210 protein-coding genes and 1 pseudogene (2 of these 211 running past the window's edge) are annotated in these 230,686 nt (G+C 57.8%); 108 read left to right on the top strand and 103 right to left on the bottom strand.

Annotated elements, in window-relative coordinates:
* The 3 genes in view from ACR3FB_RS22515 to ACR3FB_RS22505 are tightly spaced (at most 49 nt apart) and all read right to left on the bottom strand, a layout consistent with a single transcriptional unit that may run on beyond the window.
* Positions 1-704: the 5' portion of an ABC transporter ATP-binding protein gene (locus ACR3FB_RS22515; protein ID WP_480565576.1), read on the bottom strand. 16 nt of this gene lie to the left of the window's left edge; only the first 704 of its 720 coding nucleotides appear in the window; its start codon is at positions 702-704; its stop codon lies off the left edge, out of view.
* Between the two features lie 49 nt (positions 705-753).
* Positions 754-2,028, bottom strand: a complete 1,275-nt coding sequence (locus tag ACR3FB_RS22510) for an ABC transporter substrate-binding protein (protein WP_480565574.1) — start codon at positions 2,026-2,028, stop codon at positions 754-756.
* A gap of 25 nt (positions 2,029-2,053) precedes the next feature.
* Positions 2,054-3,115, bottom strand: coding sequence for a maleylacetate reductase (locus ACR3FB_RS22505; RefSeq protein ID WP_480565573.1), 1,062 nt, complete (start codon positions 3,113-3,115; stop codon positions 2,054-2,056).
* A gap of 105 nt (positions 3,116-3,220) precedes the next feature.
* On the opposite strand from ACR3FB_RS22505, the gene ACR3FB_RS22500 reads away from it, so the two are divergent.
* A complete protein-coding gene (locus ACR3FB_RS22500; RefSeq protein WP_480565572.1) occupies positions 3,221-4,150 on the top strand; it encodes a LysR family transcriptional regulator in 930 nt (309 codons plus the stop codon).
* A gap of 626 nt (positions 4,151-4,776) precedes the next feature.
* Here ACR3FB_RS22500 and ACR3FB_RS22495 read toward each other — a convergent pair.
* Positions 4,777-5,688 carry a LysR family transcriptional regulator gene (locus ACR3FB_RS22495; RefSeq protein WP_480565570.1) on the bottom strand — a complete coding sequence of 304 codons (912 nt, stop codon included), beginning with the start codon at positions 5,686-5,688 and terminating at the stop codon, positions 4,777-4,779.
* Between the two features lie 107 nt (positions 5,689-5,795).
* Here ACR3FB_RS22495 and ACR3FB_RS22490 point away from each other — a divergent pair, with 107 nt between their 5' ends.
* From ACR3FB_RS22490 to ACR3FB_RS22470, 5 genes are all read left to right on the top strand, one after another.
* Complete coding sequence (locus tag ACR3FB_RS22490) at positions 5,796-6,572, top strand: CmcJ/NvfI family oxidoreductase (RefSeq protein WP_480565568.1); 777 nt, start codon at positions 5,796-5,798, stop codon at positions 6,570-6,572.
* A gap of 13 nt (positions 6,573-6,585) precedes the next feature.
* Entirely contained in the window at positions 6,586-7,551 is a 966-nt protein-coding gene (locus tag ACR3FB_RS22485; protein WP_480565567.1) for an LLM class oxidoreductase, read from the top strand.
* A 12-nt stretch (positions 7,552-7,563) separates the two neighbouring features.
* Positions 7,564-8,352: an SDR family NAD(P)-dependent oxidoreductase gene (locus tag ACR3FB_RS22480; RefSeq protein WP_480565566.1), complete on the top strand. Its 789-nt coding sequence runs from the start codon at positions 7,564-7,566 to the stop codon at positions 8,350-8,352.
* 92 nt (positions 8,353-8,444) lie between these two features.
* Entirely contained in the window at positions 8,445-9,290 is an 846-nt protein-coding gene (locus ACR3FB_RS22475; protein ID WP_480565565.1) for an enoyl-CoA hydratase/isomerase family protein, read from the top strand.
* 80 nt (positions 9,291-9,370) lie between these two features.
* Positions 9,371-10,357, top strand: a complete 987-nt coding sequence (locus ACR3FB_RS22470) for a zinc-dependent alcohol dehydrogenase family protein (protein ID WP_480565564.1) — start codon at positions 9,371-9,373, stop codon at positions 10,355-10,357.
* Positions 10,358-10,541: 184 nt separating this feature from the next.
* On the opposite strand, the gene ACR3FB_RS22465 is transcribed toward ACR3FB_RS22470, so the two are convergent.
* A complete protein-coding gene (locus tag ACR3FB_RS22465) occupies positions 10,542-11,441 on the bottom strand; it encodes a histone deacetylase family protein (protein ID WP_480565563.1) in 900 nt (299 codons plus the stop codon).
* Between the two features lie 288 nt (positions 11,442-11,729).
* Positions 11,730-12,689, bottom strand: a complete 960-nt coding sequence (locus ACR3FB_RS22460; protein ID WP_480566906.1) for a LysR family transcriptional regulator — start codon at positions 12,687-12,689, stop codon at positions 11,730-11,732.
* A gap of 137 nt (positions 12,690-12,826) precedes the next feature.
* Here ACR3FB_RS22460 and ACR3FB_RS22455 point away from each other — a divergent pair, with 137 nt between their 5' ends.
* The 7 genes from ACR3FB_RS22455 (at position 12,827) to ACR3FB_RS22425 (ending at position 20,779) form a co-directional block, all read left to right on the top strand.
* Entirely contained in the window at positions 12,827-13,834 is a 1,008-nt protein-coding gene (locus tag ACR3FB_RS22455) for a TAXI family TRAP transporter solute-binding subunit (protein WP_480565561.1), read from the top strand.
* A gap of 80 nt (positions 13,835-13,914) precedes the next feature.
* Positions 13,915-16,128, top strand: a complete 2,214-nt coding sequence (locus ACR3FB_RS22450) for a TRAP transporter permease (protein WP_480565559.1) — start codon at positions 13,915-13,917, stop codon at positions 16,126-16,128.
* A 4-nt stretch (positions 16,129-16,132) separates the two neighbouring features.
* A complete protein-coding gene (locus ACR3FB_RS22445) occupies positions 16,133-17,371 on the top strand; it encodes an NAD(P)/FAD-dependent oxidoreductase (RefSeq protein ID WP_480565558.1) in 1,239 nt (412 codons plus the stop codon).
* A 28-nt stretch (positions 17,372-17,399) separates the two neighbouring features.
* Positions 17,400-18,140, top strand: coding sequence for an aspartate/glutamate racemase family protein (locus ACR3FB_RS22440; RefSeq protein WP_480565557.1), 741 nt, complete (start codon positions 17,400-17,402; stop codon positions 18,138-18,140).
* A 37-nt stretch (positions 18,141-18,177) separates the two neighbouring features.
* Positions 18,178-18,906, top strand: coding sequence for a TSUP family transporter (locus ACR3FB_RS22435; RefSeq protein ID WP_425085268.1), 729 nt, complete (start codon positions 18,178-18,180; stop codon positions 18,904-18,906).
* Between the two features lie 16 nt (positions 18,907-18,922).
* Positions 18,923-19,939, top strand: a complete 1,017-nt coding sequence (locus ACR3FB_RS22430) for a D-cysteine desulfhydrase family protein (RefSeq protein WP_480565556.1) — start codon at positions 18,923-18,925, stop codon at positions 19,937-19,939.
* Between the two features lie 354 nt (positions 19,940-20,293).
* Positions 20,294-20,779, top strand: coding sequence for a DUF3124 domain-containing protein (locus ACR3FB_RS22425; protein WP_480565555.1), 486 nt, complete (start codon positions 20,294-20,296; stop codon positions 20,777-20,779).
* A 284-nt stretch (positions 20,780-21,063) separates the two neighbouring features.
* On the opposite strand, the gene ACR3FB_RS22420 is transcribed toward ACR3FB_RS22425, so the two are convergent.
* The gene (locus tag ACR3FB_RS22420; protein ID WP_480565554.1) at positions 21,064-21,711 is read right to left on the bottom strand and encodes a class I SAM-dependent methyltransferase; all 648 of its coding nucleotides are present in this window, start codon (positions 21,709-21,711) and stop codon (positions 21,064-21,066) included.
* Positions 21,712-21,807: 96 nt separating this feature from the next.
* Between ACR3FB_RS22420 and ACR3FB_RS22415 the strand changes: the two genes are divergently transcribed.
* The 3 genes from ACR3FB_RS22415 to ACR3FB_RS22405 all read left to right on the top strand — a co-directional run bounded on the left by ACR3FB_RS22415 (position 21,808) and on the right by ACR3FB_RS22405 (position 25,711).
* Positions 21,808-22,707: a LysR family transcriptional regulator gene (locus ACR3FB_RS22415; RefSeq protein WP_480565552.1), complete on the top strand. Its 900-nt coding sequence runs from the start codon at positions 21,808-21,810 to the stop codon at positions 22,705-22,707.
* 16 nt (positions 22,708-22,723) lie between these two features.
* The gene (locus ACR3FB_RS22410; protein ID WP_480565550.1) at positions 22,724-23,215 is read left to right on the top strand and encodes a P-loop nucleotide/nucleoside kinase family protein; all 492 of its coding nucleotides are present in this window, start codon (positions 22,724-22,726) and stop codon (positions 23,213-23,215) included.
* Between the two features lie 519 nt (positions 23,216-23,734).
* Entirely contained in the window at positions 23,735-25,711 is a 1,977-nt protein-coding gene (locus ACR3FB_RS22405; protein ID WP_480565549.1) for a bifunctional 2',3'-cyclic-nucleotide 2'-phosphodiesterase/3'-nucleotidase, read from the top strand.
* Between the two features lie 587 nt (positions 25,712-26,298).
* Here the strand turns inward: ACR3FB_RS22405 and ACR3FB_RS22400 are convergent.
* Genes ACR3FB_RS22400 through ACR3FB_RS22375 form a run of 6 tightly spaced genes read right to left on the bottom strand, consistent with a single transcriptional unit; the run spans position 26,299 to position 31,042 of the window.
* On the bottom strand, positions 26,299-27,123 hold the full coding sequence (locus ACR3FB_RS22400; protein WP_480565548.1) for an energy transducer TonB: 825 nt from the start codon (positions 27,121-27,123) through the stop codon (positions 26,299-26,301).
* Positions 27,120-27,515, bottom strand: a complete 396-nt coding sequence (locus tag ACR3FB_RS22395; RefSeq protein WP_480565547.1) for an ExbD/TolR family protein — start codon at positions 27,513-27,515, stop codon at positions 27,120-27,122. The genes ACR3FB_RS22400 and ACR3FB_RS22395 overlap by 4 nt, the downstream gene beginning before the upstream one ends.
* The gene (locus tag ACR3FB_RS22390; RefSeq protein ID WP_480565546.1) at positions 27,512-27,883 is read right to left on the bottom strand and encodes a biopolymer transporter ExbD; all 372 of its coding nucleotides are present in this window, start codon (positions 27,881-27,883) and stop codon (positions 27,512-27,514) included. The genes ACR3FB_RS22395 and ACR3FB_RS22390 overlap by 4 nt, the downstream gene beginning before the upstream one ends.
* On the bottom strand, positions 27,873-28,538 hold the full coding sequence (locus ACR3FB_RS22385; RefSeq protein WP_480565545.1) for a MotA/TolQ/ExbB proton channel family protein: 666 nt from the start codon (positions 28,536-28,538) through the stop codon (positions 27,873-27,875). Before ACR3FB_RS22385 ends, ACR3FB_RS22390 begins: the two co-directional genes overlap by 11 nt.
* Before the next feature lie 4 nt (positions 28,539-28,542).
* Positions 28,543-28,968, bottom strand: a complete 426-nt coding sequence (locus tag ACR3FB_RS22380) for a hypothetical protein (protein WP_480565544.1) — start codon at positions 28,966-28,968, stop codon at positions 28,543-28,545.
* A 34-nt stretch (positions 28,969-29,002) separates the two neighbouring features.
* Entirely contained in the window at positions 29,003-31,042 is a 2,040-nt protein-coding gene (locus tag ACR3FB_RS22375) for a TonB-dependent receptor domain-containing protein (RefSeq protein WP_480566903.1), read from the bottom strand.
* Between the two features lie 238 nt (positions 31,043-31,280).
* Here ACR3FB_RS22375 and ACR3FB_RS22370 point away from each other — a divergent pair, with 238 nt between their 5' ends.
* Genes ACR3FB_RS22370 through ACR3FB_RS22355 form a run of 4 tightly spaced genes read left to right on the top strand, consistent with a single transcriptional unit; the run spans position 31,281 to position 35,030 of the window.
* Positions 31,281-32,333, top strand: coding sequence for a hemin-degrading factor (locus ACR3FB_RS22370; protein WP_480565542.1), 1,053 nt, complete (start codon positions 31,281-31,283; stop codon positions 32,331-32,333).
* Entirely contained in the window at positions 32,333-33,184 is an 852-nt protein-coding gene (locus tag ACR3FB_RS22365; RefSeq protein WP_480565541.1) for a heme/hemin ABC transporter substrate-binding protein, read from the top strand. The genes ACR3FB_RS22370 and ACR3FB_RS22365 overlap by 1 nt, the downstream gene beginning before the upstream one ends.
* Positions 33,181-34,254, top strand: a complete 1,074-nt coding sequence (locus ACR3FB_RS22360) for a FecCD family ABC transporter permease (protein WP_480565540.1) — start codon at positions 33,181-33,183, stop codon at positions 34,252-34,254. Before ACR3FB_RS22365 ends, ACR3FB_RS22360 begins: the two co-directional genes overlap by 4 nt.
* Before the next feature lie 2 nt (positions 34,255-34,256).
* The gene (locus ACR3FB_RS22355) at positions 34,257-35,030 is read left to right on the top strand and encodes a heme ABC transporter ATP-binding protein (protein ID WP_480565539.1); all 774 of its coding nucleotides are present in this window, start codon (positions 34,257-34,259) and stop codon (positions 35,028-35,030) included.
* Between the two features lie 118 nt (positions 35,031-35,148).
* On the opposite strand, the gene ACR3FB_RS22350 is transcribed toward ACR3FB_RS22355, so the two are convergent.
* From ACR3FB_RS22350 to cuyA, 8 genes are all read right to left on the bottom strand, one after another.
* Entirely contained in the window at positions 35,149-35,553 is a 405-nt protein-coding gene (locus tag ACR3FB_RS22350; protein ID WP_425085251.1) for a hypothetical protein, read from the bottom strand.
* Between the two features lie 30 nt (positions 35,554-35,583).
* A complete protein-coding gene (locus ACR3FB_RS22345; protein WP_480566902.1) occupies positions 35,584-35,730 on the bottom strand; it encodes a hypothetical protein in 147 nt (48 codons plus the stop codon).
* 240 nt (positions 35,731-35,970) lie between these two features.
* Positions 35,971-36,273 carry an SH3 domain-containing protein gene (locus ACR3FB_RS22340; RefSeq protein WP_170690236.1) on the bottom strand — a complete coding sequence of 101 codons (303 nt, stop codon included), beginning with the start codon at positions 36,271-36,273 and terminating at the stop codon, positions 35,971-35,973.
* A 685-nt stretch (positions 36,274-36,958) separates the two neighbouring features.
* Positions 36,959-37,681, bottom strand: a complete 723-nt coding sequence (locus ACR3FB_RS22335) for an alpha/beta fold hydrolase (RefSeq protein WP_425085249.1) — start codon at positions 37,679-37,681, stop codon at positions 36,959-36,961.
* On the bottom strand, positions 37,678-39,222 hold the full coding sequence (locus ACR3FB_RS22330) for an ABC transporter permease subunit (protein WP_480565537.1): 1,545 nt from the start codon (positions 39,220-39,222) through the stop codon (positions 37,678-37,680). Before ACR3FB_RS22330 ends, ACR3FB_RS22335 begins: the two co-directional genes overlap by 4 nt.
* Positions 39,219-40,274 carry a betaine/proline/choline family ABC transporter ATP-binding protein gene (locus ACR3FB_RS22325; RefSeq protein ID WP_170377013.1) on the bottom strand — a complete coding sequence of 352 codons (1,056 nt, stop codon included), beginning with the start codon at positions 40,272-40,274 and terminating at the stop codon, positions 39,219-39,221. The genes ACR3FB_RS22330 and ACR3FB_RS22325 overlap by 4 nt, the downstream gene beginning before the upstream one ends.
* 69 nt (positions 40,275-40,343) lie before the next feature.
* Complete coding sequence (locus ACR3FB_RS22320) at positions 40,344-41,303, bottom strand: ABC transporter substrate-binding protein (RefSeq protein WP_170377011.1); 960 nt, start codon at positions 41,301-41,303, stop codon at positions 40,344-40,346.
* A 32-nt stretch (positions 41,304-41,335) separates the two neighbouring features.
* Entirely contained in the window at positions 41,336-42,349 is a 1,014-nt protein-coding gene (gene cuyA, locus ACR3FB_RS22315; RefSeq protein ID WP_480565748.1) for a D-cysteate sulfo-lyase, read from the bottom strand.
* 140 nt (positions 42,350-42,489) lie between these two features.
* Here cuyA and ACR3FB_RS22310 point away from each other — a divergent pair, with 140 nt between their 5' ends.
* Positions 42,490-43,446 carry a LysR family transcriptional regulator gene (locus tag ACR3FB_RS22310; RefSeq protein WP_480565536.1) on the top strand — a complete coding sequence of 319 codons (957 nt, stop codon included), beginning with the start codon at positions 42,490-42,492 and terminating at the stop codon, positions 43,444-43,446.
* 155 nt (positions 43,447-43,601) lie between these two features.
* Here the strand turns inward: ACR3FB_RS22310 and ACR3FB_RS22305 are convergent, their stop codons facing one another.
* Genes ACR3FB_RS22305 through ACR3FB_RS22290 form a run of 4 tightly spaced genes read right to left on the bottom strand, consistent with a single transcriptional unit; the run spans position 43,602 to position 46,559 of the window.
* Positions 43,602-44,033, bottom strand: coding sequence for a c-type cytochrome (locus ACR3FB_RS22305; RefSeq protein WP_425085245.1), 432 nt, complete (start codon positions 44,031-44,033; stop codon positions 43,602-43,604).
* On the bottom strand, positions 44,030-45,340 hold the full coding sequence (locus ACR3FB_RS22300) for a multicopper oxidase family protein (protein WP_480565535.1): 1,311 nt from the start codon (positions 45,338-45,340) through the stop codon (positions 44,030-44,032). The genes ACR3FB_RS22305 and ACR3FB_RS22300 overlap by 4 nt, the downstream gene beginning before the upstream one ends.
* A gap of 8 nt (positions 45,341-45,348) precedes the next feature.
* Entirely contained in the window at positions 45,349-46,215 is an 867-nt protein-coding gene (locus ACR3FB_RS22295; protein WP_480565534.1) for a copper resistance D family protein, read from the bottom strand.
* A 2-nt stretch (positions 46,216-46,217) separates the two neighbouring features.
* Complete coding sequence (locus ACR3FB_RS22290; RefSeq protein WP_425085242.1) at positions 46,218-46,559, bottom strand: copper resistance CopC family protein; 342 nt, start codon at positions 46,557-46,559, stop codon at positions 46,218-46,220.
* A 545-nt stretch (positions 46,560-47,104) separates the two neighbouring features.
* Here ACR3FB_RS22290 and ACR3FB_RS22285 point away from each other — a divergent pair.
* The 3 genes from ACR3FB_RS22285 to ACR3FB_RS22275 are packed head-to-tail and all read left to right on the top strand — an operon-like array spanning position 47,105 to position 49,571.
* Positions 47,105-47,668, top strand: coding sequence for a MarR family transcriptional regulator (locus ACR3FB_RS22285; protein ID WP_170767709.1), 564 nt, complete (start codon positions 47,105-47,107; stop codon positions 47,666-47,668).
* A 41-nt stretch (positions 47,669-47,709) separates the two neighbouring features.
* The gene (locus ACR3FB_RS22280) at positions 47,710-48,411 is read left to right on the top strand and encodes a DUF4166 domain-containing protein (RefSeq protein ID WP_480565531.1); all 702 of its coding nucleotides are present in this window, start codon (positions 47,710-47,712) and stop codon (positions 48,409-48,411) included.
* Positions 48,408-49,571: a saccharopine dehydrogenase family protein gene (locus ACR3FB_RS22275; RefSeq protein ID WP_480565529.1), complete on the top strand. Its 1,164-nt coding sequence runs from the start codon at positions 48,408-48,410 to the stop codon at positions 49,569-49,571. The genes ACR3FB_RS22280 and ACR3FB_RS22275 overlap by 4 nt, the downstream gene beginning before the upstream one ends.
* Positions 49,572-49,866: 295 nt before the next feature.
* Here the strand turns inward: ACR3FB_RS22275 and ACR3FB_RS22270 are convergent, their stop codons facing one another.
* The 3 genes and pseudogenes from ACR3FB_RS22270 to ACR3FB_RS22260 form a co-directional block, all read right to left on the bottom strand.
* Positions 49,867-50,877, bottom strand: coding sequence for a cytochrome d ubiquinol oxidase subunit II (locus tag ACR3FB_RS22270; RefSeq protein ID WP_480565527.1), 1,011 nt, complete (start codon positions 50,875-50,877; stop codon positions 49,867-49,869).
* Between the two features lie 6 nt (positions 50,878-50,883).
* Entirely contained in the window at positions 50,884-52,257 is a 1,374-nt protein-coding gene (locus ACR3FB_RS22265; protein WP_480565525.1) for a cytochrome ubiquinol oxidase subunit I, read from the bottom strand.
* 222 nt (positions 52,258-52,479) lie between these two features.
* Positions 52,480-52,587 (bottom strand): annotated as a pseudogene (locus tag ACR3FB_RS22260) (IS5/IS1182 family transposase); the annotation flags it as partial.
* 590 nt (positions 52,588-53,177) lie between these two features.
* On the opposite strand from ACR3FB_RS22260, the gene napF reads away from it, so the two are divergent.
* From napF to ACR3FB_RS22195, 13 genes are all read left to right on the top strand, one after another.
* On the top strand, positions 53,178-53,690 hold the full coding sequence (napF, locus tag ACR3FB_RS22255; RefSeq protein ID WP_480565523.1) for a ferredoxin-type protein NapF: 513 nt from the start codon (positions 53,178-53,180) through the stop codon (positions 53,688-53,690).
* A complete protein-coding gene (locus ACR3FB_RS22250; protein WP_480565521.1) occupies positions 53,687-53,959 on the top strand; it encodes a chaperone NapD in 273 nt (90 codons plus the stop codon). The genes napF and ACR3FB_RS22250 overlap by 4 nt, the downstream gene beginning before the upstream one ends.
* 17 nt (positions 53,960-53,976) lie before the next feature.
* Complete coding sequence (gene napA, locus ACR3FB_RS22245; RefSeq protein WP_480565519.1) at positions 53,977-56,469, top strand: nitrate reductase catalytic subunit NapA; 2,493 nt, start codon at positions 53,977-53,979, stop codon at positions 56,467-56,469.
* 27 nt (positions 56,470-56,496) lie between these two features.
* Positions 56,497-57,315, top strand: a complete 819-nt coding sequence (gene napG, locus ACR3FB_RS22240) for a ferredoxin-type protein NapG (RefSeq protein WP_480565517.1) — start codon at positions 56,497-56,499, stop codon at positions 57,313-57,315.
* Positions 57,312-58,229, top strand: coding sequence for a quinol dehydrogenase ferredoxin subunit NapH (gene napH / locus ACR3FB_RS22235; RefSeq protein WP_480565515.1), 918 nt, complete (start codon positions 57,312-57,314; stop codon positions 58,227-58,229). Before napG ends, napH begins: the two co-directional genes overlap by 4 nt.
* A gap of 12 nt (positions 58,230-58,241) precedes the next feature.
* Positions 58,242-58,679, top strand: coding sequence for a nitrate reductase cytochrome c-type subunit (locus ACR3FB_RS22230; protein WP_170376987.1), 438 nt, complete (start codon positions 58,242-58,244; stop codon positions 58,677-58,679).
* Between the two features lie 29 nt (positions 58,680-58,708).
* Complete coding sequence (locus ACR3FB_RS22225) at positions 58,709-59,401, top strand: NapC/NirT family cytochrome c (RefSeq protein ID WP_480565513.1); 693 nt, start codon at positions 58,709-58,711, stop codon at positions 59,399-59,401.
* Between the two features lie 13 nt (positions 59,402-59,414).
* Positions 59,415-59,678 (top strand): hypothetical protein, encoded by a 264-nt coding sequence (locus tag ACR3FB_RS22220; RefSeq protein ID WP_480565511.1) that lies wholly within the window; start codon positions 59,415-59,417, stop codon positions 59,676-59,678.
* A 775-nt stretch (positions 59,679-60,453) separates the two neighbouring features.
* Positions 60,454-61,323, top strand: coding sequence for a LysR family transcriptional regulator (locus ACR3FB_RS22215; RefSeq protein ID WP_480565509.1), 870 nt, complete (start codon positions 60,454-60,456; stop codon positions 61,321-61,323).
* Positions 61,324-61,436: 113 nt separating this feature from the next.
* Positions 61,437-62,426, top strand: a complete 990-nt coding sequence (locus ACR3FB_RS22210; protein ID WP_480565507.1) for a pyridoxal-phosphate dependent enzyme — start codon at positions 61,437-61,439, stop codon at positions 62,424-62,426.
* A 93-nt stretch (positions 62,427-62,519) separates the two neighbouring features.
* Positions 62,520-63,473 carry an ornithine cyclodeaminase family protein gene (locus tag ACR3FB_RS22205; protein WP_480565505.1) on the top strand — a complete coding sequence of 318 codons (954 nt, stop codon included), beginning with the start codon at positions 62,520-62,522 and terminating at the stop codon, positions 63,471-63,473.
* 22 nt (positions 63,474-63,495) lie between these two features.
* Positions 63,496-64,623 carry an aminotransferase gene (locus ACR3FB_RS22200; RefSeq protein WP_480565503.1) on the top strand — a complete coding sequence of 376 codons (1,128 nt, stop codon included), beginning with the start codon at positions 63,496-63,498 and terminating at the stop codon, positions 64,621-64,623.
* 11 nt (positions 64,624-64,634) lie between these two features.
* Entirely contained in the window at positions 64,635-65,594 is a 960-nt protein-coding gene (locus ACR3FB_RS22195) for a Rossmann-fold NAD(P)-binding domain-containing protein (RefSeq protein WP_480565501.1), read from the top strand.
* A 5-nt stretch (positions 65,595-65,599) separates the two neighbouring features.
* Here ACR3FB_RS22195 and ACR3FB_RS22190 read toward each other — a convergent pair whose 3' ends face one another.
* Positions 65,600-66,703, bottom strand: a complete 1,104-nt coding sequence (locus ACR3FB_RS22190; RefSeq protein WP_480565499.1) for a mandelate racemase/muconate lactonizing enzyme family protein — start codon at positions 66,701-66,703, stop codon at positions 65,600-65,602.
* A 66-nt stretch (positions 66,704-66,769) separates the two neighbouring features.
* Complete coding sequence (locus ACR3FB_RS22185) at positions 66,770-69,247, bottom strand: FAD-dependent oxidoreductase (protein ID WP_480565497.1); 2,478 nt, start codon at positions 69,245-69,247, stop codon at positions 66,770-66,772.
* A 134-nt stretch (positions 69,248-69,381) separates the two neighbouring features.
* Between ACR3FB_RS22185 and ACR3FB_RS22180 the strand changes: the two genes are divergently transcribed.
* From ACR3FB_RS22180 to ACR3FB_RS22150, 7 genes are all read left to right on the top strand, one after another.
* Positions 69,382-70,479, top strand: a complete 1,098-nt coding sequence (locus ACR3FB_RS22180; RefSeq protein ID WP_480565495.1) for an aromatic ring-hydroxylating oxygenase subunit alpha — start codon at positions 69,382-69,384, stop codon at positions 70,477-70,479.
* A 168-nt stretch (positions 70,480-70,647) separates the two neighbouring features.
* The gene (locus ACR3FB_RS22175; RefSeq protein ID WP_480565493.1) at positions 70,648-71,028 is read left to right on the top strand and encodes a carboxymuconolactone decarboxylase family protein; all 381 of its coding nucleotides are present in this window, start codon (positions 70,648-70,650) and stop codon (positions 71,026-71,028) included.
* On the top strand, positions 71,025-71,324 hold the full coding sequence (locus ACR3FB_RS22170) for a hypothetical protein (protein ID WP_480565491.1): 300 nt from the start codon (positions 71,025-71,027) through the stop codon (positions 71,322-71,324). The genes ACR3FB_RS22175 and ACR3FB_RS22170 overlap by 4 nt, the downstream gene beginning before the upstream one ends.
* A 35-nt stretch (positions 71,325-71,359) precedes the next feature.
* Entirely contained in the window at positions 71,360-72,355 is a 996-nt protein-coding gene (locus ACR3FB_RS22165) for a taurine ABC transporter substrate-binding protein (protein ID WP_170641131.1), read from the top strand.
* A gap of 69 nt (positions 72,356-72,424) precedes the next feature.
* Positions 72,425-73,231, top strand: a complete 807-nt coding sequence (locus ACR3FB_RS22160; protein ID WP_170376956.1) for a taurine ABC transporter ATP-binding protein — start codon at positions 72,425-72,427, stop codon at positions 73,229-73,231.
* Positions 73,228-74,493: an ABC transporter permease gene (locus tag ACR3FB_RS22155; RefSeq protein ID WP_170376954.1), complete on the top strand. Its 1,266-nt coding sequence runs from the start codon at positions 73,228-73,230 to the stop codon at positions 74,491-74,493. Before ACR3FB_RS22160 ends, ACR3FB_RS22155 begins: the two co-directional genes overlap by 4 nt.
* A gap of 202 nt (positions 74,494-74,695) precedes the next feature.
* The gene (locus tag ACR3FB_RS22150; RefSeq protein WP_480565489.1) at positions 74,696-76,702 is read left to right on the top strand and encodes an adenylate/guanylate cyclase domain-containing protein; all 2,007 of its coding nucleotides are present in this window, start codon (positions 74,696-74,698) and stop codon (positions 76,700-76,702) included.
* Positions 76,703-76,711: 9 nt separating this feature from the next.
* On the opposite strand, the gene ACR3FB_RS22145 is transcribed toward ACR3FB_RS22150, so the two are convergent.
* A complete protein-coding gene (locus ACR3FB_RS22145; RefSeq protein ID WP_480565487.1) occupies positions 76,712-78,853 on the bottom strand; it encodes an ATP-binding protein in 2,142 nt (713 codons plus the stop codon).
* Positions 78,850-79,557, bottom strand: a complete 708-nt coding sequence (locus ACR3FB_RS22140; protein WP_480565485.1) for a response regulator transcription factor — start codon at positions 79,555-79,557, stop codon at positions 78,850-78,852. The genes ACR3FB_RS22145 and ACR3FB_RS22140 overlap by 4 nt, the downstream gene beginning before the upstream one ends.
* Positions 79,558-79,879: 322 nt before the next feature.
* On the opposite strand from ACR3FB_RS22140, the gene ACR3FB_RS22135 reads away from it, so the two are divergent.
* Complete coding sequence (locus tag ACR3FB_RS22135; RefSeq protein WP_170376947.1) at positions 79,880-80,506, top strand: adenylate/guanylate cyclase domain-containing protein; 627 nt, start codon at positions 79,880-79,882, stop codon at positions 80,504-80,506.
* Positions 80,507-80,640: 134 nt separating this feature from the next.
* Here the strand turns inward: ACR3FB_RS22135 and ACR3FB_RS22130 are convergent, their stop codons facing one another.
* Entirely contained in the window at positions 80,641-81,408 is a 768-nt protein-coding gene (locus ACR3FB_RS22130) for a DUF5765 domain-containing protein (RefSeq protein ID WP_480565481.1), read from the bottom strand.
* Between the two features lie 40 nt (positions 81,409-81,448).
* Here ACR3FB_RS22130 and ACR3FB_RS22125 point away from each other — a divergent pair, with 40 nt between their 5' ends.
* The gene (locus ACR3FB_RS22125; protein ID WP_480565479.1) at positions 81,449-82,303 is read left to right on the top strand and encodes a class I SAM-dependent methyltransferase; all 855 of its coding nucleotides are present in this window, start codon (positions 81,449-81,451) and stop codon (positions 82,301-82,303) included.
* 145 nt (positions 82,304-82,448) lie between these two features.
* On the top strand, positions 82,449-83,411 hold the full coding sequence (locus ACR3FB_RS22120; RefSeq protein ID WP_170640310.1) for a fatty acid desaturase: 963 nt from the start codon (positions 82,449-82,451) through the stop codon (positions 83,409-83,411).
* A gap of 8 nt (positions 83,412-83,419) precedes the next feature.
* Here ACR3FB_RS22120 and ACR3FB_RS22115 read toward each other — a convergent pair whose 3' ends face one another.
* From ACR3FB_RS22115 to ACR3FB_RS22100, 4 genes are all read right to left on the bottom strand, one after another.
* Positions 83,420-84,346, bottom strand: a complete 927-nt coding sequence (locus ACR3FB_RS22115; RefSeq protein ID WP_480565477.1) for a hypothetical protein — start codon at positions 84,344-84,346, stop codon at positions 83,420-83,422.
* Positions 84,347-84,439: 93 nt separating this feature from the next.
* Positions 84,440-84,700 (bottom strand): DUF6525 family protein, encoded by a 261-nt coding sequence (locus ACR3FB_RS22110; protein ID WP_170554861.1) that lies wholly within the window; start codon positions 84,698-84,700, stop codon positions 84,440-84,442.
* Positions 84,697-85,332 (bottom strand): DUF1826 domain-containing protein, encoded by a 636-nt coding sequence (locus tag ACR3FB_RS22105; protein WP_480565475.1) that lies wholly within the window; start codon positions 85,330-85,332, stop codon positions 84,697-84,699. Before ACR3FB_RS22105 ends, ACR3FB_RS22110 begins: the two co-directional genes overlap by 4 nt.
* A complete protein-coding gene (locus ACR3FB_RS22100) occupies positions 85,329-86,540 on the bottom strand; it encodes a GTP-binding protein (RefSeq protein ID WP_480565473.1) in 1,212 nt (403 codons plus the stop codon). The genes ACR3FB_RS22105 and ACR3FB_RS22100 overlap by 4 nt, the downstream gene beginning before the upstream one ends.
* 104 nt (positions 86,541-86,644) lie before the next feature.
* Between ACR3FB_RS22100 and ACR3FB_RS22095 the strand changes: the two genes are divergently transcribed.
* Positions 86,645-87,040, top strand: coding sequence for an RrF2 family transcriptional regulator (locus ACR3FB_RS22095; RefSeq protein ID WP_425085213.1), 396 nt, complete (start codon positions 86,645-86,647; stop codon positions 87,038-87,040).
* 171 nt (positions 87,041-87,211) lie between these two features.
* Here the strand turns inward: ACR3FB_RS22095 and ACR3FB_RS22090 are convergent, their stop codons facing one another.
* Positions 87,212-88,225 (bottom strand): LacI family DNA-binding transcriptional regulator, encoded by a 1,014-nt coding sequence (locus ACR3FB_RS22090; RefSeq protein WP_480565471.1) that lies wholly within the window; start codon positions 88,223-88,225, stop codon positions 87,212-87,214.
* 231 nt (positions 88,226-88,456) lie between these two features.
* Between ACR3FB_RS22090 and ACR3FB_RS22085 the strand changes: the two genes are divergently transcribed.
* From ACR3FB_RS22085 to ACR3FB_RS22060, 6 genes are all read left to right on the top strand, one after another.
* Positions 88,457-89,761, top strand: a complete 1,305-nt coding sequence (locus ACR3FB_RS22085) for an extracellular solute-binding protein (protein ID WP_170666948.1) — start codon at positions 88,457-88,459, stop codon at positions 89,759-89,761.
* Between the two features lie 72 nt (positions 89,762-89,833).
* On the top strand, positions 89,834-90,715 hold the full coding sequence (locus ACR3FB_RS22080; protein ID WP_170463282.1) for an ABC transporter permease subunit: 882 nt from the start codon (positions 89,834-89,836) through the stop codon (positions 90,713-90,715).
* Positions 90,716-90,726: 11 nt separating this feature from the next.
* Positions 90,727-91,620 (top strand): ABC transporter permease subunit, encoded by an 894-nt coding sequence (locus ACR3FB_RS22075; protein ID WP_170376923.1) that lies wholly within the window; start codon positions 90,727-90,729, stop codon positions 91,618-91,620.
* Positions 91,621-91,631: 11 nt separating this feature from the next.
* Positions 91,632-92,678 carry an ABC transporter ATP-binding protein gene (locus ACR3FB_RS22070; protein WP_170376921.1) on the top strand — a complete coding sequence of 349 codons (1,047 nt, stop codon included), beginning with the start codon at positions 91,632-91,634 and terminating at the stop codon, positions 92,676-92,678.
* Positions 92,675-93,694: an endonuclease/exonuclease/phosphatase family protein gene (locus ACR3FB_RS22065; protein WP_480565469.1), complete on the top strand. Its 1,020-nt coding sequence runs from the start codon at positions 92,675-92,677 to the stop codon at positions 93,692-93,694. The genes ACR3FB_RS22070 and ACR3FB_RS22065 overlap by 4 nt, the downstream gene beginning before the upstream one ends.
* A 205-nt stretch (positions 93,695-93,899) precedes the next feature.
* The gene (locus ACR3FB_RS22060; RefSeq protein WP_480565467.1) at positions 93,900-94,640 is read left to right on the top strand and encodes a 4'-phosphopantetheinyl transferase family protein; all 741 of its coding nucleotides are present in this window, start codon (positions 93,900-93,902) and stop codon (positions 94,638-94,640) included.
* Between the two features lie 133 nt (positions 94,641-94,773).
* On the opposite strand, the gene ACR3FB_RS22055 is transcribed toward ACR3FB_RS22060, so the two are convergent.
* Positions 94,774-95,697, bottom strand: a complete 924-nt coding sequence (locus tag ACR3FB_RS22055) for an SMP-30/gluconolactonase/LRE family protein (protein ID WP_480566899.1) — start codon at positions 95,695-95,697, stop codon at positions 94,774-94,776.
* A gap of 220 nt (positions 95,698-95,917) precedes the next feature.
* Here ACR3FB_RS22055 and ACR3FB_RS22050 point away from each other — a divergent pair, with 220 nt between their 5' ends.
* The 4 genes from ACR3FB_RS22050 (at position 95,918) to ACR3FB_RS22035 (ending at position 100,229) form a co-directional block, all read left to right on the top strand.
* Positions 95,918-96,967 carry a patatin-like phospholipase family protein gene (locus ACR3FB_RS22050; protein WP_480565463.1) on the top strand — a complete coding sequence of 350 codons (1,050 nt, stop codon included), beginning with the start codon at positions 95,918-95,920 and terminating at the stop codon, positions 96,965-96,967.
* 133 nt (positions 96,968-97,100) lie between these two features.
* Positions 97,101-98,114 (top strand): catalase, encoded by a 1,014-nt coding sequence (locus ACR3FB_RS22045; protein ID WP_480565461.1) that lies wholly within the window; start codon positions 97,101-97,103, stop codon positions 98,112-98,114.
* 4 nt (positions 98,115-98,118) lie between these two features.
* A complete protein-coding gene (locus ACR3FB_RS22040) occupies positions 98,119-98,835 on the top strand; it encodes a hypothetical protein (protein ID WP_170376913.1) in 717 nt (238 codons plus the stop codon).
* Entirely contained in the window at positions 98,832-100,229 is a 1,398-nt protein-coding gene (locus tag ACR3FB_RS22035; RefSeq protein ID WP_170640340.1) for a Dyp-type peroxidase, read from the top strand. The genes ACR3FB_RS22040 and ACR3FB_RS22035 overlap by 4 nt, the downstream gene beginning before the upstream one ends.
* 28 nt (positions 100,230-100,257) lie before the next feature.
* On the opposite strand, the gene ACR3FB_RS22030 is transcribed toward ACR3FB_RS22035, so the two are convergent.
* The 5 genes from ACR3FB_RS22030 to ACR3FB_RS22010 are packed head-to-tail and all read right to left on the bottom strand — an operon-like array spanning position 100,258 to position 104,553.
* Positions 100,258-100,890 (bottom strand): ATP-binding cassette domain-containing protein, encoded by a 633-nt coding sequence (locus ACR3FB_RS22030; protein WP_480565746.1) that lies wholly within the window; start codon positions 100,888-100,890, stop codon positions 100,258-100,260.
* Positions 100,886-102,598 (bottom strand): ABC transporter permease, encoded by a 1,713-nt coding sequence (locus ACR3FB_RS22025; RefSeq protein WP_480565459.1) that lies wholly within the window; start codon positions 102,596-102,598, stop codon positions 100,886-100,888. The genes ACR3FB_RS22030 and ACR3FB_RS22025 overlap by 5 nt, the downstream gene beginning before the upstream one ends.
* A complete protein-coding gene (locus ACR3FB_RS22020) occupies positions 102,588-103,784 on the bottom strand; it encodes an ABC transporter substrate-binding protein (protein ID WP_480565457.1) in 1,197 nt (398 codons plus the stop codon). The genes ACR3FB_RS22025 and ACR3FB_RS22020 overlap by 11 nt, the downstream gene beginning before the upstream one ends.
* Positions 103,785-103,799: 15 nt before the next feature.
* Entirely contained in the window at positions 103,800-104,414 is a 615-nt protein-coding gene (locus ACR3FB_RS22015) for a CDP-alcohol phosphatidyltransferase family protein (protein ID WP_480565455.1), read from the bottom strand.
* A complete protein-coding gene (locus ACR3FB_RS22010) occupies positions 104,407-104,553 on the bottom strand; it encodes a hypothetical protein (protein ID WP_480566898.1) in 147 nt (48 codons plus the stop codon). Before ACR3FB_RS22010 ends, ACR3FB_RS22015 begins: the two co-directional genes overlap by 8 nt.
* Before the next feature lie 202 nt (positions 104,554-104,755).
* Here ACR3FB_RS22010 and ACR3FB_RS22005 point away from each other — a divergent pair, with 202 nt between their 5' ends.
* Complete coding sequence (locus ACR3FB_RS22005) at positions 104,756-105,730, top strand: LysR family transcriptional regulator (RefSeq protein ID WP_480565451.1); 975 nt, start codon at positions 104,756-104,758, stop codon at positions 105,728-105,730.
* Here ACR3FB_RS22005 and ACR3FB_RS22000 read toward each other — a convergent pair whose 3' ends face one another.
* Positions 105,731-107,251: a trimethylamine methyltransferase family protein gene (locus tag ACR3FB_RS22000; RefSeq protein WP_480565449.1), complete on the bottom strand. Its 1,521-nt coding sequence runs from the start codon at positions 107,249-107,251 to the stop codon at positions 105,731-105,733. It lies immediately after the preceding gene.
* 194 nt (positions 107,252-107,445) lie between these two features.
* Here ACR3FB_RS22000 and ACR3FB_RS21995 point away from each other — a divergent pair, with 194 nt between their 5' ends.
* On the top strand, positions 107,446-109,881 hold the full coding sequence (locus tag ACR3FB_RS21995) for a GcvT family protein (protein WP_480565447.1): 2,436 nt from the start codon (positions 107,446-107,448) through the stop codon (positions 109,879-109,881).
* Here the strand turns inward: ACR3FB_RS21995 and ACR3FB_RS21990 are convergent.
* Together ACR3FB_RS21990 and ACR3FB_RS21985 are read right to left on the bottom strand one after the other, a co-directional pair.
* On the bottom strand, positions 109,878-113,198 hold the full coding sequence (locus ACR3FB_RS21990; RefSeq protein ID WP_480565445.1) for an adenylate/guanylate cyclase domain-containing protein: 3,321 nt from the start codon (positions 113,196-113,198) through the stop codon (positions 109,878-109,880). The two genes, ACR3FB_RS21995 and ACR3FB_RS21990, sit on opposite strands and share 4 nt — an antisense overlap.
* A 121-nt stretch (positions 113,199-113,319) precedes the next feature.
* Positions 113,320-114,219 (bottom strand): LysR family transcriptional regulator, encoded by a 900-nt coding sequence (locus tag ACR3FB_RS21985; RefSeq protein ID WP_480565443.1) that lies wholly within the window; start codon positions 114,217-114,219, stop codon positions 113,320-113,322.
* 113 nt (positions 114,220-114,332) lie between these two features.
* Between ACR3FB_RS21985 and ACR3FB_RS21980 the strand changes: the two genes are divergently transcribed.
* The 4 genes from ACR3FB_RS21980 (at position 114,333) to ACR3FB_RS21965 (ending at position 117,793) form a co-directional block, all read left to right on the top strand.
* Positions 114,333-114,953: a glutathione S-transferase family protein gene (locus ACR3FB_RS21980; RefSeq protein ID WP_480565441.1), complete on the top strand. Its 621-nt coding sequence runs from the start codon at positions 114,333-114,335 to the stop codon at positions 114,951-114,953.
* A gap of 34 nt (positions 114,954-114,987) precedes the next feature.
* Entirely contained in the window at positions 114,988-115,464 is a 477-nt protein-coding gene (locus ACR3FB_RS21975) for a nuclear transport factor 2 family protein (protein WP_480565439.1), read from the top strand.
* Between the two features lie 20 nt (positions 115,465-115,484).
* The gene (locus ACR3FB_RS21970) at positions 115,485-117,113 is read left to right on the top strand and encodes an FAD-binding oxidoreductase (RefSeq protein WP_480566897.1); all 1,629 of its coding nucleotides are present in this window, start codon (positions 115,485-115,487) and stop codon (positions 117,111-117,113) included.
* 80 nt (positions 117,114-117,193) lie between these two features.
* Positions 117,194-117,793 (top strand): rhomboid family intramembrane serine protease, encoded by a 600-nt coding sequence (locus tag ACR3FB_RS21965; protein ID WP_480565435.1) that lies wholly within the window; start codon positions 117,194-117,196, stop codon positions 117,791-117,793.
* 223 nt (positions 117,794-118,016) lie between these two features.
* Here ACR3FB_RS21965 and ACR3FB_RS21960 read toward each other — a convergent pair whose 3' ends face one another.
* The 4 genes from ACR3FB_RS21960 to bcoG all read right to left on the bottom strand — a co-directional run bounded on the left by ACR3FB_RS21960 (position 118,017) and on the right by bcoG (position 122,495).
* Entirely contained in the window at positions 118,017-119,243 is a 1,227-nt protein-coding gene (locus ACR3FB_RS21960; protein ID WP_480565433.1) for a peptidoglycan-binding domain-containing protein, read from the bottom strand.
* Between the two features lie 152 nt (positions 119,244-119,395).
* The gene (locus tag ACR3FB_RS21955; RefSeq protein ID WP_480565431.1) at positions 119,396-120,820 is read right to left on the bottom strand and encodes a carnitine 3-dehydrogenase; all 1,425 of its coding nucleotides are present in this window, start codon (positions 120,818-120,820) and stop codon (positions 119,396-119,398) included.
* On the bottom strand, positions 120,817-121,581 hold the full coding sequence (locus ACR3FB_RS21950) for an SDR family oxidoreductase (RefSeq protein WP_170472306.1): 765 nt from the start codon (positions 121,579-121,581) through the stop codon (positions 120,817-120,819). Before ACR3FB_RS21950 ends, ACR3FB_RS21955 begins: the two co-directional genes overlap by 4 nt.
* On the bottom strand, positions 121,578-122,495 hold the full coding sequence (gene bcoG, locus ACR3FB_RS21945; RefSeq protein ID WP_170718808.1) for a 3-dehydrocarnitine:acetyl-CoA trimethylamine transferase BcoG: 918 nt from the start codon (positions 122,493-122,495) through the stop codon (positions 121,578-121,580). Before bcoG ends, ACR3FB_RS21950 begins: the two co-directional genes overlap by 4 nt.
* A gap of 111 nt (positions 122,496-122,606) precedes the next feature.
* Between bcoG and ACR3FB_RS21940 the strand changes: the two genes are divergently transcribed.
* Complete coding sequence (locus ACR3FB_RS21940; RefSeq protein ID WP_480565429.1) at positions 122,607-123,590, top strand: GlxA family transcriptional regulator; 984 nt, start codon at positions 122,607-122,609, stop codon at positions 123,588-123,590.
* 11 nt (positions 123,591-123,601) lie between these two features.
* Here ACR3FB_RS21940 and ACR3FB_RS21935 read toward each other — a convergent pair whose 3' ends face one another.
* The 6 genes from ACR3FB_RS21935 to ACR3FB_RS21910 form a co-directional block, all read right to left on the bottom strand.
* Positions 123,602-124,579 (bottom strand): HpcH/HpaI aldolase/citrate lyase family protein, encoded by a 978-nt coding sequence (locus tag ACR3FB_RS21935; RefSeq protein ID WP_170484982.1) that lies wholly within the window; start codon positions 124,577-124,579, stop codon positions 123,602-123,604.
* Positions 124,580-124,597: 18 nt separating this feature from the next.
* A complete protein-coding gene (glyA, locus tag ACR3FB_RS21930; protein ID WP_480565427.1) occupies positions 124,598-125,893 on the bottom strand; it encodes a serine hydroxymethyltransferase in 1,296 nt (431 codons plus the stop codon).
* 74 nt (positions 125,894-125,967) lie between these two features.
* A complete protein-coding gene (locus ACR3FB_RS21925; RefSeq protein WP_480565425.1) occupies positions 125,968-126,939 on the bottom strand; it encodes a 2-hydroxyacid dehydrogenase in 972 nt (323 codons plus the stop codon).
* Positions 126,939-127,826 carry a succinate--CoA ligase subunit alpha gene (gene sucD, locus ACR3FB_RS21920; RefSeq protein ID WP_480565423.1) on the bottom strand — a complete coding sequence of 296 codons (888 nt, stop codon included), beginning with the start codon at positions 127,824-127,826 and terminating at the stop codon, positions 126,939-126,941. Before sucD ends, ACR3FB_RS21925 begins: the two co-directional genes overlap by 1 nt.
* Positions 127,823-129,022: a malate--CoA ligase subunit beta gene (locus ACR3FB_RS21915; protein ID WP_480565421.1), complete on the bottom strand. Its 1,200-nt coding sequence runs from the start codon at positions 129,020-129,022 to the stop codon at positions 127,823-127,825. The genes sucD and ACR3FB_RS21915 overlap by 4 nt, the downstream gene beginning before the upstream one ends.
* A 28-nt stretch (positions 129,023-129,050) precedes the next feature.
* Positions 129,051-130,292 carry a pyridoxal-phosphate-dependent aminotransferase family protein gene (locus tag ACR3FB_RS21910; protein ID WP_480565419.1) on the bottom strand — a complete coding sequence of 414 codons (1,242 nt, stop codon included), beginning with the start codon at positions 130,290-130,292 and terminating at the stop codon, positions 129,051-129,053.
* A gap of 219 nt (positions 130,293-130,511) precedes the next feature.
* On the opposite strand from ACR3FB_RS21910, the gene ACR3FB_RS21905 reads away from it, so the two are divergent.
* The 17 genes from ACR3FB_RS21905 (at position 130,512) to ACR3FB_RS21825 (ending at position 150,188) form a co-directional block, all read left to right on the top strand.
* A complete protein-coding gene (locus ACR3FB_RS21905; protein ID WP_247748029.1) occupies positions 130,512-131,141 on the top strand; it encodes a response regulator transcription factor in 630 nt (209 codons plus the stop codon).
* Between the two features lie 75 nt (positions 131,142-131,216).
* Complete coding sequence (locus ACR3FB_RS21900; protein ID WP_480565417.1) at positions 131,217-131,423, top strand: hypothetical protein; 207 nt, start codon at positions 131,217-131,219, stop codon at positions 131,421-131,423.
* Between the two features lie 71 nt (positions 131,424-131,494).
* On the top strand, positions 131,495-132,955 hold the full coding sequence (xylB, locus tag ACR3FB_RS21895; RefSeq protein WP_425084586.1) for a xylulokinase: 1,461 nt from the start codon (positions 131,495-131,497) through the stop codon (positions 132,953-132,955).
* A gap of 259 nt (positions 132,956-133,214) precedes the next feature.
* Entirely contained in the window at positions 133,215-133,568 is a 354-nt protein-coding gene (locus ACR3FB_RS21890) for a putative quinol monooxygenase (RefSeq protein WP_480565415.1), read from the top strand.
* Positions 133,569-133,727: 159 nt separating this feature from the next.
* Entirely contained in the window at positions 133,728-137,063 is a 3,336-nt protein-coding gene (locus ACR3FB_RS21885; protein ID WP_480565413.1) for an adenylate/guanylate cyclase domain-containing protein, read from the top strand.
* 57 nt (positions 137,064-137,120) lie between these two features.
* A complete protein-coding gene (locus tag ACR3FB_RS21880; RefSeq protein ID WP_170640203.1) occupies positions 137,121-138,062 on the top strand; it encodes a hypothetical protein in 942 nt (313 codons plus the stop codon).
* Positions 138,049-138,525 carry a hypothetical protein gene (locus tag ACR3FB_RS21875; protein WP_170640201.1) on the top strand — a complete coding sequence of 159 codons (477 nt, stop codon included), beginning with the start codon at positions 138,049-138,051 and terminating at the stop codon, positions 138,523-138,525. The genes ACR3FB_RS21880 and ACR3FB_RS21875 overlap by 14 nt, the downstream gene beginning before the upstream one ends.
* A complete protein-coding gene (locus ACR3FB_RS21870; protein WP_480565410.1) occupies positions 138,522-140,426 on the top strand; it encodes a GMC family oxidoreductase in 1,905 nt (634 codons plus the stop codon). The genes ACR3FB_RS21875 and ACR3FB_RS21870 overlap by 4 nt, the downstream gene beginning before the upstream one ends.
* On the top strand, positions 140,423-141,514 hold the full coding sequence (locus tag ACR3FB_RS21865) for a ferritin-like domain-containing protein (protein WP_480565408.1): 1,092 nt from the start codon (positions 140,423-140,425) through the stop codon (positions 141,512-141,514). The genes ACR3FB_RS21870 and ACR3FB_RS21865 overlap by 4 nt, the downstream gene beginning before the upstream one ends.
* A 138-nt stretch (positions 141,515-141,652) precedes the next feature.
* Entirely contained in the window at positions 141,653-142,750 is a 1,098-nt protein-coding gene (locus tag ACR3FB_RS21860; RefSeq protein ID WP_425084591.1) for an MHYT domain-containing protein, read from the top strand.
* A 139-nt stretch (positions 142,751-142,889) separates the two neighbouring features.
* Entirely contained in the window at positions 142,890-143,723 is an 834-nt protein-coding gene (locus ACR3FB_RS21855; RefSeq protein WP_480565406.1) for an FAD binding domain-containing protein, read from the top strand.
* 12 nt (positions 143,724-143,735) lie between these two features.
* Positions 143,736-144,230: a (2Fe-2S)-binding protein gene (locus tag ACR3FB_RS21850; RefSeq protein WP_170473684.1), complete on the top strand. Its 495-nt coding sequence runs from the start codon at positions 143,736-143,738 to the stop codon at positions 144,228-144,230.
* A complete protein-coding gene (locus tag ACR3FB_RS21845) occupies positions 144,227-146,644 on the top strand; it encodes an aerobic carbon-monoxide dehydrogenase large subunit (RefSeq protein WP_480565404.1) in 2,418 nt (805 codons plus the stop codon). The genes ACR3FB_RS21850 and ACR3FB_RS21845 overlap by 4 nt, the downstream gene beginning before the upstream one ends.
* A 103-nt stretch (positions 146,645-146,747) precedes the next feature.
* Entirely contained in the window at positions 146,748-147,614 is an 867-nt protein-coding gene (locus ACR3FB_RS21840; RefSeq protein WP_480565402.1) for an AAA family ATPase, read from the top strand.
* Positions 147,615-147,661: 47 nt separating this feature from the next.
* Positions 147,662-148,804 carry a vWA domain-containing protein gene (locus ACR3FB_RS21835; protein ID WP_480565400.1) on the top strand — a complete coding sequence of 381 codons (1,143 nt, stop codon included), beginning with the start codon at positions 147,662-147,664 and terminating at the stop codon, positions 148,802-148,804.
* 12 nt (positions 148,805-148,816) lie between these two features.
* Positions 148,817-149,629 carry an XdhC family protein gene (locus tag ACR3FB_RS21830; RefSeq protein WP_480565398.1) on the top strand — a complete coding sequence of 271 codons (813 nt, stop codon included), beginning with the start codon at positions 148,817-148,819 and terminating at the stop codon, positions 149,627-149,629.
* 106 nt (positions 149,630-149,735) lie between these two features.
* Entirely contained in the window at positions 149,736-150,188 is a 453-nt protein-coding gene (locus ACR3FB_RS21825) for an SRPBCC family protein (protein ID WP_480565396.1), read from the top strand.
* A gap of 63 nt (positions 150,189-150,251) precedes the next feature.
* Here ACR3FB_RS21825 and ACR3FB_RS21820 read toward each other — a convergent pair whose 3' ends face one another.
* Positions 150,252-151,190 carry a c-type cytochrome gene (locus ACR3FB_RS21820; RefSeq protein WP_480565394.1) on the bottom strand — a complete coding sequence of 313 codons (939 nt, stop codon included), beginning with the start codon at positions 151,188-151,190 and terminating at the stop codon, positions 150,252-150,254.
* A 48-nt stretch (positions 151,191-151,238) separates the two neighbouring features.
* On the opposite strand from ACR3FB_RS21820, the gene ACR3FB_RS21815 reads away from it, so the two are divergent.
* The gene (locus tag ACR3FB_RS21815) at positions 151,239-151,811 is read left to right on the top strand and encodes an RNA polymerase sigma factor (protein ID WP_371811923.1); all 573 of its coding nucleotides are present in this window, start codon (positions 151,239-151,241) and stop codon (positions 151,809-151,811) included.
* Positions 151,808-152,545 carry an anti-sigma factor gene (locus ACR3FB_RS21810; protein WP_480565392.1) on the top strand — a complete coding sequence of 246 codons (738 nt, stop codon included), beginning with the start codon at positions 151,808-151,810 and terminating at the stop codon, positions 152,543-152,545. The genes ACR3FB_RS21815 and ACR3FB_RS21810 overlap by 4 nt, the downstream gene beginning before the upstream one ends.
* 91 nt (positions 152,546-152,636) lie before the next feature.
* On the opposite strand, the gene ACR3FB_RS21805 is transcribed toward ACR3FB_RS21810, so the two are convergent.
* Positions 152,637-153,800, bottom strand: coding sequence for a Hint domain-containing protein (locus ACR3FB_RS21805; protein WP_480565390.1), 1,164 nt, complete (start codon positions 153,798-153,800; stop codon positions 152,637-152,639).
* 145 nt (positions 153,801-153,945) lie between these two features.
* Between ACR3FB_RS21805 and ACR3FB_RS21800 the strand changes: the two genes are divergently transcribed.
* Positions 153,946-154,245 carry a hypothetical protein gene (locus ACR3FB_RS21800; protein WP_480565388.1) on the top strand — a complete coding sequence of 100 codons (300 nt, stop codon included), beginning with the start codon at positions 153,946-153,948 and terminating at the stop codon, positions 154,243-154,245.
* Positions 154,246-154,302: 57 nt separating this feature from the next.
* On the opposite strand, the gene ACR3FB_RS21795 is transcribed toward ACR3FB_RS21800, so the two are convergent.
* The 9 genes from ACR3FB_RS21795 to ACR3FB_RS21755 all read right to left on the bottom strand — a co-directional run bounded on the left by ACR3FB_RS21795 (position 154,303) and on the right by ACR3FB_RS21755 (position 164,465).
* Positions 154,303-155,514 (bottom strand): aminopeptidase P family protein, encoded by a 1,212-nt coding sequence (locus tag ACR3FB_RS21795; RefSeq protein ID WP_480565386.1) that lies wholly within the window; start codon positions 155,512-155,514, stop codon positions 154,303-154,305.
* A gap of 160 nt (positions 155,515-155,674) precedes the next feature.
* On the bottom strand, positions 155,675-156,886 hold the full coding sequence (locus ACR3FB_RS21790; protein WP_170490495.1) for an ABC transporter permease: 1,212 nt from the start codon (positions 156,884-156,886) through the stop codon (positions 155,675-155,677).
* A 5-nt stretch (positions 156,887-156,891) separates the two neighbouring features.
* Positions 156,892-158,166, bottom strand: a complete 1,275-nt coding sequence (locus ACR3FB_RS21785) for an ABC transporter permease (RefSeq protein WP_480565383.1) — start codon at positions 158,164-158,166, stop codon at positions 156,892-156,894.
* Positions 158,167-158,236: 70 nt separating this feature from the next.
* Entirely contained in the window at positions 158,237-159,328 is a 1,092-nt protein-coding gene (locus ACR3FB_RS21780; protein ID WP_170380379.1) for an extracellular solute-binding protein, read from the bottom strand.
* 102 nt (positions 159,329-159,430) lie between these two features.
* Positions 159,431-160,531: an ABC transporter ATP-binding protein gene (locus ACR3FB_RS21775; protein WP_170380378.1), complete on the bottom strand. Its 1,101-nt coding sequence runs from the start codon at positions 160,529-160,531 to the stop codon at positions 159,431-159,433.
* A gap of 136 nt (positions 160,532-160,667) precedes the next feature.
* On the bottom strand, positions 160,668-161,378 hold the full coding sequence (locus ACR3FB_RS21770) for a maleate cis-trans isomerase family protein (RefSeq protein ID WP_480565381.1): 711 nt from the start codon (positions 161,376-161,378) through the stop codon (positions 160,668-160,670).
* The gene (locus ACR3FB_RS21765; RefSeq protein ID WP_480565379.1) at positions 161,375-162,520 is read right to left on the bottom strand and encodes a M24 family metallopeptidase; all 1,146 of its coding nucleotides are present in this window, start codon (positions 162,518-162,520) and stop codon (positions 161,375-161,377) included. Before ACR3FB_RS21765 ends, ACR3FB_RS21770 begins: the two co-directional genes overlap by 4 nt.
* Positions 162,517-163,560 carry a pyridoxal-phosphate dependent enzyme gene (locus ACR3FB_RS21760; protein WP_480565377.1) on the bottom strand — a complete coding sequence of 348 codons (1,044 nt, stop codon included), beginning with the start codon at positions 163,558-163,560 and terminating at the stop codon, positions 162,517-162,519. Before ACR3FB_RS21760 ends, ACR3FB_RS21765 begins: the two co-directional genes overlap by 4 nt.
* Before the next feature lie 65 nt (positions 163,561-163,625).
* The gene (locus ACR3FB_RS21755; RefSeq protein WP_480565376.1) at positions 163,626-164,465 is read right to left on the bottom strand and encodes a LysR family transcriptional regulator; all 840 of its coding nucleotides are present in this window, start codon (positions 164,463-164,465) and stop codon (positions 163,626-163,628) included.
* A gap of 106 nt (positions 164,466-164,571) precedes the next feature.
* Here ACR3FB_RS21755 and ACR3FB_RS21750 point away from each other — a divergent pair, with 106 nt between their 5' ends.
* The 6 genes from ACR3FB_RS21750 (at position 164,572) to speB (ending at position 170,450) form a co-directional block, all read left to right on the top strand.
* Positions 164,572-165,171: an amino acid synthesis family protein gene (locus ACR3FB_RS21750; protein ID WP_480565373.1), complete on the top strand. Its 600-nt coding sequence runs from the start codon at positions 164,572-164,574 to the stop codon at positions 165,169-165,171.
* On the top strand, positions 165,143-165,931 hold the full coding sequence (locus ACR3FB_RS21745; RefSeq protein WP_480565370.1) for an alpha/beta fold hydrolase: 789 nt from the start codon (positions 165,143-165,145) through the stop codon (positions 165,929-165,931). Before ACR3FB_RS21750 ends, ACR3FB_RS21745 begins: the two co-directional genes overlap by 29 nt.
* Entirely contained in the window at positions 165,928-166,848 is a 921-nt protein-coding gene (locus ACR3FB_RS21740; RefSeq protein ID WP_480565367.1) for a flavin reductase family protein, read from the top strand. The genes ACR3FB_RS21745 and ACR3FB_RS21740 overlap by 4 nt, the downstream gene beginning before the upstream one ends.
* A complete protein-coding gene (locus ACR3FB_RS21735; protein ID WP_480565744.1) occupies positions 166,848-167,882 on the top strand; it encodes an LLM class flavin-dependent oxidoreductase in 1,035 nt (344 codons plus the stop codon). Before ACR3FB_RS21740 ends, ACR3FB_RS21735 begins: the two co-directional genes overlap by 1 nt.
* Positions 167,883-167,891: 9 nt before the next feature.
* Entirely contained in the window at positions 167,892-169,370 is a 1,479-nt protein-coding gene (locus tag ACR3FB_RS21730) for an aldehyde dehydrogenase (protein ID WP_480565364.1), read from the top strand.
* Between the two features lie 96 nt (positions 169,371-169,466).
* A complete protein-coding gene (gene speB, locus ACR3FB_RS21725; protein WP_480565361.1) occupies positions 169,467-170,450 on the top strand; it encodes an agmatinase in 984 nt (327 codons plus the stop codon).
* A 30-nt stretch (positions 170,451-170,480) separates the two neighbouring features.
* On the opposite strand, the gene ACR3FB_RS21720 is transcribed toward speB, so the two are convergent.
* From ACR3FB_RS21720 to ACR3FB_RS21710, 3 genes are all read right to left on the bottom strand, one after another.
* Positions 170,481-171,470, bottom strand: coding sequence for a GlxA family transcriptional regulator (locus ACR3FB_RS21720; protein ID WP_480565358.1), 990 nt, complete (start codon positions 171,468-171,470; stop codon positions 170,481-170,483).
* Between the two features lie 15 nt (positions 171,471-171,485).
* Positions 171,486-173,954, bottom strand: a complete 2,469-nt coding sequence (locus tag ACR3FB_RS21715) for a GcvT family protein (RefSeq protein ID WP_480565355.1) — start codon at positions 173,952-173,954, stop codon at positions 171,486-171,488.
* Between the two features lie 120 nt (positions 173,955-174,074).
* On the bottom strand, positions 174,075-175,595 hold the full coding sequence (locus tag ACR3FB_RS21710; protein ID WP_480565353.1) for a trimethylamine methyltransferase family protein: 1,521 nt from the start codon (positions 175,593-175,595) through the stop codon (positions 174,075-174,077).
* A 90-nt stretch (positions 175,596-175,685) separates the two neighbouring features.
* Between ACR3FB_RS21710 and ACR3FB_RS21705 the strand changes: the two genes are divergently transcribed.
* The 7 genes from ACR3FB_RS21705 (at position 175,686) to ACR3FB_RS21675 (ending at position 182,720) form a co-directional block, all read left to right on the top strand.
* On the top strand, positions 175,686-176,597 hold the full coding sequence (locus ACR3FB_RS21705; protein WP_480565350.1) for a LysR substrate-binding domain-containing protein: 912 nt from the start codon (positions 175,686-175,688) through the stop codon (positions 176,595-176,597).
* Positions 176,598-176,805: 208 nt separating this feature from the next.
* On the top strand, positions 176,806-177,933 hold the full coding sequence (locus tag ACR3FB_RS21700) for a Hint domain-containing protein (RefSeq protein WP_480565347.1): 1,128 nt from the start codon (positions 176,806-176,808) through the stop codon (positions 177,931-177,933).
* A gap of 239 nt (positions 177,934-178,172) precedes the next feature.
* Entirely contained in the window at positions 178,173-178,700 is a 528-nt protein-coding gene (locus tag ACR3FB_RS21695) for a hypothetical protein (RefSeq protein ID WP_425084618.1), read from the top strand.
* A complete protein-coding gene (locus tag ACR3FB_RS21690) occupies positions 178,697-179,479 on the top strand; it encodes an FkbM family methyltransferase (protein WP_480565342.1) in 783 nt (260 codons plus the stop codon). The genes ACR3FB_RS21695 and ACR3FB_RS21690 overlap by 4 nt, the downstream gene beginning before the upstream one ends.
* Before the next feature lie 300 nt (positions 179,480-179,779).
* Positions 179,780-180,655, top strand: a complete 876-nt coding sequence (locus ACR3FB_RS21685) for an HlyD family secretion protein (protein ID WP_480566893.1) — start codon at positions 179,780-179,782, stop codon at positions 180,653-180,655.
* On the top strand, positions 180,652-181,578 hold the full coding sequence (locus ACR3FB_RS21680; protein ID WP_475220125.1) for an ABC transporter ATP-binding protein: 927 nt from the start codon (positions 180,652-180,654) through the stop codon (positions 181,576-181,578). The genes ACR3FB_RS21685 and ACR3FB_RS21680 overlap by 4 nt, the downstream gene beginning before the upstream one ends.
* The gene (locus tag ACR3FB_RS21675; protein WP_170473775.1) at positions 181,575-182,720 is read left to right on the top strand and encodes an ABC transporter permease; all 1,146 of its coding nucleotides are present in this window, start codon (positions 181,575-181,577) and stop codon (positions 182,718-182,720) included. The genes ACR3FB_RS21680 and ACR3FB_RS21675 overlap by 4 nt, the downstream gene beginning before the upstream one ends.
* A gap of 104 nt (positions 182,721-182,824) precedes the next feature.
* Here the strand turns inward: ACR3FB_RS21675 and ACR3FB_RS21670 are convergent, their stop codons facing one another.
* From ACR3FB_RS21670 to ACR3FB_RS21640, 7 genes are all read right to left on the bottom strand, one after another.
* Positions 182,825-183,697: an NAD(P)-dependent oxidoreductase gene (locus ACR3FB_RS21670; protein WP_480565336.1), complete on the bottom strand. Its 873-nt coding sequence runs from the start codon at positions 183,695-183,697 to the stop codon at positions 182,825-182,827.
* Positions 183,698-183,712: 15 nt separating this feature from the next.
* Positions 183,713-184,675, bottom strand: coding sequence for a 2-hydroxyacid dehydrogenase (locus tag ACR3FB_RS21665; protein ID WP_480565333.1), 963 nt, complete (start codon positions 184,673-184,675; stop codon positions 183,713-183,715).
* Positions 184,676-184,679: 4 nt separating this feature from the next.
* Complete coding sequence (locus tag ACR3FB_RS21660; RefSeq protein WP_170380356.1) at positions 184,680-184,874, bottom strand: hypothetical protein; 195 nt, start codon at positions 184,872-184,874, stop codon at positions 184,680-184,682.
* A gap of 16 nt (positions 184,875-184,890) precedes the next feature.
* Positions 184,891-186,234 (bottom strand): amidase, encoded by a 1,344-nt coding sequence (locus tag ACR3FB_RS21655; RefSeq protein WP_480565330.1) that lies wholly within the window; start codon positions 186,232-186,234, stop codon positions 184,891-184,893.
* Positions 186,231-187,595, bottom strand: coding sequence for a TRAP transporter large permease (locus ACR3FB_RS21650; RefSeq protein ID WP_170380354.1), 1,365 nt, complete (start codon positions 187,593-187,595; stop codon positions 186,231-186,233). Before ACR3FB_RS21650 ends, ACR3FB_RS21655 begins: the two co-directional genes overlap by 4 nt.
* The gene (locus ACR3FB_RS21645; RefSeq protein WP_170380353.1) at positions 187,588-188,196 is read right to left on the bottom strand and encodes a TRAP transporter small permease subunit; all 609 of its coding nucleotides are present in this window, start codon (positions 188,194-188,196) and stop codon (positions 187,588-187,590) included. The genes ACR3FB_RS21650 and ACR3FB_RS21645 overlap by 8 nt, the downstream gene beginning before the upstream one ends.
* A gap of 81 nt (positions 188,197-188,277) precedes the next feature.
* A complete protein-coding gene (locus ACR3FB_RS21640; protein ID WP_170380352.1) occupies positions 188,278-189,372 on the bottom strand; it encodes a TRAP transporter substrate-binding protein in 1,095 nt (364 codons plus the stop codon).
* 246 nt (positions 189,373-189,618) lie between these two features.
* Between ACR3FB_RS21640 and ACR3FB_RS21635 the strand changes: the two genes are divergently transcribed.
* Positions 189,619-190,452, top strand: coding sequence for an IclR family transcriptional regulator (locus ACR3FB_RS21635; protein WP_425084625.1), 834 nt, complete (start codon positions 189,619-189,621; stop codon positions 190,450-190,452).
* 54 nt (positions 190,453-190,506) lie between these two features.
* Here the strand turns inward: ACR3FB_RS21635 and ACR3FB_RS21630 are convergent, their stop codons facing one another.
* From ACR3FB_RS21630 to ACR3FB_RS21595, 8 genes are all read right to left on the bottom strand, one after another.
* Positions 190,507-191,943 (bottom strand): sulfatase-like hydrolase/transferase, encoded by a 1,437-nt coding sequence (locus ACR3FB_RS21630; protein WP_480565324.1) that lies wholly within the window; start codon positions 191,941-191,943, stop codon positions 190,507-190,509.
* A gap of 4 nt (positions 191,944-191,947) precedes the next feature.
* Positions 191,948-192,736 (bottom strand): phosphonoacetaldehyde hydrolase, encoded by a 789-nt coding sequence (phnX, locus tag ACR3FB_RS21625; RefSeq protein WP_480565321.1) that lies wholly within the window; start codon positions 192,734-192,736, stop codon positions 191,948-191,950.
* 14 nt (positions 192,737-192,750) lie between these two features.
* Entirely contained in the window at positions 192,751-193,938 is a 1,188-nt protein-coding gene (locus ACR3FB_RS21620) for a 2-aminoethylphosphonate--pyruvate transaminase (protein WP_480565318.1), read from the bottom strand.
* A gap of 96 nt (positions 193,939-194,034) precedes the next feature.
* Entirely contained in the window at positions 194,035-195,969 is a 1,935-nt protein-coding gene (locus ACR3FB_RS21615; protein ID WP_480565315.1) for an ABC transporter ATP-binding protein, read from the bottom strand.
* Complete coding sequence (locus ACR3FB_RS21610; protein WP_480565312.1) at positions 195,969-197,132, bottom strand: ABC transporter permease; 1,164 nt, start codon at positions 197,130-197,132, stop codon at positions 195,969-195,971. Before ACR3FB_RS21610 ends, ACR3FB_RS21615 begins: the two co-directional genes overlap by 1 nt.
* A gap of 1 nt (position 197,133) precedes the next feature.
* Complete coding sequence (locus ACR3FB_RS21605) at positions 197,134-198,126, bottom strand: ABC transporter permease (protein ID WP_480555242.1); 993 nt, start codon at positions 198,124-198,126, stop codon at positions 197,134-197,136.
* Positions 198,127-198,215: 89 nt separating this feature from the next.
* Entirely contained in the window at positions 198,216-200,267 is a 2,052-nt protein-coding gene (locus ACR3FB_RS21600) for an ABC transporter substrate-binding protein (protein WP_480565309.1), read from the bottom strand.
* Between the two features lie 93 nt (positions 200,268-200,360).
* A complete protein-coding gene (locus ACR3FB_RS21595; protein ID WP_475220112.1) occupies positions 200,361-201,260 on the bottom strand; it encodes a LysR substrate-binding domain-containing protein in 900 nt (299 codons plus the stop codon).
* Positions 201,261-201,523: 263 nt separating this feature from the next.
* Here ACR3FB_RS21595 and ACR3FB_RS21590 point away from each other — a divergent pair, with 263 nt between their 5' ends.
* Together ACR3FB_RS21590 and ACR3FB_RS21585 are read left to right on the top strand one after the other, a co-directional pair.
* Entirely contained in the window at positions 201,524-202,300 is a 777-nt protein-coding gene (locus tag ACR3FB_RS21590; protein WP_425084634.1) for an HAD-IIB family hydrolase, read from the top strand.
* An 18-nt stretch (positions 202,301-202,318) separates the two neighbouring features.
* Positions 202,319-203,554, top strand: coding sequence for a glycosyltransferase family protein (locus ACR3FB_RS21585; RefSeq protein WP_425084635.1), 1,236 nt, complete (start codon positions 202,319-202,321; stop codon positions 203,552-203,554).
* Here the strand turns inward: ACR3FB_RS21585 and ACR3FB_RS21580 are convergent.
* The 15 genes from ACR3FB_RS21580 to ACR3FB_RS21510 all read right to left on the bottom strand — a co-directional run bounded on the left by ACR3FB_RS21580 (position 203,532) and on the right by ACR3FB_RS21510 (position 221,735).
* A complete protein-coding gene (locus tag ACR3FB_RS21580) occupies positions 203,532-205,274 on the bottom strand; it encodes a sugar phosphorylase (RefSeq protein ID WP_425084636.1) in 1,743 nt (580 codons plus the stop codon). The two genes, ACR3FB_RS21585 and ACR3FB_RS21580, sit on opposite strands and share 23 nt — an antisense overlap.
* A gap of 377 nt (positions 205,275-205,651) precedes the next feature.
* Positions 205,652-207,493, bottom strand: a complete 1,842-nt coding sequence (locus ACR3FB_RS21575; protein ID WP_425084637.1) for a V-type ATP synthase subunit A — start codon at positions 207,491-207,493, stop codon at positions 205,652-205,654.
* A complete protein-coding gene (locus tag ACR3FB_RS21570) occupies positions 207,490-208,182 on the bottom strand; it encodes a hypothetical protein (protein ID WP_480565304.1) in 693 nt (230 codons plus the stop codon). The genes ACR3FB_RS21575 and ACR3FB_RS21570 overlap by 4 nt, the downstream gene beginning before the upstream one ends.
* 1 nt (position 208,183) lies before the next feature.
* Positions 208,184-208,861 carry a hypothetical protein gene (locus tag ACR3FB_RS21565; protein ID WP_425084639.1) on the bottom strand — a complete coding sequence of 226 codons (678 nt, stop codon included), beginning with the start codon at positions 208,859-208,861 and terminating at the stop codon, positions 208,184-208,186.
* Complete coding sequence (locus ACR3FB_RS21560; RefSeq protein ID WP_170324458.1) at positions 208,861-209,304, bottom strand: ATP synthase subunit C; 444 nt, start codon at positions 209,302-209,304, stop codon at positions 208,861-208,863. The genes ACR3FB_RS21565 and ACR3FB_RS21560 overlap by 1 nt, the downstream gene beginning before the upstream one ends.
* Positions 209,301-211,097, bottom strand: a complete 1,797-nt coding sequence (locus ACR3FB_RS21555; RefSeq protein ID WP_480565301.1) for a V-type ATP synthase subunit I — start codon at positions 211,095-211,097, stop codon at positions 209,301-209,303. The genes ACR3FB_RS21560 and ACR3FB_RS21555 overlap by 4 nt, the downstream gene beginning before the upstream one ends.
* Positions 211,094-211,699: a V-type ATP synthase subunit D gene (locus ACR3FB_RS21550; RefSeq protein ID WP_170380336.1), complete on the bottom strand. Its 606-nt coding sequence runs from the start codon at positions 211,697-211,699 to the stop codon at positions 211,094-211,096. The genes ACR3FB_RS21555 and ACR3FB_RS21550 overlap by 4 nt, the downstream gene beginning before the upstream one ends.
* Positions 211,677-213,038 carry a V-type ATP synthase subunit B gene (locus ACR3FB_RS21545; protein ID WP_480565298.1) on the bottom strand — a complete coding sequence of 454 codons (1,362 nt, stop codon included), beginning with the start codon at positions 213,036-213,038 and terminating at the stop codon, positions 211,677-211,679. The genes ACR3FB_RS21550 and ACR3FB_RS21545 overlap by 23 nt, the downstream gene beginning before the upstream one ends.
* A gap of 153 nt (positions 213,039-213,191) precedes the next feature.
* Positions 213,192-215,615 (bottom strand): DUF3141 domain-containing protein, encoded by a 2,424-nt coding sequence (locus ACR3FB_RS21540; RefSeq protein ID WP_480565295.1) that lies wholly within the window; start codon positions 215,613-215,615, stop codon positions 213,192-213,194.
* Positions 215,616-216,228: 613 nt separating this feature from the next.
* Positions 216,229-217,374, bottom strand: a complete 1,146-nt coding sequence (gene argE / locus ACR3FB_RS21535; protein ID WP_170692644.1) for an acetylornithine deacetylase — start codon at positions 217,372-217,374, stop codon at positions 216,229-216,231.
* Complete coding sequence (locus ACR3FB_RS21530) at positions 217,371-218,306, bottom strand: LysR family transcriptional regulator (RefSeq protein ID WP_480565292.1); 936 nt, start codon at positions 218,304-218,306, stop codon at positions 217,371-217,373. The genes argE and ACR3FB_RS21530 overlap by 4 nt, the downstream gene beginning before the upstream one ends.
* A gap of 54 nt (positions 218,307-218,360) precedes the next feature.
* Positions 218,361-219,470 carry a Rieske 2Fe-2S domain-containing protein gene (locus ACR3FB_RS21525; protein ID WP_170722486.1) on the bottom strand — a complete coding sequence of 370 codons (1,110 nt, stop codon included), beginning with the start codon at positions 219,468-219,470 and terminating at the stop codon, positions 218,361-218,363.
* 24 nt (positions 219,471-219,494) lie between these two features.
* Complete coding sequence (locus tag ACR3FB_RS21520) at positions 219,495-220,169, bottom strand: DUF1028 domain-containing protein (protein ID WP_480565289.1); 675 nt, start codon at positions 220,167-220,169, stop codon at positions 219,495-219,497.
* 4 nt (positions 220,170-220,173) lie between these two features.
* A complete protein-coding gene (locus ACR3FB_RS21515; RefSeq protein ID WP_170473868.1) occupies positions 220,174-220,590 on the bottom strand; it encodes a RidA family protein in 417 nt (138 codons plus the stop codon).
* Between the two features lie 2 nt (positions 220,591-220,592).
* Positions 220,593-221,735, bottom strand: a complete 1,143-nt coding sequence (locus ACR3FB_RS21510; RefSeq protein WP_480565287.1) for an aromatic ring-hydroxylating oxygenase subunit alpha — start codon at positions 221,733-221,735, stop codon at positions 220,593-220,595.
* A gap of 200 nt (positions 221,736-221,935) precedes the next feature.
* Here ACR3FB_RS21510 and ACR3FB_RS21505 point away from each other — a divergent pair, with 200 nt between their 5' ends.
* Complete coding sequence (locus ACR3FB_RS21505) at positions 221,936-223,183, top strand: flavin-containing monooxygenase (protein WP_480565285.1); 1,248 nt, start codon at positions 221,936-221,938, stop codon at positions 223,181-223,183.
* Positions 223,184-223,392: 209 nt separating this feature from the next.
* Here ACR3FB_RS21505 and ACR3FB_RS21500 read toward each other — a convergent pair whose 3' ends face one another.
* Positions 223,393-224,265, bottom strand: a complete 873-nt coding sequence (locus ACR3FB_RS21500; protein WP_480565283.1) for an amidohydrolase family protein — start codon at positions 224,263-224,265, stop codon at positions 223,393-223,395.
* Complete coding sequence (locus tag ACR3FB_RS21495; protein WP_480565281.1) at positions 224,262-225,275, bottom strand: nuclear transport factor 2 family protein; 1,014 nt, start codon at positions 225,273-225,275, stop codon at positions 224,262-224,264. The genes ACR3FB_RS21500 and ACR3FB_RS21495 overlap by 4 nt, the downstream gene beginning before the upstream one ends.
* Before the next feature lie 152 nt (positions 225,276-225,427).
* Here ACR3FB_RS21495 and ACR3FB_RS21490 point away from each other — a divergent pair, with 152 nt between their 5' ends.
* From ACR3FB_RS21490 to hisD, 6 genes are all read left to right on the top strand, one after another.
* Positions 225,428-226,474 carry an ABC transporter ATP-binding protein gene (locus ACR3FB_RS21490; protein ID WP_480565278.1) on the top strand — a complete coding sequence of 349 codons (1,047 nt, stop codon included), beginning with the start codon at positions 225,428-225,430 and terminating at the stop codon, positions 226,472-226,474.
* Positions 226,475-226,549: 75 nt separating this feature from the next.
* Positions 226,550-227,761, top strand: a complete 1,212-nt coding sequence (locus ACR3FB_RS21485) for an ABC transporter substrate-binding protein (protein ID WP_480565275.1) — start codon at positions 226,550-226,552, stop codon at positions 227,759-227,761.
* A gap of 67 nt (positions 227,762-227,828) precedes the next feature.
* Positions 227,829-228,851 (top strand): carbohydrate ABC transporter permease, encoded by a 1,023-nt coding sequence (locus tag ACR3FB_RS21480; protein ID WP_170380322.1) that lies wholly within the window; start codon positions 227,829-227,831, stop codon positions 228,849-228,851.
* Between the two features lies 1 nt (position 228,852).
* Positions 228,853-230,007 carry a carbohydrate ABC transporter permease gene (locus tag ACR3FB_RS21475; protein WP_419739146.1) on the top strand — a complete coding sequence of 385 codons (1,155 nt, stop codon included), beginning with the start codon at positions 228,853-228,855 and terminating at the stop codon, positions 230,005-230,007.
* Positions 230,008-230,011: 4 nt separating this feature from the next.
* Positions 230,012-230,542, top strand: coding sequence for an ester cyclase (locus ACR3FB_RS21470; protein ID WP_170692619.1), 531 nt, complete (start codon positions 230,012-230,014; stop codon positions 230,540-230,542).
* Between the two features lie 11 nt (positions 230,543-230,553).
* Positions 230,554-230,686: the 5' portion of a histidinol dehydrogenase gene (gene hisD, locus ACR3FB_RS21465; protein WP_480565271.1), read on the top strand. 1,199 nt of this gene lie beyond the right edge of the window; 133 of the gene's 1,332 nt are visible here — the first part of the coding sequence; the start codon lies at positions 230,554-230,556; its stop codon lies beyond the right edge, outside the window.

The raw sequence follows: 230,686 nt of genomic DNA, 5'->3' as shown, positions 1-230,686 counted from the left end.
AGGTAGATTTCTTTGACTTCCCGGCTGTTCATGATCTCTTCCGGTTCGCCGAGGCCGATGACCTTGCCGAAATCCAGAACCAGCAGCCGTTCAACAACAGAGGTCAGCGCATGCAGGACATGTTCGATCCAGATGATCGTGACGCCGCTGCTGTGTAGCCCCTTGATTGTGTTAATCAGCGCGGTGCATTCGGCGTCGGTCAGACCTCCGGCGATTTCGTCCAGCAGCAACAGCTTTGGATTGGTTGCCATCGCGCGGGCCAACTCCAACCGCTTGCGTTGCAACAGCCGCAAACCACTGGCCGTGTCATTGGCCACGTCCAACAACTCCGTTTGCTCAAGAATACGGGCGCAGTCCTGTTCGACATCATGTTCGGATTTGCTCTGACCGTGCGTTGCGGCCACCAGCAGATTTTCGAACACCGTTAGATGATCAAACGGCTGAGGGATCTGGAACGAACGCCCTATGCCCGACAAGCAGCGCTGCATTGGCGGCACGCGCGTCACATCCGCTCCATCGAAATGGATCGATCCCGCATCAGAGGTCAGGTTGCCGGTAATCAGATTGAACAGCGTCGACTTGCCTGCCCCATTCGGGCCAATGATCCCAAGGGCCTGCCCCTGCGCGACATCAAAACTGACATCGTCCGTGACAGTGAGCGCACCGAAGCTTTTCGATACGTTTTTGAGCGAAAGAATGGTCATACCGGTGTTCCTGCCCCGGACAGGGTTCGGGGCGCTGGTTTCATTGCGATCAGGAGATTTCTTCCATCACACCCGCAGTCGGGATCTCAGGCGCGGAAGAGTTATCGACGATCACGAGGTCGTAGCTGCCATTGTCGAGCAGCCGCCATTGCCCGCCCACCAAGGGTGTTTTCGCGACGTTCTGTGCGGCGAAGGGAGGCAGACCTGCACCATCAAAGGCGATACGGCCGACAATGGAATCCAATTGCGAGGCAGCTATAGCCTCGGCCACCGCATCCCCATCACCCGAGTCATCAACGCGCCCCATGACGTTGGCAGCCATTTCAAACAGCGCGTGCACAAAGCCGATAGGCTGTGTCCACTGGCGGCTTGTGGCGGCCATGTAACCCTGCGCCAGTTCAGCTGAACTTGCGCCAGTGAGCGATGAAGAGAACGGATGGGTCGGTGACCACCACACTTCGGAACTCAGGTTGTTGCCTGCGTTACCCAAGGCCTCGACGGCCTGCGGGAACAGGATCGCCTTGCCGATGCTCGCCGCCTTAGGGGTGAAGCCTTGCTGCTTGGCTTGGCTCCAGAAGGTGGTGAAGTCAGGCGGGATGGGAACGCCGGTTACAATTTCAACATTCGCCTGGCGGAACGCGTTGATCTGTGCCGAGAAATCGTCGGTAAGGTTCTGGTACCGCCCGGGATCTGTCAGGCTATATCCCAACTCGGATAGAACCGGTGGGAAACCCACATTTGGATCGCCCCATGCATTGCCATCGCCGTCATTTGGGAACAGAGCACCGACCTGCTTGTTGGTCTCCAACTGGCCCCACATCGCCGTGAAGACCGAGATCACATCCTCAAGCCCCCAGAAGAAGTGATAGGCGTAGTAGAACGGCTCCCAACTGGCTGGATCGCCGGGATTGCCCTGCTGGCCGATGAACCACGGCTGCCAAGGGGCAACAGTGGAAATACACGGCACTTCCTCGGCCTCACAAGTCGAGGCAACGGGGTTGGTCGTTTCTGGCGTCGAAGCGACCAGCATCAGGTCGATCTCATCGTCCACGATCAGCTCGCCCGCCACGTCTGCTGCACGGTTCGGATTAGACTGGCTGTCTTTGACGATGACTTCAAAATTCGCACCGGCCTCAGATGCGGCGAAATTGTCGAGAATAAACTTGTCGGCCTCAGAGAACGCGGCCAGAGGACCTGATTGCGGGCTGACATAGCCCAGCTTGATCTTGGCACCCTGAGCGATAGCGGGCGCAGCGAGCGTGCCGGTGGCCAGCCCGAGGCCGGTTGCAGCGCTGGATTGCAGCAATTTGCGTCGTGTGATCATGTGTCCCTCCCTTGACACGGTGAAGTCAAACGCTTGGGGCGTTTCCCGCCCACGCGTTTTGAAGAAGCGCCCGCAGCCCGTCAGACGTGACGGGTCGCGGGTTCCAATACGGGTTCTTGAGTGCGATTTCGGTGGCGCGATCCAGATCGGCCTCAGACAGGCCAAAGTCCTTCAGAGCCATTGGTGCGCCCATGGATTTGGAAAAATCCCAAAGCGCCTGGCCGGGCTCAGAACCTCCGAGAATTTCTGACACGGGTGCCAGAAGCTCCGGCAAACCCGCCCCATTGTATGCGATGGCATGGGGCAAAACGACTGCGTGGGTTTCCGCGTGCGGCAGATTGAAGGACCCGCCCAGCGTATGGCAAAGCTTGTGATGCAGAGCCATTCCGACCAGACCAAGTACCGTGCCGCAGGCCCATGCACCACGCTGCGTTTCTTCTCTGGCTTTCAGGTCGTCGGGGTTTGCTACAACGATCGGCAGACCTTCTGCAAACGCCTTAAGTCCGTCAATCGCCAATTCCGTGGTCTGATCCGTGCGATCCTTGGCATAAAGCGCCTCAGTTGCATGAGCCATTGCGTTCAAGGCGCTGGTCACGGTCATTGCGGGCGGCAAAGACGCTACAAGTTCGGGATCGTACAGAATGACGCGCGGCAGAACCTTCGGATCTGTCAGGGTGGTTTTGATGCCGTCCTCAGTCTGACCGAGGATCGGAGTTGCCTCGCTGCCGGCATATGTTGTCGGGATGGCGATTTGTGGCAAAGAGGTCCGAAGGGCAATCGCCTTGCCTAAGCCAATCGTCGAACCTCCACCGATAGAGACAATGCTATCGGCATTGACTGACAAAGCGTGTTCAACCGCTTCTTCGGTCACGCCGACCGGAGTGTGCATCGTTGCCCGAGTGAACACGCCTGCAGCACGATCCCCAACGGTTGTCGCAAGCTCCATTGCCATATCGACTTGCTGAGGCGTCGATAGGATCAGCGCCTTGTTCGATCCCAGCTCCGCCAACGCCGCGCAGATGTCGTTGCGCAAACCTGCGCCGAACCGGACTTTCTGACCATTGATGCTGTTGGTGCTGGGAGCCATTGGGCGAATTCCTGACAAGCGATAGATTGCGGGTCTGGAGGGAACGCTAGCAGGCAAAGACAGCACTCTTGATCGAATTATCGACCATCAATATAACTTTGGGTTATGAAGCTTGATCCAAGACATCTTGAGATTCTCGCGGCTATTGTCGAGGCCGGAGGGTTGACCGAAGGCGCTGCTTTACTTGGGAAATCTCAACCCAGTATCTCCAGAAGCGTCTCTCTCTTGGAGGACAGGGTGGGAGAGCCCCTATTCCTGCCGACCCGAAGACCATTGCAACCTACTGAGCTTGGTCTTGCGCTAGCTCAGGAAGGTCAAAGAATCTTAAGCGCGGGTCGCCATGCAAGCCGCGTTGTGGACGAACACCGTCAGGGCATTGCCGGTGCAGTGCGGGTTGCGGGTACGCCGATCTTCATGGACGGTGTCATCTCGAACGTGATTGCAGAGTTTCAGGCCGAGTACCCCAATATTCGGATCGACCAGTCCTATGGATACCCCACTGAGCTTTTGTCGCAGTTGTCCGCCGAAACTCTGGACTTGGCCATTCTTCCTATGCGCCCGGCAGACGTGTCTGATGAATACGCGTTTCGTCAAATCCTGCCTGGTCGAAACGTCATTGCGTGCCGTGTTGGGCACCCATTGGCGCGCAAAAAGGAGGTGAAGCTGGAAGATATCACCGAGTATTCTTGGATCGCGCCACCTGCGAACAGCCCGCTGTTTCGTGACTTGAGAAACACGCTGGACGGTATCGGTATGCGAGATCTCAAAATCAGTTTCACGGGCGGGTCTTTGAGTGCGGTTGTGAACGTTCTGACGGGTTCAGACTCTCTAACCGTTTTACCTTTTTCGGTGGTTTTCATGATGCAACGGCAAAAAACTTTGGCAGCACTGCCGATAAAAATCGGTGATCCCGACCGGCACTTGGGATGCGTTACGCTAAGCGCCCGAAGCATGCCGGCTTCGTCGGAGCGCGTGCTTGAGTTCATTGAGCAAAAGTTCGAAATGCTGGATCGCTTGATTTGTGGCGCGGGATGATCTCTCTGACTGGTCTAGCCTGAAAAACCCGAGAGATTGAGTTGCTTTGTGAAGCCCGCGCGAAGTTTTAGACGGATGTTTTTCAATGCGTGCTGCCTCAGGGATCCTATTGGGTTTAGTGAACCTCTGTATATTTCATTGTTTTTAGGTCAGAGATACTTAACGTCTGGGTCAGAATTGAATGACGAGATTCACCGATTTTCTGAGGTTTGGGAGTTTTCGTTAGGCAGTTGTCGGTGACGTTCTACATTTCTTGTTAGACGTCAGATGAATTTGACTTTTGCGTCACAAACTGACCCAACCCCAACTTTTCATACTCCCGAAGACAGTTGCGTTCGATTTGACCTTCCTTACGGAAATCACGGCTGACTTGTAGACCAGACTGCGAAGCCGCCGGTTCCGACTGATCTGCCACGTGGCAAACGCGTGAGCGGCGTGGCATGCTATTCGACAGGCGTAGTGCGGCCCACAAAGCGGTCATTCAGAAACCGTGCAGCAACTCGATAAGGTGCGATGGCGGCTGGGCGGGGAAATCCAGACATTTGCGATCGGACAAGGCATGTCCGCTTGGCGCCTGTCCCCAACCTTGGTTCAATAGTGTCTAAATGCGCATTATCCTAAAGCGCTCATGTTTCCCAAGGAGGCTTAGCGCCTATCTCCGCAACCAGAAAGTCCATGAAAACCCGCACTTTGGGGGACAGTACGTTGGACTTGGGATAGATCAGCCACAAGACATTGTCTTCGCTGGCTTCAAAGTTTGGAAGAACCCGTACCAAACGACCTGATTTCAGTTGGTCATGCACGCTCCATCGAGCATTCAAAGAAATACCGGCTCCGGCTAATGTGGCGCGAACCTGACTTTGACCGTCATCGATAATCAATTGGCCTTTGGCGGATGCGGGATCGAAAACAGCGTTTTCGCCCGCCGGTCCTGTAAGTGACCGCGGTTGAAGGTTTTGGAAAGCGATCAGACGGTGGTTTGTCAAATTGGCTGGTGTATCGGGAACGCCATGCATTTCGAGGTAGTGTGGCGCGGCACAAAGGATACGCTGGTCATCAGCCAGTTTGCGGCCCTTCAGGCTGGTGTCGACAAGTGGCGCGTTCCTGAGTGCCAGATCATAGCTTCCTTCGATCAGATCGAACTGCACATCCGATAGGCGCAGATCGAGCGTGAGATCGGGGTGCTGTTCAAGAAACTTTGGCAGGATTGGCGCGATGTAGAGCTGTGCGAAACTGCTTGGCGCAGCAAAACGCAATGTACCTTTGATCGTTGTCATTTGCTTACCCAATGCAGCAAATGCCGCCTCTTCCTGCGCAATGATCTCACGAGCGAAGGGCAGGAAATCCGCTCCTTCCACTGACAACGACACTTTGCGTGTCGTGCGGTGCAAAAGCTCGAAACCGAGGTTCTGCTCCAGCTTGGCAAGCCTTGTGCTGGAGACCGCTGGGGCCATGCCCAGATCACGCCCCGCCGCGCTGATGTTCAGCATGTCTGCTGCCCTAATAAACAATCGAAGCGCGTCTGTGTCTAAGCCCATTATATTTATTTTCCGAATTATCAATACTGGAATAGGCAGTTTATCTTCATTTTGGTCAAGGTTAAATCCTTTTCACAGAGACAGCACAGATTAGGCAGGAGGCGCACATGACACGGACAGCCACCGTCAACTACCATGTTCACAAATCCTACCGGCAAGCCTTTGAGCTTGATGCTGGCGGGGTCGCTGGCAACCTGATTTCCCCTGAACTGGTCGCGACATCCGTTGTGCTAGCAGATAACCGCAAAACGACCTCGTCAGTTTCATTTGCGTGTGATGCCGTTGAAATCATGCCACTTGAAACGCAGGTCCGAGACTTTGCAGGCAACAGCTGGAAACCGATTTACGATGCGGAACTCAAGGCTATGCTGAAGGACAAGCTGGGTGCGAGAGAGGTCGTGGTTTTTGATCACACTGTTCGGGTGGATGACCCCGAAGCAATACGTAAACCAGCGCGCAATGTGCATAGCGACTACAGCGAAGACGGAGCCGAACAGCGGCTTGTCGACTTGCTGGGCGCCGAGACCGCAGCGGAGTGGGCGCAAGGTCATTTTGCCTTTGTCAACGTATGGCGTCCTGTAGAGCATGCGATCAATTCGGCACCCCTGGGCTTTGTACGGCCCTCGTCTGTCGACCCGTCTGACTGGATTCTACTGGACTTGATCTATCCTGACCGCGTGGGACAAATCATGGGGCTGGCGGGAAATCCCAAACATGAGTGGATCTATCAATCCAAAATGACGCCGGATGAGGTCGCGGTCTTCAACATCTATGACAATCAAGGTCTGGCTTCGATTGCTCATAGCGCACTCGATATGGTCGAGGATCCAAACATCACTACCATTCGCAAAAGCATCGAAAGCCGCACTTTGGTGCGCTATTAAAGGAGGGCCAGACATGTTGGATGAAACGCAGCCGGCTGGGTTTGAGCAAATCAATTTGGCCTACAACCAGGTATTCCGTCCCGGACGACTGAGCGTCGGCCTTGTATTGCCTCTCGAAGCCTATGCCGTCGGCGCAGAACCGACGCTACGAGGGCACTTGGAAGCGGCGCAGAAAGCCGAGGAGCTTGGGTTCCCAGCACTTTGGCTGCGGGACGTCCCCTTCAATGTTCCAAGCTTTGGCGACCCCGGGCAGGTTTTCGATCCATTTGTCTATCTGGGAGCGTTGGCAACGGCGACGGATCGGATTGCGCTTGGAACGTCGAGCGTGATCCTGCCATTGCGTCACCCCGCTCATGTCGCCAAGGCAGCAGCGACGGCAGATGTGCTCTCTGCCGGGCGGTTGCTTTTGGGTGTCGCGTCCGGCGACCGGCCCGAGGAGTACCCGGCGATGAACCAGAGCTTTGAAGATCGCGGGGCACGTTTCCGCGATAGCGTTGAGTACATCCGCGCCGTTGGATCGGCTTACCCGACGCATCAAAATGCACAGGGCAAACTGCATGGCGGGATTGATCTATTGCCAAAACCGCACGGGAAGCGCCTGCCGATGCTCATTACCGGTGGCAGCCAACAATCACCCGATTGGGTCGCTCAGAACGGAGATGGCTGGATGACATATCCGCGCAATGCGGCGGCTCAGGGTCAAGTCATCGCAGATTACCGCAGACGAGTGAAAGCTGCAGGTCAACCGGATAAGCCTGTGATGCAATCGCTCTACGTCGATGTTGTAGCCGACGCTGCCGCACCACCACGCCCAATCCATCTTGGGTTTCAGTCGGGCACCGGCTTCCTGCGCAACTATCTGCGCGAGATTGAAACGCTCGGGGTCAATCACGTCGCGCTGAACCTAAGGTTCAATCAAGCACCGATCGACACAACCCTCGAACATCTGGCGGACACTCTGCTGCCTGACTTTTCTTGAAGGATCAGACCGATGACCAAGACTATTCTCATTACAGGTTCAACCGACGGCATTGGCCTGCTGACAGCAACGAAGCTGGCTGCCGGTGGGCACAAGGTGCTCCTCCATGGACGCAGCGCATCAAAACTGGAGAGCGCTGCTGCCGCCGTCGGAGGCGATGTCGAAACCTATGCCGCTGATCTCAGCGATCTGTCCGCGGTTCGAAAACTGGCCGAAAACGTTCAGGCGAAGCATCATAAACTGGATGTATTAATCAACAACGCCGGTGTGCTGAAAGCCCCACAAGCCGTGCTTGAAAATGGTCAGGACATCCGCTTTGTAGTTAACACGCTTGCACCGTATCTGCTGACCGAATTGCTTTTGCCGATCATTCCCGCCGACGGGCGTGTCGTGAATCTGTCATCGGCTGCACAGGCCCCGGTGAACCTCAAGGCCCTGCAGGGCAATGTGCAACTGGCGGATATGGAGGCCTATGCCCAGAGCAAATTGGCGATCACAATCTGGACCCGCGAATGGGCCAAATCGTTGTCAGATACACCAGTGATGGTTGCCGTAAATCCCGGATCACTTCTAGCATCAAAAATGGTGAAAGAAGGCTTTGGCCTCGCAGGGAACGATATGAATATTGGCGCTGATATCTTGATTGACGCAGCCTTGGGTGTGCGGTTTGCGGATGCCGCAGGAGCCTATTTTGACAATGACAGTGGGGCTTTCGCTGATCCCCATCCCGCAGCGCTCGACGAAAACCACGCTGCCGACGTCATGAACACCATCAAAGACTTGATCAGCCAGACGGGCTGACCATCCCGGCGCGAAAACGCCGAACACTTCCACCTCTAACACTCCCCTACCCCTCACGCGTGCTGCGTCGAGGCCCAAGAAAGGACTGCCTGATGAAATACGAGAACTTTCAAACCTTTGACGTAGCTGTTGAGAACGGCATCGCCACGGTCACCTTCAACTTTGGCTCTGTGAACGTGCAGGGCCAGGAAATGCTGGCCGACCTCAACAGTCTGGCAATGCGGCTAGAGCGGGACCGCGACACAAAGGTCGTGATCTTTCAGTCGGCCAATCCGGAAATCTGGGTCTGCCACTACGATACCGAGCTACTTAAGGACATGTCGACCGAAGCCGTGTCCCGCGAGGACGCGCAGCTTTTGGATCTGCAATCGGTTTGCGAGCGGATCAGCAAGGTACCACAGGCCACTATTGCAAAGCTGGAAGGGTTTGCGCGCGGTGGCGGGCACGAATTGGCCTTGGCGTTGGATATGCGTTTTGCCGCGCGGGGAAAGTACAAGTTCATGCAGATGGAGGTCGGAATGGGCATCCTGCCCTGCGGCGGTGGCGCCTCGCGTATGGCCCGTCAAACCGGCCTTGGCAAAGCGCTTGAGATCATCCTGAGCGCGCAAGACTATGACGCGGATGACGCCGAACGTTTGGGCACCATCAACAAGGCTTTGGAAGCGGATGAAATCGGCCCGTATGTGACTGCTCTGGCCGAACGGATCGCCCAATTCCCTGCAGAGTCGATAAATGCCTGCAAGCAGATGGCCTATGAATCCATCGACAAGCCCATTGATGAGGCGCTGAAGGCCGAAGCCTATTGGCTGTATCAGGCGACCAGCAAAACTCCGGCAGTAAAACGTTTCACGATCGCGGATGAACAAGGTTTGGAACACGACATCGAGAACCAGCGCAAATGGGGCGATCTGGTGATGCAGGTGCAGGACATCAACTGACCATCCCCAAGACAATAATCTCGTCAGGCGTGCGGGGTTCCGACGTGGGCCTGACAGCATCTCACAAAAGGAAAATCCCAATGAAAGCAATGGTTCTCAACTCTTACGGACCCGATGCGCTGTTCGAGCTTGCTGAAATTCCCGATCCGGTCGCGACACCCGGACATGTTGTCGTCAAAGTGGCCGCGACCAGCGTCAACACCGTCGACACAATGATCCGAAGCATGGGCGCGGACCTGCCTCTGTCCCCTCAATTGCCCGCCGTACTTGGCATGGATTTCGCTGGGACGGTCGTCGCAGTTGGCGAAGGCGTGACAGACTTCGCCGTAGGTGATGAGGTATATGGCTGCGCAGGTGGATTGATGGATCTCCCGGGCGCTTTGGCGGAGTACATTAATGCAGATGCGCGCCTGATTTCCCACAAACCCAAGAAACTGAGCATGCGGGAAGCCGCAGCACTGCCTCTCGTCGGCATCACCGCCTACGAAGGGCTGACCCGCGCTGATGTTGGCGAAGGGCAGACCGTGCTGGTGCAAGGTGGTGCCGGTGGCGTTGGTCACATTGCCATCCAAATCGCCCGCCATCTTGGCGCCAAAGTGTCCGCAACGGGTCGCGGCGCGGATCAGATGGCCCTGATCCAAGAGCTGGGCTCGCGGCCGATAGACTTCACAACGCAAAAGGTCCAGGACTACGTGGCTGAGCACACCAGCGGTTTGGGCTTCGATGTAGTGTTCGATAGCGTTGGCGGTCCGAACATGACGAACTCGTTTGAAGCCGCCAGGCTCAATGGCCATGTCGCCTCAACGGTCGCGCTGGTCGAGATTGATTTGACGCCTGTGCATTTCAAAGGTCTGTCTCTGCACGTCGTTTTCATGCTGATCCCGATGATGCACGATGTCGGGCGTCAAACACATGGCGACATCCTGCGGATACTGGCGGATCTGGCGGATGAAGGCGCGCTCAAACCGATCGTTGACGAACATAAGTTTGGGTGGGCCGATGTCGGTGCAGCTTATGGGCACCTGACGAATGGATCTGCGGTCGGAAAGGTCATAGTGGAGGCGTGACAAAATTCAACTGGGGTTGGTGCGCGCATAGTGACTATTCGTACCAACTCAGTTTGAGCTGCATTTGATGACGCACATCTTGCATTGCTGACCTAAGAGCCGTTTGCATCCAATTTTACTTTGGGTTCACAACCGTCCATGGAAATACAGCAAAAATGTCAAATCACAGTGATCATATCTGCCATCAAAATCGGTGAAGCTTCTTTGCGACCCGGTAGGTATTGGCGTAAGCCGTGACGGAAGCCTCAATGGGATCGGCATAGCCGCCGCCGATTGCCATCGAGACCGGGATGCCGCGAACTTTGCTGGCATGCAGCACCGCCTGATCGCGTTGGATAAGGCCATCATGGGTCAGCGCAAGCCGCCCTAGTTTGTCTTCTGCCAGCGGATCAACGCCCGCTTGGTATAGAATGAGATCGGGGCGAAATTCAAACACAACCAGCAAGTTATCGGCTAAGGCGCGAAGGTAATCCTCGTCGCAGGTGCCATCCGGCAAGGCAACATCGAGATCCGCCGGAAACTTTCGGAACGGAAAATTCTTTTCGCCGTGCATCGAAAAGACGAAGACCGATGGGTTGGTAGCGAAAATGGCGGCGCTGCCATCGCCCTGATGGACATCAAGATCGATGATCGCGACTCTTTTGACTATGCCAGCCGCAAGCATGTGGAGCGCCGCGACGGCCTGATCGTTGTAGACGCAATAGCCAGATCCAAAAGTCGGATGGGCGTGGTGCGTGCCCCCAGCGAGCTGCCCCGAGATACCGTACTCCAGAGCTGTCTCAGCAGCAGCAATTGCGCCACCGGCTGTGGCGCGAACCCGCCTCACGAGTTCCGGACTCCACGGAAACCCAATCCGTTTCATGGCTTTTTCTTCCAGTTCCCCGTTTTCAAACTGCGCGACAAAATCGGGGGCGTGCGCGCGCAGTATCGATTCATCGCTGGCTGGCAAAGACTCCGCCAGCTGCGCCTCCTGAAGAATACCGTCTTTCAGCAGTAGCGTATGGAGCATTCTGTACTTGTCCTGCGGAAACCGATGTCCGGAAGGCAGGGTAAGGGAGGATCTGTGGGGAGCGTAAAATCTCATGACTTAGTTAAAAGGAAACTCATGCAATGCGCCAAAGCATAGCTGATCACCGAACAGATCTGCAACGTCCGCCGCCAATAGCAATGCGTTTCATGACGGGCGCAAATTTGCAATAAGGTGACAGTTGATATCTGATGCGAATGTCCGGCGTACGGGACAAAGCCAACTTTTGGTCCGGTCCAAGAAACTTGAGGTTCCGGCCCCATAGCTAACATTCGTATACTTGTCGCAAGTCGATCCAAGTCGGCATTCCCTCCGATCAGTTTTCTGTATGTAAAACAATGCCATTCAGGTTTGCTCTCTTCCTGTTTCATCTATCCCAATTGCATGAGGGTTGGCATTCACCCCTGCCAACATCTTTAAAACTTCAGCTTTCCAGCCCGCTTTGATCTTTAATGCCAGTTGAGACGGTGGTCGGTGGTCTGGCTCAAGAAGCGCGTACTCATATCTGAGCGGCTTTTCGAAGGGCACGAACGCGACTTTTCCGCTGGACAGGTTTAGTTCTTGTTCAGTCGCTACGGTCAAAGGATCCACGATCGAATAACATTGACCTGAGCTCACAAAGGGTATCAGGGGTAGAAAGTACTGACAGGTCACTGTTGGGTTGTAGTCAGCTGAAACATCTTGAAACTCTTGCCGAATTTTACGCTGGAACGGGTGCGTGGCATGCAATCCACCCATAGGCGCTCCGTCGAGATCGGAAATGGATATGGTCCCACGTGAAGCAAGTGGGCTGTCACGATCGACGGCACAAAAACAATCTGCCCGGATCAGTTCTGTTGAATACTGAGGCTCTTTCCCGGTTGAATGATCGAAGTCTGCAAAGCCGAAATCAATATTCTGCGTGCCTGCAAGCTCAATAATCTGAGGCGAACTGCGTGTAGACAATGTGATACGTATCTCGGGGTTTTCGCCGACTGATTGGCTGATAAAACGCGGGAACAAGAAAGCGGATGGGCCCGGCATTGTAGCGATATTCAAGCTACCGGAATGCCCTTTAATCAACCCTTCCATTGTACTGGAAATCGTCGCAAGGCGGTCCAGAATACCTGTTGTTTCGGCCAAAAGGTAATGCGCTTCGGGAACCGGGACCAATCGCCGTCCCTTACGCTCGAACAGTGTCAGGCCAAGGGTCTTTTCAAGATTCTTCAGGGCCAGACTGATCGCAGGCTGGGTGCGGTTTAGTTTCTTGGCGGTTTGAGAGATAGAGCCGGTCTCCATCACCTCGCGAAAAACGGTCAACTGCATTAGATTCATGTCCAGTATATAAGCTAAACCTTAGTTTTATGAAATATAACAAATTTGTATTTATGAAAATTGCGACTACGCTTGCAGGATCGAAATTCGGCCGAACCGAATCCGACGATTCAACAAGGGAGATGATTATGAAATTTGTGAAATGTTTGACGGGACTGGCCCTAGCAGGCGCGCTTGCCGCCCCGGCACTGGCACAGGACCCAACTTTTTTCCGCATCGGCACAGGCGGCGCAGGCGGAACTTACTTCCCCATTGGCGGCACCATCGCAAACGGAATCTCCGCCCCTCCGGGTTCGCGCCCCTGCGAAGAAGGCGGCCAGTGCGGCGTGCCGGGGCTGATTGCTATCGCTCAATCCACCACCGCGTCGGTGTTCAACAACGCCGCCGTTCAGAACGGAGAGCTTGAGGCCGGTCTCGCCGCGGCCGACGTTACCCGCTCGATGTATCTGGGTGAGGGCAAGTTCGAAGGTAAACCTCACCCCAATCTTCGCATCGTGGCCAACCTATTCCCGGAAGACCTGCACTTGGTTCTGCCTGCCGGCGAGACAATCAACGATCTGAGCGATCTAGAAGGCAAGCGCGTCGGCATCGCGCAAGCCGGTTCCGGTACACAGGTTGCCGTGCTTCAGATGCTCGATGCATGGGGCGTCAACCGCGACAACATGGATGAGGCCGAGCTGAACAACAGCCAAAGCGCCGAGCGTCTGGCTGACGGTCAGCTTGACGCCTATTTCTACGCTGCAGGCTGGCCCGTAGCTGCGATGGTTCAGCTGTCGTCAACCAAGGGCATGAATCTGCATTCCTTCAGCGACGAAGACATGACGAAGATCAATGAGATCATCCCGGCATACATCCCCTCGGCCATCCCGGGTGGCGTTTACGAAGGTATCGACGGTGAAACCAAAACCCCGGCGGTCAGCGCGATGCTGGTAGTATCTTCGGAATTGTCCGACGAACTGGTCTACGGCCTGACCAAGGCGCTATGGAACGACAATACCCGCAAGCTGCTGGACAATGGTCACGCCAAAGGCAAGCAGATCACTCCCGATACGGCGCTGGATGGCGTCGAGGCGCTGGGTGTACCCCTGCATCCTGGGGCCGAGAAATTCTACAAAGAAGCTGGTCTGCTTCAGTAACCGTACCTTACTGACACCTGTCGTCGGTGCCCCTGCGCGGGGCACCGCACTCTGGAATTATGCGAAATCGGGGGGCCATCATGTCCGAGACCCAGAAACTTGATGACCACGAATTGACGGCCGAGGAACTGGCCGCCATCGAAGAACAGTTCGACGAAGGTGCCGCCGTCCGGCAGGTCACGCCCGCCGCGGGCAAGGTACTGCGCGTTGTTGCCCTGATCCTTGCGTTCTACGAATTCTTCACGGCCGGCTTTGGCCTGCCCGCCGACCATTGGCACATGGGTATCTATCTGGCCCTGCTGTTCATTCTGGTCTACGCGACAATTCCGATAATCGGCTCCAAAAACCTCTATACGCTCAAGGTCAGCCGGTTCCGTATCGGCAACATCCCTCTGTACGACTTGGTTTTTATGGCGCTGGGGATCATCGCAGCGCTGTATGTTGGGGTCGCATGGCGCGGCATTCCGTTTCTGGGGATCGAGGAACAGACGTTCCGAATGGGCAACCCGAACACCTATGACGTGGTTTTGGGCGTAGTCATCATCCTGCTGGTTTTGGACATCGCACGCCGCACGCTGGGTTGGGTGCTGCCACTGATCATCTGTGTATTTATCTCATACGCCCTGTTGGGACCGTATTTCCCCGGCTTGCTGCAGCATCCCGGCGTGAACTTCAAAACTTTCGTATCGTCTATGTATTTCCCGCAGGAAGGCATCTATGGCGTCACACTCTGGGTCGTCTCGACCATCGTGTTCCATTTCGTCCTGTTCGGCGTGATCGCGCAGCGCACCGGATTGGGGCAACTCTTCATCGACAACGCAACCATTTTGGCGGGCCGCTATACCGGTGGGCCGGCAAAAGTGTCGGTGGTATCCTCGGCGTTCTTCGGCACGATCTCGGGCTCTTCGGTGGCCAACACCGTTTCGACCGGCGCGCTGACCATTCCCAACATGAAGCGCCTTGGGTACCCCGGCCATTTTGCGGGCGGCGTCGAAGCCGCATCGTCAGCCGGAGGGCAAATCACGCCGCCAATCATGGGGGCAGCGGCCTTCATCATGGCCGAGTTTCTTGAGGTGCCCTACACAACCATTGTCATCGCTGCGATCTTCCCCGCAATCCTTCACTATGTCGGGGTCTTCGCGGTGGTGCACCTGATGGCACGCAAGCTGAACCTGCAAGGCTTGGCGAAAGAGCAACTGCCGCAACTCAAGGCCGTCTGGGCCGAAGGTTGGGCCAACATCGTGCCTCTGATCGGTCTGCTTGTCGTGCTGTTCACAGGATATACGCCGTTCATGTCCGCCTTCTGTGGCATTTCTCTGGCAGTGATCGCAGGCATGTCGCGCATCAAACAACCGCCCACGCTGATTTATGCTGCGGCGTTCCTAGCCTTCGTGCTGTGGAAATTCTCGGATGGCGGGTTCGATCTGACTATGACAGCGATCCTGTGTGCCTTGTCGGTGATCGCCACGTTGAACCCGCAGAAACGCATCGAAGTACCCGAGATGCTGCAAGCGGTTGAGCTGGGTGTGAAATACTCGCTGGCCGTGGGCGCCGCTGCTGCCGCCGTCGGCATTGTCGTCGGTGTTATCAACACAACTGGCATTGGCTTTCGTATCGGCTTCATGGTCACTCAGGGCGCAGGCAATCTGGCCGCTGACCTGTACAACATGATCTCGTTTGGCAGCTGGCAGCTGTTTGCGATGGAAGACCTGCAACTGTTCATCTCGCTGGTCTTCATTGCCATTGTTTGCATCCTGATGGGCGCGGGCATCCCCACCACCGCGCTCTACATCATGCTGGTATCAGTCGCACAGCCCGCGCTGGCGCAGCTGGGTGTCCCGCCGATCGCAAGCCACCTGTTCGTACTCTACTACGGTGTTGTGTCCGAGATCACGCCACCCGTCTGCACTTCGGCCTATGCGGCGGCGGCCATTGCGAACTCCAACCCGTTCCGAACTGGTCTCTCTGCCTTTACCCTTGGGTTGGGCAAGGTGATCGCGCCAATGGCCTTCGTTTATGCGCCTGTCCTTTTGTTCGTGTCCTCAACCGGGTTCAACCTGTGGGAGTTCACCTACACCGCCACGAGTTGTATCGCCGGGGTCATCGCCCTGTCCGCAGCTGTGGTCGGATACTGGCTGAAACCGCTGAACATCGCGTCGCGTATCCTGATGGCCATCGCGGGGGTGATCTTTGTTGCGCCCAGCCTGACGGCTGACCTGATAGCGCTTGCTGTCGCGTCGCCGGTCATTGTCTCCCAACTGATCGCGCGCAATCGCAGCCATTCCCCGGCTTGATGCGATGACAGAGCAAGTGACCATCATCGGCGCAGGGATCGTCGGCATTTGTTGCGCGCTGTCGCTGCAAGAACGGGGCATACCGGTCCGAATTATCGACCGGAGCGACCCCGGGCAGGAAACCTCGTTCGGCAACGCGGGGGTTGTGTCGCCCTGGTCGATCATTCCGCAGGCCGTTCCGGGGATTTGGAAAAAGCTACCCCAAATGCTGTTGGACCCGAAAAGCGCGCTTTCGGTACGGACGTCCTTCTGGCCGAAGATGATCCCATGGGGGCTGCGCTTTCTGGGCAAGTCCGGCGAGAAGACGGTTCGTGAAGTCTCGGATGCGATGGAGATTTTGTGTCGCCCCTCCATTGATCTGTACCGTCGGCACCTGCAGGGCACGGGCCACGAAGCGCTGATCGTGGACAGTTACTACATCCACGCGTTCCGCAACCCTGAACAAGCCAACCTTGATGATCTTGGCTATCTGATCCGCCAGGAAAAAGGCGGTGAATTGGAGCGGGTCGACGGCGCTGAATTGCGGCGCTTGGAACCAGCTCTGTCAAAAGACCTCAAGGCAGCGATTGTGATCAAAGGTCAGGCCCGCGCAACGTCTCCCGGGCGTTTGGGCGCTGTATTGGCCGAAAAAGCACGTGCGCAAGGTGCTGAGTTTGTGCGGTCCGAAGTCACCAAGCTGAGCCACACCGAAGACGGCATTTGGCAGCTTGCCACGTCACATGACACGCTGCACGCGCGCAATGTTGTCCTCGCGGCCGGAGTGTGGTCTGCCGGCCTGCTCAAACCCCTTGGCATACCTGTACCGTTGGTGGCCGAACGGGGTTACCACGTTGAATTCCCGGCCCCTTCGGCAGTGCTGAACAACTCGGTCATGGATGTGGACGCAAAGGTCGTCGCAAGTTCGATGCAGGGCGGCCTCAGGGTTGCCGGTACGGCCGAGTTTGGCAGCGTCGATGCGCCAGCGGATCCACGCAAGGAAAAGATACTGACCGATCAGGCAAAATCTTTGGTGCCGGACCTCGATACTGGCGCGGCAAAGTTCTGGATGGGCCGACGCCCCTCTTTTCCCGATAGCCTGCCAGCGATTGGGCCGCTGAACGGAAAGGACGGGCTTTTTACCGCGTTCGGCCATTCTCATTACGGGCTGATGATGGCGCCAAAGACCGGAGAACTTGTGGCGGATCTGGTGTCCGGACGCAGCCCGAATATCAACTTGGACCCGTTCTCGCTGGCCCGTTTCTAAATCTCCTATTCGAAAGGACCTGAGCACCATGCCAATTTACGAAGGTGGCCAAAACATATGTGGGGCTTCGATCGGAGTTTTGTGCCTTGAAAGCTATTTCCCCAAACCGCCCGGGCACATCAAGAATCCGTCCAGCCTTACGTTTCCTATACTTTACGAAATGATTGACGGCATCAGTGTCCCGACCCTACTAAACAACCCGACGCCCGATCTACTGGCACCCTTTATCAAGGGCGCGCAAAGGCTTGAGGCCGAGGGCGTTCGGGCAATCACGGGAAGCTGTGGATTTCTGGCTTTGTTTCAAAAGGAACTGGCCGCGGCGGTTTCCGTTCCCGTCTTTGCATCCAGCTTGATACAGGTTCCTCTGGCCTTTCACATGACCGGGGCGAATGCGCCGGTGGGCGTGTTGACCGCGGATGCATCTGCTCTGACGCCGAAGCATTTCGAAGGTGTCGGCGCTGCGGGCATTCCCGTCGCGGTACAAGGGCTAGAGGACACCAGCGAATTCGCTGAGGTGATCCTGCGAAACACGCGCACCCGTATGGACACCGACCTCATTGAGGCTGAAGTCCTTGAGGCGGCGCGGCGACTTAAACGGCAAGCGCCGGACATACGGTCGCTTGTGTTGGAGTGTACCGATCTGCCGCCTTATGCGGCGCGCCTTCAGGACGAGTTGCAACTTCCCGTCTTCGATTTGACGACACTGGCGCAGATGGCGCATACCGTTGCGACGCGCAATTCCTATGTTGGCATCATGCCTTGGACGTAAAGAAACAGCAGTATCGCGCGGGACTTGGAGGATTTTAGTGTCCGTCGACCTAACCATCCTGATGGTTGCCATCGGCCTTGGCGCAATGCTGCAAGTCGGCGTCGGCATCGGGTTTAGCATCCTTGCCGGACCGCCGATGATGATCCTGCTTGGTACATCAACGGCTGTTCCAATACTGCTGCTGTTGAATACTGTCGTTTCAGCGGTCGCGACAGACCGACAGGTGCTGAAGGCCGACCGACAAACCATTCGCACGGCAATTATCGGATGTCTCCTCGGAGTGGTCGCGGGCCTTGTCGTATACCCCTGGCTAAGCGAGGCGTTTGTCCTTGCCCTAACAGCCAGCCTGTTGCTGATCGGGCTTGTGACGACCTTGCTGCCCCTGCGCCGCTCAATTGGAACAGCAGGGTTTTCGACCGTTTCCGGCTTGTCCGGGCTGGCGACTGTTTGGGCAGCGACGCCCGGCCCGCTAATGGTTTTTGGATTGATTGCGAAAGGCCGCCCTGCCAAAGAAGTTGCCAAGTTGGTTCAACCCATTGCGCTGGTGGCATACGGCATCGCATTCCTGTTGCATAGCCTGTCCGAGACTCAAGCCTTCGCTTATGGCCCGCAGCTATGGGGCTTCGTGGCGCTCACGTTGATCGGCAGTTTTTTTGGTCGTGCAATGGGGCCACATTTACCGCAGACCTTGGTCACAACGGCGATCCGCGTGGTATCTCTGATGGCCTGCGGCGTTCTCTTTCATCGCGCATTTGCGATCGCGTAAACTCGAAGGGCAGACAATGACACAAGACAACAAACTGGACAGATTTCCGCGGGCCCAATTCATGTCAGGCCCAACCCCATTGGAGCGGCTGGACAGGTTGTCTTCGGAATTGGGCATCGACCTCTGGCTGAAACGCGATGACCTCACCGGGCTTGGGTTTGGCGGAAACAAAACGCGTCAGCTTGAATTCTATTTCGGTGATGCCCTGCAGAAAGGTGCGGATACTATTCTGATCACCGGCGCAGTTCAGTCAAACTTTGTTCGGTCTGCTGCAGCCGCCGCAGCAAAACTGGGCATGCAATCCGTCCTGCAACTGGAAGAGCGTGTGTCCGATATGGGCGAGGTGTATTACAGCTCTGGGAATGTGTTTTTGGCACAAATTCTGGGTGCCGAACACATGACCTACCCCAAGGGCGAGGACGAAGTCGGTGCGGACGCTGCGTTGCACGCGCGCGCCGACGAGTTGAAGGCGCGAGGGCGCAAACCTTATGTCATTCATCTGGGATTAAACCATCCGCCTTTGGGTGCTTTGGGCTACGTTGTCGCTGGACAAGAATTGTGTCAGCAGATGCCAGATATTGATGCGATTGTCGTACCCTCAGGTAGTGGAGCCACACATGGAGGCTTATTGACTGGAGTGGCCTTGGAAGAAAACACCGCTTCTGTGTTTGGCGTTTGCGTACGGCGCGATCGCGAACAGCAAATGGTCCGAATGAACACCGTTTTGCAGAAACTGGCGGAGCTGTTGGATATCGACGCAGCGCCTTTGCATGCCAGGCTAAACGTTATGGATGAAGCGCTGCCTCCCGGCTACGGGAAACTCAGTGGAGGCACGCGGGCTGCATTGGACAAGATGGCTCGTACCGAAGGAATATTCCTTGATCCCGTCTATACCGCGAAAACCTTCGCAGGGTTGTTGCATTTGGTAAGCGAAGGGAAAATCCTACCCGGACAGAAAGTCGTCATGGTGCACACGGGTGGGTTGCCTGCACTATTTGGGTATCAAAACGAGTTGGCCAGCGACCTATCCTAAATCCGCCAATACCCCCCCCAAAAAACTTCCCATACTGGGAAAACAGAAAACATGAGCATTGCCCGGATCGAAACCGCGCTCTTCCAAAGCCTTTAGCGGAGTTGATGTTCCGCCGCCAAAACACCCTGTCAGCAGAACAAACTTACGAGTCAAATCAATTCCATTTACGTGGCTCGCTGTCAGTCAATTCACTTGACGCTACGATGCTTAAAACCACAGAAAGAGCTTAATCGCGGACCTTATCCGCAAGACCCGCAGATGACAGAACGGGGGACAAAGCAGACATATTCTTGCGCCGAATCTTGTCATCCGTATGCTCATTTTGACAACAGAAGAAATGGAGCATTCGCCTGCATGAAGTTTTTCTCCCGCAGAACTTTCTGGTCATTCTCAATGGTTTTGGCTTCGTTGACGACCGTACCAAGCCTTTCCATCGCACAGGTTTCGGAGACTGTAACCTCTCAAGTCATTTATGTTCCATCTTACTCGCGAGTTTTCACGCAGGAGGGTCGCAGCGAACCGCTCGCTTCTACCCTTGTTGTGCACAACATTAGTGCTCAATCAGAGATCAAAGTTGAGCGTGTCGACTATTACGACCGAGCGGGGCAGCTTCTGGAAACTCTCATCAATGAGCCCGTTCAACTGATGCCATTTGGGTCGATCAATGCGCTTATACCTATTGGTAGCGTCGGAGACGGGATTGGCGCGAACTTCGTCGTCACCTGGTCGGCAGAAGTGCCAGTACAGCCCCCCATCGTTGAAGCAATCATGGTCGGTGGAAGCGGCACTCAAGGAATCTCGTTTACAAGTCGAGGTCAGGTGTTGTCACAAACACCGTAGCACCCATCACTATTTTGATTTCGATATAACCAACTCGATCATCGCGCCAATACTTAGTCCTATCTGGTTTTTTGATTGCCACAGCTACAGGAGCCCACTTTGGGCTCATAGCCAACCCTAACTGCCATGCGTTCGGATGGTAGCAGGGCGGACAAACCGGCCTTTCGCAATATTACTCTTTAAGTAGAAGTAGACCAAAGTAACTCCGTTCATTCCCGTAGGAAAATATCGCGCAATGTGACGCAAAGATCGTTTCAACGGATGCCACTGAACGAACTAAAACTTCAAGATTTTTGCGCAACAATATAGCGGCTTTGGAGCATTGAGGCTTGATCAGACTTATAGAGGATATCGAAGCCCGCGGACGCAATCTTCCTCTCAAGCACTGATCCAGGCACAAAATGCACAAATGGGGCTTTACCAATAGCCTGCATGATTGGGATCGCGACCCGACTGATCATCGCATACTTGAAACCACCGCTCTCAGGGGCGCAAACAGTTTTGGATATGAAAAACCCACCGGGTTTTGTAAGTGCGAAAATGTGCTCGAGCGCTTGGTCCAAATCGGGCAGGAGATGAAGCAAATTGTGCGCCAGGACCGCATCGTAGGACCCTTCGTCAAGACCGTGCTCAAGAACTTCGGCCACCTTGAATGTGACATTCTCCAATACTTCTTTCTCACGCTTCTCTTCGGCAATCTCGATCATGCCCGGAGCGAGATCCGTGGCGGTGATATGGGCAACATGCGGTGCAAGCAGCAGCGCGGTTGAACCCGTCCCGCACCCGATTTCCAGTATGTTGTCCTCCGCTTTCAGGTACGACTTCGTAAGCTCGAGTGTTTTCAGATACCCTTCCATGTTGCGGATTGGGTCAGCCGCGTACTTTTGCGAGATTTTGCTCCAGAACGCGGCATCTTTGGACAAAGCAGCCATTTCATTGCTCTCTTACAAGGTTGTTACCGCATCCCTTACTTCCAAACAATCATTTATGGAATTGCCACAATCTGCAGAACTGTTATGCATAAATGCATGAACTGGAACGCCATCAATTTCGACTGGAACCAAGCACGGTCCTTTCTTGCGACAGCCGAAGAAGGCTCATTTTCCGCAGCGGCGCGCGTTCTTGAGCAAACTCAACCCACTGTCGGCCGTCAAGTTGCTGCAATGGAAACGGCACTTGGCATCACCCTGTTTGAAAGAGTCGGCAAGTCGCTTAATTTGACGACTGCTGGCGCCGAGCTTTTGTTGCATGTCAGAGAAATGGCGGATGTGGCAAACAGGATTTCTCTTACTGCGACAAGCCAGTCGCAAGCTGTTGAAGGGCAAGTCAGGATTACTGCATCCGATGTGATGTCTGCCTACCAGCTGCCGCCGATACTGAAAAAGATCCGACTTGCGGCACCGCGACTAGAGATAGACATCGTTGCTGCAAATGACATACGAGACATACAGCGACGTGAGGCTGATATCGCGATCCGACATGTACGCCCAACTCAGCCGGATCTGACAGCAAAGCTTGTCGCCGACGCCAGCGCCCATTTTTACGCGGCACCTTCGTATCTTGATCAGGTCGGACGGCCTAAAAATGAAAATGAACTTGCGAAATTGGACTTTGTCGGGTTCGGGGACATCGACACGATGATCGGCTTTCTCGATCCGGCGGGCATTCAGGTCACCCGAAAAAGCTTCAGGATTGGCTCACAAAGCGGGATAGTATCCTGGGAATTGGTGCGCCAAGGGTTTGGCATAAGTGTAATGTCGGATGATGTGGCTGCCTTAACGCCAGGTGTGGAGCGCGTGCTTCCCGACCGCGAGCCGTTTAAGTTCCCGATTTGGCTGGCGACGCACTCCGAATTGCATACCGCACGAAGGATCAGGTTGGTGTTTGATCAACTGGCGGACCAACTTAGCGCAGGGACCATCAGGTAATCTGGGAGTTCGCTTTATGTCACAGGCTATTCCAACGCTTCACTTGCTATGCGGCAAAGTAGCTTCCGGGAAATCAACTCTGGCAGTAGAACTCGCCGAAAGAGACGCGGCTGTGCTTATTTCAGAAGATGAATGGCTTAGCACCCTGTTTGGCGACCAGATGAAGTCCCTTCAGGACTATGTGAATTGCGCTTTAAAACTGCGACCGGTCATGGGGAGTCACGTGGCTTCTTTGCTGAAGGCTGGCGTTTCCGTCGTTCTCGATTTTCCAGCGAACACAATTGAAAATAGGGCTTGGATGCGCGACCTGCTGGAAGGCGCAGCTGCGCAGCACCACCTTCACTTTTTGGATGTGTCAGATGAGGTTTGTCTGCTCCGGCTGCACGAGCGCAACAAAGAAGGCGCTCATGCCTTTGCAGCAACGGAAGATCAATATCGCCGAATTGCGCGGCATTTCGTGCCACCATCACCCGAAGAAGGTTTCAACATCATAACTCACCGTCAGTAGCGCCAGAAATTCAAAGTGTCGCGGCGGCTCCAAACATTGTTCCGCCTCCTGCTCTGGATCGACGGATGGCGAATGCTCACGGACAACTTTCACGGGGTCTTAAGCCCGCATTTCGCACGATAATAGGAGGCGCATGCCAGTGGGTCCTTCATGGGTCAAGGCGGTGGCAAGACCGGCAATGTCGCTTACGCCGACTATCGGTTAACGTACGTCACTGGCGGGCCTGGGCAACGCACCGTCCAGAACAGGCTCCTGCGATCCCCTTCAGAATAGTTTTGCGCCGTCAATGCTGCACGGACAATGGTACGAAGCACCGAGCAAGTTACACATAAGTTATCAAAACACTTCTGGCTTGATTTCACCTCAGACAATCACTGAGCAACTTCTCGGGAGTAGGTGCATGGTGCTTGTCCAAACCCCCTGAAATAAGTCTGCAAAATGTGGTAGGAAAAACTGTCATAAGATCGTTATGCAAAAGCGGCAACAATTCTCGTTGCAAGCCAATTCGAAAGGTCACCCATGTCATTTTCCAGCCGCTCGTCAATTTCGCGTCGCCAATTTCTTGCAACAACTGCCGGAGCAGCGGCTATAACCCTACATCCTTTTTCAGTTTTGGCTGCCACCAACCAAGCGCATTTGCGCATTATGGAAACAACGGACATCCATGTTCATGTGTTCCCCTATGACTACTATGCTGACAAACCCCGTGACACCGTGGGCTTGTCCCGTACGGCCTCAATCATCAACGAAATTCGTTCTGAGGCGACGAACTCGATCTTGGTCGACAATGGTGACTTTCTTCAAGGGAACCCAATGGGCGACTACATCGCCTATGAGCGTGGCATGAAAGAAGGAGACGCCCACCCGATTATCACCGCGTTCAACACGATTGGCTATGATGCCGCCACTTTGGGGAATCACGAATTCAACTACGGACTGGATTTTCTGGAAAAATCACTCGCGGGCGCGGAGTTCCCGGTCGTTTTGGCTAACGTTTCAAAGGCACAAGGCGCAACTCCACGTGACGACAAAACGCTGATCAAACCTTACGCAATCATCGACCGTGAAATCGAAACGGGCGACGGGACCAAGCACTCAATCAAAATCGGCGTAATTGGCTTTACACCGCCGCAGATCATGAACTGGGATCGAAAGCACCTGGAAGGCAATGTTCAAGCCCGCGATATCGTCGAAACCGCGCGGGCATACGTGCCAGAGATGAAAGAACAAGGGTGTGACCTAGTCATCGCCCTTTCACATTCTGGTATCGGCGACGCCAATCATATCGACGGTATGGAAAACGCATCCGTCGTTTTGGCGGGTGTTGACGGGATCGACGCGTTGGTCACGGGCCACAATCACCTTGTTTTCCCCTCGCCGACATTTTCGGACCGACCCGGTATCGATGTCGAAAAGGGCACCCTGATGGGCAAACCTGCTGTAATGGGCGGCTTCTGGGGCTCACATCTTGGTTTGCTAGATCTGTTGCTGGAAAGGGACGGAAATGAGTGGCGCGTTATTACAACGACGTCAGAGGCCCGCGCGATTTCTCAACGCAATGAAGACCGTTCAATCACCGCTTTGGTCGGAGACGATCGGAAGGTTCTCGACTCGGTTGCGAAGGATCACGACGAAACGCTCGCCTATGTCCGTCGCGCAGTTGGAAAGACATCTGCTCCATTGCATAGTTATTTCGCGCTTGTTGCTGACGATCCGTCTGTACAGATCGTTTCAATCGCACAGAAATGGTATGTCGAAGAAATGCTGAAAGGTACCGAGCACGCTGGTTTACCGATCCTATCAGCGGCAGCGCCGTTCAAGGCGGGTGGTCGCGGAGGCCCCGACTACTACACCGACGTCCCGGTCGGGGACGTTGCTATTAAAAACGTGGCTGATCTGTATCTCTATCCAAATACGGTGCGCGCGGTGCGCGTGAACGGTGTTCAGCTGCGTGGTTGGCTGGAGCGTTCGGCCGGAATGTTCAACAAGATCGAGCCAGGCTCAGAGGACGCGGTTCTACTGAACCCAGAGTTTCCATCTTATAATTTCGATGTGATGGATGGTGTGACATACCAGATCGACCTTTCACAACCGTCGCGCTTTGGACCAAAGGGCGAAGGGGTGAATCCCGATGCGGCCCGAATTGTGAATTTGTCCTTCCAAGGTAAACCGGTCACTGATGACATGGAATTCATCATCGCCACCAACAATTATCGTGCATCGGGCGGAGGTTCATTCCCTGGCGCACTGGGTGATACAATTGTATTCGAGGCCCCGGACACCAATCGCGACGTCATTGTGCGCTATATTGTTGAACAGGGAACGATCAACCCAAAAGCGGACGCCAATTGGTCTTTTGCACCTCTTGAGAACACAACCGTGCTTTTCGAGACCGGCCCAAAGGCCCGAGACTACATTGACGACGTCAAAGGCGTTTCAATCGAAGACGCCGGAGATGGCACAGACGGTTTCGCAGCTTTCCGTATCAAGCTCTAGTACAATCTCATTTGCTTACTTTCAAAAATCTGGGGGTCAACTAAAGCAGCTGTCATCGCGCTTATGCTGACCGCCCGCCTGCGATGCTTAAATGCTATAAGTAGTTACAAAAATACTGATTTTGGATCGTTGCGAACCATTGAGCAGGCGCAGCATGAGCCCCTGCCCTGCTTTCCCACCACCTATCAACGGCCCAAACTAGACTCTCAACGGCCTGATTAGAAACTGCGGTCGCAATTTGCTTTCCCGACATTCGATGCAGAAGCTAAATGTGTAGTGGGTTAAACCTACGCGCAGCGGACTAAAACCACCGTTAACACTTGCTGGCAAATCGGCCGCTTCAATCGAAACAAAAAACTCCACGGATTCAAGTGATCGTTCGCGGTAATTGCAAAAGGATTGAGCAAAAAGGATGACGCGAAACTAAGCTCGCAAAACTCCCCTGTCGGAAACGTCAGAACGGCTGCTGCGTAGTCTATCTAACGCGCGCTGTGGGGCCTTTTGAATTTACCGTTCACACTCGCGTTGTCGCGATCTGGTGTTGATCTCATGGTACTCAGAAACCTTCCGGCCTCGTGCATTCACCTCTACTTGCTCAAAATTTCTATAGTGTATTCTCGACGGGCCCCGGCAGGCGGAATTGGAAAAGGTGCAGCCGCGCGCACCTGTGACAAGGCGATCTGGTCCAAACGCTTTGAACCTGAACTGCGGGCAATGTTGGCCGATACCAAAGCTCCGCTGTCAGCGATGCGAAACGTCACTAGAACCACGCCGCGGATTTTCGCGCTTTTGCGTCGCACACGAAGGATCTTGCGTTTGACCTTGCCCGCGTAGTTGCTTGCATAGGCATTGCCCTGGGCCGAAGTTGTACGGGCTGTCTTTTCTGCGGCGGCTTCTCCCTTGGTGGTTTCGCCGGTTGTACTGCCCTTTTTTCTAGCGCGTTCACCATTGCCTGCTTTCGCAGCTGGCTGGGCGACTTTCTTTTCCTCAAGCTCTGGGGTTTGCATAGGAGGCGTTGCAGGTTTGCGTTTGGGCTCAGTCTCAGGCTGTCTGGCTTGGGTCGCTGCGAGTTGGCTTGGCTTCTTAGAAACCGTCGCCTTCAATGCTCCTTTCGCCGAAGGCGCGACCTGTTTTGCGCTAGGTTTTGCAGTCTGCGCTGCCAGCACCTTGGGGTTTGCTCCTTTTACTGGTTGATCAGGCTCTACAGTCGTATTCCGGGCCGCGGTGGGCGCGGATGCAATGGTTCCAGCAGTGAAATCCTTAAAGGACGTCCCAAGTGCCGCAGTGTCGACCGAGCCTCCACCTTCGATTTGCGTCAACGTTTGTGCGCCAAAGTCATGCAAAGCAAGACCGTGGGTGGCGGCGGCCAATACAATCGCAGATGCGGCTATGGCGCGGGATTTGGGGATCATTGCAGAGCCCTTTGTGTCACCACAAAGACCTTGTTTGCGCCCAAGGCACGAAGGGCATCACTAACCGCTTTCAGCCGCACCGCTGGAAGCGCGCGATCGGGAACCAAGCGTACTACTTCCAGCGGTAGGTCAATTGAAGCGCGTTCAACATAAGCTTCAACGTCCGTCAGCTCGGCCCCGCGATACTCGAGCACACCATCGGCACGGATGACGAGCGCATCTGGCGGCTCGCGCCCTTCAAGGTTCTGCGTTTCGACCAGTTGCACCGAGTTGCCAAGCGGTGGGGCAAGCGTACCCGCAATCATGAAGAAAACCAGCATCAGGAAGACGACGTTGATCAGAGCAATTGTGGGTTCTCGGGTTCGCCTCGCCTTTGGTTTCAGTTGCATCATCCGATCACCTGCGTCCGTAGGTGAGCCACGCCTTTCAAAGCCGTCAGCAGGTCAATCAGTTGTTGCGAAGTTGCGTTCTGGCCGAGACTGATCAGTGCCATTTGCTCCGAGGTCCCGTCGAAAAGCGCGGCAACGCTATCCAGGGTTATTACGGTCCCGTCGACCAGAAGACGACCCTGTTCAAGCTTCACAAAGCGGATCGGGATGTCTTGGTCTAAACCGCCTGCCGAAGCCGTTGAAAACTCCATCTCGCCGAATTTCGAGAAGGTTGAAGTAAGCATGAAAAACAGCAGCAGCAAAAAGATAACGTCGATCAACGAGGTCATCGACAGGCGCTTGCGCCGCTTGGTGCGGGTCTCAAGTGCCATGGGCAAGAGCTGCCTTTGGCATCTCGGTCGCTTTGCATTCTGTGGCGTGACCAGGCGCGAAAGCGGTGCGTAGGGCACGGTTGGTAAAGATGCGTTCACGCGTCATGCGTGACTCGAACCAAGTCAGTACAAGCGAGGTTGGCATGGCGACGGCTAATCCTGCAGCCGTTGTCAGCAAGGCAACCCAAATGCCACCTGCAAGCAGTGCAGGGTCTACCGAATTACCCGCTCCTTGCAGGGTCTGGAAGGCTTCGATCATGCCAAGAACGGTACCGAACAAACCCAAAAGTGGCGCAAGCTGAGACACCATGTCCAGCACGTTGAGGCCCCGTTCGAGCCCCGCAAATCGCGCTTCGGCCTCGGCATCGGCACGCTCGGACAGAGTGCTGCTATCATCACTGAACGACATGGCGATCACTGGGGCCAGATAGCTGCGGCTTTTTTCCAGATGCGCCATCGCAGCAACCCGGTCCCGGCGGTCCCAGGCTTCAATCGCCAAAGACAGCTCGATATGGCGACCGACCCCGGCGGCCCCATATTGCCACAGCTTGTAGATGACTAGCGATAGGGTTGCGACCGAGGTTGCGATCAGGATCGCAACAACCGGCCCGCCAAGCGCAACGACGTCTATTAATTTCTGAATGATCGCATCCATTGGCCTATCCAATTATTTCCGTTTCAAGGCGGCTTTTGAGTGTCAGGTTCGACATGCAGGCATTCTCCATGCCTCCTTGATGCGCACATTCCTGAGCGTCGTTGATCAGGATACGAGTGATGTGGTTGCAGGCCATTCCATCGAACTGAAATTGGCGGACCCTAGGACGCCCTGCGGGCAGATCCTCGAAATCCAGAAGCGTGAGCAGAGCAACGCTACCTTCGGCGCCGAATAAGACCATTTCGTAGACGGCGCTTTCGATATCAGCGTTATAGGTATTCTCGACCAAAAAGCTGAGCAGGCAGCTTTGGTCGCGTTCTTCCGCAGAGCTCAGCTCTATCGAAACGCCACCGGTTTCTCCGGCTGAGGCAAGCCCCGCCCCCAGAATTGGGAGCAGGGCCAGCAGGACCAACCGAGCATTACTTTTCAACGCTATTCGCATTATTGGTCCTTACTTTTCTTGATCAGAAGGTTTTGGCCACGGTCAGCTTGAAGTTCCGGCCCGGCGCATTGCGCGTGGACAGGTTTGGCAGGTAGTTTTTGTCGAAGATATTCTCGATACCTGCCCTAATTTCGAACCCTGCGAGCGCGCCTTCTTGCGGGAAGTAGGACGCGCGCAATGTGTTGACGCCATATCCGGCAACCGGGTCGTCTGAGGAATCAAAGCCAGACCTGGCTCCGAAAAGCTCCCAGCTGACATCAATCGTTTCGCCAAACCGTTTGCCGAATGTGATCCGCGCCGAATCCGATGGTTCGTTGCGCCAGCGGGACTCCTGCCCGTTTTCATTGATTTCCGTTCCGCTTACGACATTGGCGTTAAAATCGACATAGAACCCGCCAGCGTTCGCATATGATGCTTCGATTTCCAAACCGCTCGTTTCAACCTTGTCCAATAGGACTGAGGCTCCGGTAATCGGATTCGATTGATTGTAGGATGTGACATCCCGCAAGTTGGTGTGGTAGAAATTCACCTTGGCGCGCACGACGTCGCCCTCGGCAAAGACATCTCCGCGATTGAACGAAAACCCTGCTTCCCAGGTGCGCGATTTCTCGGGTTGGGTCATGAATACCGGGGTGCCAAGGTCGTCGATGATGGGCAGGCTTTCAGTGTATGCACCGCCGCCAAAGATGCCGAAACCGTTTGCGAATTCGTACCGCGCCGACAGACCCCCCATCAGAGCATCGTTATCGTAGCTCTCATTGAAAGCTGCTGTATCGCCATCCCCCTCGATGTCCTGCGTTTCGTAACGCAGCGCTGGTGTGATGGTCAGTTGATCGCCGATCTGAATGTCATCGACAGCGAACAAGGCAATCCGACGATCGGTCCCACCAGGAGCTGACAGGGCATCCAGACGCTCTCGATTGATGAACTCGATCCCGGCTCGAAGATCATGCGAAGCGATTCCAGTTTGGAAATACGAGGTATTTTTGATCGTCAGTTTGGTGGTTTCATAGTTATGTGACGCGTCCGCCAGAGCCCGAATGCTTGGGAAAAACGGAGTTCCCTCTAAGCTGGAAGAGCCAGGAACATAGCTGCTGTCGATGGACTGCTCGGAATAACTGAGGTTCACATCCAAATCGATCAGATCGTTGTCTGCTGGCCGGTATTGATATCGCAGGATGCCAATCCGGGTTTCGATGTCACGATCCACATTTCCAAAAGCGTCTGCAGATGTACCGAATGAGTCATATGGAACGTCCCGTTCTTCCGAGGTCGATTGGTTCCATGATGCGGTGATGGAATGCTCCAGATTTTCGCCGAAGCTGTATTTACCCTTCGCCAACAGGGAAGGCAGGGTAAAGGCGCTGTTGCCGATTGTATCGCCATTCCCGTCTTTCTGATCGTCCTGATCGCGATAGGTGTAGTTGAACAGGAACTCGGTCTGCTCGTTCGGCTGCCACGCCAGAATCGACGACGAGGCAAAGCCGTTGCCGTTTGAATACCCTTCCAACGTCTGTCGGAACCGGAAGCCGGGCTCACCGCCGGTGAAATCCGAGGCGTCTTTGGTTTCCAATTGAACCACGCCTCCCACGACGCCCGAACCGAATTCGAAGGACCCGACAGTGCCCCGAATCACAGACACGCTTTTGTAAAGTTGTGGATCGGTGAAGAGTTGGTTGCCGATCCGATACAGTTCTTCCGAACCGGTAGTTGCCCCGTCGATCAAAATGAGAACTTTCTGGTCGGTGCCGAAGGTGCTGTTGGCACCGAAGCCGCGAATGTTGATACCTGACCCCTGCGGTGTCGAGCCGTTCACCAGGGTCACACCAGGCACTGTGTCGATCAGCTCTGCAACCGTGTTGGCCTGACGGTCGTTGATCTCTTCCTGATCGATATTGGTAATCGGTACTGCGGTGTCGGTCTGGATTTCCCGTTTGCTTTCGCCCAGCTCAAGTGTGCCCAGGAACCCATCATCCTGTTCCTGCGCCCAAGAGGCTGCTGCGATCAAACTGAGGCAAGAAGCGGTGCCAAGTTGGCCCGCCTTTCGAATTGAAGCACGCATTTCTGTCCCTTCGAGTGGTTTGAGGACCGGAGATGCTTGCAGTTCGCTGGCTAAGGTCAGTCTTTTTTGGTGTTTTTTGGAATCGCCTTTCAGCGATGACTTGTGCTCGTTAATAAAGCTTACTAAAACAGTCAACATATTTCCGTGACTGAGTTTGCAGTCACTGCCAGCGGGCCAATGACGCGATCATGGGCCAGGCCAGCGCTTCACAAAACCACTCGAAGATGGGAAATCCACTATGGAACAGGTGCTTACGGCCCCTCAGGATATTCGTGCCGCCTATGCAGAGAAGGCTGGCAAACGTGATCGCGATCTGGCGGAATCACTTGGTTTGTCCGAAGGGCAGCTGGTGGTGGCTTTCGCTGGGCAAGGCGCAACAAGGCTGAAATCAGACATAGACGCGCTTTTTGGTCAGTTGAGCGGGTTGGGAGAGGTCATGGCGCTGACACGCAACCCGTCCTGCGTGATTGAGAAAGTCGGGCGATACGACAGCTACCATCCTGGCGCTCATGCTGCGATGGTCCTGACACAAGAGATTGACCTGCGCATGTTCCCCAGTCATTGGGTTCACGCCTTCGCGGTCGAGCGTGAAACGGATTCCGGAACACGCCGCTCGATTCAAGTATTTGATGCGGCCGGAGATGCGGTTCACAAGATTTTTCTGCGGGACGGCTCGGATCTGGATCACTGGGCACATCTGGTCCAGACGCTGGCCGCGGACGATCAATCGCAGACGATGACTGTCGAGCAGCGCAAGCCAGCTGAGGCACCTAAGGCCAATCCGGACAAGGCTGAAATCCTGCGAACCGAGTGGGCCAAGATGACGGACACGCATCAGTTCATGCGCTTGACGTCGAAGCTCAAGATGAACCGGTTGGGGGCATATCGTATTGCCGGTGCGCCTCTGGTTCGGGCGCTTGACCCAGACACAATTCCGCAAGTGTTCGAACAGGTGCGCGACCAAAGGCTTGAGGTCATGGTCTTTGTCGGCAATCGCGGTTGCATTGAAATCCATGGTGGGCCAGTCGAAACGCTGAAACAGATGGGGTCTTGGTTCAACGTGCTGGACCCGGGTTTCAACCTGCATCTGCGCACCGATCATATTGCCGAGGTCTGGGCCGTCACCAAACCCACCCAGCGCGGACCCGCTGTTTCGGTTGAAGTGTTTGATGCGGAAGGTGGTTTGATTTTCCAGATATTCGGTCGTCACGCAGGCGAGACCGATCACCGCCCCGCCTGGGATGCACTGGTCGCCGGGTTATCCGACAAAGCCGAAGAAGAGGTGGTGTAGTGCGACAGCTTCTATCTCTCTACACGGCAGCTTTTCTCTCTGCCACAGCGCTGCAAGCGGAAGAACAACGCGTGATCGCGATCGGCAGTTCAATCACCGAGATCGTCTATGCTCTCGGGCAGCAGGACCGGCTTGTGGGCCGTGATCGGACCTCAACTTTCCCGGCCGATGCGATGGATTTGCCGGATGTTGGCTATCGGCGCGCTCTATCACCCGAGGGCGTGCTGTCCGTCGCGCCTGACCTGATCCTGGGATTGGAAGGCTCCGGCCCACCAGATGCCATTTCGGTACTGCAAGAAGCTGGTGTGGAATTTGTCACCATCGACGATGAATTTTCCCGCGATGGGATAGTAGAAAAAATCCGCGCAGTGGGCACTGTTTTGGGCGTTGAGGCCGAAGCCGAAGAGTTGGCTGCAAGCGCCGCGCAACAACTGGATCAGGCGCAAGAGAGTGCCTCAGTCGCCGCGGGTGCGGACCCATTGAGCGTTTTGTTCATCCTTTCGGCACAGGATGGGGAAATTACCGTCGGCGGGGCCGACACCCAGGCCGACAGCATTATCAGAATGGCGGGCGGTGAAAACGCTGCCGCAGGCGTCGATGGCTTCAAGACCATGACACCAGAAGCGTTGGCTGTCACAGCGCCCGACGTGATCCTGATGATGGAGCGGCGCGGCAATCACGCAACTTCGGACGAGGACCTTTTTGCAATACCCGCGATCCAACTGACCCCGGCAGGGCAGAATAAAGCCCTGATCCGTATGCCGGGTGCGTATCTTCTGGGCTTTGGCCCGCGTACAGCGGATGCGATTTCAGACCTATCGGCGGCGTTGCAAAACGCGAGCGGATCATGACGCTGGCGTTAGACCACGGCGCTCCGATGCGCGCCGACGCGCGAAGGATCAGGGCCAAGCGCGTGACGCTGTCTCTAATTGTCGTCCTGACCGTAACAAGTGTGTTCAGCGTCTCGGTCGGAGCGTCTGACGCCTCGCTAGCGATTGCAGTATTGGATTTACTTCAGGGGCGCGAGTTGTCGGACCTGAACCGGATCATTCTGTGGGACATCCGCCTGCCCCGTCTGGCGATGGGAATACTTGTTGGTGCGGCGCTGGCAGTCTCGGGCGTGGTGATGCAAGGGCTGTTCCGCAATCCGCTGGCCGATCCTGGCATTGTCGGCGTGAGCGCGGGTGCTGGGTTGGGCGCGATAGCAGCCATCGTCTTTGGTGGCCTCCTGCCTGGCACGGTCCTCGCCTGGGTAGGCGACGGGCTGGTTGCCGTTGCGGCCTTTCTGGGGGGATGGGCCTCGGTTCTGATCCTTTATCGGGTGTCCACGCGCCAAGGGCAGACATCGGTCGCCACAATGCTGCTTGCAGGCATTGCACTGGCGGCTTTGGCCGGAGCTGTATCCGGAGTGATGATCTACATGGCTGACGATCAGCAACTCAGAGACCTCACCTTCTGGGGCATGGGCTCACTGGCTGGTGCGACGTGGACCAAGGTTGCAACGGCTGCCCCGATTATTCTGGCTGCAATTATCTGCACACAGTTTCTTGCCCGTGCTTTGAACGGTTTGGCGATGGGTGAGGCTATTGCCCATCACATGGGTATTCCAGTCCAGCGAAGCAAAAACCTCGCGATCCTGACGGTTGCTGGGGCAACTGGTGCCGCCGTTGCCGTGTCGGGTGGCATAGGTTTTATCGGAATCGTGGTGCCGCATCTGCTGCGTCTCAGCGCTGGACCAGACCACCATCGCTTGCTGATGAATTCAGCTCTGCTGGGGGCCACGCTGCTGTTGTGCGCAGATATGATCAGTCGCGTGATCGTTGCTCCGGCGGAGCTACCAATTGGGATCGTGACCGCGATCCTTGGCGCGCCGGTGTTTTTCTGGATCCTGCTTCGACGCCATGGCTCAATGGGAATGTAAGTATGAAAGCTGAGAACATACGCGTCCAAATCGGAAGCAAAGAGATCCTGAAAGGCGTGGATTTTGAAGCAGAGTCCGGGCAAGTCACGGCCATCATCGGCCCGAATGGATCCGGTAAATCGACTTTGCTGAAAGCACTCTCAGGAGAAATCCAAAGCTCCGGCAGGATCTCATTAAACGGCCACGAGATCACGGCACTAAAGCCTTGGGAATTGGCTGCCATACGAGGCGTTCTTCCGCAGTCAACAACCGTGGCCTTCCCCTTCACTGTACACGAAGTCGTCAGGCTCGGGCTAGCAAATGGCTTGGCCGCCGACGACGATACATTGCCGTCTCGCGCTTTGATGCAAGTTGACCTCGGCGGCTTCGAAACACGGTCCTACCAGAACCTATCTGGCGGTGAGCGGCAACGCGTTCAGATGGCGCGTGTTCTGACGCAGGTCTGGGACACCAAAGATCTGGATCAGCCCCGCTGGCTGTTGCTGGATGAACCCGTTGCAAGCCTGGACATCGCACATCAGTTCATCGTTCTATGCATCGCGCGGGACTTCGCTACCCAAGGCGGAGGTGTTGTAGTGGTTATGCACGATCTGAACCTGACAGCTTTGTTCGCCGACAAGGTATGTATTCTGAGCGAAGGGAAAGTCTGGGCGTCTGGCACAGTGTCAGCCGTTCTCAACAATGACACGATGCAGCAGGTCTACGGTATCGACTTGCCGATCAACACGATACCTGCGGGCGGGATGCCATTTGTTTTGCCGCAGTCGATGATCTGAATAGGATAGTACGTCCGTTTTTTCAAGCGTGAAAGATACCGCGAGCCGGATACCAATGGGTTCGCTGCATACACCGTTTCAAACGATACATCCACGGCCCATAGGAAACATCCAGCGGCTACCACTGCACCCCAACCAGAGGCCGGATCGCCTGAGCTTTGTTCTCAGAACTTGATGCCCGCTCGAGGATCTCAAGCAAGCTTTTACTGGGCGGCATCCCCTTCAGCGCCCGGAGATCAACCAGTTGCAACCGCGGATCAAGCGCTGCCTTGGCCTTCAGTGTGAACTCTTTCCGAGCGAAATCCCAGTGTTCCGACAAGAAGACATCAATCGCGCCAGTGTGTACATCGACCGACCTCATGACATCGTCATGGTAGGGTTGAACCTGCACGGCGGTGTCTGGTGCCAAAAGCGGTAAGACAGCGCCCAGCGCACCTTTGACGACTCTGGCTAACAGGTTCTTTTCATGCGCCAATCCGACAAGCACCTTGTGACGCAGGACATAAGCGTCGGCTTTGGTCATTAGCCTGTGACTGTCCTAAAATGCGATAGCCTAACCTTCGACGCCGTCTAGTGCCCGTGCATCCGTCCGGAGCCGGTGCATGTCATAGACACTGTCGAACTGCTCGATGATCGGAACGCTATGCCGTGTGGCAATCGCCATCAACTCCATTGGCGGCATGTTAGCCCTGGTCCGCACATGCCGGATCCCCGACAAGGTCAGCAGCAGACCGTTATAGGCCAGATCCGATCAGAGACACAGGCTTACGCGCGGGCGTTACAACAATCGTCTGGAAGTATGTATTTTCACCAAGGTCGCGACCGATCCAGCGAATGCGATGATTAAAGCGATTAAACACATAGTCACCGAATAGCCCTACAGCGAAGATAGTTTCCCTGTCGCGGCAGAGAACAAACTGCGTCCTCTGGATTGGTCACATCATATCTTTCGCAAATAGGCCCAAGAGACATATCCTTTGAGCTGACGCACGCGATCCAGCGACACACGACACCAACGGGTGCTGCCGGTTTGTTCACAACTGTGAACCCGCACGGCAGTTCCATTTGGAAGACCAACAATTACTATGTATCCCGTTCCCGGCCCAGCCCTCATCTTCAACATGTCACCCTCTTCGACACCATAAACCTCGTATCGCCCAAGAGAGGCCGCCGTAGCAGAGTCAGTTGTCACAAGTATCCCGAGAACAAATGCCACAAGGGTGATGAAGATTGTACTGCGCATTGATTTTTCCTGCCTGTTTCCTCAGACACTATCTTAGCGAGCCGGATCGACAAGCGGAACAACTCTAGCAAGCTGAACAACATTCAGAGTCTGTAAAGGCTAGTTGACAGATCGTGTTGCCAAAAGGTTTGGTCGGTTTGCCGGTGCTCCTCTGGCCACCAGTCTTCGGCTTCACTCTTCCAGAACCTATTTGGGTTGTATTCGTCCGTTCTGTCCGTCCTCAGCGATTTTGGGACAAATGGCTCCTTGATCTAAGAGGGGATTTGGTTCATCTGGTGGGATTTATTTTGCACTGGACTTCTGGTGAAGCAGACGCCTGATCTCGATTGCCTTCTGTTTGATCCTTTCTCTTTAATTGTAATGGTTTTCCCAGGAGCCAAGTAAACATTCTATGGCATAAGGTTTTGTAGGCCTTTGGCCATACCAAAGCGCGGACGTCAGTATTGTTAAACAAGATCTAGATACCCGTCCGATTTGCGATTTCTGAAGGTACTCGCGCCTCGGTCGAGAGGTGAATGTAAGACAAACGGATGATCGGCTCTGACTAACTTTGGCCGAGCCATTTTCACAAGCGCTTCGCCATCATTCGCCGCATGAGCAAATCTGAGGGCAGCTCGGTTTCAGATTGCGCAAACAAAGTTGCCTTCGGCTGGACCCCTGCCATTGAAAAAGTCGGCTGCACACCTCAGCTATCCAAAAAGTCGGATACAAGGTGTTGAAAAAGTTCGGATTTCTCCGCATGGAGAGCGTGGGCGCAGGCCGGCACGACAGCAAGCGATGTATTTGGGATCGCCTCCCAGAGCATATTGGTTTGGCTCCATGGATATGTCCGATCTTTGTCGCCCCAAAGGACGAGGGTCTCTTGCTGGATTTGGGGGAGGTTCTGTTCTCCTGACCAAACTTGCATCGCGTCTAAGCCCGCCTCCAGAGCCGGCAGCGCGGTTTGAGCGGCAATCGCGGCGCAGTGCTCGTATCCGGGTGCAGCTTCGCGATCCAGAAACCAAGTTGCTGCGATCCGGCGTGTGGTGGCCGCTGCGCCGTCTTCCGCAGCGCGCTTTTTACTCTGTTCAATGGTCTCGAACCGCCCTGGTAAAACACCGATGGCACCAGTTGCGTAAAGCACCAGGCGTTTAATCCTTTCAGGATCGCGCAAGGTAATTTCCTGAGCGATCATGCCGCCCATGGAGTGACCCAGCAGAAAATACTCCTCCACCCCAAGGCTGCGGAGGTGCCGGACGACCCAATCCGCATATCCGCCAATACTGTCGATTGGCGGCAGATGGGCATTTGCTCCGAACCCCGGCAGGTCAACGGCAATCACATCAGCGTGCTGCTGCAGGGTATCTCTACACCCATCCCATTGTGCGCTGCCCCCCATGAAACCATGAACCAGGACAAAGGGGGTCACTTTCGCTGACCTTGAACGATCCGATCAAGGATCATCGCGCAGAAGAGAATGGCAAAGCCTGCGAGGATACCCTGGCCTACATTGGCGTATTGCAGCGCCTCGAGGACGTCTTCGCCCAGCCCTTTCGCACCAATAAGCGAGGCCACCACGACCATGGCCAGTGACAGCATGATTGTTTGGTTGATACCCGCGCGAATGGAGGGGCTGGCAAGCGGAAGATCGACCTTGGTGAGAAGGTACCACTTGTTGGCGCCAAAGCTAATCGCGGCTTCACGTACGCTTTCGGGCACACCACGCAGGCCCAAAACGGTAAGGCGTACCACGGGTGTCCCACCGAAGATCATAGTGACAATGACTGCCGCTGGTTTACCAACCCCGAAGAAGGCAATCACAGGCACCATGAAGACAAAAGCAGGCATGGTCTGCATGAAATCCATGATCGGTTGGATGACCGCGTAGAAGCGCGGTCGACGCGCAGAGAACATACCCAAAGGAATGCCAATCACGATGGAAAGCAGCGCCGCAGTGCCGAGAAGCGCCAAAGTGGTCATAGCTTTTTCCCAGAAGCCGAGAAGGCCCATATAGGCCAAAAAAGCACCAGACCAGATAGCCATGCGCAAGCCAGCCGTGAGCCAGGTCAACAGAACGATCAGCGCGGCAACCACGATCCAAGGGGTCTGAACCAACGCAACCTCCATGGCATCCAGCAACCAGCGAATAGCCGCGGTGAGCCCGTCAAAGAACGCCACACTGTTGGCGACGCACCAGGCGATAAATGCCTCTACGCTGTCAATACTGGCTAGGCGAATTGAGTTATCTGTCGGGAATTCACTAAGAAACGAAAAACGACCCGGGAAACTGTAGTGGATCATTGCGGTCGCGACCAACAGGATCATGAAACCCGCGCTGAAGACTATCTGGCTGACCGGCATGCCAGAGCGAATTGTGCGATCTGAGAGCCAGTCAGAAAACCGGGCCTCCAGCGCCCAGTTGGCGGCCACAGCCTGTATGAGCTTGGCTACAAGCAAGACTACAACACCGGTGAGGGCAATCGACGGGCCTTGCGCGGCGAGCAACTCTGCCTCGGCGCGGAAGCCTTCTATGTTGGCCTCCAGCCCTTCGATCTGACGCTGGATCGCTGCGGCTCGATCCGAGCCGCTCTCTTGCGCGGCCGCAAGCTGCTGGTAGCGCAAATCGAGCGTACCTTCGATCGAGGTCACACGGGCCAACGCGTCTGCGCCCAGATCTCCGAACAGGCCCCGCGCGATCTGCACAAAGCCGATCGCCTCGACAACAAGAAAGGCCAATGCCCATGACCAAAGCCCGCGTGCGCCGAACCAGATTGGACCAAAGAGCCCGGCCATCACATTGAAGGTTGCCGTAAAGCGTGCGGACGCCCCGATCTTGTCGAAATTGCGGATGTAGTAATCGTGGCTTGTGCGCACAAAAGTGCGGATATTCTCGCGGCGTTCCTCGGCGTAGGCCTGCGCGGCTTCGCTTTCTGTGTCTTCAAGGGGGTTCACACCGAGATCTTCGCTCATGACATTTCCGTCCCTTCAATCACGGTGCGCAACAGATCTGCGCGAGTGATGACACCTCTGTCCTCACCACCTTCGGACACCAAAACCGGCCGTTCGTCGTCAATGGCTCGTGTAATTAATGCGGAGAGCGTCTCATTGTGGTCCACCCGGTCGATGTCAGCCGGCAGTGGGCCGTGCGTGGCGAGGTAGCTGTCCAAGGGCTGCATCGCCGCATGAGCATGCACCACCTTCAGGCGCGAGATCCCGGCCACGAAATCAGCGACGTAGTCATCAGCGGGATGCATCACAATGTCCTCAGCCGAGCCGATCTGCACCATCTTGCCGTCACGCATGATCGCAATCCTGTCTCCGATGCGGACAGCCTCATCAAGGTCATGGGTGATGAAGATCGTTGTTTTCTTGAGGATTTTGGACAACCGGATGAACTCATCCTGCAACTGCCGTCGGATCAGGGGATCAAGTGCGGAAAATGGCTCATCCATCAACAGAACATCAGGATTGGCCGCGAGCGCACGGGCAAGCCCCACACGTTGCTGCATGCCCCCAGAGAGTTCGTGAGCGAATTTCGACCCCCACGCCCCCAATTCGACAATGTCGAGAATGGCGGCTGCCTGTCGCATACGCTCGTTCTTGGCGACCTGACGGATTTCCAGCGGCATTGCTACATTATCAAGGACCGAGCGGTGAGGCATCAGCGCAAAATTCTGGAACACCATCCCGATTTTCCGGTTGCGGAAAGCCTGAAGCTCCTTTGTGCCGAGCGCCATGACGTCCGTGCCCTCGATTTCGATTTTGCCGGCCGTTGGTTCGAGCAGGCGATTGAAATGGCGCACGAGTGTGGATTTGCCGCTCCCTGACAGCCCCATGATGCAGAAGATCTCACCGCGGTTTACGTTGAGGCTGACATCGGCCACGCCCACCACCGCATTGAATTCGGCAAGGACTTCAGCCTTGGTCAGTCCACGCGCACGAATGGCTTCCAGAGCAGCTTCGGGCTTAGCGCCAAAGATTTTCCAGATATTGGAAATTTCGATTACAGTCTCGTCGCTCATCCGCCCACCCGTACGTGCCTTCAAATGGGGCGGCACCGCTAGGTGCTGCCCGTTGTTTTTAGGTCTGGCTCAGAGACCCAGCATCGCATCTACGCGCTCGGAATTGGCGTTAACCCACTCGGCCGCAACTTCCTCAGCATCGCGCCCATTGGCACTGATCTCAAAGGCCAGCGAGCTCACGTCATCGGCGGTAAGGGAGAAGTTCGCGAAGAACTCTGCAATCGCCGGCGAGCGATCCCCAAGCGAGTTGGACCAGGCGATCTGAACTTCCTTCAGAGCGTCCTTGCTGGCTACCATCGACTTGTTGTACCAGTCAGGGTCGTCGGAGGGCTGCACCATCACGTATTTTTCAGGGTCATAAGTCGGTTCGGTCAGCATCACCACGTCAAACATGTACCAGACGGCATGCGGCTCATAGCAGTAGAAGGCATATCCTTCTTTTTTGGCGATACTGTCCTTGATGCGCGCGGTCTTAACAGCTTCCTCGGCGCGGATCGGATCGATGAAGTCCAACAGGCCATAGTCGCGCACCTTCACCTCGTTCACATTGGCCGAGGCCCAGCCGGGTGCACCGATCCACATCTCACCCTTACCGTTGCCATCGCTGTCCATCGCGGCCGCCACATCGGGGCGTCCAAGATCCGCGATGTCGGTGATATTCATCTCTGCGGCAAAGTCTTTGGAGACGCAGAAACCCTGATTGCCCTGATAGGGGTTCGATGACAACGTTACGGTGCCAGCACCATCAACATATTGCTTGGTAAACGCTTCCTGATTTGGCAGCCATACATCGGGGTGCACATCGATATCGCCCTTACCCTGATCCATCGCTTGAAAGATTGTGGCGTTGTTACCGGGCACGTACTCCACCGTGCCGCCAATGCGGGTGGTCACGATCTCACCCAAGACATGGGCAATAGCCTGTGCGCCTGTCCAAGTAGGAACACCGATCTTAACCTCTTCAGCGGCAAGTGGTGCGCCGAGAGCTGAAACCAAAGCCGCGCTGATCAAGTATTTTTTTAGTTTCATTTGATATCTCCTTGTTGGTTTGTTGTTTATTTTCAGGCCACGTAGCCAGGAAGTTCGAAAGTTTCGGGATAGCCAAACAGGGCCGCGCTTCCGCCGGTATGCAGAAAGACGACATTGTCCATGCCGTCGAAATAGCCTTTGCGGGTTTGGTCGATGAGCCCATCCAAACCTTTACCTGAATAGACCGGGTCGAACAAAAGTCCTTCGGTGCGGGCCAACAGCTTAAGCGCGTCAACCATCCCTTTGGTAGGAAGACCATATCCTGCACCGACGTAGTCGCAATTTGCACGTACATTTTCGCGCGCAATGGGCGTACCCGTCTCCATATATTCGACAGTGCGCATAGCCAGATCATGGACCATGCCTTCCTGTTTGTCTTGTGGGGCACGCACGCCGATGCCCAAAAGGTGAATGTCACTTTCTAGGGCCGCAAGACCGGCGACCAATCCGGCTTGTGTGCCGGAGCTGCCGGTCGCATGGACCAGCGCGTCGATTTTTAAGCCGGCATGGGCCGCCTGTTCGCATAACTCGCGCGCGCAGTTCACGTAGCCCAATGCCCCGATCGGGTTGGATCCACCGCCCGGAATGATGTAGGGGTTTTTGCCTTCTGCCTTCATCCGCGCGGCGCAGGCTTCCATCTCGGCATTCATGTCCGCACCACCGGGACGCTTGGAGACGCTGGCGCCATGCAAACGATCCAACAGGACGTTTCCATTCAGAATATAGCTCGGGTCATTGGAACCCGTGCGATCCTCAAGAAGTATATGGCACGCAAGGCCAAGTTTTGCGGCCGCCGCTGCTGATTGACGCGCGTGATTGGATTGCGTCGCCCCTTGCGTGATGATTGTATCTGCGCCTTTCTGGACTGCGTCAGCCATCAGAAATTCCAGCTTACGGGTCTTGTTCCCACCCGATGAGAGGCCGGTGCAATCATCCCGTTTTACCCATAAACGCGGGCCACCCAAAACCTCGCTCAGGCGATCCATCGGTTCCAAAGGCGTAGGGAGATGACCAAGCGATACCCGGGGAAATTTCGCCAGCGTCAGCGATAGCTCCTTGCACAAGCTCAAAACCATCTCCGGCGCGACCATCGCGTCACCGCCGGTCATCTGAATTGTCTCAGCCACCACACTCTCCCTGCTTTTGCCTACAGCCAAACAGTTTCAAAAGAAAAAGAATAAAAACAGTGCATATTTCGCAGGCTGCCCATACATTTTCTTTGGGTGCTATGGAGGTGCGGATGAATATGCTGTGGTTTGACGATGTTCTGGCCCTTCTGGAGGAGCGGAACATGACACGGGCTGCGGCGCGCAGAAACATCACACAACCCGCGTTCTCAAGGCGTATTCGCAGTTTTGAGGAGTGGCTGGGGATTGAAGTTCTCGATCGCAAATCGAACCGGGTCGAGATCAGTCCCGCATTGGCCTCGAATGAAGCCGAAATCCGCTCTTTGATCGCAAGATTAAATGATCTGCGCACAAAAATTGCGCAACATGGCCCCACCGTTTCAATTGTGACGATCGCCGCAACACATGCATCGGTCGTCTCCACCTTCCCCGATATGGCATTGCGTGCACGTGCAACGTTCAAGGGGCTCCGGTTTCGTCTTAGAACGGCCAATCTGAACGATTGTGTCACTCTGTTCCTGCGCGGCGACACCAACATGCTGCTATGCTACGAGGCGCAAACCGTCGCCCCAATGCCGTTCGGAGCAGGCATTTGTCGCGGCACTTGGGGTCACGACTACCTCATTCCGGTCATCGGTGGCGGATTGCGGTACGCAGTGCGCGGAAACGGTGACGTGCCTTTGGATACGCCGGCGATCGTCTATCCCGAAAACAGCTACTTTGGTGAGGCATTGAACAAGAGCAAACTTCCGTTCGGAACCGCCGATTTCAGTAAAAACCCCGTTTGCCAGACGGCTTTTTCAAGTGGAGCAAAGGAAATGATCCTGAACGGTCTCGGTGTTGGTTGGCTGCCGTTCAGCATGGTGCACAAGGAAATTGAAAGCGGCGAGCTGATCTCCCTACGCAACCAATTGGGTCAGGAGAAGCTCGACGTGGTGGTCTATGCCCACCACCAGACCGAGATAGCGAAAACATTGCTTGATTTCTGGACAAACAAGCCGCCTTTGAAGTCTTGAGGCGATAAATCGCAAGCTCTGGCCAGAGACCAAGACAATCCGGTGGAACCGAATTTTGAGTGACGGAACCCTTCAAAATGAAGGCGTTGCCCTGTGCGTCTTGGCAGCAAGGGGGCCTGACCCTACCCCCACAAAGCGCGGAGAAGACCGTTTCCTCAATTGTGCGGCGGATTGCGACTCGCTTGCATTTCCTGAACGCGATCGGGCCAAGTTGACCTGATATAAGCCAGAATATCCCAAATCTCATTTTCGGTGAGTTCATCACTAAATCCCGGCATGCCGCTTGCAAAGCTAGTGACCCCACGTACGGCTAACGCTGCTTCGCCACCAAGTCGTGTGTACTCAAAGAGAAGCTGATTATCATGGTGCCAAGTGTGCCCTGTCTCATCATGCGGTGGTGCAGGCAGAACACCATTGTCATCAGGTGTCTGCCAATTTGGTTGTCCTTCCAGGTTGACGCCATGACAGGACGCGCAGTGTTCGCCGTAAAGAACACGCCCATTGGTCAAATCTCGGTCTTCCATTTCGTGGCTGGCAATTGCCTCGCTCGCAACGCCACATAGAGCCAGTACCAACACGCGTTTCATACGACTTCCACCCATGTTTTCATGCCAGCCGCCTGATGCCCTAGCATGTGACAGTGCAACAGCCATTTACCGGGATTGTCGAACACGCAAACGATTTCGCGGGTCTCACCGGGATTGACTAGCGCCGTATCCCGGAAAGCGCCTAAGCTGCTGTCCGCCCCGACTTCAAAGAAATGATGCCCGTGCAGATGGATGCCATGCGGGAAACGGGTGTCGTTTACCAGACGGATGCGCGCCGTTTGGCCACGTTCAAACTTGTGGAGCGGCGTATCCGATAGGCCAGATTGCCCGTTAAACGCCCAAATGTCAGTTTGCGTGCTTACGGGACGGCTCATCGCCCCGCCTTGCATGGTGAGCGACAGGTCCACAGCATTGTCCAGATCCGGCTGCTTCCGCTCGTTTAGTGGCAGTGTGGGAATAGCGGACAGTTGCCGCGTGCTGTTTACCTCTTCAACCGGAATTTCACCCAACAGGTAAGGATCGTCGCGCGTTGGGAAAACAAAGGCGATGTGATCAGCTGATGTTACGTCAGCAATGATATCTAAGCGTTGAGCCGGTGAGAGAATAAGGTTTGAAACCTCTTGCGGGTCCGGCAGTGGCATACCGTCGAACGCAACGATTTTGCCGTCGATGCCTTCAAGTTCAATCGGGAATATCCGGTCTGTTGCGACATTGATTAACCGCAAGCGCACGCGATCACCGCGCCGGACCGGCGTATTTGGTTCTACAAGCGCGCGGGCGTAGTTCCCCAACCGCCCTTGATGCGCCTGATCGTGCCTGTTCTCGAAGCCGTCGACAAGCGATCCGTCTTCGGTGATACGCCAGTCGTCAATCATAACAATCAGATCGTGATCCACATCGGGTGGGGTTAGCTCCTCAACGATCAGCGGCCCGTAGAGACCTCTGGCGACCTGTTCCCAGGATCGGTTGTGGGAGTGATACCAGAACGTGCCAGCATCGGGTGCTCGAAAGCTGTATTCGAACTCAGCACCCTTCTCGACAACGTGTTGGGTCATCCCCGGCACGCCATCCATCGCATTGTCGATGCGCAGCCCGTGCCAATGGACCGCAGAGCCTTCACCAATCTGGTTCAGGAACCGAATATCAAATGTATCGCCCTGACGGGCGCGAAGCACCGGACCGGGCGTACTGCCATTAAAGCCAAGCATCGGAGTTGCCGGATCATCTTTGGGCAGAATTTGCGCATTGACCGGTTGTGCGACCAGTTCAAAGGGCGCTGATGCAATAGCGATGCGCGGTGCCAGTGCCGCCGCGCATGTTGTGAACAGGAAGTCTCGCCTTTTCATAAAATGCCTCAATTCGGTAGGGCCAGAACGCTGGTGAGCGTCGCGGTGGCGACAAGCACCATCAGTATGACCGTAGTTTCGATTTCAATCGAGCGCGCTAGATGACGCGCCGCCTTATCGTCCCCTGCTTGCATGGCTGGAACGAAGCGGAGTTTGTTTGCGGCCGCCAACATCAGGACCACGCCTACAAGTGCAATTTTGATTAGAAGGGTTTGACCGTACCCGGTAGTCGTCAGCGCCCTCACATCGCCCAACAACACCCAAGCCATTATTATTCCAGCCAAAATCATTGCAGGGACAACTATCGAAGCCATCTGTCCAAAACGATGGCCCAACTTGGCTGCGTCGCTCAGATATTCTTGCCGTAGCGACAGTGTGCGCAACGGTCCGAGGATGCCGATCCAAAACGCGACCCCTAAAAGGTGCAAGAGCAAGAGCAAGCGAACACCTATTGGTTCCAGTTCAGGAATATGCCCGATCTGAGCAAAGGACCACAGAGCGAGCAATCCCCCCGCGAGGGCGATCCATTGCCCAACAAAGGGAATTAACACTCCGGCAATGATTAGTATGGCCCCAGTGATCCGAAGAACGAGAACGTCTCCAACCGGGGTTTGCCACAACAGACCGAGCATTTCAGGATCGATCATCCCATCGGCCCCACCCGTCAGTGCAGCGCCGCGCAGAGTGAAGCCTAGGACAGAGGCAACAAGCGCAAGCGCCGCCAACAGCGCAACCTGAAGACGCATCCTATCGCTGAGAGGCGACACAAGGTCGGTGAAAGCAATCTGAGTGATCAAAAGCCCAGTCGAACCGCCAATACCGACATAGAGTATCAGTTTGGACAGTATTGCGCCTATTCCCCAGATATCGGGCATACTCAGTCCACTGTAAATGTGAATTCACCCTGCATGGCATGCCCGTCCACACCCAAGCCCCGCCATTCAATTCGATAGATGCCTTCACCCATACCTTGAAGCGGGAGCGCGAACGCGCGGCTAAAACTTGTCTGGTCTCCCAAGTCGAGCGTGACGGCATGCGCATCCTGATGGATCATGTTAACCTTTGTCAGGCGAATATCATCCGTGAAATTAAAGCTGATCTCAGAGGGCACCTCAGTAACTGTCGCGCCGTCTTCGGGTGTGGTGGTGTCCACTTTCGAATGGGCAAAAGCGTTTGTGGCAAGCGCGGAAATCAATGCAACTATAGTGAGCATTTTCATCGGCAAGTTCCTCAGTTCATTCCATTGACGCACTGTATTCTGCTGACGTAGTCGATGACCATAGCCACGTCACAAAGGGTTGAGCTTTCACCAGATGCGTGTCACCAAGCCGTTGCTCACAGCCCGAATCTGAGACTTCAAGTGAAAACCAATGCTGCGGGCACGTCGAAATTTGCAAGCACTATCCGCACTCAAAAATTTCGAGTACGCTTAAGCTCTCCAATCGGAGAACAGTTGGCTGTGTTTCTGTTCTCAGCTTATTCTAAAAAACCCTCTTTCCGACCCCCCAACTTATCCCCTTATTACGCTTTCTTTTTGCGCGCGACTTGACGTAAAGCCGAAAAGGGCAACGCACCGATCTGGGCGCATGTAAAGTTATCGTTGAGATCAAGCGGACGGCCTAAATCAAAACGCTCACGAAAAACCTTTTTCAGCCAGTATTTTACCTCATATTTGACGCTTCAGCTCCCGTTCCACTTAGCTTTGTTGTTTGAAATTCAAATCGTGCTCTTGATTTTCGGTGCTTTACGCCTGATATTTCTGTCATGACAGAAACTATCGACATGACGAAATCAAATGCTGCAAGCCAGTTCATCCTGTATTGGGGCGACATGGGGAACCAGTGGGGTGTCAATCGTTCCGTGGCACAAATACACGCGCTCTTGTACCTCAGCTCCCGACCACTCAATGCGGAACAAATTGCCGAATCTCTGGGCATTGCCCGATCCAATGTGTCCAACTCTCTAAAGGAATTGGTGAGCTGGCGGCTCATCCGTCGCGTTCCTGTACCGGGGGATCGGCGCGAACACTACGAGGCCGAGGTAGATGTTTGGGAGATGGGGATCCGTATCGCCCAGGGACGCAAAGAGCGCGAGATTGATCCCGCAATGCAGGCTCTGCGCGCATGCGTTGACCAAGCTGAAACCGAAAGCGGGTTGGACCCAATCACGCTGCAGCGGATGCAGGATATGCAAGAGTTCCTGACAACGGCCGACACATGGTTCCGCGACATGCTGACAGTGCCCCGTCCGAAGCTGATGATGTTGATGAAAATGGGAACCAAGGTTGTTTCCTTGCTCAGCTTTACCGGAGGCAAAAAGAGCCGCTAAAAAATTTGACCCTCAATTTCTCTTATGACGGAAACAACAGAATGATCGAAATGCAGGAAACCTCGACCGCGCTTGGAACAGAACCAATTCAACCGCAATTCAATACAGCCTGCGACCAGGACGACCGGTTCAAAAACCTACTGGGGGCTTCGGCATGGGCCCGTTTACCCAAAGCAATCCGACGCAGATTCAGCAAACGGCTGCTGGGTGATGCCAGCCTTGCCTATCAGGGGCGCGTAATCCACATGCAGATGAACTTCATTGGACGCGCTTTCGCCATTGTCCTGCGAGTTATCGGTGCACCGTTGCCTTTCGATCGCACCTCGGTCGGTCGCTCTGCCGTGGTGACAGTTACAGAAGATGCGGCAACGGAAGGTCAATTTTGGATTCGGCAATATGGCCGGGCCAAAGGGTTTCCGCAGATGGTTGGCAGTTCCAAACGCTTTGCCGGACCAACCGGGTTGGAGGAATATATCGGCTTTGGGATCGGCATCTCGCTCAGACTCAAAAGCACAGGGACCGGCCTCTACTTCGTCAGTGACCGGTATTTTCTGAAACTGGGACAAAGACGGCTGTCTTTTCCGCGATGGGTATGCCCAGGGCGTCTGGTGGTCGGCCACGAAGAGCTTGGTGGTGGATATTTCCGATTCACCCTGGAACTGACACATCCGTTGTTTGGCGCGTTGATCTGGCAGGACGCCACCTTCCGCGACGCGGAAATAGTCCGGAGCATCAGGTCATGAAGGTCGTGATCATAGGGGGCTACGGTGTTTTCGGATCTCTGACCGCCCGCTTGCTGGCACGAGACGGACACCAGCTCTGGCTGGTAGGACGGCATCCCGAAAGGTGTCGCGCTCTGGCTCAGGACCTGAATGCGCAGACCTTAAAACTGGATGTCAGCGCAGCACCCGAGGCGCTGTTTGACCAGAAACCGGACGTTGTCGTTGATGCCGCAGGACCGTTCCAGCACTACCGCGGCGACCCCTATACAATCCCAAAGCTTTGCATCGCCAATCGCTGCCACTATCTTGACCTGTCGGATAGCGCGACCTTCACACACGGCATCGCAGCCTTGAACTCCGATGCCAAGGAGGCCGGTGTTTTTGTGTTATCCGGCGCGTCCAGCGTGCCCGGTCTGTCCTCGTGTATCGTCGCAGACCTAATAAAAGGTCTGGAAGACGTTGACACGATCGACATTGCAATCCTACCCGGCAACCGGGCACCGCGTGGCATGTCCGTTATCAAGAGCATCGTGAGTGGCGTCGGGCGTCCATATCAACAATGGCGTGATGGTGCCTGGCGGACGACCATCGGATGGACGGATCGCAAACAGTATGAACTGGAACCCGGTATGATCCGCGCTGGATACAGCGTCAACGTTCCCGACATCGCGCTTATTCCAGAACTGACTGGTGCTCGGACCGTAACCTTCCGCGCTGGCCTTGAACTGCCGGTGATGAACTGGGCTCTCCGTCTACTGTCGCAGCTCAGGCAACACGCGAGGCTCGAATTACCGGAATGGGCCTATTTCGCACTCTACATGATTTCACAGGCGCTCTATCCCTTTGGGAGCAACCGTGGAGGTATGGAAGTGAGTGTTTCTGGCAAATGCAACGGACGAGGCGTAACCCGCAAGTGGAGGCTGATCGCCGAAGAAGGTCACGGTCCGTTTGTGCCCGGGATCATGTGCCGCACGATCCTACGAGAGTTGCCAAACATCAAGACGGGTGCGCGTCCGTGCCTGAACGAGGTTCCACGGCCCGTGGTTGAACACGCGATGGAAGATTTGCAGCTTCGCACCGGGGTGTTCGAACACCTAGATCCGAGAGACACTGAAGAGACGGTCGGAACCATAATTCGTACCCTTAGAAATCAGATGTGCCAAAGTACCGCCCAACGATAACCCCGCGCCGAACGGCTGAGAGTGCCAAGAGTACATTTTTTTTGCGGGTTGCGAGATGAGTTGCAGCTGGAGCTCGGAGTCTGAACAGACACCATGGATTTCGGCTTAATGTTCTGTTTTTAAATGGTTTTGAGAATGGCCTATTGTCGTGTTTCCAGGAGTTTCAGATCATAACACAACCAGCTACTCGAGTTTCTTGTGGTTCGGGTCTAAGAAATGGATGATCTCGGCCGCTTCAGGCTTTGCGAAAAAACCCGTTTTCCAGGTCCACGGGTCATTCAAAGATTGTCGCGGCTCAGTCGTATCGCAACTCAGTCGCCTTGCCCCGAAAGATCGTGTAGGCCATCACCGTGTATCCGGCGATCACCGGCAGAACAAAGACTGTCCCTATCAGAATGATAAACAGGCTTTCCGGAGCACTTGCGGCCTCGTAGATCGTCAGCTGTTCGGGCACCACATAGGGGTAGAAGCTGTAGGCCATTCCGAAAAATGCCAGTGTGAACAGAACGATGGACGCCGCGAAGGGAAACCAAGCCCAACTGTCGTTGCGGGTTGGCAAGTGACGCAAGGCATACCACAGCAAAGCGATCAAAATGACCGACATGAGGGGCAGAGGCAGCAGCAGGAAGAACTCGGGGAAGGTGAACCATTTGTCAAAAATGCGTGGGCTGACCCAAGGGGTCGCCAGTGACACAGAAGCGATACCGATGATCAGCCCCCAGATACCGCCTTTGGCCCAGTCAACGGCTTTTTTCTGCAGCACCCCGTCGGTTTTGAGAATGACCCAGCAGGCTCCGATGAACGAATAGCCAACGGCCAGAAACACAGCCGAGATGGCGGCGAAGATCCAGGTGCCGAATGTGCTGTCCAGCCCCATGATGTATTTGCCCAGCATGAAGCCCTGCGCCAGCGCGGTCATCATCGAGCCCGTAAAGAACGCCATGTTCCAACCGCGTTTGTGATGCGACGGGGCTTTGACCCGGAATTCGAACGCGACACCGCGCAGGATCAGGCTAATCAGCATGGTGGCCACAGGCAAGTATAGTGAAGTCAGGATAACCCCATGTGCAGTCGGGAAGGCCACCAGAAGGATGCCGATGGCCAGCACCAACCATGTCTCGTTTGCGTCCCAGAACGGCCCGATCGAGGCAACCATTCGGTCCTTTTCGGCCTCATCGGCAAAGGGGAACAGGATCCCAACGCCCAGATCAAAACCGTCCAGAACAACGTAGACGAGGATCGAGAGCCCCATAAGCGCGGCGAAAGTCAGGGGCAGCCACTGTGTCGGATCACCAAAATAGGTCATGGTCCTTTACTCCGCCGGAACTGCTTTGGGGTATTTTGGATCTGGCCGGGTGGGTTGGTCGCCTTGCGCCGCCTTCCGAGCCAAATAAAACAGCACGCCAATATACGCCGTGAGAAGTAGGACATAGATCAGCAGGTAAGCCGCCAGCGTCGTTCCCACCATGGGTGCTGGGACATCAGCCACGGCTTGTTCGGTTGTCAGGACACCATGAACCAGCCACGGCTGACGGCCAATCTCGGTTGTGTACCACCCGGCCAGCGTTGCGACCCAACCCAAAAAGGCCATCGGGACCAATGCAATTTGCATGAGTTTTGGTACTCCCGCAGGCCCGCGCCCGCGCCGCATGAACAGCAGTGTCGCCCAGCTGAGCAGCAGCATGACCATACCGTTACCGACCATGATGCGGAACGACCAGAAGACAGGCGCAACGGGCGGGTGCAGAACGGTGCCGTCCTCGGCAAGAAAATCATTCAGGCCGGGCACCACGCCCTCTGCCCTATGAGTCAGAATGATCGAAGCGAGGTTGGGGATGCTGACCTCATAGTGGTTTTCGCGCGCAGCTTCGTCGGGAATGGCAAACAGCACCAGCGGTACGTTTGATTTGGTCTCCCAATTGCCCTCCATCGCGGCGACCTTCTGCGGCTGATATTCAAGCGTGTTCAGCCCGTGCATGTCTCCCATGAAGATCTGCACCGGGATCAACAACGCGCCCAGCCACGCGCCGGTTTTGAAGGTTGCTCGCACGTCCCGCCCGCGATCGCCGAGCAGCCAGCGGAAGGCCGATAATCCGAGCACCAGGAATGCTACCGTCAGGCCGCTGGCCAGCAGCATATGGGTCAGTCGGTAAGGCATTGATGGGTTTAAGATGATTGCCCACCAATCGGTTGCGAAAGCTACACCGTCCCGCAGCTCGAACCCGGCAGGCGTATGCATCCAGCTGTTCAGAACCAAAATCCAGAAGGCCGACATAGTTGTTCCGAACGCTACCAGGAAGGTTGCGGTCGTGTGCAACCAGTTGGGAACGCGTGAGAAGCCGAACAGCATGATGCCCAGGAACACTGCCTCGAGGAAGAAAGCCGTCAGGATCTCATAGGCCAACAACGGCCCGGCGATATTGCCCACGGTCTCCATGAAACCGGGCCAGTTGGTGCCAAACTGGAAGGACATGGTGATGCCCGAGACCACACCCATCGCAAAGGACAGGGCGAAGACCTTCACCCAAAAGCGGTAGGCATCCATCCATTTAGTATCTTTGGTTGCGTTGAAGCGCAGTTTGAAATACAGCAGCACCCATCCCAATGCGATCGTGATCGTCGGGAAGAGGATGTGGAAAGATATGTTTGCCCCAAATTGAATGCGGGACAGCAGAAGCGCGTCCATTGTTCACCTGCAGAAGTCATGTTTGAACTTCACATAGGTGTGGCCATTTTGGGGTTAAGGGATGTGCGACAGCGGGTCATGCGGCAGGGTGGCGCATGGCTTTGGTGGTCACAGATCCGATGGTCTGATCGGCCGGGATTTGATCAATCATCTCCGACTAACATGGGGCATCGATTGCCCGGCAGGCACATCCACAGGATGCTACCGAGAGGGGGCTGCATAGCTCGTCGTGACCTCGACTGCCCGCACTTCACGCGTTTCCTCGTAGATCCCTATACGAATCTTGCGCCAGATGCAGCGCTTGGTGCCGCCATGCTCGCGCCTGCTCCAACGCCTAAAAACTGACAAAAGACCAATCGGCGGCTGCTACGAGTGTTCGGCAGTTTGCAAGCAGCGGGTCTTTTCGCCTAGCTTATTTCCTATCAACAAATTTTGCTAGAAATCTTGAGAATCCCCAAGCAGCGGAAACGCATCATAGCTGTGAGTGGAAGGTGTTTTCTGCATATTTTTCCTATCGCTCAGCCAACTCAATTTTTCAATTCTCCCTGCTTTACCCAGAAACTGAAGGGTTCAATATTTTGACCGTAGAGGCCTGTATCAACTTTGAATTTTGAAAGGAAAACCAAGACGGGGTTATGAAAGTGCAGATGCTTTCGCCGGCCTCAGCGTACAGTTGTGGGCTTTCAAATAATCTGAACCGAGGCGTATCTCGAAGAGACTCGATGATTGGCCTGGATTGAGATGCATCGGTGAAATACGGGGGTAGAAACAAATTCTCTTCTTCTTATGCGTGAAATGTGCAAAGCTTTAAGAACGATCAAGAATTAATCAAATTGAACATGACATAGGTCAATTTTTGGCCTGCGACAGTTCGATAAAGAGTTTGGTAAGTCTCGAGATCAACAGCGGACCGCAAGCCTATGAATAAGCTAGCCAGCCGCCGTGCCTTTCTGCGTGGCGCTCCGCTGCGCGAAGACCGGACAGCAATCATTCCGCCCGGCGCGGATCAGGACCACTTTTTTGAGTTGTGCGTCCAATGTGACGATTGCGTCTCGGCCTGCCCAGAACACATCATCACCTTTAATCAGCAAGGCTGGCCAGTTGTCAGCCTTGATGCCTCGCCCTGTACATTCTGCGGCGCTTGCGCCGAGGCCTGTACAACCGGTGCTTTGAAACCCGAAAACCTGAGTGATTGGCCATGGCGTGCCTATGTCACTGCGGGATGTCTTTCGATGAATGGCGTGAGCTGCCGTGTGTGCCAGGACGTCTGCGACAGCAACGCTATCGGGTTCAAACTGTTACTTGGGGGGCGGTCGGAGCCCGCCGTTGACCAAGAGGCCTGCACCGGTTGTGGTGCCTGCGCCAGCGCGTGCCCAGCGCATACAATCCGATTTGAGCGCCACGAAACACTCCCCCAAGAGAGCTTGCTATGAACATCTGCGGATGCCTTGTCCACGTCGCGCCCGACGCAGCCCAGACCGCTCAGGAGGCGATGCTAGGGATTGACGGAGTCGAAATCCATGCCACTGCCGAAGATGGTCGTGTTGTCGTCGTGGTCGAGGACACGCCCGAAAAGCTGGCCTCCGAGACGATCATGGATCTGCACCAGATCCCGGGCGTGATCTCTCTGACCCTGACCTATCACCATTTCGAAGACCTCGCGGAGACCCGTCCGCATCTTAACGCTTCCTGCCAGACCTGAAACCGGAGACCCATGCCATGACCATCTCTGAATCCCGCCGGACCTTCCTGAAATCAACTGCTGCCGCCGCGACCGCTTCGGCGGCTGGTCTTCCGCTGGCCACAGGCGCAGCGCAGGCGCAAGTCGGCACGTCTGACATTCGTTGGGACAAGGCGGCGTGCCGGTTCTGCGGCACGGGTTGCTCGGTTCTGGTCGGCACCAAAGAAGGTCGCGTGGTGGCCACCCAGGGTGACCCGGACGCGCCTGTGAACCGGGGCCTGAACTGTATCAAAGGCTATTTCCTGTCCAAGATCATGTACGGCAAGGACCGTCTGACCACGCCCTTGCTGCGCAAGACCAATGGCGAATACGACAAGAACGGTGAATTCGAGCCGGTCAGTTGGGACGAAGCCTTCGACGTCATGGCCGCCAAGTGGAAAGAGGCTCTGGCCAAGAAAGGCCCGACCAGCGTTGGCATGTTCGGCTCTGGCCAGTGGACCGTCTGGGAAGGCTACGCGGCTGCCAAGATGATGAAGGCCGGATTCCGCTCGAACAACATTGACCCCAACGCGCGTCATTGCATGGCATCAGCGGTTGTAGGCTTTATGCGGACCTTCGGCATTGATGAGCCGATGGGTTGCTATGACGACTTTGAGCACGCTGACACCTTCGTTTTGTGGGGCTCGAACATGGCGGAGATGCACCCGATCCTGTGGTCGCGCCTCACCGACACGCGCCTGACCAAACCGGGTAGCGAGGTGCATGTGCTGTCCACTTTCGAGCATCGCTCGTTCGAGCTGGCTGACAATGGGATGGTGTTCGCACCTCAGACCGATCTGGCGATCCTGAACTATATCGCCAATTACATCATTCAGAATGGCGCGGTGAACGAGGACTTCGTCAAAAACCACGTAAACATCACCAAAACCGTCACCGATATCGGGTATGGCCTGCGCGACAATCATCCGCTGCAGGAAGCGGCCGAGAACCCAAATGGCGGCAAGATGGAACCGATCAGCTTTGAGGAATATGCCGAGGCGGTTTCGAAATACACGCTGGAATACACATCCGAGCTGTCGGGTGTGCCCGCCGACCAGCTGGAGCGTCTGGCCCAGCAATATGCCGACCCCAACCGTAAGGTCATGAGCCTGTGGACCATGGGCTTCAACCAGCACACACGCGGGTCGTGGGTGAACTCGCTGATGTATAACGTGCACCTGCTGGTCGGGAAGATTTCCGAACCGGGCAACTCGCCGTTCTCGCTGACCGGCCAGCCGTCGGCCTGTGGCACTGCACGTGAGGTTGGCACCTTCGCCCACCGCCTGCCCGCCGACATGGTGGTTACGAACGACAAACACCGTGAGATTTGCGAGACCGCATGGAACATTCCTGCTGGCACCATCCCGGACAAACCCGGATTCCACGCTGTTCTACAGCACCGCAAGCTGAAGGATGGTGACCTGAACGCCTATTGGGTGCAGTGCAACAACAACATGCAGGCCGCGCCCAACATCAACGAGGAAGGCTTTCCCGGCTATCGCAACCCGGAAAACTTTATCACCGTGTCCGACCCCTATCCGACGGTCACAGCCGTGTCTGCCGACCTGATCCTGCCCACCGCCATGTGGGTCGAAAAAGAAGGCGCCTATGGCAATGCCGAGCGCCGCACTCAGTTCTGGCGGCAACAGGTGCAAGCGCCGGGTGAGGCGAAATCGGACCTCTGGCAGCTTATGGAATTCTCCAAACGCTTCACGGTGGAAGAGGTTTGGGGCGAAGAATTGCTGGCCACCATGCCCGAGCATCGCGGCAAGACCATGTATGATGTGCTCTATGCCAACGGCAAGATCGACCAGTTCCCGCTGTCTGAGACGGCCGAAGGCTTCCACAACGACGATGCGGAACATTTCGGTTACTATGTCCAGAAAGGCCTGTTCGAGGAGTATGCCGATTTCGGGCGCGGTCATGCGCACGATCTGGCACCGTTCGAAATGTACCACGAGGCGCGCGGTATGCGCTGGCCGGTCGTGGACGGCAAGGAAACGCTCTATCGTTTCCGCGAAGGCTATGACCCCTATGTGCCCGAAGGTACGGGCGTGAAGTTCTATGGCAAGCCCGATGGCAAGGCCAGCATCATCTTTGCCCCCTATGAACCCGCCGCCGAAGAGCCCGATGAAGAATTTGATCTGTGGCTGTCCACGGGCCGCGTGCTGGAGCACTGGCACTCGGGCTCGATGACCCGCCGCGTGCCGGAACTACACCGCGCCTATCCGAACGCGGTTGTCTACATGCACCCGCAGGATGCCGAAGATCGGGGTCTGCGCCGTGGGCAAGAGATTGTTCTGTCCACCCGCCGCGGCGAGGTCACGAGCCGGGTCGAGACCCGCGGGCGCAACAAGGTGCCGCGCGGTCTGGTCTTCATGCCCTGGTTCGATGAGCATCAGCTGACCAACAAGTTGACGCTGGACGCAACCTGCCCGCTCTCGAAAGAGACCGACTTCAAAAAGTGCGCCTGCAAGGTCGAGCGCGCTTAACCGGGAAGGATCGCAAAGGTTGTCCCCATGTCCCTGACCGGTACTCCTCTCTCGCCGCAACGGCGTCGCTTCCTGCAGGATTCGGCGCGCGCGGCAGGTGGATGCGTAGTCGCCGGGTCATTGCTGGCCTGGTTGGCGCGCGATGCCCGCGCGCTTCCGGCGGAAGCCTTGCGCCCGCCTGGCGCATTGTCGGAGAAAGAGTTCCTGTCAGCCTGTATTCGCTGCGGGCTCTGCGTGCGGGACTGCCCTTACGATACCCTGAAACTGGCTGAGCTTGGGGTCGATGCCGTTGCAACCGGTACGCCCTATTTCACCGCCCGCGATGTGCCGTGTGAGATGTGCGACGACATACCCTGTGTCGCCGCTTGCCCTACCGGCGCGCTGGACCCGGGTTTGGACAATATCGATGAAGCTAAAATGGGCGTTGCGGTTCTGGTCGATCAGGAAAACTGCCTGAACTTCCTCGGTCTGCGCTGCGATGTCTGTTACCGCGTCTGCCCCGTTATTGACGACGCAATCACGCTGGAAACCGCGCACAACGCGCGTTCAGGCCACCATGCGATGTTCATTCCCACCGTCCATGCCGACCGCTGCACCGGCTGCGGTATGTGCGAGAAAAGCTGTGTTCTACCCGAAGCTGCGATCAAAGTACTGCCCGCCCGATTGGCGCGCGGCAGCAGCGCGGACCACTATCGCAAGGGCTGGGAAGAAAAAGAAAGCCACGGCGGTCCGCTTGTGGACGGATTGATCGACCTACCCGACCGCCTGCCGGGGCCTGGCACAGACAATCTGGCCGCGCCGGGCGGCTTTGCGCCCTCCTATGACCTACCCGGGGCAGGCCAATGAGCGCGCGCACTCATATTCCCGTTGGTCAGGAAGCTATTGAGGCCAAAGGCTGGATCGGTGCGCATAAGTTCCTGCTGCTGCGGCGGACAAGCCAACTGTTCTTTTTGGCGTTGTTTCTGCTGGGGCCTTGGTTCGGTCTCTGGATCGTGCAGGGAACGTTGGCGGGGTCGCTGACCCTTGGCATTCTGCCCCTGACCGATCCGTTTGTGCTGCTGCAAAGCTTTGTGGCCGGGCATTGGCCGGAACTGACCGCCTTGATCGGCGGGATCATCGTTCTGGTCGCCTATGCGCTGATCGGCGGGCGCGTCTATTGTTCGTGGGTCTGTCCGATCAACCCGGTGACTGATGCCGCCAACTGGTTGCACCGCAAGCTGGACCTTCCCAAAGGCTGGCAACCCAAACGCACCACCCGCCTGTGGATATTGGCGACGGTCCTGATCGTCTCGGGCCTGACTGGCGTCATCGCGTGGGAGTTGGTCAATCCGATCACCATGCTGCATCGCGGGCTGATTTTCGGCGCGGGCTTTGTCTGGGCGCTGATCGCTGCGATCTTCATTTTTGATCTGGTCGTCGCCCGTCACGGTTGGTGTGGCCATATCTGTCCCATCGGCGCCTTCTATGGCCTGATCGGTAGTAAAAGCCTGCTGCGTGTCAGCGCCGCCAACCGGACCGCTTGCAATGATTGCATGGATTGCTACGCCGTCTGCCCGGAGAACCAGGTCATCTCGCCAGCGCTGAAAGGCAAACCGGACGCGACGCCGCTGATCCTGTCCCCCGATTGCTCGAATTGCGGCCGCTGCATCGATGTATGTGCGGTGGATGTCTTCAAGTTTACTCACCGGTTCGACGACCACGTCGTCGCGCCTTTCGATCCCGTTCCCGCGCCCGATGCGCGTACAGCCAGACCTATCTAAGGGAGTGCACAGATGAACAAGCCAATCCTGACAGGCGTCGCCGCCCTGATCCCAGTCGTACTCCTCAGCGGGTTCGCCCTTGCGCAATCCGCCCAGGTTGAGACCCTGCGAGGCGGCGAAGTGGATGAAACGGTCCCGCTGGATCAAGTCCACAAAACGATGGAAGGTCGCATTGTACGGAATTACCGGCAGCAGCCGCCGCTGATCCCACATTCTATCGAACAATACCAGATCGACACGCGGACCAACCAGTGCCTGTCCTGCCATGACTGGACAGTTGCGGGCGAACGCAACGCGCCCACCTTGTCGATGACCCACTATCTCGATCGCGACGGCAATGAGTTGGATCACATCGCAGGGACCCGGTATTTCTGCAATCAGTGCCACGTGCCGCAGGTAAATGCGCCTACCTTGGTCGATAACCTGTTTGAACCATCCCACAGTAACTAATCCAACGTATGACTGAAAGGAGCACCAAGATGGCAGACTCTCCTGAAAAACGCGGCTGGATCGGTCGCTTGTGGAACGCGTTCTGGACACCGGCTGTTTTGTTCAGTTCGGGTTTCTTGATCTTGGCCGGTTTTCTTGGGGGTATCCTGTTCTGGGGTGGCTTTCACTGGACGCTTGAACTGACCAATACCGAAGAGTTCTGCGTGTCCTGCCATACGATGGAAACCAACCTGGGTGAATACCGCGAGACGATCCACTACAACAACCACTCGGGCGTGCGCGCGATCTGTTCGGATTGTCACGTACCGGATGAGTGGAACCACAAGATCAAAGCCAAGATCATGGCCGTGAAAGATGTCTATCACGAGCTTGCAGGTACCATCAGCACCCCCGAGAAATACGAGGATCACCGTCTCGCAATGGCCTCGGCCGTTTGGAAGAAGATGAAGGAATCCGACAGCCGCGAATGCCGGAACTGTCACAACTTCGACTATATGGACTTTACCTTGCAGGAGACACGCGCCGCCAGCGAGCATCAGCGTGCGATTGACACAGGGATGACCTGTATCGACTGCCACCAGGGCATCGCTCACAGCCTGCCACCGGGATATCTTGAGACCTATCAGGACATAGCCGAAGCGGTTGATGGCAAACCGCTGCACAAACAGGCGGCGGTTTCGGGCAATGATATCCGGTCCTTCCTCAACACCAACGCCGATTAAGAAGGGGGCAGAGATGTTAGATTTACTTGGAACAATCGGTGGAAACATCCTCAGCCTGCCGGGCATTCTTGGGCTGGCGCTGGGAATGATGACCAGACAAATTTGGCTGGGCGCGGCGCTGGGCGGACTTGTCGGCGTGTTTGAAACACTGGTCTTTGCCGGTTTTCAATTTGCTCAAATCGAAGCTCTTGAGCTCGTGATTGCAATACTGGTTGGCGTGTGTGCTGGCGGTTTAGGGAGCATTATCCGAATTAAAGGAACGCAAGTCAGGCCTTAGAGTCAGGATGCCTTTATTTCCAAAGCGCTGCAGGATTCCCGGCTTGGAAAACGGAGCGGTGGCAAGCGCGATCTGTTCTGGCTGAGCCACGAGTAGATGGCCGAGCTTTCCCCTTACTTCCCGAAGCCGCACGGCAGGCCATGGGTCGATGATGGAAGGGTGCTGAGCGAGATCTTCTTCATCAATCATAGTGGGAAACGATGGCGAGGCGCGCTCAGGTCCCATGGGCGGCACAAGACGCTTTTCAGTCGATGGAAACTTAGGAACGAGAAAAGCACTTTGCCCAGACGATGGTCGGCCCAGTTGCCGAATATGGCGAGGAAAAGAGCATGGTGATCCCTTTTCGGGACATGACTGCGCAATGTACTGCCTAGCAGTGATATGAGATCATGTTTGGTAGGTTCAGGGATTAGACGCGCGTGGCGACACCTTATGATCGCCGCCAAAGTCTTCCTTTCTGCAATCGCCCTCGCAGCGAAAGTAATTTTTAGGATTTACATCCTGAGCTTAGGTGTTGGGTTACAGGTTGTGATGCTCGCTTCTGCGCCATGTACTTAAAGCGAAAGACCGCCTTACGGCTCTTAGGATTTTGACGTCTCAGCTATTCCGGGTTCCACACGCTCTGAGAGTTGCACCTCTTGTTCGTCCTAACTTAAAGATAGTGGTGAAACCGGATCAGCGATGGGCGTAACAATTGAAAGACAAGACCCAAGACTTGCGTACGGCTAATCAGGGCGGAACGTCCGCTGTTCAACTGCGTTTGCAAGATGCGGACATGAAGCTTTTGCAGGTGTTTGCCCATGTCGTCGAAGCCGGAGGGCTATCCCCCGCGCAATATGGGCTGAACATGAGCTTGTCTGCCGTCAGCGCCGCAGTCTCGAACCTGGAAACGCGGCTGGGCTTTCGCCTGTGTGACCGCGGACGCGGTGGGTTTCAGCTGACCGAAGGGGGGCTTCTTGTGCATCAGGAACTCCGCTCGCTCAGCGTTGCGATCGGGTCCTTCAACAGGTCGGTTCAGGCCTATACGAGCGACATGCAGGGTCAATTCAACATCGCGATGGACGATGCGATTCTGACCAATCTCTCGTGTCCGATCTACAAGGTGATCCAGAGGTTTGCCGCGCAAGCGCCGGAGATTTCGCTGAACATCACCATAATGAGCGCCCCTCAAATGGAGCGCGCCTTGCTGAACAATGAACTCAACATCGCCGTCGGGCCGTTTCAGGAATTGTCCCCCTCGCTTCGCGGCGAAACAGTCTATGTCGAACAGCAGCTGTTGTGCTGCGGGTGGTTGAATCCGATCTATGATCTCCAGGATCCCGACGAAATCGAAGAGGCAGTGACCAAAGCGCGATTTTCCAAACGCAGCTTTGATGATCGCGACCGGCATCAGGCACCCGGGCCTTTCACCAGCACGGCAACTGCGGCCACAATGGAGGCGATGCTAGCGATGGTCCTTAGCGGCCTTTACCTCGGCTACCTGCCCCGCCACGCCTGCGAGTCATGGATCGAGCGAGGTGAGCTGAAATCAGTTCTACCGCAGGTCTTTGCCTATGACACAGATATTCAGCTGGTCTCCCGCAAGGGCCACGGGGACAAACGCGTCGATCTGTTTCTGGCCGCGCTGGCGGAAACTCAAACCTGAACGCCGTCACTTTTGCACCGCCATAAGTTCACTTCATAAAAAATGGATTTTCTCGCGCCCGGTTTCTGACATGGTGTCCCAATGGCATCGAACGCAACGGCAGGACCCCTGACATGACGACCCCCGACAGCTATGTCTCGCTGCAAGAGATCATGCGCACCGCGCAGCGGATCGCGCCCATCGTGCGCAAGACACCACTGGTGTTTTCTGAGGCCCTGTCGGAGCGCGCGGGTTTTGAAGTCTGGTTGAAGCTGGAGAACCTGCAAACCACGGGCAGCTTCAAACTGAGGGGGGCCTCAAACCGTATTCTGCAACTGACCGCCGAGGAACGCGCGCGCGGGATCATTGCCGTCTCCAGCGGCAATCACGGCAGGGCCGTCGCCTATCTGTCCAAACGTCTGGGGATCACGGCGCGTGTGGTCGTCTGCTCGCTCTGTCCGAAAAACAAACGTCAGGCAATGCGCGACCTTGGGGCTGAGGTGATCGTGCATGGCGACACCCAGGACGAGGCGCAGGATCACGCGGATCGGCTGATGGAGCAGCACGGCTATACCTGGGCCGATCCGTTTGACGATCTGAACGTCATCGCGGGGCAAGGCACGATCGCGCTAGAAGCGCTGACCGACTTGCCTGATGCGGACATGATCATCGCGCCTTTGTCCGGTGGCGGTCTTTTGTCTGGCATTGCGCTGGCCACCAAGTCGATCTCACCCAAGATCTCCGTTGTCGGGTCGTCGATGGAGGTCGAACCGGGCATGGTGCGCAGTCTTGAGGCGGGCAAACCGGTTCATGTCGAGGAATTCCCAAGCCTCGCCAGCAGCATCACCGGGGCAATCGGCCTGCGTAATCGCTATACCTTTCCGATCATTCGCGATTTCATGGATCGCGCCGTTCTGATCCCCGAGGACGCGCTGGTGCCTGAAATAGCCCGGTTTGCCGATAGCGAAGGTATGATTGTCGAGGGTGGCTCGATCACCTCTGTGATCGCAGCGCTTAGCCCTGAGGTCCGCGAAATGGCCCCCAAACGGGCAATCGTGGTCATGAGTGGCCGCAATATTGGCCTGCCGACGTTTCTGTCGGTGCTCAATGACACCGGGATCTGACCCCCGCCGGGATGATCGGGCATTTCCTGCCCGCATCCCTCCCGTTAAAAAGCACCGGGGATTGCCCCGCACCGAAGGACCAAGGACTCCGTCATGACCGACACCTCCAAATCCGCAATCGTGCTGAACGCCTCAGACGTTGCCGCGCTTTTGCCCTCAGTTGACGCGCTGGCCGCGATGCGCGCGCTGTTTACCGAGCTTGGGCGCGGGCAAGCCGTGCAACCGTCGCAAACCCTGACGCTGTTCCCCGAAGACAAGGGCGATTTCATCACCTATCTGGGGGCAAGCACCGGGGCCGATCTGTTTGGCGCCAAACTCTCGCCCTATTTGGTGCGCCCTGGCAAACCCGTGATTACTGCGTGGACAGTTCTGATGTCGATGGAAACCGGCCAGCCCCTTTTGCTGTGCGATTCCGGTGAGCTGACGACCGAACGCACCGCGGCCACGACCGCTTTGGCCGTCGACCACCTCGCCCGCCCCGAGGCCAAGGTTCTGTCGATCATCGGCTCCGGCAAGGTAGCGCAAGCGCATCTGAAACATGTGCTGGCCCTGCGCGACTGGGGCGTCATTCGCGTTTATTCCCCCAACCTCGCGCAAAACGCCGAGTTGGCAGCGCAGTGGCAAGCGACCGACAGCCGCGTCCAAGTGGCTGACAGCGCGGAAGCCGCCGGTCAGGACGCGGATGTCGTCATGCTCTGCACCTCGTCCGGTACGCCTGTCTTCGACACGGCGTCGGTAGCTGCGGGGGCGTTGGTTACCTCGATCAGCACCAATGTCGCCAACGCGCATGAGGTCGACCCCGCTTTCCTGACCACGGCCGAGGTCTATTGCGACTATCTCGCCACCACGCCCGGTTCGGCCGGAGAGATGAAATTGGCGGCCGAGGCAGGCTGGCAACCGGGCAACATTCGCGGTGATCTAGCCGAATTGCAGGTTGAGGCCTGCAAGACACCGTCAGGCGACAAACCAGTCTTCTTCCGCTCAATCGGGTTGGGGCTGGAGGACATCTTCATGGCCCGCGCCGTCTATGACGCGGCTTCGGCGTAACTGAGAGCAGGAGGAGAGACCCATGGATATCAGACCTTTCGGCGTCGAAATGTGGATGAATGAGTATGAGACGAAATGCGAGCTCAACCTTGCGGAAACCTGCGTGGAATCCATCACTCTGGGTGAGTTGTTCGAGATGGCGGGGCAGCACAACAGCATCCTGCAGGACCTGTCGGCGATGAAAATGACCTATGGCGCGATCGAAGGCTCGGACCGGTTGCGCGATGCGATTTGCGGCTTGTACGAAAACCAGACACGCGAAAACATCCTGACCACCCATGGCACTATCGGCGCGAACTCGCTGGTGCATCAGACCCTTGTGGCGCACGGGGATCACGTGATTTCGGTGATCCCGACCTATCAGCAGCACTACTCGATCCCTGAAAGCATAGGCGCCGAGATCGAGCTACTGCACCTGAAGCCTGAAAACGCGTTCCTGCCCGATCTGGATGAATTGCGCGCCATGGTCCGCCCTGACACACGCCTGATCGCGATCAACAACCCGAACAACCCGACGGGAGCTTTGATGGACCGCGAGATGCTGGAGCAGATCGTCGAGATCGCCCGTAGCGTCGGTGCGTGGCTGCTGTGTGATGAGGTCTATCGCGGTACCGATCAGACCGGGGATGGCTTCACAGCGGCGGTCGCTGATCTTTACGAAAAAGGGATCAGCACGGCGGGGATGTCCAAAGCCTATTCTCTGGCCGGCCTGCGCGTTGGTTGGATCGCGGGGCCCAAGGATATGCTGCATGACGTTATGATACACCGTGACTACAACACCATCTCGGTCGGACAGGTCGATGAGCTGTTGGCCGCTATGGCACTGGAAAATCGCGAAAAAATTCTAGATCGCGCACAACGGATCACCCGTGAGAACTTGCAGATTGTCGAAGACTGGATCGCGCAGGAGCCTCTGATCTCGTGGGTCAAGCCGAAATCCGGCACCACGGCCTTGCTGAAATACGACCTGCCCATGTCCTCGCGAGAACTGTGCGTGACCTTGCTGCAAGAGGACGGCGTGATGCTGACCCCCGGCAGCGCCATGGACATGGAGGGCTGGCTGCGTCTGGGCTACACTAATCCCACGGCGGATCTGAAAGCGGGTCTGGACAAACTCTCGGGCTTTCTGGCCCGCCACAGCGCCGCCTAAGAGGGGCATAGATGATCCAGCTGGACAAGGCGCAGATTCAGGATCGGTTCGTTTTTTCAAAGGCCGTCGATGCGATCCGCGCGGCCTATGTTGCCGTCGCACAGGGACGGGTTCAGACCCCGCCAGTCACTTATCTGGGCTTCCCCGAGGCCGCCGGGGATTGCCACGTCAAATCCGGCCATATCGAGGGTGACGATACCTTCGTCATCAAGATCGCAACCGGGTTTTACGACAATCCCTCCATAGGCTTGCCCAGCTCGAACGGCATGAGCATTGTCTTTTCGGCTAAAACTGGCGCGCCGGTGGCCTTTTTGCAGGACGAAGGGTGGCTGACCGATATCCGCACCGGTATCGGCGGGGCATTGGCGACGCAGGCGCTTGCGGTTGAGGGGTTTGAGAATGTGCTGATCGTCGGCACCGGCTTGCAGGCCCGCCATCAGGCGAAGTGTCTGCAACAGTTGATCGCGGATCGCCGTCTGTCTTTCCAAATCTGGGGGCGGTCCCCGGATCAGGCCAAGGCGACAGCCGAAGACCTGATCTCAATGGGGATAAAGGCTGAACGCGCCGATGACCTGCCCTCGGCCTGCAAGACGGCGCAAGCCATCATCACAACAATACCTGCGCAGAGCTTTCTGATCGCAAGCGATTGGGTGCAACCGGGCACGCATATCTCGGCCGTCGGCGCCGACTGCCCCGGCAAACAGGAGCTTGAGGCCGATCTGATCGCCCGTGCCGATTTGCTGGTCTGCGATTCACCGGATCAATGCCTGGATCACGGAGAGTTCCAGACCCTTGCCAAGACCTGCCACCTGACCGAGGCCGATGTTGCCACACTCGGGAACATTCTGTCTGGCGCGCATCCCGGTCGGCAATCGGCCGATCAGATCACCATCGCGGATTTGACCGGGCTGGCGGCTCAGGATATTGCGATCTCAAGCGCGTTGCAGATAGAAACCGGACAACTGGCGTAGACAGCTTAGTCAAGGATCGCAACGGGCTGACCCAAGACTTCGGTATCGGGGGTCACCCCAAGCCCAACCCCTTCGGGCGGAGCAATACGGCCGTTTTCGCGCACTGGCCCATCCGGCGCAAGGCGGGGGCCGACATAGTGGCTGAGGTCACAGGTGTTCATGATCCCGCGCGCAGGGGTCGAGGCGGCCAGATGCAACAGAGCAGCCGTGGTGATGTCACTGCCCCAAGTATCCTCGATACACATCTGCGTGCCCTGGGTCAGACACAGATCGCGGATCTGACGCATCGCGGACAGGCCGCTCATCTTGGACAGTTTCAACGCAACGGCCTGCATACAACCCAACTGATGCGCCTGAATGACCGAGGCAATATCTAAGGCGTTCTCGTCAATCTTCATCGGCAGACCGGTTGAGCGCTGCACGTGGGCGCATTCTTCCAGCGTCGCGCAGGGTTGTTCCAGCATCACATCCAGATGGGCCGCCGCACGCCCAACGCGGATCGCTGTCAACGCATCGCTGCCGCAGTTCCAATCGCCATAGACCAGCGGGCCGAGGCCAACGGCCTCACGCACTTTGGCCAGGCGCTCGACATCCGTTTGCCAGTCTGCATCCGCACCCAGCTTTACCTGAAACTGGCGCATACCTTTGTCAAAAGCGTCGCGCGCCATCCGGGCCATCTCATCCGGGGCGACACACGTGATCGAGTGATAGAGCGGCATGTCCTTGACCTGACGCCCGCCCAACAGTTTGTACAAAGGCAGACCGGCAGCCTGCGCCGTCAGATCCCAAAGCGCAGTATCAATGGCCGATTTCGCATAGCCGTGGCCCGGAAGGTATGCGTTCAGCTTCTCCATCAAAGCCTCGGGTCCAACAGGATCGGCCCCAATCAGGACCGGCGCCAACTCGGTCACGGCCGGAACGACTCCCTTGGCATAGGCCGGCAGATAATGAGGGATCGGGCAGACCTCCCCCCAGCCCTGCAAGCCTGTATCCGTATCAAGCCGCAGAACCACTGATGTCGTGGTATCGCAGGTTTTCCCATCCGCCATGTAGTAGGTTTCATGGCTGGTCAGAGGGACTTCCCAAACGGCAATGCGGGTGATCTTCAACTTAGGCTTCCTTTTAGCGCAGAGCTTGTTGAGGGGGCAGGTGCGCGCGCCCTGCCCCCTTCGTATTTATGCCGGAACTGTGGCTGGAGCGTCCGTTCTGGGACACTCAGACTTCGGATCATAAGCCGCTTCGCCAAGGATACGCCCCTTGCGCGGGCTGCCGGCGATCACGACCTCGACCTCAGTGCCCGGGACATTCACATGTGGCTTGACGAAAGCAAAGGCGAGGATCTTGCCGACACTGTGACCGTAGGCAACCGAAGCCGTCGCGCCCACGACCTTACCGTCGATGCGGATCGCCTCCCCCCCATGACCATCTTCGATGCCGTCCGGATCGATTTCCAGATAGGCGCAGATCCAAGGCATTTGACCGGCTTGGGCCTGTGCGGCGCTGGCGCGGGTGGCCTCAACCCCCAGATACTCTTTGTCCAGCTTGAAGAATCGGCCCACATTCGCCTCGGGCAAAGTGACCTCATTGGTCAGCTCACCAGCGCCAGGGAAGGCTTTCTCCATCCGCAAGCTGTTCATCGCGAACGAGCCGTAGTTCTCGATCCCGAATGCCTCACCCGCGGCCCAAAGCGCGTTGTAGACGTCAACGCAAGCTTCATCCGGCATGTGGAATTCCCAGCCCAATTCACCCGCATACGACATGCGGAAGGCCCAGACCTTGTGCCCGGCGATGGTGATTTCCTGCGCCGACAGCCACCGGAAACCGGCATTGGACAGGTCGGCATCGGTGCATTTGGCCAGCACCTCGCGGGATTTTGGCCCGTTCAGGGACAAAGCCGACCAATCTTCGGAGAGCGTTTTGACGGAGACGGTCTCTCCCGCGAGGTTCTGGTTCAGGTGATCCACAAGGCGTTGCTCAAAGAACGCGGCGCAGACCAGATAGTAGCGATCTTCGGCCATGCGCACGATCGTGGTCTCAAGCTCGATCCGTCCCCTTCGGTTCAAAAAGTGCGTGAGCGTGATCGAGCCATCTTTTTGCGGCATCTTGTTCGCGGTCAGGCGATCCAGCAGCGCATAGGCGTCCGGCCCCGAGACCTCAACCTTGGTGAAGGCGGTCACGTCCATGATCCCCACGCGCTCACGCACGGCCTGACATTCCAGTGCAACCATGTCGAAGACCTCGTTGCGGCGGAACGAGTAGTGGTCGCGCTGTTCCACGCCATTTCTGGCGAACCAACGGGGGCGTTCGTGGCCGAAGACCTCCTCATAAACCGCGCCTTTTTCCTTGAGGATCTCATATAGCGGAGACGGCTTGATCGGACGTCCCTCAAGACGGTTGAAATGCGGAAAGGGGATCTCGTGGCGCAGCTTATAGTCTTCATGCGCCTTGACGACTTGCCAGTCTTTCTTGGCGTAGCTGCCAAAGCGGCGCGGGTCATAGTCGCGCATGTTGATATCGGCGGCCCCGTGAACCATCCATTTCGCCAGTTCGCGGGTCAAACCCGGACCCCAGCCAATGCCGATCTGCGTGCCGCAGCAGCACCAGTAATTCTTAACGCCCGGTGCAGGGCCAACTATAGGGTTGCCATCGGGCGGATGGCTGATCGCGCCATGCACCTCGCGGGTAATACCCAGTTCGGCAAAGATTGGCATCCGCTCCAGCGAGTTTTCCAGCCAGGGCATAACGCGGTCATAGTCGGCCTCAAAAAGCCAGTTCTCGTACTCCCATGGGCATTCATCATGCCAAACTGAGTTCGAGTTCTCTTTCTCGTAGATCCCGATCAGGCCCTTCTTCTGCTCCATCCGGATATAGCCCGACACCATCTTGTCATCACGGATCACTGGCAGTTCAGTGTCCAGATCCTGAAATTCCGGCACGTTCTCGGTGACAAAATAGTGGTGCGTCATCGAGGTCATGGGCAGCTGCAGATCGGACCATTCGCCCATCTGCCGCGCATAGGTGCCGCCTGCGTTGACCACATGTTCGCAGGTGATCGTGCCCTGTTCGGTCTCGACCACCCATTCACCTGCATCGTTCTGCGTGATGTTGGTCGCGCGGCAATGGCGGAAGATCTTCACGCCTTTCTGCCGCGCACCCGCCGCCATGGCCATGGTCACGTTCGAAGGGTCAACATGGCCATCATCCGGCGTGTACAGCGCGCCTAAGACACCATCGAGATTGTAGAACGGGTGCTTTTCGGCAATAAACTCGGGCCCCACCAGCTCAATATTGAAGCCCAGGGCGCGACCGACGGACAGTGTGTGGCGCAGCCAGTCCATCTCATCCTCGGTATAGGCCAGCCGGAACGAGCCGCAACCGTGCCACGTGACGGCCTGACCGGTCTCTTCTTCCAGCGTTTTCGAATAGAGGCCGATATTGTAGTCGACCATCTTGCCCAGCCCATAAGAGCTTGTGGAATGAGTGATCTGGCCCGCCGCGTGCCAGGTCGAGCCGCTCGTCAGCTCGGCCTTTTCCAGGAGGATGGTCTCCTCTCCCCATCCTTCATGGCCAAGGTGGTAGGCTAGGCCACAGCCCATGACCCCGCCGCCAACAATGACGACCTTTGCGCGTTCGGGCAGTTCTTTCTTGGACATCGCAGGATTCCTGTTCCAGAGTCGCAGATTTCTGTGGATTTGATAATCAAACAAATGTACCACGGTCAACACATAACGACACAAATGAACGCTACCCAAGGCAAGCCCCTCGGTTTCCAAGTTGAGGATCCATCATGACCAAGCCGCTCACCCACTCGCTCGAGGCCCGCTACTACACCGATCCCGCCGTCTTCGAAGATGAGATGAACGGGCTGCTGGCGCGGACATGGCAATTCGCAGGACATGCGGCCGATATCCCGAATGTGGGTGACTATTTTGCCTTTCAGATTGCTGGTCAGAACCTGTTTGCCATTCGCGGTAGGGATGAGGTGGTGCGCACCTTCTACAACGTGTGCCAGCACCGCGCGCATGAGATGGTGACCGGGACCGGCAACACCCGTGTTGTGGTCTGCCCCTATCACCAATGGACGTATGAACTGACGGGCGGGCTGCGCGCAGGGCCCAACATCAAATCGGTCCCCGGCTTTGAACGGGAAAAAATCTGCCTGACCGAAGTTCGGACCGAGATTTTTCTGGGTTTCATCTTCGTCAATCTCGACAAAGATGCCGCCCCGATGGACGACTGGTACCCCGGCGTGCGCGAAGAGATTGCCGAATTCGTGCCCCATATAGATGACCTCGCGCCGCTGGAATGGGTCGAGATTCCGGAAAATTGCAATTGGAAGGTCTCAGTCGAGAACTACTCGGAATGCTATCATTGCCCATCGAACCACCCGACCTTTGCCGAGGGTGTGGTGAAGCCGGAAACCTATGACATCCGGCCAGACGAGCAAGGCGGCTACGTCCTGCGCCACACGACCGAGTGTCAGGCACTGGACAAGATGACCTATCCGATCGACCTGTCGGTGCCCCATGCCGGCGACTATCAGTCGTGGTTCCTGTGGCCCATGTTTTCATTCCAGTGTTATCCTGGGAATGTGCTGAACACCTATCACTGGCGGGCCGAAACCGTGGACACATGCACCGTCTGGCGGGGCTGGTATACGGAAGGCGGCCATGAAAGCGATGTGATCCGCGGGCTGGCCGTACAGGATCGCGAGACCACCGTGGCCGAAGATATTCGCTTGGTCGAATCCGTGTATCGCGGCCTCAAGTCCAGGGGCTATGTGCCCGGCCCACTGGTTCTTGACCCCAAATGCGGCGTGATGAGCGAACACTCCATCGCCCGGCTGCAGCAATGGATGCGAGACGGCGTAGACACACCCGCCTGACCTGAAACGCTTTTGGATTCCGCACGGTAGAACCTGCCAATGCGCGGGCTGACCTGCGACTCATTGCTTTTGAATTTGGATATAAAGGCAAGTCCCATCTGGCAGGAGACCCGTCTGCCGGATTGGCTGACCAATAGTCAACGGGTCGCAAAATCACGAGGAAGACCTATGGATGACACCCTGTTCGAAACTGGGCTGAAGCACCGCAAATCGACCCTGGGCGCAGAGTATGTGGAAAAGAACCTTGCCGCGGCGGATGACTTTACCCGCCCGTTTCAGGAGGCCATGACCGCTTGGTGCTGGGGCTTTGGCTGGGGCGACGGCACGATTGACGCCAAAACGCGCTCGATGATGAACCTCGCGATGCTGGGTGCGTTGGGCAAGATGCATGAATGGGAAATCCACTGCAACGGCGCTCTGAACAACGGCGTTACCAAAGAGGAAATTCAGTCGATCATTCACGTGGTCGGAATCTATTGCGGTGTTCCTCAATCGCTTGAATGCTTCCGCGTCGCGCGCAAGGTGTTGGAGGAACGGGATCTACTATGACACCCGCTTTCGAACTGCGTTTGGAGATGTCGATTCCGGCGACAGGCACCAGCGCGATTCTGCTGAATCAGACGTCTTTGACGCACTCGTTCGCCGGGACGGTTCAACATGAGACCATGTTGAAAACAAACAGCAATTCCCGGCAGGCTCGCCAAATGGATTTTGCGCGCCTTCGCGCCCAATTTCGCAGCTCTGCCCCCGGTTTTTACAGCGCCGCAGCACAATTTGTTTCGCTGTTTCACCATCTTGGGTCTATTGTCTCAGGTATCGGTCAGACAAAAAGTCGGGCCATATAAAAAAATGATCATCACAACAGGGAGAACATAAACCAATGATCAAAAAGTATCTGCTCTCAACGGCCTGCGCCGGCCTTGCCGCGTTTTCGGCATCACAAGCAGCGGCTGCGGATGAAATCACCGTCGCCTATTTCCTCGAATGGCCGATGCCGTTCCAATACGCCAAGGCCAATGGCACCTATGAAGAAGAGATGGGCGTCAAGATCAACTGGGTGTCCTTCGACACCGGGACTGCGATGTCGGCTGCCATGGCATCCGGTGACGTTCAGATCGCTGTAAGCCAAGGCGTTCCGCCCTTCGTTGTGGCCACATCAGCTGGTCAGGACCTTCAGGCCGTAGACGTTGCTGTTAGCTATTCGGACAATGACAACTGCGTCGTCGCCGAAGCTCTGGAAATCGACAAGACCAACGCCGGAGAGTTGAACGGCAAGAAAGTCGGTGTTCCGATCGGCACAGCCGCGCACTACGGGTTCCTGTCTCAGATGGCCCATTTCGGTGTGGATACCAGCTCGCTCGAGATCGTCGACATGGCACCCGCCGATGGCGCGGCAGCCTTTGCTCAGGGTAACCTGGACATGGTCTGCGGCTGGGGTGGCGCGCTGCGTCGTATGCTCGACCACGGCAACATCCTGTTGACCGGCGCCGAAAAGGAAGAGCTTGGCATTCTGGTGTTCGACGTAACAAGTGCACCGACCTCGTTCATTCAGGAAGAGCCTGAACTGCTGTCCAAGTTCCTCAAAGTGACTGCTGACGCAAACGCGCAGTGGAACGCGGGTGACTCCAAGGATGAGATGCTGGCCGCGATCGCAAAGGATGCAGGTATGGACCTGGCCGATGCCGAGGCAACCATCGCGACCTTCACCTTCCCCTCCGCCGAAGAGCAGCTGTCTGACAAATGGCTGGGTGGTGGCGCGCATGAGTTCATGGGCGGCGTTGCCAATGTCTTTGTGGATGCGGGCAGCATCGACTCCGCGCTGGACTCCTATGAGGGCGCTGTAAATAGCGCGCCGCTGGCAGCCGCGTCCAACTAATAAAACATAAATATTCCGGGGGCCGGTCATCCGGCTGGCCTTCGGAAACAACAGCAGGAAGGAAACGGAATGCCTGAACTGGACATCATTGATTTGTCCATGCGCTTTGACTTGCCCAACGGCACCTCGGTACAGGCCCTTCAGGACGTCACGCTCAGCCTTAAAGAAGGTGAGTTAGTCTCGGTCCTCGGGCCCTCGGGATGCGGCAAGACAACGTTGCTGAACATCGTCGCGGGCTTCCTTGCGCCCACCTCGGGCCGGGTCGAGCTAAATGGCCACGTGGTCGAAGGGCCGGACGCGGAACGCGGCATGGTGTTTCAGAAAGGCGCCTTGTTCGAATGGATGAACGTGCGTGAAAACGTGGAATTCGGCCCACGCATGAAAGGCATGCCCAAGGAAGAGCGCGATAAGATCTCGGACCATCTTCTTGAGGTCGTCGGCCTTCAGGACTTTAAGGAAAAGGCCGTCTATGAACTGTCAGGCGGTATGCAGCAGCGCGTGGCCCTGGCACGGTGTCTGGCGAATGAGCCTGACGTGATCCTGATGGATGAACCTTTGGGCGCGCTGGACGCGCTGACCCGGGAAAAGATGCAGGGCCTGGTCCTGAAACTCTGGAAAGAGACGGGCAAGACCATCATCCTGATCACCCACTCGGTCGAAGAGGCCCTGCTGCTTGGTGAACGCCTGATCGTGATGGCCCCGCGTCCGGGGCGTATCCACAAGGAATACAATCTGCCTTTCGCGGAACGCGGCGTGAACGCCGACCTTCGCGATGTCAAAAAATCCGAAGGTTTCGCCGAAACCCGAGATGAAATCCTGTCCATGATCTGGGAAATGGAAGAAGAAATCATGGGCCGGACGGAGCAAGCATCATGATCGTACTTCTGTTTTATATCGGCCTGTTCGGCGGCGCATTTTTGATCGTTCACCTGCTGCGCAAGGGCCTGCAAAGCCGTCAGGACTTTACCAGCCTGAAAACCGTGACCTTTGGCGATGAAAGCGCTGTGCGCGCGGATCGCGCAGCCTCGATCATCTCGATTCTGGTTATCTTCGTAATCTGGGCGGCATTCACAGGATCGAAACTGATCCCGCTACATGTTCCGGGGCCGTTTGTGGGGGAAACCCAATTCACCTACACGGTCGAGAATGCAGACGGCACGACTGATGACGCCACCGTCTTCATCCGCGTCCCACCCTTCGGAGAAGACGCCGAAGATTTCGAGGTTGATCCCGGTACGGGCTTCGCCAAAGACGATGCATTTGCTGCCCCAACCGGGCGGTCCTCGACCATCTTGTTTGACAAGAACGACGACGCCAAACGCGCAGATGGCGCAAAGATCATTGCGATCAATGGCAATCCGATCGGTCCTGACGCAAAAGTCAATGTTGGCGACGGCACTGTATCGCTGACCGGGAAGGGCGCCATCAGCTTTACGCCAGCGCAGGGTTTGCAAATGAACCCGATCTGGCTACCTGCGCCGGAAACGGTCGTTGCGCGTTTCTTCGAGATCGCCAATGAAGGCTATCAGAACTTCTCGCTCTGGCAGCACTTGGGTTGGTCATTGCTGCGCGTCATCGCAGGTTTCATCGCCGGGGCTATCGTGGGCATTCCGCTAGGCTATGCGATGGGCTTGTCGGGCTGGTTCCGCGGTTGGTTCGACCCGATTGTCGAGTTCATGCGACCTGTCCCTCCGCTGGCGCTGATCCCGCTGGTCATCATCTGGTTCGGGATCTGGGAGACTGGCAAGATCGTTCTGCTGTTCCTTGCCGCCCTTTGGATCATGACCATTGCCGCCCGTGCGGGAGTTTCGGGTGTGAATATCTCCAAGATCCACGCGGCCTATTCGCTGGGTGCATCCAAATGGCAGATCATGCGTCATGTGATCGTCCCGAACTCTCTGCCCGAGATTTTCACGGGTGCGCGGGTTGCGATGGGCGTCTGCTGGGGCACGGTTGTTGCGGCTGAACTGGTCGCGGCGCAGAAAGGGGCTGGTATGATGATCATCGCAGCCTCGAAATTCCAGCTAACCGACATCGTGATCATGGGCATCGTGCTGATCGGCATCATTGGCTACGGCATCGATATCCTGATGCGCAAAGCCGAGAACGTGTTGGTTCCATGGAAGGGTCGTAGCTGACCTAGGATACCAAAAACACCGGCAGATTGACCCGCTCGTCGATCTGCCGGTTTTCTTTTCCAACTGTTCCTCTCGCCAACTACACAAGTTAGCGCGCAGATTGAAACCAACTGGCAACTGACGGTTGCAGCCCCTAGACTTGACCTAGAACCTGACTGTCCGCATCGCAGCGCCAGTCACTATAGGCCGCCGTGGAGCTTCAATGCGTGTCACCGTTGGGATCGCCGTGTCAATGCTCGTCGCTTTGTCCATCGGCGTGTCGACCTTCATTGTGCATTCCCTGTGGTGGACCACGGCGCGGGACAACAGTCAGATGTTGGCCGCCGAGATCAACAGCCAGATCTCGAACACGGTCCGGATTGAGGTTGGCCTGACCCTCAGATCCGCCGAGGCTGCTTGGGCCGCTGTCCGAACGATCTTCATTCAAAACGTGATCGAGACACGTCAGGCCGACAAGCGGGAATTTGTGTTCCTGTCTCAGCTGCAATCTCAGCCAAATATCTCGTGGATCACCTTCGGCTGGCCCGACGGTAATTTCTTTGCCGCCCACCGACTGGGGGATAGCGGGCTTGAGATGATCGAGATCGACGAGAACATTCACGACAGGAAGCTGCGTAGAGACCGCTATATCTTTATCCCCGGCGACATTCAGTTCGAAGAACGCAGCTTTGCCGAGACAGACTACGACCCGCGCGATCATCCTTGGTATGACAACTTCATCGACCGCGACACGCCAGATTGGATCGAAGTGCGCGATCTGCCAAACAGCGACAAGACGGTGTTTGCATATTCCGGCCCAATCGACGTGCGCCGCCAGCGGCAAGGCGTGCTGTCGGTTGCCATTGATACCGACCGCCTGTCCCGCTTTCTGGGATCCCTGCGCCCCGGCGAGTTCGGCGCGGCCTTTATACTCAGCGCCGATGGTAAAGTCATCGCCGTACCCGACCCTAATGCCGATGAAATCACCCCCGCCCGCATGGGCGAGGGAGAGCTGTACGAAGTGGCGAAACTCTCGGGCCAGAAACTGCTGGCCGAGGCAGACGAGGTCGTTGCGGGCACCCTGACGAAACGGGTCGTTTACGACGACGTGGCCTATGCGGTCGCTTTGACGCCGCTGGGATTCTACGGCTGGCGGGTGGCGACGGTCATCCCGGAATCGGCCTTTCTGTCCGGGATCGACCGGACGCTGGTCAATTTGGTCTATATCCTGCTGGGCGTGGTGGCCTTGGCGACCATGGCTGCAATCTGGCTGGTGCGCCGGGTCGTTGCCAACCCGCTGTCGCGCGTCGCTGAAGACCTCAGCCGGATTGAGAGCTTTGATGTCGAGCAGGTTTCACGTCGTCCTTCACGTTTGGTGGAACTTGAAAATCTATCGGCAGCAACAGCAAGCATGGCGGCCGGGCTGTCGGCCTTTCGAAAATACGTGCCGACCGATCTGGTGAAAATGCTGGTCGCCGCAGGTGTGAAATCGCAACCCGGCGGCGAGACCAAACAGATCTCGGTCCTGTTCTGCGATGTGTCTGGCTTCACCGGTCTGGCCGAGAAACACGGCCCAAAGGTCGTAGAACTGATGGAGCCGTTCTTCAATGCGGCCTCTTCAACGATCGAACGCTATGACGGGACACTCGACAAGTTCATCGGCGACGCTGTGATGGCTTTCTGGGGTGCACCGAGGCAAAACCCGAACCACGCAGAGCACGCCTGCCGCGCCGCGTTGGAACTGGTTGATGACATTGAAAACTCAGCCTTGCAAAGCCAGTCGGACGAGGCTCTACATGTTCGCATTGGGCTGAATAGCGGAGAAGCGCTGGTCGGCAATATCGGGTCCGAGCATCGCCTGAACTACACCGCCATTGGCGACGTGGTAAACGTCGCCAGCCGGTTGGAAGGCGTCAACAAAACCTACGGCACCGCAATCCTGATCGGCCCCGAGACCCGGCGCGAAGCGGGCAACGCGATCATTGCCCGTGAATTGGACACGATGGAGATCGCGGGCCGCACCGAGGAATTGGTCGTGTTTGAACTGATCGCAATGACCGGCGACACGCCTGAACCGCCTGCCTGGATCGCGGCCTACGAATCTGGCCTAGCGCATTTCCGGGCCGGGCGTTTTGTCCAGGCCATCGATGCGTTCAAATCTGCCGACACGCTACGCGGTGGCGACCCGGCATCAGTGGTGATGATCAAACGGGCGCAGGCCGCGCTTTGACAGATCACATCATGAGGCCTGTCGTTTAAGGCCCTGAATGACGACCCCGCAGGATTGAATAAGCTTATCCAACTCTGCGCTATAATTCTCGGCCCCGCTGCGCAAAAGCCCCTCGACCGATTGTGCCTTGGCGGCCAATTCCGTCTCTCCAAAACTGGAGACGCTACCATAAACACGGTGAACGAGAAACTCGATCCGGTCCCTGTCACCCTGCCCCTGCGCTTTCTTGAGCTCGACATAACAATCTTCGAGCGACTCACGGAATGTCTGGAAAACCTGCTCCAACTCTTCATTGCTCAGGAACTTCCTCAGGCGCTCTTTGGTGTCATCGGTGTTTGGAATGTACGATATCTCAGGCGACGGCTGCCCGAGTGTGGCCCGCATGGCGCCATACAGCACCCGCTCATCCAGAGGTTTGGACACAACCGCATCAAAGCCAGCGTTCATATACTCATCCAAATCTTCGGGCATCACGTTGGCCGTCACGGCGATGGTCGTGATCGGTTTGTCCAATCCCGTTTCCTTGGCAATCTGCTTCAGGTCGCGGGCCAATTGAACGCCGGTCGTGTCGGGCAGTCGGATATCGGTCAGAATGCAATCAGTGTCATCTGGACGGAAGCGGGCAATCGCCTCTTTGCCGTTGGCCGCTGCGGTGACCGTGTGACCATCCCTCTCCAACAGGCTTTTCAGGATCTCCATGCTGGTCGGGTCGTCCTCGATAATCAGTACATTTTGCTTCGTGCCGACCGTGGCTGAAAAACCCGCCATCTCGGATTGCGGGCTTGGGGCCGGGGCCGCGTGGAAAGGCACTTCGACCCGGAACACCGTCCCCTCGCCCAGATTGCTTTTGACCGACACCTGCCCGTTCAGCGTTGAGACCAACCCACGCACAATCGAAAGCCCCAGCCCGGTTCCGCCTGTTTTGCGCGAGTCGATGTTCGAGGCCTGCGTGAAGGGTTCAAAGATATCCTTGACTTGGTCCTCGGGCACACCGATCCCGGTATCGCTGACCGTAAAGGCCACCGACTGCTTTGATTGCTCAAAAGACAACGTGACCGAGCCTTCATTGGTGAACTTCACCGCGTTGCCTAGAAGGTTCAGCAGGATGTGCCGCAGGTGGCCGCTATTGCCGCTGAGATAAACGCCATCGTCAAACTGCGGGATGATCAACTGTACGTTCTTCGACCGAGCCAGCGGGCGCAAGACGGCCTCGAGGTCTTGCAGAACTTCGGACAGGTTGAAGGTGCGGAATTCGCGATCTTCGGGCTTTTCTTCAAGACGCGCGATGTTGAGGACATCGTCGATGAGATTGCGCATCGCAAGGCTGGAGCGTTCAATCTCATCCAGTCTCTGGTCTAGGGACTCGGGGTCCTGCGGGGTCAATTTGATCAGGCGGATATTGCCCACGATGCCATTCAGCGGCGTGCGCAGCTCATGGCTTGCAGTTGCCAGAAACTGGGATTTCGCCTCATTCGCCTTTTCCGCATCGTTGCGCGCTTTTTCCAGATAGACGCTCTGCACGAAATTGGCCCGCAGCGTGCGTTCGGAAAAGAACTTCGCATAGAGACCAATCAGAACAGTAGAAGCCAGAACGAAGGAGGGGCCGATCCAGGTGTCCATCCCGCTGCTCAGGCTCGTTTTGTCGAACACCAGATAGTATGAGACAGGCACGAACAGCAAAAGTTGCAACGCTGCCGAGTGGGAAAAGACAAAGGGCAGGAAAACGGTGCCCGCAAGGCTGATCAGCGCAAAGCGATACAGGAAGTCCTTGGATTCATGATCCCCGGAAAAGGCGAAGGCGGCCCAGATGGCCAGATACATCATCGACCAGCCGGTGGAGATGATCACGGGCAATGTGCGCGCCGGAAGTTTGTGCGAAAAAAAGAAAAGCCCAAAAATAAACGAGATGATGAACAGCCGCGCGCCCCAAACGGCCAGATCCTGACCAGAGAAGCTGCGGGAATGCAGGACAAAAACCTCAAGAAAAGCAAAGACGACGTAGAAAGACGCGCCAAACAGCAGCGCTGTGCGGAATTGCCCGCGCGTGGATTCGAAGTACCAATCGCGGTATTGGGCCTCGAACTCTTTGTCCAGAAAGTTCTGGGTGACCGCGTTGATCGGCTCATCATATATGAAGGCGCGGGGTTTCACTGTCGTGTCACCCCCAGTCGATAGCCGACCCCGTGGACCGTCACGATGATCTTGGGACCATCGCCGCCATCCGACAGCTTCCTGCGGATCTTGGCAACCAGAGCATCAATCGTGCGCTCTCCGGCGTCATGGTCCGGCGAGAGGGCAACTGCATCCAGCAGCACCGACCGGGACAGCACCCGACCGTTCGCGTTAACGATGGCCATCAGCACGTCGAACTCGGCCCGTGTGACGGGTATGACCTCGTGCTGAGCATTCCAGACCTGTCGACTGTCCAGATCAATCTCGATCTCTCCCAGCCGGACTTTGCTATCCTGCCGGGGCATCTGAGCCTGGGGGTTTGTGCGCCTGAGGACTGCGTTAATCCGGGACAAAAGCTCATCCGGGTCAAACGGCTTGGTCAGATAGTCGTCCCCCCCAATGTCCAACCCGCTGATTTTGTCGCTCGCGCTATTGCGGGACGACACGAAGACAATCGGAGGATGCGCCGATTTCGCCCGCATGGAACGCGCCAGTACCAGACCGTCCTCATCCGGCAATCCGAGGTCCAGCAAAGCGATATCCACCGATTGGGACGCAAGCGTCGCGCGTGCATCCGCAACATTGGACGCTTGAAGAACATTGTAGTGCGGCCGAAGAAGCGCGGACGTCAGAGCAAGCAATGACGGGTCGTCCTCTACCAACAATACGTTCAACTTCTTCAATTCTGCGGTCCTACCTGTCTGTTGCTAAACACAGCTTGGCACGTGTAAGTGTTTTCGTCCAAACCATCCCCACACTCTTTTTGGAGTATGTTCAGCCACGGACACAAGCCTAGCGTGCGTAACAACTGGGCCCGTTAACATCTGGTTAACATCTGCATCGCGGTTTGGTGACAATTTGATTTTAATCTATGTTTCAACGTCCCAATTTGTTGGTGCAGTTATGTTGAATACATCTTTTGAAATTATTGAACCCGTCGACGATCCCGAACTGTCTGAACTTCCAGCGCCATGCAGCAAGCATAGCACTCTGGCAGTCGTTGATATGGAGAGCAACGAACCGGCGGTCGTAAAGACCTTCCCGGTTCGCCCGACGATCATCCACCCTCAGCCGAGCGCATTGATCGACCAAACGTTCGAGGACAATATCGCCGAATACGAGGCTGATGGTGAAAACAAAAGCCTGTTGGTCACAATCATGATGACCGATGTGGTAAACTCGACCGAGATCGTCGCGCGTCTAGGCGATGCCGAGTGGCGCGATATCATGGACACTCTGGATACGGCAGCGCTTGAGACTGTCGCAGAACACGAAGGCACACTTGTGAAACTGATGGGTGACGGCATGCTGGCGATCTTTCCTCGCCCCAGTGCCGCCATCGCTTGCGCCAAGGCCTTTCGGGCCACGGCAGACGCGCTCGGCCTAAAGCTTCGGGCCGGTATTCATTGTGGAGAGTGTCTGCGCACCACCAACGATGTGACCGGCATCGCGATCGCAATCGCGGCCCGTGTTCTCAGCCTGACACCGGGAGGGCAGACATGGGTTTCCAGCACCGTGCGCGATCTGGTTTTGGGTCTGGGACTGGAGTTTCAGGAAATTGGCCCCAAACAGCTGAAAGGCCTGCGTGACGATTGGGTTCTGTATCAACTGGAGGATGACGCCGAGACGTAGTCGTGCCTCCATAGAGTTTCTTGCCTCCCACCGGCTTGAGGGGGAACCGGGTCTCCGACCAGATCGGAACTGCGGTTCGCAGGTTAGGCACGAGGTAAAGAAAGTGATGCGCGGGTGAACGGTTTGTTAGGGTATTAGAGTGGTTTTTTATTGGTCCCGTTCACCCAGCGCAGCACAGTCCACAAAGGCCATGATCTTGCTTGCAGCGCCGATTTGAGCGGCGTGAACACGATCATCATGACAATGCCCAGCGAGAACAGACACCAGATCGCAGGCATTTCCGTAGGGCTATCGGTTGAGGCCAAGGCCAGCGTGGGCCCGATAAGCAGTTGAAACCCCGCGACTTTCCATGCGCCCAGAGCGGCGGGCAGCAGAAACATCACCGTAAAATAGACCGGGAAGTTCAGATCATATTGCTGCCCAAGAATCCTTGCAGGCAGGCTTTCACCCAGATCATTCAGTGGCAAATGCCACCCTATGTGCCAGCTTTCCGCCTTCACACACAGATGATCGCTGCACAAAAGACGACCCGGTCGGCACGGGCCTGCCCACTCGAACGGATAAATTTGCAGCAACAGATACGCTCCAGTAACTGCGCCAAGACCTAAGACCACGGGAGCTATCATACCGCGCACATCCTTTGGGATGAAATACAACGCGAGAATGCCGGTAAACAGCGGCTGAAAGGCGATATGTATATAGGCCAGCAACGCGGCGACCTGATTTTGGGGCAATGCGCATTGCCCTTCGACGGAATAGGAATAGCCCTGCAGCACCTCAATCGCGGTGAAATACACCAGCGGAGACCAGAGCAACGGGCTCTCGCCTTGTCGTATGGCCTTGACGGCAGCGATCACCCCGACGGCAGCGATGGTATAGGACGCTGGCCCGCTCCAACACATTGTTATATCAATCCTTCAAACCACTCGTCTTGGGATCAGTATGCATTCGGTCAGCCCTCAAGAAAGCCTTTTTTCGGTCGACGACATTCTTGAGGATTTCGCGCGGTTCGACTTTCCCCTGAAAGACATCTGGCTTAGCGCAGCCCGGTTTCATTTCCTCAATCTCGACCCCGAGATCTGCGCCCTGCCCCCCGGCGCGCGGGCGTTAGAGATCGGCTGCGGGGCAGGTATCCTGCTGACCATGCTGCGCCAACGGAACCCAAACATCGCACTGGACGCCATCGAGCCTTTCGCCGAAGGCTTCGCACCGATGGAGCATGTTCTGGATCACGCCGCCAAGCTGGGCGGGGACATCCACCGCAGCACCTATGAGGCCTACACTCCGTCACAACCCTATCACCTGATCTACATGGTCAACGTGCTGGAGCATTTGCCGGATTGGCGGCATTTCCTGGATACGCTGCCGCGTTTTCTGGCCCCACAGGGCCGCTGCCTGATCCTGTGCCCCAATTACGGCTTCCCGTATGAGCCGCATTTCAACATCCCCGCGCTTCGCTCAAAGACCCTGACACGGCGATTGTTTCGAAAGCGGATCACATGGGTTGAGGACACCTACGAAGTTCATGGGTTGTGGAACAGCCTCAACTTCGTTCGTCTTGCCCAGATCAAACGCCACCTAAAAGGGTCAAGCCTGCGCCTGCGCGTGCGGTCTGAGATCACCGACCGCATGATCGACAGATTCAACGATGATCCGGTATTTCAGGAACATATCGGCGTGTTCAACGCGATCGGGCGCGGGGCCAAAAATCTGGGCCTCACGCAGGTTGTTCGCCTTTGGCCATTCGAGAACATTCAGCCATACATGTTTCTGGAGCTGTCCCAAACCGACGGCTGAACCGTGAACCGCAACGCATTTGGCGGAAATCCAAAGCCGTGCTAACGGTTAGGGACGCCAACCAGTTTCATAGTCTCAATCATTTTCAGTGACGGTAATGAGTTCGATCAAGGTTCCGAGGGAATTCACAAAACCAGACGATAGGATGGCCTGCAAAGCGCTGGCCATCAGCGCAGGCGTTGTCGCTGCGGGGCTTGCTATCCCTGCCCTTTTTCCCGGAGCATGGCTTTCCCTGACCTTAGGTTCGTTTCTGTTTGGGGCTGGCATCCTGCGGCTCTATTCCATTCAGCATGACTGTGGGCACTACAGCTTTTTCACCAACCGCACGTGGAATGATCTCCTTGGGAACTTCCTTTGCCTCTTTTCCGGGATCGCCCATAGCGTTCTGAGGTATAACCACAACCTGCATCACCAGCATCTGGGCAATCTGGATCACCGGGATGCCCACGAGGTCTATGTCATGACCCGGCGCGAATATGAGGCCGCGCCCCTGTTCAAGAAACTGTTCTACCGCGCCTACAGGCACCCTATAACCTTGTTCCTGATCGGCCCGGTTCTGATTTACTTTGTCCAATACCGCTGGCCCCGAAACACACTGAAAGTCAGCGTCCGGGATGTTCTATTGCAGAATATCGCCATGTTTGTCTTCTGGGGCCTGATCATCACATTTCTGGGTTGGTGGAGTTTTTACGCCCTGATCCTTGGTAGCCTTCTTGCAGGCAGTTTCGGAATATTTGTCGTCTATGTCGGGCACAACTTCGAAGAAACCTATTGGCGACAGTCGGGCGACAAAACCGCCCATGCAGCGGCTCTGCACGGTGCGAGTTCGCTCCGACTAGGACCGGTTGTGGATTTTGCTCTGCTGAATTTCGGTTTCCATGACCTGCATCACCTGAACGCCAAAATCCCCTGCTATCACCTCAAGACCTGCAACGCCTCAATTGCGCAGGACTGGAACAGCGCGGCGATCGACGTCCGAGGCGCGCTCAGTTGCCTGAAATGGAGGCTGTGGGACGAGGATACCAATCGGATGATCCCCTTCCCACATAGTCTGCGCCATGATCTCAGTCTGGACTGGCGCGGCCCGGCACCTTCGGCGGAGCTTTAGACCTGGCGCTACTGTGACGGCAGGCCGGTGTCGGGCATGGTGAAATCGTCCGGCAGGATCACGATATCCTTGGGGTCGACTGTCAGCCTCATCGACGTGGGCGAGGTCACCTCGACCAGATTATGGAAATGGGCGTCATAGTCTTCGGGCAGAAGCATGCGATCGTCCCGGTCCCTCGGGTCAGCGCGCAGCCAGGTGTCGAACCCGCTCAAATCATCGAATTCATCCGCGAAATAGTCATGCAGGCGCCGGAAGAGCTTGGGCCAGATTGCCAGATTCTGATAATTCGCTGGGATTACTTCGAAGTCTTGCCCGGGGGCAGACGCATCATCGGGATACAAGCCATTTCCAGTCGCGCGGGCCTGATCCGCAATCCCTCCAAGATGCTGCGCAAGTGAGATCGGCAGCGTCAGGTAGAACAGCGGATAGGACTGACCAGCCTCCAGGCTGCGCGCGTTGAAGCTCTGATCCACGCGCTCTGGCATTAGTTTGAACACCTCACCGTCCGGTTCGGGCGCATCGCCCGAGTAGACAAAGGCCACAATCCGGCCGTGGCCGTCCAAACCATTGGTCAGGATGTAACCGCGAACCGGGTTGTTTTCGACCTGCTTTACCTTGTTGGGCTTGTCCTCCCAGAACACCACGTCTCCGAACCCGGCCCAATCCAACAGAAAATCGCGCGACGCCTCCGCAAGGGGTTTGTTCTGATGCGCGCTGCGGAAATGGGTTTCGAGCGCATCCAGCCCTTCAAACCGCAGATTGATCATCCCGCGCCCATTGAAGCCGGGCCGGGGCTGACCCGAACGCCAAAGGTCCTGAACAAGCGACGGGTCATCTGGTTTGAATTTCAGAGTATCACCGTCAGGTTCCGGGCCCTGCTTTGGAATGTCGGGATAGAAAATATGAAACTCGCCCTTAATCAGCTTATAGGCCATTGCGCCCTCCGTAATTCATCAATCAACAATGATCGGATGGTGACGGCTGAGCGTAACAGTTTCAAGTCAAAGCAACCCCAGAGCGTGGGTGCCTTAACGGCGCGGCAGGGCCATCACCTTGTCACGTGCCAGTGTACTCGCCTCGGCCCGATTCAGCGATAGCAACGTTTCTTCCGGTGTAAGACCTTTGGCCAGCGCTTTGACCCAAATCCTGCGCGCCGAGACGGGCGACCATGGCAGCGCCGCTTCAGACAACCACTGCCGCAACGGCGCGGGCAAGCTATCAAAGACGGCCATGGGATCGCCCGCGCGCTTCCTGCGCCGCAAGCTGCTTTGCCCCAGATTTCCGGTCATGCAGCCTCTTCCGGGTCGGTGATCGGATCCAATACCAGTACGAGCCGGGTCTCGCCGGTGCCTTCGATCGGAGGGGAACGGTGCAAAAGGCCCGACCGCGGTGTTTCCGGCCAGCGTGTCCCGCGCAACAGGATCGGAGACCCGCTTTGCACCGTAAAGACACGTTGAGGCTCAGCGCCATCACGCGAAATGCCGTATTGCGTGCCGGTACCGCGATAGGTGCAAACCAGTCGCGCCGCGATGGCATCGATATGGAACTTGCGGCAGGCGTTGGTTGTGACAACATCCAGCCGCAACCGCAAATACCGGGCCGAGACCAGATTTGAGAACACCTCTGCCAGTAAGGCGATATCCGCCTCCAGCCAGTCGCGCTCAGGGCATGCTGGCAAACCGGACATGTCGCAAAGATGGCCGATTGTTTCGGCCACCTTGCCCAACGGCAGGATCACCCGCCCCTTCGGCAGGTCCTCGGGATCAAGATCATTTAGCCAGCTTTGAACATCCGGCGGAGTTTGACGCCGCCAAAGTGCTGCGGCGCAGCCTGGGTTGAGAAAGGCGCTCAGCCCCTCGGGCGTATCCGCAACGCCAACCCCAACGGCCGCACCGATCACGGTTTGGCGTACAACGCTCATGCTGCTGCCTCAGCCCGACGCCAGATCGGGAACGGGTCGGGATAGTCCGGCAAATTGTCGGGACCCAAACCCGCAACGGCGGGCACAAGACAGGCATCCAATCGCGCCCTGAGGATCGGCCAGTCGATCCCTGCCCCGATGAACACGATCTCTTGCCGGCGGTCTCCCCATGGTTCTTGCCAATGGGCCTGCATATAGGCACGGGCACTGTCATGGGTCGGTCGGCGTTCTTCCGGAATTGAAGCCCACCAAGTGCCCAAAGGCTGCACGCTAGAGAGCGCTCCGGCCAGCGAAAACTCAGCCACCCAATCGGGACGCGTAGAAATCCAGAAATGCCCCTTGGCCCGGATCACACCCGGCAGATCGCCGTTCAGAACCTCAAGGATACGCTCGGGCACGAAGGGCAGACGCGCCCGGTAGACATAAGACGCAACACCATATTCTTCAGTCTCCGGCACGTGGTCAGCAAAGCCATACAGCTCTTTGGCCCACATCGGATGCTCATGGGCTTTTTCGAAGTCAAACAGCCCGGTATCGAGGATTTTCTCAGCCGCCACAGCGGAGTGATTGACGTCGACGATCTCAGCATCCGCATTAAGGCTGCGGATGATTTTGCGGGCCGCGTCGACCTTTTCCGGCCCGGCATCGTCGACCTTGTTCAGGATCACGACATCGGCGAACTCGATCTGATCGGTTAGCAAATGGACGAGGGTGCGTTCGTCTTCCTCGCCCATAGTCTCACCGCGATCCTGCAGGAAGTCATGCGAGGAGAAATCCCCAAGCAGGTTCACCGCATCGACAACCGTCACCATCGTGTCCAGACGCGCCACGTCGGACAGGCTTTCGCCATACTCATCGCGGAAATCAAAGGTCGCGGCCACCGGCAGGGGTTCGGAAATACCCGTCGATTCAATCAGCAGATAGTCAAAGCGCCCCTCGGCCGCCAGTCGGCGGACCTCATCCAGCAGGTCATCGCGCAGGGTGCAGCAGATACAGCCATTCGACATTTCAACCAGCGTCTCGTCCGTCCGGCTCAGCTCGGTATCGGCGCGCACAAGGTCGGCGTCGATATTCACCTCGGACATGTCGTTCACGATCACCGCGACACGGCGACCTTCGCGGTTGTTGAGAACCCGGTTCAGCAAAGTGGTCTTGCCAGCCCCAAGAAATCCGGAAAGCACCGTGACGGGAAGGCGCGTATCTGACATATGAGTCTCCATAGCTCTGGATGCGGTTCTTGTAACTTTCATAGTTACTAGATTAATGCAACAGCCAAAGTTACGTTGCCAGCAGGTTTGGAGAACCCCGTCATATGAAGCGCAATAGCCGCCTGTCACTTGCCCTGCATACGCTCAGCCATATGGCCGGAGAGCCGGACCGTGTGCGCACCTCAACCGAAATTGCGGATCATGCCGGAACCAACCCGGTTGTTGTGCGTCGCGTTTTGGGAAAATTGCGCGCCGCCGGTCTACTGACATCCGAGAAAGGCCATGCAGGCGGATGGCGTCTGGCCCGCGTGCCGAGCGAAATCACGCTAGCCGACGTCTACCTTGCGCTGGACGAGCGCCTTGTCGCAAGCGGCAGTGAAGATGAGGCGCCAACCTGTTCTATCGAACATGCCTTGCAAAAACGCTTGCGCGGCGTCCTGGAAGAGATTGAGCAGAGCTTGGTAGAAAGACTGTCAGAGACGTCGATCAAAGAGGTCTGAGACAGGCCCCGACCCACACTCACAACAACTTGCGGCAGCAGAAAGGCACCTTTGTCGAAACCTGTCTCCCTTTGACGGCAAAATCGGGTGAGAGGCGGTGTGAAGAATATCAAAATCCAACACGCGCCGACGAACCCTTCACGGTTTCAGGCACCTCGGGCCGTATCAGCGTCAATGGGTACCGCGCGGGACAAAGAAAGGCTCGATCAGAAGGGTCTCACTGTCCTTTGCCGGTTCAGCCAAACGTTTTTCCAGCAAAGTGATCACATGTTCGACCGAAAGGTCGATCGGATTGTTGATCGTGCTCAGGTTGAAGGCGGGCCACCCTGCCATTTCAATATCATCAAAGCCCATAATCGAGAGTGTTTCGGGCACGTCCACGCCCAGCTCTCGCGCAGCGGTCAACGCCCCGATCGCGCTGGCATCGTTGGCACAGATCAGCGAATCGAGGCTGTTTTCCCGCAGCAGTTTCTGTGCTGCCTCGTAACCAGAACCAACCGTGAAATCTCCGACCTCTTCCGCGATCAGGGACAATCCTGCCGCCGCCAAAGTGTTGACCACCCCGGCCCTCCGATCATCTGAAGATCCGAACTCGGCCGCGCCCGCAATGAACCCGAACCGTGTGCGGCCCTTGTCCAACAAAACACGGGTCGCGATGGTCATCCCGTCGGCATTCTTGCAGCACACATTGTCGATCCCCGCCGCATCCACGATGCGCCCGGATGAGATCATGGGGACCCCGAATTTGCTGCATTGCTCCACAAGCGCGCCGGGCATGCTACCTCCGCGCAGAATCAGAGCATCCAGCGGATAGCGCAAAACCTGATCCATGGCTGATTCAGCGCTCTCTCCACTGCCATCAATCAGAATCGGCCACTTGTTCAGAGCGTTCAACTGCCCGACCAACCGGTTCACAAACTCCGAGTCGTAGGTGCTGCGTTTGTTGCCTACAAAGACCGCCACGAGGTGCGATCGCCCCCCCTTCAACCCTGCCGCCAACGCGTTGGGCTGATACCCCATACTGTCGGCCATACGCATGATTTTTATACGTTTTTCTGCATCGAGATAGGCGCCGGGCGTAAAAGCGCGGGACACGGCCGAGCGCGACACGCCCGCCGCATCGGCAACCGCCTGCGCCGTGACGCGGCGCGGTCTGTCCAGTTGTTTTTTGCTGTCATCAACCACGCCTAAGCTGTCCATCTTTTTTGTCGAATTTGTCAATATTGCTAGAAATCTTTCATCGAACTGTCATACGTTAACAGTATGTGGTCACGTGTGCAGTTTGCGGACGTGTTCCACTGATGCGGGTCGGAGGCTGCGCGCGAAAAACGCCGCAGGGGAGCCTGCATGAAAACTGGCACATAATGCCAACGGTCTTTTTGCTGCAAAGGGCCGATACCGAACCGGAGGATCGAAATGAACAATCTGAAGTTTTGCGCAACAGCTGCCGCGCTCGCGTTCACCGCGACCGCAGCTTTTGCAGAAACCGAAATCACTTGGTGGCATGCCCATGGCGGGCAGCTGGGGGAAACCGTCAACAAGGTTGCCGAGAAATTCAACGAGTCGCAGGACGAATACACAATCACTCCGATCTACAAGGGCAGCTACGAAGAAACGCTGACCGCCGGAATCGCTGCCTTCCGCGCGGGCGAGCAGCCCAACATCATGCAGGTGTTTGACGCAGGCGCCGCCACCGTGATCGCAGCCAAAGGCGCGACCGTTCCGGTTCAGGACCTGCTGGCTGACAACGGCGTCGATTTCGACATCAATGACTACATCGCCGGTGTGCGTTACTTCTATGCCGACAGCGATGGCAAGATGATCGGGATGCCGTTCAACTCGTCGACCCCGATCCTGTACTACAATGTCGACGCTCTGGAAGCTGCTGGTGTGACCCCGCCGAAGACATGGGAAGAGTTTCAGTCGACCACCGCTCCGGCGCTGAAAGAGGCAGGCTACATCCCGCTCAGCCAGTCGCACCTGCCCTGGATCTTCACCGAGAACTTCATGTCGCGCCACAACCTGCCGTTTGCGACCAACAACAACGGCTATGACGGCATGGACACTGAGATCCTGGTCAACAACGACGCGATCAAGGCACACTTCACCGCCGTGACCGAGTGGAAAGACAACGGCATGTTCGAATGGTATGGCACCGGTTGGGGTGACAACGCAAAACCGTTCGAAGAAGGCAAAGTTGCCATGTGGCTGGGTTCGTCCGGTTCCTTCGGCGGCCTGCTGCAGAAAGACCTGGGCTTTGAGTTCAGCGCGGTTGAGCTGCCCTATTGGGAAGCCGTCACGGCTGAGCCGACCCAAACCTTCATCGGTGGCGCAGCCCTGTTCGCGATGTCGGGCAAGTCGGACGAGGAAAACAAGGCAACTGCCGAGTTCTTCCGCTTCCTGACCGCGCCTGAGACCCAGTATTTCTGGCATCAGGAAACCGGTTATGTCCCGATCACCGAGGCCGCTTATGAAGCCGCCAAGGCAGACGGCCACTATGACCGCTATCCTGCCGCCGAAGTTGGCGTAAACCAGCTGCAAGCCAAGGCCGGTGACAACACCAAGGGCTACCGCATGGGCTTCTACGTTCAGATCCGCGACATCATGAACCGCGAGTATGGCCGTATCCTGACCGGTGAGACCGACGTGGAAAGCGCCTTCCAGAACATCGAAGCCGAAGCCAACGAATTGCTGGCACGCTTCGCCAAGACTCAGGGCTAAGGTTCTGGGATCACCCCCAAGATGGTCGCGCCTTTGGGCGCGGCCATCCCCGATTTTGCAACTGGACTAACTATGAAACGCGCGGGCTTCGACACTATCTGGCTTCCTGTGGCGCTGCTGCTTCCGCAGCTCATGATCATCGCCATCTTCTTCTACTGGCCCGCTGGATGGGCGCTGCAATCGTCGTTCTTTCTGCAGGACCCGTTCGGGTTCGGTTCGACTTTTGTAGGGGCGGACAACTACACCTCATTGCTGGGCAATGATCAGTACAAACGCATCGCGTGGTTTACGGTTGTCTTCTCCATTCTGGTCACCTTCTTTTCGCTGGCCATCGCGCTGTTGCTGGCGGTCAAGGCCGACAAGGTGATCCGAGGCGCAAGATCCTATCGCACCCTGCTGATGTGGGTCTACGCGATCGCACCCCCGGTTGCAGGCTTTCTGGGCATTCTGTTCTTTGATCAAAGTACCGGCCCCATGACCAAGTTCTTCGGACTGTTCGGCTGGGATTTCAAGCTGGGCGTCGACTACAACGCCACCGCAACGGCAATGATCATCGTCGCGGTGTGGAAACAGATCCCGGTCAATTTCATCTTCTTCCTGTCGGGCCTGCAATCCATCCCTCGTTCAGTCCGCGAGGCGGCCATGATCGACAACCGCTCGTCCACGCGGCGGTTCTGGGACGTGACTTTCCCCCTGCTGGCCCCAACCGCGTTTTTCCTGCTGATCATCAACATCACCTATGCACTGTTCGACACGTTCGGCATCATCGACGCACTGATGAAGGGTGAGCCGGGCAACAACCCGATGACGCTTGTCTACAAGGTGTATCTGGATGGCTTCCGCGGCAACGACCTTGGTGGATCATCCGCGCAATCCGTTGTGTTGATGGCCCTTGTTCTGATCCTGACCGTCTTCCAGTTCCGGCTGGTGGAACGCCGGATTCACTATACCTGAGGGAGGATCTCATGGCCGACACCACACTCGACACACCCGCCGTGACCCGCAAACCCCGCAGAATCCGCTGGGAAACGATCGGAGATCACTTTGTCCTCATCCTTGGGTCCTTGCTGATGATCCTACCGCCTCTGCTGGCGCTGACGACAGCCAGCCACGATGCGGTCACTATCCACCGCGAGGGCATCCAGCTGGGCCTTGGCGACGACCTGGGCAAGAACTTCAACGCCGCCATGTTTGAAAAAGGCGGGTTCACGCAGACAGTTGACGGCACCTTGATGCTGATGAACTCCTTCATCCTGGGCATCGGCTTTGCCGTGGGCAAGATCATCATCTCGATGATGGCCGCCTATGCCATCGTCTATTTCCGTCTGCGCTTTGCAACGCTGGCCTTCTGGGTGATCTTCACCACCCTGTTGCTGCCGCTCGAGGTCCGCATCCTGCCCTCCTACGAAGCGATCCAGAAACTGGGCCTGACCAACACCTATACCGGTCTAATCGTTCCCCTGATCGCATCTGCCACAGGCACGTTCTTCTTCCGGCAGTTCTTTATGTCCGTCCCCGAAGAACTGGCCGAGGCGGCCCGGATCGACGGCGCAGGGCCGTGGAAGTTCTTTATCGACATCCTCGTCCCGCTCAGCCGCACGATGATTGCCGCGATCTTCATCATCATGTTCGTCTTTGGCTGGAACCAGTACCTGTGGCCAACGCTGATCACGACGGATGAAAGCTTCTTCACGCTGGTCCGGGGCATAAAACAGATCGTGCTGACCTACACCGACAGTCAGATCCCCGAGCATGGACAAGCGTTGGCGCTGGCCATTGTTGCGATGATCCCGCCGGTGGCGATCGTCATCTTCTTCCAGAATTGGTTCGTCAAGGGCCTCACAGAATCCGACAAATAAGGAATACGCGCATGGCTCAGGTATCATTAGAGGGCATCCGCAAGGTCTATCCAAACGGCTTCAAGGCCGTTCAGACCACTAGCTTTACCATTCAGGACGGCGAGTTTGTTGTTCTGGTCGGCCCTTCGGGATGCGGCAAATCCACGTTGTTGCGCATGATCGCGGGGTTGGAGGATATCACCGAAGGTACGCTGAAAATCGGCGACCGGGTGGTCAACGATGTGGACCCTGCGGATCGGGACATCGCGATGGTGTTCCAGAACTACGCGCTCTACCCGCATATGACGGTGCGCAAGAACATCGGGTATGGCCTGAAGAACCGCGGCACGCCCGCGTCCGAGATCGCAGCCAAGGTCGAAGACGCCGCCAAAATGCTGAACCTGACTGAATATCTGGACCGCAAACCTGCCCAATTATCCGGCGGTCAGCGCCAGCGCGTCGCCATGGGGCGTGCCGTGGTGCGCGACCCTGCCTTGTTCCTCTTTGATGAACCCCTTTCAAACCTCGATGCGAAGCTGCGCAACCAGATGCGGATCGAGATCAAAGCCCTGCAGCGTCGTCTTGGCACGACGGCAGTTTACGTAACCCATGACCAGGTCGAGGCGATGACGATGGCCGACAGGATCATCGTTTTGAACGCAGGCCGGATTGAGCAGATCGGTACCCCCTCCGAAATCTACCACAATCCGGCTTCTACCTTCGTCGCCTCGTTCATGGGTGCCCCACCCATGAACCTGATCGAGGCCGAAGCGTCAGACGGACAGGTCCGCCTCAACGGCTATGACGGGCTGATGCCCGCGCCACAGGCCGTCAGCGGCCCGGTGACAATGGGTGTACGTCCCGAGGATGTCGAACTGGATGAGAACGGATCCGTCTCGTTCCAGGTCGACATCCTCGAAGAACTTGGCGCGCATCGTTTGCTGCACGGAACGCTTGCGGACCAGCCATTTACAGTCATGGTCGGCAAAGACCATAGCGTGCACACGGGCGAAACCCGCATCACCCTGAAACACGACGCCCTGCGTCTGTTCGACGTGGAAACGGGAAAAGTCCTTTGATCACAAATACTGTCGCTACTTTGCCCGAGGTCACATCAGACCAGCGGGCTGAAATCATGGCCGCCCCGCGCACAACGCAGGCGCATCGCTCGCTGATGGCATCCTTGCTGGCGATGAACGCGTTGCAATTGGGCGGCGAGGCGACAGCAGCCCAACTGCCCGCGCAGATCACCGTCGCCGCCTGGAATGTTGAACGCTGCCTGTTTCCCGAAGAAACCGCCGCGCATCTGGACCCGATTGCACCAGATATCGTTCTGCTCTCCGAGGTCGATTGCGGCATGGCCCGCACTGCGCAACGCCACACCACCGAAGAGGTCGCTCGCGCCCTTGGCATGACCTACGCCTTTGGCGTCGAATTTCACGAGCTTGATCTGGGCGGCCCGACCGAGCGCGCCTTTTGCACCGATGATTTCAACACAACCGGCTGGCACGGCAACGCCGTGTTGTCCTCGGTCCCGTTTGAGCGCACGGCGTTGATCCGGTTGGACGACCACGGCCACTGGTTCACCCCCGAAAGCGGCGCTGCCGATCCCGAGCAACCCCGGGTCGGGGGGCGCATGGCTATTGCCGCCGTGGTGCCAACCGAACGGGGGCCGATCTGCGTGGTCTCCACTCATCTGGAAAGCAATTCCGCCGCTGAACACCGGCAAGTTCAGTTCGAACTTCTGCTACGGGAGATTGACGCCTTCGCCCCCGACATGCCCGTTCTGATCGGCGGAGATCTGAACACAGGCAACCACCTTCCCCCCGATTTCGACTGGCGCCGCGAAACCTTGTTCGCACTGGCCGAAGATCAGGGGTATTCATGGAAGTTTACGGCCGAGGGCGACACGACCCGCCCCAGTCTGATCACGCCACACCCGGACCGAAAGATGAAACTGGATTGGCTGGCCGGGCGGGGTTTCACGCCCGTAGACAAGGGCGTGCTGAGTTCAATCTCGGCCACTGGCACACCGCTTTCCGACCACGACTGCGTTTGGACAAAGGCCGATATCTCCGCACTTTCAGACGCATAATCCAATTCCGATCGTAGTCTGACACGCGTCTACGAGATTTGAAGACATGAGGGGCGCTGAGTCCCCCAACCCTTTAGGCGAGAGGTAGGTTTTGTCGGATGCTCAAATGGTTCCCTACATTTCAAGCTGCCCCACTGTGCAGGCGTCATACAATTTGAAAAACCGGATTGACGTGGCGCGACGCTTGAGGGAAGCCAAAGGGGCCATGACACTGCCCGCCCAACACTTCTCTTCCCTTGAAACGCGCTCCGATGGGTTCCTGACGGACGTGGGGGCCATGGACATCGGGTCTGCGACAGCGACTGCTGTGATCGCGAGGTTTGATCAATCTCGTTTTGAAGATGGCCTTTTCACGACGTTGGACGTCGACCGCCCGGATCGTTTGGACAGGGCCGTTGAAAAGCGAAAGTCCGAGTATCTCGCAGGCCGTGCCGTGGCCATGGCGGCTTTGGCGTCAAATGGGCACGCGTCGACGCAGATCGCCACAGGCCCCAACCGCGAACCGATCTGGCCCGCAGGCGTCACAGGTTCGATCACGCATTCCAAAGGGCGATGTGCGGCGATTGTAACCAATCAGCCCGGCACTTTGGTTGGCGTCGATATAGAGGATATCGCCGAAGGATCCTCACTGGATGCGATTTTCAAGGTCGCTTTGCAGCCAGAGGAAACGCGGCTGATCCGGGAAAGCGACGCGCAGGCGTTGACGGCCACGCTTGTATTCTCGGCCAAAGAGACACTCTACAAAGCCCTGTTCCCTGCGGTTCAACAGTTCTTTGGTTTTGACCATGCAGAACTACACTGCGCGCCCAGCGAAACCGTCCTGAGGCTGCGGTTGACCAAATCGTTGAATAATACGGTCACGGCAGGGGCGGTCTTCGACATTGGCTACCGACAACTGGACCGCAGCGTTATTACCTGGCTTATCACCCCCACGCCTGCAGACTGAGCCTCGGCAGTCCGGCCAAGGCCCTGTCCTTCTAGTTCTTTGTCGCCGGATTACACCTGCGACACACTCTCCGTTATTGGCCATGGCTCAAACGTATGCTGATCTCGACCGCGCAAAACCGACGGTCCCTACATCAAGCCGTAAACTCCAGCTTCAACCCCGGACGAGGCCATCTGGCCTTGTAGATTTTGCCCGTGCTAGAGGCCGTGATCCAGATATCCTGCATGTCCTCACCGCCGAAACACATATTGGTCGTGAAAAGATCAGGGATGGCGACATGTTCAGTTGACCCATCAGGGCTAAACACCGTGATACCACCGTTGAAAATTGTCGCCACACAGACCCGTCCGTCGGCCTCGACCTTGAGACTGTCGAGCCATTGATACCCCGGCAAGGTTTGTACCACCTGCCCCGGCATCCCCGGAATCGGGCCGGGCTCGACTTGGCCCTTGGCCGTGATCTTCATCGCCCAAAGCCGCCCAAAAACCGTATCCGAGACGTAGACGGTGCCGCCATCCGGCGACAGCCCGACCCCGTTGGGCATCGGAATCGTGGCAGCTTTGATCAAGGTCTTGCCGTCGATCGTAGCATAGTACAGCCCACCATAGCGCGTGGACTCCGCATCCTCGATACCGGTGTCGGTGAACCAGAACCCGCCCTCCTTGTCGAAGACCAGATCGTCGGGCGCGATCAGCCGTTTCCCCTCATAAGAATCGAACAGCATCGTGACCTCTCCGGTCTCAAGATCGACCCGATGCACCGACCCACCCTTGTAATGCGGGCGAATGGGTGCGGGAACGGTGATATCGTCGGGTCCGTAGGGCACGAAACTGTAGACACCGCCATTGTTGCAGACATAGGCAGCGCCATCCGGTCCAATTGCCACGCCATTCGGGCCGCCGGGGATTTCGGCCACCACACTGACGGTGCCATCGACGGACAGGCGCACGAGGGTCTGCTCTTTGATATCCACGAACAGGACCGAGCCATCATTCATCGCAACCGGACCTTCTGGAAAGCCCAGCCCGCTGCACATCTCATGTAGTTCCAACGCCATAGCCTCAACTCCCTGATTGCGCCGTGGCCCCGGTGGGGTCGGCCATTGCGGGCCAAGCCCGTCCTTTTCGTGGCGAACTGTGCTGACAAATACAGGTTTTCGCAAGGCTTTTTCCAATTTGCTATGCGGGATAAGCCTCAACGGGTCGCAAAACGGCTGGCTTTTCCCAGCCCAGTTATCCTAAAACCCCCTACAACTAAAAAGCGATGAGGCGCATCGAATGGTATTCAAACTTGTGTCCTGCGATGGCGGGGGGATCAGGGGCTACCTGAGCTGCTTGATCCTGCAAAGCTTGCAGGAGGAGACCGGCGTTCTGGACAAGGCGGACGGGTTCGCGGGGACCTCGACCGGTGGGCTGATCGCCGTGGCACTGGCGGATGGCCGGACGCAGGGCAAGGATATGGGCCAGCTGATCGGCGACCTTGCCGCGCATTACCGCGAAGATGCCGACAAGATCTTCCGCGAAAACGAACACAGCTTTTTGGACAAGGCACTGGATGAGGTGCTGCGGCGTTTCAAACTGGGCGGCGGCCCGGGCATCACCGCCTCGCAATACAATGCGACCGGGCTCGAGGAGATCGGGCGCAGTCTAGTTGGAGACCGCAAAGTCAACTCTCTGTCCCCGGATCTCGTTCTGGCGGTCAACACCGTGTGCCTGCATCGCAGCGACAAGGTGGGGTGGTCGCCGTTTACTATCACCAACCAGACGCTAGGCTATGAAAAATGGCTGGATATGAGCGATGTCGGCCTGCTGGACGTCGCCATGGCAAGCTCGGCCGCGCCATCCTATTTCCCGCCGCATCAGATCATCTCGGACGGGGTGGACTATGGCTATTTCGCTGATGGCGGGGCCTTTGCCAACAACCCGGTAATGAACGGCATCAACGTGGCCATCGCGGCAGGCCGAGCCGAGGGTTTGGCACATATCGAGGCTCTGTCTATCGGCACCGGGCAACAGCCCACAGATATCTCGGAGGAGATGATCAAGAACCCCGACGACTGGGGCCTGTTGAAATGGTTCGGGATCACCTCGGGCGCACCTCGGGGGGCTTTGATCGAACTGCTGCTGACCACATCCGCCGAGAACCAGCATTGGATGGCCCATCTTGTGTTAAAAGAGCGGATGGTGCGTCTGAACCCTTCGCTCCCCAAGGTGGTGGGGCTGGCAACACACCGACCTGAATCCTACGATCTGATGGAGAAGGCATTCTACACCTGCCGGCAAAGTGAATACTGGACCCATGCCAAAGATATGCTGAACAAATGGTAACCGACCTCAGTTTTGCTTGATCAAACAGTGGCTTCGCCGGGTTTTATGTATTCTTCCTGTTGCCTTTGCCCGACCAGTGTTTATGGTTAACGCCACATTTTTGGGGTAACTTCAGTTAACAGGTGGTCAAGTCATGAGCGATCCCGGCCTTGCCGAGAAGCTGGTAGAAGTTCTGCATCGTCCTGATGGTGATCTGGCCCTGCGCCCCGTTCACACAATCGGGATCAGCGCGACCGGCTATTTCAAGCCCACGCCCATCGCCCGGAATTTCTGCGCAGCGGATCACTTCACCACAGAAAAGACGGATGTGATTGTTCGGTTTTCGAACGGATCGGGCTGCGCTGTGGTGCATGACGGCTGGTCCGATGTCCGGGGGCTGGCGGTTCGGTTTCACTTGTCTGATGGTTCTGATACCGACCTGATCGCGATGAACCTGCCCGAGTTCTTCACCCCGACCCCCGAGACGTTTCTGGATTTCGCCGAGGCCGCCAAGCCCAAGCTCTACAACGGTCAGACCCCCTGGCAGAAAATCTGGAGCTACCTTCAGCTGATGCTGCCTGAACGCGACCCCTATCCGGGCGAGACGATCAGCCCGGACGAAGGTGCCATCGGGTTTGCCGACCGAAACGCCTATTCTCAGCTTGGTGTATTGCAGGCCGCCCAGATCGGCGCGCCGACAAGCTACGCGCGGGCGGCCTATCACGCCTGCCATACTTTCATCGTGACCGGAGCCGAAGGCGTGCGCCGCTGGGTGCGGTTTTCGTGGCAACCCATCGCAGGTGTGCTGAACACCGACCCGGATGAGACACCGGTGGATGACTATTTGCAGGCCGAACTTAGAGAGCGTCTCGCCAAGGAACCCGCGCGGTTCTCTCTGATGATGACAATCGGTGAGGTCGGAGACGATTTCAACAACTCCTCGCGCCCCTGGCCACCCCATCGCAAGCGGATCATGATGGGCGTTCTGACGCTGAACGCTGTGCCTAAGGACCAGATAGAACAGGCCGAGAAGCTCAGCTTCAATCCTGGTTTGCTGACCCCCGGGATCGAGGCCTCGGATGACCCGGTGCTGAAAATGCGCATCGACTCGTACAAAATCTCAAGCGCTTGGCGCGGCGGGTCCCCTTGCCCGTTCTCGAAGGGGTAAGGTCATGACTCGTCAGAACAGCTGGTTCAATCGCTACGTCAATACCTTGCCGGATCGGGGATGGTTCAAGTTCCTGTCACGCTACATCGTTGTGCCCTATTGGCACTGGCGCGACCCCAAGCCGAAACTGCCCGGTGGCCCGCGCCCCTCGCCACAACCCAGCGAGAACGTGCAGCGCATGATGAACCTGATCATGCCGCTGAAAGACCCCTCGCCCGCTGGACGTGCCCATGCTGCACTGGCCATCGCGCAAAATGTCGAAGAGATATTTGCAGGGCTCGACAATGTCGGAACGGTGCATTTCGCCCGGTTTCTGCTGATCGACGACAAGATCTGCATGATCTCCGTCTATGACGGCGATTTCAGCAACTACATTCGGGATTTCATCACCACCATCGGCAGTGTGTTCAACGACGTCATCTCGCTTGTGGACGGGGCGGAACACCTGATCCCGACCGAGCACAACGTCGAAGAGTTCATCGACTGGGTCCATGAACACGACCTGTTTCAGGCCCCCGATTTCCCGACCGACCTGTTCGGCCTTCAGGATGAGGCCAAAGGGCTGCCGCCGAACCAGCCGCCGCATCGGCTGGAAACCCTTCCGCGTGCGTTTGTTCTGCAACTCTACGCGAACCCTAACCTGTCGCTGGGGGGCGGTTATCGCGCCTATCCGGGCGTTTCCGCCGCGCAAGTGCGACAAAAATTTGGACAAGGCTGGTGACTGCAAAACTCGATCTCGCCGACATTCAGGGCAACATCCTGCGCGGTTATCGCCGCGATCTGGTGCGCCATCTGTTTCTTGAAGTCACCGACCGCACCGCGGCCCGTCAGTTTCTGGCAACCGCCGTCGATGGCGGCAGTGACGCGGTCCCCGAAATCACCCGAGGGGTGTTGTGGGAGGTTAAACCGCCCTTCTGTTTCAACATCGGCCTCACCTATGCCGGGCTGCGTGCCCTTGGCACCGCGCCCGAGCATCTGAAAACCTTCCCCAGCGAATTCGTGCAAGGGATGACGAAACGCGCGATGAAACTGGGCGATTTCGGCACCAGCGCGCCGGATCACTGGCCTGCTCCATTTGATCAGCCTGATCGGGTTCACATCATGGCGTCGGTCTATTCCGACGTCCAGGACCACCTCGACCTGGTCGAGAAACAGGTTGGCGCGGCCTTCACCATTCTGGGCAAACGCGACGGCCGCAATCTGGCCGATAGCAAGGTGTTTTTCGGCTATGTTGACGGTATTTCCCAGCCCCGGTTCGAGCAGGTCTATGACCCCGAACAAGCCGGTGTCGACGAACCGATTGACCCGCTGGGCACCGCCCTGCTGGGCTATCCCACACGGCAAGAGGGCGTGGTGTTCCGCGTCCCCTCGCCCAATGCGCTTGGTTTCAACGGGTCGTTTAATGCGTTCCGAGTTCTGGCGCAGGATGCAGCTGGCTTCGAGGCCTATCTGGACAAAGCCGCCGATGAGTTGATGGGCCACCCGGATCGCGACAAACTCGTCGATCCGAAAAATCTGGATCGCATCGGCGAAGGCTTGGACATCCACGGTGCCCTTCGCGAGGTCGTCGCGGCCCAGATGTGCGGGCGCTGGCGAAACGGCGTTCCATACGAGCTGTCACCAGACGCGCAATGGCCCGAGCATGAAGTCTCACTGACCAATTTCAACTACAACGCCCATTCCCGCTGTCCCGCCGGGTCGCATCTGCGACGAGGCAACCCGCGCGGCGGTCGGATCGTGCAACGGATCGCCAATTACACGCGACGACTGGTACGGCGCGGCATGTCTTACGGCCCGGATTTCGACCCCCAAAACCCCGACACGGCTGAGCGCGGCCTGCTGGGCAGCTTCATCGGCGCCAATATCGGCGCACAGTTCGAAGCGGTGATGTGCGACTGGATCAACCTCGGCCTGCACGACCCGACGATCACGGGTGCCAATGATCCTCTGCTGGGGGCGAACACGCCGGAAACCAGCTGGTTCGACCTCAGCCTGCCCGATGGGGGCACGATCCGACTGCACGGCTTTCCCCGACTGATCCATACTCGCGGTGGCGCGTACACGTTCCTGCCGAGCCTGACGGCGATCAAGTACCTGTCCGGGTTGACGAACTAGGCAAAGCTGATCATCTCGACCAACACCGCTATTCAGGCAGAGTCACAACCCTGCCTCCTGCGGCCTCGGCATCGGCGATGTCATGCGTCACCAACAAAACCGGCAGCCGCGCCGCGCGAGCTCGGGTAAAGACGAGGTCCCGCATTCTGTCCCTTAGACCAACATCGAGGCGCGAGAAAGGCTCATCCAAAAGCAGGGCGTCGGGCTCCGCCAGAAGCATCCGCATCAGAGCCACTCGGGCGCGCTGGCCTCCGGACAGGGTCGCGGGGTCGCGGGCTTCAAACCCGTCCAGCCCGATCTCGGACAGGGCGGCCTGAATGCGCGCGGCCCGGTCCGGGGTACGGGGCGGCAGGCCAAAGCCGACATTCTGACCAACAGACAGGTGTGGAAACAACAGATGGTCCTGAAACAGGATCCCAACGCGCCGCTTTTGAGGCGGCAGGGCATTCAGAACCCGCCCGTTCAACGCTATGCGCCCTTCAAGACGAAAGGCAGGCGACAAAGTTCCGGTGATTGCCGCAAGAATTGTGGATTTCCCAACCCCGGACGGCCCCATCAGGCTCAGAACCTCTCCGGGCGCAATGTCAGCCGATAGCTGCGCCAGCCCTCTGCCATCGGCGTGAGAGATCGAAAGCTGATCCAAAAAGAGGCCGTTTTCAATCATGGCGCAGTCCGCTTTTGTTGCGATAGACAATTCTGGGGATCATCAAGGCCAGCAGGAATGGCAGCCATGCCGTGAACGCCAGCGCGATGGTCCAGACCCCTATCGCACGGCGATCACCGCCTGAAAACAGGGCCAGAGCCTCGGTCGTCAACGTGTTCAGCCGCCCGCCCGAGGCCAGAAGAGTGGCCAGATATTGGCCGACTGACACCGCCATCCCCACCGCAAGCGCGGTCAAGATCGGAGCCAGCAACATTGGCAGTCGGATGCGCCAGAGCACTCTAACCGGTCCCAGCCCCATGGCGGCGCCAATCGTGGCATAGCGGCGGTCGAGCGCGCGGTAAGGGCCGGCCAATGCCAGAAACACATAGGGCAGAACGAAGACCAAGTGGGTCAGGACCACGGGAAGGATGCCCTGCGCCGCTCCGATCTGGATCATCAGAATCTGCAGGCCCGGCAGGAAAGCGATCTGAGGCAGGATGAGTGGCAGGTAAAGGATCACCATACCCGTCTTGTTCATCTTGCGCCGGGTGCGGAGTTCTGCGTTCAGGCAGCCGATCACCAGAACCAAAGCGATAATTGCGGTGGCAAACGCCAGCGCCAAAGTGACCAAGGTGACCTCTACTGCGTCCGGGCCGTGGCGCTCCCAGGAAATCAGACTGAAGCTGCTCGGTAGCGCGTCGGGAAACCTCCAACGCCCGGCGAAAGACCAGAAAAGTTGGCCGATCAGCCCGCCGAACACCGCGATCCCCGCCGTGAGTGACACCACGAGGCCAAGGGTTCTAAGGGCGGTGTCGCGCAAGCCCATGCCGCGCGTTCCGCTTTCCACACCACGGTTGATCAGCGCGGCCACGGCCCTTTCACCACCTCGCCAGACCATGATGGCTGCGGCCACCAGCCCCAACTGAACCAAGGCAGCCGCAGCAGCGGGCGCGCGCAAAGCAAGATCAGGATCCGTCATCCAGCGCAGGATGAACATGGACAGCGTCTGCGGGCGCGACGGCCCCAGAACCATCGCGACATCCACATTCGACATCGCATAGGCCAGGACCGCATAGATGGGCAGCCGGATCTGCGCATAAAGCGCGGGCATCACGGCCAGAAACCACCCTCGGACCCTGCCGTAGCCCAGCACTTGCGTCACGCGCATCCGCTCGGCCGATTTGATCTGAGGCAGCGCGGCCAGCGACATCAGCAGCAGAAATGGCAGTTCTTTAGTCATCAGCCCAGCAATCAAAGACCACCCGCCGGGGTCTTGCAGGATCAACACGTCCGGCGGGCGGGTCCATCCCGTCAGACCAGGCGAGATCAGGCGCGCAATCCAGCCAGACGGCGCAATCAGGAACGCCAGCCCTAGCGCGGCCGCCGCATGGGGTACAGACAAAAGAGGCGACAGCAGCGCCTCGAGCCGCGAAAACGCGCGTGTACCCTGCCAACCTGCGATCATTAGAAAACACCCGATCAGCGCGCCAAACGTTGAAAGGAAACCGGTTTTGAACGACAGCCAGAGGGCCTGACCCACGCCGGGCTCGGACCAGAGGTGCGTCCATGGATCAAATGAGAACCCGTTTTGCCCGTCCGGACGCATACCTCCGAATGCGGGTAGGATCGTTCCCAAAAGCCCGGCTGCGATGGGACCCAGCAGCAACGCCATGGTCAGCGTCGGTGCCAGCCCCCATCGTTTGCCGGGGCTGAGGTCAGTTGCCAACGCCGTAACGCTCGGCCCAATCCGCTTCGATCCGGGTCATCCAACTTGGATGCGGCTCGGGCAAGGCTTGGCCAAGCTCGGCGGGCGACAAGGTTGCCACGCCCAGCTCCAACGCCTCGAACCCGGCGCGATCGTCAGCGGGCAGAGCGGCCATGTCCAGCACGGTGCTAAAACCCAATACGTCCGGGTCTTGCCCGCGCAGTTGCGCCTCAGGGCTCATCAGGAAATCAGCAACGACCATGGCACCCGCCTTGGCCGAGGCATTGTAAGGGATCGCCACAAAACTGGCATTGCCCAGCGTTCCATCCTCCAGAACGAAAGTCCGTGCGCTTTCCGGCAGCTGTTGGTTGGCAATGGCCGCTGTCGCCTCACCCGGAGAGAAGCTGATCGCCATGTCGACCTCTCCATCATTGATCAGTTGCAGCTGGCTCGGCCCGGTTTGCGGATAGGCCCGACCTGCGCGCCAGAGGTCGGGCGTAACATCCTGCAGCCAGTCCCACAGCGGCGCCGTCACCTGCGCATAGTCGTCACCGGCAGGCTGCTGCAGGATGGTCGGGTCGTCGACCAATTCGATCAGCATCTGTTTCAGGAACGTCGTTCCCAGAAAGTCAGGGGGCTGAGGGAACGTGAACCGACCCGGGTTCGCCGCCGCCCATTCGCGAATTGCCTCGGCGGATATGGGAGGCTCAGGCAGTACCTCGCTATCATAGATGAACACGACCTGCGCCATGGCCCAAGGGCTTTCGAATCCTTCGGTCGGGACGGTGAAATCTGTGGTTACGGTCTTGCCGTCCACATCTACGAACCGCCAATTGGGCAGAGCCTCAGCAAAGGGGCCGAACAAAAGATCGGCCTCTTTCATGGCACTGAAATTGGCTCCGTTGATCCAGATAAGATCAATCGCACCGTCCGTGTCCTGACCGGCGGACTTCTCGGCAATCACCCGGCTGACCGCGTCAGCGGTATCGGTCAGTTTCACATGCTCAAGCTTGACGCCATGTTCCTCTTCGACGCGGGTTCCGACCCATTCGATGAAGTCATTGATCGTGGTCGAACCACCCCATGCGTTCCAATAGACGGTCTGGCCATTGGCCTCATCCAGAACGTCCTGCCAGTTTGCGGGATCAGGTTCAGCCCATGCTGTTCCGGCCAGCGCCGCGCAGAGGGCAGCAAATAGATGTTTCATGGGTTTTCCTTGCGTTTATTCCGAGTGAGTGAAGACCTGCCGCGCCAACAGGATGCGCGAAATGGCGGTGACAAAGCAAACCGTGCCAAACGCCCATGCCATCGGGCTGAACCAGTTGGGCAGCAGGCAAATTGCGATAAAGAAGGCAATGGTTTCAGTGCCTTCCAGAAGGCCACCAGTGAAGTAGAGCGACTTTGCACCGTGTTTCTGCGTCTCAAACCCGCGTTTTTCGGCGAGGATCGCATAGCCCAGGAAGGTCGCGCCGTTGAAGTAGAAGCTGACCAGCAACCACGCTCCGGCCAGGGCATTTGCCGACGGGTCCGCCCAGACAAACGCCATTGGAATCGCGCCGTAGAACAGAAAGTCACAGGTGATATCGAGATAGCCGCCAAAGTCGGTCTTACGCCCAGCGCGCGCGATTGCCCCATCCAGACCATCCGCCAGACGCGACAACAGGATGAACAGGACGGCCAGAACCTGCAAACCTAGAACGATCCCGCCAGCCGCCATCAGGCCGAACCCCAGACCCACCAGAGTAACAAGATCAGCCGAGACACCACGCGCCGCCAACCCCCGCCCAATCGCGTTCAGCGGCGGATCGATCAGTGGGCGGATGCGGGCATCAAGCATGGTTAGCCTCAGGGCTGTCGGCAACGGTCACGGCACCGCTGTTTTCACAGGTCGCGGCGAGTTGCTGAACCAAGAAGAGAAAACCAATTTTCAACCTGAGTTGCCTCGTTGCCTGTTTGCACAGCGTCCACAGGGTCACGCTGTTTTCTTTGCGTACGATTAAAGAACACAGCTGTGAAAGAAAAAAGGAATACCGCATCTTCACGCTGTTGTGTCATCTGCAACACGAGAAGATTGTGGCGTTCCGGTTAGTAGGTGCGGCTTTTCGTTGATTTGATAATTTACCAACAATAATTTCAAATCATTGTAGCTAATTCACGCCTAGTTCGTGCCGAGGAAACATGCCCCGCCCTAACGCCAACAAGGACCTGAACCTAAAAGGCTTGGAGTTGTTTCAGATCTGCGCCCAGACAGGATCGCTTCAGGCCGCTGCCGAGGAAACTGGCCTGACCATCAGCACCGTCTCGCATCACATGCGCAATCTCGAAGACCACCTTGGGGTCGAGCTGTTCAACCACTCGCGCAGGCCGATGGTTCTGACGCCCAAAGGGCAGGTTTTTCTGCGCAATATCAGCGATGCGCTCTATGCCATCCGCAAAGCCAAGGCCGAAGCATCTGCCGGAAATATTTCCGAGGCGAGTTACCTCAGGATTGGCACGATCGAGGATTTCGACAGCGATATTATCCCAGAGCTCGCCGTCTTTCTTTCGGGCCATATGCCGACCTGTGATTTCATGTACCATACCGATTCCAGCCACGCGATTGTCGAGATGCTGCGCAACCGGCATCTTGATCTGGGGATCACGACCACCCCAGAGGATCGGCTGCGGGACCTACAGGATCGCCCGTTATTGCGAGACCCGTTTGTGGTGGTCCTCCCTCGGTTTAGCGAGAAATCCCTTTCCGACGTTGTCGAAGGGCGCACCAAACTTCCGTTCTTGCGATTTTCCGGCAATTTGATCATCGCCCGTCAGATCGAGTCCCAAATACGGCGGCTGGGCCTTTCACCGCAGTCAAATTTCGAATGCAGCAACAACCAGACCTTGATGGCGATGGTCGCCGCAGGTGCAGGCTGGACCATCACTACCCCTTTGCTGTTCTCGCGTGCCAAAAGGTTTCACCCAAATCTCAGCATGCACAAATTTCCGGGCAAAAGCTTTGCGCGCACGCTTGCGATTGTCTCTACACCCGATTGTTCGCGGTCCGTGTTGGACCTGATTGACGGCAAGCTGCGTGCGCTGATCCGAGATCACGCTTTGACTGCGCAATACGAGAAATCACCGTGGCTGGCGGATAGCTTCAAACTGGTGGAATGATCAGATCAGAATATTGAACCGAGACCGGATGGCCTCCTCCTGCTCGGGCGTCAGGTAAGAAGGCTTGTGGTCGCGAAGAATCTCATCCGCGCGGGCCTTTGCCCTACCCCATGCATCTTGAGCGCCATTTTCGGCCCATGTGCGCGGCTCTGCTCGGTCAGCAAGTGTGGGGTAGAAGTAGTCCCGCTCCATCGCCGCATGAGTGTGTTGGCCACCCAAAAAGTGCCCATCCCCCAGAACGGCATCACAAATCGCGTCGAACCCGAGGTTCTCGTCCGTTACCTCGACCCCGCGCAAGGCGCGATAGGTATTCGAATGCATCTCATCATCTAGCACGAACGCCTCGAAACTGGCCCCCAACAATGATGCGGTCATGCCCGAGCTTTCGTAGATCAAGTTCCCACCCGCCAAAGCCGCAGCCATAGAGGTAATGCCTTTCTCCATCCCATATTGTGCGTCTATGGCCTTGGCGTCGGTCATTGAACAGGCCACTCCCGAGGGCAAACCAAGCCAATTGGACAGCTGCGCCGACGCGGCATTCAACACCGCGGTCTCTCCGCTGCCGCCGGAAAATGCCCCGGTGCGCAGGTCGATGACCAAAGGCCAGTTCGAAAACACCATCGGAAAACCAGGCTGGATTGCGTGGACCATCAATAGGGCCGCCAAGGTTTCCGCCAGAGATTGCGCCAGAAACCCCGCCAAGGTCGCAGGCGCCGTTGCACCAGCTTGTGCCGCCGTGATGCACGAGATCGGAATGTTGTTTTTGATGCATGCGTAAGTGACATCCACCGCATCTTCGCCATAGCGCATGGGCGATATCATCGGGCTGATATGCGCCTTCATGAACGGGCGTTTGGCAAATTCTCCGGGCCCTCCTGCGGCAATGTCCAGCATCTCGACTATCGGAGCGACATATTCGGCCAGCGTGAACGACGTCGCCGTCGGTTTGGTGGTGTTCTTTAGCAGCGCGAAAACCGTGTTCACATCCAGATCGTAATTGTCCGGCACATCGGTCGCCACGCAACAACGTGTGAACCAGCTGATATTGGCCAGCGTGTCCTGTAGCCGCGTAAAGTCATGCAGGTCCTTCAGGGTCGACGGCCGATAGAGCGCGCTTTCTATATCAAGCGTCTGCACCGCGGCCCCACCGGTTCCGAAATACACTTTGTTGCCACCAACCTCGATCGACCTCTTGGCGTCGCGGCCATGTAAGGTGAAGGTCTTCGCGGCTTGATCAATCGCCTCTTCGACGAGCTCAGGCGGGAAAAGAACGCGTCCTCTACCGTTGTCCACGGCACCCACGGCCAACAGATCGTTGCGCAGTCTCTCCGGCACCTCACCGATACCCAGTTTCTCAAGCAAATCGAGGGCAGTGTCATAGATGCGGCGCAGGTCGGCTTCGCTGAGCGGCTTGTACGTCCCGCCGATCTGACCGGGCGGGCATGGATCAAACGCGGGCTTGGCTGCTCGTTGTGCCAGACGCCCTTTGCGTCCACCTCGCTTGCTACGCTGTCCAGCCATTCCCAGTCCTTTGAAACAGGGCGTTCGTGACATCAAGCAAGAGGAATTGTTGCCCGTGGCGCAAGATCATCTCTTTTACTTCGAAGAAATAGATTTCTAATTTTGATAATGTCTCATTATGTCACTCTACAATTGCACATGGTGACAAACGGACTTCGTATGCAGGGCAAGCGAACTCCGGAGGCTCAACCGTCATGAAATCCCGTACCAAAGTTGTTGTCATCGGCGGCGGCATTGCCGGATGCTCGACGCTCTACCACCTAACACAGGAAGGCTGGAGCGACGTGGTTCTGGTCGAGCGGAACGAGCTTACCAGCGGTACCACGTGGCACTCGGCGGCGCAGGTGACGAATTTCGGCATGAACCAGACCATGGTCGGGCTGAAGACGCATTCGATCAATCTGTACAAAGAACTCTCCGAGAACCCCGAATATCCGATCAACTACCATCACGCAGATGGCGGCATAAGACTGGCCAATACCGAGGCGCAGATGCAGGGTTATCGCCACTTCGCCTCAATGGCGCGTGGGATGGGGGTGCATTTTGAGGTAATCGACGCCGAGGAATGCGCCCGCCGCCACCCTCTGATTTCAACCACCAACTTGTTGGGTGGATTGTGGGACCCTCTTGACGGTGACATCGACCCGGCCCAGCTGTGTCAGGCGCTGGCCTATCATTCCCGCAAAGCCGGGGCTGAGGTGTATCGCAATACCCCGGTCACCGCGCTGACCCAGCACAAGGATGACACTTGGACCGTGCATACCGAACAGGGCGACATTGATTGTGACATCGTCGTCAATGCCTGTGGCTACCGCGTGAATGAAGTGGGCGCGATGATGGGGGTTCACCATCCCGTCGCCTCGATGGAGCATCAGTATTTCCTGACCGAGGATATCCCTGGTATTGCCGAAGCCGGTCACCGGATGCCGCTGCTGCGCTGCCCAATCAGCGATTATTATTGCCGGCAGGAAAAGGGCGGGCTGCTGGTCGGGTTCTATGAACAGGGCTGCAAAACCTGGGGCATGGACGGGATAGACCCGAACTTTGTAAACGCCCTCTGCCCCGACGATCTGGAACGCGTCATGGACGTTCTGGCCGGCGCGTTTGAGCGGATGCCAGCATTGGAAGAAACTGGCATTCGGTCCATAGTGAACGGACCAATCACCTACACCATCGACGGGGCGCCTCTGGTCGGGCCGATCCCCGGTAAACGCAACGCCTTCTGCATCATCGGCCTGCGCGCGGGCCTTGGCGAAGGTGGCGGCCATGGCTGGCTGCTGGCGCAACAGATCGTGCATGGTGAGGCGTGCTATGACACATGGTGCCTCGATCCGCGCCGGTTCACCGGGCATACGAATGTGGAATTGACCTCACTGAAGGCTATCGAAGACTATCAGAACGAATTCCGGTTCCACTTCCCGCATGAACATCGCCCCGCCGGACGACCGGCCAAGACAACCCCGCTGACGCCCATCTTGGCGGCAGAAGGGGTCGAGTTTACCGTCGTGAACGGGTGGGAGCGGATGGACTACATAAAGCCATCGCCCGATTTTCACCCCACACTCACCTTCAACTTCGATGAGGCGTTCGAAATCGTCGCCGAAGACGTGAAGAACGTGCAGGAAAATGTTGGCCTGTGCGAAGTCAACGGCTTCAACCGGTTCGAGATCACCGGCACCGATCGCCACAGTTTCCTCGATCGTATGTTCTGCGGCACGGTCACCAAGCGCGACGGCCGCGTGGGTCTGGGTTATCTTCTGAACGACCACGGCATGGTCAAGGCCGAAGCGACCGTGGCAAACCTGCCGGCCTCGGATCGAGGGCCAGAGCGGGTGTGGTACGGCTCGGCTGCGGCCAGCGAATATCACGACATGGATTGGCTGATCCAGCACAATCGCAAGGATGAGGATGTTCAGATCCGCTCCTTGACCAATGACCAGACCATTCTGGTTCTGGCTGGCCCCAAGGCCCGCGATGTCCTGTCCTCCTGCGCGCGCGGCGACTGGTCGAAAGAGGCCTTCCCCTGGCTGTCCGTGCGCGAATGTTTCGTCGGGTTCGCTCCGGCCACGGTCATGGGTGTCAGCTTCTCGGGCGAGTTGGCCTATGAAATCCACGTCCCCAACGCCTCACTCTACGCGGCCTTTCTTGCCTTGCGCGCGGCGGGCGAGGCCCATGACATGAAGCTGTTTGGCGCGCGCGCGGTGGAATCCATGCGGATGGAAAAGGGTTTTCTGCATTGGAAATCCGACATCCTCACGGAATTCGACCCATATGAGACCGGCTTGGATCGGTTCGTAAACCTGAACAAAGGTGAGTTCATCGGCAAGGAGGCCCTGTTGGAACGCCGCGCCAGCGGCAAACGCAAGCAACTCGTGACGCTGCAGATCGACGCAACCCACGCACCCGCCCATGGCGGGGCTTCGTTGATGCATGGCGACACTGTGGTTGGCACCGTCACCTCGGGCGATTGGGGTCATCGGGTCGGGCAGAACCTCGCCTACGCGTTCATTGATCCCGCTCTGGCGGGCGAAGGGGCCAGTGTTCAGATCGACATGTATGGTGATTTGGTCGACGCGCGGGTCATCCCTGCCTCACCCTATGATCCTGAACACGTACGGATGCGCGCCTAGGCCGTTTCAACCCCGGCCAACAGTTCGCGCGCAAGGCGCATCTCAACCGCTTGGTCCCCGCCCGAAATCGCCTCGGCCGCCGCTTGAAGCTCTGTTTTTGCAATCTCCGCGCAGTGAAACCCCTCGCAGGTTCGGGCGAAATCTATGGCCGTATGGAGGGCAAACATCCGCGCCTTCTGGTCCTGTGCGCGGGACAGAGCCTGCCGGAATTCCGCCTCGGCGGGACCGGTCGAGGATTTCGCCAGCGCATAAACCCGGTCGGTTTCTGCCTGTGCCCACCCCTCGTTGGTCAATCGCTGATGTTCACGCGCTTCCGCCAAAGCGGCCAAAGCACCTTCGCGGTCGCCCATGGCAAGCGTGACTTCGGCAATCAATGTCATGAAGAACGGTTTGTGATTTCCCGCTCCGCTGGCCCACCATGCATTCGTCGCCCTATTGAGGTCTTTGATGGTGTCCGGACCAGGGGATTCGTAGGCCTTGACCCAGCTTCTCCAGACATTGGCTGTCAGGGTCATGAAGGTGAACGCGTGCTTGTTCGACAGCTCTTCTAGTTGCTCCATCTCGCGGGTTACAGCGACCGGATCGCGGCGCAGAAGATGCAGCATGCACAGGTAAGTCAGAGCCTGCGCCACGCTATGGGCATGTTCAAGCTCGCGGGCAGCCTCAACCGCCTGAGTCTGTATTTCCAGCGCCTTGTCCGGCTCACCACGCATCCAGGTGGCGAGGCTCAGGAAGCAAGAGGTTATCGCCGCGTGGTCGGATCCATAGACATAGGCCAGATGCGCATCGCGTTCGGGGCGGTACAGCGCCAGCGCCTGTTCGAGATGCGCGTGGGCGGGGTCTAGTTCTCCGATATGAAACAGCACCGCGCCCATCGCCCGATGGGCCACCATCTGATGTTGCGTTTCGCCTGATGTTTCCGCCAAGTCCAGAAGTTGCCGCGCCACGACCCGTGCCAAATCATACTCACCCCGAACTAAGTGAAAGGAATAGAGGCCGTTGAGGACCGGGAACAGGTTCTCTGTCTCATCCATGCGTTCGCACAAGTCCCGTATCCGGGCATAGGTCGAACCGGTCTCATCCGCGGCGATACCAGCCGTTGAGCGTAGCACCCCTGCGCGCAGGGTCTGAATCTCGATCTCTCGCTTGTCACGCTCAGTACTGGTCGCCTGGTCGCCCAGCAGATCAAGCGCCAGGGACAGCTGCGTATTCGCCTCGGTATTGGCCGAGCGTTTGACGGCGCGCTGACCGGCCAGATAGCGACAGTCGATCGCCTCATCCACCATCCCAGCAAGGGTATAGTGATGAGCCAGGACTTCGGGGCCTGCATCCTCGACCGCCGAGGTTTTCTGGTCCAGCGTCTTGGCAACCCGTTCGTGCAGAACCCGGCGTTCGGTTTTCAAAAGACTGTTATAGGCGGTGTCCCGGATCAGGGCGTGGCGATAGCTGAAGATCTGGAGCGCGTCATCGCCCGAGGTCGTGACGATGCCAGCCTCAACCAACAGGTCCAAGCCTGACCGCAGCACAGTATCGCTAAAACGCGACACTTTCGAGATCAACGGGTACGAGAATTGAGGCCCGATCACAGCCCCGATCTGCGCCACTTCCTTGGCCGAGCTCAAGCGATCCAAACGTGCCATCAACGCATCATGCAGCGCACTGGGAACCGAGCTTGCAGCAGAGGCCCCTCCGCTGGCGCGGGCAATTGGAGCATCCGGCATATCGCCGGATTCCAGTAGATCCTTCGTCACCTCTTCCACGTAAAGCGGCACACCATCGGATCGGGCCGCCACCAGTTCGTACATGGCGTCGGGGATGTCCTGCCCTTGCGCGACCTCATTTGCGATGCGCTTAACATCCTGAAAATCAAGCTGCCTTAGGACCACTTTGGTCAGGTTCGATTGCAACGCCCAACCCGGGTCAAATTCCGGCCGGAAGGTCATCACGACCATCACCGGAAGATCCCTAAGACGGTCCACCAGCCGATCCATCAGCGCCTTTGTCGTCGGGTCGAGCCAATGCGCGTCTTCAAACAACAGCAAAATCGGCTTTTCCGACGCATCGGCCAGCAAATGCTCCAACAACATCTCGTGCGTCTGATCCATGATCTGTTGCGGCGTCAGGGTCAGCGGCCCCAGACGATCCTCAAACGGGATCGACAATAGCGACGCCGCCAATCGCAGAACCTGATCTGAAGGGTTTTTCAAAACCGATGATATCTTCTCCAGCTTTGCCTCATCCGAGTCTTCAGACCTCAGGTCGGCAGCATGGTGAAGCCGCCGAATGATCGGATAAAACGAGCTGGCAAAATGGTACGGAGAACACTGCAGCCGAATTTGCTCATGCGCGCCTTGGGGGGCTTTCTGCCGCAACTCCTCGATCAGGCGCGATTTCCCGATCCCCGGCTCACCGGAGACCAGAACGATTTGACCTTCGCCCTCACGGGCCAGCTTCCACTTGTCGCTGAGCGTCTCATATTCCGTGATGCGGCCGATCAGAGGGCCGAGGGCGGCCCCCTCAACACGTCTGAAACGGCTGTCCGTGTCGCGCGCGCCGGTCACCTGCCACGCCTCAACTTCTTTCGTGAACCCTTTCAACTTGAAGGACCCTTGCAGCACATAATCGAAGGCGCCACCCGCCAGTTGATGGGTCCGAGGCGACACGATCATGGTGCCGGGTTCCGCCATCGCCTGAAGACGGGCGGCCAGATTGGGTGTCTCACCCATCGCGGTGCCGTCTTCGAACATCTTCTCACCGCGCAAATCTCCAACCACGACCAGACCGGTGGCGATCCCGATACGCACCTGAAGTTTCGCGTGAGTGCGGATTTCGGGCACTTCCCGGATGATACGCAAGCCTGCGCGAATGGCGCGCTCGGGGTCTTCTTCATGGGCCAACGGGAACCCGAAGAACACCATGATCCCGTCGCCGTAATAGCTTGCAATCTGACCATCGAAATCAGCAACGGACGCCGCGCAGGTCTCCTTGAACAGCCGCAGAACCTCGGCCAGATCTTCGGGATCGACCCGCTGCGAAATCTCGGTAGAGCCGACAAGGTCAATGAACATAACCGTCAGCTGACGGCGTTCGGCCACAATCGACGCGCCCAGCGCCGTGTTATGCGGCCGGGCGTTGCCGTCAGTGGTTGCGCGTACCGCCTTCATGAACCGCCGCCGAGGTCCCAGAGGCAGGCCAATGGTCACGAGGTCTTCGTCGGTCAGCTCTGTCAGGTCGCCCAGCTCAATCTCATTGTCGGCGAAGGCGCTGGCGTATTTCGCCAGTCCGTGCTTGTTCAGCCAACGTTCGATTTCGGCCATACCGTCCCTTCCACGGCTGCGGGCGTTCCCTCAGTGCAGGTGAGAGTTGCCCATCGCTCGACCCTACGAAAACAAGGGGCCAGGGATTGGTCAAGGGTCTAGGCACCTGAAGGCATAGCCGTCACGCCCCGGCGTTGCAGATCAAGTCATCGCGCGCCAGATGGTCGATCAACGCGCGGACCCGCGTGGTAAGGCGCCGGTTTTGCGGAAAAAGCGCAGCCACGACATAAGGTGTGACGCGGTATTCGGCGAACAGCTCGACCAATTCCCCGGACTTGAGGGCATCCGCCACCGTGTAGGCCGGGCATCTGGCAACGGCCACTCCTGCAGCAGCCAACCTTGCAGAAGCTGCGGGCGCATTGGCCTGTAAGCGACCATTGACGTGCACCGCCACCTCGTTGCCATCGACGGCAAACCGCCAGACTGCAGGGTCGCTCATGTTGCCGTCCAGAATGCACTCATGGGTTGCAAGGGCACTTGGATGCGCGGGCACACCTGCACGTTCAAGATAGTCCGGAGACGCACACACAATCAGCGGCATCGGCCCCAACCGGCGCATCTTTAGGGAACTGTCTCGTGTCGGCCCGATCCGGATCGCCAAATCCAGACCCTCTTCTATTATCGACACCCGGCGGTCTGAAAGGTTGAGATCAATCTCGACCTCAGTGTGCTGTTCGACAAAAGCCGCCAGCGACGGGGCCAGCCGCCGTGACCCGAACCCTGTCGGCGCAGAAATCCGTATCACTCCGCGTAAGGACGTCTGCGCATTGCGCACTGCCTCCTCCATTTCGTCAAACCCGTCCAGAAGCGGTTCGCACATCGCCAGGTAGGTCGCCCCCGCATCCGTCAGGGATACGCTGCGGGTGGTTCGGTTCAGAAGCTGAACGCCCAGGGCCTCCTCCAGATCGGCCACGTATTTGCTGACCAGACGCGACGACCGCCCAAGCCGCTGGGCCGCCAATGTGAACGAGGCATTCTGCGCCACCAGCGCAAAGGCGCGCATTCGGTCGATCTTGTCCATATTATTACGCCCTCCTAGGGCTTAATGATCCCCTAAAACTGCGCATTATCGCCCATGATGGCAAGCTGTATCTAAGCCACAGAAGCAAATCCGCGCATGACAGGAGCTGACACATGTCGAACGCAGTACGTATCCACCACTTTCCGAAATCTGGCCACGCGCACCGCGCCCTGGTCTTTGCCAAGCTGGCCGGTATCGCCCATGAGGCCGTTTTCGTCGATCTGGCCGCAGGCGCTCATAAATCGCCCGAGTTTCTGGAGATGAATCCCAGCGGGCAAGTCCCGGTGCTTGAGGATGGCGATGTTGTAGTCTCGGATTCCAATGCGATTCTCGTATACCTCGCCCGGCAATACGCGCCCGACTGGATGCCGACCGACGCGGTGGGCGAGGCGGCGGTGCAGCGCTGGCTGACCCTCGCCGCGGGAGAGATCGCATTCGGATCCGCCGCGGCGCGGTTGATCACGGTGTTCGGTGCGCCTCTGGACGTCGATTTCGCCGCCGCAACCGCAGCCAAGGCAATGCAAAAGCTTGAACAGGGATTGGAAGGCCGCGACTGGCTGGTTGGCGACCGACCGACCATCGCAGATGTCGCCGCCTACTCCTACACCGCGCACGCGCCTGAGGGGAATGTCTCGCTCGACCCCTATCCGAATGTGCGGGCATGGATCGCCCGGTTTGAGGCGCTGGACGGGTTTGAGCCGATGCCAGCCACGGCCGTGGGCCTCGTCGCCTGAACGTTTGCGCCAGACACCGCATCGGAGAAGTGCAATGACAAAAGAAGCCCCCCGCCACCCTCTACCGCCCTTCACCCGCGAAACCGCGATTGAAAAGGTCCGTCTGGCCGAAGACGGCTGGAATGACCGTAACCCGGCCAAGGTCGCGCTGGCCTACACGCCGGACAGCCAATGGCGCAACCGGGCCGAATTCCCTGTTGGCCGCGCCGAGATCGAGGCATTTCTGACCCGCAAGTGGAACAAGGAACTGGACTATCGCCTGATCAAGGAGCTCTGGGCCCATGACGGCAATCGCATCGCGGTGCGATACGCCTATGAATACCGTGATGACAGCGGGCACTGGTTCCGGGCCTACGGCAACGAAAATTGGGAATTCGACGAGAATGGCTACATGGCCAACCGCTTTGCCAGCATCAACGAATTGCCGATCACAGAGGATGATCGCAAGTTCCACTGGCCTCTGGGCCGCCGCCCGGACGACCATTCGGGGCTGAGCGAGCTGGGCCTTTAAACACACACCAAGGAGGTACGATGATGTCGGGCACGGATACTCCGTTTCACGCGGGCGAACTGGCGGCGCAGATGCGGACGGGTGCGGGCGACATAGCCCGCAGGGCCGCTCTGTACATTCGCGACCACTTGCCCGACCAGCATCGTGCCTTCTATCAGGCGCAGCCGTTTCTGGTGGCTGCGTCCAGCGATGCAGAAGGCCGCATATGGGCGACGATCATCGAAGGCGAGGACGGGTTCGTTCATTCGCCTGATCCCCGCAGACTGACGGTTGATACCGTGATCGACCCTCGTGATCCGTTGGCAGAAAGCCTGCGAAAAGGGGCTGATATCGGCGTTGTCGGCATCGAGCTGGCAACGCGGCGACGCAATAGGTTCAGCGGTCGGACCCGCCCAACCGACACCGGTTTCGCAATCGACATTCGCCAGAGCTTCGGAAACTGCCCTCAGTATATCAACGAACGTGACTGGCGGCGGGTGGCCACCAATAAACCTGCAGAAGCGGTGATCTCTGACCACCTCGACCCCGCGCAGATCGCCCGTATCAGCGCCTCGGATACCCTGTTCATCGGGTCCGGTCGGCATGGTCCACAACAGGCGGCGTCGAACGGGTTTGATGCCTCTCATCGCGGCGGGTCACCCGGCTTTGTCCACGTGGTCGGCCCAAACCGTCTGCGTATTCCCGACTATTCCGGCAACAACTTCTTCAACACGATTGGCAACCTGTTGGAGAACCCCCGCATCGGGCTGCTATTCGTCGATTTCGCGACCGGAGGGCTGCTGCATCTGTCCGGGCGGGCCGAGATCGACTGGGCTCCGGCCGAGGCGCGTGACCCCAATATTCTGCGCATGATCGACGTACAGGTCGACACCGTTATTGACCGACCAAACGCGCTGTCGTTGAGATGGTCGGCTGAGCCGACCCCATCGAGGCAGCTGGTGGTTACGGACAAGATTGCCGAGGCAGAGGGGATCACCTCATTTCATTTGCGACCTGCAAATGGAAGTTCACTTGCCGCATTTGAGGCAGGGCAGCACCTGCCGATTGTGCTCAGCGTTCCGACGCATGACACCAAACTGCGAAGGACATACACCCTGTCCGGCAACCCGACCGAGGACCACTACAGGTTCACTGTGAAACGTGAGCCTAATGGTGCTGCGTCCCGGTTTCTGCACGACATGGTGCAAGTGGGTGACGTGATCGAGGCCAAACCGCCTGCCGGAGAATTCCTGATCCCCTCCGGTGACAGCCCCCTTGTCCTAATCAGCGCCGGAGTTGGCGTGACCCCGATGGTCGCAATGCTGCATCAGACTGTGGCGCAGCGCCCTGACCGTCCGGTTTGGTTCATACATGCCGCGCGCAACGGACGGTTTCACGCGCTGCGCGGCGAAACTGATCACATGATTGCCACCAGCCCGACCGCACGGAAACGGATCTACTACAGCGCGCCCGAGGCCCAGGATGTGGCGGGACAGGATTTTGACATCAAGGGCCGGATCACGGCGCAGGAACTGGTTGCATTGAACGCCGGTCCCAACGCTCAGTACTTGCTCTGCGGTCCGTTGGATTTCATGACCGACCTGAAATCCGGCCTTGAAGCGTTAGGGGTAGAGGAAAACCAGATCCATTTCGAGGTCTTTTCTACCTGAGCGCGTCAGCGACCGCGCTCTGATCCGACCATCCTGCAAGGCATATTGATCGTTCTCCCTGCTGGGATTATCTATCTCAGATGATTGATAAAAACGGTAAAAGCGTTGTTTTTTCGCGGTTCAAGGTTCTGGCGCTGTTCATTGCGGCACTTTGGGCGATTCAGGTTCCCAACTGGGCAGTTGGGTACCGCCTGAACCTCGCGTTCGGGCTGATCCCAAGGCAGATCACCGGGTTGGACGGGATCTTTGGCATGCCACTATTGCATGCCAGCTTTCCGCATCTCATTTCAAATACGCCTCCTCTCATCCTGATGGGCGCCTTGCTGGCGGCTACAGCAACGCGGGCGCTATTGGTCGTGAACGCCGTCATCATCGCTTTGGGCGGAGCGCTGGTCTGGCTGTTCGGAAACACAGCCATCCATATCGGCGCATCCGGGCTGGTATTTGGGTGGTTCGGCTTTCTGGTCGCGCGCGGCGTGGTCGATCGGTCGCCCGTGACCCTTGCCGTGGCCATGGTGGTCGGGCTGCTTTACGGATCAATCCTTTGGGGCGTTCTGCCCGGCCAGCTCGGCATCTCGTGGGAGGCGCATCTGTTCGGCGCAATCGCAGGCGTAGCTGCGGCCTTACTCGTCCGAACTCATGTACATGCCCCCCGGATTTTGAACGTGGACCAACCATAGACAAGCATCGCGGGAAAAGGGGTTGATTGCGGATCACTGACACACCCTTGGCGGTAGGAATTGCCCGCACCAAAGGGGTTTGCCACTAGCCCCTACGAAATCTAAGACTTCGAACAGGTCACGCAGTCCACCGGTCTGCGCGGCACCCGATCAGGGTTCCTGTTATTGAGGCGATGGAAAAACCGCGGGCGATCCATGCGCCCGCGGAATGGGTCAGCCAGACCTACTGTGCTTCTGTCATCGCTGCCCGTAGCAATTCCGGGCGATCCGATTGTGACGGCAGGAACACGGCCTGAGATCCGGCATCCAGCGCGGACAGGCTTGCATCATACCACTGCATTGCCAGATCGCGACGCTCTTGCACGCCGAAGCCTTCGCGCAGGTGGTGACCGATCAACTCTCCATAGGCAGGTTCACCCATGGCAACCAGCATCAATGCCGAGCCTACTGCGCTGTCCATATTGTCCTGACGGTAGCCCATCGCCAGACAGACCTTGCTTGTCGCTGCAATGTCCTCGGGGCTTAGGCCAGAATCCAACGCCAGCTTGCGCATCTGCGTTTCGGCCTCGGTTTTAGACGTCAACGACAGGGAGACGACCTGAGGTGCAAGCATCTCACCGTAGGCTTCGCATTGCGCGGTCACTTGATCCGGTGTCAGGCCCTGAATGTCCTCCATCAGATCTTCACCCCGCGCCATGGCGTAGCTGCGCGCCAGACAGAACTGCTCGCTCAGGGCAAAATCGGGGTCCGACATGTTCGCTAACGTCGTGTAGCCGCCATTGGTCGACGTTTGCAGCATCACCGCGCTACAACGGTTGGCCAGAGACGGGCCACCGGTGCCGCCGGCAAACAGGCTCGGCAGGGCTGCAGTGGCCGTTTCGGTCACTTCAGGTTCGGGCGCGGGTTCCGCAGGTGCCGCCGTTGCAGTCACAGGTGCGACAGGTTGCGGCGCGGGTTGCGGAGCAGCGGCCACAGCTGTGCCCGTTTGGACTTGCCGACGATAGGCCATCAACAAAGGCTGACCGGAAAGCTGAGTGCTGGCCTGACCGCCACTTGTTCCCCAGTAATAAGCCTGCATCAGGAAATCGCGCTGATAGGGTTGGAAATCATAGCCGTTGACCGGGTATCCCATTGAAGCCTGATACCGTTGGATTGCAGCTCGCGTGCCGGCACCCACCTGACCATCAACCCGCCCTGCGTTGTAGCCAAAATAGTTGAGCGCCGTTTGCGTCTGCGCCCCTTGCGAGGTGGATGGAATGCTTGGCCGATATGTCCGGGTGGTCGAGCGCTGCGCTTTCTTCTTTTGCTGATCTTTGCCGATCGCGTAGCCAACCACGCCTCCGACGACCGCGCCGCCGATAAAGTCACCCGCGTCTGCCCTGGCAATCTGGGGATTCGCGGTCGACAAAGCGAAGGTCAAACAAAGTGCTGCCACTAAACGAAAAATCATAATTTACCTCCAAAACACAACAACAATTGGAGGAAATTATAGCACAACGCCGCCGGGCATGCGGAAAAAAGGCGGATCAGGATCTTTGCAGATCGACCCGCCAGTAGATGCCGCCTCTGGATTCATGAAACCAGAGGCGGCACGCGTTGGTATCAGCCCCGTTGCCCCACATGGCGGCCCGCCCCCTGAGGGGCTGGCAGCTTGGCGTGATCTTCGGCGAAAGCGGTCAGTTTCGCGGCCACATCCTCGGTCGGCAGAGAGGTCTTGCGCGCGTTCAGATCCATATGCAGCAGCAGGGTTTCGACAGTGGCCGCGACCTCTCCATCCGGGCCGTGCAGACGGTGGAACAGGTGCATTTTCTTGCCTTCACCGCGCAGAACCTGCGTTGTGACGGTCAGACGATCCCCTGCATGCAATTCCGCGTGGTACTGCACGAAGTTCTCAACCGTGAAGTAGCTGTTGCCCTCCGCGATATAATCTGCATCCGCGTCGATCATCAGCATGAAATTGTCCGTCGCCTGGGCCGAGACCTCGATATAGTGAGCCTCATTCATGTGGCCGTTATAGTCTGTCCAGCTTTGCGGGATGACACGATCCACGGTGATCGGCAGATCATCACCTTCGGGGTCAGGCAACATCGCTTCGTGCGCGTTCAGAACGCCGCCCGCACCGCTGCCGGTTTTCTTCAGCGCGCGCATCATCCCGATCAGGTTGTCATCGCGCAGACGCTCCAATTCGCGGATCGACATATGGCCGGATTGCGCATCCGACTGACCCGCGATCAGGTCGACCAGTTCATCGGTAAATTCCGGCACATCCATCAACTTGGTCCAGGACCATTGCAGGGCCGGGCCGAATTGCGCCATGAAGTGTTTCATCCCTGCCTCGCCACCCGCGACGCGGTAGGTTTCGAACAGGCCCATCTGCGCCCAGCGGATACCAAACCCCATACGGATCGCTTCGTCGATTTCTTCAGTCGTGGCGACGCCATCCTTGACCAGCCAAAGCGCCTCGCGCCAGACGGCCTCGAGGAAACGGTCGGCGATATGCGCATCGATCTCTTTGCGGACGGTCAGCGGATACATACCGATGGACCGCAGGATATCAGACGCCTTGGCGCATGTGTCGGCAACCCCCACCAGCTCGACCAGAGGCAGCAGGTAGACGGGATTGAACGGGTGCGCGACGACGACACGACCGCCGTGTTCGTTCAGTTCAGAGGGTTTGAACCCCGAGGTCGAAGACCCGATCACCGCATCGGCAGGCGACAGCTTGTCGATCTGCGCGTGGATCTTGTGCTTGAGGTCCAAACGCTCGGGCACGCTTTCCTGAACCCACGCGGCGCCGGCCAAAGCCTCGCCCATATCGTCATGAAAAGTCAGAGTGCCCTCGGCTGGCAGCGCCTTGTCATAAAGGGCGGGCAAGGCGCGGCGGGCATTGGCCAACACCTCGCCGATTTTGCGCTCGGCTTCCGGGTCCGGGTCAAAGACCGAAACGTTCCAGCCGTTCAGCAGGAACCGGGCAACCCAGCCCCCGCCGATCACGCCGCCGCCGATAATGGTTGCTTTTTGTGTCATGGCGCAAGTGTCTCCGTATGGCCATCAATGGACAGAACCTGTCCCGAGATTTTGGTCCCCGCCTCCGAGGCAAGGAAATGTATGCTGTTCGCCACGTCCTGCGCCGTGACCCATGTTTTCATGGACACGCCGGTCACGTAGGCGGCGCGCATGGTCTCAATACTCTGACCATGGGCTGCAGCCTCGTTGGCCAGCACACGCTCCATCCGGTCGCCTTCAACAGCACCGGGGCAGATCGCGTTGACGCGGATGCCAAAGGGGCCAAGCTCCATCGCGAGGGTTTTGGTCAGACCGATCAGGGCCCATTTCGCCGCCGCATAGGGCGACCGCATCGGATAGCCCATGATCCCAGCGGTGGACGAGGTCATGACGATCAGGCCACATTTTTGCGCCTTCATGACCCGCGCCGCCCAGCGGCAGGTCAGATATGCACCGTGCACGTTGGTGGCGAGGCATTGCTGCCACGCGTCATAGGCGAGATCTTCGATCGGCCCGGCGGGGCCGCCGGTACCGGCATTGGCGCAGACCACATCAATGCCGCCCCATTCCGCCTCAACGGAACTCAGGAAGGCGTCCATGGCGGACTCCGAGGTGACATCGGCCACCACGGCGATACTGCCGGGATGCACTTCGGCAAAGCTCTGAACCGCGGCAGGGTCTGCATCGCAGACCGCGACCCGTGATCCGTCTTGAATGAATTGCTCCGCAATGACGCGGCCGATGCCAGCCGCGCCTGCGGTTACAAGAACGCGCCTGTTCATTTCGCGACGGGAGCGCGCTTGGTCAAGCCCAGTTTCTCGCGCACGGCGTCCGGGCCGATGATCTTGGCGCCCATGTTCTCGATCACCGTCACGGCACGTTCGACCAGTTGTGCATTGGTGGCTAGAACGCCTTTTTCCAGAAACAGGTTGTCCTCAAGCCCGACGCGGACATTGCCACCCGCCAGAACCGATTGCGCAACGTAGGGCATCTGATCGCGTCCCAGCGAGAAGGCCGACCATGTCCAATCAGACGGCACCGCATTGACCATCGCCATGAAGGTGTTGATGTCGTTGGGGGCACCCCACGGGACACCCATACACAGTTGGACCAGAGCGTTGGGCTCCAGAATACACTCTTTCACCAATTGCTTGGCGAACCATAGATGGCCAGTGTCGAAGGCCTCGATCTCTGGTTTCACGCCAAGATCGGTCATCATCTGACCCATCGCCCGCAGCATGCCGGGGGTGTTGGTCATCACATAGTCCGCCTCGGCAAAGTTCATGGTGCCACAATCGAGCGTACAGATCTCGGGCAAGCATTCGGCGATATGGGCCATCCGCTCCGTCGCGCCGATCATGTCAGTGGCCGCTTCATTGACCGGAAACGGGCTCTCGGTCGGGCCGAACACAATATCACCGCCCATACCGGCCGTCAGGTTCAGCACCACGTCGACCTCAGCATCGCGAATGCGGTCTGTCACCTCGCGGTACAGGCCCAGATCGCGCGAGGGCACGCCGGTTTCCGGGTCGCGCACGTGGCAATGCACAACAGCGGCCCCTGCTTTGGCCGCATCAATGGCCGAGTTGGCAATCTGCTCTGGCGAGCGCGGTACATGCGGAGACTTGTCCTGCGTCCCACCCGATCCGGTGATGGCACAGGTGATGAAAACTTCACGGTTCATGGCAAGGGGCATATCTTTGTCCTTCGATCAGCAGGAATCGCGCCTTGGAAGGCGACTGAATGCGGCAACGCTACTTTCAAAACTCCGAAACGGGCGATACATTTCTCGTCAGGAGGAATACTTTTGTCGTCATCCCCTCAAGAGCATTTCGAGTTCCTGTTGCTGGACGGGTTTTCCAACATGGTTCTGGCCAGCGCGCTGGAGCCGTTGCGGGACGTCAAGATGCGCGCGCTCTACGCCAGTCCGGGTTGGGAGATCACCAGCCTGAACGGCGAACCCGTGGAAAGCTCGAGCGAAATACAAGTTTCTCCCAATCGGGTCTTCGACCCAGCAAAATCGACCGGAACGCTGGTCATTGTGGCCGGTTACCGCGTCCGGCAGCAAATCAATAGAGAGCTTCTAGTTGCGATCCGACAGGCTGTTCGGACTGCCAAGCGCGTTCTGGCCCTGGATACCGCGGCTTGGATTTTAGCCGAAGCCGGAGTTCTGGACGGGCACCAAGCCACGATCCACTGGCAAGAGTTTGATGCCTTTCGCGAAAGCTTTCCCAAAGTGAACGTGTCCAGCGCCCGGTTTGTCCATTCCGGACCGTTTCTGACCTGCGGAGGGGCCAGCACGGCGCTGGAACTGACCCTAGACCTGATCCAGAACCTGTTCGGCCCCGCCGCCGCATTTGATGCCTCGAACATGTTCATCTACGACCCTGCCCGCCAGTCCGAGCTGAAGCGTGGTTCGCAACAATTGCAGGATCGTGGGTCGCCCAAACTGCTGGACGCCCTGAATGTCATTGCCGAAAACGTCGAGACTCCGCTGACAACCTTTGAACTGGCCGAACGCGTCTCGCTCTCCGAGCGCAGCCTCAGCCGCGCATTTGCAGATGAGCTGGGGATGACGACTGGCAAATACTACAAGCTCTATCGTCTGCAACATGCGCGCTATCTGGCGCAGGAAACGCGACTGAGTGTCGAACAGATTGCCCTAAGATGCGGGTTTTCTTGCGCGTCGGCCTTGGGGCGGTCGTTCACCCGTGAATTCGGCCGCCCGATCAGCGCCTTTCGCCCGCAAAACCGAAACGGGCCGTCCGATGGGACAGCCCGCTCCGTCTAACGTTTGGCAGATCACGCGGCAGCGATCTGACCTGCCTTTTCAACCAGCACTTCCGCCTGCCGGATCGAGGCATAGTCAATCAGGCGACCGTCCAGCGAGACAGCGCCCTTGCCTGCCGCCTCTGCATCGGCCATCGCGACGAGAATCCGCTTGGCCTTGTCCACCTCGGCATCCGAAGGCGACATGACCTCATTGGCCAGCGCGATCTGGCTGGGGTGAATGGCCCACTTGCCCTCACAACCCAGAACCGCTGCGCGCTTTGCCGCCGCGCGATAGCCAGCGGGGTCCTGAAAATCACCGAACGGGCCGTCGATCGGGCGCAGGCCGTTTGCGCGCGCCGCAACAACCATACGCGCCAGCGCGTAGTGCCACATATCACCCCAATGGGTCATGCGGCCGCCCTCAGGGTCGGCATCGGTCAGCACCGAGTAATCCGGATTCACACCGCCAATGATGGTTGTCCGCGCGCGGGTCGAGGCCGCATAGTCGGCAACCCCGAAATGCAGACTTTCGTTGCGTTTCGATGCGGCAGCAATCTCGCTGACATTCTGCATGCCAAGCGCGGTTTCGATGATATGTTCGAACCCGATCCGCTTTTTGTAGCCTTTGGCGTCCTCGATCTGGGTGACCAGCATGTCGACGGCGTAAACATCCGCGGCGGTGCCGACCTTGGGGATCATGATCAGGTCCAGACGCTGACCGGCCTGTTCGACCACATCCACCACGTCACGATACATGTAATGAGTATCCAGCCCGTTGATCCGAACCGACATGGTCTTGTTGCCCCAGTCGATGTCATTCAGGGCCTCGATGATGTTCTTGCGGGCCTGTTCCTTTTCGTCGGGCGCAACGGCGTCTTCCAGATCCAGGAAGATCACATCCACATCCGACTTGGCCGCTTTTTCAAACATGCCCGGTTGGCTGCCCGGAACAGCCAGTTCGCTACGGTTCAGACGGGCCGGAGCCTGTTCGATTGGGTGAAAGCTCATGGTTAAGAATCCTTGGTTTTACAGGTTCGGATAGATAGGGAAGCGAGCGCAGAGGTCGGCGACTTCGGCTTTGACCTTGGCCTCGACTTCGGCATTGCAGTCCTCGCCATTGGCGGCCAGACCGTCGACCACTTCGATGATCCAGTCCGCGATCTGGCGGAACTCGACCTCGCCAAAGCCGCGCGTAGTACCGGCGGGCGAGCCCAGACGGATGCCCGAGGTTATGGTCGGCTTTTCCGGATCAAACGGCACGCCGTTCTTGTTGCAGGTGATATGCGCGCGGCCCAAAGCCTTTTCGGTCGCGTTGCCCTTCACGCCTTTGGGGCGCAGGTCGACCAGCACCACATGGGTGTCGGTGCCATGGGTCACCGTGTCCAGACCGCCCTTGATCAGCTGATCCGACAGCGCCTGCGCGTTGGTGATCACCTGCTGGATGTAAGTCTTGAATTCGGGGCGCAGAGCCTCGCCGAAGGCAACCGCCTTGCCTGCGATCACATGCATCAGCGGGCCACCCTGAATGCCGGGGAAGATCGCCGAATTCACTTTCTTAGCGATATCTTCATCATTGGTCAGGATCATACCCCCACGAGGTCCACGCAGGGTCTTGTGGGTTGTCGTGGTCGCCACATGCGCGTGCGGGAAGGGGCTGGGATGCTCGCCTGCGGCCACCAGACCGGCGAAATGCGCCATGTCCACGTGCAGATAGGCGCCGACCATGTCGGCGATCTCGCGCATGCGGGCAAAGTCGATCTGGCGCGGGATGGCCGAGCCACCTGCGATGATCAGCTTGGGCTGGTGCTCTTTCGCCAGCGCCTCGACCTGATCGTAGTCCAGCATGTTGTCTTCTTCGCGCACACCGTATTGCACGGCGTTGAACCACTTGCCCGACTGGTTCGGGCGGGCACCGTGGGTCAGGTGACCACCGGCATCGAGGCTCATGCCTAGAATGGTGTCGCCGGGCTGGATCAGCGCCTGGAATACGCCCTGGTTGGCCTGGCTGCCCGAGTTCGGCTGCACGTTGGCAAAGCCGCAACCAAACAGCTCTTTCGCGCGGTCGATGGCCAGGTTTTCGGCGATATCGACGAACTGGCAGCCGCCATAGTAGCGACGGCCAGGATAGCCTTCGGCGTATTTGTTGGTCATCACAGAGCCCTGCGCCTCCATCACGGCGGCAGAGACGATGTTTTCCGACGCGATCAGCTCGATCTCGTCGCGCTGACGGCCCAGCTCGGACGTGATCGAACCGAAAAGCTCAGGATCACGGTCCGACAAAGACTGGGTGAAAAAACCATTTAAACGATTGGGCGCGTTCATGACGCAGTCCTCCTGAGCGGTCCGAGGCCCGACCCCACTGAGAGGTCAGAGCAGAGAAGTGATATGCGGGGGGATCAGATCACGCGATCGCGCGGTTCGCGGCCTTCGAAAAAGTCGCTGAGGTTGTCCAGCACCCGGAACCCCATCGCCTCGCGCGCCTCACGGGTGGCACTGCCTAGATGGGGCAGCATCACAAGGTTGTCACATTGCAAAAGGTCGGGGTTGATGCGGGGCTCTCCGTCGAAAACGTCCAACGCTGCGCCTCCGATCATATCGAAGGTAAGGGACTGGATCAGCGCGCGTTCGTCGATCACCTCGCCACGGGCCGTGTTGATCAGGAAGGCATCCGGTTTCATCAGATCCAACCGACGAGCGTTGATCAGGTGCCGATTTGCAGCCCCGCCGGGACAATGGAGCGAGACGAAATCGCATTGCGGCAGCAGATCATCCACGGTTTCGGCCTGAGTGGCATTGCACTGGGCCAGAACCTCGGGCGCGATTTTGCTGCGGTTGTAGACAACGATCTGCATGCCGAAGCCGTGATGGGCACGCCGGGCCATTTCCTGCCCGATGCGGCCATAGCCGATGATGCCCAGCACCTTGCCGCTGACCTTGGTGCCGATCAGATGCGTGGGGCGCCAGCCGGTCCAATTACCGGCCCGCAACTCGCGTTCCCCTTCGCCGGCGCGGCGCGCCACCATCAGCAGCAAGGTCATTGCGATATCGGCGGTGCATTCGGACAGCACATCCGGCGTGTTGGTGACGGTCATGCCCAGCCCACGCACTGAGGGCTCGCAGATGTGACTGTAGCCAACGCCGTAATTTGCCAGGATTTTCGTCTGCGCGCCGGGAACGTCCAAAGCCTCGGAGCTGAGGGTATCGGTGACGGTCGGCAGGACCGCATCATAGGATTTCAGCGCGTGCCGGATTTCAGCCGGGGACATGGGTTTGTCCCCGGTGTTGAGCACGGTGTTGTAGTTCTCGGCCAGTTGCGCCTCGACGGCGGCAGGCCAGCGACGGGTGACGAGAACCGAGGGTTTGACCATCACGCAGCCTCCATCACACGGGCGATCGTTTCGCCGATGACCGCAGGGTTTTCGGCCACGGTCACACCGGCGGCAGACAGGATTTCAACCTTCTCGCTGGCGCTTTCGCCAAAGGCCGAGATGATCGCGCCGGCATGGCCCATGGTCCGGCCTTTCGGAGCAGTCAGACCAGCGACATAGGCCACCACGGGCTTGGTGATGTGATCGCGGATGAACTCGGCCGCTTCGGCTTCCTGCGGACCACCGATCTCACCGATCATGGCTATGATGTGGGTGTCTTCATCCTCTTCGAAACGCTGCAGAATGTCCTTGAACGACGAGCCGTTGATCGGGTCGCCACCTATGCCCACGCTGGTCGAAACACCGATCCCACGCTCTTTCAACTGGGCCGCGGCCTCATAGCCGAGGGTCCCCGAGCGACCGATGATGCCCACGTTGCCCGGCAGGTAGATATGTCCCGGCATGATCCCCAGCAGCGCTTTGCCCGGCGAGATGGTGCCCGCGCAGTTCGGCCCGGTCAGGACCATGCGCTTCTCTTTGGGATAGCGGTACATGTAGCGCTTCACGCGGATCATGTCCTGCGCCGGAATACCGTCGGTGATGCAGACACAATAGCGGATACCGGCATCTGCGGCCTCCATGATCGAGTCCGCCGCAAAGGGTGGTGGAACGAACACTAGGCTGGCATCCGCGCCGGTTGCTTCAACCGCCTGCTTGACGGTGTCAAAGACCGGAACGCCTTCGACGGTTTCGCCGCCTTTACCGGGAACCACGCCGCCCACCACATTGGTGCCGTAGTTCAGCATGTCCTTGGTGTGGAATCGCGCCATGCGGCCGGTGACACCCTGCACGATCACGCGCGAGTTACGATCGAGAAGAATGCTCATTGCACAGCCCTCATCTTGGTGCCTTGGGTAAGGTCGTTGCGCCATGCGCCCACGGCGCGTTCGGCCGCCTCCATCAAAGTGGTGGCGCGGATGATCGGAAGGCCGGATTTGGCGAGTATCTTCTGACCCTCTTCCACATTGGTACCGGCTAGGCGCACGACGACAGGGATATCGATATCCAGCTCTTTCAGGGCCTGCACGACACCTTCGGCCACCCAGTCGCAGCGATTGATACCGGCGAAGATGTTCACCAGAATGGCCTGCACATTGTCGTCCGACAGAACCAGACGGAAGGCTTTGGCCACACGCTCGGGCGAGGCGCCACCACCGATATCGAGGAAATTCGCAGGCTCTCCGCCAGCCAGCTTAATCGTGTCCATGGTCGCCATCGCAAGACCGGCGCCGTTCACGATACAGCCGATATTGCCGTCGAGACCAACATAGGACAGGCCCCGGTCACCGGCGCGGCTTTCGCGTGGGTCTTCCTGGCTTTTGTCGCGCAGCTCGGCGATCTGCGGGTGACGGAACAAGGCGTTGTCGTCGAAGCTCATCTTCGCGTCCAGCGCCAGAACGCGGTCGTCTCCGGTGATGACCAGAGGGTTGATCTCGACCATGGTGGCGTCCAGATCGCTGAAGGCGGCGTAGCAGCCCTGCAGAGTTCGGACCATGTGCTGGATCAGCTTCGGCTCCAGCCCCAGTTGGAACGCGATTTCACGGGCTTGGAACTCTTGCAGACCGACCGCGGGTTCAACGATCGAACGCACGATGCTGTCCGGACGCTGGGCCGAGATATCTTCGATCTCCATCCCGCCTTCCGAGGACGCAACGATCATGACCCGCTGGCTGGAACGGTCCAGCACAAAACCCAGATAGATTTCGCGATCAATCGGCACCGCAGCTTCCACGTAAACGCGGTAGATTCCTTTGCCTTCGGGGCCAGTCTGATGCGTGACCAGCTTGCGGCCGAACATGTCATCACAGGCTGTGTAGATCTCGTTTTCGGTGTTGCAAAGCTTGACCCCTCCGGCCTTACCGCGGCCGCCTGCATGGACCTGCGCCTTGACGATCCACTTGTCACCCCCGAGTTCACGCGCCCGATAGGCCGCCTGTTCCGGGCTATAGGCCAATGCACCGGGTGGCACTTCGACACCGAAATTCGAAAGTAGTTCTTTCGCCTGATATTCGTGAATATCCATCTGCAATCCTCCCGTTCTTGCAGTGAAATTAAGCAGCCATCGAAGTGCCGTAGCGGCTTTCCAGCAGGGCTTCGATCGCGTCCCGATCAATCTGTCCGCCCAGTTCGCGCATCGCCTCGGCAAACAGGCGCACGATCCGGCTGACGGATTTCCGGTTCAATTGGTTGAGGATACCGATCCGCACTTGCACAGGCGCGCTGAGCGTGGGCCAGATGCCAAAACCGCGCGCACGGCAATTCTGCACCAACTCCATCTCACGCCCGGCAAGCTCCGGCGGCAGGTTCAAAACGATGAGGCTCGGCATGTCCGAGGTGACCTCACACCCCAGTTCGACCACGGCATCGCGCAGGACGCGTTCGTGAATGCGGTAAGACGCTGCGCGCTTGGCCAACCCTTCCTGCAATGTCAGACGCAGGGCCTCGTGGAAGGCGGCCACGGCGTAACCCGAATGCGTCCGGTGATAGGTGCCTTTCTCGACGTCCTTGCCATCGACGATGCCCCAATGGCGCGCCTCGAAAATCGGGTTGTGCACATAGGTGTAGGCACCGCTGGTCTTGAGGCTGTCGATGAAGGCATCTGTGAAGCTAACCGGAGCGTAGGTCAGCGGCAGGCAGCACAGACCTTTCTGCGGGCACGACGCCCAACCCGCGATGCCGGGGTAGTCGTCGATCGAGAAGTCATCCACGCCCAGCGACGACACCGCGTCGATCAGACCCATCGCGCCGTGACGCTCGCACGCGTCCGAAAAGCCGCGAATGTCGTTGATCCGGCCGGACCCGGTTTCCCAATGCGCCATGAACGCCCATTTGGGCTTGTGCTCGGCCAAGGCCGCTTCGACGATCTCGCCGGTGACGGGCTGGCCATGCGGAACCTCGATCACAGTGACGCTGGCAGCTTGCGGGTCAAGCGGATTGGCCGCGTGTTCGGCGGGCGTCGCCGCCTTGATCCGCAGGGTCAGCGCATCAATGCCCGAGAATGTGCCGTTGGCAAAAGCCACGACCTTGTCGCCCGGCATGACGGCCGAGAACATGGTGTCCAGCGCGCTCCAACCCGTGCCGGCGACTGCGAAGGTATAGGCGTTCTGCGTACCCCAGATTTCGCGCAGCATGTGCTTGCACTCAATCATTCCACGCAGAACGTCGCCCTGCATGTGATCAGCAACCCCTGCCCCTGCAAAGGCCTGCAGAACGCGAGCATCCGTGTTGCCGGGTCCGGGACCCGCTGCAAGGGTCTCGGGGATTTCGAGCGGAGGGAAAATCTGGAAAGTCATTGTGCGGCTTCCTCGGCTGTTTCTCAGGCTCAGCGGCCCGTTTGGTTGAGTTGCCGAGTAGAAAACGTGCTCTTGCCAGATCACGCAACGTAACTTACTACTGATTTAGCATGCCTAATAGGATGGGGTATTACCTACCCAAAGGTGTAAAAATACGATAGTATACCAAAAACGTACCCACCCACTTGGGTAGTTTTTGAGCTTTAAGGGCGAATTCATATGGCTGAAGCTCCATCAAAGCCCATCGACGTCATGCTGGCAGACGGCAACCCTCTGGTCCTGTCGGCGATGTCAGAGATCTTTGAACGCGACCCGCGATTCTCATTGGTCGCGACTTCGGCCACGGCCGAAGGATTCCTTGGCACGGTCATGCGGGTGCCTGTTCAGGTCGGCGTAGTGGACTGGACATTGCCCGCCCTTGGCGCCGCAAAACTGATCGAGGTGCTGCGCGATCAGGCCAGCGCGCCGCGCTTCGTGGTCTATGGCGATGCCAATGCCGACGTTCCGCGACTTGCGATGCAGGCCGGGGCTGCCGGGTTTGCCGCACGCTCGGGCGAGGTTGAAGGGCTTCTGGACACCTGCGAGAAAGTGGCCGCGGGCAAGATGGTGTTTCCGTTCATCGACGTCCGGAAAATGCAGCAGGACCCGATCGAAAGCCTGTCGCGTAAGGAACGCACAATCCTCGAGGCGCTGGCGCAGGGCATGTCCAATCGCGAACTTTCAAAAGAGCTCGAGATTTCGACGAACACCGTGAAGTTCCACCTGTCGAACATCTACGACAAGCTGGGCGTCAAAAACCGGACCCAAGCCATTGCACAATATTATGCAGCGCGGATGCAAAGGGACTGATACGGACCGTAATCTGGTAAACTCTAGGTTTTCCGGGCATGCTTTGGTTTCACACCCGCAGCCGGAGGACCACAAATGCCGCAATATAATGACATGTTCGAACTCTCCCTCGAGGATATGGAACTGATCGAACAGGCCCTGCGACAGGCGATGGCCTCTTATTCCATCGAGGCGAACGAGAACAACGAAGACACCATCCGCCGGATGCATGATCTTCTGGGCAAGCTGCATGATCAGAAGATTTTCTATCGCCCAAAGACCGGCAGCTACATCGGGGGCTGATCCGCACTTTGCAGACTCCTCAAAAACAGAATAAACCCTTTGCAAATATGTGAATTCAGAGGCGACGCAGTATGAGCTACCTTGGCATTGATCTGGGAACGTCCGGGCTGCGCGCCCTGCTCTTGGCAGAGGACGGCAGCGTGCTCGGTTCGGCAGAGCATTCCTGCACGTCCCAACACAAACATCCTGGCTGGAGCGAACAGGACCCCGCCGAATGGATCGCGGCGCTAGAGGGGGCGGTTGCCGCGTTGCGGGACGCCCATCCCGAATTTGCCGATCTGCGAGCCGTTGGCGTAGCGGGCCACATGCACGGCGCAACGCTGCTGGATTCCAACGGTGACGTGATCCGGCCCTGTATTCTGTGGAACGACACGCGCGCGGATGCCGAGGCCCGGCATCTGGACGCCCTGCCCGGTATTCGCGACATTTCCGGCAATATCGTTTTCCCCGGCTTCACAGCCCCCAAACTGCTCTGGGTCAGGGAACATGAGCCGGAAAACTTCGCCCGTATCGCGAAGGTTCTGCTGCCTGCGGCCTATATGAACTACTATCTGACAGGCGATTACGTCGCTGACATGTCGGATAGCGCTGGCACATCCTGGCTGGACGTCTCGCGGCGTACATGGTCCGAGGAGCTGTTGATCGCCGGGCAAATGTCGGACTCTCAGATGCCCCGTCTGGTTGAGGGCTGCCAGCCCGCAGGTACCCTTCGCGCCGATCTTGCCAGCCGTTGGGGTCTGCGCAATAGCGTCACCGTCGCAGGCGGTGCCGGAGACAACGCCGCGGCGGCCTGTGGCCTGGGTGCTCTGAACGAAGGGGACGGGTTCATTTCGCTTGGCACCTCCGGAGTGCTGCTGGCTGCGCGCGATGGCTACCACCCCGACCCCGCCTCGGCTTTGCACACGTTTTGCCATGCCGTGCCCGATCGCTGGTATCAGATGGGCGTCATGCTGTCTGCAACCGACAGCCTGAATTGGCTAGGGCAGATCACCGGCCAAAAACCCGCCGACCTGACCCGCGCATTGGGCGACGAGCTGCGAGCACCCGGCCGCGTGCAGTTCTACCCTTACCTCTCAGGCGAACGCACCCCGCACAACGACGCCAACATTCGCGGCGGCTTTACCGGGCTGGGAAAAGACACTGACCAGAGCGATCTGACCTGCGCTGTGCTTGAGGGGGTCGTCTATGGCCTTAGCGACTCGTATGACGCGCTGGTGCAGACTGGCGCGCGGATTGATCGGCTGATCGGCATCGGCGGCGGTACAAAATCGCGCTACTGGGTCAAGCTGATTGCAACTGTTTTGAACGTGCCAATCGAGCTACCTCAGGACGGAGAGTTTGGCGCAGCACTGGGTGCCGCACGTCTTGGCCAGATCGCAGAAACCGGAGCGTCGCCCGAAGACATCCTGACCCCTCCCAGCATCGGCGAACGCGTTCTGCCCGACAGCAGCAAAACCGCAGATTACGAGGCAGCCAAGGCACAGTTCAAAGCCGCCTATGGACCTCTTCGGCAGATCTCCTCGCGGGGTTGATAGTCAGGCCGTCGCGCGGTGACGGCCCGAGCCGCTCACACCCTCTGACAACATCTGGTTTTTGCCAGCCCAGCGCATGATATGTTAATGTAAAGGGTGCGTGGCCCTCATCCGACGCGCCTGTTGCAGGCTTTCTTTCGGCATTTTGAACTCTCATTTACCGAGGGCCACCGCGCCACAAAGATCAATCAATTTGACCCGTCTGGGCAGAGCTGATCACGGATTGGACGCAGACCTGCCCCCAGAAAGGACTATCGATATGTATAGCATAATCGCGACCTGGTATTTGAAACCCAAACAGGAGGCCGAGGGGATCGCAGCCCTCAAGCAATTGGCCCAGGATGTGAAGCAGGAAGAGGACACTTGGGGCTACCTCATCCACACGGGCGGCGAAAACTCGGCACCGCCTTCCAGTGAGGGCACCGTCGTTTTCATCGAAATCTACAAGGACTTCCAAGCTTTTATGGACCATGTGACCGGCCCGATCTTTACCGCATTCAAAAAAGACCATGGGCAGCTTTTTCAGCCCATACCCGGCTCTGACAGCCCGTTCTTTCTGGTCGAAAACATCGACAGAATTGGAGGATTTCTGCGCCCGCAGGCGGGGTCTTAACCACCGTGCCAGCCCGCACCAATGAGCAACCCTAGGCGGGCGTGCAAAACCCGCACACAATTCATGGGCGACGAATTGTAGATTTTGTGATACTAAAGAACGCGAAATTGTTTCTTTGTTTCATATTCGGCGTAATTTCAGCGCTCAGGGGCAGCCATTTTGGGACGTCCGAATGTTAATTGCAGCAAATGCGGTGCGGCCAATCTTGCCGGGTCCAACTTTTGCCACGGCTGCGGCAATGCACTGACCCTAGCCTGCGGGTCCTGTGGTGCGTCAGCAATGGCGCATGCAAAGTTCTGCACCGCTTGCGGGGCTGCGCTGCAGGGTCACGACATTCCCCCACCGCCTGCCCCTTTGCCCTCTCCCAAGGACGCACCAGAAGACGTGGCCGAACGTCGCCAACTGACCGTAGTGTTCTGCGATCTGGTGGGTTCAACGGCCTTGTCCGAAAGACTCGACCCCGAGGATTACCGCGAACTGATCACGCAATACCGCGAGCTGGTTGGCCGGACCGTCACCAAGTTCGGTGGCGAGATCGCCAACTATGCCGGAGACGGTGTGGTCGCCATCTTCGGCTATCCCACCGCGCAGGAACTCAGCCACTATTCCGCCGCTCTTTGCGCGCTTGAGATCGCGGGCGCGACGCGCGACGGGAATACGGGGCTGACGGACAAGTCGGTGTCAACAAATGTGCGGATCGGAATCCATACCGGACCTGTGGTGGTGGGTACGGCAGCCGGCACATCGAGCTCGGAAAAGGTCTGGCTGTTTGGCGATACACCGAACGTGGCAGCTAGGATTCAGGCTGCGGCGGATGTGGGTCAGGTGGTGGTCTCGGAAGTGACACGCAGACTAATCGGAGAGCGTCTGGATTTCACCTCGATCGGCAGCCCTCCCTTGGCAGGCGTCAGCACACCGTTACAGCTCTATGTGGTCGGGCCGAAGATTTCCGGCTTTGACACCGGGCGCAAAGACTTCTCGCACGACAAGACGCCGACTATCGGGCGCACAGCCGAGATCGCTCTGGTCCAGTCCAGATGGGACGGCGCGCTGGACGGAGAGGGGCAGGTTCTGCTGCTGACCGGCGACGCGGGCGTTGGCAAATCAAAGATCGCATTTGGACTGAAGGACAAACTGACCAGCGAGGACTCCACCCAGTTTACCCTATTCGGATCGCCGTTGCATCAAAGCAGCGCGTTTTTCCCAATCAAGAATGCGCTGACGACGCTGACAGGCATGCTGCCCAACGCACCTCCTGAGGAAAGCCGGGACAAAGTCACCCAGTTTCTGACCGATCTGAACCTTGATACTGAAACCTGCGCCGCGCCTATCCTGCGCCTGATGGGGCTGGAAGACAGCACCTCTCTGGTCGCACCGATGGGGCCCGAGCGGGAGAAAGGTGCGTTGATCGAGGCGCTTTTGCAATTGTGCGCGGGGCTGGAACAGCACCAGCCGCTATTGCTTCTGCTCGACGATGTGCATTGGTTCGACGCCTCAACGCTGGAATTCGTCAACGGCTGGATCGAACAGGTGTCGAACCGCCGCTGCCTGATCCTGATGACCGCCCGGACCGAGTTCCAGTCGCCGTGGCGCAACCAGTCCCATGTCACAAGTCTGGAACTCAACCGGCTTGTGCGCCGTGACATCTATAAGCTGGTTGAAAGCATCTCGGGCGTGCGGCCGTCGCCGGAAGTTCTCAGTCAACTGGCTGACCGCACGGATGGCGTGCCGCTATTCGTCGAAGAACTGACCAAGATGGCAATGGAATCCGGCCTTTTGGTCAACCGCGGCCAGAGTCAGGCCGAATTGTCCATGGCGATCCCGGAATCGCTGCAAGACTCACTGATGGCCAGATTGGACCGTTTGTCGGCCAGCCGCGAGATCGTGCAGGTCGCCGCAGCAATCGGCCGAAACTTTGAGCGCAAGCTGCTGTCCGAGGTTCTGGACTGGACCGAAAACGACATCACCGAAGCGCTGAACCAGCTGCTTGAGACCGAACTGATCGTTCCAGCAGGCCAGCCTGGTATGGCTGATGCATACCGGTTCCGCCACGCGCTGGTACAGGATGCCGCGTATCAATCCATGCTGCGCTCGACAGCCTCAAGGTGGCATGGCCAAATCGCTACGGTTCTCGAGGAGAAATACGCTGAAACCGTCGCGCGAGAGCCCGAAATTCTGGGCCATCACTACTGGCGTGCCGGCAATTACCCCGCCGCCGAAGGCAAACTGATGACCGCTGCCCGGCAGGCATTGGACCACTCGGCGAATGTCGAGGCGATCACCCATTTGCAGCACGCTTTGGAATGCTTGCAGGAAATGCCGCAATCGCAGGAACGCGACCGGCGCGAAATAGACATGCAGATCATGATCGCCGTGCCATTGGCCTTCGTGCGGGGTTATGCGCACAAATCGGTTCTGTCGGCCTATGCGCGGGCGCAGTCCCTCTGCCGCGAATATGGCGAGACAGAGCGGCTGTTCAAAGTGGTCTACGGGCAGTTCCGCTCGACCATGTTGGGCGGGGAGTATGAGATCTCGAAACAGAATGCAGACCGGCTGGTCTCGCTCTGTCAGGATTTATCGAGCCCGTTAACCATTGTCTCGGCCGAACGCTCAATGGGGTCGCTTCAGACCTATCTGGGCCATCCCAAGGACGCGCTGAAACACCTTGAGGCCGGGCTTGAGGTCAATCTGTCCATCGAACATCGCTTCATGGGTCTCGATTTCGATGTGGTTGACCTTGCGGTTGCCCTTCAAGGCTATCGCGCGCTTTCCTACTGGCTGTCTGGCGACGAAGCCAGCGCCCTTTCAGCGATCAAGGCGGCGTTGGTCCATGCCGAAGAAACCGCGCACCCGTTCAGCCAGTCCTTTGCCAATGCCTTCCTTGGATGGATTTCCCATTTCCGGGGCGATGAGGCGACGGTGCAGGACAGCTCGGCCATTTTGATCGCCCTGTCCGAGGAATATTCCTTCCAGTTCTGGCGCGGTTGGGCGCGGGTCATGAATGGCTGGGTGCGCCGAAGCACGGATGGTGAAAAGGCCTTGGAAGAGATCGCCCTGGGCCTGCGCGAATGGCGCGATACCGGCTGCCGCCTTGGTCTGAGTTTCTTTCTATGCCTCTACGCTGATGCGGCCATTCTGCACGGCAAACTGGAACTGGCCGAGGAACTGTTGGACGAAGCCGAAGCCTTCGCCAACGACAGCGGTGAGAAATTCTGGATCGTCGGGCTGACCTGCCTGCGCGGTCGGTTGGCCATGGCCCACGGGGATGACATCGCCGGGATCGGCCACCTTAAAGAGGCTGCCATGGTGGCGTTGCAGCTGGGCCATTACGGCCCGCTTTTGCATGTCATTCGAGAATTGGCCGAGCTTGAGACCTCGTCAAACTGCCTTGGTGAGATCTCGAAAGCCGTGGCCGCCGACAAGACCAAAGCACCCGCGCTGGTCGAGGCAAAAGCCATTTTGAAAACCCTAAAAACAAAACAGCCGGAGGCATGATCGGGCGGAATTTGAGCAAGTAGAATTGTCACAGCCAGTGGGGGAGATCACAGCCAAATGACAAAGAAAAAAGCCAAAAGCGACCCGTGCCATCAGACGGATGTCACCGGCGTCATGCCGAAACTGCCAAAGCAGTTTGACACGTTCCCCTTCTATTATGCCTCGCTGCAATGCCAATGGATGTATTGGTACACCTCGGTCGAAGTTGCCCGCCAGTTTGTTAAAGGCACCGGCCTGTGTGTCGCCGAATTTCCTGATGAAGACGGCGAGAACAAGGCCGTCATCCTGCTGAACTTCCAACGCTATACCGCGCATTATGACAACTCGCTGGGCTTCGTGAACGAGGTCGAATTCAACCTACTGGCCTATCCCAAGAACCGGGTGCCGGGCGTGCCGAAGATGTCGCTGACTGAGTATCTTCACGGCCGCGATCAGACGAAAACCATCGGCCACCTTCGGGTTCATGTGGCCGCCGACAACGCCATGGCTGTCAAGGCCGGACGCCAAGCGTTCGGAGAGCCCAAGTTTCTGGGCCAGTTCAACTACAAGGTTCCTTCGCTGAATGCCAAGATGAAGGGGCACCCTCCGATTTCGCCTAAGAAATGGTGGATCCAACTGGTCAATCCCGACGATCCGCAAACCATCGTCTATGATCTGACGGCGGATCTTGGCAAACTCAAAGGGGATCACTGGACTCTGACCAACTGCACTCCAATCCCCGAATTCGCCACCGGGCTTGGGCGCACCGTTTGGACTCGCTGGACCATCTCGGGCCTGTTTGAAACCGCGATGTTGACCACGAAAGAGGGCAAACGCATCGCAAAAGGCTTCAAGCTGAAACTGGGGAACAACGATTTCCCGATGACCCGCGACATGCACACGCTGTTCACCGATATGACACCGGTGGCCGTGCAGGTCTTTGAAAGCCCGCCCGCCTGCTTTGAGCCGCGTGGCTTCTATGTGGACGCAATTGATGGGGATCGCCATGAAGACGCATGATGACACCCCCGAGTTTCAAGCCTTTCTGACCGTGAGCGCCGCCCTGACTGGCTATAGCAGCGCCGAACTGCAGGGCACCGGATGCGCAGGCGAATATTGGCATCAGTTCCGGCAAGTGTTGCCCGCCGAAATCCTCAAGGAGTTCCTGTCCCATTCCCACGAGCTGGGCAAGCAGGACGACGACCGGATCGTGCGTCAGACCTATCTGTCGGACAAATGCCTCGGCCCACTGTCGCGCACGCTGATTCAGCTTTGGTACACCGGCCAATGGGTGCCGCTTTCACAGGAATGGCGCGAAAGCTACGGCGCGTCGCGGTTTGATGTGGTCAAGATCATCTCGACCCGGTCCTACAAGGAAGGACTGGTCTGGGACGCCATCGGAGCGCATCCCCAAGGGGCCAAGCAACAGGGCTTTGGCGCATGGGGCCTTGAACCTCCAAAACAGCGGGGGGCAGGCAAATGAGCGCGATTGCAGATGACGACCGGACCTATGATGTGGTCATCGTAGGAGCCGGGTTTGCCGGGGGCATTCTGGCGAAAGAGCTGGTCTCGGCCGGTCATTCGGTTCTGATCCTCGAAGCCGGGGAAGACCACGGCAAGACGTGGGAAACCTATCGCTCTTACTTGGATCAGTACTATCTGTCGCTGGCCAAGACGCCGAACTCTCCCTATCCGAACCTACCAACCCTGCCGTCGCCTTCGGTGTTAGACATCACCGCGGTACGGGGCACCGAGCCCGATACGAACGGGTACTTCGTGCAACGCGGCCCCCTGCCCTTTGGCAGTAACTATCTGATGGCCTTTGGTGGAACCTCACTGCATTGGCTGGGCACAAGCCTGCGTATGATGCCTGCGGATTTCGAGATGCAAAGCCGTTTCGGCAAAGGCGTTGACTGGCCCTTTGGCTATCAGGACCTGCGCGCAGACTATGAGCGCGCCGAGTGGGAGATCGGTGTCTCGGCCGATGCCGACGAACAGACGCCCAAGGCACTGGGTATTCGCACGTCAGGACGGCACGACAATGTCGGGTATTTCGACAAGGAATACGACTACCCGATGCATTCGATCCCGTCGTCCTATGTGGATGGCTTCTTTGCCAAGGCAGACGGGATGCCTATCGAAATCGGTGAGGATGCGACCAGCACGGTTCAACTGAAAGTCTCGCGCACGCCTCAGGGCCGGAACTCGACCCCGCGCAAGCCAAGAACTGCCAAAGGCATTCAGGTTGGCGACAAACGCCGGCAGCAATTCCGCCCGCGCGGCGCGACCGGGCCATTCGCCTATATGGGTCAGCGTTGCGAGGGAAACTCAAGCTGCATTCCGATCTGCCCGATCCAGGCCAAATACAACGCGATGAAAACGCTCGAGGATGCCAAGCACGAAGCCAAGCATCAGATGGAGACGATCACGCAGGCCATCGCCTCAAAGGTCGAACTGGCCGAAAGCGGGCGTGTATCTGGTATTGTTTACAAGAAATACCCGTTCCCCGGTGTGCCTCAGTACGAACTGCGCCGGGCCAGAGGGAAGCAATATGTGCTGGCTGGCGGTGCGGTGGAAAACGTCACTCTGGCGCTGGCCTCGGGGATTTGCACCAGCAGTGACGAGCTGGGCCGCAACCTGATGGACCACCCTTACATGATGACATGGGGTGCCGCGCCAGAGCCGGTTGGCCCGTTTCGCGGGCCCGGATCGACCTCTAGCTATGCCAATTTCCGGGACGGAAACTTTAGGAACAAGAATGCAGCCTTCCGTTTGGAGATCGGTAATTGGGGATGGAACTTTGCCGCTGGCTCCCCGAACTCCGACGTGGCGCGGCTGGTCGAGCAGGACAACCTCTATGGCACCGCCCTGCGCGATAAGCTCTATTACGATGTCCAGCGGCAGGTCCGAATTGGCACGATGGTTGAGCAATTGCCCAGAGCCACAAACCGAGTCACCATCGACCCGGCCTATCGCACGCCAATGGGTGAATACCGCCCGGTGATCAGCTATGATCTGGACGACTATTCGCGCGCCGGGCTGGCCGCAGCCAATGACACCTGCGCGCAGATTTTCCAGCGGCTGGGTATTAAGAACCATACCTCCTACAGCCCATCGGATGCTGGGTATTTGACCTATGATGGCAAGGGTTACACCTTCTTCGGTGCAGGCCATCTGGTCGGCACCCACAGGATTGGGACGGATCGGCACAACTCGGTCACCAATGACGAGATGCGCGCATGGGATCACGACAATCTGTGGCTGGTGGGCGCAGGCTCGATGCCGACGATTGCCACGTCCAACCCGACGCTGACGATGTCGGCCATGGCCTTCAGGGCCGCCAGAGCCATCCAGAAGGCCGTTCGGAAAGGGGGTGCGAAATGAGTTCGAAAAAGAAACTGGACGCCGCGCGCAAAAATCTCTGCAAACATCTGCAAGACGCTTTGATGCTGGAGCTTTCGACAATCCCGCCCTACGCGACGGCCTGCTATTCGATCCTGGAGCAGGGGCAATACGACCGGTCCGAGCCGACTATCGTCAACGCCGAGCCGATCGAGGTGATCCGTCAGGTCATGCTCGAAGAGATGCTGCATATGGTTCTTGCGGCGAATGTGATGAACGCGATCGGGGGTACGCCTCAGCTGAACAATCCCAACTTGCTGCCGAAATACCCGACAGAGCTTTTGAACGGGGCCGGGCCAGAGGTGCGTCTGCGCAAATTCTCGCCCAAACAGGTCAAAAGCTTTCGCAAGATCGAAACCGCGCCGAAAGACCTCCGCAAGGCATTGAGGGGGCACTATTCCACCATCGGTGGATTCTACGCCTATGTCAGGAAGCTGCTGGAAGAAGCCTGTAAGGAGTTCGGGGACAAAGAGATCTTCATCGGCGACCCCGCGCGTCAGATCTCCAATGACGACTATTTCGGCGCGGGCGGTGAAGTTGTCGAAATCACCGGCACCCCAGCGCAACGTCGCAAGGCGGCTTTTGATGCCATCCAAAAGATCATGGAAGAGGGCGAAGGCGCAAATCTGGGTGGCAAAGCGGGTGACGGAGACACCATTCCGGGGCCAGCCGGCCATGAGGACGTTGCACACTACTTCAAGTTCAACGAAATCCTACATAGCCGCTACTATCGCCCCGAAGATCTTGTGACCGACCCTCCGACTGGCGGTGACCTGATCGTTGATTGGAGCGCGGTCTCGCCCATGAAAGACGACCCCAGCGAGGAGAACTACAAGTCCGCCCCCGAAATCGCCGCGATTTCGGCCGAGTTCAACGCCGCGTGGTCCGGTTTGCTGGACGGTCTGCACATCGCCTTCAACGAGGATAAATCCGCTTTGCGCGACCTTGTTCCAACGATGTATTCGATCAAGTCGCTGGCGCAAAAACTGATGCGCATACCGTTGCCGGACGGATCGGGCGAGACAGCCGGGCCGACATGGACCTACCTTGCGCCGAAAAAGCGGGGCTGACCTGTAGCCAAAAAACCGGCGAGACCCGTTTATGCGACTCAGTCGAAACAGGTATCTTCCGCTGAGGCCAACAAAGATTGTGCGGATAATTTCAGTTTGATAACGTCATGATCGCGCTGGGGAGGGCGCGGCATCTCAATGTTGGACTATTCGCACAATGCGTGGCTCGTGGCGGCCTCGTTGGCCGTGGCGCTGATGGCCGGCTTTACCGGACTGTACCTGACGCATGGCGCGTCGAAACTGGACAATCAACGGCGCAAATTCATCGTCGCCCTCGCAGCTGTGATACTGGGCGGCGGTATCTGGTCGATGCATTTCGTTGCCATGCTGGGCCTGCAACTGCCGATCCTGTTTTACTATGACGCACTGGTAACGCTGATCTCGGCGCTGGTTGCCATCCTTATGGTAGGGCTGGCGCTGCTGCTTTTGCATTTCCGTCCCAGAACCCCGCCGACCATCATTGGCGCGGGCGTGATCGTGGGGCTTGGCATCGTTGTCATGCACTATGTCGGCATGGCCGGGATGCAGCTGTGCCGACCCGTCTACAGCCTGTTCGACATCGTTTTGTCGACCGCGGCCTCGGTTGTTCTGTCGGTTCTGGCGATCTGGGTAGCTTACGACAGCCGAACCCATCGGAACATCCTGCTGGGCACAGCCTGTTTCGGCATTGCCGTGTTTTCCATGCATTTCATCGCAACCGGTCTCACGGATTTCGTGGCCACCGAGACTGCTGGGGCTGCCGGGCCTGCGCTGGACAACCAGATTCTGGCAATGGGCGTCACGGTTGCAGTCTTCCTGATCTGTGGCGCCTTCCTGCTGACCGGGATCACCTTCATCGAACCCAAGACTGAACCCGCCTCAGTCCCAACACCCGCCCCTCAACCAGAACCAACCCCAACCCTACGCGCAGGGGTGCCTTTTGAACGTGAAGGCCAGACCTTCTTTGCCGAACCCGCCCAAATTGCCGCCATCCGGGCCGAGGGGCATTACACCATTCTCTATATCGATTCCGAGAAACTGTTCTGCCCCTGGTCCATCACCGAGGCCGAGACACGCCTACAGCCCGATGGCTTCCTCCGCGCCCACCGAAGTTATCTGGTGAACCCCAAACATGTCTCAAGCTTCGAGAGGCATAAGGACAACGGGACATGTTATTTCGACTCTGTCGAGGCGCTCAGCAAGGTACCTGTCAGCCGATCTCGCCTTTCAGACATCCGCGATGCTTTGGGCCTTTGATCGCAACTCGTGCAGCTCATTCGCATTTCGTGAAACAACCTGCGCGCCCCGTTCCCTGCGACTGGAACCGCTGAGCGCACCCCTCTTTCCTGATTGAAGGTACCCCAAGGTATACCGCTTGGACCCAGGGAGGAAAAACATGATACCAGCCGGTTTTGAGTATCACCGGCCAGGCGACATCGCCTCGGCCATCGGCATTTTGCAAGAACATGGAGACGAAGCGCGCGTGATCGCGGGCGGGCACAGCCTGATCCCGATGATGAAGCTGCGCATGGCCGAGATGGGCCATCTGATCGACCTTCAGGCCATCGATGAACTAAAAGGCATCGAGGTCGGGTCCGATACCGTGACCCTTGGCGCCATGGTGACGCAGCATGAGTTGATCACCCATGACGGTCTCGCCGCTGCCATTCCGCTGATCCGCGAGGCGGCGTTGCAGATCGCCGACCCTCAGGTCCGCTATATGGGCACCGTCGGTGGCAATGTCGCCAACGGCGATCCTGGCAATGACATGCCCGGTCTGATGCAGTGCCTGAACGCGACGTTTGAACTGTCCGGCCCCGATGGGTCACGCAGTGTCGCCGCGCGTGAGTTTTACGAGGCCGCCTATTTCACAGCACGCGAGGATGAGGAAATCCTGACCCGAATTTCGATTCCCGTACCTGGTGCTGGTGTCGGTCAGGCGTATGAGAAGCAAAAGCGCAAGATCGGGGATTATGCGACGGCCGCCGCCGCCGTAATGGTCGGTAACGGCACGGCCTCGGTTGCGATGACCAATCTGGCGGACACTCCGATCTGGTCCGAAAACGCCAGCGCTGCATTGGCCAATGGCGATGCGGACGGCTGTGTTGCTGCCATGCTGGATGCCATTGAACCCGTGGCCGACAACCGTGGACCCGTCGAATTCAAGAAACATGTGGCGAGCGTTATGCTGCGCCGCGCCATCGACCGTGCGCAAAGCCACGCGGGTTGAGGGGAGGAAACCATGTCGAAAATGCACGTCAAACTCACCGTAAACGGCAAAGAGGTCGAAGGTCTGGCCGAGCCGCGCACGCTGTTGATCCACTTCTTGCGGGAAGATCTGAAAATCACCGGCCCTCATATCGGCTGCGAGACCAGCCATTGCGGGGCCTGCACCGTGGATATCGATGGCAAATCCGTCAAATCCTGCACCACCTTCGTGGCGCAGGTGAACGGTGCCGATATCACCACCGTCGAAGGGCTCACCAACGACGATGGCAGCCTTGGCGTTCTGCAGGAGATGTTCCGCGAGCATCACGGGCTGCAATGCGGCTTCTGCACGCCGGGCATGATCACCCGCGCGCATCGCTTGCTGCAGGAAAACCCGAACCCGACCGAAGAGGATATCCGTTTCGGCATGGCTGGAAACCTGTGCCGCTGCACCGGATACCAGAACATCGTCAAGGCGATCTCGGCCTCGGCTGACATGCTGAACGCTCAGAAGGAGGCTGCGGAATGAACGACCAAACTCTGACCCCCGAAGAACGCGCCGCCAATCTCAAAGGGATGGGCAGCTCGCGCAAACGCGTCGAGGACGTGCGCTTTACCCAAGGCAAGGGCAACTATGTCGATGACATCAAGCTGGACGGGATGCTGTTCGGCGACTTCGTGCGCTCCCCCTACGCACATGCCCGCGTTGTAAGTGTGAACAAAGAGGCCGCCTTGGCGATGCCCGGCGTGATCGCTGTTCTGACAGCCGAGGATCTGGCTCCGCTGGGCCTGAATTGGATGCCGACGCTTGCCGGTGACAAGCAGATGGTTCTGGCCGACGGCAAGGTGCTGTTCCAAGGCCAGGAAGTGGCCTTTGTGGTCGCCGAAGACCGCTATATCGCCGCCGATGCCGTCGAGTTGATAGATGTCGAATACGAAGAACTACCTGTTCTGACCGATCCGTTCGAGGCGTTGAAATCCGATGTGGTCCTGCGCGAAGACCTTGAAGGTCAGACCGAAGGTGCGCACGGACCCCGCAAACATCACAACCACATTTTCACCTGGGAACAGGGCGACAAGGACGCGACCGAAGCCATTCTGGCCGAAGCCGACGTGGTGGCGGAAGAGATGGTCTACTACCACCGCACCCATCCTTGCCCGCTGGAGACCTGCGGGTCTGTGGCCAGCATGGACAAGGTGACCGGCAAATTAACGCTGTATGGCACGTTTCAGGCTCCGCACGCGATCCGAACGGTTGTCTCGCTGATCTCCGGCATTGCCGAGCACAATATCCGCGTCATCAGCCCTGATATCGGTGGCGGTTTCGGCAACAAGGTTGGCGCCTATGCGGGCTATGTTTGCTCGGTCGTGGCCTCGATTGTCACTGGCAAGCCAGTGAAATGGGTCGAGGATCGGATGGAGAACCTGATGTCCACCGCCTTTGCCCGCGACTACTGGATGCAGGGCAAGATTGCGGCCACCAAGGACGGCAAAATCACCGGTCTGTGGTGTCACACCACAGCGGACCATGGCGGCTTTGACGCCTGTGCGGACCCGACCAAATTCCCGGCAGGCTTCATGAACATCTGTACGGGGTCGTATGACATCCCCACCGCTTACCTGGCCGTGGATGGCGTCTATACCAACAAGGCCCCGGGTGGGGTGGCTTATCGCTGTTCCTTCCGCGTGACTGAGGCCGCCTATTTTATCGAACGCATGATCGAGGTTCTGGCCATCAAACTGAACATGGACGCGGCCGAGCTGCGCCGGATAAACTTCATCAAGGCCGATCAGTTCCCGTATCAGTCCGCACTGGGGTGGGAATATGACTCGGGCGATTATCACACTGCGTGGGATAAAGCTCTGAAGGCTGTCGACTACGAAGGTCTGCGGGCAGAACAGGCGCAGCGGGTTGAGGACTTTAAGGCTGGCAAGACCCGCAAACTGCTGGGCATTGGTCTGACGCATTTCACCGAAATCGTGGGCGCGGGACCGGTCAAGAACTGCGATATCCTTGGGCTTGGTATGTTCGATAGCTGCGAAATCCGCATCCATCCGACTGGCTCAGCCATCGCAAGGCTGGGGACGATCTCTCAGGGTCAGGGCCATGCCACGACCTTTGCACAGATCATCGCCAGTGAGATCGGCCTGCCCGCTGATGACATCACGCTGGAGGAAGGCGACACTGACACGGCACCTTACGGTCTTGGGACATATGGGTCTCGATCCACGCCGGTCGCGGGGGCTGCAACGGCTATGGCCGCGCGCAAAATCCGCGCAAAGGCGCAGATGATCGCAGCTTATCTGCTTGAGGTCCACGACGACGATGTCGAATGGGACGTGGATCGGTTCTCCGTCAAAGGCGCGCCCGAGCGGTTCAAGACCATGAAAGAAATCGCCTTCGCTGCCTATAATCAGGCTATTCCTGGGTTGGAGCCCGGTCTGGAGGCGGTCAGCTACTATGACCCACCGAACATGACCTACCCGTTCGGGGCCTATATCTGCGTGATGGAGATCGACGTGGATACCGGTGAGTGGGACGTTCGGAAGTTCTATGCGCTGGATGATTGCGGCACCCGGATCAACCCGATGATCATCGATGGGCAGGTTCATGGCGGCGTGACCGAGGCCTTGGCCATCGCAATGGGGCAGGAGATTGCCTATGATGAGATGGGCAATGTGAAGACCGGCACGCTGATGGACTTCTTCCTGCCGACCGCGTGGGAGACGCCGAACTATATCACCGACTACACGGTGACCCCTTCCCCGCACCATCCGATTGGCGCGAAGGGGGTTGGGGAAAGCCCGAATGTGGGTGGCGTGCCCTGTTTCTCTAATGCGGTGCATGATGCGTTCCGGCCTTTTGGGTTGGTGCAAAGCCATATGCCGCATGATCATTGGCGGATCTGGAAGATCGCCAATGGGTTGGGGATGCATGGGTGATTGGGTTCGGATCGGCTTGACCGATCCGACCGAACGGAGGGGGCCAGCCCCCTCCGAACCTCCCCCGGGATATTTTTAGCCAGATGAAGAATGGATCCTGGTTTTGACTTTGAGTGACGTGCAGAACGGATTGGCCGCGCAGGGTTATGTCGCTGATGATCGATTGGCGATGGCGCTGCATCTGGCGCAGGCTTTGGGGCGGCCTTTGCTGCTGGAAGGTCCGGCAGGCGTTGGCAAGACCGAAGTCGCGAAGGCTCTGGCTGCCCAACACGACGCGCGTTTGATCCGCTTGCAGTGTTATGAGGGGCTGGATGCCAGCCACGCCATTTACGAATGGAACTACCAACGTCAATTGCTGGCCATCCGCGCGAGCGAAGCGCTAGGCGGCACAAGCGAAGCGCAGTTGTTCTCGGATGATTACCTTCTGAAACGGCCCCTTTTGGAGGCGATCAGTGAAGACGACCCTCCGGTTCTCTTGATAGATGAGATTGACCGTGCAGATGAGGAGTTCGAGGCCTATCTGCTTGAGATTTTGTCAGATTTTCAGATCACGATTCCGGAGCTTGGGACCATCAAGGCGCGCTCCCGCCCAACTGTGATCCTGACGGCCAATGGCACGCGGGACCTGTCCGACGCTTTGCGGCGGCGGTGTTTATACAGCTATCTCGGCTACCCTTCGCGCGAGACGGAGATGGCCATCTTGAAGGCGCGTATGCCCTCTGTCGAAGGATTGCTGGCGCGTCAGATCGTCGGGGTTGTTCAGGCCCTGCGCAAGGAAGACCTTGAGAAAAAGCCGGGCATTGCCGAAATGCTGGACTGGGCCGCCGCCCTGTCGGGGCTGGGTGTGAACGACATGGCCCAGTCTCGGGGCGAAGTGCAGGCGACGCTTGTCTGCCTGCTGAAGACGGCCGCCGACTATGATGCCGCTCCGCCTGAGGTTCTGGATCGCTTGATCGGGAAGGTTGCGTGATGCAGGTCACCCGGTTCCCTTCCCGCGCGGCGGGCTTGGCGGACCGCATGAGCGGATTCATGGCCCATCTGCGGATGAACGGATTGCGCGTGGGTCCCGCCGAAACCGGTGACGCGCTGGCCGCCTTGGCGGCGGTCGAGGCAACCGACGCGACACAGGCCAGGCAGGCCTTGTGCGTGTTGCTGACAGGCAGCGCCGAGGATTGGCGACGCTTTGATGAGCTGTTCGACGCCTACTGGTTCAATGTCGGCAAGCAGCGCAGTGGGACAGCGCAGACCGCTCATGTACGGGTGCAGTCGGCGAAACCGAAAATCTGGCAGCAGCAAACACAAGACGAACAGGATCCGCAAACGGATACAGATCAGGCAGCCACCACTCCTGATCCGGGCGACGGGGAGGCCGAAGGGATGGATGGGAAGCTGATCGCGACCCGAACGGCCAACCTGTCGCGCCGGGATCTGCGTGAATTGATGGATGACGAGTCGCTGAGACAGGCCGAACGCGCCGCGACCCAGCTGGCTCGGGCGATCCGCGACCGCCGATCTCGCCGACATAAACAGGCGCAGCGTGGTCGGGCGCTGGACATGCGGCGGATACAACGAGCCAGTCTGGCACGAGGTGGAGAGCCGATGGACCTCTATCGCCGTGCGCGACCGCCGCGACCGATGCGGATCGTTGCGCTATGCGATGTCAGTGGGTCGATGACCGTTTATTCCCGCGTTTTCCTGGCGTTTCTCAAGGGCCTGATCGGCAGCGGAACCGAAGCCGACGCCTATCTGTTCCACACCCGTCTGATGCGCGTGACGGACGCACTGCGCGATCACGACTCAATCCGCGCTGCGGGACGGCTTTCACTGATGGCCGAGGGTTTTGGCGGCGGGACCGACATCTCTGGCAGTCTCGAAAGCTTTCTGGACGGCTACGGCGCGCGGGCGCTGAATGGACGGACGATCGTGCTGATCTTGTCGGATGGGTATTGCAGCACGGCTCCGCAGGCGTTGGGGCAGGTTCTGGAACGGATTCAACGCAAAGCGCGCCGGGTCGTCTGGCTGAACCCGTTGAAAGGCTGGCAAAATTACCAGCCTGTTGCCGCTGCCATGCAGGCCGCAGAACCCCATCTGGACGCCCATCTGCCCGCCAATACGCTTGAGGCGCTGGCGGCGCTGGGGCCTGAATTCAGAAAACTGTGAAAGGATATACCGATGGCAGGTTTCGACATTTTCGACACGATTGAAGAGCTGCGGCGTACCGGCGATGCCTTTTGCGTGGCGACAGTTCTGCGCACCGCCGATGCGACCTCGGCAAAGGCCGGAGGCAAGGCCGCCATCACCCGCGACGGTACGGTTCTGGGCCATCTGGGGGGTGCCTGCGTGCAACGCGCGGTTCGCGCTGCAGCGCAAGAGGCGCTGGTGTCAGGTGAGCCGAAAATGATCCGCGTCAAACCTTCGGACAAGGTTGTGTCGATGGCCGACCCGGACGGTGTTCAGACCTACAAAAGCGGGTGCCCATCCGGAGGGACAGTGGACATGCTGATCGAACCCTATCAACACGCCCCGCGCTTGATCATATTCGGAGACTCTCCGATCGCGCAGGCGTTGGCGTCCCATGCGGCACTGGCTGGGTTGCGCGTGTGTTTGCCTGAGGGTGCTGAAAACACGGTGAAATTCACCCCCTTTGATCCCAACGACCTGAACGCATTGGGCGTTGAAGCGCGTGATTTTGTAGTGGTGGCGTCGCAAGGCAAAGGCGACGGAGCGGCATTGAAAGCTGCGCTGCAATCACCCGCGCGCCGCGTTTCGATGGTTGCGAGTCGCCGCAAGGCCGAGGTGCTGTGTGCCAAACTGGAAACGCAAGGGCTGAGCACAGAGCAGACCAATCGGCTGAAATCGCCCGCCGGGTTGGATATCCACGCCATCGACCCGCATGAAATCGCGCTTTCGATTTTGGCTGAAATCATCATGTGGCGCAATTCTGACAAATCCCAGGAGACGTCCCATGATGAGAAAATGGCTTAACTGGCTGCACGCTTTGAAACCCGCGCAGCCCGAGTTGACTTCGGAGGAGGCGACCGAAAAAGCCCTCCGTGTCTTTCCCAAATGTTGTTGAAAAAGGACCCCCCAGATGGAACTCACTGACGAAATCCGCATCGCTGCCCCCAAGGATGCCGTTTACCGCGCGCTCAACGATCCCGATGTGCTGCGCGAATGCATTCCGGGCTGCGAAGAGTTGAACCAGCATTCGCCCGAACATCTCGAGGCCAAGGTCGTTTTGAAAATCGGCCCGGTCAAAGCCCGCTTTAGCGGTGAGGTGACGCTGGACAACTCCCAGGCGCCAGATGCGTTTTCGCTATCCGGCGAGGGCAAAGGCGGCGCGGCTGGCTTTGCCAAGGGCGGCGCGGATGTATCTCTGACTGCCGATGGGGATGAGACGGTTCTGTCCTACACAGCAAAGGTCACGATCGGCGGCAAGATCGCGCAATTGGGCAGCCGCCTGATCGCAGGGACGGCCAAAAAGCTATCCGGCAAGTTCTTCGACAAGTTTGGCGAGGTCGTCGCAGAACAATTCGTGCAATAGGCGCCGCGCCTAGAGCGCATCCAGCGGATGTGGCAGGGTCTGCCACACCGCCTCTGATATCCGTCAGCCCTGGGCCTCATCCTGCATGTAGGCGATGACATTGGTGATATCGGCCTCTTTCTTCAGGCCAGGGAACTGCATCTTGTTGCCGGGCAGAAACCCTTTGGGGTCGGTCAGAAATGCCGCCAGATTTTCCGGCGTCCAGACAAGATCGGCACTAGCAAACGGGTCGGAATATTTGAACCCGTCCACCTGCCCCGCAGATGCACCCACCACATTGAACAGCGAGGGCCCTACGCCATTGCGGCCTTCTTTCAGCTGATGGCAAGCCTTGCAGTTGCGAAAGACCTTCTTGCCCGCTTTGAGATCCCCGTCCACTGCGGCGATTTCAACTGGGGCGGCGGTCGCGGCTTCGGCCTTGTTTTCGTCTATGGTAAACACAAGCCGCGCGGTGATCGGTACGGTTCGTGTGATGCCGGGCAGGTCGGCCAGCTCCATCAGCTTGTCAACGCCTGCATCCACGCCTGCGTCCTCGGTGCTCAGAAAAACCATATCATTGGTAGAAACCATTACCGATGTCTCGGTCAGTCGCACCACGAACATCTCGGCGTCGAACTCGATCTCGGTCCCGACCAGAGACAACGCGGCCTCGACATCGATGATCGACGATGCGCCCACGGCAAGGCCCGAGACCTCATCCATATCGAATTCAGCGGTCAGGGCAGCGGTGCCTGCCTTGCGGAACACGTATTCGATCATCCGTTCGTTGCGTATGTCGATATTGGTTTCTACTGAGGACAGATCAATCTCGATCTCGGCATTGCCATCAGGGCTGACATGACCGCTCAGCCCGGTGAAGGAGTTGACCTCGCCCACTGTGTCTTTCTTGATCGTGCCATAAGCCAGGTGCGAGGCATCCGAGGACAAAGTCCAACTTTCCGAAAGAGCCGGGGTTGCAACAATCGCAGACGCAATCGTGACTGCTTTCAACAGAAGTTTCATTTCTTTTCTCCTCAGGCTATGTAAATCCTGACCCCGCGGGCCCGGTCCGTGAAAGACAAACACACACAGGTCGCGATTTATTCGATGAGTGGTGAAATCAGCTCGGAACAGGCCGTGCGCGGCGCGATCCAGACGCATTCGAAACGCGTGTGGCGATTCGGGCTTGCCCTGTCGGGGGCCCGGGATGTGGCCGACGACCTTTTGCAATCCACATGCCTGCGCGCGCTTGAGCGTCACCATCAGGTGACATCCCATGACAGGTTGGACAGCTGGCTGATGACGATCTGCCGCTCGATCTGGCTGAATGAGGTGCGCGCGCGCTCGGTTCGCAAGGCGCAGGCCTTGTCTGTGACCCCAGAAACCGAATTAATTGCAACAGGACCGGATTCAGAAACGAATATTTTCGCGGCTGAAGTGTTTACTCAAGTGATGCACCTGCCAGAAGCACAGCGCGAAACCGTGATGCTTGTCTTCGTGGAAGGGTATAGCTATCGCGAGGCAGCAGCCTTGCTTGAGGTGCCGATTGGAACAATCATGAGCCGGCTTTCTACGGCTCGGCAGAAACTGAAAACCGTGATGCAGCACGAGGCTGCGGACGCCGTTCGACGGGGTGGCAAATGACGTTTTCCGATGAAACGCTGCTAGCGTATCTGAATGGAAATCTGGACGAGACCGACGCGCAAGAGATCGAGAGCGCGGTCGAAGCCGATCCAGAACTGGAACAGCGCCTGATGGCGCTTGATCCGTTTGCACCCGTTGTGCATTTGGTCTTCAAGGATGTTCCGCAGGATGCGCCTCAGATCACCTTGCCGGACCGCGCGACGTCTCAACCCGCGTCTCAACCCTTTCGATTGCTGGCCGTTGCGGCCTCGGTCGCGATCGTAGCGGTCTCGGCGACGTTGTGGGCGACACGACCCGCGCCGCTAGGTTGGGCTCAACAGGCGGCAATCTACCAATCGCTCTATGTACCTGAAACAATTACCACTCTGGACACCGCACCCGAGGCGCTTGAGGCCCAGTTTGCTCAGGCCGAGGCCACGCTAGGCCGGTCCCTGAATCGCGAAGCCCTGAGCGTCTTGCCGGGTGCAGAGCTGAAACGCGCTCAGGTTCTGTCTTTCAAGGGAAAGCCACTGGTTCAGGTCGTCTTTGCGGATGATCAGGGGCGGCCCTTTGCCTTTTGCGTGATCCGTCAAGGGCCAGGGGCACCGGACAAGGATGTGAACCTTGCCGTCCTCAGCGGTCTGGCAACGGCCACTTGGGCGCAAGATGGCTATGGCTATATGATCATAGGCGCCGATGGACAGAGCGATCTGAGCGATCGCCTGACCGCATTTTCCGAGGCCATTGCAAGCTAAATGCGTCTTGGCTTTGGCCAATCGCGGAAGTTGAAGACTACACCACATCGGACTTTCGAAACGAATAGCGAAATGACCGAGTTGTGAACGCTTAATGCAGGCGGTTCGATGGCGTGGACGCGTCCTCGAGAACCAGCTTTCCGTTCTTGAGATGCCGCTCGACGAATTTCTTCTGTAAACGACCGGCTGGTACAGGATATGCCGTTTCCGGGGCGTAGCCCTGACGTTGCACTTCCGGGAAGAGGATAAAGATTTCTTCTCGGGCCTCTTCCGATATTGTCTTGATTGCTTCGGGGCCTGTAAACAAACTCTCCGAAGGAGCACCATCGGCGAAAATGACCTCGTGTTGATCGAAGAGAAGGTGGAAATAGACGACATCGGTTATGTCTTCATCCACGTAGATCCCAGGTAACGCGGCCAGCTTTATTGCCGACACAAGGACATCGGGACTGCCGAACATACGCTCGGACACTTTGGAAGACACCAACATGCGGTGTTGTCTGGACACCAGCAGGTCTTTTGCCGGAAGCCCCTGCCCAAGCGCGCCGGCAGAGATACGGACAGGTCGTAGTTTTTCCGCAGCTACACCTTGGGCCACAAAGTCCACTGTCTTAGAACCAACCCACCGCAACCGCTGCGGGCCATTTCCCTTGGTCAGAACGACATCCCCCACGGACAAATCTTCAACAGCGGTTGGGCCGTTCGGCGTTTCAATCATGGTTCCCGCGCACAAACACAGAATATCGCCGGAGATATCACCAAAGCCGATTGCACCGGTATTGGCACCCGAAGACAGACCCCCTTCAAAGATGACCTCAATCCGGGACACCGGGCCTGCAATTGAAACGGTCAGCGAATCTGGCGCGCCCGGTCCTTCGACACCCGGAGACACATTCCCGTTGGCTTCGACCGTGTTGCCGGTCTGGACGTGAAATGGGCTGAGGTTGGAGAAAACAACCGGGACCGGATTGTCGTTCACATCAAACGCCAGAACCGTCACTCTATCGTCGAAAGAGAATTCGTTGCTGTCCAGATCCAGAATTTCGAACGTCACGTTTTTAACAGCGGTTGAAAACGTCACCTCTGATGTCGCAGGGCCCGGGATGCCCGAAACAAACAGGTTTCCACCAAGAAACCCATTGAAGAATACCCCTGGATCAGAGGCCACGGTTAGCGTCGACGAGTTCGAACCGTCTGTCAGCACGGTCGAACTGTTCGCACTGCCCAGAGTTGACCAATCAAATAGGAATGGCACTACTGCTTCTCCCAAACCGCTTAAACTGCATAGAATAACGATATTCTATCTCGTGCGTATTAATGCATCCTTAAATTGACAACCCTAGTATCTTTTTCCTGTAGTGTGATCAAATACAGCGTACCTCAATCAATCAGGACCGAAAATGGCCGTCGTTACCATGCCTGCGCAGACAGCCCAACGGCTGAAGGACGAAATTCTCAAGCTATCGCAATCTGTTGAGGTCAAAATGTTTCGGGCCAAAGACGTCGTTCAACTGATCGGTTTCACCGAAGAAGAGATCGCAGGTTTTGGCGGAGAAACCGGCGATGCGGTCATTTTGGCAGTGCGGGACCTTGAGGCTCTAAAGCAAGCTATTCCACAATCAGCCGGGGATCGCCTGAACTATATCCCGATCGTGAACGAAAAAGCCAAGGCCAAGCTGGATCCGTTTTATCAGGCCTAGACCGCACTCTGCGTGTTTGCGGCAAAGGGTGAGGCATACGCCCCACCCTCCTTCAGATCACACGTTGATGATGTTGTGACCCGGGCCGTAGGGGAAGCCGGTGATGTTCTCGGCCCCGTCTTCTTCGACCACCAGAATGTCATGCTCACGGTAGCCTCCGGCTCCGGGCTGGCCTTCTGGGATCCACAGCATCGGTTCGATGGACACGACCATACCTGGCTCTAGCACGGTGTCGATATCCTCGCGCAGTTCCAAACCCGCCTCGCGCCCATAGTAGTGACTGAGCACTCCGAAGGAATGCCCGTAGCCGAAGGAGCGGTATTGCAGCAGGCCCTCATCTTCAAAAAAGCGATTGATCTCGGCCGTAATACCGGAACAGGTCGCGCCGGGTTTGATCAGGCTCAGGCCAAGCTCATGCGCGGCGACGTTGGCCTTCCAGATGCGCAGGCTTTCGGCGTCGGGTTCGCCCAGAAACAGGGTGCGCTCCAATGCCGTGTAGTACCCCGAAATCATCGGGAAGGTGTTCAGCGACAGGATATCGCCCTTTTGCAGCGCCCGTTTGGTGACCGGGTTATGCGCGCCATCGGTGTTGAGGCCGGACTGGAACCAGACCCAAGTGTCGCGGTATTCGGCGTCGGGATAAGCGCGGGCGATCTCCGCCTCCATCGCGTCGCGACCGGCCATGGCGATCTCGATCTCGGTTGCGCCTTCGCGGATGGCGGCGTGGATGGCCGCTCCGCCCACATCAGCGGTGCGGGCACCACCTTTGATCAACTCGATCTCTTCGGCGGATTTCACCATACGGGCCGCCATGGTTTCGGGCGCAATGTCGATCAGTTCAGGCTGGCCCAACATCGCCAAAGCCGTATCGCGCGCGGCCAGAGTAATGTGATCGCTCTCGATCCCGATCCGTTTCGCGCCGCCGATCAAGCTGGCCACCGCGCGCCAGTAATTGTCGCGCTTCCAATCGGTGTAGATCACATTATCCTCGACCGAGCGGCGCCACGGTTGGCCCGCGTCGATATTGGCCGAAACCGTGGTGCAGGCGTCCTGCGTGACAACGCAGCCATAGGGCCGGCCAAAGGCGCAGTACAGAAAGCCCGAGTAATAGGCGATGTTCTGCATCGACGTTAGCAGCACGACGGGAATATCCCGCGCGGCCATAATGGCGCGCAATTTGCCCAGACGGCGATCGTATTCGCCTTTGCTGAACGGCAGGGGGGCCTTGTCGCCATTGTGGCAGGTAAAGAATTCGGGGCGATTTGTCATGTTCAGGTCTCTCATCTTTGCCGGGCGGCAAACCCGGCCACTTGTCCCGGCGTTCAGGACAGGCGGTCTCGGGGTCCGAGAGCCGATCATCCCAGTGCGCCCGCGACGCCATCGCGGCTGGGATGAACGGTCAAATCGTTAGATCAGGCGCGCGCTTGCGTCAAGCGGGGGAAAGCCCCCGCAGACGCTCGGACCGGCGGCGTAGCAATTCGACCGTTGTCAACAGCGCGATCGAGATCACCACAAGGATCGTGGCCACCGCCAGAATGGTCGGGCTGATCTGTTCGCGCAGACCGGTGAACATCTGCCATGGCAGGGTCTTTTGGCTGGCCGAACCGACAAACAGCACCACGACCACTTCATCAAACGAGGTGATGAAAGCAAACAAACCACCCGAGATCACGCCTGGCAGGATCAGCGGCATCTGGATCTTGAAGAAGGTCCGCACCGGTCCTGCGCCCATATTCGCAGCTGCCCGCGTCAGCGAGCGGTCAAAGCCGACCAGCGTGGCGGTAACGGTGATGATGACGAACGGGATGCCCAGAACGGCGTGCGCGAGGATGACCTTCACATAGCCAACGAAATTCTTGTTCATACCCAGCGTGCCTTCCATGAAGCGGCCGATATCGCTGTAGAAAAAGAACATGCCAGTGGCCGAGATGATCAGTGGCACGATCATGGGTGAGATCAGGATACCCATGATGGCGCGGCGACCGGGAACATGGCTCTGGCTCAGGCCGATGGCCGCCAGGGTGCCCAGCGAGACAGAGATCACCGTCGCAATTGGCGCGATGATCAGCGAGTTCTTGAAGCTGCGCTGCCATTCATTGTTGGTGAAGAAGTCGCGGTAATGCTTCAGCGAATAACCCTCGGGGTCCAGTCGCAACATCTCGGGCGTGAAGGTAAAGAAGTCCTGCGCGTTGAACGATAGTGGCAGAACCACAAGGATCGGCGTGATCAGGAAGACAAAGATTGCACCGCAGATCACTCGGAACAGGTAGTGATAGAACACCTGTTTCGCAGTCAGATAGGGCAGCAGTTTGCGGCGATAGCGGCCCTCATACAGCCAGTAGATGAACCATGCGAAGAACCAGCCGCCCAGCAGGCCCAGAACGCCGCCCATGGGACCCGAAATCAGAAATCCGGCGATGCCGAAGCCCAAAATGGTGATCCAGCGGGCCAGATTCTCATTCTTTAAAACAGTGATGTAGATCCAGGCCAGTGCCGCGATCAGGGCGGCTCCGCCAATGATGCCCAGAGGGATCGAACCGTTGCCTGCGCCAACAAACATACCGGCGAAGGCCCCTGCCAATGCAACGCTTGGCAGGACCATGGACATCGGTTTGCGGGAAATCGGAGTAAGTGCGGCCATGTCGACTATCCCAGCTTCACGTTATCAATGCCGACGATCTTATCGTAACACCAGTAGAGCAACAGTACGACGCCCAGCAGGATCGTACCCAGTGCCGCCGCTAGCCCCCAGTTCAGCGAGGACGAGATGTGGTAGGCGATCCGGTTCGAGATGAAGACGCCCTTGGTGCCGCCGACGATCTCAGGCGTGATGTAGTATCCGATGGCCAGAATGAAGACGAGGATCGAGCCCGCGCCGATGCCCGGAATGGATTGCGGAAAATAGATGCGCCAGAAGGTCGTCCAATTCGTCGCGCCCATGGATTTCGCGGCGCGGGTGTAGGATTCGGGGATCGTCTGCATCACCGAATACATCGGCAGGATCATGAACGGCAGCAGAATATGCGTCATCGCGATGATCGTACCGATCTGGTTGTTGATGATGACAAGTCGGGCGTCATCGGCCACCAACCCAAGCCAAACCAGCGTTTCGTTGATCACACCCTGTTGTTGCAGCATGACCTTCCACGCCGACGTTCGCACCAATAGCGAGGTCCAGAAGGGTAACAAAACGAGTATCATCAGTAAGTTTGACACCCGCATTGGAAGCGTCGCCAAAAGGTAACTGACAGGATAGGCCAGCAAGATACAGGACGCGGTTATCACCAGTGACATGAACAAGGTACGCCCGAAGAGCTTGATCAGGATCTGCTTGTCCTCGGGCTGCGCCTGCGCGCCTTCGGGCGTGCGGCGCATATCGACCGCGTTCAGGAAGTATCCGTTCGTCACAGCGGGCGAATGTGTCTTGATCACCGCCCAAGTCTGCGGTTCGCCCCAGCCCTCATGGATTTCGATCACCTGATCCTTGAACGGACCATCGGTTTCGGGGTCCAGCTTGCCCATTTTCCGACCCGAGCGACGGAACATCGAGGACATGCCTGTCTCTTCGTAGTTCAGGCGCGAGCCCAGCCGGGTATGTGTCTTGTTGTCGACGGCCACGACCATGTCGCGGACAAAGGCGTCATAGACGGCCTCGTCAGGCAGTTCGCCACTGTTTTCGTCCCAGCTTTGCAAGGCTTCGACCGTCAGGGGCAGGGTTTGCTGCACAATGCTGTTTTCCACCGACCGGAAAAGCATCGATGCAATCGGCACGATGAACGAGAACAGCACGAACAATAGCAGAGGGGCCACCAGCATCAGCGCCCGCAGCTTTTGTCGCCTCAACGAACGTGCCAGCGATTGCTTGAGCGGCGTTCCGTCCGCTGCCAGCATAGGTCCGGCGTTTTGGCTTGCGTCAGTCATCAGTGCCCCTTGGGTTTTCTTTGGTCCGGGGGCGGCGCGCCGCCCCCGACTTTGTCATGAAATCAGACGCTTATTGCGCCAACCACGCCTGGAACTTGGCGTCGATGTCGTCGCGGTAGTCAGCCCAGAACTCGTAGTTATACAGGAACGTGTTCTTGGCGTTGTTCGGATCGGTCGGCATGTGCGGCGCCATGTCGATACCCAGATCGGCATGCTGACCCACCAGCGGAGCCGACGAGGCACGGGCCGGACCGTACGAGATGTACTTGGCCTGATCCGCAAGACGCTGAGTGTCGGTCGCGAACATGATGTAGTCCAGTGCGCGTGCCTGACGCTCTTCGCTCAGACCGGCCGGGATGATCCAACCGTCCAGATCGAACACCTGCGCATCCCACAGCATGGCAACGGGCTGGTTCTGCTCTTCGATCACGCTGAACAGACGACCGTTGTAGGTCGAGCCCATGATGACCTCGCCATCAGCCAGCAGCTGGGGCGTGTCGGCGCCTGCCGACCACCAGACAACGCTGTCCTTGATGGTGTCGAGCTTGGCTAGAGCCTGATCCTGACCCTCTGCAGTCGCCAGCACGTCATAAACGTCGTCCTTGGCAACGCCGTCACAGATCAGAGCCCATTCCATGTTGTTGATCGGACGCTTTTCCAGCGAACGCTTGCCCGGATAGTTTTCCAGATCAAACACGGCGCAGACGTCTGTCGGCGGTGTGTCACCAACCAGGTCGGTGCGATAGCCGAATGTGGTCGAGTAAACGATCTGCGGGATAAAGCAGTCGCTAACCAGCAGGTCACCGAAGTCTTCGGATGCGGGCGTGCCATCAGGTGCCGGGGCCAGCATGGTGTCGGGATCGATTTCCATCGCCAGACCTTCGTCGCAGAGACGGATCGCGTCCGCCGCAACAACGTCAACGACGTCCCAGGTGATGTTCCCGGCTTCATTCATAGCGCGCAGCTTGGCAACCGCTTCGGCCGAGCTGTCATCGTTCAGGATGGTGACGCCAGTCTTTTCCGAATAGGGCTCGTGATAGGCCTTAAGCTGCGATTTGGAATAGGCTCCCCCCCAAGAGACGATGGTCATCTCTTCGGCGGAAACGCCACCGGCCGCTGTTGCCAGAGCCGCTGCAGTCAGCAGTGTCTTTGTTGGTTTCATGTAAAACTCCCAGTATTTCCCGTTTGTTGTATGGTCAGCCGACGCACGGGTTTTCGCCAGCCGGTCCCTCAGTGTAACCGCGCTTGTGCCGCGCGGCTTGGTCTATGCGTCAAGCGCACGACAATCCTTTGCCAGCCAACCGATATCGATCTCTTGACCGGGTTGCAGGCGAATGGCATCGGGGGCGTTCCGTGTCTTGACGATGAACTCGTCATTGCCCGCTACAGACATGCGGAAGCGGAACACGTCGCCCATATAGATGAATTCCTTAACCGTCGCCTTCAGCGTATGCGCGTCGGCATGCAGACGATCCTTGTTGAATTCGACACGTTCCGGACGGATCGAAACCTTGGTTCGTTCGCCCGGATTGTGCACATTGATCGGCACCGCATCAATTTCTGATCCGTCATCCAGCTGCACCACACAGCCGTCGCCGTCGATGGATTTGACCACACCTTCCAGAGTGTTGTTCTCGCCGATGAACTGCGCGACGAAGCTGTTATCGGGCTCTTCATAGAGTTGATCCGGCGGGGCCAGCTGCTGAATGCGGCCATCATCGAAAACGGCGACACGATCTGACATGGTCAGCGCCTCGGTCTGGTCGTGGGTCACATACACGGTGGTAATGCCCAGCTCATGCGCCAGTCGCGTGATTTCGAACTGCATATGTTCGCGCAGCTGTTTATCCAGCGCGCCCAACGGCTCGTCCATCAGCACCAGTTCCGGCTCGAACACTAGCGCACGGGCCAGAGCGATCCGCTGTTGCTGGCCACCTGACAGCTGCGCCGGACGGCGCCCGCCAAAGGCACCCATCTGCACCATGTCCAAAGCGCGCTTGACCTTTTCGTCACGCTCGGACTTGCCCAGCTTGCGAACTTCCAGAGGAAACGAAAGGTTTTCGGCCACCGTCATGTGCGGGAACAGAGCATAGTTCTGAAACACCATGCCAATCCCACGTTTGTGCGGCGGGATATTGTTGATTGGATTTCCATCCAGCAGGATTTCACCATGGGTAGCGGTTTCAAACCCGGCGAGCATCATTAGGCAAGTTGTCTTGCCTGAACCTGACGGCCCGAGCATTGTCAGAAACTCGCCCTTCGGCATTGCAAGGTTGAGATCTTTAACGACGAGATTCTCGCCATCATAAGACTTCTGAACGCGTTGAAATTCGACAAACGCGGCGTCGTTCGTTGTACCGGTCACAAGACCCCCTGTTTCGTCAAATGATTACCCGAGGCTTTCGGATTTCATTGATCTGTGATCCACAGTTAAGACCAAGCGATACGCACTTGGCAACAAGTTATGGTGCTTTTGCCAAAATTGAGTTCACTCTTACCAGTCAATGCACAGCGTTTAAGCGCCTCATATGCCATGCAAGGCATTGATTACTCGACAAAACAGGTTTTCCGATCCGCTCTTGGATTTTCGGTATCGCGTCGAGAGTTCGCAGGTTGGTACAACTCAGGAACACCGCTTCGACGGCCGGATCTACTCCCAGTTTGGAGGCAGCCTCGACCACGGATTCCGTCGATATCCGCGCCACCTTGGCCTCTTCTGCCTGCCCGAAACTTGCAAATACATCCATGCTTATTCCACTGGCCTGAAACGCGGTACGCAGCGGTATGTTGACCTCTTCAATGTAAGGCGACAGCAGGGCAAATTTCGAAACGCCTAGGTCGTCGGCGCAAGCGGTCGCCGCGCGGAGAGGATTCGTGACTTCACGGGTATTGCATGTCTGTTTGACCAGTTCTGCCACGCGCTCTGACCCGATCACAGAACTGGCCGAGGTACAGCCATAACCCACAACATTGTAGGGTCGCGCATTTGGAAGCAAACGCGCTGCTGCGGGCAGCGCCTTCTCCATCTCGGCAAGGCTTTCGGTCGTCACCTCGATCCCGCTGGGAATACGCGTGACGTGAAGGGGATATTTGCGGTCCGCGAAATATGCGCCGAATTCAGGCTCTAGCGTCTCATCGACCTGCAAAACGATCAGCCCAAGCGGCGAGGCGTTTGGATCGTCTTCGTCCAGAGTGTAAGGGACATGGGTCATAGCTGCATCATCTCCGGCCCGATCCTCAGGCTGATAAACCGTGGGGTGCTGTCAGTGATGACTATGTTTTCCTCATGCACCAGAATTTTGTCCCCAACGGCGATGCCCGGTTCCAGTGTCAAAACCATGCCCGGCTCCAGAACGGTGTTGTCCGACGGGATCAGGGACGGCCATTCGGTGAGGGACATTCCCAAACCATGGCCCAGGCGACCCGCATCCGTACCCTCTGCATCCGCCGTGAGAACCGCGTTCATGGCATGAAACAAATCCGCTGCGGTTGCGCCCGGACGAGCAATTTCGAACGCAGCATCCGATGCCTCGATTAACCTAGCATGGGCGTTTGCCACATCAGGCTGGGGCGGGCCGATTGACCAGTTTCGGTCGAAGTCACAGAAATACCCGTCCCAGACCAAACCAGTGTCCAACATCAACACATCGCCCAGCGCCAGCGGTACGCCAAAGGCTGGTGAAATCACATCGGCATAGCCGCCCTGCTCCGCACCGCCTGCAAGATAGGGCACCCAATCGGCGCCCTCTTCCAAGCACAGCATCTGAAAGCGGCGGAACACCTCATCCAACGGCACTCCCTCTCCGGCGATCTCGGGGACGCGGGCGAAGGCCCGACCGGCAATGCTACAGGCGGTTTCGATTTTGGCGATCTCGGCCTGGGATTTGACCATACGCAACTGGCGCAGAATGCCCCTGTCGCCTGTCAGCGCCCGTGTTCCAAGCTGGCCGCGCAGACGTTCAAGGTCTGCCAAAGGCATGCGGAGGTGCGTCTCATGCCCATCCGGTATCCCAATTCGCCCCTCTTCGGGTGTCACTTCCGCCAGCGTGTCGCATAGCAGGGAGACACCGTCATCTTTCAGATCAGGCGCACTCCACGTGCGGATATCATCGATCCATGTCTGCGCCATAAGGGCTGCCCCGATCGACGGGATCACTGCGATCGGCTTGCCCTCGGCTGGCACAATGAGGAACCACGGGCGGGTCGGGCTTTCCCAAAACCGGGTCAGAAACCCGGTAAAATAGCGTACATCCGTCTCGGTTGTCAGCAAAAGCGCAGATAGGCCCGCCGCATCTATCAAATGCTGCGCGCGCTTGGTACGCGCTTCAAACTCGGAAGGCGCAAACCCCCTCATTCTGCGGTCTCGGAGAGGATACACAGCACGCGCGAGGTCTCGGTCATTCCCAATTCGGCCCGCGCCTGGTCATTCAGAACTGCTGCGAGCCCAGCGCCGCCCGAGGCTGTTGTCTCCAACCCCGCTGCGGCCATGGCGGCCAGTTTCTCGGATACGTCCTCGTCCGAAAGTGTCAGGAACAGGTCGGCGTCGCGTGCCAGTCCGTTCAGCGCGATCAGCGAAGGCTCCTTGCAATCCAAACGCCCCATAATGCTATCTGGCCCATCGGCGAACACGCACGACCCGGCCTCGATACTGGCCTGCAGGGCGGGCGCGGCTTCAGGTTCGACCACGACTATTTTCGGCGCGTCACCCCAGGCTTTGCGGGCGTAGGCAGCAACAGCCCCGGCCAGACCACCAACACCGGCCTGCAACATGATGTGAGTCGGCACTTCGGGGCATTGATCTACCGCTTCGGCCGCCATTTGCAGATACCCCTCCATCAGCGTCCACGGCAGATCATAATACCCTTCCCATGAGCTGTCCGAGAGCAAGGTCCACCCGTTTTCCTCAGCCGCGTCGCTTGCGGCTTGCATGCTGGCTGCATAATCAGACCCACTGCGAACCACATCAGCACCTTGGCCTTTTAATCGGGCGGCAAAGCTCTTGGGCACCGTCTCGGCAATATAGACAACCGCCTTCGCGCCAAACATCCGCGCGCCCGCCGCAACGCTCATCCCGTGGTTCCCGGCGCTGGCGGTCACGTAGGTTGACCCTGCCAGCGTGTCTACACCCGGCGTATCCGAGGCTTCGGCCGCGTGGCGCGCAATCACATAAGCCGCACCGAGGGCCTTGAACGAGCCCAGATTCATACGCGCGCGCTCATCCTTGACCCAAAGCTGCTCAACCGGGGCGAGGTCTGCAGCAACCACCAACGGAGTCTCTTTCGCCGCCGGACACATGGACAAAAGGGCCGCAACACGGGCGGCATCCGTCGACGGATAAGGGGCCGAGGGCGCAAGCATGGGACCTGCCCGGTGTGTATTAGCAACGATCTTCATGTGTCTCCCCGCCCTTTCTGCATGACGTGATCTGATCGCCCCTGATCTGTCAACTCTCCTGATCGTTAACCGACCTGATCCAACAGCCAGTCATGAAACAAACCCGCTGCCGGGTTCGAGCTATTCGCGGATAGAAAATACCCCTCATTGCTGTCGATTGAGCCGTCATGCGCGCGCTCGACCAAGCCCGTATCAAGTGCGTGTTTCGCCAAAAGCTCACTTACCAAAGCCACGCCACCCCCATGTGCCGCCAATTGAAGCGCCATGCCAAAAGTATCTACAAAAACGGTGGGCTGGCTTTGCAACCCTTTGCTTTCCAACCATCGACTCCACCCGCCTGAGGTCCCCACAGCTTCGATCAGAGGCAGATCCGATATGTCCCCCAACAGGGCCGGAGATTTGAAAGGAACAAGCCTGTCGGGCATCAGGCGAACAGCGCCCTGCCCCACCTGTTTCTTCGATCCGAACCGCACCTGCACATCCGCTTGAGAGGCATTGAAATCGTCCGGCCAAATCGCGCTGAGTAGCCGCACGCGGATATCCGGGTGCTGACGGGCAAACGCGGGCAGATACGGGGCGATGACCCATTGCGCGATACTGACCGAGGTCGCAACTGTCAGAACGTCTCCGGACGCGTTGGTGTCGACCTGCCCGGCGGCAACAGCCAGAGCCTCTAACGCCTTGCCAACCTCAGGCAACAGCTTTCGGCCCGCATCCGTCAGCGCCAAACTGCGCGGATGGCGCACGAAAAGAGATGCCCCCAAACGCAATTCTAGGGATTTCACCTGCTGGCTGACCGCCGATTGCGTCAGACCGATTTCCTCGGCCGCGGCGGTAAAGCTTAGCGTGCGGGCGGCGGCCTCGAAGGATCGGAACCAGGTCAGGGGGGGAAGTGATTTTGCCATAGGCCAAGCCAGTCATTAGTCTTGTTAATATCAAAGCACATAATTCTATCATTTGTCAAAAACCAGCCCCGTTTCTAACGTCGGCCCGCGCGACAGGAGAAGTTTTATGCAGCCGGAAATACGCAAAATCGTAACCTATGACGAAGAGGTTCTGGTCGAGGGGTTTCGCCCCGCGAAGACCCCATGGCGCATGTTCGCAGTGGCCGCTGTAGTCACCAACCCATGGGCTGGCCGATATGTCGAAGACCTGAAGCCCGAGATTCAGGCCTATGGTCCCGTTCTGGGTGAGATGACGACCAAGCGCATGATCGCGCTGGCTGGCAGTGGCGATGCGATCGAGGCCTATGGCAAGGCCGCAGTGGTTGGTCTGAATGGCGAGGTCGAGCATGCCTCGGGCCTCATTCACACTCTGCGCTTTGGCAACCACTACCGGCAGGCCGTCGACGCAAAGTCTTATCTGGCCTTTACCAACACCCGAGGGCCCGCGAATGCTCCGATCATCGTGCCGCTGATGGACAAGAACGACGCCGGGCGGCGCTCGCACTATCTGACCATCCAGTTTGCGATCCCCGATGCGCCACGCGACGACGAGATCGTTGTTGTGCTTGGCGCAGCGACCTCGGGCCGGCCGCATCACCGTATTGGCGACCGCTATCAGGACCTCAAGGATTTGGGCCATGACGTGGACAACCCGGCCGCGGTCTGAGATCGGCGGGCTCGCAGCAATCCAGACCGGCGCGGGACCGAATGTCCTGTTGCTGCATGGTGTCGGTTTGCGCGCCGAGGCCTGGGGCGCCCAATTTGACGCGCTGGCATCGGTGGCGTGTCTGACCGCACCGGACATGCCCGGTCATGGCGAAAGCCAACTAGGCAACACGAGCGCAGAACTGTCGGGATACACCGAAGCTACATTGAACGTTCTGGATCAACTGGGCGGACCAACCGTAGTTGTTGGTCATTCTATGGGCGCAATGATCGCGCTCGATCTTGCGGCTAGGGCGCCGCAACAGGTTGCCGGTGTCGTCGCACTGAACGCCATTTTCGAACGCAGTTCCGAGGCCACAAAGGCCGTTACAACCCGCGCCGCCGCACTTGACGGTCAAACACCAAGTGATCCGACGGTCACTCTACAGCGTTGGTTTGGTGACACTGATCCGCCAGAATGTGCTGCGTGCCGAACCTGGCTGACGACCACAGATCCAGCAGCCTACAAGCGAGCCTATACGGTATTTGCCAACAGTCCGATCCCGCGCAGGGACGATTTGAAGACGCTCACTTGCCCCGCCTTGTTTATAACGGGTGATCTTGAGCCCAATTCGACCCCGGACATGTCACGCGCCATGGCGGAGCTTGTTCCGAACGGGCGGGCGCAGATCATCAAAGGCGCCTCTCATATGATGCCGATGACCCACGCCGCAGAGGTTAACACCGCCCTTTCGACCTTTCTGAACGAGGTGCAACAATGACCAGTCTCGACCCTCGCGACCTGCGGCGTGCCTTTGGCAGCTTTATGACCGGCGTCACTGTTGTTACGACGCGCGACACCTCAGGCACGCCGTTGGGGTTTACTGCCAACTCCTTCTCATCTGTTTCTCTGGACCCGCCGCTCTTGCTGGTTTGCCCGGGCAAGAACCTGTCCTCCTACGATGCGTTTACGAGCTGCGAGCATTTCGCGGTGAACATTTTGGCTGAGGGGCAAGAGGATGTCTCAAACACCTTCGCCGGGTTCAAAGGGGATCGATTTGCGAAAACCGCGCATCAGCTGAACGCCCATGGTCTCCCTCTTTTGGAGGGCGCAGTTGCGACGTTTTCATGCCGGACCCATCAGACCATCGAGGCCGGAGATCACTGCGTTTTGATCGGAGAGGTTGAGGCGTATTCCTATGCCGAAACCCGAGGCCTCGGATATGCCAACGGGCAGTATTTCAGCCTCGGCCTTGAACGCGGCGCATTCGAGGCCGCAGACCGATCCGTTGTCTGCGGCGCGATCATCGAATGCGACGGTCAGGTGCTGTTGGAGAAAACCGACGCCGGATATCGCCCGCCGCAGATCAGCTTGTCAGATCACCAAGCCCTGCGCGAAAGCCTGCGGCAAGACTTGGCAGCGCGCGGGATCGCAGCGCATTTGGGTGCCGTTTATTCCGTCTATGACGATGCCACGACCCACCATGTCTACACGCTCGCGTCGGCATCGACTTTGCCGCTAAACAACACCCTTGAAGCGATTGCCGTCGAACAGCTTACAGACCTGACATTCGCAACCCCGGCCATCGCCACCATGATGTCCCGCTTTGCGTTTGAAAGCCTGACCCGCGACTTTTCGCTATACCTCGGCGACGCACAGCGGGGCGATGTACATACTCTCTCGGAAAGGACTGAATGATGGAGTTTTCCCTCTTTGCTCATATGGAGCGGCTCAATCCCGAACAGCCTCATGAGAAACTGTATGAAGAGTTCATCGAGCTGTGCAAAATGGCCGATGACGCCGGTATGCGCGCGGTGTGGACGGGCGAGCATCACGGGATGGATTTCACCATCGCGCCCAATCCATTGATGTCCCTCGTTGATATTGCGCATCACACTAAGAACATTCGCCTTGGTACCGGCACCGTCATCGCGCCCTTCTGGCATCCGATCAAATTGGCCGGCGAAACGGCCGCAGCCGACCTGATGACCGGAGGACGCATCGAACTGGGTATCGCGCGCGGGGCCTATTCCTATGAATATGAGCGATTGATCCCCGGCATGGATGCCTGGGACGCAGGCCAGCGCATGCGGGAAATCGCCCCTCTGCTGCCCAAATTGTGGGAAGGCGATTGCGCCCATGAGGGAGAGTATTTCCAATTCCCCGCCACCACCTCTGCTCCGAAACCCATTCAAGACGGAGGGCCACCGATCTGGATCGCGGCCCGCGACCCGAACAGCCATGAATTCGGCGTTCAGAATGGCTTCAACATTCAGGTCACGCCTCTATGGCAAGGCAACGCAGAAATTGAGAGCTTGATGGGCCGCTTCAATGATGCCTGCGCCAACTATGACGGGCCGCGCCCCAAGATCATGCTGCTTCATCACACCTATGTCGGACAGGACGCCTCTGATGTGGATCGGGCCACGCGTGAGCTTTCGCGCTTTTACAATTATTTCGGTGCGTGGTTCCAGAACAAGCGACCCGTACATCAGGGGCTGATCCAAACTCTGACGGATGAGGAAATAGCGGCCAACACCATGATGGCCCCCGAGAACATGGGCCGCGATCTGACAGTTGGCACGGCTGAGCAGGTCACGGATCGCCTGAAGCACTATGAAGACCTCGGCTATGATGAATACTCGTTCTGGATCGACAGCGGCATGAGCTTTGAGCGCAAGCGCGCTTCGCTGGCGCGATTCATCGACGACGTGATGCCAAAGTTTCAATAAGGACCCGTGATGCAACAGAACCCACACTATCAGCTTTTCATCGACGGAACTTGGACCGAGGGCGCCAACGGGCAGGTCATGACCTCAAAAAACCCCGCAACCGGCGAGGCTTGGGCCAGTTTCGCCTGCGCCGCAACCGAGGATGTGGATCGCGCCATCTCGGCAGCGCGTCGGTCCCTGAATGACCCGGCTTGGCGTGATCTGACGCAGACCGCGCGTGGCAAACTGTTGTTCAGGCTTGCAGAGCTGATCGAACAAAATGCTGAACGCCTCGGCGAGATTGAGACGAAAGACAGCGGAAAGCTTCTGGCCGAAACGGCAAGCCAGACGGCCTATGTTGGCGACTACTATCGCTACTATGCTGGGTTGGCCGACAAGATCGAAGGTTCGGTGCTTCCGATCGACAAGCCCAACCTGCATGTCTTTACCCGCCGCGAACCGATCGGCGTCGTCGTCGCAATTGTGCCCTGGAACGCGCAGATGTTCCTGACGGCAACCAAGCTGGGGCCAGCCCTTGCCGCCGGGTGTTCGGTCGTTCTGAAAGCCTCTGAGATCGCGCCTGCTCCGATGCTGGAATTCGCGCGTCTGGTCGAGGAGGCCGGTTTCCCGCCCGGCGTCGTCTCGGTTATCACGGGTGACGCGGAAAACTGCGCTATTCCCCTGACCCGACACCCCGACGTGGATCGCATCGCCTTCACCGGCGGCCCGGAAACCGCGCGCCATGTGGTTCGCAACTCGGCCGAAAACTTCGCCGTAACCACGCTGGAGCTTGGCGGAAAATCCCCGATTTTGGTATTTGACGATGCCAATCTGGACGGGGCCGCCAATGGACTGATCGCAGGCAATTTCGGGGCCTCTGGGCAAAGCTGCGTCGCGGGCTCACGTGGTTTGATACATCGCCCAACTCTGGACGCCTTGGCAGCCAAGATCGAAGAGAAGATGAAAGACGTCGTCGTGGGTGACCCATTGAACGCCGCAACCCATATCGGGCCGCTCTGCACCAACGCGCAGATCGCCAACATCAAGACGGTATTGGCAAAATCATCCGATCAGGGCGCGCGCATCCGGTTTGGCGGCACGCCGCTTGACCGACCCGGCAACTTCATGGCACCCACTCTGGTCGAATGTGCATCACCCGAGACCGAGACCCTGAAGGTCGAGATGTTCGGGCCCGTCATGTCCCTGTTGCCCTTCGACACCGAGGAAGAAGCAATCGCTCTGGCCAACGACACGCCGTTCGGATTGGGATCGGGCGTGTTCACCGAAAATGTCGCCCGCGCGCATCGCGTGTCGTCCCGATTGAAGGCCGGTATTTGCTGGATCAACACGTATCGAGCGGTGTCCCCCATCGCGCCGTTTGGCGGCTACAACCAATCCGGCTATGGCCGCGAAGCCGGGATCGAGGCCATTCAGGACTACACGCGCACCAAGACCGTGTGGCTGAACACCTCTGATCAACCCATGTCGAACCCGTTTGTGATGCGCTGAGGGGGCGATAGATTTCGCCTCCTTCATCACAACCCTATGGCCCTTCGGATAAATATCTCACACTATGGCGCAAGAAAAGCGGTTGGAGACTGAAGAATGAGCGCACATGGATATGAAGGCGGTCGGTTAAACTTGCCATTTGTCGGGATCTCGACCTTTGGCAAATATGCCTATGTCAGCGACTGGGATGCGATCGACGCTGATGTCGCGATCCTTGGCGCTCCGTTCGACTTTGGCACACAGTTCCGGCCCGGCGCGCGGTTCGGGCCGCGCGCCATCCGCGAAGCCTCGACCCTGTTTTCCTTCGGGCATGGCGGCGCATACGATCACGAAGATGACATCACCTACCTGCCTGCGGAAACCACCCGTATCGTAGATCTGGGCGATGCGGATATCGTGCATACCAGTACCGGAAAAAGCCACCAGAACATAAAGCTCGGTGTCGAAAAATGCCTTGAGGCCGGGGCCCTGCCCGTAGTTCTGGGCGGAGATCATTCGGTCAACATCCCCTGCATTGATGCCTTTGCTGCCGAATGCGAAAAGAACGGCCCCATTCACATTGTTCAGATCGACGCGCATCTGGATTTCGTGGATGAACGACACGGGGTTCGGTTCGGGCATGGAAACCCGATGCGGCGTGCGGCGGAGAAACCCTATGTCTCGGGCCTGACACAGATCGGCATCCGCAACGTCTCGTCGACCGCAAAAGAGGGCTATGAGGACGCCCGTCGCATGGGGTCAGACATCCTGTCGGTCCGGCAATTGCGCAGACTGGGGACCGAGGCTGTTTTGGACCGGATACCGGAGGGCGCCAGGTACTACGTCACCATCGACATCGACGGGTTCGACCCCTCCATCGCGCCTGGCACCGGCACACCCAGCCACGGCGGGTTCCTGTATTACGAAGTGCTGGAACTGCTCGACGGTCTGACCCAGCGCGGGGATGTGGTGGGGTTGGACCTGGTCGAAGTGGCCCCCGATTATGATCACACGGGCAGCACCGCCATTCTGGCGGCACAAATCCTCATGAACACGATTGGGCGTATTCTGCACCACAAAGGTTCGCCCAGCGCGGGGTAAGAGCAGGTTTTCGGACTGAATCTCGGTCTTTCAGACCGACTTCTGCAGCATATGCGGAGAGGTTCCGAAATACCGGCGGAAGCATTTGGAGAAATAGCTGGCTGAGCCAAATCCGCAGGCGATGGCCACATCCAGCACCCGCATATCGGTTTGCTGCAACAGGGTGCGCGCACGCTCGAGCCTCAGGCGCGTCATATAGTTCTTTGGGCTCGTGCCGACGTAGCGCTGAAACAGGCGCTCAAGCTGTCGGGTCGAGAGGCCCGCGCTTTCGGCCACGACACTGGGCGACAGCGGGTTTTCAAGGTTTTCGCGCATGATCATGATGGCGGTCGCCAGTTTCTCATGACGGCGGCCAAAGCGGAACAGATCCGTCTGCGTCTGCCTGCCGTCCTTTGGACGCACCGACGCATAAAGCAATTGATCCGCCACGCGGGAGGCAACAGTCTGACCACAGGCCTGACCGATCAGCGATGAGAACAGATCGAGCGTGGTGACACCTCCGCCGCAGGTCGCAATCGGGCCTTCATCCACAAAGACCGAGCAGTTGGATTCCACGGTCGGAAACAGCTCAACCATCACGGGTTGCTGTTTCCAATGCGCGCTCAGGCTCTGGCCGCTGGCCACTCCGGCCATGGCCAGAATGCCGGACCCACCCCCGATGCCGCAAAGCTGAACGCCGAACCGACGCCCCTGACGCAACCAGGATTTCAACTCGTTCGAGATCGACCGATCCACGGTCATCGGCCCGCAAATGACGATGCAATCGCCCCGGCGGGTCTTGATCAAACCGCCATCAACAGCAACCGTCATCCCCGAGGATGAGGTCACCGCCTCGCCGGTTTCGCTGACGATATTCCATTCGAAAATAGCCTGCTCGGAGGCGGCATTTGCCGCCCCCAATGAGTCGATCCCGGCCCCAAGGTCCAAAGCAGAGAACCCCGGCGTCAGCAGGAAAATGAAGCGGTTCAGCTCATTCACCCGTGTGCTTGCATCTGCAAAATTGATCTCGGGACGACCCATTCCGGCTTTCCTTTCTTAAGTCCGCATATTGGCGCCATTGGCGTCATAGGCGGGTGCACCCAGAACTTCGGCGTCGTAGAACTCACCCAGGATTTCCACCTGAAGCTTGGTTCCCGGAGCGGCGCTCTCGGTTGCGACGTAACCCATCGCCATCGACTTGCCGACGCGGTGGCCGTAGCCGCCGGACGAGACATAACCGACCGCTTCGCCATCTTTCAGGATCGCCTCGTCATTCGAGACGTCGATGCCGTCCACGTCGATGGTCATGGTGACCAGCTTGCGGGCAACGCCATCTTCCTTGAACTTCAGCGTCGCATCCTTGCCGACAAAGTCCTTCTTCCAGTTGATGAAGACATCCATGCCGGATTCGACCGCGTTGAAGTCAGGACGGAAATCGGTGGTCCAGACGCCCCAGCCTTTTTCAAGGCGCAGCGACATCAGCGCGCGTGCGCCGTACCAGCGATAACCCAGATCGGCCCCGGCCTCTTCGATCGCCTCGGCCAGACGCAGCAGGTACATCGGCTTGCAGTAGATCTCAAAGCCCAGTTCTCCCGAGAACGAGATACGGTTCAGGATCACCGGAACCCCGCCCACGAAGGTCTGGCGCAGATCGCGGAACTTCAGCGCATCGGCGCTGACGTCGTCGCGGGTGATACGGGCCAGCAGCTCGCGCGATTTGGGGCCCGACAGGGCGATCCCATGCCAGTCGTCCGAGACATTGGCATAGGACACATCCGCAGGCAGGTCCTTTTCGAACCAACGGCTATGTGCGTCCTGCATCGTGCCGGAACCGAACAGCATGAAGTGATCGTCACCCAGGCATGCCACTGTCAGGTCTCCGTACAGGCGGCCTTTTTCGGTCAGCATCGGGGTCAGCGCCAGACGGCCCGGTTTCGGGACGTAACCGGCCAGAGTGCGGTTCAAGTATTCACGCGCGCCAGCGCCCTTGAACTCGTGCTTGGCGAAGTTGGCGATTTCGATACCGCCGACGGCCTCTTGCACGGCTTTGACTTCGCGCGCGACATAGTCGTGGCTGCGGTTCCGCTCGAAAGTCGGCGTTTCATGCGCGTCTTCGGAACTGTCGGCAAACCACAGAGCGTTTTCCAGACCAAAGCCTTGCCCCATCACGGCACCCTTTTCGACCAGACGGTCATAGAGCGCGGTGGTTTTCTGCATCCGGCCTTTGGGCAGCGTTTCGTTCGGGAAAGTCATCACGAAGCGGCGCTCGTAGTTTTCCGAGGACTTGATGGTGCCCCAGTCCGGCGTTGCGAACTCACCAAAGCGGGCCACGTCCATCGCCCAGACGTCGATCGAGGGCTCGCCGTCGATCATCCATTCGGCCATGGTCAGGCCAACGCCGCCGCCCTGACAGAAACCCGCCATGACGCCCACGGCGACCCAGTAGTTCTTCATGCCCGGAACCGGGCCGATCATCGGGTTGCCATCGGGGCCGAAGGTGAACGGGCCGTTGATGGTGTCTTTGATGCCGGATTCACCGATGGCGGGGATACGCTCGAACGACATTTCCAGGCGGTCGGCAATCCGGTCCAGATCGGGTTGCAGAAGCTCGTGGCCGAAATCCCAAGGGGTGCCATCCACTTTCCACGGAGTCGATTTCGGCTCATAGGTGCCCAGAAGCATGCCGTGGCGTTCCTGACGGAAGTAAATGTTGGCCTCATAGTCGATGCCTGCGGGCAGACGACCGGCTTCGCCCATGCTCTCCATGCGGTCCTTGATCATCGGGATCGCGTCGGTGATCAGGTAGTGGTGCTCCATCGGCTGTACGGGCAGGTGGATGCCCGACATATGGCCCACTTCACGCGCCCAGAGGCCGCCGCAGTTCACGACCTGCTCGGCGTTGATGACGCCTTTGGGGGTGGTCAGATCCCAGCTGCCATCGGGGCGCTGGCTCATCGAGGTCACGCCGCAATGGGTGAAATACTGCGCACCGTGGTGACGGGCGGATTTTGCGAAGGCGTAGGTTGCGCCCGAGGGATCGACATCGCCGTCCTGCTCGTCCCAAAGGGCGGCGTGATAGTGTTTGGGGTCGATCAGCGGGTGACGCTCGGCCAGTTCCTGCGGGCTGATGAATTCCTGATGCAGGCCCATATAGCGCGCTTTCGAGCGTTCACGCTTGAGGTAGTCGTACCATTCCTTTGTCGAGGCCGCGTAGAAACCACCGGTGATGTGCATACCGACCGAATGGCCCGAGGTTTCTTCGATCTCTTTGTACAGATCAATAGTATAGCTCTGCAGGCGCGAGATGTTGGGGTCCGAACTGATCGTGTGGATCTGACCCGCCGCGTGCCAGCTGGAGCCGGATGTCAGCTCGTCACGTTCCAACAGGACAACGTCTTTCCAGCCGAACTTGGCCAAGTGAAAGACGATCGAACAGCCGACAACGCCGCCGCCGATGACAACGACCTTGGCGTGGGAAGGCAGCTTTTTACCAGACGTGGTTTCGTCTTTTTGAATCTCAGGCATTGGAGTTTCCTGTGTCGTTTTCTTGTAGTGATGGAGGAAGGGGGGCTGTCTGCCCCCCATCGCGCCGTTCGGCGCGATTCCCCCCGAGGATATTTCTGGCCAGATGAAGGGATCCCGGTTTTAGTACCAGGCGTCCGGGATCTCTTCTTTGCGTTTGGCCACATAGGTGGCCAGTTCTTCTTTCTTGGCCTCGTCCATGGCGGGGGGCTGGTATTCGTTCAGCATCTGGTTCCAGCGCTCATAGGCGCGGCGGCGCATGTCCTTGGAACCGCCCTCTTCCCAGCTTTCGACATTTTCGCTGTCGCTGAGCTTGGGTTCATAGAATGCGGTCTGGTAGTTGCGCATGGTGTGGGCGCAGCCCAGGAAGTGACCGCCTGCGTCGACCTCATCATATGCATTACGAGCGAAGGCGTCGTCGCTGGTGTCCAGCCCCTGGCTGAGAACCTTTTGGTACGAGCCAAGACGGTCAGCGTCCATGATCAGTTTCTCGAACCCGGTGCACAGGCCGCCTTCGAGCCAACCGGCCGAGTGAAGAACAAAGTTTGCACCGGCCAGCATGGTCGAGTGCATCGAATCCGCCGATTCATAGGCGGCCTGCGCGTCTTCGATCTTGGAGGCGGTCAGAGAGCCTCCGCAGCGCAGCGGCAGACCAGCGCGGCGGGCCAGTTGCCCAATGGCGTAGTTCGAGATCACCGGTTCGGGCATACCAAAGGTCGGTGCGCCGGATTTCAGCGACATGGACGACAGGAAATTGCCCAGAACAAAGGGCGCGCCGGGGCGCAGCAGTTGGACGTAGGCGCAGACCATCATCGCCTCGGCCATGGCCTGTGCGACACTGGCGGCGGTGCTGACCGGACCCATTGCGCCCGACAGGATGAACGGAACCACGATCAGGCCCTGACCGCGCGACGAATAGACCCGCGCCGACTCGGTCACCACGCGGTCGACCAGCAGCGGCGAGTTGGTGTTCACGTTGCCCATGATGACGCAGTTGTCTTCCATGAAATCCGCACCAAAGACGATCTCGGCCATGTCGACACTGTCTTGCGCGCGGCTCATCTCGGTGATGGCGCCCAGATGCGGTTTGTCGCTGAGGGTCATATGCGCGAACATCATGTCGAGGTGACGCTTGCTGACCGGCACGTCGCAGGGTTCGCAGGTCACGAAACCGCCATGGTGCAGGTTCGGATGCATGTATGTCAGCTTCACCAGCTTTTCGAAGGACTCGATATCGCCGTAGCGGCGACCGCCTTCGAGGTCACGCACGAAGGGTGCGCCGTAGACAGGTGCAAAAACCTGATTGCCGTCGCCGATCACGACCGAGCGTTCGGGGTTGCGCGCGACTTGTTTGAAGCTTTTGGGCGCCTTGGCGCACAGGCTGCGAATCCATTGCGCGTCAGCCCGCACGATATCGCCTTCGACCCGCGCTCCTTCACGGCGCCACAGCTCCAGCGCTTCGGGGTCGTCGCGGAAGGCGATTCCCACGTCCTGGAATATCCAGTCGACCTGAGCCTCAAGGCGGACCAGTTCTTCCTCGTTGAGAGGATCAAAGTACGCCAACTTTCGTTGGATATAGGGGGAAGCCGGGACAGAACCGGCCTCGGAACCGCGGGAACGGGATTGACGTGCGCGCCGAGCCATTAAGAGCACTCCATTTTTTGGGTGCATATTAATCAACAATAAAACGCATGTGACGCTTGAAAATTTGAATGCTTAGCATAAACACAGTTTATGCTAGAACTCTGGAAACAGCTTGGTTCCCCTCGCAATCTGGTCGTATTCGAGGCCGCCGCCCGCCTTCAGTCCTTTACCCGCGCCGCGCAGGAGTTGAACGTGCAGCAACCCGCCGTCAGCGTTGCCATTCGCAGGCTGGAAGAAGGCTTGGGAACGCCCCTGTTCACCCGCGTTCACCGCAAGGTCGTCCTGACCGGAGCGGGCGAGCGGCTGCTGGCTGATGTCTCGCGGGCGTTCGAGCAATTGGCGCTGTCGGTTGAGTCCATCCGACAGACCAAACAGGCGGGCTATGTCACCCTCAGCGCATCGACGGCCTTCAACAACTATTGGATCATGCCGCGACTGGCCGATCTGCAAAGCCAACACCCAAAGATCGACTTGCGCCTGCAATCCAGTGACCGGGAACCGGATATCGACGCGGAAAACATCAGCCTTGCGGTGCGTCTGGGGGATGGAAACTGGGCGGATTGCGAAAGCGCCCTGATCGCGCCCGAGGCGATCTATCCCGTCGCCTCGCCCCGCGTCATGGCCGCCGCAGTTGATCTGAGAAGCCTGCCCAATCTCCTATCCCAACGCCTCATTCATCTGGAAGAACCCATTCGTCAGCGTCCCAGTTGGAGCGATTGGTTCGCCAATTTCTCAATCAGGACGGCAGTTCCGAACACGGGGCTGCGGCTGAATGACTATGCGCTTGTCCTGCAGGCGGCGATGGCCGGTGAGGGGTTTGCCTTCGGCTGGAAACACCTGACCGACCGTCTTGTCGATCAGGGTCTGCTGGCTGCCCGATCCGATTGGCAATGGACGACGGGCAAAGGGTTCTATCTCGTCTGGTCCAAGAAAACCCCTCTGTCCGATGATGCGCGAAAGGTAAGAGATTGGGTTTTGCGCACTCTGGACGAGGCCGCCTGAGTGCGGCAAGCCATTGAGTGGCGCGCGCTCCCGCCCCGAATATGCGTCAGGACGCTGCCCGCGGATTCCCACGTCGGTCTAGGGCAGAACCAATAGACCTGACGTCAGGGGCGAATTTTTCACAAAATGAACGAATTTCTGTCTTGAAGAAGCAAGGGTTTACGCGTCTACGGAAGGAAAACAGGTTACAGGTTGAAACGAGACTTGAATGCCAGATTTCAGCATCGTCGGCGGCGCATCCACCACATTCACGGACACAACCCCCGGCGGGGGGTTTGTCATCGACTTCAGGCTGCTCGACAACAGCTTCAGCGTGCAGATCAACGGTGTTGATCTTTTTGTCGGCGGCCCCGCCGGAGCACCCAATGAGCTACAGTTCCAGATTAGCGGGACCTCAGGTCAAACCGTGCGATTTGCAGATGGCGACCGGTACGAGGTGAATACGCCCGCCGTTTGGCAACTTCAAAACTCGGACACTGATCCTGTTGTCAGGCTCGAGGTGAACCCAGACGGTACCATCGCCCTGTTCGGCGTGAAGTCCAACGATGGCGCGCTTGTTCCGCTGGAATTGTTCAACGGCCTAACCGTCAACACCGACGCAATCGCCGCCGCCTGGAACGAGGATGGTGACAACACCATCGAAATCGATCAGGTCGTGACCGGCCCGACCAATGCGAGCGGTGAATTCGAGGATGTACCCTGTTTTGCATCAGGAACACTGATCGAAACATCAGAGGGGTTTATCCGGGTCGAGGACCTGAAGGTCGGTGATCAGGTCCTGACATATGACAACGGGCTGCGGCCGGTTTGCTGGATTGGCTCTCGTTACCTGAGCCAAAACCAACTTGAGGACAAGCCTCATCTCAAACCCATTGTGATCAGGGCGAATGCGCTGGGTCCTGGCTATCCGCAGCGCGATCTGATCGTGTCGCCTCAGCACCGGATTTTGGTTTCCTCAGCCATCGCCAAACGGATGTTCGACTGTCAGGATGTCCTGCTGCCCGCGAAGAAACTGCTGCCATTGAGCGGTGTCGATGTTTTGGACGACCTGTCTGGTGGAGTTCGGTATCACCACATCTTGTTCGATCAGCATGAGATCATTTGGTCCAACGGCGCGCCCACGGAAAGCCTCTTTCTGGGGCCGCTAACCATGCAGGCCATCTCGCCCGAAGCGCGGCAAGAGATCAAAGAGCTGTTCCCAGAATGCGCGGCGGTTGATTTTAGACCGCTAACGGCAAGGTTGGTGCCCGGAAAGGGCAAGTGGATTTCGAAGCTTGTCGAGCGTCACCGCGGGAACCGCAAACCCCTGTTCGACGGTCAGGCTGCCCATAACTGAGCAGGGACCCAGCCCCTGTACCTAAATACCCGCTCAGATCCCGTATATTCTGACTGCCGACGGAAACCCCTATAAGCGCATTATGATGAATCGCTGCGTGGCGGACCGGGTCGAATTTGTGGGCGGCAGCAAAGGCATTCCTCTTAGTTTAGATCCGGCCAAACAACTCAGTAGCACATTTGCATTGGGAGGATAGGATTTTTAGCCGTGATGCCGGTGCGCGAAACAACGCGGACCTTTTGCACAAGGCGGAACAGTCGATTGAAAGCTACCGCGCGCATGGCGGTCGGTTGGTCTGGACAATTCACAATGCCCGCCCGCACAAAGTGATCAGCCGTGGAGGCTTTCGCCAAGCCTGCCAGTCGCTGGTCAAACGAGCCGACGCAAGCCGCATTCACGTGATTTCTCATCCAAGCTGTCTCGGGTCGTTTGAGCCACAGGACATCAAACTCGCACATCCTATTCCAGATCGCAGCCCAAACATGTTTTGTTTTTCGGCATGTTTCGGGTTGCTTATCATCGGCCCTGCCCCGGGCGACATGACAGAAGTCACGCCGCCGGAACTGCATGAGACAACACTCTATGACCCAAGCTTGCCCCGAGGGTTGATCCGCGCCATGATCCGATCGCTGCAGATGGAAACCTCAGAGTATCAGAGGCTGCGACAGGCCTGTTTGAAACATGCGCAAATGCACTCGCCCGAGGTGATAAGCCCCAAGCTTATGAACATCCTTCTTGAACACCAACCAGACCGGCCCACGACATGACACGTTCGACACCTCGCCTGTTCCTTAGTCACTTGCGTGAGCTGGGGGTAGACCTAGCGCCAAAAGAGCCGGGCGCCGAAATCCGACCGCGCAAGCTGTTTCGTGCCTTGTCGCGCCGTGGGTTTGAAATCGAACAGACCAAACCAACCGCCGCAGTTTTGCGGGGCTTCGGGTTTCAGCCTGAATCCGTCATCGATATTGGCGTAGATCAGGGCACCCCGATGATCTACGACGCCTTTCCGCAAGCAAAGTTCCTGCTTGTGGACCCGTTGATCGAATCCCAGCAAAGGGTCCAAAAATACGAAGGCAAACTGGATTTTCGGTTCGAGTGCTGCGCCCTAGGTCCCGAAGACGGCAACATCACGGTCAACATCCCCTCGACGGCTACGAAAACCCGCACAAGCCGAGCAACGGCCATGGAGTTCGAAGGGCGGAACAAAGCCCAGTTCGCATCGTTTGAAACGCGCGAGGTTCCGATGCGTAGGCTGGACAGTCTGACGGCAGACCTGCAGGGCCCGATCGGCATCAAGATTGATACCGAAGGGTTCGAGTTGGAGGTCGTGAAAGGCGCAACAGAAACCCTGAAAAGAACCGAATTTGTGTTGGCCGAAGCGAATGTGAAACGGCGCTATGTGGGTGGATACAGGTTCTCAGAGCTGGTCTCTTTCATGGGTCAGAACGGGTTTGAAATTCTGGATTTCCCCAGACCCATTCGACCGGAGTCTGATGACTGTGACGTTCTATTCGCCCACTATGACAGCGCGCGTTTTGACTTTTGATGCTCTTGAGAACCCCATTGATCCAACACTGCCGAAGGCATAGCAGGGAAATGGTTTGTCAGGACAAGCTTGAGGCTTGAGGCCGGCGCAACGCATTGCATGATCGGCGCGGCCTCCGTGGATGGCTCGACAATATATACAATTCCGATTTCATGATTGTATGGTTCAACAAAACGTCCAATGCGACCAGAGGTTAACACCCGGAGGGACCCTGTGCTGAATTTGTCGATCCCCATACCTTTGATATTGGCGTCAATACTGCCTGCGGTTCTGGACCGATGCTCTGCCTCGGATACGAGCGTGGCCCTTGGCGTACTGGCACGCGACCGCGTCGCATTGACCGCGACGGCCAGCGAAATCATCGTCGATCTGCCCGTTGCCGAAGGCTCGGTCGTCATGGCCGGAGACACGCTGGTTCAACTTGATCCCACGTTACAGACCGCAAAGCTGAACCTGGCGCAAGCCGAACTGGAAAAAGCAAAAGCCACACTTTTGAAGCTGCAGGTCGGACCGCGCGAGGAAGAGATCGCAATTGCCCAAGCCAAGGTCGCCGGAGCTACCGCGCGATTGGCCGATGCCGAAGCTATCTATGAACGCAATGCCCGTTTGGTTGAAAACTCGGTCGTGACCGAGGCGCAGGTCGCAAATGATCTGGCCTTACGGGACTCGGCACGCGCCGAATTGGTCGGTGCTCAGGAAACGTTGAAAGAGCTGCAGAACGGCACCCGCCCCGAAGATCTCGCCGTTGCGGAAGCAAACGTCCGCGCAGCCGAAGCATCGGTCGATGCGGAACAGACCGTCTTGGAGGATCTGACCGTTGTCGCAACACGCGACGGCGTCCTGGACTCGCTGCCTTGGAACCTCGGTGAACGGGTGACAACCGGCAGCCCCGTGGCCGTTCTGGTCACGGGGCAGACGCCCTATGCCCGCGTCTATGTACCCGAACCGCATCGCGTGACACTGAAACCCGGCGATACGCTGGAGGTGAATGTCGACGGGCTGGATGCCCCGCTGGACGGCGTGGTCCGGTGGATCAGTGACGACGCGTCCTTCACGCCTTACTATGGTTTGAACCAAGATGACCGGACGCGGCTTGTCTATCTGGCCGAGATTGATTTACCCACCGCGTCGCCGGATCTGCCTGCCGGGGTTCCAGTGCAGGTTCCCATGCCATGACAGACGTCGTTGTGTCGACACGCGGCCTGACCCGGCAGTTCGGAACAAACACCGCCGTCAACGATCTGGATCTTGAGATCAGAACAGGCCAGATCTACGGGTTTCTCGGCCCCAACGGCTGTGGCAAGACCACGACCATGCGCATGTTGACCGGGCTACTGACACCGACCAGCGGATCCATCTCGGTTCTTGGTCGATCCATGCCTGAGGCAGCAGAACCGCTGAAGAATGAGATCGGGTACATGACCCAGATCTTCTCTTACTACCGCGACCTGACCGTGCTGGAGAACCTCAGGTTCGCGGCGGAAATCTACGGTATCCCGGCAAAAGCAGCGAAAGATCGGATCGACGAGCTGCTACACACTTACGACCTGACGACCAACGTAAATCAACTCAGCGGCAGCATGAGCGGAGGGCAGCGGCAAAAGCTGGCCCTTGCGGCCACGATCCTGCACCGGCCTAAACTGCTGTTTCTGGACGAGCCGACCTCGGCCGTTGATCCCGAAACACGCCGCACATTCTGGGAGCAATTGTTCGATCTTGTCGATCAGGGTGCCACCATGATCGTTTCCACCCATTTTATGGATGAGGCCGAGCGCTGCCACCGCCTAGCCATCCTTCAGCATGGTGTCAAGAAAGCGGACGGATCACCGCGCCAGCTTATGAATGATCTTCAAGCCGACGTTGTCGAGGTCGAAGGCCCGGATCTGCGCAACGTCAAACATGAGCTGGACGGCACGCCAAAGATATTGTCGACCGCTCAGGTCGGCTCTCGCTTGCGGGTTCTGGTGGACAAAGCCGAGCCTCAGCCGGTGGACATGCTGCGCGCCCGGCTCGAGGGGTTCTCCGATCTGTCCCTGACACCTCAGAGGCCAAATCTAGAAGACGTCTTTGTCAGCGCCACGCGGGGGGAAGACCAATGATCTCGGCCCGCCGGATAGCAGCCGTCCTTAGGAAAGAGCTGTTGCAGCTGCGGCGGGACAGGATGACCTTCGCCATGGTCATCATGATCCCGCTGATCCAGCTTTTGTTGTTCGGATACGCGATCAACACCAATCTGCGCCACGTGCCTGTGGCTGTTGTCGATCAATCCCAAACCGAGCTGTCACGCATGTTGACGCAGATGGTTCAGGCCACGCAGGTCGTGACGGTCACCGAACAACTGGCAACCCCACAAGAGGCCGAGCGCGCGATCACACAATCCCGCGTGCGGGCCGCACTGATCATCCCCCCAGACGTCAGCCAACGCCTTGCCCGCAGCCCGTCTGTCGGGCTAGGCTTGCCCAATTCAACAGATCAAACCAGCAGTCGACCCGTCGCGCATTGGATCGTCGATGGCTCGGACACGATGGTGGCAAGCGCGATCAAATCCCTGCGGACAATGCCCTTGACCGAACTACTAAGACTGCCTGCAAACCGGCAGGTTCCGACATTTGAGGTGACGCTGTACTTCAACCCTGAACAGCGATCAGCGGTCAATATCGTGCCGGGTCTTGTGGGGGTGATCCTGACGATGACGATGATCCTGTTCACCTCGGCCGCGATCGTTCGGGAACGCGAACGCGGCAATATGGAGATGCTGATCAACACGCCGATCAAGTCGATCGAGTTGATGCTGGGCAAGATCATCCCCTACATCTTTCTGGGTCTGATCCAGGTCGCGATCATTCTGGGGCTAGGTCATCTGCTGTTTGACGTCCCCATAAACGGAGGGCTGGGCACATTGCTGGTGGTGACGCTGTTGTTCATCATCGCCAGCCTGTCGTTGGGGCTGGTGATTTCAACTCTGGCCCAGAACCAGCTTCAGTCGATGCAGATGACCCTCTTTATCCTCCTGCCGTCTATCCTGATGTCGGGGTTCATGTTTCCCTTCGACGGCATGCCTCAACCGGTGCAGATCATCGCACAGGTGCTGCCGGCCACGCATTTCATGGAGATGATCCGAGGCGTGGTTTTGCGCGACGCCTCTCTCTATGATCTGCGCTCGGAGATCTTGTGGATGATCGGCTTTGCCATTTTCGGATTGCTGGCAGCAACGCTGAGGTTCAAGAAGCGCCTAGGCTAATAAACCATCTGGCGTTTGAACAGCGTGTCAGGCAAATCACCGCCCTATCTCGGTTTGCATTGAAAGCGTTCAGCCGGTAGGCCTCGAAATCGCAGGCGTGTTGTTCAATCCAAGGCCCGAAGTCTCTTTAGCAAAGACGAGGTATCCCAGCGGCCGCCGCCGAGTTTCTGAACATCCTTGTAAAACTGATCGACCAACGCCGTCACCGGAAGGCTCGCCCCGGTTTCATTTGCAGTATCAAGACAAATCCCCAGATCTTTGCGCATCCAGTCCACGGCAAAACCGTGGTCAAAATGGTCGTCCAGCATCGTTTCGTACCTGTTGGCCATCTGCCAGCTTCCTGCTGCGCCTTGGCTGATAACCTCGACGACCGCACGCCCGTCCAGACCGGCTTTCTCGGCGAAATGCAGGGCCTCGCTCAAGCCCTGAACCAGACCAGCGATCGCAATTTGGTTGCTCATCTTCGTCATCTGACCCGAACCGCTTTCGCCAATCCGACGACAGATCTTCGAATAGACCTGCATGATCGGCTCGGCTGCATCGTAAACAGACTGATCCCCGCCGCACATGATCGAAAGGACACCGTTTTCGGCCCCCGCCTGACCGCCCGAAATCGGCGCGTCTACAAAGCCCAAACCCTGATCCTTCGCCGCCGCATACAACTCGCGTGTGACTTTAGCTGAAACGGTGGTGTGGTCAACGAGCGTGGTGCTTTGCGACATCCCGGAGAACGCTCCGTCTGCCCCGGTGCAAACGCTTCGTAGGTCATCGTCATTCCCCACACAGGTCATGACAAAATCTGCCCCCTCAGCCGCGGCGCGCGGGGTTGCCGCCATCAAGCCACCATGTTCGGCAACCCAGGCTTCAGCTTTAGCCGCCGTCCGGTTGAAAACCGTTACTTCGTGGCCTGCGGCCTGCAAGTGGCCTGCCATCGGATAGCCCATCACGCCCAGGCCGAGAAAAGCAAGTTTAGCCATTACTTATGTCCTCTACTACAAAAGGTCTCGCGGTGTTTGACCCGCAAAAAAAGCATCCAGATTGTCCAACGCTCGAAAGCCCATAGCGTCTCGGGTTTTGGTTGTGGCGCTTCCGATATGCGGCAACATGAAGATGTTTTCATGCGCGGCGAATTTTGGGTTTCCACCGGGTTCAGTCTTGAAGCAATCTAGCCCGGCAGCGGCCAGCTTGCCGCTTTCGATCGCGTGCAGAAGCGCGTCTTCGTCAACAAGCGCACCCCTCGCCGAATTCACCAGAACCGCGCCGTCAGGCAGTTTTGCCAGATTTTGGGCATCCATCAGGTTCACGGTTTCCGGTGTTGCAGGACAATGCAGTGACAAGAAATCCGCCACCATCAACAACGTTTCGATGCTGTCGTGGTATGTGGCTCCGTGCTCTTGTTCAGGCGACAGGCGGCTGCGGTTGAAGTAGTGAACCTCCATATCAAAACCGCGCGCCTTTTCTGCGAACGCGCGGCCCACACGACCCATACCGACAATCCCAAGCCGAGCGCCAGTGACCTGTTTGCCGACCATGAAAGACGGGCTCCAGCTGTCCCAGGCACCGGTGCGCATTAGGCGGTCCCCTCGGACCGCGTGCCGCGCCGCGCCCAGCGTCAGCAACATCGCAAGCTCAGCCGTGGCGTCTGACAGGACGTCAGGCGTGTTTGTCACGACAATCCCCTTCGCCGCCAGCGCCGGAAGGTCACAATGATCTACGCCCACTGAATGGTTCGCCACAATCTTCAGCCGTGGATCAAGCTTTGAGACGACCTCGGCCGAGAAATGCTCCGAGTGACAGGGCATCATCGCGTCGACCTTCGCGCTCATGGCGATGATCTCGTCTGCCGTGCCTGGCGTGTCGGCCTCGTTCAGGATCACGTCATAGCCTTGTCGTGCGCGCGCAATCGTGGCATCGGACACCCGACGCGGTAGCCAGAGAACGGGTCTATCGCTCATGGGGTCAGTCCTTTTTGATCGCGTCTTCCCAGAAATTGTACAGCGCAAGGGCTATGACGAAGACCGCAATACACAAGAATGGAAAACCACCCCAGAACCCGGCGAAACCGGTCGAGATACTGTGGGCAAGGCCGAGAACGAACACCATCATCAAGCCGGTGCCAATGAGGCCCATGAGAATATTTGTCAGTCGTGACATAGGATTACTCTCCCTTCTATTCTTGCGTTCTGAGGGTTCTTTGAACCCATGAAGCTGTGCGAAGAAGCCGATCGTCTTCTTCGACCGCGCCGATCAGCTGGACACCAATGGGCAAGTCATTCCGCCCCACCAACAAAGGCAGCGTGAGGCAGGGCAAACCTGCCAGCGTCCAGGTGAGGCAGAAAACGGAATCTCCGGTATGGCCCTCGCTTAGCGGCACGGCTTCGCCGGTTGCTGCCGGGGCCAGGATTGCGTCGAATTCATTGAAATACTCGGCGAAGAAGCCCTGAGCGGAGGCCATGACGGCCAAGGCGTCTTCATATTGGGCGTCGCTGATATCTCCGCCGCGGTTGATCGCGGATTGCATCTCGGGGCTGAGGTCCGGCCAATGCGCATTCGAGATTTCGGCCATGTTTTGGCGAATTTCGTAGTCGTAGATCGTTTTGTGAACGGTGATCAGATCGGCCAGTTGAGGCGATACCGAAAAACGTTCGACCCTTCCACCAAGCCCCTCGAAAACGGCGTTCAACCCCTCAAGCGCATCTGGATCAAGGCGATCGTTGAATGGAAATTCCAGCCAGGCAATGTTCGGTTCGACAGGAACCTCCGCCTGCGCGCCGGACAGCATATCCGCTCGCGGCCGGGCAAAGCTGGCGGGGTCGCGCTGGTCATATCCAGCCACCACGTCTGTCAACAAAGCGATATCTTCCAGCGCGTTGGCGAACCCCCCAACGTGGTCCAAAGAGACCGACGTCCTGAAAACCCCATGTCGCGAGATCATTCCCTGCGTGGGTTTGAAACCATAGACGCCGCAATAAGAGGCCGGACGGATAACCGAGCCCCCGGTCTGGGTGCCGATGGCCAGAGGCACATGTCTTGCCGCAACGGCCGCTGCCGATCCGCTGGACGACCCCCCTGGTGTTCTGGTCGCATCAAAAGGGTTGGTGGTTTCGGTCGGATGCATAAAGGCAAGCTCGGTCGTCTTGGTCTTGCCCATGATAACGGCGCCGGCCTCGCGCAGGCATTCTACGAGCCTAGCATCTGCCTCCGGCTGTCGACCCGAAAAGATCGGTGTGCCCCTCTGTGTGGGCATGTCTTTTGTGTCGACAATGTCCTTCAGCCCCACGGGCACCCCGTGCAAGGGGCCAGTCGCTCGTCCTGCCTTGCGAATGCGATCCAGCTCGCGCGCCTGATCCAGCGCAACGCCCGCATCCAGGTAAGCCCAGGCGCGGATGGTGCTGTCGGTCTCTTCGATGCGTTTGAGACAGTCCTCAACCAGTGCTTCGGACAAGATACGCCCGTCCCGAATGCCCTCGGCGGATTGAACCGCCGAGAACAATGACAGATCGTGTTTGGTCATGGCACCCAGACCCCGAACAGGTAGTCAGGCAGCCACAGCGCGATGCCCGGGAACTGATACATCAGCACCATGCACAGGATCACGATGGCCAGATAGGGCATCAGACCTCGGAAGATCTCCATCAGCTGGATCTGGTTCTTTAGGACCCCCTTCAAATAGTAGGCCGACATGGCCATCGGTGGTGTCAGGAATGAAGTCTGCAAGTTCAGAGCTACCAGCATCGCGAAGAAATACGGGTTGACGCCAAACGTCTCGAGCATGGGCAGGAAGATCGGCACGAAGATGATCAGAATCTCGGACCATTCAAGCGGCCAGCCCAGCAGGAAGATGATCAACTGCGCAAGCACAAGGAACTGCCAGGGCTGAAGGTTCATCCCAACAACCCAATGCTCGATCACGTCATGCCCGCCGAGATATGAAAAGATCGACGCAAAGGTCCACGAGCCCACGAATAACCAGCACACCATGGCGGTGGCCTTGGCCGTGAGGAAGACACTTTGCTTGACCTTGTCCCAGGTGAGCGACCGGTAGAGCACTGCCAGCACAAGCCCGCCCAAGGCACCCATCGCCGCCGCTTCGGCCGGCGTTGCAAGACCGCCGAGGATTGAGCCAAGCACCAGCAGGATCAAAACGGTCAACGGCACGAACGAGATCAGCAGGTCCATGTAGATCTGCCGTTTTGGCGGAACATCATCCTCCTGCGGCTTGGGGGCCAGCGACGGGTTCAGCCAGACACGCACCATGACGTAGACGATGTAGAGACCCGCCAGCATGAGGCCCGGAAAGACCGCCGCTGCATAGAGGCGCAGCGGAGAAAGCTCGGCAATGGCGGCGTAGACGATCAACATGATCGACGGTGGGATCAGGATGCCCAACGTGCCACCGGCGCAGATCACGCCCGAGGCAAAACTGCGCTGATACCCCGCGTTGGCCATTGCCGGATAGGCCAGCAATCCCATCAGGGTGACAACGGCGCCCACAATCCCCGACGCTGTCGAGAAAACCGCACACGTTAGCAGCGCCGCGATCGCCAGAGATCCGGGCAAGTTGCGGGCCGCCATGTAGAGCGAAAAGAACAACCGGTCGACGATGTTCGCCCTTTCGACCACGTAGCCCATGAACAGGAACAAGGGGATGGCAACAAGCGTGTCATTCTCCATCACCGAATAGGTGTTCTGGTTCAGCAGGTAGAAGATGTTGTTGTTGAAGATGTCCGCAATGCTCTCGGGCGCGGACTGGTAGTAGGCATAATACCCGAACGCGACACCCATGGCGAGCAGTGTGAACGCAATCGGAAAGCCCAACAGAACCAGCACAATAAAGAGGCTGAGCATCAGGATGGCGACTTGTGGATCAGTCATCGCTGCGACCTCCTTGCTTGGTGCCTGTTGTATGAATTCGGTCGACGGTTGATTCCATCAGCATGTCTTCGGTCTCACGTACGTCATCCAGACGGTCGAGCCAGACGCCATTTCGCATCGCCAGCCAGCATCTTGCCATCTCGGCAAGCCCTTGCAGCATCAGCAAGACACCGGCGACGGGGATCAGAGTTTTGAAGAAATAAATCTGAATTCTGGCGGGGCTGTTCCAGCTGACTTCTTCATAGCGCCAGCTGTCCTTGGCGATTTCCCAGCCGTACCAGAACAGGGCAAACATGCCGGGAAAGAAAAAGATAATATACAGAACGAAATCGACCCGCGCCTGCCAGCGGACCGAGAAAAGGCGGTACAGCACGTCACCGCGCACATGCGCGTCTTGCGCCAGCGCATAGGCCCCGGCCATCAGGAACAAGGCGCCATACATCTGTACCATCATATCGAACGCCCAGACGGTCGGCTTGTTCAGCACGTACCGGACGAACACTTCGTAGGACACCGAAAGTGTCAGAATTAGGATGCACCAACCGAAGGCTTTGCCGACCCATTGGCTTAGCCCTTCGATGGCGTGGATTGTCTTGATCAAGGTCAGTTCCTCGCCTGTTCCGCCCGCAGTTCAGAAAGCCGCGCGCCGGCGCGACCTTCCGTTTTCAAAGAGTGTCAGGCCTCAGCCGAAGTAGTGCTTATACGCCAGCTTGTAGTCAGGCTGGTTGAGATTGAGGTAGTTCATGACAGTCTTCGCATAGGCCTTCTGGCTGTCGACAACCTTGGCAAAGAACGGATCTTCGTTCGAGATCCTTTCGACCACAACATCCCAAGCCTCGAGCTGGGCCTGCATCACGCTGTCAGGCGTGCGATACACGTTGACACCCTGCTCTTCGGCCAGCGTCACCAGATCGTCAGCGTAGCGCTTGGTGTTGTTCCAGTAGAAGTTCGAGTTCTCGGCCTCGGACGCGTATTTCAGGATCGCCTGAAGCTCGGGCGCAAGCGCGTTGAACTTGTCTTTGTTGAACGTGACCTCGAAGAACTCCTGGCTCTGGTGGAACGAGGCCAGATGATAGTGTTTGGACACGTCCTGCATACCAAAGTCGCGGTCGGATGTGGGGTTGTTGAACTCGGCCGCATCAATCAGGCCGGACTTCATCGCGGGCTGGATCTCGCCCCCGGGCAGCTGCACAACGGACATGCCCATCTCAAGCAGAACATCTGCCGCAAGACCAACTGTACGGTATTTCAGACCGTTCATCTGATCCGAGCTTGTGATTTCCTCTTTGAACCAACCCAGTGGCTGTGCGGGCATGGGCGAGTTGAAGAAGGACACAACGTTCAGGCCAAGGATGCCCATCAGCTCGTCAAACAGTTCCTGACCGCCGCCATAGTTCACCCAGCCCAGAACCTCTTGGCTGGACCAGCCAAAGCACGGACCCGTTCCGAACAGCGATGCCGTCTTGGATTTCGAGTACCAGTAGGCCGGAACGTAATGCGCCGCGTCCAGAACGCCGCGGTGGACCGCGTCCTGCATCTGGCTGGTTTTTACGACCGAATTCACAGGCAGAAGTTCGATCGTCAGTTTGCCACCGGACATTTCATTGACGCGGTTGACGTAGGATTGCGCGTTCTCAAGAAAGATGCCGCCGCCCCAGGCTGCCTGCATCTTCATTGTCGTTCCTTCCTGCGCATGGACAGCCGGAGCAGCAAGCGCACCAGCACCTACAACAGCGGACCCACGCAGAAAGTTTCTGCGGTTCAAAGATTTTGTCATGTTTCCTCCCTAGACTGGGCCGTCGCCGATATCCCTTCGGCATTGGCACCAAACCCGCCCTCCAGCGGATAGAATCTACGATAAGCCAGATTCGCAATTTTTCAAAATATTTTGGAAACTCTTTCATTTTTGGCGTCAAAATATACGCAATATATTGTTTTTGCTTTATTTATTATTTTCATTTTTTTGAACTTGCGAACAAGCTAGACTCTTTTCACTACAATTCAGATGACAAACGCACCAAAAATGAACGAACCAAAGACAGTTGCAAGACGCGGGCGCCCGCGCCTGAAAGCGAATGAAGAAAAGCCCGCAGGTTCTCCGGTCGGGGCTCTGGATCGTGGGATTCGTGTCCTGATTGCCGTCGCAGATGCCCGGGGCGCGACGCTTGTCGACATTGCAAGAACGACAGGTATTCCAACGGCAACGGCGCACCGGCTTCTGACCACGCTCCATCAGCGAGGCATGGTGGTTAACGATGCCGAACATGGTAAGTGGCGCGTCGGACCGCAGGCCTATCGGATCGGCAACACGTTCGAGGAAACCTCGAATCTGCTGGAGGTCGCACCAGCCGCGATGCGCAAGCTGTCCAAGGAAACCGGAGAGACCGTGAACCTTGCCATCGAGGAAGGTGGGCAGCTGCTTTACCTGATCCAGGTCGAATCCGAAAATCCGATCCGCGCCTCGATCAAGAACGGAACCGCAGCTTACTTTCACACATCCGGTGTCGGCAAAGCCATCATGGCGCATATGGACGAGGCAGCGCTGGAAAAGCTATTGGCCCCTCTGACACTGGTCCAGCAGACTCCCAACTCGATTACGGACAAACAACGGCTCAAAGACGAGCTGCAGATATCCCGGCAAAGAGGATGGGCAATCGACGATGAAGAGCGTTTTCCAGGCCTGCGCTGTATCGCAGCGCCTGTCTTCGACTCGTTGGAGAATGTCGTCGCTGGCGTTTCAGTATCTGGGCCCATCACCAGATTCCCCGACAACAAGCTTGAAACCTTGGCTGCGTCAGTTGTTGAGACTGCGGCAAGCATCTCTGAAAAACTCCGGAGTTCCCCACCTCAGAGTTAATTTCTTTACTTTTTCAACTGTATTGAGCTTCGGGGGTCAGGTCCTGAGGTCACCTCAGACCGAGCCTTTTCTCATTCTGTGTGACAGCACCTCAGCCCGCAGGTGATGCAGTCGGGGCAGATCTTCCCGCGCGAGATTCCGGGTGCAATCGGGATCGTTTTCGACATCAAACAGCATCGGCTCGATATCCGTTGCGAAATGCGCAAGCCGATATCCGTCTTTCTCAAACGCAAGGGCGCGGAAATGATCGGGCGGGCATTGCCATGCGGTTTCAAAGCGCCCCTTGCCGTTCTCTGATCCAAGCTCAAGCTCGACCATGGCCTCGTGCCCGTAGGGTCGGTCGGGCGCCAAGAGGTTACAGCCCTGCATCTCGGAGGGCGGTGCAGCTCCAAGCGCCGACAGAACCGTCGGGGCCACGTCAATCGACTGGGTCAATGCGTCGATATCTTCAGGCTCAAGATCCGGATGCCCGATCATCAGGGGCACGTGGGACGCAGCGCGGAACGGGGTCTGTTTTCCCCAAAGACCAAGATCGCCCAGCATCTCTCCGTGATCAGCAGTCAACACGATCAGCGTGTCGTCCAACTGACCCACATTTCGCAACCATTCAAAAATCCGACCGATGTGATGATCAACTTCAGCAGCAAGCCCAAGGTAGGTGGATCGGCAAAGCGCGATCTGCTCCGGCGTCATGGCATCTTGCTGTCCGTCAAAACCCCAGAACATATCCGTACCGCTTGGGCGGGAATGATAGGCTTCGAAAAAAGGATGCTCAAAAGTGGCCTCAACCGGGGGCGAGATGTCCTGAGGGTTGATCAAATCGTTATACGGCGCGGGGGCAACGAACGGAGGATGCGGCCGGATATAGGTGACCATGGCAGACCACGGCTGTGATTTGCGAACGTCAAGATGCGCCAAAACCCGGTCGGTCAGGTACGCGGTATCACTGTCCTGCGCGTCATAGAGCGCTGGCCCTCCGAGCATGTTGTTCTGAGGTCTGTAAAGCGCGGTCAGGTCGCCCGCATCCGGCACGTCATAACCACGCGATCTGAGATGGGCGAGCCACTCCCACGCTTCCTCACGCATCTCGGTGACCTCGGTGATCCCCGGGATCGGCCCTGTGTAGGACAGATGCGCCGGGTCATTCGGGTGCAAGCCTCTGGGATCAGGCTGCGTATCCGTATAGCCGAACAACAACAGCTCTCGCCCAATGGTGCGCAGCGCCGTTGCAAGGTTGGGGAGATCGCGTCGCAGCGGAACGCCATTCTGAACCGATCCGTGGTTCATGGCGTATTGGCCCGTCAGCAAACTTGCACGGGCCGGACCGCAAGGCACCACAACCGTATGATGGTTGCGGAAATGCACCGATCGTGCGGCCAGAGCGCGAATGTTGGGCAGCGGCACATGCTGGCCCAAAGCGCTCGTCAGAAGGTCCGCGCGGAACTGATCGATGACAATGAACAGAAAATTGCGCGGAGCCTTCTTCAGCATGGGTTCAGGCCTCTGCGCCGTCCAGTTCACGGATCAGCGCAGGCAGATCGGCAACCGTGTCGATCACATAGTCCGCTCCGGCGTCCTTCAGAATCTTGGTCGCGTGCTGGCGCAGCGCGTCAACCTCCTCCGCCGACAGCGCAGCCAGTTCTTCCGGTGTTTTGCCCACTGCGTTGCCGGACAAAGACACACCTACGGTCAGGCAGCCAGCGGCGACGCCCTCTTTGATGCCCGGTTCGGTGTCATCGACCTTGATGATCGCCGCAGGCGGATAGGCCACCAGATCAACCATGCATTTATACATCCCCAGCGGGCCGGGTCGGCCTTCGGGCAGGTCGTCGGAACAGACCAGATTGTCTGGCTCATAGCCCTGAGCAGCGGCAACCGGCAGGACGTTCTCCATGATCGAGCGGGTGTAGCCCGTGGTCGATCCGATCTTGAGGCCCATGGACCGCAGATCATCAATCGCAGCTTTGCCACCCGGAACCAGATCCGCATAGTCGGCGGCGACTTTTTCGTTCATCGGCACAAAGATCTCATAGACCTTGTCGACATCCTGATCGGTTGGCGCGTTGCCGTATTTTGCCTCCCACTGGTCGGCGATTTCAGGCATATCCATCATGGAGCGGATGTGATCCCATTTGGGCGCGCCCATCGGTGCGCGGGCCTGCTCGATCGTGGCTTCGATATCGAACTTGGCGAAGGCCTTCACAAACACACCCATCGGCGCGAATGATCCAAAATCGACCATTGTCCCCGCCCAATCAAACACGGCGGCTTTGAATTTGCTCATTGTCTTTCCTTTCGTCAGGCAGGTTCAACCTGTTTCTGTTTGAGTGTTTCGTCCGAGGGGCTGGCACTGTCGACCCCCATGTCACGCAGCACCTCGGCTGCGGTGTCAACGACCGCTTGCATCACATGCGCATCGACCTGTCCGATATGACCAATCCGGAAGCTTTCGGCTGCGGTCAGTTTGCCAGGATACAGGATAAATCCGCGCGCTTTCATGCGGTTATAGAAATCCGGAAACGCAAAACGTGGATGATCTGGGCAGAAGAAAGTGGTGATGATCGGCGACAGCCACTCATCATCCAGTAATGTGACAAAGCCCAGCGCGCGCATCCCTTTGACCAGCGTCTTGCGGTTTTCAAGATACCGCGCGCCCCGTGCGGCGACGCCGCCCTCGGCCTCATGCGCGCGCAGCGCTTCGATGAAGGACGCGACCACATGCGTCGGCGGGGTAAAGCGCCACTGGCCTGTCTTCTCCATCGCGGTCCATTGGGCGTGAACATCCAGGCTGAGCGAATGGCTATTGCCTTCCGCCGCCTTGATCGCATCTGTTTCGGCGATCACGAACCCAAAGCCCGGCACGCCTTCGATGCATTTATTGGCCGAGCTGACCATGGCCTGAAACGGGATCACATGCGGTTCGAGCGGGACAGCACCGAAGGCCGACATGGCATCGACCAGAAGCTTGCGGCCAGCGGCCTGCGTGGCGTCCGAGATCTCTTGCAGCGGGTTGAGGATGCCCGAACTGGTTTCGCAATGGATGGCCAGCACGTGCGTGATCGCGGGGTCGGCCTGCAGCGCCTCTGCCAGCTGATCCCCGCGCGGGGGCAGATAGTCCCCCATATCGATCACGGCGTAGTCACGGCCAAGATACCCCAGCGTCTGCACCGCCCGTTTGCCATAGGCGCCGTTGCACAGCACCAGAACCTTGCCGTCTTTGGATACAAAGCTGCCCAGCATCGCCTCAACCACGTAAGAGCCGCTGCCCTGCAAAGGCACACAGTCATAGCGGTCTTTGTCCTGCCCCAGAATATCCAGCAGGCGGCTCCGCAATTCGGCCGTCATCGCGCGGAAATCGGCGTCCCAGCTGCCCCAGTCGCGCAGCATCGCCTCTTTCACTGGCAGCGACGTGGTCAATGGGCCCGGAGTCAACAGATACGGTTCACCGAAATGCGGCGATGGCAGTTTTTGGTTCTGATCAATCATGTCATTCATCTTCTATATGAAGGGTGCCATAACATAGTTTCGAGCTATGGCTTGGCTACAGTTTTCCAGTGACCCCCGCAAGGGCATTTCGACCGGCTAAGCGGGTTCCAGTGTCTTGGTCCTTTCCGCGGTCACGTGCTGATCCAGATGACAGGCCACGAAATGCCCCTCATCCACTTCCACCAGTTGGATCGGCTCATCCGAAGGCTGATCCGGGATGCGCAGCGACACCCCGTCCGGGCCATTCGAGGCAACGGGATGGATCATGTCGCCCTCAAAACGGATCGGTTTGAATTCGGCGTCAGGATCAGGATGCGGCACAGCGGACAGCAACGCCTTGGTGTAAGGGTGCTGCGGGTTGAAAAAGATCTTGTCGGTCGGGCCATATTCCATGAACCGCCCCCGATACATCACCGCCACCCGGTGTGAGATCTGTGCGACCACCGCCAGGTCATGCGCGATGAACAGGAAGCTGACACCCAGTTCGGCTTGCACGTCCTTCAACAGCGCGACGACCTCGGCCTGAATCGACACATCCAGCGCCGAGACGCATTCGTCACAGACAACAAATTTGGGCTTGGACACCAACGCGCGCGCAATGCAGATACGTTGCCGCTGACCACCGGAGAACGCATGCGGGAAACGACGCAGATGCTCGAGGTCGATCTTGCAGCGCGCCGCGATCTCGCGCACCCGTTCGTCGATCTGATCCCGGTCTGTCATCAGGCCCGAGGCCACAAGCGGTTCCGCGATGATATCCCGCACCGTCATGCGCGGGTTCAGTGAGGAATACGGGTCCTGAAAAACAAGGCTCATTTCCGGGCGGAAACTGCGCAGCAGGTTGCCACCAAGATTGTGCAACTGAACCGGGCCTTCATGGAACGCCATGTTGATCTTGCTGCGAACCGCGCGAAGCTCGGCCTCGGAGGCGTGGGCAAGGTCGATATCGCCCTTTTTCTTGCGGTGAAAGATCACCTCGCCTTCGCTGGGATCAATGGCGCGTAGCATCGCGCGGCCAACGGTGGTTTTGCCCGACCCACTTTCGCCGACAAGACCCACGGTTTCGCCCTTGAGGATGTCGAAAGTGATGTCACTCACCGCGCGGACCGTTTCAACCTCGGTTCGGAACAGTTTCTTCTTTCGCACCTCGAACGCGACGCCCAGATTGTGGACGTCAATCAGCTTTCTCGCTTTCTTCAACGGTGTCGGCGGGACGACCTTGTCCAACCTCGGAACCGCGTCCAGCAAGCGCTGAGTATAGGCCTGTTGCGGGTTGTTGATGACCTCGCGCACGGTGCCGCGCTCAACAATCTCACCCTTATACATAACGGCGATGTCATCCGCGACTTGGGCCACCACACCCAGATCGTGGGTGACGAAAATCATGCTCATGCCCAGCTCAGCCTGCAGATCACGCATCAGTTGCAGAACCTGAGCCTGAATGGTCACGTCCAGCGCGGTCGTCGGCTCATCCGCGATCAGCAGCTGCGGACCGGCTGAGAGTGCCAGAGCAATCATGGCCCGCTGGCGCATGCCACCCGACATCTCATGCGGGAATTGATCCACGCGGGCAGAGGGGTTGGTGATACCCACCTTGTCCAGCATCTCAATCGCAAGCTCGCGGGCCTGCCGTTTGTTCAGCCCGCGATGCAGCTGGATCGCTTCAATGATCTGGTTGCCGATGGTGTAGATCGGCGAAAAGCTGGCCATCGGCTCCTGAAAGATCATCCCGATCTCACCGCCGCGGATCACGCCCATGCGTGGGTCATGGGGGCGCACCTTGGTCAGGTCGACGGATTTGCCGTCCTTCATGACGTAGTTGATCTCGGACCGCTGATCGATGCTGGCAATGCCGGGCAGCAGCTGCATCACCGCCTTGGTCGACACGGATTTGCCCGAGCCGCTTTCGCCCACGATGCCCAGCGTCTTACCCTTCTCAAGCGAGAACGAGACATCGCGAACCGGCTGGATCAGCCCTTCATCGGTGCGGAAAGACAGGGTCAGGTTTTTGACGTCGAGGATGTTTGCCATCACTTCGCCTCCGCATAAGGGTCAGCCGCGTCGCGCAGCCCGTCGCCGATCACGGTGAAGGCGAGAACGGCCACCACGACGAATACGGCGGGAATGAACAGCCATGGGGTTTGCTCGATCGCGCGGACCGATTGCGCCTGTTGCAACAGAACACCCCACGAGACCGACGGCGGGCGCAGGCCCAGGCCAACGAAGGACAGCGCGGTTTCCGACAGGATCATGTAGGGGAACGAGATCACCAGATCGACGATGATAAAGCTGGTGAAGCTTGGCAGCATGTGCTGACCGATGATGCGCTTGGGGCGTGCGCCGGCCAGTCGGGCCGCGACCACGTAATCTTCGTTTCGGATCGACAGAAGTTGAGACCGGATGCGCCGCGCCAGTGTCGGCCATCCAAAGAGGCCAAGGATCAGTGTCATCGCGAAATAGACCTGTGTGGTCGACCACTCCTTGGGCATGGCGGCGGCCAGTCCCATGTAAAGCGGGATGATGGGCACCACCCGGATCACCTCGGTCACGCGCTGGATGACGTTATCGATGAGGCCGCTGAAATACCCGGCAATCCCGCCGATGATCAGCGCCAGCACAAATGAGATCAGCACTCCGATCACACCAATCGAAAGAGACGTCCGCGTGGCATAGATGGTGCGCGAGAACACATCCCGCCCCAGATCATCCGTGCCCCAGAAATGGATCTTGGCGTCCGGGTTCTGCAAGCCGATCAGGTGGCGGTCGGTTGGGATAAAGCCCAGAACCTTGACCGGTTCGCCTTTGACGAACAGCCCCAGATAGTTGCGCACGTCGGGATCGGGCACCGAGACGGCCCGCAGGGTCACCGGATCACGCTCGGTCTTGGTGCCGTTGATAAAGGGCACGACAGAGCATCCGTTGTCATCGCAAAAGCGCGGGATTTGCGGCGGTCCTTCGATATAAGAGGTATCCCGCGTGACCGGGCCATAGGGCGCGACGATCTCGGCAAACAAACCGGCCAGCGCCATCAGCCCCAGCACGATCGAGGCGTACATCGCGGCGCGGTGCTTTTTGAAACGCCACCAGATCAGAGTCCATTGCGAAGCCGAATAGTATTTCAGCAGTTGCTGACGTTCTTTTTCCACAGCCCGACGCTGGGCCGGGGTCATTTCGGGATCTGTCATATCGGTCATGTCACGCCCCCAGCTTGATGCGCGGGTCGAGCCACGCCAACAGCAGATCGGAAAGGAAATTCATGAACACGATGGCAAAGGTCAGCATCAGCAGGATCGCACCCGCCACGTTCATGTCGAGGTCGAGATACGCTTTCAGCAGCAGCTCGCCCAGTTCGGTCAGGCCTAGAACCACGGCCACGATCGGCAGCTCGGAAAAGATACGGTTCACGTCAAACCCGATGGTCGAAACGACCGGGTTGATCGCCAGCCGGGCCGGGTATTTGATCAGCAACTTCCGCTCGGGCACACCGCGCGCGCGGGCTGCGGTGACGGATAGCTTGTTCAGCTCATCCGACATGGTCGCGCGCACGGTCTGGATTTGGTAGGCCACTGCCGACCAGGCCAGAACCACTGCAGGCAACCACAGGTGTTTGAGCATGTCCCAGACCTTGGCAACGCTCCACGGGGCGTCCTGATACTGGGCCGAGAACAAGCCACCGATATCCGCGCCGAACCAGCGGTTGGCGAAATACAGCATGACCAGCGCCAGCAGAAAGTTCGGCAGCGCGAGGCCAAGATACGAGAAAATCGTCAGACCATAGTCAATGGCCGAACCGCGCCGCACGGCCGCATAAATCCCAACGGGGATTGAGATCAGATAGGTCAGGATCAGCGTCGCGAACAGGATGCCTGCGGTCAGCCAGACCTTGTCACCGATCACCTTGGTGACCGAGGTTTCAAAGGCAAATGCCTGCCCGAAATCCCAGCGCAGAACGATACCGCCGATCCAGTCGAAATACCGAAGCAACATGGGCTTGTCCAAACCCAGCTCCTGACGGATGGCCTGCACATCGGCCTCGGTTACGTTGACCCCGGTGCCCGAGTATTTCCGAAACGCGTAGCGGTCGGCGTAATCTCCGGGCGGGATTTCCATGATCAGGAATACCATCATCGACACCAGAAGCATCGTGATGGCCATCCCTACTAGTCGTTCGGCGGTGAATCTGAGCATGCGTGTGTCCCGAAATTGCAGCTTGGACTGCAAACTCCGGGGCGTCTGCTGCAAACGCCCCGGAGGAAAATGTCAAACCCGTATGGGGGTTACTGTTCCAGCCACCACTGCGAGGGGCGGTAGGGGTAGGTCCAGTAGAAGTCGTAGGTTTTCGACTTGATGGGTTTGACGTTCTGCAGGTCGTTGCGCCACAGGAAGGGGGCAACGATGTCACCGACGGTGCCGATCTTCAGCATGTTGTCAGTGTGGATCTTGACGATTTCCGCACCGATTTCGTTGCTGCTGTCCGAGCCGAACTCAGCCTGGATGAACCGCTCGCTCAGCTCCCACAGCTTCTGGATATCGGCAGGAGGTTCGACACCTTCGGCCCCATCGGTCTGTTTCCAAGTGGCCCATTTGGCACCGGTGCCCGGGTTGAAGAAGTCACCAAAAGGCGGCACGAAAACGGTGGTATCCTGCGAGATGGTCGGGCCGGCATTGCCGTCATATTTCCAGGTCGTCAGGTCCAGATCGTTGTTGTTGCCCGAGGCGCGGTATTCATCCGAGGTGACCTCTTTCAGGTCAACGCGCACGCCCACGGCGGTCCAGTAGTCCCGCACCAGCTCCATCATTTTCACCGGCACACCTTGCGAGGAATAGACCAGGCGAATGACCAGAGGCTTGCCGTCCGGACGCTCCAACGTGCCGTCGCCGTCACTGTCGCTCAGGCCCATTTCGGCCAGAAGGGCCTTGGCGCCTTCGACGTCATAGGCGATGTCCTTGGTCAGCACGTCATCCGAGATAAACGACACGGTCTTTGGCTCGGCCGGAACACCCTGCATCGGAGTGCCCTGACCCAGATAGACGATCTCGTTGATTTCGTCGCGGTTCATCGCCAGCGACATGGCACGGTTGAAACGCACATCGTTGAAGATTTCGCGCAGCACCTCGTCGTTATGGGTGCGGTTGAACGAGAAGAACACGTTTTCACCCAGGGTCGGCGCGAACTGGATCGTGTAGCCGCCTTTGCCTTCATTCTCTTTCAGCAGCGGGAAGTCTTCCAGAAAGATCGCCTGCTGTTTCCAGACAACCTCTCCGTTCATGACCTTGAGGTTCTGAACTTCCTTGTCGCTGACATAGCTCTCAACGATTTCGTTGATATAGGGCAGCTGGTTACCCGCGGTGTCGACCTGGTGGAAATAGGGGTTCGCCACCAGTTTGCGGCCTTCCGAGGTCTCTTCGACAACGATGTGGCTTTCCAGCGTCGGCACAACCGCACGGCCAATCGCAGCGGCTTTGTCGGCGTCTTTCAGCAGCGGCGAGGGAACGTCTTTCCAATCCGAGCCGCCGTAGTAGAAATCAACCGCTTCGGCGCCGTTGGCGAAACCGTATTCCTGCGCCAGCGCATCGGCGTTTTCGTTGTATTTGGGCATGAACTGGCCCAGGAAATGCTTGGGCTGGAACGGCTGGCCATAGTCGACGGCAAAACGGTTCAGAATGCCCGGCGTCGGCACCGGGAAGGTCATGCGGACGGTCACGTCGTCAACCGCCTCAACATTGATCGGCTCGCCTGCAAACAGCCAGCGATCCGGGGTTTTTTCCAGAATGTCGGTGTTCAACAGAAGGTCGTTGTACCAAAAGGCAACATCTTCGGCGGTGAAGGGTTCGCCGTCCGACCATTTGTGGCCTTCACGCAGCGTGATCGTCAGAACGGTTTTGTCTTCGTTCCAGTCCCAAGCCTTGGCGACGTTGGGCACAACCGTCTGCAAGTCATCCGCATAGCGCACGAAATTCACGTGGCGTACGGATAGAAGGTCCGACGTGCCCGACTCGGTCGCTTTCGAAATGCCAGTAATTGCGCCGCCATACTGGCCGATGCTCTCATAGGGCATCACGACCAGAGGCTCGGCCGGCAGGCGGTCTGCGACAGCGGCCAGGGCGGCGTTGCCAAGGATTTTGCCGTTAAGGTCGGCAATCGCCGGGTTTTCCGAGAATCCCAGGGTGCAGGATGCGGTTGATTGCAGCTCAGCCAGTTCCAATTGCTGCGGGAACGCGGGCTCTAGCCCCATTGGATCAGCGACGGTGGGGACCGGGCAATTTGCCAGCGCGGGAACCGCAATCATCGTCGCGGCAGTGGACATCAGAATATGACGGATCGTCATGACAACCTCCAGGTTTGTTCGACGACCCGGTTAAGGGACTATTGTAACAGTTTAATAATGAGTGAGGGTTTATAGCTTTAAACTATGCCATTCCTATTCGTTTGTACTCGCCAAAGTTTCTTGAGTAATTTCATAGAATTGCCGGACGGTGGCCGACGCAGCCATGGCGGGCATCGAAACTAGAAACTGATGAGCGCTTAGTTTTTGATCGTTAATCGGGATGAATTTCAGATCCTTGTCGGCGGCCACCAACTCCGATTCGAAGCCTACCCCCTCGCCTACGCCAGCCCGGACCAGAGAGGTGATCGACCCCCAGGAGCCGAGGCCCAGAATGGTATCCGGCGCGATACCAGCTTCTGAGGCTGCGCGTTCAAAAATCTGACGCGTACCGGCATTCGGCTCACGCTGTATCAGTCTCAGTTTCCCGACATCGGCCCAACTGAGGCTTTCGACGTCCCGCAAAGCGCCTTCGCTTTGGGCCACAATGCCGATCCGGAACGAGGCAACTTGTTGGCAATGCATCGTCTCCAGCGGTTCGCGCGCGGTGACAAAGGCGACATCCAGATCACCCGTGCGCAGCAAGGGCATCAGGTCGAGGCTGGCCATGGCACGCGCATTCAGGGTGACACCCGGATGGGTCTGGATAAATCGGGCAATTGGAGGCATAGCGATCTGATAGGTTGAATAGCCCACCCAAAAACTGCCCGACTTCAGGTCTTTCCGCGCGCCAATCGCTAGATCGACCTCGGACTTCAACGCCAGCAAAGCCTTGATCTGCGGACGCAGTGTTTCGAACATTTCGGTGGTTTCAATACCCTTGTTGCCCCGCCTCAAAAAGCGACACTCGGTTTGCCGCTCCAAGGCGACGATCAGATTGGAAACCGTGGGTTGAGAGACGCCCAACTCTTCTGCCGCAGCTGTGAAACTGCCGGTGCGGGCAACCGCCTCAAGCGCTTTGAGCTGGCGGATGCTCGGTTCTACGTTGCTGGGCATGGTTGGCTTCCTTCGCTCCCGCTGTCGTGCAGGTGATCCGGAACAGAAACAAAGTTCAATGCTCGGATACCCTTTCCTAGCTTTATCCGTTTTCAATTCCCGCGCGTCCAGTGCACATGGGAGCGGGTTAAGTCAGGACTTACCGGTCTAAATTGCCTAATTCTTAATCGTTCTTGCCTGTCTGCTGATTTTTTAAACACTAAATCTGCATGTTCTTCTGATTTGAGATGTAGCCGCGCAATCTCGGATGCTAGTCAGAAGCCATGTCCCGACGCCTGCCACTTCTGGTTTTCTCCGATCTCGATGGTACTCTGCTGAACCATCACGACTATAGCTGGGACGCCGCGCAACCCGCACTAAACCGGCTTCGGGACATTGGCGCGGGGCTCGTGCTAGCCAGCAGTAAAACCGCTGCTGAGATTATTGGCTTGCGCCAAGACATCGGCTTTTCGAACATGCCGTCGATAGTTGAAAATGGTGCTGGCATTCTGGCAACGGGCCACCCAGAAACCGGCGGGCCATCCGAATATCTGAACATTCTGAATATCCTGCAACACCTCCCACCCGGCTTTCGCGGCTTCGCAGATATGAGCGTGCAGGAGGTGAGCGACAGGACCGGCCTTGATCTCGTCGAGGCAGAGAAAGCCCAGGATCGGCATTTCAGCGAACCGGGCGTGTGGGATGGCGCGCCAGAGGATCTAGGTACGTTTATCTCCGAAGCCGGGCGGTACGGTCTAAAGGCCAGGCAAGGCGGTCGATTTCTCACCTTGTCGTTTGGAAAGACCAAAGCAGATGCCATGTCCGACGTGATCCGCCTGTTCAAACCGGAAAGAACCATCGCGCTTGGCGATGCACCGAACGATCTGGAAATGATCCTTGCCGCCGACACTGGTGTCGTTGTCGCAAACCGGCATGGTGCATCCATTCCGGCCCAGGCGCTCGAAGACGAGCAGCGGATATTCAGAACCACACGCGAAGGCCCCGAAGGCTGGGCCGAGGCCATTCTGACCCTCACCGCAGCTGATCACAAAGACAGTTAACCAAGACAGGCAGCCCAAATGGCAGACTTCCATCAAAACGGAAACATCACCACGCTTCACAACCTGCGAAGCCGCCCGGCCGAGCATCTGGTGCACGAAATCTCGGTCTTTGCCGAAACGCGCAAGGTGACACTGATCCTGCCCTGTCTCTACTCTGAACTGGAAGGCCCTGCCCTTGCAGGGATTATCGACGAGCTGTCCAAGGTCAATTACCTGCATCGCATCATCATCGGGCTCGATCAGGCCGACGCAGAACAATACCAAAGCGCCAGAGCGTTTTTTGACCGTTTGCCTCAGAAACATGTTGTGATCTGGAACAGCAGCCCTCGGATGTTGCAGCTGGAAGAACGGCTACGCGACCTCGGCCTTGCACCACAGGAACCCGGCAAGGGCAAAAACGTCTGGTCCTGCATCGGCTATCTGCTGGCCTGCGCCGACAGCTCGGTCATGGCGATCCATGACTGCGATATCGTGACCTACAAACGGGATATGCTGGATCGGCTGGTTTACCCCGTGGTCAACCCAACCTTCCCGTTCCAGATGGCCAAAGGCTTTTATCCGCGCATCGGCGACGGCAACCTGAACGGCCGCGTCACTCGGCTTTTGGTCAGCCCTTTGCTGATCGCATTAAAAAAGGTGATCGGCGATCGGGACTACATCGATTACCTGCGCAGTTTCCGCTACCCGCTTTCAGGCGAGTTTGCCATTCGCACACCGACCCTGCCCGATCTACGCATCCCGTCGGACTGGGGGCTGGAAATCGGCGTTCTATCCGAAGCCTGGAGGAACCTCGCGCCCAAATCCGTCTGCCAGGTCGAGATTGCCGACAATTACGATCATAAGCATCAAAAGCTGTCGCCTGAGGATGCCAACACCGGGCTAAGCCGAATGTCTACCGACATCTGTAAGGCCATTTTCCGCAAACTGGCCGCAGATGGTACCGTATTCACCACAAACACATTCCGGACCCTCAAGGCGACCTATTATCGCTCGGCTCTGGATTTGCTCGAGGGGTACTATACCGACGCAAAGATGAACGGCTTGGCGCTTGATCGCCACACCGAGGAAAAGTCGATCGAGCTCTTTGCCGAAAACATCATCCGCGCCGGGCGGGTCTTTTTGGAGAACCCCCATGAGACGCCGTTTATCCCGACATGGAACCGGGTCCATGCCGCAGATGCCGAGTTCCTGCACCACCTGAGCGAAGCGGTCGCGCTGGATCTGGATGAGTTCACACCGCAGGGGCGTTCGTGATCCAGCGACACTGGTAAGGCGCCAGTGAGAATTCGGACATATTGGCACCAAAGACCTCGCCGGTCAGGGCGTCCATCCATGTTTCTTCGGCAATCAGGTTCACTTCTGTCGGATTGATCTGCACGTGATCCGAAGACACGTTGTGAAGGGCGAAAATGGATTGGCTTCGATCCAGACTCTGCCGCCAGATGCCGAAAACCCTTTCGTCGAGCCGTAGGGTAAACTGCGTCGCATTCGGGTGGAACGCCGACTGCTGCGCGCGAATGCGCAACCGGCGCGACATTTCCGACAACACTCGGGATTGATCCGATCCGGGGTCGGCGAGCTTTGACAACAGGTCCGGATAGTGCCAGCGATGCCGGTTGATCGCCCTGTTCATCCCGCGACGTTCCACCGCCTCATGGTCGTTTGGGGTGGCCAACAGAGAGTGAATGTAGAACGCGGGAATGCCCTCAAGGGACATGACGATGGTTTGCGAGCAGATGAAACGCGCCAGGTGAAACTGGTCTTCGCCGTCAAAGGTCGCGCGCATGGCCTCGAAGAAGGCGCAGTTCAGTTCATAGGGTTCTTCGCGACCATCCGGTAAAGCGCGCATGGAAACCAGCCCGCCCAGGTTTCGCACGGTGTCGATCATCCGCGCCTTTTCTTCGGGTGGCAGCAGGCCTTCTGCGGGCCGCATCCCGATACCATCATGGCTGGCGGTGAAATTCAGATAGGCACACCCCAATTGCGCCGGAGGCATGGCCGCCTGCCAGTCACGCAAGTACCGGGCCGTGCCGGACTGCATGGCGTGCAGAATCAACGGAGGCAGGGGAAAGTTGTAAACCGCATGTGCCTCGTTCCGATTGCCGAAATAGCTTAGGTTTTCGGTACGCGGAACATTGGTTTCGGTCAGCAGGACGACGGTCTCTGTCGTGAAATCGCAAAGCAGCCGAAGCAGTTGCACGATCGCATGCGTCTGAGGAAGATGGATCGAGGTCGTGCCCACCTCTTTCCAGATAAAGGCCACGGCATCCAGCCGCAGGATGCGCACGCCCTTGTCGATATGCAGTCGGATGATCCGAAGCATTTCGATCAGCACCTCAGGATTGCGGAAATCCAGATCAATCTGATCGTGGCTGAAGGTACACCAGACGTGACGGTCGCCACGGCTGGTTTCAACCTGACGCAAAAGCGGCGTGGTTCTGGGCCGTACCACCGGCTGCAGATCATCTTCGGGCGTGGCCTCGAAGAAGAACCTGTCATGCGGCGGCTTTCCCTGCAGGTAGTTGTTGAACCATAGCCCCTGACTGGACACGTGGTTGAGCACAAGATCCGACATCAGGTGGAAATCATCCGCGATACGCGTGATGTCCGGCCAATCCCCCAATTGCGCACTGACGCTGTAGTAATCCGAAACAGCAAATCCATCATCGGACGTGAAGGGAAAGAATGGCAGGATATGCACGCCGTTCACGACCCCTTGCAGATGACGCACAAGAAAATCGTGCAACAGGTCCAGCGGTTTATGAACCTGGTCCTCGATGGAATTGCCGTAAGTGATCAGAACACTGTCCCGCTCTGACCACAGACCATTGCCGGGCTTTCGCCCCTGCTTTCTCTGGTGGTGGCCGGGCGGCCAGAACGCCTGCACAATCTGCTCGGACAATTCTGAATGGTCATGGTCCGGGTAGATACGGATCAGAAGATCCGTCAGTCGCCGGGAGAAATTCTGGCTCATGGTCGTTGTGCTTGTCTCGGCTTCGTCAAATTTCAATTGTTCGCCAGAGCATTAGATCTGTCAAACAAGTCCAATTGCAAGGACGCGCCTTCCCGAGGTTTATCGATCCATCTGCCAGTAAATTGGTCGATGTCAAAGAAAATTGCGCGCCCACGATGTGGCCGTCGCACAAAGCATCCTTCGGATATCGATTATTTTTGACGGAATCATGGATGGGTTTTCAACGCGATGACCTCGAAAGCCATACTACGATTGGCCAAGACACTTTGGCCTTTCAAAAGTTTGCAACAGCTTTGGGACCGATGCTTTATCTAGCCCGAAACCTCACGGACATTGCCCTCAGCAGTCGGCTTTCGCCCTCAATGGCCAGCCACTTGTCAGATGCCGAATTTTTCATGACAGAGATCGGTGATCTGTTGCCAGATTGATTTGAATTCCGGCGTGTTCTCGGCTTCGTAGTGAAAGTTTTTCATCAATCCAGTGAGGTGCGTGAACACCTGCCGCACTTCGGCTTTGTCGGCGAAATCGGCTGTGGATTGGGTGACATCGTAGACCAGCTTAAAGGTCATCTTTTGCCGCTCCAAGGGCACGGTTGCGTCCACCTGGTCAAAGGCATCTTGCTGCAGGTAGACCATGTCCACAAACAGCGCTTTTTGTTGGGTGACAAAATCCTCGATGGTGACACCCTCTTCGCCGGTGACTTGCATCATTTGATCGACCTGCTCACCTTTTTCGATCAACGCCAGCAGGTCCCTGACCTTACCTGTCCAGCCGGGTTCCGCGTTCTTGTCATACCAGTCAGAAAGCTGATCTGTGTAGCGCGACCAGCTGAGCATCGGGTCAACGGCCGGATAGAACCGCTTATAGGCCCGCTCCGAGGACAGGCCGAGAAAGCATTTTACCGTAGACAGAGTGGACTGCGTGACTGGTTCATCAAAGTTTCCCCCAGCCGGTGACACAGTCCCGATCAGGGTCAAGCTGCCCAGATCGTCGTCATTGGTTTTCAACGCGCCTGCCCGTTCGTACAAACCCTTGATCGAGCTTTCCAGATAGGCCGGAAACCCCTCCTCGCCCGGAATTTCTTCCAGTTTGCCGGAGGTTTCGCGCATGGCTTGCGCCCAACGGCTGGTGCTGTCGGCGATCAGCAGAACGTCATAGCCCATCTGGCGGTAATACTCACCCAGCGTGATGCCAGTGAAGATTGAGGCCTCGCGCGCGGCGACCGGCATCGAGGACGTGTTACAGATGATGATCGTGCGATCCATCAGGCTGCCGCCGGTGGTCGGGTCGGTCATCTTGGGGAATTCGTGGATCGTCTCGACCACCTCACCAGCGCGTTCGCCACAGGCCACGACGATGACGATATCTACCTTGGCGTTCCGCGCAATCAGGTTTTGCAGCACCGTCTTGCCCGCTCCGAACGGGCCGGGAATGCAGGCCGTTCCGCCGCGAGCGATCGGGAAGAACGTATCAATCAGACGCTGCGAGGTCAGAACCGGCTCAGTTGGATAGAGGCGTTCGGACAGGGCGCGTTTAAGGATGCTCTCTGGCAAGGGGCGACGTACTGGCCATTTCTGCGACAGGGTGAGTGTGTGTTCACCGCCCTGCTCATCCTCCAGCCGAGCAACGATGTCGTGGATCGTGGCCGCGCCCTTCTGGACCCAAACGACCTTGTAGTCGCCTGTCCAATTGAAGGGCAACATGATCTTGTGGCTGAAGTGGCCTTCGGGCACCGTTCCAATGCTGTCGCCTGCTGTGACCGTATCCCCAACCTTGACCGACGGCGTGAACGACCATTTTGCCTGATCATCCAGCGGTGCAACGTCTGCCCCACGCGGCAGAAATGTTCCAAACTCGCTGGCCACCTTGGGCAGCGGCGATTGCAGGCCATCAAACACCTGCCCCAGCAAGCCCGGCCCAAGTTCGACCGACAGCAACTGGCCCGATTGTTCTACGGGATCGCCGACCGCGACACCGTCGGTACTCTCATAGACCTGCACATCCGCTGTATCACCGCGTACGCGCAACACTTCGGCCTTTAGACGCTCTTGCCTGCCGCCTGGGCCGGGGCGCGTGGGCAGGATGAAAACCACCTCGTTCTTGACCAGCTGTCCGGGTTGGCCCGAGGCGTCGGCGTTGGCTTGGATCTGCACAAGCCCCTCCTGCACCGAAACGACGCGGGCGGTGGCGGTCTGCGTGGCGGGGGTTGGGGCGGTCATGCGTATGCTCCCTCAAAGTCGATATCAGCGACATCGGCCATGGCCTGTTGCGCCAGATGTTCAAATCTCTTGGCCGCATCCTGCGCGTTGCTTTGCGCCCAGCGGTCGAAAATGTTCCATTTAAGCACGTAAATCGCCACCGCTTCGAAATCGAAGTAGTGACGAGATGCGTGCTGTTTCAGTTGCTTGTGACTGACCGATAAGAGCAACCGCTCCAGGCCCAATGGATCTTCGGCGTCCAATAACTGTTTCGCGTCCTTGATCCACGGCATCGCCCCTTCAAGACGGAAATGCGGGTCACCCCAATTCTCGGGGATGTGCCGGCTCCAACGCCCCATTCCGAATACCCCTGAAGGGGGGCTGCCGCCTTGCTTACGCAGGCGCAGTGCAGCAACGGCAGTGCGCAGATCCATGCGCTCCACAAGAACCTTCCGCAAAGTTGGTTGCGGCGTATCCTCCAATGCTTCTTTGCATCGCTTGATCGCCTGAGCATCCGTTACGTCCATGTCATAGCCGCCCCAGTTCAGAGCATGCTCCAACGCCTTCAAAACGCGCGCGTCCTCGGATGTCAGCGCCGTCAAGCGCCGCTCAAGGCGCAGGCGCGACAAGGGCGGCTGTTTGGCTACAAACAACCGTTCCGAGCCCGGTAGGCTGCTGATCAAAGCGATATAGGCGTCGGGGTCCGACATGTTAGCGGATCACCCCTTCCAGCACGGCGCGGAAACGAGGTTGCAGATGCTGCATCAGCAGCGAAGCCACGGCTTTGTCGGTCAGGTCCAGAACCACGCCCTGATCTTCGGCCCGAACTCGGATACCGCCCTGCGCGTCGTCTGCAGCATGCAATTCAACCTGTTCGCGCAGCATTTCGGCGGTCAAGCCAAGCACATATTTCGTCAACTTACCGGACTGGATGTCATCAGCGTTTTGCTTGATGTCTTCTTGCGTGGCGACCTTTGCGGGCAGGATGACCTGAATCTTGCCCTCAAGATTGGCGCCCTCAGAAGCGCGCCCGACAACCTCCAGGATCATCTGTTTCAGCAGGTCCGGGTCTGCCATTTCTTTGGTGACGAGGCGCGCCACGTCCTCTCGAAACCGATCCGTCAGACCCGCTTTCATGGTCAGAACCGCGTCCCGCATGGCGGTGTTCAGCGCCTCTTCGCCTGCCGCGCGATAGCTGTCGGAGTCGCTGCGGGCCTTTTTCTGGTAGGCATCCGCCTCACGCTTGGCGTTCGCCAGAATCTTGGCCGCCTCGGCCTTTGCATCCGCCCTCAGTTTCTCAGCATCCGCCTGCCCGGCGGCCACACCATCACTGCGCAGTTTGTCGATCAGCGCGTCAACGCCGTGCGAGATCATGCCATCCTGTGCCATCAACTGATCCCCGCGCTGATCACAAGGGCGAAGACGAAGGCGAAGACGCCAAAGCCTTCGATTATAGCGGCCGGAGCCAAGGACAGGCCGAAAATCTCAGGCTTCTCTTTCGTTGCATTGATCGCGGCGGCACAGGCACGCCCCTGCCAGATGCCGCAATACATCAGCGCGATGCCCGACAGGATGCCAATCCCGAACAACCCGCCCGCGTTTTCCGGCGTCACATCGCGGTTCAGGGTAAACATGATGACGATGCCATAGATCACCATCGTAGATGGAAAGGCCGAAACACCGACGAACCGACCATAGCCGCCCTCGGTCTCGGTCATCGCACCAATACTGGCCATGCCCGCTATCGAACAGCCAATCGCACTGGCCGCCGCGCCCAGCGCCATGGGGGCATAGATGCCCAGCCAACCCAATGTCAGAACAAGCTCATTCATTCCTGAACCTCCTTGCGGGCGAACGGACGAAAGACGATGCCTTCATCCGGCAGACCCCATTTAAAGAATTCGATGTAATTGAGACGTAACCCGTGGACGACGCCGCTCATCATGGCGAGGGCGAAGTTCAATATGTGGCCGATGATCAGGATCAACAGGCCGAACAAAATGCCGGGCCCTTTCAGCGCGTGGATCACCGAGACCGCCAGATCGTTGAATGTGATCGCAAGCGAGGCCGAAGCCAAGCCAAGCGCAAACAGGCGCATGTAGCTGAGGACATCTCCGAATGCGCCCATGGCCCCGGCAAGACCCTGCACACCGTCAATAAGTCGCCAGAGCCAGTCGATTGGTTTTTTGATCTGCCTCTCGCTGGTAAACAGCAGGATCGCCAAAAGACCCGCGCCCAATATCATCGCGCCCGGCGCTGCTGATTGGCCTTTCATGTAGCTGAGCCACAAAACAAACCCACCGATCAGCGCCGCGATCCAACCCAGGTTGGCAACCGCTTTACGCTGCCCCCATGCCGCATGCGCGGCCAGAGCGTTGGCCAGCACAAGATGCAAGACACCGACAACAATCGAGATCATCATCATCGCGCCGAAGTTATTCAGATCCAGCAGCTTGGCCTTTCCCAGAAGGGACCCATCAGGCGGCGCGACCCCAAAATAGCTCCCGACCAACACGCCATAGAGGATGGTCGCCACCGAGACGATCACACCGTAGCGCCTCCAGGATTGTTGGCTGACCGTCCCGCCCAAACGCTTCCAGAACAGCAACAGGCCCAGCAGAATGACGGCCCCGTATCCAGCATCTGCCACGATCATTGCAAAGAAGAATGCGAAAGAGGCGGCGACGATCACGCTCGGGTCCCAATCCTTGTAGCCCGGCACTTGGTAAAACAGCGCCAAGTCCACAGCAGCGCTGCGCTGTTCCGACTGCTCCAGCAATGTGGGAGGGGCGTCATTGGCGGCCGGGTCTTCGATCAGAACGGCGGCGTCTTTCGCCCCCGCCATCTCCAGAACCGCATCAATCCGATCCTCGGGCACCCAGCCTTGCAGGGCAAACACCGACTCTTCGTCGCGGACCTTCTGGGTGGCGTGGGCTAGCTCTGCCGCACTTTCAGCTACGGACAGGTTGCGCCGCATCAGCGTTAGATATCGGGTCTGCGCAACCCGTTCCGCCTCAAGCGCTTCTATCGCGATCTCTGCCTCTTCCAGCTGCGCCTCCAACTCGTGAATCGGCAAGGACCCGGTGTGCGTGCGTGGAACCGGCAGGATGTCATCGGCCGGTTCGTCTGGTGCAATCAGGACGGCATAGATGAAGCGGTGATCCTGTTCGAGAATGGCCCAAGGCAGCGCCAGATTCTCCAACGCGTCCCGATGCTTTAGGGGCAGTTGGTAGAACCACAACCGGTTGCCCGCCAGCACATCGTCGGGCGGGAAATCCAAATCCCCCCAAGGCTGCACCTGAGCAATCCGATGGGCCAGAAAATCCCGCCGGTCTGACATGTCACGCGTGCGCTGCATCAGGTCCAGCACGTCTTTGACGAACTGATCCATCTGGAACTCAGGATCGCGTTGTATTTGCCTGCGAGGCTCGGGGACATCAGTTAAAAAACGCAGCGCCTTGTATGCTTCATGCGCCCCCCGTTCGTTAACCTTTTCCGGCTCAGCTGGCGGAGGGGCCAGGGGCAGCACATGCATACAACCCAACGCCTGCAGCGCCTCAAGCGTTTCGACCTTCTGCGCCGACCGTCCCACCAACGAGAGTTTTTTGAGCCGTGCAACACTCATGACACGGCCTCCTGCGCATGTTTGCGCTTGGAGATTTTCGAGCGCACGACGGCCTGCATCTGCTCATCACTCAGATAGATGCGGATCTTCTTGATATTGGCCTTGGCGCGCGGGATAAGAACTTTTTCGAACAGATTGACCCGTTGCGTGATCGTGGCGACGGCCTTGTCGAATATCTTCACCCGCTCTTCCGCCACTTTCACCCGCAGACGCGCCTCGATCATGTCGTGCAGCAGTTGCGCGGCGGCGTCGACCCAATGGGGCTTGGCCAGCCGTGAGTACGGCCGCACCGAAACCTCAATCCGGTCAAGGGCGGGCATCTTGACGCCCACGACATTCACCTCTTTGACCTTGTAGTCTTTCAGCTCGACCAACCCGTCCAGATCAATGCCCTTCTGCGCCAGCATGGGGAGCTTCGCGCCGACCTGTTGCGCCAGATCGCTCACTTCGTCTTCGAGACGCTTTACATCTTCGCGTGCTTTGGCGCGTTCGGCCATCAACTGCTGGCGCTTCAGGTCCAGCGACGGCAGGAACCGCTCATAGCTTTTCAGCTGTGTCTGCTCGCGGGCGAGCGACGACTTATTCAGCTGCAACCGCGCCATCACCGTCCTTTGGGAAATACTTGTCGATCAGAGCTTGCTTCATCAGCAATTGTTCAGGCGCAAAACACTCGGCCAGTGTTTCCCAGCCCAGATCCAGCGCGTCCTCCAAAGGGATCGAGACATTGATGTCCATGAACCGCTTGCGAAACAGCGCACCGAATTTCAGCAGTTGGTGATCGTAGTCCGACAGATCAAAGGCCATCGCCTGTTTCTGCGCGGCATCCCGGCTTTCCGAATAGAAGCGGATCATCGTGTTCATGATCTGCCCGTGATCCTCTCGTGTGGTTTTGCCTATGACGTTTTGCTTCAGACGCGAGAGGCTGCCGAACGGGTCAATCACGCCCGAATGCAGGTAGAACTGCCCCTCGGTGATGTAGCCCGTGTTGTCCGGCACAGGGTGGGTCACATCGTTGCCGGGCATTGTCGTCACGGTCAGCACGGTTACCGACCCGCCCTTGGCATAGTCGCATGCTTTCTCGTAGCGCCGTGCCAGTTGAGAATAGAGATCACCCATATAGCCACGCTGTGAGGGGACGCGTTCCTGACTGATGCCCACCTCTTTCATCGCATCAGCATAGGCGGTCATGTCGGTCAGAAGCACGAGAACGCGCTTACCCTCTTCCACCGCGAATTTCTCGGCCACGGCCAGCACCATGTCTGGCACCAGAAGGCGTTCCACCAGAGGGTCCATGGCCTGATTGACGAACATCACAGTGCGCGAGAACACCCCTGCATCCTCGAACGAAGTCCGAAACGTGTGATAGTCATCGAAGATCAACCCCAAGCCGCCGAAGACCACGATATCCGCGTCCGCCTGTATGCCGATGCGGCTGAGGAAGGCGTTGAACGGTTCGCCCGAGACCGAAAAGATCGGGATCTTCTGACTTTCGACCAGCGTATTGAACACGTCGATCATCGGCACGTCGGTGCGGATCATCTTGTTGGGTACGGCCCGTTCGGCCGGGTTCACTGTCGGCCCGCCAATATCGATCCGCGGCTCGGCCGACAGGTCAGGGCCGCCGTCAATCGGCTCTCCCGCGCCGTCAAAAACACGGCCCAGAATATTGGCTGAATACGGCGTCTGCATCGGGTGACCCAGGAAAGTCGCTGTCGCCTCGGTCGAGATGCCCTTGGTGCCCGAGAACACCTGCAGCGTCACCACATCCCGGTCGATAAAGATCGCCTGGGCCAGCGTTTTATGCCCATCAACCGTTTCGATCACCGCCAGATCATTGAACCGAACAGCCGGTGCGCCACCATCGTCAACCGGCACACGAACCTTGATCGTGTCGCCGACAATTTCCAAAACACGTGTATACTTCAAAAGACTCTGAGACATCGCCTACCCTAAGTCGCATGTTTAAGAGTTTAAATTCTTTCCACCTTCGTGCTGCCCACCAAAGCATCAGCGCCGGAGGGATTTATATTGATCTGGCAAATCTGGTTGCCGCCAAGTAAATAGACGTTTCCAGCCTAAAGCAATGAAATCGTTTTAATTCAGACTGGATTTTGTCTTTACTCTTCGCTTTCTGGGTCGAGCTGGTGATGACTCTGACGCTGGCTTTGCCTCAGTTTCAGCATCCCCACTGTAGTCCAAAACCCGTACAAGCAGATTGGCCATTTCTTCCAGTTCTTTAGAGGGCGTTCGGACTTCACCTATGATGTGCTTGACAAGCTCGACGGCTTCAGTGCGCCGCGCTTTGTCGGGCAATAGATAAGGCAACGTGTCGACCGCGCCCTTCGGATCGAAGGTGGCGACCAGAGATTGCTCATGCAGAATACGTTGACGGTCGGTGACCGAAAGGGATTTAAACGGCGCTTCGTGGTGAAAGATATGCGCCCACCGGTGCAAAATCTCGGCACGAAAGCCTTTGTGACTGTCAGCCAATAGAACCAGTATACGAATGACCGCCTCGGGTAGACCCCCTTGCCGCATATGAGCAAGCACAGTGCTGACCTCGGGCAGATCGCGCAAAGTCGCCGGATCCGGCAGGGTACGGCGAGCTGCATTCCTTTGCCCGAACCAAGACGCAAACGGCCCGCCCCAGATGGCGAAGAATGACGCCTCATACCAGGCGTCGCGCAAATCTCGGCCAAGATCCATCGACTGCTCAATCCATTCACCAGTGAGTTTTTCCCATTTCAAAAATGGATTTTCAGCATCGGCGGGAGCGCGCTGCGCTCTGGCATTCTGCGCCAGAGTTTCGATTCCTTTCCCCAAAACTGTGCTCGAAGACATCGCAGCGCGCTGTGCACGCAATGGATGTACATCGCGCAAAGCCCGGGCCATCACCGGTGACGACAGGGCTTGCACCGCCGGGCGAGCGAAGGTTTCATAAGCTCCTGCTTGCACTTCGGACATTTGCGCCACTGCGGCAAAGCTGGTCTCATCCTGCCGACCGTCATCCAATGCTGCGACATCGGAAAGCGTACGCTCGACGAAACGAACTTCGAACGACTTATCGACCCCATCCCCTTCAATGTTATCAATGATCATCTCATAGAGACCCGGCGCCATTGCCTCGACCGTCTCAAGTGTAGACGCCAAGCCTGCGTGCTCTTTGCGCGCGACCTTGGAGGAAACAAAGATGCCCAGATGCCCCACTTCTTCATGAAGCATGTAGATGATGCGTTGGCCGCATACCCGTATTTCCTCTTTGTCCGCATAGGTTTCGGCAATCCAGTTCAACGCCTGTTGCGGCGGCGTAATATTGTCGCCATGGCTTGCAAAGACAAAAATCGGCGCTTTGATCGCCTTGAGATCAACGGGAACTCCGGGTTCCAGTTGCGCGGTATTCTTGACTAGCCGGTTTCCAACGAACAGCTGTTCGACAATCCATCGAATTTCGGCCTCGTTCAGAAGAAAGAACCCACCCCACCAGCGCTCAAAATCAATGAAGCGCTGCCTGCCAGCTTCGGGATCGCGATACAGATCGAAGTATTTTCCAAAGTAGTTTCGGCTGGGGTTTAGCTGCTCGAAATTCATCACCAGATTGGCGCCGTCGAACTTACCATTCCCCAAATCTGACCAGAACATCGGCTGCCAGGTGCCGCCAAGCATACCACCATTGTAGCGCATGGGGTTTTCACCAACCTCACCCGACCAAGGTGCAACCGGCACTCCATTAAGCACCAAAGGCCCGGTCAGATCGGGGTTGCAGGCCGCCATCAGCAATGTCGCCCAACCTCCCTGGCAATTTCCTGTCACGACCGGTTGCGGGCTTTTGGGGTGACGCGCGCTGACTGTTCGAACAAATCCAGCCTCGGCATGCATGACGTCGACTAGTGTCTGACCTTCAACCGGATCACGGCCGAAACTTACAAAATAGACCGGATGGCCCGTGGCCAGCGCCACACCGACTTGGCTGTCGGACTTGAATCCACCAATACCATCACCATGACCGGCACGCGGATCAATGATGATGTAGGGGCGTTTGTGATCGTCTACGTCTATCCCTTGCGGGGGGACGATGCGCAATAGGTGATAGTTACAGGGCCGGTCGAGTTCGGCCCCATCAACGATCACTTCGTAGTCATAGGCAAGCACTGGCGGGCAACCGGCCGCTTCATGTTCGATGAAAACGTCACCACGCTCACGCAAGGCATCCATCGTCAAGGCGACGCGCTGACCAGCATCCTTGACGTAGTCCGCCCAAGCCGAGCCAACAGATTTCGTCTGCGTGAATTGCACCGCAAGATCTCGCAGATCGCTTGTCAGGTTCAGAACCCGATCCGAATGGTATTCAGTTATTTTTTGTGCCTGAATGGTGGCGGCACGAGACAGAATTTCATACTGAACACCAGATTGATCGAGCACGTTGGAAATTGCGTCAAACAATTTGCTGTTCACGGCCGTTATGTTTTCACCCGTTGCAAGGTTCGATGCCTTTTCATTCGCGAATGAATTCCGAGCCATTGATTTATCCTTCCTCGGACGATGTTGGTTTCACCGTCGATGGGGAGTATGCCCCCGGTCAAATTGAACGCCTCGCTGCTTGCAAGAAACGATGCACAGGTCGACATCTTTGATGGTCGCGAAGTGGTGTGTGGGTGCATGCTTTGCTGCAGCGCACCAAAATTGGCTATCCCGGTGACGACACGGGTTTTCAGAAGGCCTGGCGACATCTTCGCTTTGCGACTGCAGCGCGCGTGCATAACCCCACGCGATCGACCGATCGCTCGCTACTCCGATGACGACAGCTTTTGACCTATTCAGGTGGAACATAGTGGCGCCTCGATTTCTGCAGTGCAGCATACCACTTCTCAATCGATTCGAAACATTTGAATGGTCAAACTACCTCGCCAACGCTGCGTCAAAGTCGTTCTGTAGCAAGGTTGTGGCACATTAGACTTCGCAACAATCTCTGACGGCACGCGACCGATCCATTAGAATGGACAACGCTTAAAGCTGACCACAATACGCCAATCCAGGACCGCCCCTTACCGGAGCAGACGGCATTCATACGCATCAAGTGTGGGCGTCAATTGTCGGAAGCTTCGCAACTGACCTCACAAAAAACACATCTGCCCTAGAGGCCAAACAACACCTCATTCGCGACTTTTCCAAGCATGAGGGAACAAGCAACCAATTGTTCCTCGGAAACGTACTCATCAGGCTTGTGGCCTTGTTCCGCCATAGACCCTGGGCCGCACACCACTGTCGCGATGCCAAGGTCTGACAGAACGCCAGCCTCAGTTCCGAATGCAACGTGGGTTGTTTCGCCGCCGCCAGAGGATTTGACAAGTGAGACCTCTGGCTCAGAGCTGGAGACTGACAACCCGGGGTATCCCGCCAACGCCCGAAGCGAGATTTGGGCAGCCGTTGGAAACTTGGCCAAAACCGCGTCTGCTGCCTGCTGAAGCTCGGCTTCGATCTCGTCGGGGTCATCTTCCGCCAGATGCCGGAACTCAAACACAAGCGTCGCCTTGTCGGGTACAAGGTTGAGAGCTGTGCCGCCGGACAGCTGGCCAACATGGAAGGTCGTATAGGGAACATCGTAGGCGTCGTTGCGGATCCCGGTTTGTTGGGCCTTCTGCTGCATCTGGCGCAACTTTGCGACGAAATCGACGGCAACATGGAGTGCGTTGACAAATTGCGGGGCGAGCGCGGAATGTCCGGCCTCTCCTTTAATGTCGGCGCGGTAGGCACGCTTGCCTTTATGGCCGATAGCGACCTTCATCTCGGTCGGCTCGCCTACAATGGCCAGTCTGGGACGCTCCAACAGCGACGGCAGCTGCTTTTTCATGCGTGAAATCCCGACGCAGCCGATCTCTTCGTCGTAAGACACCAAGAGCTTTAGGGGCGTTTTCAGCTCCCGACCGTGCACGGCATCGGCGAGGGCCAACATCTCAGCCAGAAAGCCTTTCATATCGGTCGTTCCACGCCCGTACAATCGGCCTTCCTGTCGGGTAAGTTTGAAGGGGCTTACACTCCAATCCTGCCCCTCAACTGGCACCACGTCGGAATGCGCAGAGAGTAACAGCCCACCTTCAACAGATGGCCCGATTTCTGCAAAAAGCCCTGCCTTAGGTTCGTCAGGATCCACGATGCGCTGCACCCGAAAGCCGCGATTGCGCAGAAAGTCTTCGATATAGGCGATCATATCGAGGTTGGATCGGGCACTGACGGTTTCAAAGGCAACCAGACGCTCCAGAACCTCTAGTGAGACACTCATGAAAGCGCTTCTCCTCCGATGGCGCGGAAGGCGCCCGCGCGGGCCTGAGCTTGCGCATAGTCTATGAACGCAGACACCGTACGCGACTTTTCCGCACCATGGGTGGTCAAAAGGCCCATTCTCAAGGACCGAACCGGCCCGGTAATCGGCACGCAAACAAGCGGATTGCCGTCCGGTGATGTATTGCTTTGCGGGCGCACATTGGCGATGGAATAGCCAAAGGCGTTCCCAACCATTGAACGCATCACGGCCATGTCTCGCGTCAGCTCCACGATACGAGGCTGGCGCGAGGATGCCGTAAACAGCGACAGGAAGTAGTCGGTACTGATCGGCAAATCGAGGAGGATCATTGGCAGGTCCGCCAGATCATCAATGGATACGGATGTCCGTGTCGCAAATTCATGCCCGGCATGCAGCAATGCAAAAGGGTTCAGGCGCACCAGCCCGATGAAATTCAGATCGGTTGGAATATCCATGTCATAGGTCAGCGCAATGTCGATCTCGGACCGTTGCAACGCGTTGAATATCTCTGCCTGGTTCAGTTCTTTCTGGGCGATCCTGACATCGGGAAATCCGGTTTCAAACCCGCGCCGCAACCGCGGTAAAACAAGTTGCGCAAAGGTCAGGAGGCAGCCCACCGCGAGAGGGCCGCGCGCCGTACCTGAAATATCGGCCGCAATGTTTGCGATCTCTCTTGCGTCATTTAGGACCTGGCGGGCTTTTTCAAGCACCCTTTGCCCACCTTGTGTCAGTGACAGGCCCTGCGCGTGTTGCCGTACGAACAGCGAAATCGCCAACTCCTCTTCAAGCTGGGTGATGGCCGATGAGATCGACGGCGAGGAGACGTTCAACCGGTCTGCGGCCCGCGCTATACTGCCTGCTTCGCCAACCGCAACGAGGTACTCCAACTGCCGGAGGGTCAGACGCGGCACGCAGACGCTCCTATTTTAGAGACGTTGGCAGAGGTCTTAGCGCATCGCATACTCTCAGGCCAGATCAGGGGCACTATCCTGTTGGGCCAGCCAGGTCTGGAAATCGCGGATCGTGCCTTCATAGTCATCCCCTGCTAGCGGCCCTTCGATCGCGTGGGCTGAATGCAGCGCGACCTGCATGCGTTCAAGCTTTTCGCGATCCTCGCGGTTGACCTCTTCCCAGAGCGCGATTCGCCCCTGGATCGTGTCGTGATCGAGGTTATCGCGATAGACGGACATCGTCCATTTGACGCGGATCAGGTTCGCGTTGATCGGGAAAATAGACAGCGATACGAGCAGGCTGGCGGCTTGGCTGGCCACCTGCGTGGGAAACTTGGCAAAGAGGGATGACCGTTTTCGTTCTGCCTCGCTCAGGCCCGCTGCGCCGTCTCCGCGCGGCGTGATATTATCAGGGTAATTGGCAGCGTAGGAGGTGTAGCCATCCCCGCTGACCAGCTTGCGAGACAGCCCCGACGGGGTGTAGCCGTGAAGGGTTTGCGGATGGACCACACTCAGGTGGTAGCCTTCCATGAAGTTCTCGACCAGGCATTTCCAGTTGGTCTGCCAGTTCTCTTCAGCCACATGCACAAGGCGGAAATCCTCAGTCTCATAGGGCGCCAGCATGGCATCAAGCTCGGGGTGCTCAAACGGCGGGGCGTCTGGCGTAAGGTTTACGTAAATGAACCCGTTCCAAAGCTGCACCTTGTGTTCCGGCAGCCTGCAGGATTTGGGATCAAAGCCCGCATTCTCCATCCGTGGGGCACGCAGCAATGCACCGTCGCGCCCGTAGGCCCATGCGTGATATGAGCATACAAACCGCTTTGTATTACCGCTTCCTTCGGCCAGCGGCATGCCGCGATGCCGACACACATTTGCCAGCGCGCGGATTTCACCTTCATCGCCACGCACGACAAGCAAGGGTTCATTCAGAAGCTGGACAGTGAAGAAATCACCGGGTTCCGGAATTTCGTCGACCCGACCCAAGCAATGCCACCCGCTGCGCAGCACAGTCTGCGCCTCGTGGTCGAATTGCTCCTGTGAGGTATAGAACGCGCCGGGCATACCCATCGGGCGATCCGCGGGCAAGGCGGCCAAGTCTTGAAGTTTCGTTCGCAAATGGGTCATCCCGGCCTCCCTTGTTGTTATGTCTTACGCGTCCCCCGGCACGCCATAGGAGGGCGCGGAGGAGGGATCGAGTGCGCGGCGCACGTAATCGTCCAGTTGTGGTTTGTAGACGTTCCAGGCGGTTGCAACCGATTCAATGGGGCAATCCTCGGTCCAGTCGCACCGCAGGTCGGCCACGGGCCAGCTGACTTTGTCGACCAGCATCAGACCCGCGGAATGCACGGGCCCGGCCTCGCCACCGGCAGCAAGCCCAGCGCGGAGTGCTGCAATCAGCCGGTCACCCAAGTGACCCGCCGCATCTTCGAATGCGGACACGATGGCAGCGGGCACACCGTCATGGGCCAGAAGATTGCCGCCCGATGCAATATCCCTGCCCTGCGCCTCGTTCCAGTTGCCCAGCACGTTTTGGCCGGAGTGGATGGCTGTGGTTCCGTTTCCGTCAATTGCCAGAAGCTGCCGATAGGCGATGTGCGCGGCCTCACCAGTGATTTGGCGCACCGCCGCTTCAGCCGAGGCACCCTGTTCCATCAGATCGAGCGTCTTTGGACCAAGGCTAGGATCGGTGACATTCTGGCTTGCTACAGCGCCAACGCCTGCACGGGCATAGGCGCAACGGGCTGCAACGGCAGGAGAGGAAGACGAGATTGCCATGCCAAACATGCCAGTCTGCGCGCATCGGGCCACAAGAGAGAAAGTCACGGGGCTAGTCCGGGATCACGGCGGTGGCGTCAATCTCCACCAGCCATTCAGGCCGAGCCAGAGCCTGTACAACCAGACCGGTCGAGACAGGATGCACACCTTTGATGTATTCGCCCATGGTCCGATACACAGCCTCACGGTGGCGAACATCGGTGATGTATACGACCACTTTGACGAGATGCTCCATTTCGCCGCCTGCTTCTTCGATCAATTGCTTGATATTCTGCATCACCTTGTGGGTCTGCTCTGCCGGATCGTGGCTGTCGATGTTCTTGGCATCGTCCAGGTTCTGGGGGCACTGCCCGCGCATCCAGACAGTACTCCCGCCGCGTGTGACGACGGCTTGGCACAGGTCATTGTCGAGCGACTGTTCTGGGTAGGTATCGCCGGTATTGAAAGGGCGGATGCGGGTGTGAGCCATATTTAGGTCGCGCCTCCTGCGTCGATCTTTGCCATCAGATATTGCGCAAAGTCATAGTTCGGGCGTTCCAGATGGCTGAGATGCCCGGGCGTTGCTGCGTCTGAACACAAGCCCCGAAACACTTTTTCGGTACAGCCACGATCTTCGACATTCACGTCATCCAGAAGCGCCTTGAGCGCGGTGAAATTGCCTTGCGCATCCGGGTCATCCGCAAAGTCATTCGACATGCCACCGCCAAAGCGGATATGCACCTGACCCGGCCCTTTGGGATGCAAGGACAGATACCAGAAATACCCTGGCGTCAGCGTGATCATAAGGCTTGGATAAAGCGCCAGAAGAAAGGTCATGCGGCGTTCATCGCCTTTCAGCCGATCATTGCTGGGGTGCGCCATGGCAATGCGTAGGGATTCATCCTTCAGAATCGTGTGGTAGTTGAAGGCCGCGCTACCGGGCGGGCAAATCATATCCTCCAGCCGCGACAAGCCACCAATCGTGCCCGCGTGGCACACCGGCAAATGGTAGCTTTCCATGAAATTCTCGGCCAACACCTTCCAGTTAGTATCCCAGACATGTTCTTCGTAGAACGCCTCGGAATAGTTGGCCATATTATAGCCTTCGATCATTGTCGCCACTTCGGACAGTTGCTCGGCCACGGGGGCCGCATTTGGATCAAGGCAAACAAAGACCCAGCCTAGCCATTCTTCGCAGCGGACCTGAGGCAACGCGTAGTTTTCTTTACAAAACCCCTCGTTCTGCTTCATCGCGGGCGCACCGCGCAGCTTTCCGTCGAGGTTGTAGGTCCAGGCGTGATAGGGGCAGACGATTGTCTTTGCATTCCCGCGCCCATGCAAAAGCGTCGACATGCGGTGCAGGCATACATTGCTCATCGCGCGCAGATCGCCGTCTCTGTCGCGCAACACAACGATTGGCTGCCCGGCCAGTTCGCAGGCCACATAGTCCCCTACAGACGACAAGGCGTCGGCCCGGCCCACACAGTACCAGTCCTTTCGGAAGATGTGCTCAAGCTCTGCATCGACAAAGCTCTGCTCGGTATAGACCTCGGTCGGCATGGCCCGCGCACGTTCAAATGGGACCGAGGTGTTCGCGCGCAGAGCGGCGATAGGATCAACGTGGTCTTTGGGCATGAACGAACCTCTTTGCCTGAGTCGCGGGCGGCCACCGCATTCACATACTGAGACGGCTTTTGCCGGAAACAAACCAAAAGTCTATCTTACCGGTGATTAGGTAAAATCTAATCGACATAAGATGATACAAAATTAGGGTTGCACAAGCAAAAGAAGCAGCCGGGCCAACAGATACCCAGCACGGCAAAAAAGGTGACGCGATGGAAAACTTCGACACGGTGGTGATTGGCGCAGGTCAGGCGGGCATTGCCACAAGCGAGCATCTCCGTGCCCAAGGCATTGAACACGTCCTTTTAGAGCGGGGCCGCATTGCCGAACGTTGGCGATCCGAACGGTGGGATTCACTCGTTGCAAATGGTCCGGCATGGCATGATCGCTTCCCGGGCCTCGAGTTTTCCGGCGACCGCGACGCGTTTCCGCGCAAGGAATGCGTGGCCAAGTATTTTGAAGACTATGCCAAAATGATCGACGCGCCCGTGCGCACAGGCGTTACGGTGACGCGTGCGCGCCCGCATGAAAACCGCGCGGGTTTTTTGATCGAAACGTCGCAAGGTCCCATAGAAGCGCGCCACCTCGTCTGTGCCACAGGGCCGTTTCAGAAACCGGCGATTCCGCCGATCATCCCCGAATCCTCTGACGTTCTGCAGATGCATTCCACCGCGTATCGCAATCCCGAGGCTTTGCCTGAGGGCGCCGTTCTGGTCATCGGCGGTGGTTCCTCCGGATCGCAGATCGCGGCCGAATTGCATGATGCTGGGCGCGAGGTTTTCTTCTCCATTGGCCCCCATGACCGACCTCCACGTCGCTATCGCGGGCGAGACAATGTCTGGTGGCTGGGAGTGCTCGGCATTTGGAATTTGGATACTCCGGCGCCCGACACCGAGCATGTCACAATCGCAGTCAGTGGCGCGCATGGCGGCAAAACTGTAGATTTCAGGAAACTTGCCCAGCGCGGTATCACTTTACTGGGGATGTCGTCGGGATATGAAAACGGCGTTCTCCATATCGCTGATGACCTCAAAGCCAATCTTGATGCGGGCGACGCAAACATGTTGTCCCTGCTCGAAGCCGCCGATGCCTATGTTGCGCGCACCGGCATGGACCTACCAGAAGAGCCCGAGGCCTGGGTCGTAGGGGACGATCCCGCCTGTGTGTCAGACCCCATTCGCGAGCTGGACCTTGAGCGCAACAATATCCGCACCGTGATCTGGGCAACTGGGTTCCAGTTTGATTACGACTGGCTAGAGGCAGACACGCTGGACGACCGAGGCAGACCGATCCATCAGCGTGGTGTCTCTCAGGTGCCAGGGCTGTATTTCGTCGGGCTGCCATGGCAATCGCGCCGTGGGTCCTCGTTCATCTGGGGCGTTTGGCACGATGCAAAGTTCATCGCGGACCAGATCTCTATTCAGGAAAACTATCTGGCCTATGCACCAAACTCTCCTTGAGAGGTGTCGACTTGCAAAAGAGATTCAGGCCGTTTGCATGAGCGGACTGATCTGTCTGGCTCGGTTTTAATTTGAAGCCGAAAGTCGGGCTGTGATTGCCTGAAATGATGAAACCGAATGAATCTGGGCGTGCACTTATCTAAGCGTATCGCCCCACGCGGCACCTTCAGTTGCAAAGGGCCGATCAACTTCGAGTACAGTTTCCAACCTCATTCAAAACGGTAGAACCTCTTTGCAGTATCTTGGAACACGCTGTTCTGATGCGCGTCAGGGATCAGTTCTTGAAGGCGCGACACTAGTTCATGGTAAGTCGAAGAAAGACTGTCGACCGGATAGTTCGATCCGAACATGCAACGATCTGCGCCGAATTGCGACAAGCAGGTTGAAACGATTGGCGCGACGCTTTGGGCGCTCCAATTGTGATCAAACATGCCAAGCCCCGAGAATTTGCAATGGACGTGAGGCAGTTTGGATAGGGAACTAAGCGCATCTTGCCAGAGACTTAACCCCTCAGCACTGCGGTCATGTGGTGAGCCAGCGTGACAAAGAGCGACAGGCGTACTTAGTGCCTGCGAAAGCACTTCGGCAGTTTGTTCCATCAGTTCGGGAAGCAATTGCAGGTCAAAGGAAAGGCCTCGCTCGCCCACGACTTTCAGGCCAGTCCGGAAATCCCGGTTTTCAAGCAATCTGTTTGTACCCGTCTTGGCATCTTCGCCGGGCGCGCGTCCGACGATCTGACGAACACCCCGGACCGAGGGTAGCGATTGAAAGCGATCCAGCTGGTATTCCAGATCGTTGGCCGTCAGATCGCAAAATACGACCTGAACCAGCGGCCAGTCCGGATATTGATCGGCTACGGCTTGAACCCACTGCGCCTCGGCCCAGGGATCGGCGGCGCCGACCTGGATATGAACCGAAGCCGAGAAGCCCTGTGCCGACGCATCTGCACGAAATTCTGGTAATAAATAGTCACGCTGGATCGGCGTGGGGTCGCCAAAAAACCGAACGGCGCCCTTTTCCATCAACCAAGGATACTTGACCGCGTTCAGATCCCACAGATGGTGATGAGCGTCTATCTTCATGGTGTTTCGATCCCAGCGGTGCGATCCAAAACGTCGACGCCCTGTTGTTTCCAGAAATGCAGCAGGTCTATGAAAATCCAGTTTTCGGCCAGTTTGTCCTCGGCACGGCGATAAATGTCGATCACCCTGAACTCACCCGGTTTGCCAGTGGCCGGCATACCCATGAACCCTCCTGAGGGCGTTGCGGTGAAGTTGGGCCAGCCAAAGAAGCCGCCATAGTGCCCTTCCGCCAGACGGCAGATATGTTTGGTCTTTGACCGGTCTTTGAAACCCGCACGGAACGGTCCCGAGTGTTGCTTGGCATAGCGTTCGATCGTGTAGGTCGCACCTATCCCCTCGGGCCCCCACCAGATCATGTCTTGATGCCAGGTTCTGGCCAACTCTTCCTCAAGCGGTAACCCGCCTTGCCACTGGCCAAGGTCCGAGATCATCGCATTGATCAATGCCAGTGTTTTTTCACCTTCTATGACGGGTTGTTCCGTGAGCAGCAGGCCGTCATGTGGCATTGGGCCGGGTTGCACCAGATGTGCCGCTGTTTGCGGAGGAAACGGGTTCTGCCCGGCCTGCACCATCAGGTGTGGTATGTCGAAATACATCGCCGTTTCCGTGATCTGGCCATCGGCGACCTTGTAGAAGGCACAATAGCGCAGAAACGCCAGCTTTCCGGTCGGGCGAATACCCAGCCAGGGATGGTCGAACAGGCCCATCAAATGCCCCATGGTGACGATCCAAACATCTGACTCATCACGCAGCGAATTCTGCCCGGCGAACATGATATCCACCCGATTTTGAAGTCGTGTCAGACTGGATTTCAGTGGCATCCAGAATTGCTGGGCCACCTGTTCAGCATCATTGATCAAGTTGAATGGGTGAAAGCCGCGCCAAACTGAATCAGGTGTGCAGAAACGCCCCATGACGCTGGGAACGTCTTGGGGCGTCGCTGAATCCAATGCGGAATGAAAGTCAGAGATAACTTTTTTCTCTTTCTGGAAGGTCACGGTATTTTCCATTTGTGTCAGGGTTTTGCGCGTTTTGTATCGCTAGAGTGAATCGGGTATTTTCCACATTCTTGCATACGTATGCAAAAAAGTCTTGCCTGATTTGATATATGCGAATTACAGTTTTGCAAACGTATGCAAAACGAATCCTAGTTGGGGGCACCATGGCGGAAATTCAACTGCGTAACGTCGGCAAACGATGGGGTTCGTTTGTGGGGGTCCACAATTTTGACCTAACCATCGCAGATCGCGAGTTTCTGGTGCTGCTGGGACCATCGGGTTGCGGCAAGACCACCACGATGCGGATGATCGCCGGGCTTGAGGACGTGACTGAGGGCGATATCCTGATCGACGGTAAAGTCGTCAACGATTTGGAGCCCAAAGACCGCGACGTGGCTATGGTGTTCCAAAGCTACGCGCTCTACCCCAACATGAATGTCTATGAGAACATCCGCTTTCCTCTGAAAGTGCGCGGCGTCGACCCGGCGACCCATGACGATAAGGTTCGTCGCGCCAGCGCGATGGTCGAGCTAGACGATTTCCTGCATCGCAAACCCGCGGAACTGTCGGGCGGACAGCGGCAGCGGGTGGCCCTGGCCCGCGCCATCGTACGTGAACCGAACGTGTTCCTGATGGACGAGCCTCTGTCGAACCTGGATGCCAAGCTGCGGGTCTCGACCCGGGCGCAAATCAAGAACCTCAGCCATGAGCTGGCGGTGACGACGATCTATGTCACCCACGACCAGATCGAGGCGATGACACTGGCCGACCGCGTTGTGGTGATGAAACAGGGCGTGGTGCAACAGGTCGGCAGCCCGACCGAAATCTATGACCGACCGGCGAATACCTTTGTCGCCAGCTTTATCGGCTCGCCCGCTATGAACCTGATGGAAGGTGAGGTCGCGGGCGGCGTGTTCCGTGCGGAACATGTCGAGATCCCGGTCAACGCACCAGATGGCCCCATGACACTGGGTTTCCGGGCCGAGGATGCCAGTCTTGCCGAAGGCGCGGGCCAGATCACCGCACCGATCTACACGCTGGAGCTCTTGGGCGACGCGACCATGATCTCGGTCCGGGTCGGTGGGGCTTTGGTGTCGGTCAAGGCCGACAAGTCCTTCCGCGCCGAGATCGGGGATGATGTCTCATTCTCGGTGCCAACAGAAATCTGTCACCTCTTCGAAGCTGGAAGCGGTGCGCGGATCGGGGAGTAGCCCCGCCAACAGCCCTTCGGGGCATAACAGTGGTCCGGGCGTCGACGACGGACCCATCCTGACAGGGAGAAACGCATGAAACTCAAGACGATCCTAATGGCAGGAGCCATGGCCATCGCGGCAAGCGGTGCATCGGCAGCCTGCTCCTATGAAAACGAAGTGCCGCTGAAATCGCTGTCAGCGGGGTTCGAAGCCTGGAAAGCGGTGACGGATGCGATGGCCGAGTGCGGCAATTTCAGCGCCTCGCTGGATCAGGAATTCCGCGAGAAGCAGCCCGAAGCTTTCGCTGCCGACCCCTCGCTCTATCAGATCGGCGGCGTTTCCAACGCGACCCTCGTGCCTTTGCTGAACGCTGGTACAATCCGGCCCTTGGATGATCTGATCGAAAAATACGGCCAAAACCTGTTGCCGAACCAGCTGATCAAAGTCGACGGCAAGACAATGGCAATTGCTTTCATGGTCAATGCGCAGCACCTGATGTACCGCAATGATGTTTTGGCTGATCTGGGCATTGAAGAACCAAAGACATATGACGAAGTGATAGACGCAGCGGCCAAGATCAAAGAAGCCGGTGTAATGGACTATCCGATCGGGGGCACTTTTAAGACCGGTTGGAACCTTGGCCAGGAATTCGTCAACATGTATCTTGGCGAAGGCGGCGCGTTCTTTGGTGAGGGCAACATGCCCGCAATCAACAATGCGCAAGGCGTAGCCGCACTGGAAACGCTGAAAGCGATGACAGACTATATGGACCCGGAGTATCTGGTCTCTGATTCCACCTATGTCCAGCAGCAATTCCAACAGGGCAAGATTGCCATGGCCAACCTGTGGGCCAGCCGGGCAGCTGCCATGAATGATGAAGCTGAAAGCCAAGTTGTCGGCAAGGTCACGATGGCCTCAGCGCCGATGGGATCCTCGGTTCCGGCCACGACCGTTTGGTGGGATGGCATCGTCCTGGCCTCCAACATGAGCGATGAAGAAGCAGACGCGGCCTTCCGTCTGGTGATGGAAGGTATCGATGCCGAGATGGTTGGCGCAAACAATGACACCGCCGTTTGGCTGAGCACGGCGTACACACCGGGTGAGCTGGCTGCGGGCGCTGCGGCCTCGGCAGAAGGTGGTGCCAAACCGTATCCTGCCTCCGGTCCGATGGGCATAATGCATACGTCGCTGGGCAATGGTCTGGCCGATTACCTGACCGGCGCCAAGGACGCACAGACCGCGCTGGCCGATATCGAGGCGGATTACATCACCGCCGCGAAAGAAGCTGGTCTGATCAGCAACTGATCCTCCCCGGGGAGGGCCCCGTGCCCTCCCTAATTTCCTACCCGAGAACCATGAGAAAGGCAGAGCCATGAATTTCAGGACATTTGCCGCCTTTGTTGGCCCCTCTGTCTTTATGATGCTTCTCTTTATCGCTTTCCCGTTGGTCAGCGTGTTCAAGCAGAGCTTTTACATCACCCAACCCGTCTATGAGATGGTCGAAGTCGAAACCTGTACCCCTGGCTTCCTGACCCAGACCTGTGTGACCGAGCAGAAATCGCAGCCCAAGCTGGACGAACATGGCGAGGTGATCACACAGACCGAATATGTCGGCCTGCAAAGTTATCGCAACGTGCTTGAACCCGAGCGGGCCTGGCGCGCGATCACCGAGGGCAACTGGTCCGTCCTGTCCACCATCAACTTCTGGAAGGCGCTGCGGTTTACGCTGACTTTCACGCTAATCACGCTGCCTCTGGTCATCGGGTTCGGGCTGGGCATCGCGGTTCTGATCAATAACGCCGCGGGGTCGATCCGCGGGCCGGTCATCTTCATCTCTCTGCTGCCCTTCATCATCACGCCGGTGATCGGCGCGCTGTCGATCAACTGGCTGTTCCGCGGTGACGGCATCCTGACAGCGCTGCTGGAATGGTGGTTGAACCGCGACATCGCCCTGTTCGCGCAGGCCTGGACGATTGAAATCCTGATGATGTTCTATCGCGTCTGGCACGTGGCCCCGTTTGCGGCCGTTGTGTTCTATGCCGGGCTGCAGACCGTCAATCAAGACAGTCTAGAAAGCGCCGTGATCGATGGGGCGACGCGTTGGCAGCGGATGAAATACATCGTCATTCCGCATCTGATGCCGCTGATCATCTTCGTATCGATGATTCACCTGATGGACGCTTACCGGGTGTTCGAAGAGATCGTCGGTTTCTCCAGTCAGGCTTATGTCATCTCGCTGCAATGGCTGACCTTCGACTTCCTCGTGCCGGATCAGGCGGGCAACCGGTCGATCAGCCGGGCCTCGGCCAGCGCGATGCTGACCATGATCGGGATCGTCATTCTGCTGATCCTGCCGCTGCGCCGCACCTGGCGCGACCATAAAGGAGGCCACTGATATGTCCTCGCGCGCGCTTCGCCAACCTCTCAGCCTGCGGCTGACCTCAAACATCTTCCTGGCGTTCTGGTGCCTTGTCGCCGCCTTCCCGATCGTCTGGATCGCGATCATGAGCGTCAAATCCCCAGTGGACGCCTATGACAGCAACGCGCTGAACGTGATCTTTGGCCCGGCGACGCTGGCCACAGGGAACGGACTTTCGGTTCTAGATATCATTCTCGGGATCGCGGTGATCTGGGGCGCAGCCATGGTCGTGACAAAGGTGCTGCCCGCGAAGATCAAGGAATACACCGCGCCGGGTCAGGCATGGTTCGGTTGGGTGGTCGGAGTGCTTGTCGCCCTGATCGCCTTCCTACTGGTGTTCTTTGTAGTCCTGCCCGCAGTACTGAACGTGCTGAACCCGCTGTTCGGCCCACTGGGCCGCGACGTGCTGGGCGTGACGACCGAGCATTACAAAACCGTTTGGGTTGACCGGGGCTTTTCCAACAACTTCAAAAACTCGCTGGTCGTGACCGCCGGGGTTGTGACTGTATCGCTGACCGTGGGTACGCTGGCCGGCTATGGCCTGGCGCGGTCGGGCTCGACACTGGCCTTCTGGATTTTGCTGATCGCGCTGATCTTTCGCGCGTTGCCACATTCGGTTCTGGTGGCGGGCTATCTGCCGGTCTTCATCAACTCCGCCGAATGGCTGGCGCCTATTCTGGGTGAGAACGCGCCGACGCTCTATGGCAAGCCTTTCGCCGTGATCGCGGTGCTGGTTGCGATCAACCAGCCGTTCACGATCTGGATGCTGCGCTCGTTCTTCCAGAACATTCCGGCCGAACTGGACGAGGCGGCGCGGGTTGATGGCTGCAACCACTTTCAAGCCTTCCGCCGCGTGATCATGCCGGTCATGTGGCCGGGAGTGATTACGACTGGGCTGTTCAGCTTCCTGCTGGCCTATAACGACTTTCTTGTGACCTCGCTGCTGCTCGATGCGCAGAACCAGACGATGGTCCCTGCCATTGCGGGCATGTTCAACCGCGAAACAACCACGACCGATCAGGTGGTCGCCGTGGCCGCTGCGGTCTCGATCATCGCCCCGCTGTTCTTCCTTGTGATGATCTTCCAACGCCAAATCGTAAGCGGACTGACCGCTGGCGCAGTAAAAGGATAAAGAAATGAAGGGTTCCCGCCCGGAACAAGCCGTTCTGACCCGTGATACGGATCTGAGCAAAACCGAAGACACGCGCCGCGTGATCGAAACCATGGTGGACGGTCTGAACGACCACCGTATTGACGATATCGGCGAGTTCTTCTCAAAGGGGTTCCGCTGGATGGGCAATCAGGGCTGTGGCACCAAGACCGGCCTGAAGGAGTTTCAAGACAACTGGCAGCGCCCCTTCCAGGCCGCGTTTTCGGACAAAACCTGCATCGATGAGGCACGCCTCTATATGGGCGAATGGGCCGCCGCCTTTGGCCGACAAGAAGCCACCCATTCCGGCGAGTTTCTGGGCATCGCCCCCACCGGAAAGCGGGTTGAAATCCGTTACATGGATTTCTGGAAAGTTGTCGACGGCAAGATCGTCGATAACTGGGTGAATGTGGATTTCGCCCATGTGGCCGCGCAGCTGGGGGTCGATCTGTTTAACGGTGAGGGCTGGGAAGCCTATGACCGGGGTGACAAAACCGCGCCCCGCCCCGACAAGTAAGGATCAGGATTATGGCAATCGAGTATCTGAAACGCGGCAAATCCGACGCTGACCGGGCCGAAGATGACGCAAAGACCCGAGCCGTGGTCGAGGCCACGCTGAAAGACATCGAAACCCGCGGTGATGCCGCCGTGCGCGAGCTGA

This window comes from Ruegeria sp. AO1 (genome assembly GCF_056535985.1).
This window is presented reverse-complemented; position numbering and strand designations above follow the sequence as displayed.

Bases quoted from the DNA above. Each gene is read 5' to 3' on its own strand.
- ACR3FB_RS22410 (WP_480565550.1), top strand. From the start codon at position 22,724: ATGTCACAGGCTATTCCAACGCTTCACTTGCTATGCGGCAAAGTAGCT.
- ACR3FB_RS22155 (WP_170376954.1), top strand. From the start codon at position 73,228: ATGATCGTACTTCTGTTTTATATCGGCCTGTTCGGCGGCGCATTTTTG.
- ACR3FB_RS21855 (WP_480565406.1), top strand. From the start codon at position 142,890: ATGATACCAGCCGGTTTTGAGTATCACCGGCCAGGCGACATCGCCTCG.
- ACR3FB_RS21910 (WP_480565419.1), bottom strand. From the start codon at position 130,292: ATGACTTTCCAGATTTTCCCTCCGCTCGAAATCCCCGAGACCCTTGCA.
- ACR3FB_RS22135 (WP_170376947.1), top strand. From the start codon at position 79,880: ATGGAGAGCAACGAACCGGCGGTCGTAAAGACCTTCCCGGTTCGCCCG.
- xylB (WP_425084586.1), top strand. From the start codon at position 131,495: ATGAGCTACCTTGGCATTGATCTGGGAACGTCCGGGCTGCGCGCCCTG.
- ACR3FB_RS22490 (WP_480565568.1), top strand. From the start codon at position 5,796: ATGACACGGACAGCCACCGTCAACTACCATGTTCACAAATCCTACCGG.
- ACR3FB_RS22510 (WP_480565574.1), bottom strand. From the start codon at position 2,028: ATGATCACACGACGCAAATTGCTGCAATCCAGCGCTGCAACCGGCCTC.
- napG (WP_480565517.1), top strand. From the start codon at position 56,497: ATGTCCCTGACCGGTACTCCTCTCTCGCCGCAACGGCGTCGCTTCCTG.
- ACR3FB_RS21755 (WP_480565376.1), bottom strand. From the start codon at position 164,465: ATGGCAAAATCACTTCCCCCCCTGACCTGGTTCCGATCCTTCGAGGCC.
- ACR3FB_RS22495 (WP_480565570.1), bottom strand. From the start codon at position 5,688: ATGGGCTTAGACACAGACGCGCTTCGATTGTTTATTAGGGCAGCAGAC.
- ACR3FB_RS22270 (WP_480565527.1), bottom strand. From the start codon at position 50,877: ATGACCTATTTTGGTGATCCGACACAGTGGCTGCCCCTGACTTTCGCC.
- ACR3FB_RS22465 (WP_480565563.1), bottom strand. From the start codon at position 11,441: ATGAGATTTTACGCTCCCCACAGATCCTCCCTTACCCTGCCTTCCGGA.
- ACR3FB_RS22115 (WP_480565477.1), bottom strand. From the start codon at position 84,346: ATGGCCTATAAGCTGATTAAGGGCGAGTTTCATATTTTCTATCCCGAC.
- ACR3FB_RS22085 (WP_170666948.1), top strand. From the start codon at position 88,457: ATGAACAATCTGAAGTTTTGCGCAACAGCTGCCGCGCTCGCGTTCACC.
- ACR3FB_RS22020 (WP_480565457.1), bottom strand. From the start codon at position 103,784: ATGAAACATCTATTTGCTGCCCTCTGCGCGGCGCTGGCCGGAACAGCA.
- ACR3FB_RS22170 (WP_480565491.1), top strand. From the start codon at position 71,025: ATGACACCCGCTTTCGAACTGCGTTTGGAGATGTCGATTCCGGCGACA.
- ACR3FB_RS21605 (WP_480555242.1), bottom strand. From the start codon at position 198,126: ATGCTCAGATTCACCGCCGAACGACTAGTAGGGATGGCCATCACGATG.
- ACR3FB_RS22440 (WP_480565557.1), top strand. From the start codon at position 17,400: ATGCCAATTTACGAAGGTGGCCAAAACATATGTGGGGCTTCGATCGGA.
- ACR3FB_RS22350 (WP_425085251.1), bottom strand. From the start codon at position 35,553: ATGACCAAAGCCGACGCTTATGTCCTGCGTCACAAGGTGCTTGTCGGA.
- ACR3FB_RS21690 (WP_480565342.1), top strand. From the start codon at position 178,697: ATGACACGTTCGACACCTCGCCTGTTCCTTAGTCACTTGCGTGAGCTG.
- ACR3FB_RS21870 (WP_480565410.1), top strand. From the start codon at position 138,522: ATGAGCGCGATTGCAGATGACGACCGGACCTATGATGTGGTCATCGTA.
- ACR3FB_RS21860 (WP_425084591.1), top strand. From the start codon at position 141,653: ATGTTGGACTATTCGCACAATGCGTGGCTCGTGGCGGCCTCGTTGGCC.
- ACR3FB_RS21565 (WP_425084639.1), bottom strand. From the start codon at position 208,861: ATGGCACAGGATGGCATGATCTCGCACGGCGTTGACGCGCTGATCGAC.
- ACR3FB_RS21875 (WP_170640201.1), top strand. From the start codon at position 138,049: ATGAAGACGCATGATGACACCCCCGAGTTTCAAGCCTTTCTGACCGTG.
- ACR3FB_RS21650 (WP_170380354.1), bottom strand. From the start codon at position 187,595: ATGACTGATCCACAAGTCGCCATCCTGATGCTCAGCCTCTTTATTGTG.
- ACR3FB_RS22330 (WP_480565537.1), bottom strand. From the start codon at position 39,222: ATGAGCGAAGATCTCGGTGTGAACCCCCTTGAAGACACAGAAAGCGAA.
- ACR3FB_RS21635 (WP_425084625.1), top strand. From the start codon at position 189,619: ATGAACGAACCAAAGACAGTTGCAAGACGCGGGCGCCCGCGCCTGAAA.
- ACR3FB_RS21555 (WP_480565301.1), bottom strand. From the start codon at position 211,097: ATGAGTGTTGCACGGCTCAAAAAACTCTCGTTGGTGGGACGGTCGGCG.
- ACR3FB_RS21890 (WP_480565415.1), top strand. From the start codon at position 133,215: ATGTATAGCATAATCGCGACCTGGTATTTGAAACCCAAACAGGAGGCC.
- ACR3FB_RS21620 (WP_480565318.1), bottom strand. From the start codon at position 193,938: ATGATTGATCAGAACCAAAAACTGCCATCGCCGCATTTCGGTGAACCG.
- ACR3FB_RS22500 (WP_480565572.1), top strand. From the start codon at position 3,221: ATGAAGCTTGATCCAAGACATCTTGAGATTCTCGCGGCTATTGTCGAG.
- ACR3FB_RS21795 (WP_480565386.1), bottom strand. From the start codon at position 155,514: ATGACAAATCGCCCCGAATTCTTTACCTGCCACAATGGCGACAAGGCC.
- ACR3FB_RS22370 (WP_480565542.1), top strand. From the start codon at position 31,281: ATGGAACAGGTGCTTACGGCCCCTCAGGATATTCGTGCCGCCTATGCA.
- ACR3FB_RS21710 (WP_480565353.1), bottom strand. From the start codon at position 175,595: ATGGCTCGGCGCGCACGTCAATCCCGTTCCCGCGGTTCCGAGGCCGGT.
- argE (WP_170692644.1), bottom strand. From the start codon at position 217,374: ATGAGTGTCTCACTAGAGGTTCTGGAGCGTCTGGTTGCCTTTGAAACC.
- ACR3FB_RS21900 (WP_480565417.1), top strand. From the start codon at position 131,217: ATGCCGCAATATAATGACATGTTCGAACTCTCCCTCGAGGATATGGAA.
- ACR3FB_RS21925 (WP_480565425.1), bottom strand. From the start codon at position 126,939: ATGGTCAAACCCTCGGTTCTCGTCACCCGTCGCTGGCCTGCCGCCGTC.
- ACR3FB_RS21845 (WP_480565404.1), top strand. From the start codon at position 144,227: ATGAACGACCAAACTCTGACCCCCGAAGAACGCGCCGCCAATCTCAAA.
- ACR3FB_RS21995 (WP_480565447.1), top strand. From the start codon at position 107,446: ATGAAATCCCGTACCAAAGTTGTTGTCATCGGCGGCGGCATTGCCGGA.
- ACR3FB_RS21470 (WP_170692619.1), top strand. From the start codon at position 230,012: ATGAAGGGTTCCCGCCCGGAACAAGCCGTTCTGACCCGTGATACGGAT.
- ACR3FB_RS21950 (WP_170472306.1), bottom strand. From the start codon at position 121,581: ATGAACAGGCGCGTTCTTGTAACCGCAGGCGCGGCTGGCATCGGCCGC.
- ACR3FB_RS22100 (WP_480565473.1), bottom strand. From the start codon at position 86,540: ATGTCAGATACGCGCCTTCCCGTCACGGTGCTTTCCGGATTTCTTGGG.
- ACR3FB_RS22080 (WP_170463282.1), top strand. From the start codon at position 89,834: ATGAAACGCGCGGGCTTCGACACTATCTGGCTTCCTGTGGCGCTGCTG.
- ACR3FB_RS22395 (WP_480565547.1), bottom strand. From the start codon at position 27,515: ATGATGCAACTGAAACCAAAGGCGAGGCGAACCCGAGAACCCACAATT.
- ACR3FB_RS22390 (WP_480565546.1), bottom strand. From the start codon at position 27,883: ATGGCACTTGAGACCCGCACCAAGCGGCGCAAGCGCCTGTCGATGACC.
- ACR3FB_RS21765 (WP_480565379.1), bottom strand. From the start codon at position 162,520: ATGAGGGGGTTTGCGCCTTCCGAGTTTGAAGCGCGTACCAAGCGCGCG.
- ACR3FB_RS22340 (WP_170690236.1), bottom strand. From the start codon at position 36,273: ATGCGCAGTACAATCTTCATCACCCTTGTGGCATTTGTTCTCGGGATA.
- napF (WP_480565523.1), top strand. From the start codon at position 53,178: ATGAATAAGCTAGCCAGCCGCCGTGCCTTTCTGCGTGGCGCTCCGCTG.
- ACR3FB_RS21525 (WP_170722486.1), bottom strand. From the start codon at position 219,470: ATGACCCATTTGCGAACGAAACTTCAAGACTTGGCCGCCTTGCCCGCG.
- ACR3FB_RS22095 (WP_425085213.1), top strand. From the start codon at position 86,645: ATGAAGCGCAATAGCCGCCTGTCACTTGCCCTGCATACGCTCAGCCAT.
- ACR3FB_RS21495 (WP_480565281.1), bottom strand. From the start codon at position 225,275: ATGGAAAATACCGTGACCTTCCAGAAAGAGAAAAAAGTTATCTCTGAC.
- ACR3FB_RS21820 (WP_480565394.1), bottom strand. From the start codon at position 151,190: ATGAAACTTCTGTTGAAAGCAGTCACGATTGCGTCTGCGATTGTTGCA.
- ACR3FB_RS22375 (WP_480566903.1), bottom strand. From the start codon at position 31,042: ATGCGTGCTTCAATTCGAAAGGCGGGCCAACTTGGCACCGCTTCTTGC.
- ACR3FB_RS21665 (WP_480565333.1), bottom strand. From the start codon at position 184,675: ATGAGCGATAGACCCGTTCTCTGGCTACCGCGTCGGGTGTCCGATGCC.
- ACR3FB_RS21660 (WP_170380356.1), bottom strand. From the start codon at position 184,874: ATGTCACGACTGACAAATATTCTCATGGGCCTCATTGGCACCGGCTTG.
- ACR3FB_RS21905 (WP_247748029.1), top strand. From the start codon at position 130,512: ATGGCTGAAGCTCCATCAAAGCCCATCGACGTCATGCTGGCAGACGGC.
- ACR3FB_RS21475 (WP_419739146.1), top strand. From the start codon at position 228,853: ATGTCCTCGCGCGCGCTTCGCCAACCTCTCAGCCTGCGGCTGACCTCA.
- ACR3FB_RS22200 (WP_480565503.1), top strand. From the start codon at position 63,496: ATGGATATCAGACCTTTCGGCGTCGAAATGTGGATGAATGAGTATGAG.
- ACR3FB_RS22295 (WP_480565534.1), bottom strand. From the start codon at position 46,215: ATGCCCGATATCTGGGGAATAGGCGCAATACTGTCCAAACTGATACTC.
- ACR3FB_RS21595 (WP_475220112.1), bottom strand. From the start codon at position 201,260: ATGCCCAGCAACGTAGAACCGAGCATCCGCCAGCTCAAAGCGCTTGAG.
- ACR3FB_RS22005 (WP_480565451.1), top strand. From the start codon at position 104,756: ATGCCCCGCCCTAACGCCAACAAGGACCTGAACCTAAAAGGCTTGGAG.
- ACR3FB_RS21615 (WP_480565315.1), bottom strand. From the start codon at position 195,969: ATGGCAAACATCCTCGACGTCAAAAACCTGACCCTGTCTTTCCGCACC.
- napA (WP_480565519.1), top strand. From the start codon at position 53,977: ATGACCATCTCTGAATCCCGCCGGACCTTCCTGAAATCAACTGCTGCC.
- ACR3FB_RS21600 (WP_480565309.1), bottom strand. From the start codon at position 200,267: ATGACGATCCGTCATATTCTGATGTCCACTGCCGCGACGATGATTGCG.
- ACR3FB_RS22305 (WP_425085245.1), bottom strand. From the start codon at position 44,033: ATGAAACGCGTGTTGGTACTGGCTCTATGTGGCGTTGCGAGCGAGGCA.
- ACR3FB_RS22265 (WP_480565525.1), bottom strand. From the start codon at position 52,257: ATGGACGCGCTTCTGCTGTCCCGCATTCAATTTGGGGCAAACATATCT.
- ACR3FB_RS21990 (WP_480565445.1), bottom strand. From the start codon at position 113,198: ATGGCCGAAATCGAACGTTGGCTGAACAAGCACGGACTGGCGAAATAC.
- glyA (WP_480565427.1), bottom strand. From the start codon at position 125,893: ATGAACGCGCCCAATCGTTTAAATGGTTTTTTCACCCAGTCTTTGTCG.
- sucD (WP_480565423.1), bottom strand. From the start codon at position 127,826: ATGAGCATTCTTCTCGATCGTAACTCGCGCGTGATCGTGCAGGGTGTC.
- ACR3FB_RS21540 (WP_480565295.1), bottom strand. From the start codon at position 215,615: ATGGCTCGGAATTCATTCGCGAATGAAAAGGCATCGAACCTTGCAACG.
- ACR3FB_RS21965 (WP_480565435.1), top strand. From the start codon at position 117,194: ATGATTGATAAAAACGGTAAAAGCGTTGTTTTTTCGCGGTTCAAGGTT.
- ACR3FB_RS21700 (WP_480565347.1), top strand. From the start codon at position 176,806: ATGCCAGATTTCAGCATCGTCGGCGGCGCATCCACCACATTCACGGAC.
- ACR3FB_RS21480 (WP_170380322.1), top strand. From the start codon at position 227,829: ATGAATTTCAGGACATTTGCCGCCTTTGTTGGCCCCTCTGTCTTTATG.
- ACR3FB_RS22175 (WP_480565493.1), top strand. From the start codon at position 70,648: ATGGATGACACCCTGTTCGAAACTGGGCTGAAGCACCGCAAATCGACC.
- ACR3FB_RS21780 (WP_170380379.1), bottom strand. From the start codon at position 159,328: ATGAAACCAACAAAGACACTGCTGACTGCAGCGGCTCTGGCAACAGCG.
- ACR3FB_RS21955 (WP_480565431.1), bottom strand. From the start codon at position 120,820: ATGACACAAAAAGCAACCATTATCGGCGGCGGCGTGATCGGCGGGGGC.
- ACR3FB_RS21490 (WP_480565278.1), top strand. From the start codon at position 225,428: ATGGCGGAAATTCAACTGCGTAACGTCGGCAAACGATGGGGTTCGTTT.
- napH (WP_480565515.1), top strand. From the start codon at position 57,312: ATGAGCGCGCGCACTCATATTCCCGTTGGTCAGGAAGCTATTGAGGCC.
- ACR3FB_RS22385 (WP_480565545.1), bottom strand. From the start codon at position 28,538: ATGGATGCGATCATTCAGAAATTAATAGACGTCGTTGCGCTTGGCGGG.
- ACR3FB_RS21830 (WP_480565398.1), top strand. From the start codon at position 148,817: ATGGCAGGTTTCGACATTTTCGACACGATTGAAGAGCTGCGGCGTACC.
- ACR3FB_RS22480 (WP_480565566.1), top strand. From the start codon at position 7,564: ATGACCAAGACTATTCTCATTACAGGTTCAACCGACGGCATTGGCCTG.
- ACR3FB_RS21960 (WP_480565433.1), bottom strand. From the start codon at position 119,243: ATGATTTTTCGTTTAGTGGCAGCACTTTGTTTGACCTTCGCTTTGTCG.
- ACR3FB_RS22415 (WP_480565552.1), top strand. From the start codon at position 21,808: ATGAACTGGAACGCCATCAATTTCGACTGGAACCAAGCACGGTCCTTT.
- ACR3FB_RS22430 (WP_480565556.1), top strand. From the start codon at position 18,923: ATGACACAAGACAACAAACTGGACAGATTTCCGCGGGCCCAATTCATG.
- ACR3FB_RS22280 (WP_480565531.1), top strand. From the start codon at position 47,710: ATGATCGAAATGCAGGAAACCTCGACCGCGCTTGGAACAGAACCAATT.
- ACR3FB_RS22015 (WP_480565455.1), bottom strand. From the start codon at position 104,414: ATGCTTGATGCCCGCATCCGCCCACTGATCGATCCGCCGCTGAACGCG.
- ACR3FB_RS22000 (WP_480565449.1), bottom strand. From the start codon at position 107,251: ATGGCTGGACAGCGTAGCAAGCGAGGTGGACGCAAAGGGCGTCTGGCA.
- ACR3FB_RS21720 (WP_480565358.1), bottom strand. From the start codon at position 171,470: ATGGGTCGTCCCGAGATCAATTTTGCAGATGCAAGCACACGGGTGAAT.
- ACR3FB_RS22400 (WP_480565548.1), bottom strand. From the start codon at position 27,123: ATGATCCCCAAATCCCGCGCCATAGCCGCATCTGCGATTGTATTGGCC.
- ACR3FB_RS22320 (WP_170377011.1), bottom strand. From the start codon at position 41,303: ATGAAACTAAAAAAATACTTGATCAGCGCGGCTTTGGTTTCAGCTCTC.
- ACR3FB_RS22475 (WP_480565565.1), top strand. From the start codon at position 8,445: ATGAAATACGAGAACTTTCAAACCTTTGACGTAGCTGTTGAGAACGGC.
- ACR3FB_RS21545 (WP_480565298.1), bottom strand. From the start codon at position 213,038: ATGTCTCAGAGTCTTTTGAAGTATACACGTGTTTTGGAAATTGTCGGC.
- ACR3FB_RS21800 (WP_480565388.1), top strand. From the start codon at position 153,946: ATGGCCGTCGTTACCATGCCTGCGCAGACAGCCCAACGGCTGAAGGAC.
- ACR3FB_RS21590 (WP_425084634.1), top strand. From the start codon at position 201,524: ATGTCCCGACGCCTGCCACTTCTGGTTTTCTCCGATCTCGATGGTACT.
- ACR3FB_RS21705 (WP_480565350.1), top strand. From the start codon at position 175,686: ATGCTAGAACTCTGGAAACAGCTTGGTTCCCCTCGCAATCTGGTCGTA.
- ACR3FB_RS22225 (WP_480565513.1), top strand. From the start codon at position 58,709: ATGGCAGACTCTCCTGAAAAACGCGGCTGGATCGGTCGCTTGTGGAAC.
- speB (WP_480565361.1), top strand. From the start codon at position 169,467: ATGAGCGCACATGGATATGAAGGCGGTCGGTTAAACTTGCCATTTGTC.
- ACR3FB_RS21750 (WP_480565373.1), top strand. From the start codon at position 164,572: ATGCAGCCGGAAATACGCAAAATCGTAACCTATGACGAAGAGGTTCTG.
- ACR3FB_RS22205 (WP_480565505.1), top strand. From the start codon at position 62,520: ATGACCGACACCTCCAAATCCGCAATCGTGCTGAACGCCTCAGACGTT.
- ACR3FB_RS22185 (WP_480565497.1), bottom strand. From the start codon at position 69,247: ATGTCCAAGAAAGAACTGCCCGAACGCGCAAAGGTCGTCATTGTTGGC.
- ACR3FB_RS21745 (WP_480565370.1), top strand. From the start codon at position 165,143: ATGACGTGGACAACCCGGCCGCGGTCTGAGATCGGCGGGCTCGCAGCA.
- ACR3FB_RS21810 (WP_480565392.1), top strand. From the start codon at position 151,808: ATGACGTTTTCCGATGAAACGCTGCTAGCGTATCTGAATGGAAATCTG.
- ACR3FB_RS22055 (WP_480566899.1), bottom strand. From the start codon at position 95,697: ATGGCGTTGGAACTACATGAGATGTGCAGCGGGCTGGGCTTTCCAGAA.
- ACR3FB_RS22445 (WP_480565558.1), top strand. From the start codon at position 16,133: ATGACAGAGCAAGTGACCATCATCGGCGCAGGGATCGTCGGCATTTGT.
- ACR3FB_RS21985 (WP_480565443.1), bottom strand. From the start codon at position 114,219: ATGGACAAGATCGACCGAATGCGCGCCTTTGCGCTGGTGGCGCAGAAT.
- ACR3FB_RS22045 (WP_480565461.1), top strand. From the start codon at position 97,101: ATGAGCGATCCCGGCCTTGCCGAGAAGCTGGTAGAAGTTCTGCATCGT.
- ACR3FB_RS21680 (WP_475220125.1), top strand. From the start codon at position 180,652: ATGACAGACGTCGTTGTGTCGACACGCGGCCTGACCCGGCAGTTCGGA.
- ACR3FB_RS22355 (WP_480565539.1), top strand. From the start codon at position 34,257: ATGAAAGCTGAGAACATACGCGTCCAAATCGGAAGCAAAGAGATCCTG.
- ACR3FB_RS22060 (WP_480565467.1), top strand. From the start codon at position 93,900: ATGACACTGCCCGCCCAACACTTCTCTTCCCTTGAAACGCGCTCCGAT.
- ACR3FB_RS21980 (WP_480565441.1), top strand. From the start codon at position 114,333: ATGTCGAACGCAGTACGTATCCACCACTTTCCGAAATCTGGCCACGCG.
- ACR3FB_RS21630 (WP_480565324.1), bottom strand. From the start codon at position 191,943: ATGCTGAAGAAGGCTCCGCGCAATTTTCTGTTCATTGTCATCGATCAG.
- ACR3FB_RS21935 (WP_170484982.1), bottom strand. From the start codon at position 124,579: ATGAGCTTTCACCCAATCGAACAGGCTCCGGCCCGTCTGAACCGTAGC.
- ACR3FB_RS22160 (WP_170376956.1), top strand. From the start codon at position 72,425: ATGCCTGAACTGGACATCATTGATTTGTCCATGCGCTTTGACTTGCCC.
- ACR3FB_RS22105 (WP_480565475.1), bottom strand. From the start codon at position 85,332: ATGAGCGTTGTACGCCAAACCGTGATCGGTGCGGCCGTTGGGGTTGGC.
- ACR3FB_RS22405 (WP_480565549.1), top strand. From the start codon at position 23,735: ATGTCATTTTCCAGCCGCTCGTCAATTTCGCGTCGCCAATTTCTTGCA.
- ACR3FB_RS22070 (WP_170376921.1), top strand. From the start codon at position 91,632: ATGGCTCAGGTATCATTAGAGGGCATCCGCAAGGTCTATCCAAACGGC.
- ACR3FB_RS21975 (WP_480565439.1), top strand. From the start codon at position 114,988: ATGACAAAAGAAGCCCCCCGCCACCCTCTACCGCCCTTCACCCGCGAA.
- ACR3FB_RS22360 (WP_480565540.1), top strand. From the start codon at position 33,181: ATGACGCTGGCGTTAGACCACGGCGCTCCGATGCGCGCCGACGCGCGA.
- ACR3FB_RS22420 (WP_480565554.1), bottom strand. From the start codon at position 21,711: ATGGCTGCTTTGTCCAAAGATGCCGCGTTCTGGAGCAAAATCTCGCAA.
- ACR3FB_RS21640 (WP_170380352.1), bottom strand. From the start codon at position 189,372: ATGACAAAATCTTTGAACCGCAGAAACTTTCTGCGTGGGTCCGCTGTT.
- phnX (WP_480565321.1), bottom strand. From the start codon at position 192,736: ATGAGCAAATTCAAAGCCGCCGTGTTTGATTGGGCGGGGACAATGGTC.
- ACR3FB_RS21510 (WP_480565287.1), bottom strand. From the start codon at position 221,735: ATGCCCAAAGACCACGTTGATCCTATCGCCGCTCTGCGCGCGAACACC.
- ACR3FB_RS21670 (WP_480565336.1), bottom strand. From the start codon at position 183,697: ATGGCTAAACTTGCTTTTCTCGGCCTGGGCGTGATGGGCTATCCGATG.
- ACR3FB_RS22220 (WP_480565511.1), top strand. From the start codon at position 59,415: ATGTTAGATTTACTTGGAACAATCGGTGGAAACATCCTCAGCCTGCCG.
- ACR3FB_RS21580 (WP_425084636.1), bottom strand. From the start codon at position 205,274: ATGAGCCAGAATTTCTCCCGGCGACTGACGGATCTTCTGATCCGTATC.
- ACR3FB_RS22050 (WP_480565463.1), top strand. From the start codon at position 95,918: ATGGTATTCAAACTTGTGTCCTGCGATGGCGGGGGGATCAGGGGCTAC.
- ACR3FB_RS21485 (WP_480565275.1), top strand. From the start codon at position 226,550: ATGAAACTCAAGACGATCCTAATGGCAGGAGCCATGGCCATCGCGGCA.
- ACR3FB_RS21655 (WP_480565330.1), bottom strand. From the start codon at position 186,234: ATGACCAAACACGATCTGTCATTGTTCTCGGCGGTTCAATCCGCCGAG.
- ACR3FB_RS22455 (WP_480565561.1), top strand. From the start codon at position 12,827: ATGAAATTTGTGAAATGTTTGACGGGACTGGCCCTAGCAGGCGCGCTT.
- ACR3FB_RS21585 (WP_425084635.1), top strand. From the start codon at position 202,319: ATGGCAGACTTCCATCAAAACGGAAACATCACCACGCTTCACAACCTG.
- ACR3FB_RS22250 (WP_480565521.1), top strand. From the start codon at position 53,687: ATGAACATCTGCGGATGCCTTGTCCACGTCGCGCCCGACGCAGCCCAG.
- ACR3FB_RS21770 (WP_480565381.1), bottom strand. From the start codon at position 161,378: ATGACCCATGTCCCTTACACTCTGGACGAAGACGATCCAAACGCCTCG.
- ACR3FB_RS21575 (WP_425084637.1), bottom strand. From the start codon at position 207,493: ATGACCGCCCCAACCCCCGCCACGCAGACCGCCACCGCCCGCGTCGTT.
- ACR3FB_RS21570 (WP_480565304.1), bottom strand. From the start codon at position 208,182: ATGTCGGACCCCGACGCCTATATCGCTTTGATCAGCAGCCTACCGGGC.
- ACR3FB_RS21740 (WP_480565367.1), top strand. From the start codon at position 165,928: ATGACCAGTCTCGACCCTCGCGACCTGCGGCGTGCCTTTGGCAGCTTT.
- ACR3FB_RS21970 (WP_480566897.1), top strand. From the start codon at position 115,485: ATGATGTCGGGCACGGATACTCCGTTTCACGCGGGCGAACTGGCGGCG.
- ACR3FB_RS21515 (WP_170473868.1), bottom strand. From the start codon at position 220,590: ATGGCTCACACCCGCATCCGCCCTTTCAATACCGGCGATACCTACCCA.
- ACR3FB_RS21825 (WP_480565396.1), top strand. From the start codon at position 149,736: ATGGAACTCACTGACGAAATCCGCATCGCTGCCCCCAAGGATGCCGTT.
- ACR3FB_RS21865 (WP_480565408.1), top strand. From the start codon at position 140,423: ATGAGTTCGAAAAAGAAACTGGACGCCGCGCGCAAAAATCTCTGCAAA.
- ACR3FB_RS21610 (WP_480565312.1), bottom strand. From the start codon at position 197,132: ATGACCGATATGACAGATCCCGAAATGACCCCGGCCCAGCGTCGGGCT.
- ACR3FB_RS21835 (WP_480565400.1), top strand. From the start codon at position 147,662: ATGAGCGGATTCATGGCCCATCTGCGGATGAACGGATTGCGCGTGGGT.
- ACR3FB_RS22460 (WP_480566906.1), bottom strand. From the start codon at position 12,689: ATGCAGTTGACCGTTTTTCGCGAGGTGATGGAGACCGGCTCTATCTCT.
- ACR3FB_RS22215 (WP_480565509.1), top strand. From the start codon at position 60,454: ATGAAGCTTTTGCAGGTGTTTGCCCATGTCGTCGAAGCCGGAGGGCTA.
- ACR3FB_RS22150 (WP_480565489.1), top strand. From the start codon at position 74,696: ATGCGTGTCACCGTTGGGATCGCCGTGTCAATGCTCGTCGCTTTGTCC.
- ACR3FB_RS22110 (WP_170554861.1), bottom strand. From the start codon at position 84,700: ATGACCGGAAATCTGGGGCAAAGCAGCTTGCGGCGCAGGAAGCGCGCG.
- ACR3FB_RS21850 (WP_170473684.1), top strand. From the start codon at position 143,736: ATGTCGAAAATGCACGTCAAACTCACCGTAAACGGCAAAGAGGTCGAA.
- ACR3FB_RS22325 (WP_170377013.1), bottom strand. From the start codon at position 40,274: ATGAGCGACGAGACTGTAATCGAAATTTCCAATATCTGGAAAATCTTT.
- ACR3FB_RS22165 (WP_170641131.1), top strand. From the start codon at position 71,360: ATGATCAAAAAGTATCTGCTCTCAACGGCCTGCGCCGGCCTTGCCGCG.
- ACR3FB_RS22180 (WP_480565495.1), top strand. From the start codon at position 69,382: ATGACCAAGCCGCTCACCCACTCGCTCGAGGCCCGCTACTACACCGAT.
- ACR3FB_RS21790 (WP_170490495.1), bottom strand. From the start codon at position 156,886: ATGGCCGCACTTACTCCGATTTCCCGCAAACCGATGTCCATGGTCCTG.
- ACR3FB_RS22040 (WP_170376913.1), top strand. From the start codon at position 98,119: ATGACTCGTCAGAACAGCTGGTTCAATCGCTACGTCAATACCTTGCCG.
- ACR3FB_RS21880 (WP_170640203.1), top strand. From the start codon at position 137,121: ATGACAAAGAAAAAAGCCAAAAGCGACCCGTGCCATCAGACGGATGTC.
- ACR3FB_RS21505 (WP_480565285.1), top strand. From the start codon at position 221,936: ATGGAAAACTTCGACACGGTGGTGATTGGCGCAGGTCAGGCGGGCATT.
- ACR3FB_RS22125 (WP_480565479.1), top strand. From the start codon at position 81,449: ATGCATTCGGTCAGCCCTCAAGAAAGCCTTTTTTCGGTCGACGACATT.
- ACR3FB_RS22120 (WP_170640310.1), top strand. From the start codon at position 82,449: ATGGCCTGCAAAGCGCTGGCCATCAGCGCAGGCGTTGTCGCTGCGGGG.
- ACR3FB_RS22290 (WP_425085242.1), bottom strand. From the start codon at position 46,559: ATGAAAATGCTCACTATAGTTGCATTGATTTCCGCGCTTGCCACAAAC.
- ACR3FB_RS21675 (WP_170473775.1), top strand. From the start codon at position 181,575: ATGATCTCGGCCCGCCGGATAGCAGCCGTCCTTAGGAAAGAGCTGTTG.
- ACR3FB_RS22210 (WP_480565507.1), top strand. From the start codon at position 61,437: ATGACGACCCCCGACAGCTATGTCTCGCTGCAAGAGATCATGCGCACC.
- ACR3FB_RS21715 (WP_480565355.1), bottom strand. From the start codon at position 173,954: ATGCCTGAGATTCAAAAAGACGAAACCACGTCTGGTAAAAAGCTGCCT.
- ACR3FB_RS22300 (WP_480565535.1), bottom strand. From the start codon at position 45,340: ATGAAAAGGCGAGACTTCCTGTTCACAACATGCGCGGCGGCACTGGCA.
- ACR3FB_RS21730 (WP_480565364.1), top strand. From the start codon at position 167,892: ATGCAACAGAACCCACACTATCAGCTTTTCATCGACGGAACTTGGACC.
- ACR3FB_RS22425 (WP_480565555.1), top strand. From the start codon at position 20,294: ATGAAGTTTTTCTCCCGCAGAACTTTCTGGTCATTCTCAATGGTTTTG.
- ACR3FB_RS21560 (WP_170324458.1), bottom strand. From the start codon at position 209,304: ATGAATGAGCTTGTTCTGACATTGGGTTGGCTGGGCATCTATGCCCCC.
- ACR3FB_RS21550 (WP_170380336.1), bottom strand. From the start codon at position 211,699: ATGGCGCGGTTGCAGCTGAATAAGTCGTCGCTCGCCCGCGAGCAGACA.
- ACR3FB_RS22230 (WP_170376987.1), top strand. From the start codon at position 58,242: ATGAACAAGCCAATCCTGACAGGCGTCGCCGCCCTGATCCCAGTCGTA.
- ACR3FB_RS22275 (WP_480565529.1), top strand. From the start codon at position 48,408: ATGAAGGTCGTGATCATAGGGGGCTACGGTGTTTTCGGATCTCTGACC.
- ACR3FB_RS21760 (WP_480565377.1), bottom strand. From the start codon at position 163,560: ATGAAGATCGTTGCTAATACACACCGGGCAGGTCCCATGCTTGCGCCC.
- bcoG (WP_170718808.1), bottom strand. From the start codon at position 122,495: ATGCCCCTTGCCATGAACCGTGAAGTTTTCATCACCTGTGCCATCACC.
- ACR3FB_RS22470 (WP_480565564.1), top strand. From the start codon at position 9,371: ATGAAAGCAATGGTTCTCAACTCTTACGGACCCGATGCGCTGTTCGAG.
- ACR3FB_RS22075 (WP_170376923.1), top strand. From the start codon at position 90,727: ATGGCCGACACCACACTCGACACACCCGCCGTGACCCGCAAACCCCGC.
- ACR3FB_RS21500 (WP_480565283.1), bottom strand. From the start codon at position 224,265: ATGAAGATAGACGCTCATCACCATCTGTGGGATCTGAACGCGGTCAAG.
- ACR3FB_RS21785 (WP_480565383.1), bottom strand. From the start codon at position 158,166: ATGACTGACGCAAGCCAAAACGCCGGACCTATGCTGGCAGCGGACGGA.
- ACR3FB_RS22450 (WP_480565559.1), top strand. From the start codon at position 13,915: ATGTCCGAGACCCAGAAACTTGATGACCACGAATTGACGGCCGAGGAA.
- ACR3FB_RS22285 (WP_170767709.1), top strand. From the start codon at position 47,105: ATGACAGAAACTATCGACATGACGAAATCAAATGCTGCAAGCCAGTTC.
- ACR3FB_RS21735 (WP_480565744.1), top strand. From the start codon at position 166,848: ATGGAGTTTTCCCTCTTTGCTCATATGGAGCGGCTCAATCCCGAACAG.
- ACR3FB_RS22505 (WP_480565573.1), bottom strand. From the start codon at position 3,115: ATGGCTCCCAGCACCAACAGCATCAATGGTCAGAAAGTCCGGTTCGGC.
- ACR3FB_RS22195 (WP_480565501.1), top strand. From the start codon at position 64,635: ATGATCCAGCTGGACAAGGCGCAGATTCAGGATCGGTTCGTTTTTTCA.
- ACR3FB_RS22130 (WP_480565481.1), bottom strand. From the start codon at position 81,408: ATGTGTTGGAGCGGGCCAGCGTCCTATACCATCGCTGCCGTCGGGGTG.
- ACR3FB_RS22485 (WP_480565567.1), top strand. From the start codon at position 6,586: ATGTTGGATGAAACGCAGCCGGCTGGGTTTGAGCAAATCAATTTGGCC.
- ACR3FB_RS21915 (WP_480565421.1), bottom strand. From the start codon at position 129,022: ATGGATATTCACGAATATCAGGCGAAAGAACTACTTTCGAATTTCGGT.